This is a genomic window from Paenibacillus sp. FSL H7-689 (assembly GCF_000517905.1).
GTDB lineage: Bacteria > Bacillota > Bacilli > Paenibacillales > Paenibacillaceae > Paenibacillus > Paenibacillus amylolyticus.
Genome location: NZ_ASPU01000013.1, coordinates 1 through 230,686, shown reverse-complemented (window position 1 = coordinate 230,686; position 230,686 = coordinate 1). Strand labels below are relative to the sequence as shown.

The 230,686-nt window shown below is 44.6% G+C and carries 198 protein-coding genes, 1 pseudogene, 1 riboswitch and 1 other annotated feature (1 of these 201 cut by a window edge); of the genes and pseudogenes, 161 read left to right on the top strand and 38 right to left on the bottom strand.

The annotated features are described in order from the left end of the window. A protein-coding gene (locus tag C170_RS08645; RefSeq protein WP_036608455.1) for a cellulase family glycosylhydrolase crosses the window boundary here: on the bottom strand, positions 1-1,042 show its 5' portion. Its footprint begins 683 nt before the window's first position; the window shows 1,042 of its 1,725 coding nt (coding positions 1-1,042); it begins with the start codon at positions 1,040-1,042; its stop codon lies beyond the left edge, outside the window. 322 nt (positions 1,043-1,364) lie between these two features. On the opposite strand from C170_RS08645, the gene C170_RS08640 reads away from it, so the two are divergent. The 5 genes from C170_RS08640 (at position 1,365) to C170_RS08620 (ending at position 9,060) form a co-directional block, all read left to right on the top strand. Beyond that, the gene (locus C170_RS08640; protein ID WP_036608452.1) at positions 1,365-2,195 is read left to right on the top strand and encodes an amidohydrolase family protein; all 831 of its coding nucleotides are present in this window, start codon (positions 1,365-1,367) and stop codon (positions 2,193-2,195) included. 240 nt (positions 2,196-2,435) lie between these two features. Then, entirely contained in the window at positions 2,436-3,878 is a 1,443-nt protein-coding gene (locus C170_RS08635) for a 6-phospho-beta-glucosidase (protein ID WP_036608450.1), read from the top strand. Between the two features lie 292 nt (positions 3,879-4,170). Continuing rightward, on the top strand, positions 4,171-5,001 hold the full coding sequence (licT, locus tag C170_RS08630) for a BglG family transcription antiterminator LicT (RefSeq protein WP_036608447.1): 831 nt from the start codon (positions 4,171-4,173) through the stop codon (positions 4,999-5,001). Between the two features lie 211 nt (positions 5,002-5,212). Further along, positions 5,213-7,102: a beta-glucoside-specific PTS transporter subunit IIABC gene (locus tag C170_RS08625; protein WP_036608444.1), complete on the top strand. Its 1,890-nt coding sequence runs from the start codon at positions 5,213-5,215 to the stop codon at positions 7,100-7,102. Between the two features lie 488 nt (positions 7,103-7,590). Beyond that, entirely contained in the window at positions 7,591-9,060 is a 1,470-nt protein-coding gene (locus C170_RS08620; protein ID WP_036608441.1) for an Msr family ABC-F type ribosomal protection protein, read from the top strand. 144 nt (positions 9,061-9,204) lie between these two features. Here C170_RS08620 and C170_RS08615 read toward each other — a convergent pair whose 3' ends face one another. Next, positions 9,205-9,795, bottom strand: a complete 591-nt coding sequence (locus C170_RS08615; RefSeq protein WP_036608438.1) for a biotin transporter BioY — start codon at positions 9,793-9,795, stop codon at positions 9,205-9,207. Between the two features lie 112 nt (positions 9,796-9,907). Here C170_RS08615 and C170_RS08610 point away from each other — a divergent pair, with 112 nt between their 5' ends. From C170_RS08610 to C170_RS08590, 5 genes are all read left to right on the top strand, one after another. Further along, a complete protein-coding gene (locus tag C170_RS08610; RefSeq protein WP_036608435.1) occupies positions 9,908-10,762 on the top strand; it encodes an energy-coupling factor ABC transporter ATP-binding protein in 855 nt (284 codons plus the stop codon). Further along, positions 10,747-12,486 carry an ATP-binding cassette domain-containing protein gene (locus C170_RS30000; protein ID WP_051447076.1) on the top strand — a complete coding sequence of 580 codons (1,740 nt, stop codon included), beginning with the start codon at positions 10,747-10,749 and terminating at the stop codon, positions 12,484-12,486. The genes C170_RS08610 and C170_RS30000 overlap by 16 nt, the downstream gene beginning before the upstream one ends. Positions 12,487-12,616: 130 nt before the next feature. Continuing rightward, a complete protein-coding gene (locus C170_RS08600) occupies positions 12,617-12,916 on the top strand; it encodes a hypothetical protein (RefSeq protein WP_036608432.1) in 300 nt (99 codons plus the stop codon). 165 nt (positions 12,917-13,081) lie between these two features. Then, positions 13,082-13,657: a GNAT family N-acetyltransferase gene (locus tag C170_RS08595; RefSeq protein WP_036608429.1), complete on the top strand. Its 576-nt coding sequence runs from the start codon at positions 13,082-13,084 to the stop codon at positions 13,655-13,657. 44 nt (positions 13,658-13,701) lie between these two features. After that, positions 13,702-14,283: a GNAT family N-acetyltransferase gene (locus C170_RS08590; protein ID WP_036608427.1), complete on the top strand. Its 582-nt coding sequence runs from the start codon at positions 13,702-13,704 to the stop codon at positions 14,281-14,283. A 180-nt stretch (positions 14,284-14,463) separates the two neighbouring features. On the opposite strand, the gene C170_RS08585 is transcribed toward C170_RS08590, so the two are convergent. Continuing rightward, the gene (locus tag C170_RS08585) at positions 14,464-14,823 is read right to left on the bottom strand and encodes a MerR family transcriptional regulator (protein ID WP_036608425.1); all 360 of its coding nucleotides are present in this window, start codon (positions 14,821-14,823) and stop codon (positions 14,464-14,466) included. Between the two features lie 102 nt (positions 14,824-14,925). On the opposite strand from C170_RS08585, the gene C170_RS08580 reads away from it, so the two are divergent. Together C170_RS08580 and C170_RS08575 are read left to right on the top strand one after the other, a co-directional pair. Continuing rightward, the gene (locus tag C170_RS08580) at positions 14,926-15,636 is read left to right on the top strand and encodes an SDR family NAD(P)-dependent oxidoreductase (protein ID WP_036608422.1); all 711 of its coding nucleotides are present in this window, start codon (positions 14,926-14,928) and stop codon (positions 15,634-15,636) included. 261 nt (positions 15,637-15,897) lie between these two features. Then, a complete protein-coding gene (locus C170_RS08575; protein ID WP_036608420.1) occupies positions 15,898-16,368 on the top strand; it encodes a GNAT family N-acetyltransferase in 471 nt (156 codons plus the stop codon). 291 nt (positions 16,369-16,659) lie between these two features. Here the strand turns inward: C170_RS08575 and C170_RS08570 are convergent, their stop codons facing one another. Then, on the bottom strand, positions 16,660-18,177 hold the full coding sequence (locus C170_RS08570; protein WP_036608417.1) for a sensor histidine kinase: 1,518 nt from the start codon (positions 18,175-18,177) through the stop codon (positions 16,660-16,662). Next, the gene (locus C170_RS08565; protein WP_036608910.1) at positions 18,177-18,860 is read right to left on the bottom strand and encodes a response regulator transcription factor; all 684 of its coding nucleotides are present in this window, start codon (positions 18,858-18,860) and stop codon (positions 18,177-18,179) included. Before C170_RS08565 ends, C170_RS08570 begins: the two co-directional genes overlap by 1 nt. Positions 18,861-19,086: 226 nt before the next feature. Between C170_RS08565 and C170_RS08560 the strand changes: the two genes are divergently transcribed. From C170_RS08560 to asd, 6 genes are all read left to right on the top strand, one after another. Further along, entirely contained in the window at positions 19,087-21,210 is a 2,124-nt protein-coding gene (locus C170_RS08560) for a glycosyltransferase family 39 protein (protein ID WP_036608908.1), read from the top strand. 239 nt (positions 21,211-21,449) lie between these two features. Beyond that, positions 21,450-22,436: a glycosyltransferase family 2 protein gene (locus tag C170_RS08555; RefSeq protein ID WP_036608414.1), complete on the top strand. Its 987-nt coding sequence runs from the start codon at positions 21,450-21,452 to the stop codon at positions 22,434-22,436. After that, positions 22,429-22,821, top strand: a complete 393-nt coding sequence (locus tag C170_RS08550; RefSeq protein ID WP_036608412.1) for a GtrA family protein — start codon at positions 22,429-22,431, stop codon at positions 22,819-22,821. The genes C170_RS08555 and C170_RS08550 overlap by 8 nt, the downstream gene beginning before the upstream one ends. 57 nt (positions 22,822-22,878) lie before the next feature. Continuing rightward, positions 22,879-23,751 (top strand): UTP--glucose-1-phosphate uridylyltransferase GalU, encoded by an 873-nt coding sequence (gene galU, locus C170_RS08545; protein ID WP_036608409.1) that lies wholly within the window; start codon positions 22,879-22,881, stop codon positions 23,749-23,751. Positions 23,752-23,898: 147 nt separating this feature from the next. Continuing rightward, positions 23,899-24,753 carry a class I SAM-dependent methyltransferase gene (locus tag C170_RS08540; protein ID WP_036608407.1) on the top strand — a complete coding sequence of 285 codons (855 nt, stop codon included), beginning with the start codon at positions 23,899-23,901 and terminating at the stop codon, positions 24,751-24,753. Between the two features lie 183 nt (positions 24,754-24,936). Then, positions 24,937-25,213: a binding site (T-box leader), on the top strand. Between the two features lie 170 nt (positions 25,214-25,383). Continuing rightward, on the top strand, positions 25,384-26,469 hold the full coding sequence (gene asd / locus C170_RS08535; protein ID WP_081745889.1) for an aspartate-semialdehyde dehydrogenase: 1,086 nt from the start codon (positions 25,384-25,386) through the stop codon (positions 26,467-26,469). 259 nt (positions 26,470-26,728) lie between these two features. On the opposite strand, the gene C170_RS08530 is transcribed toward asd, so the two are convergent. Next, positions 26,729-27,247, bottom strand: coding sequence for a MerR family transcriptional regulator (locus tag C170_RS08530; protein WP_036608404.1), 519 nt, complete (start codon positions 27,245-27,247; stop codon positions 26,729-26,731). 170 nt (positions 27,248-27,417) lie between these two features. Between C170_RS08530 and C170_RS08525 the strand changes: the two genes are divergently transcribed. Further along, the gene (locus C170_RS08525; RefSeq protein ID WP_017688714.1) at positions 27,418-28,269 is read left to right on the top strand and encodes an aldo/keto reductase; all 852 of its coding nucleotides are present in this window, start codon (positions 27,418-27,420) and stop codon (positions 28,267-28,269) included. Between the two features lie 118 nt (positions 28,270-28,387). On the opposite strand, the gene C170_RS08520 is transcribed toward C170_RS08525, so the two are convergent. Beyond that, positions 28,388-29,356 (bottom strand): bile acid:sodium symporter family protein, encoded by a 969-nt coding sequence (locus tag C170_RS08520; RefSeq protein ID WP_036608400.1) that lies wholly within the window; start codon positions 29,354-29,356, stop codon positions 28,388-28,390. Between the two features lie 141 nt (positions 29,357-29,497). Here C170_RS08520 and C170_RS08515 point away from each other — a divergent pair, with 141 nt between their 5' ends. From C170_RS08515 to C170_RS08495, 5 genes are all read left to right on the top strand, one after another. Continuing rightward, on the top strand, positions 29,498-29,968 hold the full coding sequence (locus tag C170_RS08515) for a DUF6376 family protein (protein ID WP_162158960.1): 471 nt from the start codon (positions 29,498-29,500) through the stop codon (positions 29,966-29,968). A 325-nt stretch (positions 29,969-30,293) separates the two neighbouring features. Beyond that, the gene (locus C170_RS08510; RefSeq protein ID WP_036608394.1) at positions 30,294-31,049 is read left to right on the top strand and encodes an SDR family NAD(P)-dependent oxidoreductase; all 756 of its coding nucleotides are present in this window, start codon (positions 30,294-30,296) and stop codon (positions 31,047-31,049) included. Between the two features lie 504 nt (positions 31,050-31,553). Beyond that, the gene (locus C170_RS08505) at positions 31,554-32,351 is read left to right on the top strand and encodes a sulfite exporter TauE/SafE family protein (protein WP_036608392.1); all 798 of its coding nucleotides are present in this window, start codon (positions 31,554-31,556) and stop codon (positions 32,349-32,351) included. Between the two features lie 187 nt (positions 32,352-32,538). Continuing rightward, the gene (locus C170_RS08500) at positions 32,539-34,920 is read left to right on the top strand and encodes a polyprenyl synthetase family protein (RefSeq protein WP_036608390.1); all 2,382 of its coding nucleotides are present in this window, start codon (positions 32,539-32,541) and stop codon (positions 34,918-34,920) included. A 269-nt stretch (positions 34,921-35,189) separates the two neighbouring features. Continuing rightward, the gene (locus tag C170_RS08495) at positions 35,190-37,817 is read left to right on the top strand and encodes a PAS domain S-box protein (RefSeq protein WP_036608388.1); all 2,628 of its coding nucleotides are present in this window, start codon (positions 35,190-35,192) and stop codon (positions 37,815-37,817) included. A gap of 135 nt (positions 37,818-37,952) precedes the next feature. Here the strand turns inward: C170_RS08495 and C170_RS08490 are convergent, their stop codons facing one another. Further along, entirely contained in the window at positions 37,953-39,719 is a 1,767-nt protein-coding gene (locus C170_RS08490) for an ABC transporter substrate-binding protein (RefSeq protein ID WP_036608386.1), read from the bottom strand. A gap of 144 nt (positions 39,720-39,863) precedes the next feature. Between C170_RS08490 and C170_RS08485 the strand changes: the two genes are divergently transcribed. From C170_RS08485 to C170_RS08475, 3 genes are all read left to right on the top strand, one after another. Continuing rightward, a complete protein-coding gene (locus C170_RS08485) occupies positions 39,864-41,099 on the top strand; it encodes an MDR family MFS transporter (RefSeq protein WP_036608384.1) in 1,236 nt (411 codons plus the stop codon). A 617-nt stretch (positions 41,100-41,716) separates the two neighbouring features. Continuing rightward, positions 41,717-43,462, top strand: a complete 1,746-nt coding sequence (locus C170_RS08480) for an ABC transporter ATP-binding protein (protein ID WP_036608381.1) — start codon at positions 41,717-41,719, stop codon at positions 43,460-43,462. After that, complete coding sequence (locus C170_RS08475; RefSeq protein ID WP_036608380.1) at positions 43,459-45,228, top strand: ABC transporter ATP-binding protein; 1,770 nt, start codon at positions 43,459-43,461, stop codon at positions 45,226-45,228. The genes C170_RS08480 and C170_RS08475 overlap by 4 nt, the downstream gene beginning before the upstream one ends. 114 nt (positions 45,229-45,342) lie before the next feature. Here the strand turns inward: C170_RS08475 and cyoE are convergent, their stop codons facing one another. Further along, positions 45,343-46,272 (bottom strand): heme o synthase, encoded by a 930-nt coding sequence (cyoE, locus tag C170_RS08470; protein ID WP_036608378.1) that lies wholly within the window; start codon positions 46,270-46,272, stop codon positions 45,343-45,345. A gap of 461 nt (positions 46,273-46,733) precedes the next feature. Between cyoE and C170_RS08465 the strand changes: the two genes are divergently transcribed. The 5 genes from C170_RS08465 (at position 46,734) to C170_RS08445 (ending at position 54,562) form a co-directional block, all read left to right on the top strand. Further along, complete coding sequence (locus C170_RS08465; RefSeq protein ID WP_036608904.1) at positions 46,734-47,654, top strand: NAD(P)/FAD-dependent oxidoreductase; 921 nt, start codon at positions 46,734-46,736, stop codon at positions 47,652-47,654. Between the two features lie 298 nt (positions 47,655-47,952). Further along, a complete protein-coding gene (locus C170_RS08460; protein WP_036608376.1) occupies positions 47,953-51,207 on the top strand; it encodes a bifunctional cytochrome P450/NADPH--P450 reductase in 3,255 nt (1,084 codons plus the stop codon). Positions 51,208-51,469: 262 nt separating this feature from the next. Next, the gene (locus C170_RS08455; RefSeq protein ID WP_036608373.1) at positions 51,470-52,057 is read left to right on the top strand and encodes a TetR/AcrR family transcriptional regulator; all 588 of its coding nucleotides are present in this window, start codon (positions 51,470-51,472) and stop codon (positions 52,055-52,057) included. Between the two features lie 68 nt (positions 52,058-52,125). Then, complete coding sequence (locus C170_RS08450; protein ID WP_051447104.1) at positions 52,126-53,607, top strand: DHA2 family efflux MFS transporter permease subunit; 1,482 nt, start codon at positions 52,126-52,128, stop codon at positions 53,605-53,607. A 307-nt stretch (positions 53,608-53,914) separates the two neighbouring features. Continuing rightward, positions 53,915-54,562 carry a hypothetical protein gene (locus C170_RS08445; RefSeq protein WP_036608371.1) on the top strand — a complete coding sequence of 216 codons (648 nt, stop codon included), beginning with the start codon at positions 53,915-53,917 and terminating at the stop codon, positions 54,560-54,562. An 88-nt stretch (positions 54,563-54,650) separates the two neighbouring features. On the opposite strand, the gene C170_RS08440 is transcribed toward C170_RS08445, so the two are convergent. After that, positions 54,651-55,628, bottom strand: coding sequence for an alpha/beta fold hydrolase (locus C170_RS08440; RefSeq protein ID WP_036608369.1), 978 nt, complete (start codon positions 55,626-55,628; stop codon positions 54,651-54,653). 426 nt (positions 55,629-56,054) lie between these two features. On the opposite strand from C170_RS08440, the gene C170_RS08435 reads away from it, so the two are divergent. After that, positions 56,055-57,032 carry an MBL fold metallo-hydrolase gene (locus C170_RS08435; protein ID WP_036608366.1) on the top strand — a complete coding sequence of 326 codons (978 nt, stop codon included), beginning with the start codon at positions 56,055-56,057 and terminating at the stop codon, positions 57,030-57,032. Positions 57,033-57,086: 54 nt separating this feature from the next. On the opposite strand, the gene C170_RS08430 is transcribed toward C170_RS08435, so the two are convergent. Beyond that, positions 57,087-57,668, bottom strand: a complete 582-nt coding sequence (locus C170_RS08430) for a LysE family transporter (protein WP_036608363.1) — start codon at positions 57,666-57,668, stop codon at positions 57,087-57,089. Positions 57,669-57,800: 132 nt separating this feature from the next. Here C170_RS08430 and C170_RS08425 point away from each other — a divergent pair, with 132 nt between their 5' ends. After that, positions 57,801-58,355, top strand: a complete 555-nt coding sequence (locus C170_RS08425; RefSeq protein ID WP_036608360.1) for a helix-turn-helix domain-containing protein — start codon at positions 57,801-57,803, stop codon at positions 58,353-58,355. 203 nt (positions 58,356-58,558) lie between these two features. On the opposite strand, the gene C170_RS08420 is transcribed toward C170_RS08425, so the two are convergent. Further along, on the bottom strand, positions 58,559-60,976 hold the full coding sequence (locus tag C170_RS08420) for a family 43 glycosylhydrolase (RefSeq protein WP_036608358.1): 2,418 nt from the start codon (positions 60,974-60,976) through the stop codon (positions 58,559-58,561). 385 nt (positions 60,977-61,361) lie between these two features. On the opposite strand from C170_RS08420, the gene C170_RS08415 reads away from it, so the two are divergent. Further along, positions 61,362-65,102 carry an alpha-L-arabinofuranosidase C-terminal domain-containing protein gene (locus C170_RS08415; RefSeq protein WP_036608355.1) on the top strand — a complete coding sequence of 1,247 codons (3,741 nt, stop codon included), beginning with the start codon at positions 61,362-61,364 and terminating at the stop codon, positions 65,100-65,102. Positions 65,103-65,227: 125 nt separating this feature from the next. Here the strand turns inward: C170_RS08415 and C170_RS08410 are convergent, their stop codons facing one another. Beyond that, positions 65,228-65,488 (bottom strand): hypothetical protein, encoded by a 261-nt coding sequence (locus C170_RS08410; protein WP_036608353.1) that lies wholly within the window; start codon positions 65,486-65,488, stop codon positions 65,228-65,230. A 206-nt stretch (positions 65,489-65,694) separates the two neighbouring features. On the opposite strand from C170_RS08410, the gene C170_RS08405 reads away from it, so the two are divergent. From C170_RS08405 to C170_RS08385, 5 genes are all read left to right on the top strand, one after another. Beyond that, positions 65,695-67,731, top strand: coding sequence for a catalase (locus C170_RS08405; RefSeq protein WP_442789454.1), 2,037 nt, complete (start codon positions 65,695-65,697; stop codon positions 67,729-67,731). 87 nt (positions 67,732-67,818) lie between these two features. Next, positions 67,819-68,571, top strand: coding sequence for a TrmB family transcriptional regulator (locus tag C170_RS08400; RefSeq protein WP_036608350.1), 753 nt, complete (start codon positions 67,819-67,821; stop codon positions 68,569-68,571). Positions 68,572-68,698: 127 nt separating this feature from the next. After that, positions 68,699-69,862, top strand: coding sequence for an MFS transporter (locus tag C170_RS08395; RefSeq protein ID WP_036608348.1), 1,164 nt, complete (start codon positions 68,699-68,701; stop codon positions 69,860-69,862). 221 nt (positions 69,863-70,083) lie between these two features. Next, positions 70,084-70,650 (top strand): sugar O-acetyltransferase, encoded by a 567-nt coding sequence (locus tag C170_RS08390; RefSeq protein ID WP_036608345.1) that lies wholly within the window; start codon positions 70,084-70,086, stop codon positions 70,648-70,650. Positions 70,651-70,688: 38 nt separating this feature from the next. Continuing rightward, entirely contained in the window at positions 70,689-71,291 is a 603-nt protein-coding gene (locus C170_RS08385) for a sugar O-acetyltransferase (RefSeq protein WP_152683042.1), read from the top strand. Between the two features lie 195 nt (positions 71,292-71,486). Here the strand turns inward: C170_RS08385 and C170_RS08380 are convergent, their stop codons facing one another. Next, the gene (locus C170_RS08380; RefSeq protein ID WP_036608339.1) at positions 71,487-72,911 is read right to left on the bottom strand and encodes a glycoside hydrolase family 1 protein; all 1,425 of its coding nucleotides are present in this window, start codon (positions 72,909-72,911) and stop codon (positions 71,487-71,489) included. Between the two features lie 343 nt (positions 72,912-73,254). On the opposite strand from C170_RS08380, the gene C170_RS08375 reads away from it, so the two are divergent. After that, the gene (locus C170_RS08375) at positions 73,255-74,223 is read left to right on the top strand and encodes a LacI family DNA-binding transcriptional regulator (RefSeq protein ID WP_036608338.1); all 969 of its coding nucleotides are present in this window, start codon (positions 73,255-73,257) and stop codon (positions 74,221-74,223) included. Between the two features lie 206 nt (positions 74,224-74,429). Continuing rightward, entirely contained in the window at positions 74,430-74,723 is a 294-nt protein-coding gene (locus C170_RS08370; RefSeq protein ID WP_036608336.1) for a DUF3817 domain-containing protein, read from the top strand. A gap of 79 nt (positions 74,724-74,802) precedes the next feature. On the opposite strand, the gene C170_RS30695 is transcribed toward C170_RS08370, so the two are convergent. Then, positions 74,803-74,943 carry a hypothetical protein gene (locus C170_RS30695; RefSeq protein ID WP_155985035.1) on the bottom strand — a complete coding sequence of 47 codons (141 nt, stop codon included), beginning with the start codon at positions 74,941-74,943 and terminating at the stop codon, positions 74,803-74,805. 118 nt (positions 74,944-75,061) lie between these two features. Between C170_RS30695 and C170_RS08365 the strand changes: the two genes are divergently transcribed. The 6 genes from C170_RS08365 to C170_RS08340 all read left to right on the top strand — a co-directional run bounded on the left by C170_RS08365 (position 75,062) and on the right by C170_RS08340 (position 81,671). Continuing rightward, the gene (locus tag C170_RS08365) at positions 75,062-75,406 is read left to right on the top strand and encodes a thioredoxin family protein (RefSeq protein ID WP_036608332.1); all 345 of its coding nucleotides are present in this window, start codon (positions 75,062-75,064) and stop codon (positions 75,404-75,406) included. 180 nt (positions 75,407-75,586) lie between these two features. Next, on the top strand, positions 75,587-76,609 hold the full coding sequence (locus tag C170_RS08360) for a LacI family DNA-binding transcriptional regulator (RefSeq protein WP_036608330.1): 1,023 nt from the start codon (positions 75,587-75,589) through the stop codon (positions 76,607-76,609). 119 nt (positions 76,610-76,728) lie between these two features. Continuing rightward, a complete protein-coding gene (locus tag C170_RS08355) occupies positions 76,729-77,718 on the top strand; it encodes an ABC transporter permease (RefSeq protein WP_200868492.1) in 990 nt (329 codons plus the stop codon). 15 nt (positions 77,719-77,733) lie between these two features. Then, on the top strand, positions 77,734-78,621 hold the full coding sequence (locus C170_RS08350; protein WP_017688674.1) for a carbohydrate ABC transporter permease: 888 nt from the start codon (positions 77,734-77,736) through the stop codon (positions 78,619-78,621). A gap of 37 nt (positions 78,622-78,658) precedes the next feature. After that, positions 78,659-80,302: a sugar ABC transporter substrate-binding protein gene (locus C170_RS08345; RefSeq protein ID WP_036608327.1), complete on the top strand. Its 1,644-nt coding sequence runs from the start codon at positions 78,659-78,661 to the stop codon at positions 80,300-80,302. A gap of 22 nt (positions 80,303-80,324) precedes the next feature. Then, complete coding sequence (locus C170_RS08340; protein ID WP_036608324.1) at positions 80,325-81,671, top strand: glycoside hydrolase family 30 protein; 1,347 nt, start codon at positions 80,325-80,327, stop codon at positions 81,669-81,671. A gap of 118 nt (positions 81,672-81,789) precedes the next feature. On the opposite strand, the gene C170_RS08335 is transcribed toward C170_RS08340, so the two are convergent. After that, positions 81,790-82,197, bottom strand: coding sequence for a hypothetical protein (locus C170_RS08335; protein WP_235200735.1), 408 nt, complete (start codon positions 82,195-82,197; stop codon positions 81,790-81,792). 287 nt (positions 82,198-82,484) lie between these two features. Here C170_RS08335 and C170_RS08330 point away from each other — a divergent pair, with 287 nt between their 5' ends. Both C170_RS08330 and C170_RS08325 read left to right on the top strand, forming a co-directional pair. Beyond that, on the top strand, positions 82,485-83,477 hold the full coding sequence (locus tag C170_RS08330; RefSeq protein WP_155985034.1) for a hypothetical protein: 993 nt from the start codon (positions 82,485-82,487) through the stop codon (positions 83,475-83,477). Between the two features lie 61 nt (positions 83,478-83,538). After that, a complete protein-coding gene (locus tag C170_RS08325) occupies positions 83,539-84,624 on the top strand; it encodes a glycosyltransferase WbsX family protein (protein WP_051447075.1) in 1,086 nt (361 codons plus the stop codon). Between the two features lie 28 nt (positions 84,625-84,652). On the opposite strand, the gene C170_RS08320 is transcribed toward C170_RS08325, so the two are convergent. Further along, a complete protein-coding gene (locus C170_RS08320) occupies positions 84,653-85,498 on the bottom strand; it encodes an AraC family transcriptional regulator (protein ID WP_036608315.1) in 846 nt (281 codons plus the stop codon). Positions 85,499-85,620: 122 nt separating this feature from the next. On the opposite strand from C170_RS08320, the gene C170_RS08315 reads away from it, so the two are divergent. Further along, the gene (locus tag C170_RS08315; protein ID WP_036608312.1) at positions 85,621-87,081 is read left to right on the top strand and encodes an alpha-L-fucosidase; all 1,461 of its coding nucleotides are present in this window, start codon (positions 85,621-85,623) and stop codon (positions 87,079-87,081) included. Positions 87,082-87,362: 281 nt separating this feature from the next. Continuing rightward, positions 87,363-88,853, top strand: coding sequence for an exosporium glycoprotein BclB-related protein (locus C170_RS08310; RefSeq protein WP_036608310.1), 1,491 nt, complete (start codon positions 87,363-87,365; stop codon positions 88,851-88,853). Positions 88,854-88,982: 129 nt separating this feature from the next. Here C170_RS08310 and C170_RS08305 read toward each other — a convergent pair whose 3' ends face one another. Next, positions 88,983-89,417 carry a hypothetical protein gene (locus tag C170_RS08305; RefSeq protein ID WP_036608306.1) on the bottom strand — a complete coding sequence of 145 codons (435 nt, stop codon included), beginning with the start codon at positions 89,415-89,417 and terminating at the stop codon, positions 88,983-88,985. 995 nt (positions 89,418-90,412) lie between these two features. Between C170_RS08305 and C170_RS08300 the strand changes: the two genes are divergently transcribed. The 23 genes from C170_RS08300 to C170_RS08190 all read left to right on the top strand — a co-directional run bounded on the left by C170_RS08300 (position 90,413) and on the right by C170_RS08190 (position 120,012). Continuing rightward, positions 90,413-95,659: a S8 family peptidase gene (locus tag C170_RS08300; protein WP_036608303.1), complete on the top strand. Its 5,247-nt coding sequence runs from the start codon at positions 90,413-90,415 to the stop codon at positions 95,657-95,659. A 305-nt stretch (positions 95,660-95,964) separates the two neighbouring features. Then, positions 95,965-97,137 carry a GntR family transcriptional regulator gene (locus C170_RS08295; RefSeq protein WP_327196633.1) on the top strand — a complete coding sequence of 391 codons (1,173 nt, stop codon included), beginning with the start codon at positions 95,965-95,967 and terminating at the stop codon, positions 97,135-97,137. 223 nt (positions 97,138-97,360) lie between these two features. Then, on the top strand, positions 97,361-98,662 hold the full coding sequence (locus C170_RS08290) for a glycoside hydrolase family 125 protein (RefSeq protein WP_036608299.1): 1,302 nt from the start codon (positions 97,361-97,363) through the stop codon (positions 98,660-98,662). A gap of 78 nt (positions 98,663-98,740) precedes the next feature. Then, complete coding sequence (locus tag C170_RS08285) at positions 98,741-100,120, top strand: extracellular solute-binding protein (RefSeq protein WP_036608296.1); 1,380 nt, start codon at positions 98,741-98,743, stop codon at positions 100,118-100,120. 67 nt (positions 100,121-100,187) lie between these two features. Next, complete coding sequence (locus C170_RS08280; RefSeq protein WP_036608294.1) at positions 100,188-101,054, top strand: carbohydrate ABC transporter permease; 867 nt, start codon at positions 100,188-100,190, stop codon at positions 101,052-101,054. A 22-nt stretch (positions 101,055-101,076) separates the two neighbouring features. Then, complete coding sequence (locus C170_RS08275) at positions 101,077-101,901, top strand: carbohydrate ABC transporter permease (RefSeq protein ID WP_036608291.1); 825 nt, start codon at positions 101,077-101,079, stop codon at positions 101,899-101,901. Positions 101,902-101,919: 18 nt separating this feature from the next. Further along, on the top strand, positions 101,920-104,712 hold the full coding sequence (locus C170_RS08270) for an alpha-mannosidase (RefSeq protein WP_036608288.1): 2,793 nt from the start codon (positions 101,920-101,922) through the stop codon (positions 104,710-104,712). Positions 104,713-104,940: 228 nt separating this feature from the next. Then, entirely contained in the window at positions 104,941-105,174 is a 234-nt protein-coding gene (locus C170_RS08265; RefSeq protein WP_036608286.1) for a hypothetical protein, read from the top strand. Positions 105,175-105,181: 7 nt separating this feature from the next. Continuing rightward, positions 105,182-106,186 (top strand): Gfo/Idh/MocA family protein, encoded by a 1,005-nt coding sequence (locus C170_RS08260; RefSeq protein WP_036608283.1) that lies wholly within the window; start codon positions 105,182-105,184, stop codon positions 106,184-106,186. 24 nt (positions 106,187-106,210) lie between these two features. Then, entirely contained in the window at positions 106,211-107,134 is a 924-nt protein-coding gene (locus C170_RS08255; protein ID WP_235200733.1) for a helix-turn-helix domain-containing protein, read from the top strand. A 12-nt stretch (positions 107,135-107,146) separates the two neighbouring features. Continuing rightward, positions 107,147-108,244, top strand: a complete 1,098-nt coding sequence (locus tag C170_RS08250) for a Gfo/Idh/MocA family protein (RefSeq protein WP_036608277.1) — start codon at positions 107,147-107,149, stop codon at positions 108,242-108,244. Between the two features lie 311 nt (positions 108,245-108,555). Beyond that, positions 108,556-109,278: a glycosyltransferase gene (locus C170_RS08245; protein ID WP_235200732.1), complete on the top strand. Its 723-nt coding sequence runs from the start codon at positions 108,556-108,558 to the stop codon at positions 109,276-109,278. 177 nt (positions 109,279-109,455) lie between these two features. Continuing rightward, positions 109,456-110,208, top strand: a complete 753-nt coding sequence (locus C170_RS08240; protein WP_036608273.1) for a FadR/GntR family transcriptional regulator — start codon at positions 109,456-109,458, stop codon at positions 110,206-110,208. Then, on the top strand, positions 110,205-111,416 hold the full coding sequence (locus C170_RS08235; protein WP_036608270.1) for a M20 metallopeptidase family protein: 1,212 nt from the start codon (positions 110,205-110,207) through the stop codon (positions 111,414-111,416). The genes C170_RS08240 and C170_RS08235 overlap by 4 nt, the downstream gene beginning before the upstream one ends. Beyond that, on the top strand, positions 111,413-112,978 hold the full coding sequence (locus tag C170_RS08230; protein ID WP_036608267.1) for an ABC transporter substrate-binding protein: 1,566 nt from the start codon (positions 111,413-111,415) through the stop codon (positions 112,976-112,978). The genes C170_RS08235 and C170_RS08230 overlap by 4 nt, the downstream gene beginning before the upstream one ends. 102 nt (positions 112,979-113,080) lie before the next feature. Then, positions 113,081-113,998, top strand: a complete 918-nt coding sequence (locus C170_RS08225) for an ABC transporter permease (protein ID WP_017688654.1) — start codon at positions 113,081-113,083, stop codon at positions 113,996-113,998. A gap of 16 nt (positions 113,999-114,014) precedes the next feature. Further along, positions 114,015-114,944: an ABC transporter permease gene (locus C170_RS08220; RefSeq protein ID WP_036608264.1), complete on the top strand. Its 930-nt coding sequence runs from the start codon at positions 114,015-114,017 to the stop codon at positions 114,942-114,944. Positions 114,945-114,965: 21 nt separating this feature from the next. After that, complete coding sequence (locus C170_RS08215; protein ID WP_036608262.1) at positions 114,966-116,984, top strand: S9 family peptidase; 2,019 nt, start codon at positions 114,966-114,968, stop codon at positions 116,982-116,984. Further along, a complete protein-coding gene (locus tag C170_RS08210; RefSeq protein WP_036608258.1) occupies positions 116,981-117,457 on the top strand; it encodes a hypothetical protein in 477 nt (158 codons plus the stop codon). Before C170_RS08215 ends, C170_RS08210 begins: the two co-directional genes overlap by 4 nt. A 166-nt stretch (positions 117,458-117,623) precedes the next feature. Continuing rightward, complete coding sequence (locus tag C170_RS08205) at positions 117,624-117,986, top strand: Asp23/Gls24 family envelope stress response protein (RefSeq protein WP_036608255.1); 363 nt, start codon at positions 117,624-117,626, stop codon at positions 117,984-117,986. Between the two features lie 32 nt (positions 117,987-118,018). Next, on the top strand, positions 118,019-118,627 hold the full coding sequence (locus C170_RS08200; RefSeq protein ID WP_036608252.1) for a GNAT family N-acetyltransferase: 609 nt from the start codon (positions 118,019-118,021) through the stop codon (positions 118,625-118,627). Positions 118,628-118,879: 252 nt separating this feature from the next. Beyond that, a complete protein-coding gene (locus tag C170_RS08195) occupies positions 118,880-119,485 on the top strand; it encodes a pentapeptide repeat-containing protein (RefSeq protein ID WP_036608249.1) in 606 nt (201 codons plus the stop codon). 143 nt (positions 119,486-119,628) lie between these two features. Further along, the gene (locus tag C170_RS08190) at positions 119,629-120,012 is read left to right on the top strand and encodes a hypothetical protein (protein WP_036608246.1); all 384 of its coding nucleotides are present in this window, start codon (positions 119,629-119,631) and stop codon (positions 120,010-120,012) included. A gap of 157 nt (positions 120,013-120,169) precedes the next feature. Here C170_RS08190 and C170_RS08185 read toward each other — a convergent pair whose 3' ends face one another. Beyond that, on the bottom strand, positions 120,170-121,675 hold the full coding sequence (locus C170_RS08185; protein ID WP_036608244.1) for an MFS transporter: 1,506 nt from the start codon (positions 121,673-121,675) through the stop codon (positions 120,170-120,172). Between the two features lie 139 nt (positions 121,676-121,814). On the opposite strand from C170_RS08185, the gene C170_RS08180 reads away from it, so the two are divergent. The 9 genes from C170_RS08180 (at position 121,815) to C170_RS08140 (ending at position 132,036) form a co-directional block, all read left to right on the top strand. Further along, positions 121,815-122,654 (top strand): MerR family transcriptional regulator, encoded by an 840-nt coding sequence (locus tag C170_RS08180; protein WP_036608241.1) that lies wholly within the window; start codon positions 121,815-121,817, stop codon positions 122,652-122,654. 383 nt (positions 122,655-123,037) lie between these two features. Continuing rightward, a complete protein-coding gene (gene abc-f, locus C170_RS08175; protein WP_036608237.1) occupies positions 123,038-124,516 on the top strand; it encodes a ribosomal protection-like ABC-F family protein in 1,479 nt (492 codons plus the stop codon). A 158-nt stretch (positions 124,517-124,674) separates the two neighbouring features. Continuing rightward, the gene (locus C170_RS08170) at positions 124,675-125,241 is read left to right on the top strand and encodes a TetR/AcrR family transcriptional regulator (RefSeq protein WP_036608234.1); all 567 of its coding nucleotides are present in this window, start codon (positions 124,675-124,677) and stop codon (positions 125,239-125,241) included. A gap of 342 nt (positions 125,242-125,583) precedes the next feature. Then, positions 125,584-126,738, top strand: coding sequence for a glycosyltransferase family 2 protein (locus C170_RS08165; protein ID WP_036608231.1), 1,155 nt, complete (start codon positions 125,584-125,586; stop codon positions 126,736-126,738). A 37-nt stretch (positions 126,739-126,775) separates the two neighbouring features. Further along, positions 126,776-128,083, top strand: a complete 1,308-nt coding sequence (locus C170_RS08160; RefSeq protein WP_036608229.1) for an aminotransferase class III-fold pyridoxal phosphate-dependent enzyme — start codon at positions 126,776-126,778, stop codon at positions 128,081-128,083. Between the two features lie 42 nt (positions 128,084-128,125). Beyond that, entirely contained in the window at positions 128,126-129,157 is a 1,032-nt protein-coding gene (locus C170_RS08155; RefSeq protein ID WP_036608226.1) for a zinc-dependent alcohol dehydrogenase, read from the top strand. A gap of 92 nt (positions 129,158-129,249) precedes the next feature. Next, positions 129,250-130,494 (top strand): MFS transporter, encoded by a 1,245-nt coding sequence (locus C170_RS08150; RefSeq protein WP_051447074.1) that lies wholly within the window; start codon positions 129,250-129,252, stop codon positions 130,492-130,494. A 267-nt stretch (positions 130,495-130,761) separates the two neighbouring features. Beyond that, on the top strand, positions 130,762-131,355 hold the full coding sequence (locus C170_RS08145; RefSeq protein ID WP_051447073.1) for a DUF1349 domain-containing protein: 594 nt from the start codon (positions 130,762-130,764) through the stop codon (positions 131,353-131,355). A 39-nt stretch (positions 131,356-131,394) separates the two neighbouring features. Then, entirely contained in the window at positions 131,395-132,036 is a 642-nt protein-coding gene (locus tag C170_RS08140) for an HAD family hydrolase (protein WP_036608223.1), read from the top strand. Here C170_RS08140 and C170_RS29995 read toward each other — a convergent pair. Continuing rightward, complete coding sequence (locus C170_RS29995) at positions 132,033-132,848, bottom strand: AraC family transcriptional regulator (protein ID WP_051447072.1); 816 nt, start codon at positions 132,846-132,848, stop codon at positions 132,033-132,035. The genes C170_RS08140 and C170_RS29995 overlap by 4 nt on opposite strands. Positions 132,849-133,143: 295 nt before the next feature. Between C170_RS29995 and C170_RS08130 the strand changes: the two genes are divergently transcribed. The 3 genes from C170_RS08130 (at position 133,144) to C170_RS08120 (ending at position 136,020) form a co-directional block, all read left to right on the top strand. Continuing rightward, positions 133,144-134,286, top strand: a complete 1,143-nt coding sequence (locus tag C170_RS08130) for an NAD(P)/FAD-dependent oxidoreductase (protein WP_036608220.1) — start codon at positions 133,144-133,146, stop codon at positions 134,284-134,286. Then, positions 134,283-134,570, top strand: a complete 288-nt coding sequence (locus C170_RS08125; RefSeq protein ID WP_036608216.1) for a hypothetical protein — start codon at positions 134,283-134,285, stop codon at positions 134,568-134,570. The genes C170_RS08130 and C170_RS08125 overlap by 4 nt, the downstream gene beginning before the upstream one ends. A 214-nt stretch (positions 134,571-134,784) precedes the next feature. After that, positions 134,785-136,020: a cytochrome P450 gene (locus tag C170_RS08120; protein WP_036608214.1), complete on the top strand. Its 1,236-nt coding sequence runs from the start codon at positions 134,785-134,787 to the stop codon at positions 136,018-136,020. Between the two features lie 98 nt (positions 136,021-136,118). On the opposite strand, the gene C170_RS08115 is transcribed toward C170_RS08120, so the two are convergent. Next, positions 136,119-137,558, bottom strand: a complete 1,440-nt coding sequence (locus C170_RS08115) for a DHA2 family efflux MFS transporter permease subunit (RefSeq protein WP_051447103.1) — start codon at positions 137,556-137,558, stop codon at positions 136,119-136,121. Between the two features lie 282 nt (positions 137,559-137,840). On the opposite strand from C170_RS08115, the gene C170_RS08110 reads away from it, so the two are divergent. From C170_RS08110 to C170_RS08035, 16 genes are all read left to right on the top strand, one after another. Beyond that, entirely contained in the window at positions 137,841-138,446 is a 606-nt protein-coding gene (locus tag C170_RS08110; RefSeq protein WP_017688636.1) for a TetR/AcrR family transcriptional regulator, read from the top strand. 45 nt (positions 138,447-138,491) lie between these two features. Further along, positions 138,492-139,025, top strand: coding sequence for a GNAT family N-acetyltransferase (locus C170_RS08105; protein WP_036608210.1), 534 nt, complete (start codon positions 138,492-138,494; stop codon positions 139,023-139,025). Between the two features lie 73 nt (positions 139,026-139,098). Next, positions 139,099-139,773: a response regulator transcription factor gene (locus tag C170_RS08100; protein ID WP_017688634.1), complete on the top strand. Its 675-nt coding sequence runs from the start codon at positions 139,099-139,101 to the stop codon at positions 139,771-139,773. Continuing rightward, positions 139,770-141,140 carry a sensor histidine kinase gene (locus C170_RS08095; RefSeq protein WP_036608208.1) on the top strand — a complete coding sequence of 457 codons (1,371 nt, stop codon included), beginning with the start codon at positions 139,770-139,772 and terminating at the stop codon, positions 141,138-141,140. Before C170_RS08100 ends, C170_RS08095 begins: the two co-directional genes overlap by 4 nt. 216 nt (positions 141,141-141,356) lie before the next feature. Continuing rightward, positions 141,357-142,346 (top strand): alpha/beta hydrolase, encoded by a 990-nt coding sequence (locus tag C170_RS08090; protein WP_051447071.1) that lies wholly within the window; start codon positions 141,357-141,359, stop codon positions 142,344-142,346. A gap of 232 nt (positions 142,347-142,578) precedes the next feature. After that, on the top strand, positions 142,579-143,499 hold the full coding sequence (locus tag C170_RS08085) for an alpha/beta fold hydrolase (protein ID WP_051447070.1): 921 nt from the start codon (positions 142,579-142,581) through the stop codon (positions 143,497-143,499). A 39-nt stretch (positions 143,500-143,538) separates the two neighbouring features. Further along, entirely contained in the window at positions 143,539-144,996 is a 1,458-nt protein-coding gene (locus C170_RS08080; RefSeq protein WP_036608204.1) for an alpha/beta hydrolase family protein, read from the top strand. A gap of 32 nt (positions 144,997-145,028) precedes the next feature. Further along, positions 145,029-147,116, top strand: a complete 2,088-nt coding sequence (locus tag C170_RS08075) for a serine hydrolase domain-containing protein (protein ID WP_036608202.1) — start codon at positions 145,029-145,031, stop codon at positions 147,114-147,116. A gap of 162 nt (positions 147,117-147,278) precedes the next feature. Then, positions 147,279-147,953, top strand: coding sequence for a response regulator transcription factor (locus C170_RS08070; protein WP_036608200.1), 675 nt, complete (start codon positions 147,279-147,281; stop codon positions 147,951-147,953). Continuing rightward, positions 147,950-149,311, top strand: a complete 1,362-nt coding sequence (locus tag C170_RS08065; RefSeq protein WP_036608198.1) for a sensor histidine kinase — start codon at positions 147,950-147,952, stop codon at positions 149,309-149,311. Before C170_RS08070 ends, C170_RS08065 begins: the two co-directional genes overlap by 4 nt. A gap of 194 nt (positions 149,312-149,505) precedes the next feature. Continuing rightward, positions 149,506-151,632, top strand: coding sequence for a serine hydrolase domain-containing protein (locus C170_RS08060; RefSeq protein WP_036608886.1), 2,127 nt, complete (start codon positions 149,506-149,508; stop codon positions 151,630-151,632). Positions 151,633-151,689: 57 nt separating this feature from the next. Continuing rightward, positions 151,690-152,631 (top strand): alpha/beta hydrolase, encoded by a 942-nt coding sequence (locus tag C170_RS08055; RefSeq protein ID WP_036608196.1) that lies wholly within the window; start codon positions 151,690-151,692, stop codon positions 152,629-152,631. Between the two features lie 175 nt (positions 152,632-152,806). Further along, the gene (locus C170_RS08050; RefSeq protein ID WP_235200730.1) at positions 152,807-153,181 is read left to right on the top strand and encodes a hypothetical protein; all 375 of its coding nucleotides are present in this window, start codon (positions 152,807-152,809) and stop codon (positions 153,179-153,181) included. A gap of 2 nt (positions 153,182-153,183) precedes the next feature. Beyond that, positions 153,184-154,902 carry an ABC transporter ATP-binding protein gene (locus tag C170_RS08045; RefSeq protein WP_036608195.1) on the top strand — a complete coding sequence of 573 codons (1,719 nt, stop codon included), beginning with the start codon at positions 153,184-153,186 and terminating at the stop codon, positions 154,900-154,902. 467 nt (positions 154,903-155,369) lie between these two features. After that, positions 155,370-155,792, top strand: coding sequence for a MarR family winged helix-turn-helix transcriptional regulator (locus C170_RS08040; protein ID WP_036608194.1), 423 nt, complete (start codon positions 155,370-155,372; stop codon positions 155,790-155,792). Continuing rightward, positions 155,789-156,868, top strand: a complete 1,080-nt coding sequence (locus C170_RS08035; RefSeq protein ID WP_036608193.1) for a threonine aldolase family protein — start codon at positions 155,789-155,791, stop codon at positions 156,866-156,868. Before C170_RS08040 ends, C170_RS08035 begins: the two co-directional genes overlap by 4 nt. 178 nt (positions 156,869-157,046) lie before the next feature. Here the strand turns inward: C170_RS08035 and C170_RS08030 are convergent. Then, positions 157,047-157,742 (bottom strand): annotated as a pseudogene (locus C170_RS08030) (AraC family transcriptional regulator N-terminal domain-containing protein); the annotation flags it as partial. A 477-nt stretch (positions 157,743-158,219) separates the two neighbouring features. On the opposite strand from C170_RS08030, the gene C170_RS08025 reads away from it, so the two are divergent. The 12 genes from C170_RS08025 to C170_RS07970 all read left to right on the top strand — a co-directional run bounded on the left by C170_RS08025 (position 158,220) and on the right by C170_RS07970 (position 169,035). Next, positions 158,220-158,984: a class I SAM-dependent methyltransferase gene (locus tag C170_RS08025; protein ID WP_036608192.1), complete on the top strand. Its 765-nt coding sequence runs from the start codon at positions 158,220-158,222 to the stop codon at positions 158,982-158,984. An 11-nt stretch (positions 158,985-158,995) separates the two neighbouring features. After that, positions 158,996-159,625, top strand: coding sequence for a pentapeptide repeat-containing protein (locus C170_RS08020; RefSeq protein ID WP_036608191.1), 630 nt, complete (start codon positions 158,996-158,998; stop codon positions 159,623-159,625). 70 nt (positions 159,626-159,695) lie between these two features. Then, positions 159,696-159,796: riboswitch (guanidine-I (ykkC/yxkD leader) on the top strand. 101 nt (positions 159,797-159,897) lie between these two features. After that, positions 159,898-160,236, top strand: coding sequence for a DMT family transporter (locus tag C170_RS08015; RefSeq protein ID WP_036608190.1), 339 nt, complete (start codon positions 159,898-159,900; stop codon positions 160,234-160,236). Then, entirely contained in the window at positions 160,236-160,550 is a 315-nt protein-coding gene (locus C170_RS08010) for a DMT family transporter (RefSeq protein WP_036608188.1), read from the top strand. The genes C170_RS08015 and C170_RS08010 overlap by 1 nt, the downstream gene beginning before the upstream one ends. Before the next feature lie 117 nt (positions 160,551-160,667). Then, positions 160,668-162,074, top strand: a complete 1,407-nt coding sequence (locus tag C170_RS08005) for a DEAD/DEAH box helicase (RefSeq protein ID WP_036608186.1) — start codon at positions 160,668-160,670, stop codon at positions 162,072-162,074. Positions 162,075-162,216: 142 nt separating this feature from the next. Continuing rightward, on the top strand, positions 162,217-162,570 hold the full coding sequence (locus C170_RS08000) for an MmcQ/YjbR family DNA-binding protein (protein WP_036608184.1): 354 nt from the start codon (positions 162,217-162,219) through the stop codon (positions 162,568-162,570). Positions 162,571-162,675: 105 nt separating this feature from the next. After that, on the top strand, positions 162,676-163,368 hold the full coding sequence (locus C170_RS07995) for a hypothetical protein (RefSeq protein ID WP_036608182.1): 693 nt from the start codon (positions 162,676-162,678) through the stop codon (positions 163,366-163,368). Between the two features lie 164 nt (positions 163,369-163,532). After that, positions 163,533-164,417 carry an alpha/beta hydrolase gene (locus C170_RS07990; protein ID WP_036608180.1) on the top strand — a complete coding sequence of 295 codons (885 nt, stop codon included), beginning with the start codon at positions 163,533-163,535 and terminating at the stop codon, positions 164,415-164,417. Positions 164,418-164,646: 229 nt separating this feature from the next. Continuing rightward, the gene (locus tag C170_RS07985; protein WP_036608178.1) at positions 164,647-165,804 is read left to right on the top strand and encodes a type III polyketide synthase; all 1,158 of its coding nucleotides are present in this window, start codon (positions 164,647-164,649) and stop codon (positions 165,802-165,804) included. Continuing rightward, complete coding sequence (locus tag C170_RS07980; protein ID WP_017688605.1) at positions 165,791-166,510, top strand: methyltransferase domain-containing protein; 720 nt, start codon at positions 165,791-165,793, stop codon at positions 166,508-166,510. Before C170_RS07985 ends, C170_RS07980 begins: the two co-directional genes overlap by 14 nt. Before the next feature lie 6 nt (positions 166,511-166,516). Next, a complete protein-coding gene (locus C170_RS07975; protein ID WP_036608176.1) occupies positions 166,517-167,665 on the top strand; it encodes an NAD(P)/FAD-dependent oxidoreductase in 1,149 nt (382 codons plus the stop codon). A 179-nt stretch (positions 167,666-167,844) separates the two neighbouring features. Then, positions 167,845-169,035, top strand: coding sequence for an aminotransferase-like domain-containing protein (locus C170_RS07970; RefSeq protein WP_036608174.1), 1,191 nt, complete (start codon positions 167,845-167,847; stop codon positions 169,033-169,035). Positions 169,036-169,103: 68 nt separating this feature from the next. Here the strand turns inward: C170_RS07970 and C170_RS07965 are convergent, their stop codons facing one another. Then, positions 169,104-169,529, bottom strand: coding sequence for a MaoC family dehydratase (locus tag C170_RS07965; RefSeq protein WP_036608170.1), 426 nt, complete (start codon positions 169,527-169,529; stop codon positions 169,104-169,106). 161 nt (positions 169,530-169,690) lie between these two features. Between C170_RS07965 and C170_RS07960 the strand changes: the two genes are divergently transcribed. The 9 genes from C170_RS07960 to C170_RS07920 all read left to right on the top strand — a co-directional run bounded on the left by C170_RS07960 (position 169,691) and on the right by C170_RS07920 (position 179,047). Further along, entirely contained in the window at positions 169,691-170,689 is a 999-nt protein-coding gene (locus C170_RS07960) for a LacI family DNA-binding transcriptional regulator (RefSeq protein ID WP_321163448.1), read from the top strand. A 116-nt stretch (positions 170,690-170,805) separates the two neighbouring features. Continuing rightward, positions 170,806-171,690 (top strand): AraC family transcriptional regulator, encoded by an 885-nt coding sequence (locus C170_RS07955; RefSeq protein WP_017688600.1) that lies wholly within the window; start codon positions 170,806-170,808, stop codon positions 171,688-171,690. 85 nt (positions 171,691-171,775) lie between these two features. Beyond that, a complete protein-coding gene (locus tag C170_RS07950; protein ID WP_036608163.1) occupies positions 171,776-173,041 on the top strand; it encodes an ABC transporter substrate-binding protein in 1,266 nt (421 codons plus the stop codon). Between the two features lie 46 nt (positions 173,042-173,087). After that, a complete protein-coding gene (locus tag C170_RS07945; protein WP_036608160.1) occupies positions 173,088-173,978 on the top strand; it encodes a carbohydrate ABC transporter permease in 891 nt (296 codons plus the stop codon). A 14-nt stretch (positions 173,979-173,992) separates the two neighbouring features. Beyond that, positions 173,993-174,874, top strand: coding sequence for a carbohydrate ABC transporter permease (locus C170_RS07940; protein WP_081745887.1), 882 nt, complete (start codon positions 173,993-173,995; stop codon positions 174,872-174,874). 148 nt (positions 174,875-175,022) lie between these two features. Further along, positions 175,023-176,432 carry a spore germination protein gene (locus C170_RS07935; RefSeq protein WP_036608157.1) on the top strand — a complete coding sequence of 470 codons (1,410 nt, stop codon included), beginning with the start codon at positions 175,023-175,025 and terminating at the stop codon, positions 176,430-176,432. 40 nt (positions 176,433-176,472) lie between these two features. After that, a complete protein-coding gene (locus C170_RS07930; protein WP_036608155.1) occupies positions 176,473-177,591 on the top strand; it encodes a GerAB/ArcD/ProY family transporter in 1,119 nt (372 codons plus the stop codon). 19 nt (positions 177,592-177,610) lie between these two features. Beyond that, positions 177,611-178,786: a Ger(x)C family spore germination protein gene (locus C170_RS07925; RefSeq protein WP_036608152.1), complete on the top strand. Its 1,176-nt coding sequence runs from the start codon at positions 177,611-177,613 to the stop codon at positions 178,784-178,786. Positions 178,787-178,828: 42 nt separating this feature from the next. Continuing rightward, positions 178,829-179,047, top strand: coding sequence for a hypothetical protein (locus C170_RS07920; RefSeq protein ID WP_036608149.1), 219 nt, complete (start codon positions 178,829-178,831; stop codon positions 179,045-179,047). 83 nt (positions 179,048-179,130) lie between these two features. On the opposite strand, the gene C170_RS07915 is transcribed toward C170_RS07920, so the two are convergent. After that, positions 179,131-180,405, bottom strand: a complete 1,275-nt coding sequence (locus C170_RS07915; RefSeq protein ID WP_036608146.1) for a stalk domain-containing protein — start codon at positions 180,403-180,405, stop codon at positions 179,131-179,133. 266 nt (positions 180,406-180,671) lie between these two features. On the opposite strand from C170_RS07915, the gene C170_RS07910 reads away from it, so the two are divergent. After that, positions 180,672-181,094 (top strand): hypothetical protein, encoded by a 423-nt coding sequence (locus C170_RS07910; protein WP_036608143.1) that lies wholly within the window; start codon positions 180,672-180,674, stop codon positions 181,092-181,094. Positions 181,095-181,191: 97 nt separating this feature from the next. On the opposite strand, the gene C170_RS07905 is transcribed toward C170_RS07910, so the two are convergent. Beyond that, on the bottom strand, positions 181,192-181,617 hold the full coding sequence (locus C170_RS07905; RefSeq protein ID WP_036608140.1) for a hypothetical protein: 426 nt from the start codon (positions 181,615-181,617) through the stop codon (positions 181,192-181,194). Positions 181,618-181,663: 46 nt separating this feature from the next. Continuing rightward, on the bottom strand, positions 181,664-182,896 hold the full coding sequence (locus C170_RS07900) for a GAF domain-containing sensor histidine kinase (RefSeq protein WP_036608137.1): 1,233 nt from the start codon (positions 182,894-182,896) through the stop codon (positions 181,664-181,666). A 163-nt stretch (positions 182,897-183,059) separates the two neighbouring features. On the opposite strand from C170_RS07900, the gene C170_RS07895 reads away from it, so the two are divergent. From C170_RS07895 to C170_RS07875, 5 genes are all read left to right on the top strand, one after another. Then, positions 183,060-183,368: a hypothetical protein gene (locus tag C170_RS07895; RefSeq protein WP_036608134.1), complete on the top strand. Its 309-nt coding sequence runs from the start codon at positions 183,060-183,062 to the stop codon at positions 183,366-183,368. Between the two features lie 170 nt (positions 183,369-183,538). Continuing rightward, positions 183,539-184,126 carry an alpha/beta fold hydrolase gene (locus C170_RS07890; protein ID WP_051447101.1) on the top strand — a complete coding sequence of 196 codons (588 nt, stop codon included), beginning with the start codon at positions 183,539-183,541 and terminating at the stop codon, positions 184,124-184,126. 192 nt (positions 184,127-184,318) lie between these two features. Then, positions 184,319-185,317 (top strand): AraC family transcriptional regulator, encoded by a 999-nt coding sequence (locus C170_RS07885; protein WP_036608128.1) that lies wholly within the window; start codon positions 184,319-184,321, stop codon positions 185,315-185,317. Positions 185,318-185,448: 131 nt separating this feature from the next. Further along, a complete protein-coding gene (locus C170_RS07880; RefSeq protein ID WP_036608125.1) occupies positions 185,449-186,243 on the top strand; it encodes an SDR family NAD(P)-dependent oxidoreductase in 795 nt (264 codons plus the stop codon). Between the two features lie 188 nt (positions 186,244-186,431). Next, positions 186,432-189,251: a glycoside hydrolase family 2 TIM barrel-domain containing protein gene (locus tag C170_RS07875; RefSeq protein ID WP_036608123.1), complete on the top strand. Its 2,820-nt coding sequence runs from the start codon at positions 186,432-186,434 to the stop codon at positions 189,249-189,251. Positions 189,252-189,357: 106 nt separating this feature from the next. On the opposite strand, the gene C170_RS07870 is transcribed toward C170_RS07875, so the two are convergent. Then, positions 189,358-190,731: a sugar phosphate nucleotidyltransferase gene (locus C170_RS07870; protein ID WP_036608120.1), complete on the bottom strand. Its 1,374-nt coding sequence runs from the start codon at positions 190,729-190,731 to the stop codon at positions 189,358-189,360. Positions 190,732-190,748: 17 nt separating this feature from the next. Then, a complete protein-coding gene (locus C170_RS07865) occupies positions 190,749-191,558 on the bottom strand; it encodes a DUF6492 family protein (RefSeq protein WP_036608117.1) in 810 nt (269 codons plus the stop codon). A gap of 202 nt (positions 191,559-191,760) precedes the next feature. Here C170_RS07865 and C170_RS07860 point away from each other — a divergent pair, with 202 nt between their 5' ends. The 9 genes from C170_RS07860 to C170_RS07820 all read left to right on the top strand — a co-directional run bounded on the left by C170_RS07860 (position 191,761) and on the right by C170_RS07820 (position 202,612). Beyond that, positions 191,761-192,525, top strand: coding sequence for a YheC/YheD family protein (locus C170_RS07860; protein ID WP_036608114.1), 765 nt, complete (start codon positions 191,761-191,763; stop codon positions 192,523-192,525). A 197-nt stretch (positions 192,526-192,722) separates the two neighbouring features. Then, positions 192,723-193,463, top strand: a complete 741-nt coding sequence (locus C170_RS07855; RefSeq protein WP_036608111.1) for a LytR/AlgR family response regulator transcription factor — start codon at positions 192,723-192,725, stop codon at positions 193,461-193,463. Between the two features lies 1 nt (position 193,464). Then, positions 193,465-194,763, top strand: a complete 1,299-nt coding sequence (locus tag C170_RS07850) for a GHKL domain-containing protein (RefSeq protein ID WP_036608108.1) — start codon at positions 193,465-193,467, stop codon at positions 194,761-194,763. Positions 194,764-194,873: 110 nt separating this feature from the next. Beyond that, a complete protein-coding gene (locus C170_RS07845) occupies positions 194,874-196,925 on the top strand; it encodes a serine hydrolase domain-containing protein (protein WP_036608105.1) in 2,052 nt (683 codons plus the stop codon). A 195-nt stretch (positions 196,926-197,120) separates the two neighbouring features. Further along, positions 197,121-198,524: an outer membrane protein assembly factor BamB family protein gene (locus C170_RS07840; protein ID WP_036608102.1), complete on the top strand. Its 1,404-nt coding sequence runs from the start codon at positions 197,121-197,123 to the stop codon at positions 198,522-198,524. 341 nt (positions 198,525-198,865) lie between these two features. Then, on the top strand, positions 198,866-199,528 hold the full coding sequence (locus C170_RS07835; RefSeq protein WP_036608099.1) for a hypothetical protein: 663 nt from the start codon (positions 198,866-198,868) through the stop codon (positions 199,526-199,528). A gap of 169 nt (positions 199,529-199,697) precedes the next feature. Next, positions 199,698-200,678, top strand: coding sequence for an SDR family NAD(P)-dependent oxidoreductase (locus tag C170_RS07830; RefSeq protein ID WP_036608097.1), 981 nt, complete (start codon positions 199,698-199,700; stop codon positions 200,676-200,678). Between the two features lie 185 nt (positions 200,679-200,863). Further along, positions 200,864-201,772 carry a UDP-N-acetylmuramate dehydrogenase gene (gene murB, locus C170_RS07825; RefSeq protein ID WP_390925642.1) on the top strand — a complete coding sequence of 303 codons (909 nt, stop codon included), beginning with the start codon at positions 200,864-200,866 and terminating at the stop codon, positions 201,770-201,772. Between the two features lie 147 nt (positions 201,773-201,919). Next, complete coding sequence (locus C170_RS07820) at positions 201,920-202,612, top strand: hypothetical protein (protein ID WP_036608092.1); 693 nt, start codon at positions 201,920-201,922, stop codon at positions 202,610-202,612. A 93-nt stretch (positions 202,613-202,705) separates the two neighbouring features. Here C170_RS07820 and C170_RS07815 read toward each other — a convergent pair whose 3' ends face one another. Then, positions 202,706-203,491: a DUF817 domain-containing protein gene (locus tag C170_RS07815; protein WP_036608089.1), complete on the bottom strand. Its 786-nt coding sequence runs from the start codon at positions 203,489-203,491 to the stop codon at positions 202,706-202,708. Between the two features lie 267 nt (positions 203,492-203,758). Between C170_RS07815 and C170_RS07810 the strand changes: the two genes are divergently transcribed. The 7 genes from C170_RS07810 to C170_RS07780 all read left to right on the top strand — a co-directional run bounded on the left by C170_RS07810 (position 203,759) and on the right by C170_RS07780 (position 209,195). Further along, on the top strand, positions 203,759-204,103 hold the full coding sequence (locus tag C170_RS07810) for a YojF family protein (RefSeq protein WP_017688572.1): 345 nt from the start codon (positions 203,759-203,761) through the stop codon (positions 204,101-204,103). Positions 204,104-204,126: 23 nt separating this feature from the next. After that, a complete protein-coding gene (gene bshB2 / locus C170_RS07805; protein WP_036608086.1) occupies positions 204,127-204,801 on the top strand; it encodes a bacillithiol biosynthesis deacetylase BshB2 in 675 nt (224 codons plus the stop codon). A 317-nt stretch (positions 204,802-205,118) separates the two neighbouring features. Beyond that, positions 205,119-206,507, top strand: a complete 1,389-nt coding sequence (locus C170_RS07800) for a right-handed parallel beta-helix repeat-containing protein (protein ID WP_235200729.1) — start codon at positions 205,119-205,121, stop codon at positions 206,505-206,507. Continuing rightward, positions 206,504-207,085: a nitrous oxide reductase accessory protein NosL gene (locus C170_RS07795; RefSeq protein WP_051447067.1), complete on the top strand. Its 582-nt coding sequence runs from the start codon at positions 206,504-206,506 to the stop codon at positions 207,083-207,085. The genes C170_RS07800 and C170_RS07795 overlap by 4 nt, the downstream gene beginning before the upstream one ends. Before the next feature lie 28 nt (positions 207,086-207,113). Next, positions 207,114-207,935: an ABC transporter permease gene (locus C170_RS07790; protein ID WP_036608083.1), complete on the top strand. Its 822-nt coding sequence runs from the start codon at positions 207,114-207,116 to the stop codon at positions 207,933-207,935. After that, positions 207,928-208,641 carry an ABC transporter ATP-binding protein gene (locus C170_RS07785; protein ID WP_036608081.1) on the top strand — a complete coding sequence of 238 codons (714 nt, stop codon included), beginning with the start codon at positions 207,928-207,930 and terminating at the stop codon, positions 208,639-208,641. The genes C170_RS07790 and C170_RS07785 overlap by 8 nt, the downstream gene beginning before the upstream one ends. 11 nt (positions 208,642-208,652) lie before the next feature. Further along, positions 208,653-209,195: a TlpA family protein disulfide reductase gene (locus tag C170_RS07780; protein ID WP_036608078.1), complete on the top strand. Its 543-nt coding sequence runs from the start codon at positions 208,653-208,655 to the stop codon at positions 209,193-209,195. Positions 209,196-209,367: 172 nt separating this feature from the next. Here the strand turns inward: C170_RS07780 and metE are convergent, their stop codons facing one another. Continuing rightward, the gene (gene metE / locus C170_RS07775) at positions 209,368-211,662 is read right to left on the bottom strand and encodes a 5-methyltetrahydropteroyltriglutamate--homocysteine S-methyltransferase (RefSeq protein ID WP_036608075.1); all 2,295 of its coding nucleotides are present in this window, start codon (positions 211,660-211,662) and stop codon (positions 209,368-209,370) included. Positions 211,663-211,977: 315 nt separating this feature from the next. Here metE and C170_RS29990 point away from each other — a divergent pair, with 315 nt between their 5' ends. Beyond that, positions 211,978-212,325, top strand: coding sequence for a DUF3888 domain-containing protein (locus C170_RS29990; protein ID WP_162158959.1), 348 nt, complete (start codon positions 211,978-211,980; stop codon positions 212,323-212,325). A gap of 16 nt (positions 212,326-212,341) precedes the next feature. Next, positions 212,342-212,965, top strand: a complete 624-nt coding sequence (locus tag C170_RS07765) for a hypothetical protein (RefSeq protein ID WP_036608072.1) — start codon at positions 212,342-212,344, stop codon at positions 212,963-212,965. A 237-nt stretch (positions 212,966-213,202) separates the two neighbouring features. Here C170_RS07765 and C170_RS07760 read toward each other — a convergent pair whose 3' ends face one another. Then, positions 213,203-213,868: an MBL fold metallo-hydrolase gene (locus tag C170_RS07760; RefSeq protein ID WP_036608070.1), complete on the bottom strand. Its 666-nt coding sequence runs from the start codon at positions 213,866-213,868 to the stop codon at positions 213,203-213,205. A gap of 218 nt (positions 213,869-214,086) precedes the next feature. On the opposite strand from C170_RS07760, the gene C170_RS07755 reads away from it, so the two are divergent. Continuing rightward, entirely contained in the window at positions 214,087-214,557 is a 471-nt protein-coding gene (locus C170_RS07755; RefSeq protein WP_051447065.1) for a GNAT family N-acetyltransferase, read from the top strand. Between the two features lie 140 nt (positions 214,558-214,697). Here the strand turns inward: C170_RS07755 and C170_RS07750 are convergent, their stop codons facing one another. Beyond that, entirely contained in the window at positions 214,698-215,063 is a 366-nt protein-coding gene (locus C170_RS07750) for a winged helix-turn-helix transcriptional regulator (RefSeq protein ID WP_036608870.1), read from the bottom strand. A 105-nt stretch (positions 215,064-215,168) separates the two neighbouring features. On the opposite strand from C170_RS07750, the gene C170_RS07745 reads away from it, so the two are divergent. Next, positions 215,169-216,026, top strand: a complete 858-nt coding sequence (locus C170_RS07745; RefSeq protein ID WP_036608067.1) for an arginase family protein — start codon at positions 215,169-215,171, stop codon at positions 216,024-216,026. Between the two features lie 144 nt (positions 216,027-216,170). After that, positions 216,171-217,349: an MFS transporter gene (locus tag C170_RS07740; protein WP_036608064.1), complete on the top strand. Its 1,179-nt coding sequence runs from the start codon at positions 216,171-216,173 to the stop codon at positions 217,347-217,349. Positions 217,350-217,436: 87 nt separating this feature from the next. Here the strand turns inward: C170_RS07740 and C170_RS07735 are convergent, their stop codons facing one another. Continuing rightward, positions 217,437-218,249 carry an undecaprenyl-diphosphate phosphatase gene (locus tag C170_RS07735; RefSeq protein ID WP_036608062.1) on the bottom strand — a complete coding sequence of 271 codons (813 nt, stop codon included), beginning with the start codon at positions 218,247-218,249 and terminating at the stop codon, positions 217,437-217,439. Between the two features lie 210 nt (positions 218,250-218,459). Between C170_RS07735 and C170_RS07730 the strand changes: the two genes are divergently transcribed. From C170_RS07730 to C170_RS07710, 5 genes are all read left to right on the top strand, one after another. Continuing rightward, positions 218,460-219,488: an ABC transporter substrate-binding protein gene (locus C170_RS07730; RefSeq protein ID WP_036608060.1), complete on the top strand. Its 1,029-nt coding sequence runs from the start codon at positions 218,460-218,462 to the stop codon at positions 219,486-219,488. Positions 219,489-219,674: 186 nt separating this feature from the next. Further along, positions 219,675-220,100: a MarR family winged helix-turn-helix transcriptional regulator gene (locus C170_RS07725; protein WP_036608058.1), complete on the top strand. Its 426-nt coding sequence runs from the start codon at positions 219,675-219,677 to the stop codon at positions 220,098-220,100. Between the two features lie 137 nt (positions 220,101-220,237). After that, entirely contained in the window at positions 220,238-220,882 is a 645-nt protein-coding gene (locus tag C170_RS07720) for an SDR family oxidoreductase (RefSeq protein WP_036608056.1), read from the top strand. Positions 220,883-220,933: 51 nt separating this feature from the next. Next, positions 220,934-221,278, top strand: coding sequence for a rhodanese-like domain-containing protein (locus tag C170_RS07715; RefSeq protein WP_017688554.1), 345 nt, complete (start codon positions 220,934-220,936; stop codon positions 221,276-221,278). Positions 221,279-221,390: 112 nt separating this feature from the next. Then, complete coding sequence (locus tag C170_RS07710) at positions 221,391-222,413, top strand: NADH:flavin oxidoreductase/NADH oxidase (protein WP_036608053.1); 1,023 nt, start codon at positions 221,391-221,393, stop codon at positions 222,411-222,413. 133 nt (positions 222,414-222,546) lie between these two features. On the opposite strand, the gene C170_RS07705 is transcribed toward C170_RS07710, so the two are convergent. Next, positions 222,547-223,470 carry an AraC family transcriptional regulator gene (locus C170_RS07705; protein ID WP_036608050.1) on the bottom strand — a complete coding sequence of 308 codons (924 nt, stop codon included), beginning with the start codon at positions 223,468-223,470 and terminating at the stop codon, positions 222,547-222,549. Between the two features lie 289 nt (positions 223,471-223,759). On the opposite strand from C170_RS07705, the gene C170_RS07700 reads away from it, so the two are divergent. Continuing rightward, positions 223,760-224,338, top strand: coding sequence for a TetR/AcrR family transcriptional regulator (locus C170_RS07700; RefSeq protein ID WP_036608044.1), 579 nt, complete (start codon positions 223,760-223,762; stop codon positions 224,336-224,338). 99 nt (positions 224,339-224,437) lie between these two features. Here the strand turns inward: C170_RS07700 and C170_RS07695 are convergent, their stop codons facing one another. Continuing rightward, positions 224,438-224,851 (bottom strand): MerR family transcriptional regulator, encoded by a 414-nt coding sequence (locus tag C170_RS07695; protein ID WP_017688550.1) that lies wholly within the window; start codon positions 224,849-224,851, stop codon positions 224,438-224,440. A 190-nt stretch (positions 224,852-225,041) separates the two neighbouring features. Between C170_RS07695 and C170_RS07690 the strand changes: the two genes are divergently transcribed. The 3 genes from C170_RS07690 to C170_RS07680 all read left to right on the top strand — a co-directional run bounded on the left by C170_RS07690 (position 225,042) and on the right by C170_RS07680 (position 227,242). Then, the gene (locus tag C170_RS07690; protein ID WP_036608039.1) at positions 225,042-226,082 is read left to right on the top strand and encodes an NAD(P)-dependent alcohol dehydrogenase; all 1,041 of its coding nucleotides are present in this window, start codon (positions 225,042-225,044) and stop codon (positions 226,080-226,082) included. 186 nt (positions 226,083-226,268) lie between these two features. Beyond that, entirely contained in the window at positions 226,269-226,742 is a 474-nt protein-coding gene (locus C170_RS07685) for an HIT family protein (RefSeq protein WP_036608038.1), read from the top strand. Positions 226,743-226,870: 128 nt separating this feature from the next. Further along, positions 226,871-227,242 (top strand): iron chaperone, encoded by a 372-nt coding sequence (locus C170_RS07680; protein ID WP_036608035.1) that lies wholly within the window; start codon positions 226,871-226,873, stop codon positions 227,240-227,242. Positions 227,243-227,317: 75 nt separating this feature from the next. Here C170_RS07680 and C170_RS07675 read toward each other — a convergent pair whose 3' ends face one another. From C170_RS07675 to C170_RS07665, 3 genes are all read right to left on the bottom strand, one after another. Continuing rightward, a complete protein-coding gene (locus C170_RS07675) occupies positions 227,318-228,298 on the bottom strand; it encodes an aldo/keto reductase (RefSeq protein ID WP_036608033.1) in 981 nt (326 codons plus the stop codon). Between the two features lie 231 nt (positions 228,299-228,529). Next, the gene (locus tag C170_RS07670) at positions 228,530-229,408 is read right to left on the bottom strand and encodes an SDR family oxidoreductase (protein ID WP_036608031.1); all 879 of its coding nucleotides are present in this window, start codon (positions 229,406-229,408) and stop codon (positions 228,530-228,532) included. A 146-nt stretch (positions 229,409-229,554) separates the two neighbouring features. Continuing rightward, positions 229,555-229,872, bottom strand: coding sequence for a winged helix-turn-helix transcriptional regulator (locus tag C170_RS07665; protein ID WP_017688544.1), 318 nt, complete (start codon positions 229,870-229,872; stop codon positions 229,555-229,557). Positions 229,873-230,121: 249 nt separating this feature from the next. Here C170_RS07665 and C170_RS07660 point away from each other — a divergent pair. Further along, on the top strand, positions 230,122-230,686 hold a 565-nt coding region (locus C170_RS07660; RefSeq protein WP_036608028.1), incomplete at its 3' end, for an IS1182 family transposase.

The following is a 230,686-nucleotide window of genomic DNA, read 5'->3' as shown; positions in this document are numbered from 1 at the left end:
TATCCCACAACATCGTTGTCATCTGTTTTTGGCGCAGATATTGTCCAACAAATTCGAAGAATTTCAGTTTTTCGCCTTGCTCAATGACACCTGTGTGCTGGTCAAACCCAAGCAAGCCATACTCACCGACGATAACCGGAATGCCTTTCGCTGTGAAAGCATTGTATACCCGATCGAATGTGTCGGTAACGTCCTTCTGTACTTCCTCGTTATACATGGTGTAACCTGCGATGTTCACACTGAATGGCCAGAACCCGTAGTAGTGAACGGTTGCAATAATATTGCTGTCATTCAATTTTTGAATGGTCTTATTCAGTTCATCCAGATCAGGTTGAGCGGAAGAAGTATGCATCGTTGGAAGCACAAGTGGACGTGTCTCGTTGTTTCCACCCGAAGTTCTTACGATCTTGTGAAAAGAAGTATTCAACTCGTCCAGCATGCGGTATCCAATCGCTGCATCTGTTGTGCCGCCTTCGGAGAAACGTGGTTCGTTAACACTTTCGAACATGAGTTTATCGGATGCATCTTTGAATTTGTCCGCAATCTGAGTCCAAGCAGAGTTATAACGTGCAAGCACGTTGTCATGGTCTTTCTCCATGTAACTGATCCAACGCCAGGAATCATGGTGAAGATTGATCATGACGTAGAGATCCGCATCGAGGGCCCAGTTTACCACTTCTTGAACCCGATTCATGTAAGCGGAATCAATTATGTAGTCGGGTGCGTCACCGATGTGGGCTTCCCAGGTCACAGGAATACGGATACTGTTGTAGCCCTCAGCTGCGATCGACTGAATTAGTTCCTTCGTAATGCGCGGGTTGCCCCAGGCTGTCTCATCTTCACCAACGGCGTCCAGAGAGTTACCCAGATTCCAGCCAGGCTCCATGGCGTTTACGTAGGTCTGCATTTTGCTTGGAGCGGGTAATGCACTGGCCTGTTCGCTGTTGTCAGTTGCAGCTGAAGCCATAGCCGAGGAGAATAGAGATAGAATCATGGCAGTCACAAGCGTAAGAGAAAGGACTGATTTGCGGTTTTTTTTCATTAATATAGTCTCCTTCGAATAGAGAATGGTTGAACGTGAATAGCGGTTAAGCAGGGTGGAAATAGAGCTCAACGCAAACAAAAATTCACTTGTTTAATACTGGAATCACCACCGGTTTATGTACTGAAAGCGTTTTCGTAATTTACTATATCATGATTTAATATTGGACAATACCTGCACAATTGGAATAAAAATCATGTAAAAATCAGTGATTTTGCCACATTTATAGATTGTGTAGTTAGCGTTTATTTCATTGGAAATAAAAATCATATGGTTGCTTTTTAATGATAATTAGATTTAAATACCCTGGGAGGGATCTAATATGAAGCTGGATGCACATCAACATTTCTGGGAATACAATGTCGCCGAGTACGGATGGATTGGCGAAGAGATGAAAACCATTCGTCAATCTTTTCTTCCGGAAGATCTTGAACCTTTATTGGTCCAATCCGGACTGGATGGATGTATTGCGGTACAAGCCAGACAATCACTGACAGAAACCGAGTGGCTTCTGCAGCTGGCAGATCGGCATGAATGTATCAAAGGTGTTGTCGGATGGGTGGATCTTTGTTCGGATGAAGTTCGGAATCAGCTTGAACTGTTCGCGTCCAATCCATATCTGAAGGGCGTACGTCATGTCATACAGGATGAACCTGATCTGAAGTATGTATTAAGAGAAGACTTTCAGCGCGGAATTTCATTGCTTAAAAAGTATGATTTGGCCTATGATCTGTTAGTATCTAAGGAGCAACTGCCTTATGCCGTTGAATTGGTTAAGACGTTTCCTGAACAGCGATTTGTACTTGATCATCTAGCCAAACCCGACATAAAATCAGGTATAATCTCACCCTGGAAAGAAGCACTTGAGTCATTGGCCGCACAACCTAATGCGTACTGTAAACTTTCAGGGATGGTGACGGAAGCAGATTGGGCAAATTGGACTCCAAAGGACTTTACAGCCTATCTGAATATCGCCATAGAAGCCTTTGGTGCGGAACGGTTAATGTTCGGGTCCGACTGGCCCGTGAGCAACGTTTCAGCTACGTATTCTGAAGTATACGGTCTCATTATGAGTCATATTAATGCCCTACCTATATCAGATCAGCAGATGATTTTTGGCGGCACATGTGCTGCGTTCTATCAAATATCGTAGCGGGCAATCCGAAGCTAAACCGGTTTCAAGAAGTTGACAACTGTTCTGATTCTTGCTAAAGTTTTATCCAATCCGCATAATTGTGATCTGGGAATGTTACCGATATGGGCATAACCTGAGCTGGCTTGTTTACACGTAATCGTGTACCCAGGCTGGTTCGGGTTTTTTCTATTTTGTCTTTTTAATATTTCTAACGATTTGAGCGGATAGCTGAATTACATATTTGGAAGGAGAATGATGATGACGAATTTTAAATTTCCTAAAGACTTTCTGTGGGGTGGAGCCATTGCTGCCAATCAGGCGGAGGGCGCGTATCTGGAAGATGGCAAAGGGCTGAGTATTGTTGACTTGCTTCCGACAGGAGAGAACCGCAGAAGCATTATGAAAGGCAATGTTCCAGCTTTTACGCCGCTTGCTACCGAGTTCTATCCTTCACATGAAGCAATCGATTTTTATCACCGTTACCCTGAAGACATTGCTTTATTTGCAGAAATGGGATTCAAAGCACTGCGTGTCTCCATTGCTTGGGCACGGATTTTCCCGACAGGAGAAGATGCACAGCCAAATGAAGCCGGATTACAATTTTACGATAACCTATTTGATGAATTGTTGAAAAACGGCATTGAACCTGTGGTTACATTGGCTCACTTTGATGTGCCTGTGCATCTGATCGAGAAGTACGGCAGCTGGAGAAGTCGTGAACTGGTGACGCTATTCGAGACTTACGCTACAACGGTATTCACTCGGTACAAAGACAAGGTGAAATACTGGATGACATTTAATGAGATCAACATGTTGCTTCATCTTCCGTTCCTTGGGGCGGGGCTGGCGTTTAATGAAGGGGATAACATCAAGGAAATTCAATATCAGGCTGCTCACCATCAACTGGTTGCAAGTGCATTGGCAGTCAAGGCATGTCATGAGATTATTCCTGGTGCCCTGATTGGGTGTATGCTCGCCGCAGGAAGCTTCTATCCGTATACCTGTAATCCGGAAGATGTGTTCCAGGGCATGGAAAAAGATAGAGAGTCCTATTTCTTCATCGATGTGCAGTCACGTGGGGAATATCCGGGTTACGCCAAACGTTTCTTCAAAGATCACGGGTTGAACATTGTTATGCAGCCTGGTGATTCGGAAATCTTGAAAAATCATACGGTAGATTATATCGGGTTCAGCTATTATTCAAGTCGTACAACCAGTACCGATCCGGAAGTTATCAAAAATATGACCAGCGGTAATGTATTTGGCTCGGTAGCCAATCCATATCTGGCGAAGTCCGAATGGGGATGGACGATTGATCCCAAAGGATTCCGTATTACTGCCAATCAACTACATGATCGTTATCAGAAGCCGCTGTTTGTTGTTGAGAATGGATTTGGTGCCAATGACGTGGTTACACCGGAAGGTGAAGTGGATGATGGGTACCGGATTGACTACTTGAAACGACATGTAGCTGAAATGGGTGAGGCCATTCAGGATGGCGTGAACATCATTGGTTACACCAGCTGGGGACCTATTGATATTGTAAGTGCATCCTCAGGTGAGATGAGAAAACGTTATGGTTACATTTACGTGGATCGTAATAATGAAGGTCAAGGTGAGCTGACACGGCTGAAGAAGAAGAGTTTTGAGTGGTACAAAAATGTGATTGAATCCAACGGAACAAACCTGGGTGACGAGTAGTCATAAAGGTAAATCGGATTCGTTCTGACATCGAACAAACGGAAGAACCATGAATTCATGGAGCTTCCGATTGTCCTCACATTGAAAGCGTTGACATATAGTCAGGTTCGCGCTATACTTGACGCAATTATATCGTTTCTGGGATTGTTACTACTCGAAGTAGGCAAAACCTAAGCACCAAAAAAAGCAGACCACCATGTCTTGTTTATTTTGTGATGCTTCAGGTTTTTTTTGTATGCCCAAAAGACGATGTATAACTGCCAAGAGAGTGGAACGTGACGGGGGGATTGAAGTGAAAATAGCAAAGGTTATCAACAATAACGTCATTAGCATCTATCAGGCGGATGGAGCAGAGCTTGTGGTGATGGGACGTGGGATTGCCTTTAAGAAAAAGCCGGGGGATAAAGTAGACGAGACCCGCATCCAGAAAGTATTTGCATTGAAAAACAAACAAACATCCGATAATTTCAAAATGCTGCTGCGCGAAGTTCCGATGGAACTGATTGAAATTGTGGAAGAGATCATCACGTATGCAAGTGAGAATCTGGGCCGAAAGCTGAATGAGAACATCTATGTATCCCTTACAGATCATATTAACTTCGCCATCGAACGTTATCGGGAAGGCGTGGAGATCAAGAACGCATTAATGTGGGAGATCAAACAGTTGTACAAGCCCGAATTCGAACTTGGCCTGAAGACGCTGGAACAGATCAATACCCGCATGAATATTGAGCTTCCGCCCGATGAAGCCGCTTTTATTGCCCTTCATATTGTCAACGCAGAGATGAACGAAGAAGTTATCACAACGATGAATATTACGAAGTTTATCCAGCAGATTATTAATATAGCGAAATATCATTTCAAAATGGAATTTGATGAGGACTCCCTCAGTTATTTTCGCTTTATCACACATCTGAAGTTCTTCTCCCAGCGTGTGCTCAGCGGTACGCATTACGACAACAACTATGATCATTTCTATGACATGATTAAGGAGAAGCATCCTGATGCCGCAGCATGTACGGAGAAAATTGAGATGTTTGTCAAAAAAGAGTACAACCATGAGCTGACCAATGAAGAAAAATTGTATCTGACGGTTCATATCGAACGAGTGGTTAATCGATAATATTTAAATGTTGACAAAAATGGTTTTATTATAATAATATGTGATTAACAGGAATTTAATACGATTTAACTGGGATTGTTACTGGTTATGCAGGCAAAACCTAAGTCATGAGAAGGTCAGGACCATTGTGTCCCCTTGCTCAAGGCTTAGGTTTTTTGCGTGCAAAAAAATCGGTAAAGGGCCTGTTTGAGAAAAAGTGGGGGTGCAGATCATGAGTCAAGAGAAACTGGCCAAAGAGATTGTAGAACTGGTCGGCGGTGAGAAAAATGTGGAATCGCTGGTTCATTGTGCAACACGGTTACGGTTTGTATTGAAGGACGATGCCAAGGCAGACAAAGCCAAACTGGAGAAAACAGAAGGAATCATCGCAGTCAAAGAAAATGGAGGACAGTTCCAGGTTGTTGTTGGTAACAAGGTGCCTGAAGTCTATAGTGCCATTGGACAGATCAGTAACATTCTGGACGATTCGTCAGATAAAGAAAAACCTCGCAAAGCAGCCAAAGGGCTCGGGGGTATTATCGATATCATATCCAGCATCTTTGCACCACTTCTGGGTGTTATGGCGGGAGCCGGTATTCTAAAAGGGTTATTGTTGATTGCAAGTAATATTGGATGGCTGGAAACGACAGAAACAACATATACAATCCTGTATGCAGCAGCAGATAGTCTCTTCTATTTCCTGCCTCTGTTGTTAGCGGTTACAACAGCACGTAAATTCCAGGGAAATATGTTTGTCGCGATGACGATTGCAGGAGCACTGATCTATCCGTCCATCGTCACGTTGAAATCAGAAGGAACACCAACGGATTTCTTCGGTATCCCTGTCATTTTGATGAACTATTCATCTACAGTTATTCCAATTATTTTAGCTGTCATAGTCATGAGCAAGTTGGAGAAGTTCTTTAATAAGACACTTCACGATAGTGTGAAAAACTTTGTTACACCATTGTTTTTGCTAGTGATTATGGTACCACTGACACTGTTGGTATTTGGACCATTTGGTGTCTACGTTGGTAATGCAATTGCAGCCGGGCTCGTTGCAGCATTTGGATTCAGTCCATTGCTCGCAGGAGCCGTTATGGGAGCAAGCTGGCAGCTGCTCGTTATTTTCGGAATACACTGGGGTCTTATTCCGGTATTTATCAACAACGTTGCAGTGTATGGACAGGATGGGGTTAAACCAGCTGCGACAGCTTCAATCTTTGCTCAAACGGGTGCTGCTTTTGGAGTTATGCTGAAAACCAAGAACAAAAAACTGAAAACGCTGGCTGGATCATCCACGTTGACCGCATTATTCGGTATTACTGAACCGGCCATCTATGGGGTAACATTACCACTAAAACGTCCATTTATTGCAGGGGTAATCGGTGGTGCAGTTGGTGGGGCTATCATTGGTCAAGCGGGCACATTGGCATTTGCATCCGGCGCACCGGGATTACTGACCTTGCCAATCTTCTACGGACCAGGTGGACAAGGCTTCCCAGGATTGATTCTGGGTATCGTAGTATCCTTTGTTGTTTCGGCTGTACTCACGTACATCATGGGCTTCAAAGATCCGGTTGAAGAAGAAACAAAAACCGAACCTACTGCATCTGCCGAACAACCTGTTCGTGCAGCGAATGCTTCGGACGAAATTGTATTTAGCCCAATCGAAGGAACGATTGTTGAATTGTCGGAGGTTCCAGATCCAGCCTTTGCATCGGGAGCAATGGGGAAAGGGATTGCGATTGAGCCAGCTGTGGGCAGAGTCGTAGCGCCTTTTGATGGTACAGTTACCGTTGCATTCAAGAAAAAACATGCCTTGGCTGTAGTTTCAGACACCGGTGCTGAAATATTGGTTCACGTGGGAGTTGATACCGTTAAATTGGATGGGCAGCATTTTGTTTCCCATATCAAAGAAGGCGATCGGGTCCAAGCGGGAGATCTGTTGCTTGAGTTCGATATTGCACAGATTAAGGCTGCTGGTTATCATACGGTAACGCCAATAATAGTAACCAACTCAGCCAACTACGAAGAAGTGATTCCACAGGCTACAGGTCAGGTTAGTAGCCAAGAGCTTCTATTAAAATTAAGTAGCGGTAATGGCCAGGAACAAAAATAGATTGATGTACTAATCTGATGGTGTCGTGTTTTCATCGTTCCGTTGACATGGTGGAATTGGAAAATTATAATTAGAATTGTACATCTATTACATGATAATGAAAGGTGGATTATTGAACATGACACATTCGATGAGACTGCGCTTCCTTCCTTTGAATCGGTAATCGAATACGTTCAAAGGCTCTGACTATTGGTTCAGAGTAAACGGGATCAGTCTGTCATTTTCAATCATCCTGACTTTAAAATAAGTGTTATACTCGCTTTCCCGTTTACGTTGAATCACAGGCCGCGGCCTGTGATTCTTTGTTTTTTCTTCTGATTATCTTAATCAGGTAAATAATTAGGTAAGGCGCTCAACACAGACTACTGGAGGTAACCGCTATGATGACGTTACTGTTCTATTGATACGAGCTGGCACGATCAGCTCGTATCGATAGAAGCGTGCTTCGCTATCGATACGAAATAAATCTTATTTCGGAGGTAGCGAATATGGAAAAGATATGTTTTGAATTAGAACAGGTTGAGATGACCTATATGGATAAAGTAATCCTGAACATTGAGCGACTGGCTGTGCATCAACTGGATCGTATTGGTGTAGTGGGTGGTAATGGTCAGGGTAAAAGTACATTGTTGAAACTCATTGCGGGACAGATCCAGCCAACAGCCGGAAAGGTAAAACGTTTTGCAGAGTTTGGTTATTTGGAACAAGTGGAACCACCCCAGTCTAACGAAAGTATCGAAGTTGACGGGGCTTTGCTCAGTAAATTAGCCATACCTCAACACGACCAAGCATGGAGTGGCGGAGAACAGACCCGTCTAAAACTGGCTCAAATGTTCACTCATTATCATGAAGTACTGTTACTGGATGAACCAACAACACATCTGGATCAAGAGGGCATTACATTTTTGCTGGATGAATTGCGTTATTACTATGGGGCGCTTGTGATGATCAGTCATGATCGTGCGGTTCTGGATGAACTGGTGACCACGATCTGGGAAATCCATCAAAGTGAGGTTCGCGTATATTCCGGCAACTATAGTGATTATCAGGTGCAGAAGAGGCTGGAGCGTGAACAGCAAAATCAGGCCCATGAACAGTTCTCGAAGGAGAAAAGACGATTGGAGCTGGCCGCCCGGGAAAAGATGAAGAAAGCCGAGAAAATAACGCAGGCCGGCAGCATGTCAAAAAAAGAATCCAAGGCAAAAACAAACCGTATGGTTGAAACAAAATCCAAAGGCACCAGTCAAAAAGCGGTGCACCGCGCAGCTAAAGCGATTGAACAGCGAATGCAACAACTTCATGAGGTAAAAGCAGTGCAAGAGGATCGGCCTATGATCTTCCGTCAGCCAAAGACACTGGAGCTGCACAACCGATTTCCGATTATGGCAGATCGCCTTACACTTGAAGTGGATGGAAATATATTGTTGGACGATGTAAGTTTTCAAATTCCATTAAAACAAAAAATAGCGATAACCGGAGCCAATGGCAGCGGGAAAAGCACATTGCTTAACCATGTTTTCCATGCTGGGGATCACATCACAATGTCTCCAAAAGCGAAGCTCGGTTATTTTCAGCAAATGAGCTATCGTTTCACGACAAAAGAGACCGTATTACAATTCCTGAAGAATCGTTCGCAGTATGAGGAATCAGAGCTGAGAAGTGCATTGCACGCAATGCAGTTTACAGGGAATGACTTGCTCAAGAATGTTGGGACATTAAGTGGAGGGGAAGCGATTCGTCTTCAATTATGTCACTTGTTTCTTGGACAATATAACATTCTATTGTTGGATGAACCGACAAATTTTCTTGATATGCATGCATTGGAAGCGTTGGAGCGTTTTATCAAGGCCTATGAAGGAACAATTCTGTATGTATCTCATGATCAGAGGTTTATTGAAAATACAGCGGATCAACAATTTCAGATTACAGAGCGTCAATTAATTCAGGTGTATGTATAAATTGAAATAAAGAACACTTACACGGATCACTCCGATGACAGAACAACCTTAGAGGAAGAGAAGTAACAAAACAGCCAAAGTGATTTTGGCTGTTTTTGTTTTAGAATATGGAGGCTCCTGATCTAATAGGATATGTAGCCTCTATTAAGAATCCGCTTTTATAACCGTGGAATGCATGTTACCTGTGAGGCGTTGAGGTGGAAAAACCATGCGCACGGGCGCAATGATGATGGCAGCAAATACAGCTTTGACCAAATCCCCAATAATGTAAGGATAGAATCCTTGAATCATGGCCTCGGGTAAGGACATTTTGTATGCATAGGCAAGCCAAGGGACACCCGAGACATACAAGAGCAGTGAGCCAAATAGTTCAAATACAACAAAAGCGAGAATGAATCCTGTTACACCTTTGATGTTGATTCGTGCAAGCAGCAGTCCAATCAATAATGCGGAGATCGGCCACATCATCACATATCCTCCGGTAGGTCCAAGCAGTACTGCAAGTCCTCCGGTCCCGTGTAGCAAGGGGAATCCAAGAGCGGTGAGCAGAACAACGATCGTGACACTTAGAAAACCATAGAGTGGACCAAGTAATCCTCCGGCCAGCATGACAGCCAAAGTTTGTAATGTTATCGGTACAGGGGAGAAGCCAATGGGAATGCTTATGTAACCAAAAAGTACTAAAATTGCGGCCATAAGTGCGCTGAATACAATGCCTCGCAAAGATAATTTCATGTTTGAACAATCCTCTCCATTTTGGTAATATGATTGTTAACCAATTATATAAATGTGGTTAACGATTAGGATCGTACCACATAACACTAGAAAGGGAAAGGACTAATTTACGATGCAAGGCAACCTGCCTATAATTACATTAGAAGATGTTCGAGTGCATTATGCTTCCGAAGGTAGTCAGGTGAGGAAAGCGCTGGATGGGGTTTCGCTTACGCTGCACCAAGGCGAATGGATTAGTATAGTAGGAGCGAATGGCAGTGGAAAAAGCACACTTGCTGGACTACTGATCGGTTTCATTCCACTATCGGGAGGCGTACGGGATATCTCGGATGAACTTACCGTTCGGGGGGTATTACAGCAACCTGATGCACAGGTACTGGGTGATACCATTGAAGAGGAATTTCATTATGCATTGTCACCATTAATGAATACTGTAGAAAAACAATTGGAGCAGAGGCAGGACGCATTACATACCGTAGGACTTCAATATCCCCCGGATATGGCCATCTCACAGTTATCGGGTGGACAGAAACAACTGCTTAACATTGCGGTAGCACTCGCGGCCAAACCGGATATATTGATTCTGGATGAGCCAACAGCCATGCTTGATCCAGGAGCAAGAGACCGCATCGAGGCCATCGTTCAGAAGATTACCCAGCGGGGGACAACGGTGATCTGGATTACGCACCATCTGGAGGAAGCAACCCTGTGTGATCGAATCATTGCTATGGAGAGGGGACGTTGTGTGTACAACGGGGAGCCGGAGTCCTTTTACTATGAAACAGAGCTGAATGAGAAGGCTACTCGGGAAAATGTACAGCTATCTCCCTGTAAACGATTAGGGTTGGACCCTCCGTTTACTGTAAAGACTGCGTTATTGCTCAAGCACAAAGGCATGAGGCCAGAAGCCATGCCACTGAGGCCTGAGCAATTGGCCAAGGAGGTCGCAAGTTGGAGATCGAATTAACCAATATACGTATAGAAGGATCGGAATCGAGCAAACGTGCACTGCTTGAAGATATAAATATTCACTTGCACAGTGGGGAAATCACTTTGCTGCTGGGCTGTACGGGTTCAGGAAAAACGACTTTACTACAGACGCTGGCTGGCCTGAAACCTCCCGATGCAGGAAGTATTAGGATAGATGGCATGCCTTTCTGGAAAGAAGGAAAAGTGCCACAGTCGATTTTATTGCAAATGGGGCTGGTGTTTCAATTTCCGGAACAACAACTGTTTGCCCGAAGTATCCAGCGTGAATTCACATATTCTCTGCGTCCGTATCAACTTTCAGAGAGCCAGCAACAAGAGCAGATCACAAAAGCACTGAACCAATGGGACCCGCCAGTATCCCCGGAGTTGGAACGACGTTTTCATCTGGACAGGTCGCCATTTGCTCTAAGTGGGGGAGAGAAACGCAGACTAGGTCTAGCTCTCGGAATTGCGACCAACCCACACTGGCTTCTGCTGGATGAACCGAGCGCCGGTTTGGAAGCGCAAAGTGTCGGGCTTTTGCTGGATGTATTGGAGCAACATCGCCTGGCAGATGGTGGGGTCGTGGTAGCAACCCATGATCTGGATACATTCTTGCCTTGTGCGGATCGGGTATTGTTATTGCAGGAAGGCCGTCTAATCGCCGATCTCAGACCGCAAGAACTTCACGAAAGGCCCGAATTGCTGGAGCAGACAGGGATCGGATTGCCACCTTCGATGCGACTAGCACAGCAGATTAGAGATGCGGGTCTTGATCTGCCTATTACCGGGATGACGCCAGAGGATATGGCTGAAAGTATTATTCAGTCTACGTTCGTTGAGGTGGGAATTCAGAACGAATCGAAAGCGGCATCGGGAGTTGCAATTACGGTGGCACAGAGCGATACAATGGAGAATATAGAAGGGGACGATCCGAAGCTTCTTCCGAACACCTTGACTCATTCAGGCGGATTATATGGCGTCATGGACCCGCGTCTGAAATGGATTTTGTATATTTTGCTGGTCACCGCAGCTATGCTTCAACAGCGATGGCTGGGATTGACGTTAACACTGGTGCCGGTAGTAACAGCACTTGCCGTGCTCCCGCGTCAGACTTTGGCTGGATGTATGAAGTTAATGAAGCCATTATTATTCTTTTTCATCATATCATCGGCGTTATCTGGGACAACTCTTTCAACAGAGGGAGGAGGTCTGCACTTTGGCTTTTCCCTGATGCAGGCGGAGGGCACTTTGCTGAATGTGTATCGTTTGTTTATCGTCACATTGGCAAGCCTTTGGTTTTCGTTGACGACACCTTATGGGCGAATGGTAGAAGGGCTTAACTGGGTACTCGGTATCGGTAAAAAGATCAGGTTGCCCGTAGCTTCGTTTGCTCTTGCTGTATCGTTAATCTTTCGGTTTATCCCGATGATCTGGAGTGAGTGGCAGCGATTCTCACTGATCGTGCGGGCACGTGGAAAGGCAGCTTTAAGACCAAATACCGTTCGAATTCGTGACCTGGGTCCGATGGTGATTCCCTTGTTGATGGCACTGTTCCAACGTGCAGAGGATATGACCATTGCGATGGAAATGCGTAAAGTTAGAGAGCACTCTACGCTCGGAGGACGTTCATCGTTATTGGTATGGTCCAAACGCGATACCTGGATTAGCATGGCTGGCCTCATTGTTTTTGTACTTTTAATATGGATTCGCCAATTGTGATGGCGATGATGATTGTGACGGATCCGGTAATGGATCAAAACCTAAACGCAGTGTTTTCCAATAATCATGCATAAATGCGTTTGTCCTCGCTCACAATAAGTCATCTGAAGTGGATCAGGAGGGATAAACGATGAAAGATAAGTTTTTGCGTGAAGAACGGCAAGAATATACCGATGTGTCTACGGTGGAGTCGCAGCGAAATGATATCACACTCGAAGAATTCCCGGAGGGTCCTTACGGTTCGTCGCTGTTATCCGAGTCTCTTGGGAAAAGTTCACCGTGGCGCGTGGACCAGCGGTCTGCACATCGTTTTGATTATGAAAATCATGAGCTTCACGAGGGAGACGTACGGGATTATCCAGGTCAGGATGTTTTTGACGAAACGGTTCCGGATAACGTATCCAAGCCTCAATATACGGAAGAATCGTAATGAGATTTTGATATAAAATAGAGCGTAGCCTCCAACAGGTTTTTCCTGTTCGGGGGTTATTTTCGTTGTGTTTAATGAAAACAAATCTCCTCCAATTCCACATTATGGGTTATTATATTTGTAGCTCGGAGTAAAAATTTGGTTGAATATGCGGGGGGACTTGGAATGAGAGAGATCGATTATAGTCAGTATTTCTGGCAGGATGATAAGATCAGACTACGTGCTTTGCGTGAAGAAGATTGGGAGGATCATTATTATAACCGCTTTGATACACCTGCCCGTCGGTTATTGGAGTGTGCAGTAGAGTTGCCGCCAACCCATGTTGAAGCGAAGAGTTTCACGGAAAACTTCTCTGATTTTTCTTTAACCAAAGGAAGGATCATGTTTACAATTGTAAATATGGATGGTGAAAATGTCGGAGGTGTGAATCTGAACAGCATTGATGAGAGAAACGGTACCTTTAGCATTGGCATTCAAATTGACAGGAATCATCGAGGAAAAGGATACGGAACCAGAGCCGTACGAATTTTGCTGAAGTATGCCTTCTTCGAGCGCAGGCTCAACAAATTTAATGATTATGTACTCCAAGGAAATGAACCTTCCGCAGCAATGATGAGAAAACTTGGATGTGTTCAGGAAGGTGTGCGTCGCCAGGTGATCTATATGGATGGAAAATACCAAGATCTGATCCTCTTTGGATTGACCAAAGATGAGTTTATGGAAAAAGAGGGGCTTGTTTGAAGTAAAGCTAATAAGCTGAAATTAAGTGTGTAGTAGGAGGAACTATGAACCAACCCATACTAACCGATGAATTAATCATCAATTGCAAGGATATTTATTTGCGTGAGTATCGAATTGAAGATTTAGAGAAACTGCAAGAAATTACGTGGCAACCTGAGGTGTATGAATTCCTACCTGGATGGAACGCTACGATTGAAGAAAGGACCCTGTGGCTCACTGAATATGAAATCCCTGAGAATCAGCGTTTTAAACAAGCTGTAGTGGCGGGAGGGGATATCGGAGAGTTATATTTACGTATGGCTATCGTACTCAAAGAAAATGATGAGTTCATAGGATGGTGCTGCTCAGGGATCAAGGACGAACTGCCAGCACCCAATCGGGAGATTATGTACGGTATTTCCAAACACTTCAGGAACCGTGGCTATACAACGCAGGCAGTGAACGGAATGACGGAGTATTTATTTGAACATACAAATGTGGAAGTGTTAAATGCCATCGCTTTGACTACCAATCAAGCGTCCAATAAGGTGATACAGAAATGTAATTTTGAACGGTTAAATTTGATCGAAATCGAGAATGAACCCTATATCCATTATCAACTGTGTAAGGGCAAAGGTCATTTTTGATTGGATTTTTATCCTCATTGAAAATAGCTATAATATGAAAATTTCGGATCAGGTTAGACAGTTATTGCTGGCTGCCTGATTTTTTTGTATTTATTTTAAGAAGCTATTGAGGAAACCTTGTTAGGGTACGTGTTCTCTTACATAAAACGCAAAAAATTGGCCTATTGGACAAGGCTTATGTTAATAATTTTCTCCGCGATAATAGCGCTCCAGTTTGTTATCCAAATGAACAAGCTGCGCTTTTTTCTCCTCGATATCATTCAGCAACTTTTGCTTTTGATCCTCAATCAGCTTGGTTCTTTCCTTCAGCGTGGAGGTTCCTTTATTGACCTGATCATAATACTTTTTAATGTCTTTCACACTCATCCCGGTTTCGCGAAGGCATTTGATAAAAACGAGCCAGTTCAGATCATCCTCCAAATAAAGACGGTTATTCTGCTCATTTCGTGCAGCAGGTTTCAGCAGTCCCTTTCTTTCATAAAAGCGGATCGCTCCAATGGAGATCTCAACTTTTTTCGCTACTTCTCCAATCGTTAACATGATAATTCCCCCTTTTATAAAAATAATTTGACCTACACTAAGTGTAGTATAGTAACTTAAACATTGTTAAATATAAATCAAATTATGGAAAGAAGGATTCGCATGAAAAAAACTGTTTTTGTAACCGGAGCAAATAAAGGAATTGGATATGAAATCGTCAAGCAGTTGGGTGAAGCGGGTTGGAAAGTTATTCTTGGCGCACGTAGTGTCGAACGGGGGGAAGCAGCTGTTTCCGAGTTAACTTCCAGGGGATTAGACGTAGAATTTCTACAGCTTGACATGACTGACTTGAATAGCATCCAGCAGGCAGCCGATACGATTCAGAAGACTTATCCAGCAATAAACCTTTTGATCAATAACGCCGGTATGCCTGGTGCTTTCTCTCATTCCTTCACGGATACAAAAGAGGAGGATCTGCGGAATGCCTTCGAAGTGAACTTTTTCGGCACCTTCCGTTTGAATCAGCGATTGTTCCCGTTAATCAAAGATAATGAAGGCACAATCATTAATGTATCAACCGACATGGCTTCTCTGGACCATATGCAAAATGCGGAATTTACTTTAAACGCCTTCGACTATAATTCATCCAAAACGGCCAACAGTGCAATGACACTTTCGATGGCTTATGAAGTGAAAAACAGCAGGGCGCAAGTCTTTGCAGTAACGCCCGGATTTACATCAACAGATCTTAATGGCAATGCCGAAGGCGGTAAATCAAAAGAAGCCGGCGCTGCGATTATTGTGCGCTATGCGACGGATGGCAAACGACATAACGAAGAATTCCTAGATGAGAATGGCGTGTACCCTTGGTAATCCACCGTTCATACTGGATAATCTTGTCCGACGGATGATAGCGTAATGTTAGATGAAGTTTTTGCTTGGTTCCGTTACTTAGATATCAAGGAATATGAGAATACAACGTCGAATAAAAAAATAAGTTAGTTTTATCTTGTTTATATGCTGTAAATGAAACAAACACCAAACGTAGACGAACATCTTTCTTGTACTAAGTTAACGGAGCATGTACTATAAATCCTATTTCTAACAAGCGTATCAATCGGAGGTATATATTTAATGGAGGTTTCATTATACAAAGCAGATTTAAAAGATGCAGTGACTGTTCATGAAATGAAAATCAAAGCATTTATGCCTTTGTTGGAAAAATATCAGGATTTTGAAACAAGCCCCGCCAATGAAACCGTAGAAAGAATTATTACTCAAATAAATCAATCTTTTACAGATTATTTCATAATTCATCATCTTGAGGTTGCTGTTGGTGGAATTAGAGTCGTGAAAAAAGATAATCAGATCTATAGTATTAGCCCAATTTTTATACTGCCAGAACATCAAGGAAAAGGAATTGCTCAAAGGGTCTTTACAATGGTTGAGCAGATATATGAGGATGCAAAGTTATGGAAATTGGGTACCATCTTACAAGAAAAAGGAAACTGTTATTTGTATGAAAAGATAGGCTACAAAAAAACGGGTGTAACAAAAGCAATTAACGACGAAATGACAATGGTATTTTATGAAAACCATTTATAAGCATCATATCCTTGAATATGACGTCTCAGATTCGTAAGCCTGAAAGCCCGAAACCAACTGGGCCACTACTCTACCACTCTACCATCGGATACAAAAAGAATCCCCCTTTCATTCCTCAACCGAAATGAGAGGGGGATTCGTCATGCAATAAAAAGCCGGAATTAAAATGAAAGTAAAGCAGCTTTTGGAGAACTTGCCTAGAGCTTGCGTAATGATCAAGTAGATCTTACGTAGAGCTGCGTATAGCCAACGTAGAGCCAACTTATAGCCTACTTGGAGGCTATACTCAGCCTAGACATCAGCCTTATACAACGGCATTAATATCATAAATTCAGTTCCCAAGCCTACCTGACTTTGTACGGTAATTTTCCCACCATACGACTCCACAATCGAGCGGGTAATGGCTAGACCGAGACCCGCGCCACCTTGTTTGCGCGAACGAGAACTGCTTGTGCGGTAAAATCGTTCAAAGATATGGGGCAGATGTTGAGGTTCAATGCCTGTACCGTTATCCTTTACTGACAATTCAGCCTTATGGTGCGTGGCATACAACGTTATGGAGATGGCTCCATGCTCTGGATCGGTGTGCTGCACCGCGTTATGGAACAGATTCAGCACAACCTGTTTCAGCTTGTAAGGGTCAGCCAGTACATACACTTCAGCCGTCAGGTCAAGATGAATGGATCTTTGCTGAGCCATCATGGCGAGTTGTGATTGCATTTTGAGCAGCAGACTGTCTAGCTGAATGACCTCCCGCTCCTGCTTTGGAGCCTGATCCAGCTTGGTTAGTAACAGCAAATCTTCAACCAGCTTGTTAATTCGTACGGATTCGCCGTGCATGCTGTCCAGCGCTTTATACAATTGATCTTGATTGGTCGCTGCACCCCGCTGTAGAACTTCAATGAAGCCGTGTATGGAGGTAAGCGGGGTACGAAGTTCATGGGAAGCATCAGACAAGAAACGCTGCATCTGCTCTTTCGATTCCCGCTCCGCTTCAAACGAATTCTCCAACCTTTCAAGCATGCCATTAAATGAAACGGCGAGCTGATCCACTTCTTCTTGTCCCTGAACGACGGGAAGGCGTTCTGCGAGGCTGCCTGCGTCGATCTGCTGTACTTTATTCACCATATTGGACAGGGGAACCAGCGTCCGGCGTAATACCTTAGTGTATAGAACAAGACCAGCTACCATGGCCAACAGCGATAACATGAGGAATATCAGAAGCTGTTTAATAATCAAGTCTCTAAGTGGCTTCGTAGCCGTGCCCATCTGGACCATCGGTAAGCCTCGATTGCGTGGACCGGGTGAGGCGAATACAATCAATTGCTCATTGCCTTGGGTATCCGTAACGATCCGGTAGGGAATATGTTTTTGTTCTTTCAACTCATCTGTAATGTTCTGATATTCAGCGGTTGATAGTTGAGGGGCTTTCAGGCCATCTTCTCCAAAAACATCCTCGAACGTACCTTGGTTGTCAAACAGGGCCAGTGAACGGTCCGGAATAAACAGCACCCGATTGCCAGACCCGTTTCCTGCCTGTCCACCAAAAGGATTGTTGGAAGAGCCACTACGTGACTGGATTCCGAGCCAAACCGGGGGCATGGACATAAGCTGTTCTTCCATGGTTTTTGCCTGATTCCGGTAGAGAAAGCTTTCCATGATCCAGAATTGCAGAATACCGATTAACAATAGTAACCCAGCAAGCACGAACAGGGAACGTGAGAGCAATTGAGAACGCAGTGAATGAGGCCAGATCCATTGGTGAAGACGTCTTAAACGAAGTTTATTTTTCTTAGGCAGCGAGTTCATCAGAGATCCACCCTGTAACCGACACCCCGAAGCGTGCGAATGAGTTTATGCTCTTTATCCCCGAGTTTGTCGCGCAAGGAGCGAACGTATACCTCCACAATATTTTCTTCCCCACCAAAATCATACCCCCACACCCGGCTCAGAATGGTCGCTTTGCTAAGTACAATCCCATGATTAAGCACAATAAATTTTAACAGTTCGTATTCGGTAGGAGATAATTCCAGAACCTGATTCTGATAGGTGATTTCTTTGCGCTGATCATCAATTCGGAAGGGACCGTGGGTGACGGCTCCTATTAATAAAGGAAATTGATTCCGCAGTCTGGCCTGAATCCGGGCGAGCAGCTCGTCGAAGGCAAAAGGTTTGACCATGTAATCGTCAGCACCTAACCAAAGGCCCTTAACCCGATTCTCGACTTCGTCCTTCGCTGTCAGCATAATTACGCCAACCTCGGTACCGGTCTTACGCAGACGCTCGACCACTTCGAATCCATCCATCTCTGGCATCATGACATCCAGAATAGCCATATGGGGCTTGAATTCAAGCGCCAACTCAAGCGCAGCCGCTCCATCTGGTGCGGTGCGCACATCGAAGCCCTCATTGCTTAATCCAAGCTCCAGAAATTGCAAAATATGCGGTTCATCATCAGCCAATAGTATTTTAATTCCGCTGCTAAGCTTCATAATGCGGGGTTCCTCCTTGCTTGCTTCCATCTATAGCTCTCCCTTACTTGAGAGGGACTGTATGTTGTATTATCGCTTGCCAAACTGAAATTTAGCTGAAAGGATTGTGAATTATCCTCAGACAACATTCAGCGGGCACTCATCCCAGTTTTATTTTGGCATGTCACAATACTAGACATGAAGAACTTTGAAGGAGTGATCAACATTGAATAACACCAAAAGAAGGATGGATCTTGTCCTTCTGCCGATTGTATTACTGGCGGCATTTCTGAATGGGTACGGTATCTGGAATGATCAATATGCCAATTCCTATTATACGACTGCCGTTGGGAGTATGCTCAGCAACTTCCACAACTTTTTCTATGCTTCACTCGACTCGGCAGGCTCGGTCACTGTAGATAAACCACCCGTTGTCTTCTGGATTCAGACGGCCTTTGCCTATGTCTTTGGACTGCATGGATGGAGCGTTATTTTGCCGCAGGTATTAGCGGGAATCGGTTCGGTGCTCCTGATCTATTTCATGGTGAAACCTACATATGGTCTTGCAGCAGCACGAATCTCGGCACTTGCGATGGCAACTGTGCCTGTCGTGGCGGCAGTCAGCCGGACCAACAATATTGACAGCATGCTGGTGTTTACACTATTGCTGGGTTCATGGTTTTTGTTCAAAGGCAGCAAACAAGGCAGTACTTGGCGCATTCTGGTTGCCTTTGGGTTAATAGGCGTAGCCTTTAATATGAAAATGCTTCAAGCCTACATGGTACTCCCGGCTTTTTACTTGTTCTATCTGCTTGCATTTCAGGCGAAATGGAGAAGGAAGATCATCCTGCTGATCGGCAGCACAGCGGTTCTTGCGGTCGTTTCCTTATCCTGGGCGGTCACTGTGGATTCTATACCCGAAGCCGAGCGGCCTTATATCGGCAGCAGTGAAACTAACTCGGTCATGGAACTCGCTTTTGGATACAATGGTCTGGCTCGCCTAACGGGTCAGCAGAATACCGCAGGTAACGCAGGTATGCCAAATGGTATGGGACAGGGAAATAATCGTGGCAATCGAGGAGACTTGTCTTCAGGCCCTAATCAGACAGGCAGTGGTGTTCCTGGCGCTGGGCAAGATGTCAATGCACCGGATAACGATAATATGAATGGGTCGAATGGCAATTTCCCGAACGGGCAGATGCCGAATGATATGGAAATGCCAAACGGAAGAAATTTCGGCGGAGGCATGGGCGGAATGTTTGGTACGGGGGAGAAAGGTCCTCTGCGTCTGTTCCAGACGGAACTGTCAGGTCAAGCTAGCTGGCTGTTGCCAGTTGTGCTGCTTGGATGCATTGCTATATTTGCAAGATTAAGACGGAGAAATATAACCAACAAGCACAAGGAGGCCTTGTTCTGGCTGGCATGGCTGCTTCCTGTTGCTGCTTTTTTCAGTGTGGCAGGTTTCTTCCATCAATATTATCTGATTATGCTTGCACCTCCAATAGCGGCGCTGACTGGTGCAGGATTTGTAGCGATGTGGAAGTCATATCGTGATCGCGTTGGATGGCAGGCATGGTTGCTTCCGGTGTCCGTGCTGCTGACGACTCTGTTTGGCTGGTATATCATGCAGGTGTATAACGAGACGATTGGTGCAGGCTGGTCCATTAGTGAATTGATCGCAGGCATTCTGGTCACGGTCCTCCTGATCGTTATGCTTCATCGCAGACATCGATGGAAACAGGGCTTCATTATCGCAGGATTCATGGTGATGCTGATCGGTCCAATCTACTGGGCATTCACCCCTATTACTTATGGTGGTAACAGCATGATCCCGGCAGCAGGGCCCACCGGTTCCAATGGTATGTTTGGTGGAGCAGGAATGGGCATGCCGATGGGTAACGGTGCAGGAGATACAGAAATGCCTACAATGGGTGGCCGTGGCGGAATGGGTAACCGTAACGAAGAAGTGGATACAGCCACACTGAATTATCTGAAGGAGCACAATACGGGCGAAACGTATCTCTTTGCCACTACGGACTATAATCAGGCAGCACCTTATATCATTGATGAAAGAGCAGCGGTCATTACACTTGGAGGGTTCTCCGGCTCAGACCCGGTGTACACAACAGAGGAACTTGAGCAACTCGTCAAGAGCGGGCAAGTGAAATACTTCATGGTTGGTGGCATGGGTGGCCGCGGAGGAAACTCGGATATTAGCGATTGGATCAAAGAGCACGGATCCGAGATTCCAACGTCAGAATGGAAGACAGGCACGGACAGCGGAGATACGGATAACGGTGATACGGAGAGTGAAGCTGGACTTGGATTCGGATTCGGCGGACAGACGACTTTGTATGAAGTGAAATTGTAGCTATATAAATTGAACTTATCATTTACACGATAACGGAGAGGACAGAAAAAACCTGAAAAAGCGAAGCGTTCGCCTTTATCCCCGGATTTTCCCTTTATAAAGGGAATCAAAAAATCTGGGGATAACAGCGATTGGAGGGTTGTTCTGTCATCGAAGTGTGCAGTGTAAATATTCTTTATTTCAATTTGTAAAGAGTGAAAATCTCGGACGAAGTCCATTGGAAAAGGGAGGGGACAAACATGGCTCACGCGTACCGATACAGCATTATTATTCCCATGTATAACGAGGAAGCGGTGATCGAGGAGACTTATCGGCGTCTGAAGAAGGTCATGGGCAGCACGGGAGAGAGCTATGAACTGTTGTTTGTCAATGATGGAAGCGTGGATCGAAGTGCACAGATGATCCGTGATTACGCCCGTTGGGACGAGAGTGTGAAGCTGATCGATTTTGCCCGTAACTTCGGACATCAGATTGCGATAACAGCGGGTATGGATTATGCAGTGGGGGATGCGGTGGTTATTATTGATGCGGATCTGCAGGACCCTCCCGAACTGATACTGGATATGATCGCCAAATGGAAAGAGGGTTACGAAGTCGTATATGCCCGTCGCACCAGAAGAAGCGGGGAAACTCGCTTCAAAAAATGGTCGGCAAGTCTGTTCTATCGTGTACTTCGTGCCTCAACGGATACGGATATCCCGGTAGATACCGGAGATTTTCGCCTGATTGACCGCAAAGTATGTGATGAGATGAAACGTCTTCCGGAGAAAAATCGGTTTGTGCGCGGGTTGGTCAGTTGGGTCGGATTTCGTCAGACTGCGATTGAATATGAACGTGATGAACGTCTCGCAGGCGAAACAAAATATCCGCTGAAACGCATGCTGAAGCTAAGCCTGGATGGCATTACTTCATTTTCGCATAAACCGCTCAAGCTTGCAGGTTATGTAGGTGCGATCCTGTCGGTAGGTGGATTCATCTACATGTTAACCGTTATTGGTTCGGCCATCTTTACGGATTCAACGATTAAGGGATGGCCCTCCATTGTGAGTATCATGCTGATGTTTAACGGATTCATCTTGATTATGCTGGGCATTCTGGGCGAGTACGTTGGCCGAATCTATGATGAGACCAAGGCACGTCCGCTATACATTGTGAGAGACGTGGTTCAAGCCGAGGGCCAGCAAGCGCAATCCCGATTGACAGCCCGAGTTGCTCATCATGACTAAGCGTCTGGTGACACTTTTCAAGTTCGGTATTGTGGGTGTTGCAAATACGGCAGTGGATGCAGTGGTGTTTGCGTTTCTCGCAGCGGCGGGTGTGCCGGTTCTGATTGCTCAAGTAATCTCGTACAGCTGCGGGGTTGCGAACAGTTATTGGCTGAACGGCAGGTGGACTTTTCGGGATGCGGCACGAGGGAGCGGCAATAGAACAAAACTTATTCGTTTTCTAATCACCAATCTCATCGTTCTCGCGTTATCCGCCCTCATTCTGATGACTTTGCACGACATGCTGGGTTGGAGTCTCGTGATGAGCAAGATCGTGGCGACCTTGATGGGGATGGTTCTGAACTATATGGCCAGCAGATATTGGGTGTTTCGTATCGCTACTTAACTGCCCACAGCGTGCAATATTGGTTATAAGAAGCAAATGAAAGGAGTGTATGATGATATGCGAATTAAAAAAGCAGTTATTCCGGCAGCGGGTCTCGGAACCCGTTTCCTGCCAGCAACCAAAGCTCAGCCCAAAGAGATGTTACCGATTGTAGACAAACCGGCCATCCAATACATTGTTGAAGAAGCAGTACAATCAGGCATTGAGAATATCCTCATTGTGACCGGACGCAACAAAAAATCCATAGAAGACCATTTTGATAAATCGGTTGAACTTGAACACTCTTTGTATGCCAAGGGCAAACAGTCTTTACTGGAAGAGGTGCAGGCGATCAGCGAGATGGCAAATATTCATTTTATTCGTCAAAAAGAACCGCTGGGACTGGGGCATGCCATTGGGTGTGCACGGCAATTTGTAGGCGATGATGCCTTCGCTGTACTGCTCGGAGATGATATTATGGTGTCTGAACCGCCTGCACTTGCACAGATGGTCCATCTTTATGAAAAGACAGGCAATCAGATCATCGGTGTCCGTCAAGTAGACGCGGCAAATGTGAGCAAATATGGCATCATTGATTCGAATGGTGCAGAGGACCGGGTTCACCGAGTCACCAATCTGGTCGAAAAACCATCCCTTGCAGAAGCACCATCCCGGACAGCCGTAATGGGACGATACATTCTGAAACCTTCCATCTTTCCTATTCTGGATCAGATCGAGAGAGGGGCTGGAGGGGAATATCAGTTAACGGATGCCTTGAAAGAAGTGAGTCAGGTGGAGGAACTGTTGGCCCTTGAACTGCAGGGGCGCCGCTACGATATTGGTGATCAATTCGGATATATTCAGGCGATCTTGGAGATCGGACTGATGCGCAAGGAATTACAGCCCATGCTGACACCCTATCTTCAGAAGCTTGCAACCCAGTGGGCCTAGAAATTGATATGTAGCAGAGGTTTATATCTGCTGTAGGACGATGCCTCCTCCGTGCCATGGTTCTGTCTACACCCAGCATTGTACATTGCTTCCTGTAACGCTACAATGAGCAAGAAGTTTAAGTTGCTCTTTGAGGGGTGAGGAATCATGAATGAATCTATCATCAGGGACCTTATTAAGTATATGGACGTAGAGGACAACACCGCCATTCAGTATATTCAGACTGAGCATCGGATGAAACTGGGACTCTTTTGGGGGATACAGGAAGGCAGCCGCGTTCTGGAAATCGGGTGTGGTCAGGGAGATACAACGGCCGTGCTTGCACATCTGGTGGGGGAGCACGGGTACGTTCATGGTGTAGATATTGCACCAGAGGATTATGGTGCACCGCTGACCGTAGGCGAAGCGGGTGCCAAGCTGCGGAGATCTCCGCTGGGTGATCGAATTCGAATGGATTATGATTACGACATTTTAAGTGATCAAGCCCAATTCTCCGAGAATGAGTTTGATGTGATTGTGCTATCCCATTGTTCTTGGTACCTGAAATCGTTTGACGAACTCGCCCAGATTCTTAGCAAGGTTAGGACGTGGGGACATCAGTTATGTTTCGCAGAATGGGATGCGCGAGTTACAGATGTGAGCCAGCTCTCACATTGGTTATCCGTTCTGATTCAGTCTCAGGTTGAATGTTACAAGGAGAACAGCTTCTCCAATGTGCGCACGCTTTTTACACCGGAGGATATCCAAGAGCTTGTGTCTGCGGCAGGCTGGACGATTAAGGAAGAGGCTTCGATCCATTCTCCTGAGTTGCAGGACGGTCGCTGGGAAACCGAAATGACACTGGCAGAAGCGCCTGTGGAACTGCAAATGCTTCCGATCCCGGACAAAGTGAAAACACTTCTTCTTTCCGAACTGAAATTACTTAAGACACATCATGTCTCGGGGCCTGGGAGTCCACTAGGAACGTATGCCATGGTTGCCAAAAAAACAGTAAGGAAATAGCTATTTGCAGTATATTATAATAAAAACGTCTATGACGTACTTTTCACAGAAGACAGACCGCATTTAGCTGGAATTTTTCTTGCGATAATTGAATGGTTCAGCTCAGCTGGAAACATATAAATTCCATGATCTAAAAAAATGTGTTTACTTCATCACGGTAATTTTGATATTATAATCGCAATATCAAATGCGACGAAGAGACGAGTAGATAAAAATCATTCTTTCAAAGAGAGCTCCGGCAGCTGAAAAGGAGTAAAGAACTTTTTATTGAATAAAGACTCAGAGCAGCACATCGGAACTTAGCGTTAAGGGATGATGTGACAGGAGCTCCTGTTACAGAGCTAGAGTATGAACGGTCTACAGCTAGCAACATGGTTGTAAACCTTTACTTGAAGAGGCGGATATGGTGACATATTGGCGAATCTGGGTGGTACCACGAGAGTTCAATCTCGTCCCTGAGACTATTGTCTTGGGGATGGGATTTTTTGGTTTTTCCAGGGCTGTGACTACACGCTTTGGAATTGCCTGAATAGTGTTAATTAGGAAGTCAAATTTCATAATACGTTTTTAGTGAGTTATGAAATTGATCAAAGAGAAGAATCACTTAAACCGAAAGGAAATGATGATTGAATGTCAGCAAAATTGAAAGTTGGTATCGTCGGAGGAACGGGAATGGTGGGTCAGCGTTTTGTGGACCTGCTCGATCAACATCCATGGTTTGAAGTAACAGCTATTTCTGCAAGCGCCAATTCAGCAGGTAAAACATATGAAGAATCCGTACAAGGCAGATGGAAACTCGCAGTTCCTATTCCGGAAGCTGTGAAGAGAATCCTTGTTCAGGATGCTTCCCAGGTTGAGGCTTTTGCCAGCCAGGTTGATTTTATTTTCTGCGCGGTTGATATGAAAAAGAATGAGATTCAAGCGCTCGAAGAGGCTTATGCCAGAACAGGAACACCTGTAGTGTCCAACAACTCCGCTCACCGCTGGACAGCAGATGTACCCATGGTAATCCCTGAGATTAACCCGGGACATCTGGATGTGATTGAAGCTCAACGCAAACGTCTGGGCACAAAAACCGGATTTATTGCTGTAAAACCAAACTGCTCGATTCAGAGCTATGTGCCTGCACTGCACGCCTTGCGTGAATTCAACCCAACTCAGGTTGTCGCTTCCACATATCAAGCAATCTCGGGAGCAGGTAAAAACTTTACGGACTGGCCAGATATGCTCGATAATGTCATTCCATACATCGGTGGCGAAGAAGAGAAGAGTGAGCAGGAACCACTGCGGATCTGGGGTAGTATCGAAAATAATCAGATCGTCAAAGCATCGGCTCCATTAATTACAACCCAATGTATTCGTGTACCGGTAACGGATGGACATCTGGCGACCGTGTTTGTAAACTTCGAGAAAAAACCAAGCAAAGACGAAATTTTGGAGCGTTGGTTGCAGTTCAAAGGTCGTCCGCAGGAACTGGCTCTGCCAAGTGCACCAAAACAGTTCATTACGTATTTTGAAGAAGAGAACAGACCGCAGACAAAACTGGATCGTGACATCGAACGCGGAATGGGTGTCTCCACAGGCCGACTGCGCGAAGACTCACTCTATGATTACAAATTCGTGGGATTGTCCCACAACACGCTCCGCGGAGCGGCAGGTGGTGCGGTTCTGATCGCAGAACTACTCAAAGCTGAAGGATATATTCAGCCGAAATAAGCATAAAGGCATCATGAGCAGTAGATTTCTGAACAGGATATTTCATGAAAAACCATCACTTGTTGATGGTTTTTTTTGTATTGTGAACAGGGACCAGAAAATGGGCAGGAATAGATTAAAGAGATTCCAGCAGAGGGTTGTAGTGGCGAAAAACGCCGACAATGTTGTCGGCGTTTTTTACTCAGGCTCATTTAGATATACATTAATGTAAGAAATATCCTATATGTTTAGAACATACGTGAGCTATATCATGTGAAGTTTAGGATACTATGCTAGTTTGCTGCTTCATAGCAGCTGCTGGGCACTGAGCCGAAACCTCGGCTTCAGGAAGACTGCGACTTTTTAAACGGGATGCAGGACAACTCCCTTCTTCGTCACGCTTGGTTTCCCAATTGATCGGGTTGGTCATATCCGGGATGCGCTGCTCCAAAATGGCCTGATATTGACGTGCTTTCTCTTCCAAATGGGCTACGCGGCTCTTGGCCTCTTCAAGCTGAATCAGCGCCGCTTCCTTATACTCCATCATAAGTGCGAATCGCTGCGAAACGGTTGAATCACCTTCGAGGCAGAGATCGACGTATGTTTTAATATTTTCAATCGGTAAACCTGTCTGCTTAAGGCATTTGACGCCATGTAGCCAATTGATGGATTCTTCATCAAACACCCGAATATTATTTTTATTGCGTTGAATGCTCGGAACCAAGCCTTTATCCGTGTAAAAGCGAACAGCGTGCTCTGTGAGTCCCGTAAGCTGGGCAGCATCCTGGACAGTATACATATGTACTCCTCCTTCAAAAAAATATTGGAGACGCTTGACTTCGTGTAAGACGAAGGAGCTAGGGTTATTGTAACGCAAGTCGGCCGGAAGTGGAATCCTCGCTTCGTTGCTGAATTTCAGGAAAACGTGACCACTTGCGATTCACAATTGAACCATAGGAGGAATTGAATATGCAAACTGTAACCTTGAACAATGGAGTGAAAATGCCGATTATTGGCTTTGGTGTCTACCAGGTTCCCGATGCTGATGAATGTGAGAACACGGTATATGAGGCGCTGAAAGCCGGTTACCGCCTAATTGATACCGCTGCCGGTTACCTAAACGAAGAAGCGGTTGGACGTGCAATTAAACGCAGTGGCATAGCGCGGGAAGAACTTTTCATCACGACAAAGCTTTGGATTCAGGATGCAGGATACGAAAGTGCCAAGCGGGCGTTTGCCAAATCGTTAAGTAAGCTGCAGCTCGATTATCTGGATATGTACCTTATTCACATGCCGTTTGGTGATTATTACGGCGCATGGCGTGCGATGGAAGAACTATACCGTGAGGGCAAGATCAGGGCTATCGGTGTCAGTAACTTCCTACCTGACCGCCTGATGGACCTCATCGTCCACAACGAAGTTGTGCCTGTCATCAATCAGATCGAAACTCATCCGTTTCAACAGCAGGTCGACAGCGCTGTTTTCATGAAAGAACAGGGGATACAGCACCAGTCATGGTCCCCGTTCGCCGAAGGTCGCAACAATCTGTTCAGCAACGAAGTCTTGGTTTCCATTGCCGAGAAACATAACAAATCCGTCGCCCAGGTTGTACTGCGCTGGCTTGTGCAGCGGGATGTTGTTGTTATTCCAAAATCAGTACGCAAAGAGCGGCTTATCGAGAACTTCGATATTTTCGACTTTGTACTAAGCCCGGAAGAGATTGCAACCATTTCCACACTGGATACCAAGGAAAGTCTATTCATGAAGATTGATAATCCTGAAGTTGCCAAGATGCTGGGCAATATGAAAGTGGATTTGTAGCCAGGAACGGATTGCTAGGTTTACGAAACGTAGCAGTATCTTGGCAATAATAGTAACAATAGCAACTCAATGCAAAACGCCGACAATCATGTCGGCGTTTTTTTCATCCAATATTTTGCTAGGCCGCAGATGTCTTATCTGACTTTTGCAGAAGCTGAGAGCGACGACCGAGCAGATAACCTGTTAATGAAGCAAGCATCTGCTGGAATACCATGCCTAGCACGACCGGGACAGCAACAGGTGGCGGAAAATAAGAAACAGCCAGTACTGCGCCAGCGCTGATATTACGCATACCTCCATTGAACACCAGAGCGACCTGATCGGCCTCATTCCAGCCCAGCAATCGGGCGATGAAGTAACTTAGCGCATAACCGAATGATGCCAGGAAAATAATGATGACCGCAAGTCCAGCGAGCTTCCAGTTGAAGTCAGCCAAGTAGGGCGCAACGACAGATCCGTTAATTGCAACAACTGATGCCATAAACAATTTGGATAACGGATTCAACCTTGGTCCCCATACCGGGACAATGGCCCCTTTGGTCCACTCATTCAGAAGCATACCCACCAGCGATGGCACAACAATCATCCAGAACAGACTGCTCATCATGGCTGCCGTATCCAATGTGACACTGGTGCCGATTAACAGGGATAACACCCCGGGCACTACAAAAGGAGCAAGCATGGTATCAATCAGGATGATGGATAGCGTAAGTGCGATATTGCCCCGATAGATACTGACCCAGATGAAGCTGCTTATTCCTGTAGGGATAACTGCTGCCAGAACCAGGCCTGTTATGGTATACGCATCTGTAGGGAAAACCAGATGACCCATACCGAGAGCAATTAGAGGCATCGCCAAATGCAAAATAAACAGACATACAAACAGGGGGAACGGCTTCTTCAGCACGTTCACAAAATCCCGTATCCCAAGACTGATACTTCCAGCGAACGTCATGAACGCAAAAAGCCAAGGGGATAAAAAGGTATAAGAAGAAAGAAAACTCCCGCATAACACGCCAACAATAATGCTGATTGGGGTAATCAGTGGCATGATGCGGTTCAAGCGTTGGTTCAAGGCTTGAAGCATAATCATGACATCCCTTTACCGTGTGATTTTACTATTATACATGTTAATAACGTTGGCTGCAGACCCATTTGCAAAGAAGCAGTCTTAACAGGTATCATGGACTTGGAACAAGGATTCCGATTAGGAGAAGGGGAGATGATCATGTTCATAAGAAAAAGAAAGCACACGTTAATGATGACAGGCCTTATTGCATCAAGTATTCTGCTGATTTCAGCCTGTTCTGTCGTGGAACAAGCCAATCAAAGTCTAAATTATGTGAGTGGGGCTACTGATTATATAGAACAGGTATCAAACGCCGGGGCTGATCTGCAAGAGCTCGCATCGAGTGCGGTGAATAATCCGGAGATTACAACGCAGATTCAGGAGAAAATCGATCTGATCCAAGCAGAAGCAAGTGAATTTTCTCAGTTGACTGCTCCTGCAATAGGAGAGAGCATTCATGAGAATCTGGTTAGTTACAATACTCAATTAACGGAAGTCGTGGGCAATTTCGAGAATACAATTGCAGAGCAAGGTTTTACGGCAGAAAATTGGGAGAAGACAGGTATTCCTGAACTGATCACGAACATCAATAATTTGAAAGATCCGCTAAGCGGACTTCAGGGTGAATAAGTTGAATTGATCTTAGCACCTTAAGACAACACAGTTTGAAATTCTCATATTTTATAAGGGCGAGATATCGGAATGATTGAATTACCGCTATGCTCGCTTTTTTATTTTCCGAAAACTCATGCATATTTAATATCACAGGAGCTAGACTATATCATGTAAATAGGAGATGTATATGACATTTATCTCATATTTATGTGAAGATGATCTATGGTTTGACAAGGTTGGGACAGAGGCGTATGATAAGTATATAAGTTAATAAAATATAGTTACTTACTATAAGTTATGAAATGTACCTAAATATATTTTGCCAAAGGAGAGCTGAGTCATGACGGAGCACAATGGAAAAGTGATCATTATTACAGGTGGAGCAAGTGGTATTGGTAAAGAGACAGCACTTCAACTTTCGGATCAAGGTGCGACTATTGTTGTCGCTGACTATAATGAAGACGGAGCCAAGAAGCTTGCGGCAGAGATTGAAGCAGCAGGCGGAACAGCGGGCGCGTACAAAGTGGATGTATCCAAAGGGGACGAGATCAAAGCCCTGATCGACTGGACCGTAGAGCAATATGGTACGTTAAGCGGTATTTTCAATAACGCAGGTATTGGACTTGTGAAGCCATTTCTGGAGATGGACCCGGAATCCTATCACAGAGTCATTGATGTAGACCAGCACAGTGTATATTATGGCATGTATTATGGCGCGAAAAAAATGGTTGAATTGAATGTACAAGGTACCATTGTAAATACAGCTTCGATCTATGGAAGTGTTGCCGCAGTAGGCAGCTTCAACTACAATGCAGCCAAGGCTGCTGTTGTTATGATGTCCAAATCCGGTGCATTGGAACTTGCAGAACATGGAATTCGTGTAATTGGTGTGGCACCTGGCTTTATCGAAACACCGATTCTGGGTGATGACCAAGCCATGAAAGATGCACTTGCTACTCAACATATGCGTGGAGAGCTCATTCAACCCGAAAAAGTAGCCAGTGTGGTTACATTTCTGTTCAGTGATGCAGCAAGTGCAGTGAACGGGACAACCGTAGCTGTAGATGATGGATTCCTTAGCTTCAAAACCAAATAAAATAAAGTAAGTAACCCTTTTAATCTAAGGGAACTCATCTCAAAAAAAAGAAAAACAGAAAAAAACGGTGCAGAACGATTTATTCGTTTTGCACCGTTTTTGTATTTTCATTATAAAGTAATTGTGGCATATAAGACAGAAATAAGTTTGTCGAATCATCCCGAAATTTCAGAGATCGTGATACAATTAACAAGGTTATAGCTTTTTATCATTTTGTGGTGTCATAGACAATTCGAACGCCGAGAGAGCCATAACTCTCTTCTTTGTAATGACATTGAGAACAAGTTTTGGTCGAGCACAACGCATCGTTATGAACTTGTAATTTTTCGTTGCACTGTGGACATTTATTTTCAAAAAGAGTCTTCAACACGTTAAACATGCTTAATCACTCATTTCGGATTAATTTACTTGGTTTTCATTATAACGGATTATATTCACCTTGTATAGCACTTTTGAGTGGTATCGAGATGAGATTTATATTGCACGAAAGGAAGCGCATAACCGATGGATCTTCTGCTTTTTATCATCATGTTTATACTGGGTCTGGTCGGTTCATTCTTCTCCGGTTTGTTGGGTATTGGTGGGGCCATTATCAATTATCCGCTACTGTTATATGTTCCATCCTGGATGGGACTGGAGCCATTCTCAGCACATCAGGTATCTTCGATTAGTATGTTTCAAGTGTTTTTCGCTTCACTTGCCGGTGTGATTGCATTCCGCAGAAAAGTAAAAACGGGTAGAAGTGGTGGGGCGATCGTTCACCGCGGATTGGTGCTGTACATGGGCTCCAGCATTCTTGCTGGCAGTCTGATCGGTGGGTTCATATCCGGTCATCTGGACGGAAGAGTTATTAATCTGATCTATGGCATTCTGGCGATCATAGCAATTGTTCTCATGCTGATTCCCGGAAAGGGAAAGCTTGATACCTCAGCTCCTTTGGTGTTTAACCGATGGATTGCAGCAGGCACTGCTTTTGCAGTAGGCATTGTATCAGGAATTGTTGGTGCGGGTGGTGCCTTTATCCTTATTCCCATCATGCTGACAATTCTCAACATCCCCGTACGAACAACGATTGCTTCTTCACTGGCGATTGTATTTATCTCCGCCATTGGCGGCGTTATAGGGAAAATTACGGGTGGAGACATTCCGCTAGAACCCATTATATACACGGTGATCGGAAGTCTGCTAGGCGCATCCCTTGGTTCACGGGTTAGTTCGATGATCAATGTGAGGGAACTTCGATATGCATTAATCGTACTTATCGCCATCACAGCGGTTAAAGTCTGGTCATCCATTCTGTAAAATCACGTATATGGGAATGAACAATGACGATTTCGTAACCAAACGGTTGAATCGCCGTATATAGGTTATGAACATGAGCTGAAGCGTTGGATACACGATCAAATGAGTTCAGTTTTCGTCCATGGAGCACCTCATCTCCTTTCATGGATACATGTTTAACATTAATAGAAGTTGAGGTATCCACCCTATGAATAACGTACTTACAGAACAGGCTGATGCAGGATATCGGCTAGCTGAGCAGAAAGCATCTCAGTATTTTACTTCTCTTAGGCAGCAACTTATGGATAATACGTATACAACAGCACTTACCCAAGATATTCATGTATGGCAAAAGAAACATATTCATCGTTTTGCCTGGCTTTCTCTTTTATCACCTAGCAAAAGAAAACCGGATCCCCGGGATGTTCATAGATATATCCACTGGCTGAATACGACAGGAAAGCTGGATGATTACCTGGATCGGAGTATCTCCTATATTTATATGCGGGATCTGGGGCAAGCCCTTGATTCTTCGGGTACGCAGGCCCGAATTCAGAACGTTGTCCAGAATACCAAAAAATACTTTATGGGCTCAGCTACTGGGCGAAAAGGGCAACCTGATTATATCAGTCTGGCTGCGTTGTACCGGTGGGGACAGAAGGAGCACATTGAAACGGCTGTCATCTGGGTGATGAACAAATTAAAGAATGTAGCATCCAACATCCCGAAGGAGCTGGATGCAGAGCAGGCGCAACGGAAGCTCATCAAGATCATTCTTGGCGTGGTCCTTCATGTGGACGATGAGATGAATGAGCAGACACCACCTGAAGAGCGTACCCGGAGATTTGATGCGGCGATTCGACTGGGTTATTCGTACGGTTTGACGTATCCATTTGTGGATGATCTGCTGGATTCTCAAGCATTGACTGTTCAGGAAAAAGAACAATATTCCCTGATGATACGTGATGCACTTCTTACCGGGGTCGTCCCTGATCTGGGGGAGTGGAAAGGCAGCAATCTTGAAGTGATTGAATATGTACATTCCGAGCTTCGGGAAGCATTTGAGTACATCAAGAACTACCAGCATCCAGAGAAACAGCGCACGTTTTTAGAGCAATCCTATGTGTTCTTTCAGTCTCAGGAGATTGATCGCAACAAGAAATTAGCCAATGCGAATTATACCAATGAAGAATTGTACATTCCGATTATTATCAAATCTTCTTCTTCCCGATTAATCGTCCGGTCTGTTCTCAGTGCACCGGTGGATGAAGGATTTGATCTGCGGACGTTTTATTACGGGATATATAATCAGTTGGCTGATGATTTTGCCGATATGTTTGACGATATGGAAGAAGGGGCAGTGACTCCGTATACGTACTATTTGAAGTATCGAGATTTGCGTCCCGACTTGATTAATCCATATGAATTGTATTGGGCAGTCATCTCTTACCTAATCCATGATGTATACAACTCCGACGCCAAGACCCGTGAGGTCATACTGGATCGTGCTATAAACGGTCTGAAGCGTTGTAGAGAACGGTTGGGGCAGCAGAAATATGATGAAGTGATGACAATCTTTGCCTCAGGGCAGCCTGAATTCAATCAACTGGTTCAACAGATGGTGCGAAAAGCAGATGACGTTGATTTCCTCGATAAATTGTTACGGGATCAGGTCGTGCTTCAATTGAAAAATGACAAGCAGGAGAAAGAGGAGTTCAAGCAGACCATTCGAACGGTTCGCGAACAGATTAATGTGGAGTTGCAGATTGCTAAACCAAATGGACTTCCTAAGATGAAAGAAACGTTAATCGATGCAGCCAATTACAGCTTGCAGGGAGACGGAAAAAGGCTACGCCCGATATTGACTTGGGTTATGGGTGTGCGCGAGTATGGTCTACCTGAATCCTCTATCGTTCCGCTGCTAAGGTCGCTGGAGTACATGCATACCGCTTCCCTGATCTTTGATGATCTGCCTACGCAGGATAATGCTTCGACAAGGCGTGGACGTTCCACGTTGCATCAGGTACACAATAGCGCCACAGCAGAGCTTACCGGTCTGTTTCTCATTCAGAAGGCGATTGGAGAACAATCTTCATTGAATCGCTTTGATGCGGCAACCGTGCTCACGCTCATTCAGTATTCGGCTGAAAAAGCAGAGGATATGTGTATGGGGCAGGCCATGGATCTGAACTCCAAAGGCAAGGTATTAACACTTGAACAGTTGAACATGATCTGTTTTTACAAAACAGGCATTGCCTTCGAAGCTGCACTGGTCATGCCAGCCATACTTGCCCAAGTGAAGGAACCGGAGATGGCTATGCTGAAAAAGTTCGCTTATCATGCAGGTATCGCCTTCCAGATCAAAGACGACTTGCTGGATTTCGAGGGAAATTACCTCATTCTTGGGAAACCTGCAGGTCAGGATGAGCGGAACAACAATTCAACCTTTGTGTCTATTCTTGGTGATGAAGGCGCGAAGAAAGCGATGTGGGAGCATTATTGTCTTGCTACAGATGCATTGAACGAGATGCCGAAACCTATTCCATTTTTGAGACATTTATTGGATTATCTTATTGGTCGCGAGCGCTAACCCATTTTTCTAATGATTCCATGATGCATATGACTTATTATGATATATAACGACAAAGGTCAGGACTCCATATGAATGGATTCCAGGCCTTGTTTGGTTTTAAAGACACAAATCTCTTGAAAAGATTTGTTTCAACAGCTGAAATTCTGGGTATTAAGCAGGTACTGTTGTTTTAAAACTGACTAATTTTTATAGAACATCTTATATCAGTAAAAACTTTAGATTTCGACAAAGTATACATGGAGTCTATGCCAAAAGGAGAACTTACAATGCAGGTTCAAAAGGTCGATCATCATGAATTGTTCGAGCAGATCTATAATCAAGCGCCTATTGGGATTGCACTCGTTGCTCCAACAGGGCAATGGATGAAAGTGAACCCTGCTTTTTGCTGTATGCTAGGTTATACAAGTGATGAATTAATGGATCTCACGTATCAGGATATTACACATCCGGAGGATTCGTCACAAGATATGATCTGTAGTTATGAGCTATTTGAAGGTAAATCAAAAGAAAATCAATACGAAAAGCGTTACATTAATAAAAATGGTGACATCTTATGGTGTTCAATACATGTTTCCTTGGTTCGAAGCGAAATTACGAATGAACCTCTTTATTCCGTTTGCCATATTGTTGATATTTCCAATCGTAAACTGTCTGAACAAAAACTTCTTCATAGTGAAGAAGTGTTCAAACTTATTACGGATCATGCTCAGGAGATCATCTATATTGCCGATTTGGAGGGAGTTTGTCGGTTCTGCTCACCGTCAGTCCAACAAATATTGGGTTATTCCCCGGAAGAAGTCATTGGCCGAAACAATAATGCTTCCTTTCACCCACAAGATCTGGAACGGATCTCACAGATGGATTTGACTAAAGGTAATCTGTTGAATATTAGAGTCCGTCATAAAGATGGGCATTATCTTTGGTTTGAAACCACATACAAGGTCTTTGGTGATGCGGAGCATGAACAACAGATTCTTACGATTGGACGAGATATATCAGAGCGAAAAAAACAAGAGGATATCAGTGCTGAGGCTGAACGGATTGCCTTAATTGGTAGTTGGGAATGGGATATGGTCAAAGACCATATTACATTTTCAGATCAGATCTTTGAGATTTTTGAACTTGAACGCACCTGCAAACCATATCGTATAAGTGATGTTTTTGATGTTATGAATTCCGAAGATATAGCCTCTATACAAAAACATATTACAGGGGTAAAACAGGGTGAACCGCTTGATTTTGAATACAAACACATCAGTTCTGATGGAAATGAGAAGTATCTTCACTTGCGCGGATTGATTACACTCGATGAGAATCGTCAGCCAATCCAGCTAAACGGAACACTACAGGATATCACTGAACGAAAACGCATCGAATTTAAATTGCAGGAATCTGTGGAGCGATACACTTCGCTTAAGAAATACAATCATGACGCCATTATCTCGTTTAACATGGATGGTAATATTATGAATGCAAATCCAGTAGCGGTGAAAATGACGGGCTGTCCCGTGGCTGAAATGATCGACACAAGTATAAGCAGATTTATCGGAGCCAGTAATCTGGGTCTGATTCTGGGCAGTAATTATGAGATGGCTGAAAAGGAGATCAACGCTGTTCGGCACACGGATGGATCTGAGACAGAAGTCTTGGCTACGCTTGCTCCAATTATTGTTAACCAATCCAATGTCGGGTTTTACCTGATTGCGAAGGATATTACGGAGCAGAAAAAACTACTTGTAGCCAAAGAAACGGCGGAGAGAATGAATAAGGCCAAAAGTGAATTTTTGGCGATGATGAGTCATGAAATCCGCACACCCATGAACGGTGTAATTGGGATGACCGATTTGCTCCTGGATACCCCTGGACTTAGCGGGGAACAAAAGGAATATATCGAAATCATCCAGAAGAGTGGAGATTCCTTGCTTGCCATCATTAATGATATTCTTGATTTTTCCAAAATCGAATCAGGCAAAACTGATCTGGTTGAAGATCCTTTTGATCTCGTAGAGATCGTGACCGAGACAGTGCAAATTGTAAAACCACTGGCTCGTGAAAAAAAGCTGGATGTTCGTATGTGCATAGAAGATGCTATTCCAACTCCGGTGTATGGTGATGCTTATCGACTTAAACAGGTACTTACCAATATCATCGGCAACGCGGTCAAATTCACTTTAGAAGGCGGCGTGGAAGTTAAAGTGGGAGTTAAGGAGCAGTGCAGCAATAACGTGCAGCTTTATTTTCAGGTAAAGGATTCGGGCATTGGCATTCCGGCTCAGAGGAAACAACAATTATTTGAACCTTTCTACCAACTGGACAATTTTATGACCCGCAAACCCCAAGGGACCGGTCTTGGCCTTGCCATTAGCAAGAAACTGGTGGAGCTTATGCAGGGCGAGATCTGGATTGAGGAATCGGATGAACCGGGTACAATATTTATATTTACCGCCCGATTTAAATTAAATAACGGTGAAGAAAACAACAGGTTGGATCAACAGCAGAAGAAGAGCAGAACATCAGCCTTGCGAATTTTAATCGCAGAAGACAATGATGTGAATCAGCTCGTCCTTAGCAGAATCGTTGAGAAAAAAGGGCACTTTGTGGATCATGTGGCAGACGGTGTTGAGGCAGTCGAAGCGGTCAAACACAATTCGTATGATATTGTCTTCATGGATGTGCATATGCCAAGACTGAATGGCTTCGAAGCGACAAAAGTGATTAAAAATTCTTTGCACCCCGAGAGTTGTCCATACATTATTGCGGTAACTGCAAATGCGTTAAGAGGAGACATGGATAAATGTTTGAAGGCAGGCATGGATGCGTATGTCAGCAAACCGATTAAAATTGAGTCCATTATGCAAGTGTTGGAGACCTATTACATCAAAAATAATCTCTAAATATTAATCTCTGATTGCACTAAAAATGGATCGGCAATAGAGCCGCTAGCTTATCGTCAATAGGCTACCGGCTTTTTTGCTGTTCCATTACGTGGTCCACTCCTGTATGCCGCAGATGCGACTGTGCACAAATCCCTAAGGATTTTTGATCCATAATTTCGAGATGTCCATATATCCGAATTCCGCTGTCTGCATACCGAAGATGCTCTGATCCAGTTCAGCCTGCTTGTTCATGTGACAGCCATGCAAGATCCAGCAGTGATCACGTAGCAAGGCTTCAGCTTCATCCAGGAGCGCAGTACGTTCTGCCCGATGAAGCTTAGCGAAATGATCCAGTTTGTCATCCAGTAGAGACTGGAATGCAGGAGACATACACATATGAAAATGGTTGGACAGGTTTTTGAAAAAATGAATCATGCCGTACTGCCAATCTTCCTCCAGTATCTCTTCAGCGAGGATCAATTGTGCGTTCGTGGTTTCCTCTGAGTTGAAATAATCCACAACGGCTTGCATGCTGATGTTCAGACCGATGGACTCTGCCCGACACCGGAACCACTCGGCAACGTCAGCATCCTTATTATGCTTATACGATAAAGTTATGGTCTCCCCCTGGTACCCGCAGTTATGTAGCAATTTACGAGCCTGCTCAAGAGAGACAGCTGTCCAGTCCTGGGCTGCACTTCTCCAGGGCAGAAAGCTGCTGGCTGGTGTGATCCGATTCCCACCGAGATCTCGGACAAGCGCGACCGAATCATAGACGATACGCAGAGCATGTCGAAATAGGGGATGATGATGGATGCCTTCCTTGTGAAAATTGAACAGCATATACTGACAACCAAGCGCCGGGTAATTGATACTGTTCGTCTGATCACAGCCTGTTGTGACACTCAATCGATCTGTACCCGGTAGCTCATAATAGCGATCATTCGGACTCAGGTCAGGCACAAACCAGAAATGGACTTGATCCAGATGTGGCCTGATTCCGTAGTACGCATCAAAAGCGGTAAGCTCCAGCACATCTTCATTCAGCTCAGAGATCTGAAAAGGACCGGTACCAATTAAGGTATTGGCTACATTGTAATCGTAGGGCAGAATCGTCATCCGAATACAACTGAACAGATGCAAGAAGAACCGATTAGGACGATGTAGAACAAACTTGATGCAGTAATCACCAGCTACTTCCGCACGTTCAATATCCCGATACAACCAGATGGACGGACTATGCACATCAATCAATCGTTGTAACGTCGCTTGAACATCCCGGGACGTCATGACACGTCCGTTGTGGAAACGTACACCTTTTCGGAGATAGAAGGTCCATAGGCGATGATCCTCGCTGCACTCCCACATGTGAGCCAGTGCTGGCAGGAAAGATTCTGTCTTGGCATCATAAGTGATTAATGTATTACAGACCTGGCTCAGCAGATAGGTTTCAAATGCAGTATAAACAAAGGCTGGGTCCAGATCACCTAACTGGCGTGACCTCATGATGCGCAGGATATCCTGACCTGAGGAAGTTTCATCGTGGCTGTGAAATCCCATCTGTTGATGGAGGGAGAGCATGAGCTGTTCTCGCAGTGAATCATGCATCTGAACGTTTCCGATGAGTTCAATGGCGTCTTTCATTTTGCCTTTACCCAAAAGTTCGGTAAAACTCGCTTCCAGCGCCTCATTCATGCTGCGCAGCATCGTTAGCTTCGAATGATGTCCACGACCACGTCCCGGTTGCCAATGGATGAAGCCAAGTTCTTCCAATTTTCTGAGAATGAATTTCACATTACGAGGGGTGCAGCACAGGGCAGCGGACAAGCTATCAATGGTTACAGCTACAGGTTCATGGAGCTTGAATGAAAGTTGTTCGGCCCCGGCGAGCCTTATAAAGTGTGTATGTAGGGTATCCATGGTCATGACTCCTCTATTAAAGGTGAAAAGTGTGATCATATGTTTACACTTTTACTTCCCCCTTTTATCCTTACAATTATACATTAGAAGAGGTAGTTCAAAAAGTCCGCTTTTGAAGCATTAGAAAGAATAGGAGAAGTTCGCATGAAGCAATATTTAAGGCAAATTCACCCCTTGGCATGGACCATCATTATCGGAACCATGTTTGGACGTCTTGTAACGTCAATGAGTATCCCGTTTCTATCCATCTATCTGACACGTGTACTAGAAGCTACACCGACCCAGACCGGTATTACTGTGGCCGTTAGCTCGCTGGCAGGTGTAATGGTCAGCTTTTATGGAGGTTATATTTCGGACCGGATCGGGCGCAAAATCGTGATGTTAATCTCGGTATTTAGTTGGGCAGGTGTGTTTTTTATCTTTTCAGCAGCAGAGCATCTATGGGTGTTCTTTGTTGCCAATACGTTAAATGGATTATGCCGCGCAGTATTTGAGCCCACCTCCAGAGCACTGTTATCGGATATTACTTCTCCAGAGAACAAATTGCTGGTGTTCAACCTCAGATATGCTGCAATTAATCTCGGTGTGGTCTTTGGGCCAATTATCGGATTTCAGCTGGGATCATCTGAATCAACGTTCCCATTTGTGATTTCCGGCTTGGTATACATAGTCTATGGACTTGTGCTATTTCTACAATTCAAGCTACAGCATGCCAATCTGCCAGAGCCTCATCAGGCAACCGCACCACGTTTGCGTGAAGCACTTATGACCACCGGCCGCGACCGGGTGTTTTTGCCAGTATTAATCGGTACCACATTTTGTGTTCTGGGTTACGGGCACTTTAGTTCTACGTTGGCACAGTACTTGGCGAGGAGCCCGATCTTTGAAAATGGAAGCCAGATGTTCTCGTACATGCTGTCCCTGAATGCCGTGACGGTACTGATTATTCAGTATCCTCTTGTGCGAACCTTCCGAAACTTCCCACCGCTTGTTCCTCTCATTGTGGGTAACCTGCTGGTTGCAACCAGTCTGATGATGGTCGGAATCGCTGAAGGTGTACTCATGATGATGATGAGTGTCATACTATTTACAATTGGGGAAGTATTGTTGTTCACGATGATGGATATGCTCATCGACCGGATTGCAAAGCCGGAATGGAAAGGGACGTATTTCGGTACCATCGGCTTCAATAATATCGGTAGTGTCATTGCTCCTGTCATGGGAGGGTTGTTGCTAAGTCAATTTGGAGCGGAGAATGGGCTGGCCGTTTTTGTACCTATTGCGCTGACGACTGCACTGGGAGTACCTTTTCTTCTGATCGCACATAGACGTCTTGTTCTTAGAGAGAAGCAAGCCGAATCCACATCATTAAGTATGTAGCGGAAGTTGAAAAGATTAATGACATGAATTAAATAACAATTCAGTTAAAATTATCTTGACGAATGTTAGTCCAGCGAATACAATAAACAACAAATATGTGAAACGGGTGGGATGATGATTATGTTTATGCCTATACAGATTTCGAATCGATAACTGAATACGCATGAGCATAGTGACATTAATCCAATTATTTTGCAATGATCGCGTTGGGACAGTCATGTTTGTGCACCCCTGTCGTGGACGCTCATCATTATTGCGATGCAGAGGAGATACGGGAAATGCTTTGCATTTCATCCGGTCTCTTTTGGTTACAAGCTGTAGATGAACATTAGTTCATCTATGGCTTTTTTGCATGCATTCCACCAATCCGTTCACATGGAAAGGAGCGTTTGGAGCGTTATTTTATAAAAAACTAACTTGTTAAAAAGGAGAATGTACAATGGTCAAATTACGTTCTACATATCAATTATGGGCGGGAAATCCCGATTTTAATGTCATTATGTATGACTCATCCTAGTGGGGATAACAGCGACCAAAAGGTTATTCTGTCATCGTAGTTTCAGTGTAAAGTTCTTTAGTTCACTTTATATAAATAAACCAATAAAGAGGTGGGACCTGTGCCCAAAACAGAGAAAAGCTCCATGTCATGGCTGCTGCGCTATCTAAAACCAGTCAAAGGACGGCTGGCCTTACTTTTAATCATGTTGCTCACATCAACGGGGCTTCAGCTCTTGAATCCACAGATCATCAAACGATTTATCGATACAGCAGCAAGTGGGGGAGTCCTCACCAATCTTGTTCAACTCGCAGGAATATTTCTGGTTGTTGCCGTGTTTAATCAACTCATCACGGTAGCGGTAAGTTATTTGGGGAATGATGTGGCCTGGCGGGCCACGAATCAACTGCGCGGAGATCTGCTGAAGCACTGTCTGCGTCTCGATATGCGTTTTCATAATGAGAAAACACCTGGTGAGATGATTGAACGTGTGGATGGTGACGTAACGAGCATCTCCAATTTTTTCGCGATGTTCATTGTGCAGGTGATCGGGAGTTTTGTACTGCTGGCCGGAATTCTCGGGTTTATGTTCAGCGTTAATGTGCCTATTGCTGTGGTTATGACCGTGTTCACATTATTATCGATCCTGTTCATGGTCTTCATCCGAAATCTGGGCGTGGACTCTTCCAAAAATGAGCGGGCGGCAAGTGCTGCTCTGTTCGGATTAATTGAAGAACGTATTGCCGGGATTGAAGATGTGCAAGCGAATGGTCATGTGCCGTATGTGATGAACCGCTTTTACCGCACGATGCGCACGGTATTCCGTAAGGGAAGAAAAGCCTGGCTGCTTCGGGTTATTCCGTGGAATACCACAGTAGTTCTGTTCGCTCTGGCGGTCACTGCGGTGCTTTTGCTGGGTGTGCATTATTATATGGAAGGTCTAATCAGTATCGGAACATTATTTCTGATCTACCAATATACGCAGATGCTGAATGATCCGATTGAGATGCTTGGAGATCAGGTGCAGGAGTTCCAAAAAGCAAAATCAGGCATGCTGCGCTCCAGAGAGCTGTTGTCCATGCGCAGTGTGATTGAAGAGGGCAAAGAGGAGCAATTGCCGGAAGGACCGCTTGGGTTGGAATTCAGTCAGGTGCACTTCAGTTATAACCAGGATAAACCGGTATTGCAGGACATTACTTTTGCTATTAAGCCTGGTGAACGTCTGGGAATCATCGGTCGCACAGGTAGCGGCAAATCGAGTCTTAGTCGTGTTCTTCTCCGGCTTTACAATCTGGATCGGGGTACGATCCGTGTAGGTGGAACGGATATCACAAAGCTTTCATTACAAGCACTCTATCGCCGGGTGGGTATGGTGACACAGGATGTGCAGTTGTTTGATGGCACGCTGCGTGACAATCTGACCCTGTTCAATGGAGATGTATCGGATCAGATGATCAAGGAGACGACGGATCGCCTTGGACTTAGCCAATGGATTAATTCACAACCAGAAGGACTTGATACGTATCTGGCTGCAGGTGGAGCTTCATTGTCGGCAGGGGAAGCACAGTTATTTGCCTTAACCCGCGTATTCCTGACCGAACCAAGTCTGGTTATTCTGGATGAGCCTTCGTCACGTCTGGATGCCGCGACCGAAGGTATGCTGCAATCTGCAATTGATCAGTTAATGAAACAATCCACCGGAGTCATTATTGCTCACCGATTGGCTACGCTGGAGAAAGTTGACCGGATTATGGTGCTCGGTGATGGGAAGGTACTGGAGTTTGGAGCGAGAGAAGAACTTGCCAGTAACCCGGCATCTCACTATGCCAGACTGCTCATTACAGGCCGAGAGGAGGAATTGGCATGACTGTAGCAGGATTTATAGGCCGTTTGTTTCGATTCAGGCCTTTGTTATTTGTAATCAACGGATTGTTATGGTGTATATTTCATTCCTTGCCGCTAGCCATTGGTATTGGAATGCAATGGTTTTTTGATCGCACAACAGTGGGGTCAAATGACTACATGTGGCTTGCTGTGCCGCTCATCTTTATTGCTTTGGTCCGAATGGCACGGGTGGGCACATTTTTTGTAGCCTTCTATGCATGGGTTACGTATCTGTATCATGTTCAGGCGATTTTGCGAACCAACATGCTCGCAGCGATCATGCGCTGGCCGGGGCGTAATCTTCCGGCTTCACCAGGGGAGGCAATGAGTCGCTTTCGGGATGATGTTGATGAAGTCGTTGAGTATGTAGAATCATGGGTGGACTTCTGGGGACGGCTTGTATTTGCTGTTGTATCCATCGTCATTATGGCGAACATTAATTGGCAGATCACATTGGTTGCCGTGCTGCCATTGGTGGTCGTGACCTTACTTAACAACCTGTCCGGAAATCGGGCTCGGAAGTATGCACAGGTTAATCGTGAAGCGACTGGGCGAATTACCAGTTTTATTGCGGAAACGTTTGGAGCAGTGCAAGCCCTGAAACTGGGTCAGGCCGAAGAGAATGTCTCTTCACGTTTTAACCAGTTGAATGAAGATCGTCGCCAGGCTGCACTTCGAGACAATCTGTTCAAGCAGTGGATGAGATCGATGAATCAGCATGTTCTAAGTATCTGTACCGGATTGATTCTACTGATGTGTGCAGCTGAGATGAAAGCAGGGAACTTTACCGTAGGTGATTTTGCCTTATTCACCAGTTATCTGGCCAATATCGGATTTAGCATTTCACTGTTTGGTTATATGGTGTTTCAGCACAAAAGGCTCAAGGTATCGTATGATCGTATGCGTAAGCTATTCCGCCCGGGGGAAGAAGACCAGATCATGGATTCGAGAGAAATCTATCTGTATGAAGATCCGCCGGAGCTTGTAAGTAAACAGAGGGACCCTAAGGAGAAGTTGCAATCTCTTGAGGTGAATAAGCTGACTTATCAATATCCGAATTCTTCAAATGGCATAGAAGAGATCAGTTTCCGTCTGAAACGCGGACAATTTCTTGTTATTACAGGACGGATCGGGTCAGGTAAATCAACGCTTGTACGAACACTTCTTGGACTGCTACCCAAGCAAAAAGGGGACATTCACTGGAATGGAGCGGCTGTTGATCCAGCCACCTTCCTGATGCCGCCTAGAGCAGCGTATACCCCGCAAGTACCAAGACTGTTTAGTGATACGTTGAAAGAAAATATCGTCCAGGGCAAACAGGGTAACACCGAGCAAGCACTGGAAAAAGCCATTCGTCTGGCTGTGATGCAGAAAGATATCAAACATCTAGATCAGGGACTTGAGACCCCGGTTGGTCCAAGAGGCGTCATGCTCTCAGGCGGGCAGATTCAGCGCGCGGCCACAGGACGCATGTTAATGACGGAAGCGGACCTGTTTATCTTTGATGACCTGTCCAGTGCACTGGATGTGGAGACAGAACAACAAGTATGGGAAGGGCTGTTCCAAGAGCCGGATGTCACCTGCATTGCAGTTTCTCACCGCAGGGCAGCACTTTCCAAAGCAGATCATATTATTGTTATGAAAAATGGACGCATTGAAGCCGAGGGAAGCTTGGCCGAACTGCTTGCCACCAATGAAGAGATGCAGCTGCTGTGGCAAGGGGAGCAAACTCCCGCCAAAGTTGGATAGCTTTACAATTTTGAAAAGATAATAAAAAGCAAAAAAGCCTTACAGGCGACTCCTTGCAAGAGTACAGTCTGTAAGGCTTTTTATCGTTATAACGAGTGGAAAGATGGAATATTTTTATCTCATCATTTGAGCAATCAGGGAATACGCAATGATCACCAGGAAGATAATAGTGATATGGTTAATGGAGAAGATAAACATCCGTTTGGACCATTTCTCTGTTTCTTTCTTATCAAAGGTAGCCACACTAAGAATGAGCCAGGCCAAGCTAACCAGAAATGCCACAATAGCGACAAATGGACTCATCGGCCAGAACAAAAAGCTGGAGATCAGTAACAGTACCAGATACACATTGGTCTGAATGTATGTCCGTCTGATGCCTTTAACAACGGGTAGCATGGGAACACCAGCAGCTTTGTATTCGTCAAAACGACGAATCGCAATCCCGTAAAAGTGAGGCATTTGCCATAAGAGCATCGTAACGACCAATGCCCAGATCTCGAAATGACCCAGTTCCGGTGAAATGGCTGCCCAACCGATGAGTGGAGGCACAGCACCCGAAAGACTTCCCACTTCCGTGTTGTAGATCGTTGTACGTTTGGTCCACATCGTGTAAGGAAACACATACAGCAACAGACCCAAAATACCGAATACAGCAGCGGATGGGGAAGCGATGTACAACATGATGCCCCCGATGATGGTGATTGCAATACCGAGAATCAGACCCGACTTGGTATCTACGCGTCCCGTAACGGTAGGACGTTTCTTCGTACGTTCCATGATCGCATCGATATCACGATCATACAAGTTGTTAAACACCCCTGCAGCTCCAATAATGAGAGAAGACCCAATAAAGGAAAGGATGATTGGTACAATATTAGCTAAGATTGAAGCATCAAATACATATAAAGCCAAACTTAAACCCGCAAACATGGCGATCAGGTTGGACTTGATGATTCCGATTTTGATTGTATCGAAGAAAACTTTCGGAATCGAGCTATACTCCAGGCTGATATTGGTCTGTGAACCATTATTCAATGTTTTCAAGAACTCACTTCCTATATCTATACTTATATATTATGTCGCTATTATACCATTCAATACACTATGTGATTTAATTAACGTTTTAGTATTTAAAATAATGTCATTTGATTGTGAACAATTTAAAAACAAGGTTGTTTTTAATTGTTAAATAATTATTTCTGTGTTACAGGAGAGAATCGAAAAATCTGGAGATAACAGCGATGTGAAGTTTGTTCTGTCATTATAGTGTAAGTGTAAATGTTCTTTTGTTCAACTCACACAGGCTGGATTGAAAAAGATAGATAAAGATATATGTTGCAAAAAGCTTAGGATTTGTTTATTGTAGATATAAGATATCTTTAATGGTCTTTTTAGAAATATTTCTTGTAATCTCCGAATTATCTTCTTTAAGAGAAAGCGGAGGTTATTTTTAAAACATAATTAGAGATATTAAATGTCTGGAAAGGGTGAATAATATGAGTAATATGAATCAACTCTTGGATGTACTTATTATTGGTGGAGGACCAGCGGGGCTTAATGCGGCGCTTGTACTCGGCAGGGCACGTAAGAACGTCGTGGTCATTGATGATGAGACACCGCGTAACTGGGTTACAAGGGAGACTCATGGGTTTGTGACAAGAGATGGGGCAAGTCCACGTGAATTCCGGAAAGCTGCCAAAGAACAGATTGAAGCGTATCCCTCAGTCCAATTTGCATCCGATACGGCAACAGCGATAACAGGTAGCGATGGTGATTTTGTAGTCAAGACTACTCAGGGGGCAAGTTATCGCACGAAAAAGATTTTGTTTGCAGTAGGTAAGAAAGATCTGCCTCTGGATATTAACGGATTAACAGAGGTTTACGGCAAAAGTGCGTTTGTGTGTCCATATTGTGATGGATGGGAGTTAAGAGACCAGTCGCTGGTCATCATCGTTAGTGGAGATAAGGCATTACATATGGCAAAAGTCATATCCGGCTGGACAGAACGTTATACGATCTGTACGAATGGATCAGATTCCTTAACCGATGAGCAGCGTGAAGAGCTGAAGCGGCATAATGTTACTGTATTCAATGCACCGATTCAATCCATTAACTCGGAAGAAGGAATGGTAAAACAAGTTGTACTGAATGACGGTACAGCGATTGCATGCACAGGAGTTTTCTTCCAACCGAAACTGTTCACCGGATCAGAACTGCCGAGAGCCATCGGTTGTGAAATTACAGAGTCGGGAACGGTTATCGTTGATGCTTCCGGCAAAACATCCGTATCGGGTGTATACAGTGCTGGTGATGCAGCTTCCGAGATGTATCAGGCAATCACGGCTGCGTCTCTGGGGGCATTGTCTGCGGTAAGCATTAATAATGAATTGAATTTCGAGAAGTGGGATGAGCCAAGTCATCATTAGAATAAATGAATAAGTGTAATAGAACCATGGCGTCATAGGTTCATAAATTAGGGGATTGCTATGCAATCCTCTATTTGTAGTTGTTCAAGCTAGACGTTGAACGATTCCAATGAAAGGAATACAGCCGGAAGTAAATTTGATAATAAGCCAAAAATGATTTATTATATTATTAAATGATACAGATTACTATCAATTATATAATGATCAAAGGAGAGATCACTTATGAATGAAAGCAGAGTAGTCATCAAATGGCTAACGAATACCTTGCTTCAAGGCGTACAGTTAAGAGGTGATCATCATGAGTGATGCAACTTACATTCCACAGCCCAAAATGTATGGGCCACTTGGCAATCTGCCCTTAATTGATAAAGATAAACCCACGTTGTCGCTAGGTGTTCTGGCTGAACAGCATGGACCAATATATCGACTTACCGTTCCCGGTTATTCCGGTTTAATCGTATCTGGACCAGATCTTGTCGCTGAGTTATGTGATGTGTCCCGTTTTGACAAATATGTATACAATGAACTCGAAAATGTACGTGCCTTTGGTGGCGATGGTTTATTTACAAGTAGAACATCAGAGCCCAACTGGAAAAAGGCCCATAACATTCTGCTTCCCACCTTCAGCAAACAGGCCATGAAAGGTTATCATCCCATGATGGTTGATATTGCCGAACAGTTGATCAACAAGTGGGCACGCATCAATTCCAACGATACGATTGATGTTGCGGATGATATGACACGGCTTACGTTGGATACCATTGGACTATGTGGATTCAATTATCGGTTTAACAGCTTTTACAGACAGGACCACAGTCCTTTTATTGAAAGCATGGTTAGGGCGCTGAATGAAGCGATGCAGAAGAGTTCCCGTTTGAAAATTCAGAATCTGCTTATGGTGAAAACCAAGCGACAGTTCCAAGAGGATATTCAGACGATGTTCTCTCTGGTAGATCAGATTATAGAGGAACGTAAAGCGAGTTCAGCACCCGAAGAGGTCGACTTGCTCGCACGTATGTTGAATGGTAAAGATCCGGAGACTGGAGAAATGCTGGATGATGAGAACATCCGTTATCAGATTATTACGTTTCTCATTGCCGGACATGAAACCACGAGTGGTTTATTATCTTTTGCTCTTTACTTTCTACTGAAAAATCCGGATTCGCTTCAAAAGGCGTATGACGAGGTGGATCAGATATTGGTCAGTGACTCACCACAGTACGAGGAAATTCTTCAGCTTTCCTATATTCGCATGATTCTCAGTGAATCGTTACGTCTCTGGCCAACCGCTCCGGGATTTGACGTATATGCCAAAGAAGACACCGTTATAGGTGGCAAATATCCCTTGAAGAAAGGGGAAAGTTGCAGTATTCTTTTGCCCCAGCTCCACCGTGACAGAGAGGCCTGGGGAGAGGATGCGGAGCTTTTCCGTCCGGAGCGATTTGAAGATACGGCGAAAGTGCCTCACCATGCATATAAACCTTTTGGTAATGGGGAGAGAGCGTGTATCGGCATGCAGTTTGCTTTATATGAAGCAACACTTGTGCTTGGCATGGTCCTCAAACATTTTGAGCTGATCGATTACAGCAATTATGAATTGGATGTTAAACAGACGCTGACGTTGAAGCCGGGAGACTTCAGAATCCAGGTGAAAGCGCGTGAAGTGTCACAAAAGATGAATAAGTCTACCAGATCTATGGAAGAGAAACCTGCTCCTGATGTTCATAAAGACGTAGCAAGTTCCAGTCAAATGGGAGATACCCTGGCCGGTGAAGCAGATGGTAACCCTTCGCTCCTGGTGTTATATGGTTCCAATCTCGGAACGGCAGAAGGCATTGCCAGAGAGCTTGTAGTGAAAGGTCGTTCGTATGGAATCCCAAGTGAAGCAGCCACTCTGAATGAGTGGATGGGCCGCTTACCTCGTCAGGGTGTCGTTCTCATCGTCACTGCTTCGTATAATGGTAAACCTCCGCAAAATGCTACGGCATTTGTAGACTGGTTGAATGGTGCGGGGTCAGAGGAAGCAAGGGATGTAAACTATGCCGTTCTGGGCTGTGGAGATCGGAGTTGGTCCGGGACGTATCAGAGTATTCCTCGATTGATAGATGAGAAGCTTGAAGAATTGGGAGGTAAAAGACTGTTATCCCGAGGTGAAGCCGATGCCGGAGGTGATATGGAGAAACAAGTTGAGACGTGGCAGCATATGTTGTGGCCGCAGGTGTTGAATGCTCTGGGGATCAACGCGGAAGTAGTGAAGCCAACCCTACCAAGCACAAGCAGACTTCAAATGGAGTTTGTCCACGAGAAAGCAGAGATGCCACTTGCACAAACTTATGATGCCAGCTATGCCACGGTTGTAGTCAATAAAGAGCTTCAGGCGCTGGGAAGTGGAAGAAGCACGCGTCACATCGAAGTGTTACTGCCTGAAGGCATGAGTTATAGAGAAGGCGACCATCTTGGCGTGTTGCCTAGCAATCAGAAGCAGAATGTGGATCGGATACTCAGTCGGTTCGGACTACGTGGGGATACTCCGATCCAATTAACTTCGGACGTCAGCCATCTTACACACCTACCACTGAACAGACCCGTCAAAATTCATGAGTTGCTCGCTTATTGTGTGGAATTGCAGACACCAGTCTCCAGAACACAGTTGCAGGAGTTAGCTAATCATACGGTATGTCCACCTCATAAGCGTGAACTGGAAGGCATGTTGGATGAAAACAGCTACAAGGATTATATTCTTGCCAATCGAATCACCATGTTGGACCTGCTAGAAAAGTATGAGGCGTGTGAACTGCCATTCGAAAGGTTCCTTGAACTATTGCCTCCACTCAAGCCCAGATATTATTCAATATCCAGTTCGCCAAGCCTGAATTCAGAGCAAGCGAGCATAACCGTATCGGTAGTAAGAGAGCCTGCATGGAGTGGCAAAGGCGAATACCAGGGAGTTGCTTCATCGTACCTTGCCGGTTGTCCATCCGGAGAACGTATTCTGATGTTTGTGCGTACGCCGGAATCCGAATTTTATTTGCCGAAAGAGGCTGACGTACCGATGATCATGGTGGGACCGGGGACGGGGGTTGCACCGTTCAGAGGTTTCCTCCAGGCGAGAGCTGTCATGAAACAGAGAGGTTTGCCACTGAGTGAGGCGCATTTGTTCTTTGGGTGCAGGAATGTTTCAGATTTCATATATCGTCAGGAGCTTGAGCAATACGAAAGGGAAGGGATCGTTAAGCTACACACTGCTTTTTCTCGTGCAGAAGGCAAGCCCAAAACGTATGTACAGCATCTAATGAAAGAGAATTCCGAAAAGTTAATTCACATGCTGATGAACAAAGGAAAACTCTACGTATGCGGGGATGGAAGCCTGATGGCTCCTGAGGTAGAAGAGACTTTGCAACAAGCATATCAGGAGGTGCATGAAGCAACGATGCAGCAAGCGAAAAACTGGCTCATTCAGCTTCAGGCCGAAGGACGCTACGTGCAAGACGTGTGGGCAGGTAATAAACGAACAGGTGAAACGCCTAAAGCTGTGCATGAGGAGGTACATTAAGACGGAGATGACTCCAACATCTACTAATATACAGTCCTTAATATACTCAAGCTAACAAACAGCCGCTTAATCTGGAGCTTTGTCTCCAAATTAGCGGCTGTTATGATGATCTCACCATGAGCCGTCGCTCGGTTCATTTTCTCACTCCTGAACTGTTAGCGTTTACAATAAAATTTGAAATAAAAATGATTGACAGTCCTTATCTGAACGGGTTTAATTATATAGACCGATTGTTATAATTATTTGAAGGAAGTGGCTTTCGTTGAGTGAAAAGTCTAATGCTAGAGAGTCTATTGTCAGCACAGCAGCGAGACTGTTTTTTTCACAAGGATATCATGCGACCGGTCTGAATCAGATCATCAAAGAGAGTAGTACGCCGAAAGGGTCGTTGTATCATTATTTCCCGCATGGCAAGGAAGAGCTCGCGCACGAGTGTATTCAAAAAGCCAATGAACATATCCTGCAGACATTTGAGAAAACATTTGCAGCCCACGACAATACGGGGGATGCCATTCAGAGATTTATTCATGATTTGGCTCATGAAACAGAAGCAGCCGGGTTTACCGGATTTCTGCCATTCAGCTTCTGGGCAGCTGTGGAGACATCGTGTATTAGTCAGCAGTTGCGTATTGCATGTCAGGGTGTATTTGCAGATTGGCAGGATGTCATTAAGAAACATCTGATTCTGGATGGTGTTGGTGAAGAGAAGGCGCGGGAGACGGCACTTCTGATCATTTCTTTGATGGAGGGAGCACTGATTATCAGCCTGACGAATCAGGATAAACAGCCTCTGCTGACGGCTGCTGAGTATTTGTCGGTTGTGACGAAGAACGCCAAACAGATTCAATAATTTATACCAAGAGATAGAGAAAAAGAAAGTTCGATACGTTTGAGGAGGATGGGATCGTGGAGGTTTCCATGAAGGCTGATTCTGCACAGAATCAACAAGAAACAAAGCAATACAAGGTATTTCCGATTTTGTTCGCAATGCTGCTGAGCGGCTTTATTGGTCTGTTTGGAGAAACGGCATTAAACGTGGCATTGACGCCACTTATGGCTCTACTGGAAGTAGGTCCTACAACGATTCAATGGTTAACTACAGGTTACTTGCTTGTGTTGGGAATCCTGGTACCGGTATCCGGCATGCTGTTGCAGTGGTTTACCACAAGACAGCTGTTTACAACATCTTTGATTTTCTCGATTGCAGGAACATTTGTTGCTGCACTTGCACCTAGCTTCGAAATTCTGTTGGTGGCACGGGTACTACAGGCGATAGGTACAGCTCTGTTGTTGCCACTGATGTTTAACACCATATTGGTTATTTTCCCGATTGAAAAACGTGGCGCGGCCATGGGATTGATCGGTTTGGTTATCATGTTTGCACCAGCAAGCGGTCCGAGTATCTCCGGTCTGATTCTGGCTAATCTGAGCTGGCATTGGATCTTCTGGATCTCCTTGCCGTTCTTCCTGATCTCACTGGTATGCGGTTTGTTGTTCTTGCCTAATATTTCGAAATTGACCAAGCCCAAAATTGACGTACTGTCCATTATCCTTTCTACCCTTGGTTTTGGTGGTATCGTATACGGCTTCAGTAGCGCAGGGGGACACGGGGAAACTGGCGGAGGCTGGACAAGTCCGGTCGTTGTTGCCACTCTCGTTATTGGTGTGTTGTCCTTGCTGTTATTCAGTATCCGTCAGCTAAGAATGAAGCAGCCAATGATGGATCTGCGTGCATTCCGATATCCGATGTTCACGATTGGTCTGATCCTGATATTCATCTGTATGATGATGATGCTGTCATCCATGCTGATCCTGCCAATGTATCTGCAACAAGGTATGGCCGTTACCGCGTTAACTGCCGGACTGGTTCTATTGCCGGGCAGTTTGCTGAATGGTTTACTGTCTCCGGTTATGGGTCGATTGTTTGACAAGTTCGGTCCAAAGTGGCTTGTGATTATTGGTCTGACTATCGTAACGATTGTACTCTTCATGTACACTGGAATTACACCTACAACAACACTGGCGAAAATCATTACGCTGCATGTGTTCATGATGGTCGGAATCTCGATGATTATGATGCCTGCACAGACGAATGGTCTGAACCAATTGCCCCGTGAGTATTATCCTCACGGTACTGCCATCATGAATACGTTGCAACAGGTATCCGGAGCGATCGGTACGGCTGTTGCGGTAAGTATACTGAGCGCAGGACAATCCCGCTTTTTGAGCGGAGTGGCGAATCCGGAAAGTCCAGAAAATCAACTGGCAGGTTTCACGTCAGGTGTACAGAATGCTTTTGTATTCGCATTAGTTCTGTCGATTATCGGCCTGATTGCTTCACTCTTCGTGAAACGGGTCAAAGTAGGATCAACGCCAGGACAACAAGGTCCAATGCATTAATTCATTAAGCAACAATAATAATTAGATACTGTATAAGAGCGATGTCCCTTAACTCTAAGGGCGCATCGCTTTTTTTTGCGTATCTATCTTTTTTCGGTGTTGACGTGAAACGGGTTACAGCCATTAGAGTAAAAATGTAGCTGGAATACGGCGGTTTAAAGAATGAATTTCAGAGCAAATACTTCATGTTCCGGCAAAATTGTATATGTTCATACTAATATAAAAGGGTAATATAGAATGTATTAGTACAATTTTTAACCAATTCGAAAACGGTTTATATTTTATTTTCACTCAAGGAGACATCGTTATGATTATCATCAATCCCATTAGCAATAACATTGAAAAGATGCTGTTGCACTACGAAAAAAACGGCCATCTCACTCTACAGGCTTCGCTTATTAGTAATAGCTCCGTCGTATATAGATTGCAAAACTATTGTCTCAAGGTATATGCTTCACGTGCAAGATTGGATGGGGAGTTAGAAAGTGAGGCACTTAGGGCACTGCAGAGTAATTCTTATGCACCTAAATTGTATGCGTATTCACCAGGTGAGTACACCCTGACAGAGTGGATTGAAGCATTCAAACTGAAAGAGTACCGTGTGACATATGGACATATTCCTCCCAACTTGATATACGATATGTTTACGACGGAACTTCAGCAGATTCATGCTGGATATTGGGACTGGGATGTCATCCGATATGAGAATTTGCTATGGACGGAGACAGGTGATGTGAAAAGAACAGACTTTTGGTTGTGTGAACCTGTGAACTCCAGACGTGAGAGCTTATATAACCAGGTCATTCGAAGAATTGATAACATCTACAATGGCGATCGTACCGAAATGGAGGCGATGGAACAGTACTTTTATCGTCACCAGTTGACTGCATTAGAGATCGAACAAGCTTTCAGCGATTTCAGGTCCCAACGGCCAAGACTGGCGATAGCACAATAAATCTCATACTTAAAACCCCAAAGATATTAGAGATACCTTTGGGGTTTCTTTCATGATATAACATAGCCTTACTTTAGCAGAGTGTACGTTACTTCTTCACCAGGGCCAATATTTCATTCGCAACGAGGTCAGGGCGATATTGATGGATGTAATGATCGGTATCTTTAATGGTTACCTGTTTTGAATCATCTGACCAAGATTTGAATTCTGATTGTGATTTATCCCATTCGGGTTCACTTGCACCAAGGTAGTCAGCTGTCAGTATGGTGAGTGGAAACGGTAAGGTTTGCTTGTGATCTACAACCACTTTGGCATTGGTAGCTATTTCACGTAATTCATCCAACGTGTTCACATTACCATAGTTGTGCAACAGCGCAGTTGTATCCAATCTTTTCAGATCATCGGGTACAAGTTTCAGTTCATTACGATTGGCATTAGAAGTTTTGACAATCATGTCAGATTGCATGGAGAGGCGGAATAGTCCGGTTTGGATACGGAATTTATTCGCAAAACCACCAATTGTGTCTGCCAAAGAGTCATCGTCATTCGAATAATATTCGGGGCTTCCGCCATCAATCATGACGATACCCTTGACGAGATTCGGGTATTTTTGTGCGAAACGGATGGTTTCCAGCGAGCCGAGCGAATGTCCAACTAATACATAAGGTGGCTTCTGTCCAGATACCTGCAACAACTCGTGTAATTCTTCAGCTACGGTATCGACATCACGTTTTTTATCGGTCTGATCACTATACCCATAGCCAAATCGGTCATATATAGCGAATTTTGTGTTTGGAGCAAGCTTTTCATATAATGGATAATAATCTACATAGGGATTAGCGGTCCCCCAGCCAGAGGCGAGTACGACTGTTACATCGCCTTCTCCACCAGTATATAGATGCATATTGTCTCCATGGACTTCGTACAGCTTACCAGGGGGGACAAGTGTTTTGGCATCCTGCCTTAAACCCACTTGTTGGTAGATCACGCCAGTACCCAGAAGCAACAGAACTATCGCCAGGTCAAATATCAAAAACTTAACTAATCTTTTGCGCCATTTCTTCATGTTCTCTCACATACTCTCCATGTATTTTCTCTATCATATATGCCCAATCTTATAGGAGAGAAAACAGAGTCTTAATTCTATCTTAATTGAGTTTATTTCCGATCATGGGGAATGGGCGTGTTCTAGTGAAAATTGTATATCAACGGCCAATGAATTAATATATAGCTACGATATAAGTTGAACTAAAGAATATTTACACTGCTCACTCCGATGACAGAATAACCTTCCGATCGCTGTTATCCCCAGATTTTTTTGATTCACTTTTATAAAGGTGAAAATCTGGTGATAAAGGCGAACGCTCCGCTTCTTCAGGTTATTTCTGTCCTCTACGTTCTAGTGTTAATGTGTAGTTCAACTGATATAGTTGAATATATCTTAATCAAAAGTTGAACCTAGATTGATTATATAGAACAGAAGGTATGTATAATGACAAAATACGAAAATCAGCTCCCGACATCAGCAGGCATGAACTTCAAGTCCCTGATCAGTATATTGAGAGATTCCATGCGTGGCAATGTAGAGAGGAGGCCATCTGGCACGATGCCTATGGAGATATGTGAACCTGCTGAAACCTTCAGTGCATCCGATAAACCACAGGTTACATGGTTCGGACATTCGGCTTTTTTACTCGAAATAGAAGGGCACAGATTGCTCTTTGATCCGATGCTGGGCAATCGTCCATCACCCGTATCCTGGGTGGGTACCAAACGTTACAGCACCAATCTACCGATTCAACCGGAGGATTTCCCAACGCTGGATGCAATCATTATATCGCATGACCATTATGATCATCTGGATTATGACTCCATTCGTAGATTGAAGGATAAAACAAAGCGATTTATCGTACCGCTTGGGGTACGTCGTCGTCTGATTCAACTGGGTGTGCCTTCGGAACAGATTACCGAACATAACTGGTGGGATGAGTTATCGTTCAAAGGTTTAACATTCGCTTGCACGCCAGCAAGACATTTCTCTGGCAGAGGATTATTCGACCGTAATTCTACTTTATGGTGTTCGTGGGTTATCGCTGGACAACATACGAAGGTGTTCTTTAGTGGGGACAGCGGATACGGTCCTCATTTCAAGGAAATTGGCAGTAAATATGGTCCATTTGACCTGACCTTGATGGAGTGTGGGCAATATGACGAGCGTTGGTCCAACATTCACATGATGCCGGAAGAAACAGTGCAAGCACACTTGGATGTAGGGGGTAAGTTGCTTATTCCGATTCATTGGGCCGCATTTACGCTTGCCTATCATGCCTGGAATGAACCAGTCGAACGGATTACGAAGGCTGCACATGCTTTGAAAGTTAAGATTGCAACTCCCAAAATCGGTGAGAAGGTTGTGCTTCATACGGAGCATTACCCTACACATCCATGGTGGAGACCGGAATTAGGATGAAAAAAATAAAAGCGTTCAGCTCATTGAATGAGTGGACGCTTTTTCTATTACATTTTACATCAGGATTGATAGTGCACTGTAAATTAACAACATACCCATGACGATATTAACAGGACGCTCGTATCTTAATAAAAAGCTCTGGAATAACATGCCACCGAACGCCCAGGTCATATTGGCACTAATACCGATGAAGGTGAGCAGCAAGGAAAATACAATTAAATGAACATGGGACTGCCCAAGAGGCAGAACAAAAACGGATATGGCAGTAAGCCCATACAGAATGACTTTGGGATTGATGAATTGCAGGGTGAACCCAAATAGAAATGAATAATGATTAACCTTGTTTTCTTGCGAATCTGCAGGTTTACTTCGCATGATTTTGAGAGCCAGATAGAGCATATACACACACCCTAACACGTTCAATACGGGTGCGATCCTGGGAATATATTGATGAAGAATAAGGTTGAAATAACTGGACAGAAACATAATTAGCAGGCAGCCGGCTGCAACTCCACTAATAAAAGGAAGGGTCTTGCGGAACCCCTGATTTCTGGCATGCGTCATGGAAATGATGTTGTTGGGTCCGGGTGTAAATGAAGCGATGATTGCATAGGTCACTAAAGGTATAATGTTCATGGTTCCTCCACGTCTTCTTAGTTGTGTGATATAATGACCTGAAATGTACGTTATAACGTACGGTCTTTATTATTGTACAATATGTGCGTTATAAAGCACAATATATAAATATAAAATGAGGAGGATGGATTTTTGAAAAACATTAATAGTATTCTTGCTCAGAACCTGAAACAGCTTAGGGAACAAAGAAAACTTAGTCTGGACAAGGTCGCCGAAATGTCTGGTATTAGCAAGACCATGCTTGGTCAGATTGAACGTGGTGAATCCAATCCATCCATTGCAACCGTATGGAAGATTGCTAATGGCCTGAAAACTTCCTTTACTGCTTTGATTCACGAGCCGAAGTCAGATACAACCGTTGTAACGGGGGATGATATTCAAGTATTGATGGAGGATGAGGGAAGGGTTCGGATTTATCCGCATTTTCCTTTTGAAGAAGGACGCCGCTTTGAAATATATATGATGGAGATGGACCCCAAGTCTGAGTTGAAAGCTGAACCGCATATCGAAGGTACGGAAGAGTTTATTACGGTCTTTGAAGGTGAAGTTACGATTAGAGTAGGGGCGGAAGATTATACGGTGAGTTCAGGGGAGTCGATCCGTTTTGGAGCGGACAAGCCTCACGCCTACGTTAACTCCGGTGCTAAGACGAACAAATTCAACATGGTCATTCATTATTCGAAGTGAGATGCAAAGATCCATCTGTGAATGTAACGAACGATGAACGAATAAATGCATACATGAAAGGAATGACAATAAAGCAGCCTGATGTAATGAACTGCAACTCCCTCGTTAGTCGTGTCGTGTCTCACAAAGGGTTCAGTTCAAAACATTGGCTGCTTTATAGGTTTGTTCGCTATGGAGTCCAACGCCTATGATAGGACTCTAACTTATGGCTTTTCTTTAGCCTGACGCTGTATTTCCTTGGCTGTTAATGCTTTATCATACACTCTTACGTTATCCAGACTGCCTTTGTAGAACGGATCAGACGTATAACGACTCTTGCCTACATAAGCTTCCGTTACCTGCAGATCTTTCGGGTTAAAAGTAATCTCAGAGTTGCTTGCAACCGATGTACCATTCACATACAGAGTACCCACATCACCCTGAAGGGTTACAGCGACATGAACCCACTCTTTGGAAGGCAGCGGATTTGCTGCAATCAGGCTCTGATCCCGTCCCTCATTATGAATGGTGAATTGTAATGCCCCATTATGTTGGGAGGGAGTAAGGAACATATGCCTTGTCAAACCATTTCCAAAGTCGAAAATACGCTGCCAGGATCCGCCACCGTCCCAATTGACCCAGGCGCTAAACGTGAAATCCGTTGTATCTGTAATGAGTCCAGGTAACTGAATGTAACTGTCTGTCCCATTGAATGTAGCAGCCTGATTTTTGCCACTAGCAGCAGAACTGATCACGTTAAAGGCTTGTCCGTGATATCCGTTTTTACTGTAATCCTGTGCGACTTTGCCAATTTTCTTGTGTTCAAAAGTATACTCCCCGAGCAATGGGCTTACCGCTTGCTGTGGAATGATAACGTTAAACGTTTTGGAGCTTACCGCAGTTCCTTTACGAATCGTTGCGGTTAATTTCACTTTGGCATCTCCCTTACCGGCGCGAGGTCGCTGTACTACACCTGTAGTGGATAGAACCGAAGCATTGGAGCTTTTCCACGTAATCTCTGCATCACTTGTTCCCTTGGTAGGCAGAGATAGGTTGAAGAACACATGATCCGTACTGCTAATGCTCAGGTCCTTTTTCACCGCATCTACAATGTCCTGATCACTCCGTTCAACACTTTGACTTCCCCAGATGGCAATTCCGGAGGATGAGAGCGCGCTAAAGGTCAGAACCGTACTTTGAGATTCCGAATTCCATTCATGTGTGAAAACGCCTTTGTACTCAACGTTATTCGATGTGATCTGAACCTTGTTGTCTGCGCCAAGACTCCATGTTCCTGTCACGGTACCATGAATCTGCCCATCTGCCGTGAACTGAACGGTCTGGGATGGCTTGATGTCCGCCGTGATGTCCTTACCATGATTCACCCATTGGTACTGACCAGCGATCTCCTGAGTTGTCAGCTGCGTGGTAACTTCTCCCAAAGCCGCATAGCGATATGGAGAAACAACGGGCCAACCATCTGCATTCATATGCATCTCATGCACGCGAACTTCATGCTCTTCGCCACGCCCTGGAAAGCGGGTATGGAAGATGAGAAATTGTTTGCCAGTCTCCGGATCAACATAAGCAGAGTTATGCCCTGGCGATACATAACCGCTACCTAGGCCTGTGCCCGGATCACCGATCTGTCTCTCGAACAGGAAGTTCCCCATCAATTTGACTCCAAATGGCTCAATAGAACGATCGTCAAACAACGGTTTATCCTTGTCCGCTTTAACGTTGATCATATCGTTTCCTTCCGCATCGAGGAAAGGTCCATCCGGTGTTTGGGAGCGGGCTACGCGAATGTTGTATCCTCCATCAGCACCTAGCCCACCGTAAGACAGGTACAGATAATAATAATCAGTTTCGGGACTGTAGAGCATATAAGGGGCTTCAATACGACTATGATTGCCTCCGGTCAGCTTTTTGCCATAACCTTGATTTGGCAGTGGTTTACCTGTCGTTGCATCCATCTCCAGAATGAAAATCCCTCCTGAATACGAGCCATACACCATCCATAACTTGCCGTTTTTATCATAAAAGACATCCGGATCGACCACATTGGGATGAATCGTTGCATCGTAAATGGTACCATCCTCACTGATCTGATCCCACATGCCGGATTTCAACAGAATGCCTTGATCCTTATAAGGGCCTTCGATATTGTCTGCGACAGCAATGCCGAGCGCTGATCGCGGAGAGTCCCCTTTACAAGCATTGTAGTACATATAAAACTTGCCATCCGCCAATTGAATGACATCTGCTGCCCATAACGTATCCGTCTGCGCCCACTCCAACGCTTCAGCGAATTCCTTGGTTACATTGGGGACAACAGGGTTGTTATCTGTAACGCCGGAGGCGACCAGATCCCAGTTCAGAAAGTCTTTGGACTTAGCCACTTGCAGATGTGAACCAAAAATATAAAACGTATCATCCACCTTAATGACAGAAGGGTCATGAACGGAAACATTTTTAAATGTTGGAGCAGAATTAGCGATAGGTTTGGTGGAACTCTGCGAGTTACCCACGGTTGCCCCTGAACCATTTGCGAACACCGAGACCGGTGCCAAAGTTGTTGCAGTAAGTAAAGTGGTGCTTAGTACAGAAATGTTAAGTACGCGAACCCAATAACGTTTCATACGTTTCCCCTTTCCTATTCCCCGGAATGAAAAATCAACCGATACTTGGCAACACACGATAAAAGGTTCGGCAGACCTCCTTTGAGTATTTCATTATATCAAGCGCTTTCATTTGTTATATTATCAATTGATTTATATGTTTGTAAACCATAAATCTAATGTTTATAAGAGTAAAATGAAAAATAAATAAGAGACGGGAAGAGCCGATAAAGGTCATTACATTCAAATAAACCAGTTGTCTTTCTCAAATTTAGGATTGAAATGGGGATCGATGATGCGATATTATTACGTTTAAGAAATGTGTTTAACTATTTATCAATCATTTTATATTAATGCGAATCAAAAGCGTGAACCGACAATTCCCAACTACATAGGAGGTAAGAACATGAGCACATATCAAAATCAATTAATTGCACAATACACGTTTGAAGATACCGTTCAGATCGGGAAGGACAGCTCCGGTAAGGGCCATGATGGTATAACCAAAGGCGAGATCCCGCCTGTGATATCCGAGTTGAAAGGCAGAACGGCGGTGACTTTCAACGGGGGAGCGAATGGAACTTCTTATCTGCAATTACCCTCGAATCTGCTTCGTGATGTAAGCGATAACACGGGAATCACGATTGCCACTTGGGTGTTTCTGGGCAAGGGGTCTAATGTGTGGGAACGCATTTTTGACTTTGGTAAAGGGGAGAAGGGGCCGTATTTATTTTTGACACGTCAGCTTCTGGGTACGTTATACGCCGGAGATAATCTGGTTGTCCACCCAAGTGGAGGAGTTGCAAGTGGAGAATGGCTGCATATTGCGCTCTCCGTGGCAGGTAGCCAAGGGGGAACGTTGAGCAGTGCGGGTCCAATTGTGTATGTGAACGGGGAGAAGGCCGCAGACGGCTCGATCAGTCAGACGTCGAGCGGCAATTATGCCAAATTGCGCGAATGGTTTGATTCGTTCACCGATCCTGAGAATTATAGCCGGAATTATATTGGACGTTCCCAGTATGCACCGGATGTGGATTTTGCAGGTTCGTTATCCGACTTTCGGATCTATGGGGCAGCACTCACCATGGATGAAGTCATTGAAGTGATGTGTGAGTCACTGACAGATGAAGCGATTGTGAAGCTTGCGGCGGACAAGTACTTGTCCTTCCCCAACCGAATCATCACCAAGGATGTATCATTACCTGCAGACTTGCTGGGTGGTAAAGTGTCTGTTGAATGGAGCTCCAGTAAGCCGGAAGTCTTGTCCGAGAGCGGGGAAGTTCAGATGATCACATCAGCACAAGAGGTTACGCTCCGTGCGCTTCTGAACAGAGGTGATCGTAAGCTGAGCCAAAGCTTTGACGTGTCTGTTGTGCCAGCGCATCTCCCGCCTTACACGGTCACTATCCATGGAGATCAGAAGGTGGCGGATATCAGTGAAGTCATGTATGGACTTTTCTACGAGGATATTAACAACGCGGCAGATGGCGGAATCTATGCAGAGCTTGTTCAGAATCGATCATTTGAGTCTTTTGCATTTGATACGTACTCGCATGACTCTGGAGAATGTGGTTGTTCGACAGGTCGAAATCGTGAACCTTTGTTTGCCTGGTCAGGCGACACCGAGAAAATGCGCGTACAGCATACGGATGGACTAAACGTTCATTTTAACGTGGAAGACCCTGAAGTAAATGCTTATTATGTAACGGTTCAGGATGGGGCTACGATTCGGAATCGTGGATTCTCAGACTCCAACCAGCATTGTGCCATGTCCATCAAGCAGGGTGAATCATATGACTTTACCGTATGGGCAAAAGCAGAATTGGCAGGAACGATCACTGTTCAATTGCAGGATGGAAGTGACACTTCCATCAGTGATTCGGTAACGCTGCATGTTGAAGGCGGGAACACATGGAAGAAATACGGTTTGTCTCTGATCGGAACGGAGACTGTACTTGGTCAACTGGCACTTACGTTTGCAGGTGACATCTCCATCGATATGGTGTCCCTAGTCCCTCAGAATGTATGGGGAGCTGATCCGACAGAAGAGGGAATATCGGCTACGGCACATGCTAACTACACAGGTAACCCGAACTATCGATTGAGAAAAGATCTAATCCAGGCACTCGCAGATCTGCATCCGAAGTTCCTGCGTTTTCCGGGAGGATGTATCTCGGAGGGATCTTTTATCTGGGATAACGTATATGACTGGAAGGATTCTGTGGGTCCGGTTGAGCTCCGCAAAGAAAATTATAATGTCTGGGGTTACATGATGACGATGGGCCTCGGTTATATGGAGTACTTCCAACTGGCGGAAGATCTCAATGCCGCTCCGGTTCCAGTCATGGCTTGCGGTGTGTTGTGTCAGGCGCGCTCGGACTATGCTCACCCTGCGGGTGGCGCTTTAAGGGATTATTATATCCGCAACTTTACAGATCTGATTGACTTTGCGCTCAGTACAGACTTTGAACACAACGAATGGGCAGCGGTACGAAGCGAGATGGGACATCCTGAACCGTTTGATCTTCGTTATCTGGGCGTAGGCAATGAGAACTGGGGCACTGAATTTTTTGCCAACTTCGAAGTATTCAAACGTTCGATAGATGAGTACATGAAACAGAACTATCCTGATCATGAGCTGCACATTATCTCGACGGTTGGAGCTCAGGCGGATGATGATGCGTACCAAGAAGGATGGAAATTCCTCAGTGGGAACCTCACCGGGTCAGCTCAGGTTGCTTTTGCAGATGGTGCTGAGGTGATTGAGGAGACGGTAACCTGGTATGAGAATCAGGACAATTACATGGACACCATTGCAGATGAGCACTACTACCGATCCAATGAATATTTGCTGAATAACGTAGATCGCTACAACTACTATGACCGGGCTTATCTTGAAGATGGAAGTATCGATTGGAAAGAAACATCCAAAGTATTTGTTGGAGAATATGCTTCCACGGACAAAAACACGCTGGCAGGAGCGGTTGCAGAAGCTGCGATCATGACTGGATTTGAAAATAACGCGGACGTTGTGCGTTTGGCTGCCTATGCGCCATTGTTCAACAAAGTACTAACGGACGGTACTTACCGCTGGACGCCAGACTGCATCTGGTTTGATGATGAAACCGTGTGGTATACACCGAATTATTATGTACAGCAGCTTTTTGCAAAATATGTAGGGGATCAGGTGCTTGAAACTTCATTCTCCACCTATAGCAAAGGCAAACCGTTGAATCTCATTCCTCGTGGAGGTATCGAGATTGCAACGGGTCATGCAGACATCGTGGTGAAACGAGTTACAGTGACGTCCAATGTGGATGGCAGTTTGATGTTTGATGAAGATTTCAGGGAACGTACAGAGCCTAGTGAGGCATGGAGACAGATTCCCGGATCGGAAGGATATGCGTTAACCGCAGGAAAAGGACTCATTTTGAAGGCACAATCAAGTGGATTGAATGGATTGTATCTGCTGAATGACGAATGGACCAATTACAAAGTTCACGTTGAGGCTGAAAGAATTTCAGGTGAGGATGGTTTTTACATCGGTGTGGGACTGACGGATATCTCGCCTGAGAACAAGGATGTCATTGAGTACGCAATTAGTTACGGCGGGAACGCAACAGGCGTGAAGGTGTACAAACAAGGGATTGAGGGTTATACACTGGGAGACTATTCATCCAGCTCGGCAGCAGGTAACCTGAGAGCGGCCAACTATGAACCACTCGAGAATGGAACCGATTATACAATTACGGTTAACTATGGTGGAGATACAGGAAAGAATTTGGTTTGCTCCTATACAGACGGACGTAATACCAGCAAGGTTCTGGATTACAAGCTGGAAGCTTACAACCGGGAAGTATTCCACTCTGTTACGAAGGACGCACGGCATGTGTATGTGAAACTGGTGAATGCAGATGGTGTAGATAAATCAACCCGGATTTGCCTTCAGGATCTGAAGGTAGATGCTTCAGCCAGACTGATCACACTTACTGGAGAGGATCATTTGGTGCATATTCCGAATGTGAATCAGAAGAATGATGAGAAAGTGGTTCCCCAAGAACAGGAGATTACACTGTCGGATACATCGGTGGTCGTTAACTTAACAGCTCATTCAGTGAATGTATTGGTGATGGATATTCTGAATTAAATTCATATCGTGAACAAGAGACCGCGTTTATCGCGGTTTTTTGGCGTTCGAAATCTGTCCATTGATGATCAAAGAACGAAGAAATGGTGCTCTCCTAAAGGAAGGCACCATTTCTTTGGGTCTGATTATTTGCGTTTTAATAACAGAACGCCACTGATTGCCGACGTTTTATGGCGGTAGACCACTTTGAATCCAATATCATTGTCCAGCAAACAGTTCAGTGCATTGATTAGCCGTGCACCGGGAACCAGTGTGAATGTACATGGAGACGTATTACCAATCACGCGCACACTTTGGATTCTGCGCGCAGAACCAGGGACGAGGGGATTTCTTGACCAATAGATTAATACCAGATCCGGTTGCGGAACAGCATTGACACGAGCCATACTAATCATCTCTTTTCTATTAGATTCTTTATAGTAAATGACAATGTGATGTAGAAGGTGCTAGACAAAAGACGTCATGAGCAATAAATGGGGTTAACACCTTCCATTTATATCTAGTGCCTGTGGAATTCACAACAATTCATAGGTATAACAGATACTCATAAATGCATTTTCAATCCCATACATATATTCTGGAGGTGATTGGGATGAGCAAGGAACCTATGGATGAGAATAAAAAGATTGAGCAAAGAAACACCTTTCTTCGGGACAATAACGGGAAAGAGATGTCTTCCAACGAAGGGGTTAAAATATCAGATGACAGCAACTCGCTAAAAGCGGGGGATCGCGGACCCACGCTGCTTGAAGATTTTCTGATGCGTGAGAAATTGTCTCACTTTGACCGGGAACGCATTCCGGAGAGAGTTGTGCATGCTCGCGGATATGGAGCTTACGGTGAATTTGAGTTATATGAATCACTTGAAGAGTTAACGATGGCTCATTTTCTTCAGAATCCAGGAGTGAAAACACCGCTGTTTGTGCGTTTTTCCGAAGTTGCTGGTTCCAAAGGGGTTAACGAGACGAATCGGGATGTACGTGGGTTCGCCGTGAAGTTTTATACTGAGGAAGGCAATTTTGACTTGGTTGGCAACAATATACCTGTTTTTTTCATTCAGGACGGAGTTAAGTTCCCGGATTTGATTCATGCGGTAAAGCCGGAACCTAACAATGAAATTCCACAGGGCTCTACTGCACACGACACCTTCTGGGATTTCATTGCGAATAACCAGGAGTCGGCTGCTATGGTCATGTGGATTATGTCGGATCGCACGATACCACGGAGTTTTCGAATGATGCAGGGATTTGGAGTACATACCTTCCGACTGGTGAACAATGAAGGCAAATCCAGATTCGTGAAATTTCATTGGAGGCCCGTACTTGGCATGCATTCTTTTGTGTGGGATGAAGCTCAAAAGCTAGGAGGTGCTGATCCGGACTTTCATCGCAGGGATCTGTGGGAGAACATCAATGCGGGCAATTTTGCGGAGTTTGAACTCGGAATACAAGTTTTGGAGGAAGCGGATGAATTCAAGTTTGATTTTGATATTTTGGATGCAACGAAATTATGGCCTGAAGAAGACATTCCGGTGCGAATCATTGGCAAAATGACGATTAACCGCAATGTCGAAAATGTATTTGCGGAAACGGAACAGGTTGCTTTCCATCCAGGGAACATCGTACGTGGCATTGACTTTAGCAATGATCCTTTGCTTCAAGGGCGACTGTTTTCGTACACGGATACTCAATTGGCGAGGGTTGGCACAAATTATCAGGAACTGCCGATCAATCGTCCGATATGCCCTGTACATAACAACCAGAGAGATGGAGCCTCTCGCTATACCATTGATCAGGGGAGAGTCGCCTATCATGAAAATTCGCTTGCCAATAACTCGCCTCATACTGTACCAGGTACAAAAGGGGGATTTGTGACATATCCTTCCCCAGTGCAAGGTCTTAAAGAACGGAAAACGGCACCCAGCTTCCTGGATCATTTCTCGCAAGCACGTCTCTTTTGGAATAGCATGACAGGCTTGGAGAGAAGCCATATTATTCAAGCACTCACGTTTGAACTTGGGAAGGTAAAGGACGTTTCCATCCGTCAGCAGGTTGTCAATATGTTGGGTCATATCAGCACAGAGCTGGCGACCATTCTGGCCGTGGAACTCGGAGTCAATGTACCTAACGTTCCTGAATCTCCAGTGACGAAGTCGTCACCTGCGCTCAGCATGGAAAATACGGTGTTTTCTCCCAAGACATTGCGTGTCGGAGTGATTGTTGGGGAAGGATTCGATGGCCCGAGCACACAATACATTTTGGAAGAGCTTAAGGGAGCGGGACTTCAACCGGTCATTGTACATGAAAGACAGGGTGTGGTGCGTGGAACAGGGAATGTGGAGCTCAAGGTGGACGATAGCTTTTTGACCGGCTCGCCCTTGGTATATGATGGTCTGTTCATTGTTGGAGGACAGCAGGAAAACGATTATGTTCAGAAATACACCCGATCCTATGCGATCGAAACGTACAATCATTTCAAACCGATCGGTGTTACACCGACGGGTGCAGAGGTGATCCAGCCGGTCGGCATTATAGGCAAACCTGGCGTCATTGTGGAACAGCAGCCTGCGGCGTTTGCAGAGCAATTCATTCAAGCGATGACCCAGCAGCGCTTTTGGGATCGGACATAGCCACGTGGGATAAACTGGACATGGGAAGTTCATGCGTCTAAACTAGATAGATCAGACACACTAAGAAGGGATGCGCCGATTCAAACCATGTTGCAGAAATTCGGATTTACACAATATGAAAGTCAGGTATACGAGGCTATATTCGCGCAGGATGAACCGCTTGATGCCACATCGATTGTAAATTACTCCAACGTTCCCAAAGCCAAAATCTATGAAGTACTTAATCGCCTGATCGACAAGGGAACGGTACTGACAACGATGGATGGGAAGAAAAAACTTTATATGGCTGTGGATCTTCAGTCCATTATTCATAAGATTAAGGCTGATTTTGAGAAAGATATTGAGGAATTGAAAAGTTACAAAATCAAACGTACATTTACAGATGAGCATATCTGGACGTTAAAAGATGAGTCGTCCATCGCATCAAATATCGAACAGCTGATCGAGGAAGCAGATTCATCGATTCTTTTTCTGGCCTGGAATGAGCGAATGGAGAAATATCGTGAACTGCTGGAGCAGAAGGAAAAGCAGGGCGTGTACGTTGAAGTGCTTGCCGTTGGGGGAATGGAGACATCCTTAAACCGGATATACTCGTTGATTCCATTGCTTGATGCGCCAGAACCTTCACAGCTGCTTATTGTGGATGATGCGTATTTGCTGTTTGCCGGTGTGGAGCATGATTCATGGCGAGCGATCAAGACGATGTCCAAACCGATTGTCAAAGCGATGACTGATTATTTCTACCATGATGTTGCCCTTACTCAGATTACCAAAAAATACGGTGACCAACTGTTACAGGATGCCGAAATCGAGAAACTGCTCACCAGGTTGATCTATTAAAACTATTCTCTCGGAGGATAGTTTTTTTGTTATATCTTTGTTTGAAAACAATCATGAAAATAACTATTGAAACTTTCATTCTTATGGGTTACTATCGTAGTTGTAACTTTTTGAGGAGGATTCAAAAATGAATAAGAAAGTATATGTGCTCGCTATCGCAGCATTTGTGGTCGGAACCGTTGAACTGATCTTGGGCGGAATTCTGGACCTGATTGCTACGGATCTTCATCTTTCCCTGGCCAAAGCGGGGTATTTAATCTCTATTTTCTCACTTGTCTATGCGTTGTCTGCACCGATTTTATTAAATATGACGGCCAGATTCGAGCGTAAAAAGGTATATATGTGTACGCTGTTTGTTTTTCTGATCAGTAATCTGATCTCTGCATTTAGTTCCAGTTTTTATATGCTGATGGCGGGCAGAGCGCTCGGAGCCGCCACGGGCTCACTTATTTTTGTGCTCTCCCTGACCCTTGCAGCTCGCATTGTGGAACCACAGTATAAAGGACGCGCCGTCGGCATCATTACCATGGGAGGTAGTGCATCACTTATCCTGGGTGTACCTCTTGGAATCTTTGTAGGTAACTTGGCAGGCTGGCGTGAGGTGTTTATGTTGATCGCTATTCTCACAGCAGTGGTTATGGTGGCCATCTGGATTGCGATGGATCGTGTGCAGCCTATTCCTGCTGTATCCCTGAAGAAACAGCTTACGGCTCTGTGGAATCCAAAAATGTTGGCAATCCATGCTACAACTTTGCTTGTGCTTGCGGGTCATTTGACTTTATATGCGTATTTCACGCCATTCTTGCAAGAAACGCTGGGTGCCAGTGCAACGATGGTCACCTTTATCTATATGATGTTTGGAATCGCCGCTGTTGCAGGTGGAGGCATCGGTGGCATGTTATCCGATCGTCTGCATCCTGCTAAAGCCATTATCATTGTGCTGATTCCCTTTATCGTGAGTATGGCTGTCATTCCGTTCAGTGTGGGATTGCCTTTGATCGCCTTCTTACTGTTGTTAAGCATCTGGAGTGCACTGAGCTGGACCGTTACGCCTGTGCAGAATAGTCTCATTATCAAAACTTCGCCGGAAACAGCCGAAACGCTAATCAGCACCAACTCAGGTATTGCCCATGCAGGTATTGCACTGGGTACCTATATCGGCGGCATGGTGATCGATCACTCATCGATTCTAAATACTGGATGGGTTGGTTCTGTTCTGATACTGCTTGGTTTGGTGTCTGCCATCTATGCCATTAGCGTTAAGGAAAAAACCGTTCAGGCGGTTGCTTAGAATAAAGAAATTGGACAAAAGCTTGAACCTCTGCATTCCCATAGTCTAATGGGTGTAGAGGTTTTTTTATTGTTGATACGCTAGGGTATGCGTCAGTGAAATTAACCATTTTCATATCGAGCAAAACTTGCTTTATTCATACTAATCTATATAATTAAAAGAGTTTTTAAAAGTATTATTTAATGTTTAATTACATGATGTGTATTGAGGGAGCGGTGATCATGACTACGAAGACGGAAAAACAAAAAATGCTGGATGGCAAGCTGTACATGGCTTCGGATCTTCAATTGTCTGAGGACAGAGAGTATGCAAGGAAAATGACGCGGACGTTCAATCAAACGACGGAAACGGACGGTGAGCTTCGCACCAAGTTATTGAAAGAACTGTTGGGATCTACAGGTGAACACCTGGGCATGGAACCTAATATTCATGTGGATTATGGATATAACATTCATGTAGGCAATCATTTTTATAGCAATTTTAACTGTACGATATTAGATGTGTGTGAAGTGCGTATTGGAGACCATTGCTTAATGGGACCAGATGTACATATCTATACGGCTACTCATCCACTCCATCCGCATGAGCGCAATACGGGTGCAGAATATGGCAAGCCAGTCACGATTGGCAATAATGTATGGATTGGTGGCAGAGCCGTTATTAACCCGGGGGTTACCATTGGAGACAACGTGGTCATTGCTTCCGGGTCTGTGGTTACAAAGGATGTTCCGGATAATATGATTGTGGGCGGTAATCCTGCTAGAATTATTAGAGAGATTGAGCTTTAACTTATTTTAGATAGAAGATGGGAAGTGCTTACGAAATGATGACTGAAAAAGAAAAATCTCAATTAGGGCTCTTGTATAACGCCAATTATGATCAAGAGTTAATTGAAGAGCGTTTACATGCCAAAGGACTTTGTTACGATTATAACCAGCTTCATCCAGCCAAGATCAATGAAAGAGAAGCGTTAATCAAGAAACTGCTGGGGAAAACGACGGATCGTTTCCTGATTGAACAGCCATTTGTATGTGATTACGGCTATAATATTGAAATTGGTGAGAACTTCTATAGCAATCATAATATTGTCATGCTGGATGGAGGCAAAATCAGTTTTGGAGATAACGTTTTTGTTGCTCCCAATTGCGGATTTTATACAGCAGGCCACCCTTATGATGTTGAGCAGCGCAATGAAGGTCTGGAGATCGTTGGACCCATCACGGTGGGCAATAATGTGTGGATCGGTGGCGGTGTGACAGTTCTTGCCGGTGTGACGATTGGAGATAATACGATCATCGGCGCAGGCAGCGTAGTGACCAAGAATATACCGTCTGGTGTGATTGCTGCGGGTAATCCTTGCAGGGTCATTCGCAAGATAACGGAAGAAGACAAAACAAAGTACAGCAGGGATGTAGTGAAGAACATCTAGTGAAGAATAAATAGTGAACAACGTGATAGTCGCTAATGGAGAATGCCCGATGTGTATCATCGGGTGTTTCTTTTTGAAAATAAAAATAAAATCCCCCAGACAGAAAACATGCCAAGGTATCGTATAACCGACACTTTTTTATGTGATATGTCTGGGGGATAGAAGAATGTATCTGTTACATTTGCTTAAAGAACCTTAACGTTGCAAACTTTTCCCGTTACTGCTGATCACTTCTTTGTACCAATGGAAGGATTTCTTGCGATAACGTTCGAGTGTTCCTGATCCATCGTCATGACGATCCACATAGATATAGCCATAACGTTTTTTCAACTGGGCAGAAGACGCACTTACAACATCAATGCAACCCCATGATGTATAACCCATAATTTCAACGCCATCTTCAATAGCTTCACCAACCTGAACCAGATGATCATTCAGATACTGGATGCGGTAGTCATCTTCAACTGTTTTCTCGCCGTCCGCACCCGTGATCAATTCATCAACAGCACCAAGACCATTTTCTACAATAAACAGTGGTTTTTGATAACGGTCATAGAACATGTTAAGCACATAACGCAATCCTTGCGGGTCAATCTGCCATCCCCATTCACTTGCTGGCAGATAAGGGTTAGGTACACCCCCAAGCAGGTTACCTTCACCTGCGATTTGTTTCTCCGGGTCTGCTGTCTGACAGATACTCATGTAATAACTGAAAGAGATAAAGTCTACTGTATTCAGTAACATTTCTTCGTCGCCAGCTTCCATCTGAATCTCGATTCCATTTTCACGGAAGTAACGTTTCATATAACCAGGGTAGCGACCTCTTACGTGTACATCGCCGAAGAAATAGTTGCTATGTTCGAATTCCATGACTTTAATCATATCGTCTGGATTTGGTGTCAGCGGGTAGGTCGGCATACTGAGCATCATACAACCAATCTGTGCCGTAGGAATGATCTCATGACAGAGCTTCACAGCGGAAGCACTGGCTACAAACTCATGATGGATCGCTTGATACAGATCTTGCTTGCTAAGCTTCTCCTTAGGCGTGTAGATACCACCGCTCATGAAGGGTGCTTCAAGAATCGAATTGATTTCGTTAAAGGTAAGCCAGTATTTCACTTTATTCTTATAACGTTTAAATACGGCAGTTACATAACGCTCATAGAATCCAACCATTTTTCGGTTAACCCAGCCGTCGTATTCTTTGGACAAGTGAAGAGGTGTCTCATAGTGGGATAGCGTAACCAGTGGTTCGATCCCGTATTTGTGACACTCGTCAAACAGATCGTCGTAGAATTGCAGACCTTCTTCATTTGGTTCCAGCTCGTCCCCTTTTGGGAAAATACGGGACCAGGCGATGGAAGTACGGAATACCTTGAAGCCCATCTCGGCAAACAGTTTCACATCTTCCTTGTAGCGATGATACAGATCTATACCGATCAGTTTCATGTTATCTTCGGTTGGTTCTTCCGTGATTGGACCCATGATGCCTTTGGGAGCTACATCCTGAGTAGATAATCCTTTGCCGCCTTGATTGTATGCACCTTCAGCCTGGTTGGCTGCAATTGCGCCACCCCACAGGAAATTTTCCGGGAATTGATAAGTATGATTACTCATGTGTATCGCTCCATTCATCAAATTGATTTTAAGATGATTCATGTATGACATAAAAAAAGCTTAAACGTTGTAACGGGTTACACGTCAAGTTTTACTTTTGACCCAGATTTGATGCATACTATTATTCTAAATAAGTTCAACTAAAATTTACACGAAAACGGAGAGGACAGAAATAACCAGAAGAAGCGAAGCGGTCGCCTTTATCCCCGGATTTTCCCGTTTAGATATGGGAATCAAAAAATCTGGGGATAACAACGATCGGAAGGTTGTTCTGTCATCGAAGTGCCAGTGTAAATAATCTTAGTTGAACTTATATAGTTCGTTAGCAAGAAGGGAGTCTCCGATGTCCAAGTTTGATGAAATTATGAAGCGGTCCGGTTACTCAAAAGCGACAGTGTCACGAGTGATTAACCATTCTCCGCATGTTAGTGATGAAGCAAGACAGATCATAACGGATATTATGAAACAGTTGAATTATATTCCCAACCGGAATGCGGTATCGTTATCTACAGGGCAAACAAAGCAGATTGGAATTGTGACCTCTACCACAGGTGAGATCATTCTTACATTCATGAATCAATTCATTGATACAGCCATGGATTTTGGGTTTCAGACGATTATCTATACATCCCGTGGAGATCCGGAGATTGAATTGCAGGCTTTCGAAGATCTGCGCAGTAAACGAGTCGATGGGCTAGTTATTATTGCTTGTGTTAATGATCCTCGGAAATTAAAGGCGTATTTGGAATACGGTCCGATTGTCTCCTGGCAGCGAATGGGGAATGACGAGATTCCGTCTGTTGCTATGGATCAGGCAGAAGGGTATAAGTTAGCTCTGGAGCATCTGGTTTCGAGAGGATACACCCGAATTGCAAATGCATTTGGCAGGGCTGAAAGTTTGAATACCCAGAGCCGCCGTGAAGCCTATGAATCTTTCATGAAGAGCAGAGGGTTGCATGTGTGGACTGAAGCGTATCAATATTCAGTATTTAGCTCGTCCGATGGCGAAGAAGCGATGCGAAGAATGGCTGAGGGGCCAGAACTTCCACAGGCCGTATTATGTTCAAATGATTATGCAGCCATCGGCATTCTTAGTGAAGCACGCAGAAGGAAAATTCAGGTACCGGAACAACTCGCCATTGTGGGGTTTGATGATATCGAGCTTTCCCGTGTGCTTGGAATCACGACCATACACAATCCGATTGCGGAGCAAGCCACCCAGGCTTTCCATCAATTGTGGGCCGTATTGGGTAAAATGGAGTTGCAGACCGAACAGCTGACATACCAGCTGATTGAGCGTGAGACAACTTGAATCCATAAGACCTGATGTTGGAATCTGAATTTATGGATTCAATAATTATTCAAATTTGAAGCATCTTCGAATCGGAGTCATACGTTATACTGAATATGAGCTTCAGAACGACATATCTGTAAGGAGATGTGGCGTGAGCTTTTTTGTATCATGTTACAAGTTACATATTTCACAAACGATTAGCGGGAAAGGTGAGAATGGACTTTATGAAAACAGTGACAGGCCGATTCAGAATTGCGGGCATATGGGAGGGTGTATCCTTACTTCTATTGATTTTTATTGCTATGCCTCTGAAATATTTTGCAGATATCTCTTCCGCTGTAGCCGTAATGGGCATGATTCATGGTATTTTGTTTCCTTTGTATCTTATTGCACTAGTGCATTTGGCTCTGGTCAAAAAGTGGAAGATAACACGCTGGCTGATGGGTGGACTCGCCGGTCTACTGCCGTTTGGAACTTTTGTATTCGAATCTTATCTTCGGAAGAGAGATTGGAAATAAAAATCAATAAGAATAAATGAAAGCAGGCGACTAATTCAGATGTTATCCGAATTGTCGCCTATTACTTTCTGTACAAGTTCTACTTTACTGTACCTTGCTGACGATCGGACAATAAGCTGACTCCAATATCGTCGCCAGAGGCATTCGACACAGGTGCATATGCTGAGAAGGAAGTAACAACTACCAGAGCAGTGAACAGAAATAAGAATGATTTTTTCATACCATAACCTCTTTCATATGGGGATATATTCCATTTGATTCTAACGCATATAGGCTATACTTGAAAAGAAAAAGTTTAAATGAGCAAGCTATTGAATGACTGAAAGGGTTGAGCTTCTATGAAAGATATTCATGAGTTAACATCCATAGAAATGGTTGAAGAAGTTATTCAACAACATGAATTGGTTTTTTTGTATGTATCTCGTCCAGAGTGCAGTGTATGTCACGCTTTACTTCCTAAGATCAGGATGTTGCTTGAACCTTATCCATCGGTATACCTGGGTCACATTAATGCTAATGAAGTGGAAGAGGTTGCTTCCAAGTTTCTTATTTTTACCGTTCCAACAATGATCATGCTTGTGGAGCAGAAGGAATATATTCGAGCGGATCGTTTTGTTCGCTTGGAACGTCTGGAAGAGCAGTTGCAACAGATTCACTCCATGTATGTCCAAGATGAGGGATAGAAAGCTAAATCTTCATGAACGGCGGCTCATACATGAGCCGTTTTTTTGCGCCCGCAGTGGCATATAGCTATGAATAAAGTACATGATGTTTGAACTCGCAAATTAAAGTGTTGCCATGAAAACGGTTTTATGATAATTTAAATATTATAAAAACGTTTTTATAGTAAAGGAACAAAACTTATGGCAAAGATAACGATTAAAGATGTAGCAAGGGAAGCGGGCGTATCCATATCTACGGTCTCCAACGCCTTGAATGGTGTGGATGTCTTGAACCCGGAGACAAAATCACATGTTCTTAAGGTGGCAGAACGTTTAAATTATGTGCCCAATCTGAATGGCAAGCTGTTGAAGTCCGGTCAAACCAAAATGCTCGGTTTTTTCACTACAAGTGTATCGGGTCCGTATTTCTATAAGCTGGTTGAGTCAATGTCTCGCGAATGTGATCGTCTTGGGTATGGTTTGAATGTATTTGTGACCAAGGATAAACACGTTATTATGAGTAATATTTTGGGTCGGCGGGTGGATGGTGTCATTATCTACGAAGAGCTTCGGATCGATGAGCAAGATATTATCGCCATGGAGAAAGACAAGATCAAGGCGGTTTTTCTGGATCGGGTCTATCAGAGTGATACGATGGGAAGTGTCATTTTTGACTCGTATGTGGCTGCTTACGAAGCAACCAAGTATTTAATTGGGCTGGGGCACAAGAAAATTGCTTATATTTCGGGCGTGGACACGATGTTTGACAGTGTGCAGCGTAGAGACGGCTATCTGGCTGCCTTGCATGAATACCAGCTTCCAATCAATGAAGATTACATTATACAAGGGTACTTTGAGGAGGAGAGCACGTATAGTGCGATAAAATCTTTTCTTCATTTGCACCCCGGCAAGCGGCCTGATGCATTTCTTGCAGGGAATGACTTGAGTGCAATTGGCTGTATGCATGCGTTGAAGTCTGAGGGCTTTGAAGTGCCTCAAGATGTTAGTGTCGTGGGTTTTGACGATATTGATATCGCACAGTATTTTTCTCCACCGCTTACAACGGTAAGAAATCAAATTGCAAGACAGGGTATCCTGGCAATCAATCAACTGGTGGGTATGATCAAGGAGAAAGAACAAGGGGCTGCACAGAAATTGGCGGGTGAGCTGGTGGTTAGAGGTTCAAGCCATGTGAAGATCGACCGGAAAGACTACCGTACATAAGTTGACTCAGCTTCTTCTCCGGTCTTTTTTTACATAAATAAAAGCAAAGGGGATTTTTATGCCGAAAAATAAAAACGTTTTTATAAACATGTATGCATGATGGAGGGGAGTAAAAAAACGTGGATAAATTAGCCGTAGAGACATCAACCGGTAAAAATGCGATCAGTCCCAATGGGAAGAAACCCATCGGACAACGGATTAAAGAATTCATAGTCGATTATCGGAGACAATGGGAGATTCAATCGATGATTATCCCGGGCATTATATTTATGATTATTTTCTGTTATATTCCGATTTACGGTTTGACAATTGCCTTCAAAAATTACACGGTCATTGATACGTTGGCCACCGCTCCTTGGGTAGGGCTGGATAATTTCAGAATCATTTTATCAGATAAATACTTCTGGGATGCAGTCGTGAATACGTTAGGGATCAGTTTTTTGAAATTAGGTATCGGGTTTGTCATTCCGATCATTCTCGCAATCATGATCTACGAGTTAAACAGCGGACGCTTCAAGAAGTTTGTGCAAACGGTTTCATACTTACCTCACTTTTTGTCCTGGATCGTACTTGGGGGAATGCTGATCACCTGGTTTTCAACAACGGGCTTATTTAATCAGTTGTTACTTAGCCTGGGAGTGATCTCGCAACCGCAGAACATCTTGCTGGATGCAGGCAAGTACTGGTGGATTGCTACGTTATCGGATATTTGGAAAGAAGCAGGTTGGGGAACGATTCTGTATCTGGCGATCATGGCAAAGATTGATCCTACGTATTATGAAGCTGCCAAAATTGATGGTGCAAGCCGTCTTAGACAGATCTGGAATATCACATTGCCCAACATGAAATCAATCATAAGCCTAAATCTGATTCTAACTGTAAGCGGTTTATTAGGGTCGAATCTGGATCAGACCTTGGTTCTCATGAACTCCCAGAACCGCGACAAAGCGGAAGTTATCAATTCTTATGTGTATCGTATGGGGATGTCTCAGGGTGACTTTTCATATGCAACGGCCGTTGGCTTGGGTGTCTCCATCATCTCTGTCATTCTGCTCGTCACTGCAAACAAAATCACAAGCAAATTAAACGATAATCAATCTGTGTTGTAGAAGGAGGCATCCCGCGTGAATGGAAAGGTGGCAAAAGAAGATCTCGATAGTCGGATCTTTGATACCTTAAATATGATTTTGTTAATCATCTGTACGATCGTTATTCTGGTTCCGCTCTGGAATGTCATCATCTCTTCCTTTAGTTCAGGCAAAGCGTTGGCGGAAGGTGGATTCATCTTCTGGTCACCGGAATTCTCGCTGGAGAATTACAGAGCGGTATTCAATGATCAGGGCATCTGGCAGGCCTTCTTCATATCGGTGTCCAAAACAACGATCGGCGTTGTTACACATGTGTTCTTTTGTGCCATGGTTGGTTACGGTCTGAGCAAAAAGTACATAAGAGGCCGTAAATTATACGTTGCCATGGGTGTTATTACCATGTTCTTCTCGGGCGGTATGATCCCGACATACCTGTTAATCAAATCACTTGGCCTGCTTAACAGCTTCTGGGTGTACATTATCCCGGCGTTATTCAGCTTCTATGATGTCGTAATTCTGATGAATTTCTTCCGGAATGTCCCGGATTCGTTGGAAGAATCGGCCAAGATTGACGGTGCAGGGGATTGGCATATTTTCCTGAAAATCTTCATTCCACTCTCCATGCCTGCCATGGCTACAATTGCACTATTTAATGGGGTGGGGCAATGGAACGACTTTATGACAACCAAGTTATACATTACCGATCAGTCACTGTATCCACTTCAGATGATGTTGTATGAGATTATCGTGCAGTCACAGACACAATCCATGCAAAATGTCGGGGGTTCGGCTGTTATTGAAACAACGACCAAAGGCGTGCAGCTAGCCACCATTGTTATTACAACACTCCCTATCGTGCTGATCTATCCCATCGTTCAGAGATACTTTATCTCGGGAATGATGCTCGGAGCAGTCAAGGAATAGGAGCAACAAATACCCCATTTTGAGGAGGAACAAAAATATGTTGAAGTTGAATAAGGCATCAGGCAAAAAAGGGATTAAATTGCTCGCAACACTGCTCACAGCCGTACTTATGATTACAGGTTGCAGTGGTGGATCTGGGGGCTCAAGTGAAGGAAACTGGGTTTCCATTGAAGATCGTTATACGGTTGACCCGGAAAAGCCAGCTTGGCAGTTGGATAAAAAGGAAGAGGCTACCGACCTGACATGGTACGTCAATGCTGACTGGTGGAACACCGATTTTGGCAAGGACATTGTTACCAAGAAAATCAAAGAGGAGTTGAACATCAATATTAAATTCATCACGGGTGATGATACCAAGTTAAACACCTTTTTCGCAGGTGGAGATATGCCTGACTTGTTGACCGTATTTGACTCCAATTCTCCTGTGGTACAAAAAGCTGCAACCTGGGCGATGCCGCTGAACGATCTGGCGGAAAAATATGATCCTTACTTCAATAAAGTAGCGGCTGCCGATACATTGAACTGGTTCCAATTGGCGGATGGTAAAACCTATGGTTACCCGAACTATTCCAATACACAAGAGGATTATGATAGCGGTAATATTCCTGCCAAAACGGCATTTATCATTCGTAAAGATGTGTACGAAGCTTTGGGTAGTCCGGTCATTGGAACGCCAGAAGAATTCCAGAATGTGATGAAACGAATTAAGCAAGAGTTCCCTGCGCTGATTCCATTCGGCTTTAATGCCGTAGGAGAAGGAACGGGTTCACTCGGAGATACGTTGCAAGACTTCATTGGTGTTCCGCTTGAGAACGAGAATGGAGAATTCTATGATCGTAATCTGGATGAAGATTACCTCACGTGGTTGAGAACATTGAACACCGTGTATAGAGACGGCAATATCAGTGATGACAGTTTTGCGGATGATGGTACGGCTTTTGAAGAGAAAGTGAAATCGGGTAAATATGCAACGATGCTGCTCGACGGTACACCTCAACAAGGAGGAAACCTGCAAATCTACATGAGTGCCAATCCAGGCAAAGAATATGTTGCTATCGATGGACCGCAGAGTACCAAAGGTAATGCACCAACATTGAATCAATCCGGAATAACCGGGTGGATGATCAATTTCATTTCCAAGGACTGTAAAGATCCGGCCAAGGCCATTCAGATATTCACATACTTGCTGAGTGAAGAAGGACAGACGCTTATGAATTACGGGATCGAAGGGGAAAGCTACCAAACCAAAGCCGACGGTAGTGTAGAATTGCTGCCAGCAGTGAAAGACATGCAACTGAATAACGCAGATCAATTCAAAAAGGATTATCGGATGGGCGAGTTTATGTTCTTTGGTCATGACCGCCACAAAGCACTCAGTGCAGATGCTTTTCCGGAAGCGATTAAACAGATGCAGGAGTGGGGCAAAGGCAAGCTGAAACCACACTTTATTCTGGAGAATATTAGCCCGGATCAAGGTACACCTGAAGCTCGTGCGTTGTCAGCAATCAATACGAAGTGGAATACAACGCTGGTCAGTATGGTACGGTCCAAGGATGATGCCTCGTATGACAATGCACTGGCTTCTTACAAGTCATTTTTAGGTGAGAACCGTTGGGAAGAGATTGTGAAGGTACGCAGTGAAAAGATGAAATTGAACAAAGAGAAACTAGGAATTCAATAATAGAAATACAAAGGAGAATCCTATGACTACATTCAAAATGTACAAAACTACGGGTGAAGAAGATTTATTCGTATCTCTATCCCAAGAGCAATTGAAACCACTAGATGCTGATAAGGAGAAAACGACCATCCATCTGGATGATCAGTTAACGTATCAGGAGATGGACGGATTTGGTGCTTCTTTTACCGATTCATCTGCCTATTTGATCAACCAAATCTTGAGTGAGGAGCAGCGGGAAGAGGTTATGACCCGGCTGTTCCATCCAGAGAAAGGGATTGGGCTCTCGGTCATCCGAAATCCGATGGGAGCTTCGGACTATGCGAGAACGATATACAGTTATAACGATATGCCAGAACAGAAGGTAGACCCGAAATTAACCCAATTCAGCATTGCACATGATGAAGAGGACGTTATTCCTTTAACGCAAAAGGCGTTGGCATTGAACCCTGAACTGAAGCTATTTGCCTCACCATGGAGTGCACCCGGCTGGATGAAAACGAGCGGATCCATGATTACCGGACAATTAAAGACTGAATGGTATCCCGTTTATGCTGAATATTTCGTGAAATACATTCGAGCATATGGCAAGCATGGATTACCCATCCATGCCATTACACCACAGAATGAGGCGCTTTATGAACCCGGGCACTATCCGGGTATGTTGATGCCAGCCGAGGCCCAAGCAGATTTTATCAAAAATCATCTCAAACCAGCCTTTGTGCAAAACGATATTCAAACCAAAATTCTCTGTTACGATCACAACTGGGATCAACCGGACTATCCACTGACCGTGCTGGAACAAGCGGGAGAGGAAGTGGATGGTGTAGCCTGGCATTGGTACGGGGGCGATGCTTCTGCTCAAACGAAGGTTTATGAAGCTTTTGCAGGGAAAGAAGTGCATTTCACTGAAGGTTCGGGTGGAGAGTGGATTCCGCCATTTGAGCAAGCTTTCTCAAATGTGATGCGAACGGGAATTCAGATTCTTCGCAATTACAGCAAGTCCTTTGTACTTTGGAATATGGCACTTGATGAGAACAACGGGCCAACCGTTCCGGGATTTGGCCGCAGTACGTGCCGTGGGATCGTACAGGTGAATCAGCAAACAAAGGAACTTACGTATACACTTGATTATTATGCTCTGGCTCATTTCAGTGCTGTGATCCGCCCGAAGTCTGTTCGGATCGAATCAACATCCAGTGATGATGGAATTTGTTCTGTGGCTTTTAAAAATGCCGATGGTTCCGTAGCTTTAGTCCTCTTCAATGATGGAGAGGAGACGGGCAACATACAGGTTAAGCTGCGTGACGATGTATTGATGCAGTTTCAGCTGGAAAGCAAGAGTGTCTTGTCCGTATTGATCACAGATTAATAAATAAATAGATGGAGTTACAAGTAGGCTTCATCAGAAATGAAACCAAAAGAAGCGATATCCGGAGTGTACACGGATATCGCTTCTTTTGGTGAAACTCATCTGATTCAGGGTTATCTTATACGGGTTGAATGGCGAGATGGGGTGTCCCGCTACTTTCATCAACAAACAGTATATATTGATTGCCAGCAGTCCCTGTTAAGACCAGACCGGGTTGACCTGCAACACCAGGATTGTAATATCTGAGTTGTTGCAAAACGGGTAGGGAGAGTGGAAGAGTAGGTTGATTAAGTGCCATTAATTGTGTAGCGGCCTTAACGCTATCTCCAGCTTCAATCACTCCGCCTACACCCAAATGGTTGACAATCGAGGAGCTGGCGTTGATTTGAAGGCTGCCTGTTATGGTCTGACTGCCATTGACGTTTAGATCGACACCAACGGTTTGATTACCATTAACTTGCAGATCTTGGTTAATGGTCTGATTACCGGTGACAAGGATGCTATCAAAAGTTGGCAAAGATATCATCTCCTATATAGTATTCTTATATTCTATGAGGACAAGATCTGGAATGATCCGGGTGGCCACACATTATATACCTGGGATAAAGCCCCTTTTGCAAAAAAAGAGTTAGCGAAACACTATTTCGTGCATATTGTAGGCAGAGAATGTTTTCGCATGGAACAGGAGGGTTTGTTATCCAAAAGAAGTCAAGAACGCAGGTTAAGTCCGCAAAAAAGAAACGTTCAGTTCATGATGCGAACCGGTTATTCCTGAGACAGATGAATGTGGTTCTGAACAGGAAACTCAAATCCATGCGTAAACATATGGAAGTACAGCATTTGGAACTGAATCAGCAATGGCTGAAAATGATGCAGGTGGGAAGCATACCTGCCCGAGAAGTGCCAAAAGTGATCTATAAGGAGTTAAATGTGCTTCTTATTACCCCTTGTAATGACCGAGAAATGTCATCACATTGCGTCCTGATTGAACAGAGTTTGAAACATCTCGTGAGAAATGTGAATGAGATTAAATATATCGAATCCGTGTCAGCCTGTTTGTCTTCCTATGATGTTGACCTGATTATGGTTATCGGAAGCGGAGAAAACTTGCCGGATGAGAATATTACAGCATTAAGGACATCCACCGTGAAAAAGGCCATCTGGTTGTCTGCCGATCAACAAGTGAACCAAAGCGAAACTATTCTACCGATTTTTGATCACGTGTTTACACAACAATCAACCCAAATAAGCGATGATCAGCATCATATGGGAAGCACTGGTAGTCATGAACTGTTCATGCCGCCTGATCCACATATATTCTGTCCGCAAGCTGTTCCCCCGGAGTACGAATCGGATGTTTATATCATCGGGGATGCAGAACCGGATGACATCGTCACCGCTGTTGCCAAATCGGGTCTTTTGGATAACAAAAAGGTTCGGGTAGATGGAAAGGGTTGGGCACAGATCGGGGATTTCAAGCCTGTTCATACGAATGAAGCTCGTCAGATGTTATATAACGGAAGCAAACTGGTTATTCATCGTGGCGAATCAATCAAAAACGTGATGGAAATTGCCGCATGTGGGACGTTTCAGCTCATAGGACCATCTGTGAATCAGAGCAACGGGATTGACCTTAGTAACTTTCAACAATACAACTCTTGTGAAGAACTCACTCAGAAGTTTGAACATTACTGGCAGAGTGTTGATGCAAGGAGACTGGCCGCTAGCCATGCTCTGGCATACATGAAATATAATCAATCCCATCTACAAAAAACATTGCGACTGCTGGATATCATTTTCATATAAATCATCCCAAAAATCACAGGAGCGTAGGCTGCATCATGTTGCTGCATTGGAGGAGTTCTGATTGAAGGTAATTGCTCTGCATCTGCCCCAATTTCACCGGATTGAGGAGAACGACCGATGGTGGGGGGACGGTTTTACCGAATGGACCAATGTAAAAAAAGCCGCGCCTTTATATTCGGGTCATCATCAGCCTAAACAGCCATTTCAGGGGAAATATTATGACCTTTCCGATCCAGATGTACGAAAATGGCAAGCGGAAACGGCTAAACAGCATGGCATTTATGGATTTTGTTATTATCATTATTGGTTCAAAGGCAAGCGTTTGCTGGAAAAACCGGTGAATGAAATTTTGGATAGTGGGGAGCCTGATTTTCCTTTTTGCTTGTCCTGGGCCAATGAGACATGGACAAGAAAATGGGATGGGCAAGAATCCGATATTCTCATGGCCCAGAACTATGGGGATCGAGAGGATTGGGAAGAACATTTTAATTATCTGGTAAAAGTATTTAAGGACAAACGATATATTCGAGTGGAAGGTAAGCCATTATTTCTGATCTATCGACCAGCCAGTATTCCGCAATGTGAGGAAATGATTCAGTTTTGGCGTGAATTGGCTTTGAAGCATGGCCTGAAAGGGATTCATTTTGTGCAGACCATTGGTGGATTCCCTACATTTAATGGTCAGATCTTTGATGCGAGTATGGAATTTGAACCGCATTATACGTTTGCACATGGACATATGAATGGAATCTGGATCGAAATGAACATCAAGGGACAGCAGCATATTGCTGTGAATTACGACAAGGTATGGTCCTCCATTCTCGAACGAACACCACACCGTAACGGAGAAATTGTCTATCCAGGTGCTTTTGTCAATTGGGATAATACACCGCGGAGAGGTGTTGACGGACAGAGTACGCTCGGGGCCACCCCAGAGAAGTTTGGGCTGTATCTGTCCAGACAGATGGAACGAGCGAGGACGCTGTACAAAAGTGAATATCTTTTTGTTAATGCCTGGAACGAGTGGGCGGAAGGGGCATATCTTGAGCCGGATCAAAACTATGGTTATGCTTATTTGAGCGAACTCAAGAAAGTGACTCAGCATGAATCGAACAGAAACAAGTCTATAGGAGGGAGTTCCGAATGAGGGAACTCTCTCTTTGCTTTGAGTTTATTTATAGACCATGTTTCGTTGTAATTCCCGTTTTTTGTTTGCGGTACTCCGTTGGAGTTAACCCTGTATGCTTTTTGAACTGTCTGGAGAAATAATACAAATCACTGAAACCGAGATGCTCGGCGATGGTGGTTATTGTGTTCGGGGTGCACGCCAGCAACTCCTTGGCCTTATCGATTTTTTTGCCAGTAATATAGAGGATCGGAGGAACACCGATCTGCTGCTTGAAGAATCGAATGAAATAATTTGGATGCATGTAGGCGATCTGGGCCAGATCCTGAACCGAAATATTCTCTTCGATGTTGGAATCAATATAAGCCAGAATAGTGGACAGTTTCTCCATGACAGGCACGTTAATAAAAGAGATCTGATCCAGATCCAGATTCATTATATAGTGGGACAGTAGCTCGGTTAGTTTGCTCTTGGCCATCATATGGCCATAGACTTCATCGGATTTTGCATATGTAAGGATACTGCTGAAGATTGCTTGAATCAACTCAGGTTGATCTATCGTACAGATGTGTGGAAATTTCAGAATTTGGAACAAATTGATTCCCCCAACCTTTGCGCTAAAGTGACACCAATATTTGAGAAAAGGACTTTCATTAATGGCAGAGTATGACTGTTGGATCCCCTCTGGCATTAAAATAAGTTGATTAGGTTCAGGGTAATACTCCTCATCCCCAATTTTGAGCCAACCTTCACCTTCGCATATGAAATAAAACTTGCTGTAATCGGGCGTGTAATCCAGATCCCGCCAATCCGTATCGCACCGATTGTAATTGACCATAAATAATTCGACTTGGAGATTGGACAGGTAGTTCGTAAGCAAAGTTTGGTGATTCATACTTTTCATCTCCATACAAGGTTATTATTGTCCATCTAAAAGTTAGTGTTCTGCATGTCTATCCTTTGGTCGTAGCACTACAATACAACTACAGACAATAACAGAAGGGATGAGAACATCTCATGGACAAAAACGAATATTTGCAACATATTGAAGCAACGATTGAGAGCGGTAAATTCAAGGACAACTGGAGTTCGCTTAGCACCTTCCAAGTACCCGAGTGGTACCCAAAAGCGAAATTCGGCATATTCATTCACTGGGGGCTATATTCTGTACCGGCCTATGATAGCGAATGGTATTCGCGAAATATGTACATACAAGGCACCAAAGCTTATGAACATCACCTTGAGGTGTATGGACCTCATAAGGACTTTGGATATAAAGACTTCATTCCGATGTTTCGTGCAGAGAAGTTTGATGCAGACGAATGGGCAACGTTATTCAAACAGGCTGGAGCCAGATATGTTATGCCTGTGGCTGAGCACCATGACGGTTTTCAGATGTATAAAAGCTCTATCTCTCACTATAACACATATGAAATGGGCCCCAAACGGGATCTTCTGGGTGAGATGAAGGTTGCATACGAGAAGCAGGGGCTGACCTTATGCGTGTCGTCTCACCGCGCCGAGCACTGGTTCTTCATGTCTCACGGGAAGGAGTTTGATTCAGATATTAAGGAACCCCTGGAGCGTGGGGATTTCTATTGGCCTGCCATGCCTGAACCCAAGGATCACTTCGACTTGTATGACTCACCTCCAACCGAGGAGTATCTGGAGGACTGGTTGATTCGCTGCTGTGAACTGGTCGATCAATATCAGCCAAAGGTCTTTTATTTTGATTGGTGGATTCAAACGGTTGCGTTCAAACCCTATCTTAAAAAATTTGCTGCCTATTATTATAACAAAGGCGAAGAGTGGGGCGTGCCTGTAGCTATCAATTATAAACATGAGGCCTACATGTTTGGGAGTGCCGTTCCGGATGTGGAGCGGGGACAGTTCGCTGAGCTCAAGCCCTATTTTTGGCAAACGGATACAGCTGTCGCTAAAAACTCATGGTGTTATACGGAAAATAATAACTATAAAACGGCTGAAGAGATCATTCGGGATCTCGTCGATATTGTAAGCAAAAACGGAAATTTACTGCTGAACATTGGGCCCAAAGCAGACGGCAGCATACCGGAAGAAGATCGTGAGATTTTGCTGAGCATTGGCAAGTGGCTGGAAGTGAATGGGGAAGCGATCTATGACACGTCATTCTGGCGTACGTTTGGCGAGGGTCCGACAGAGGTGAAGGAAGGGCAATTCACGGATGGGGATACGAAGATATTTACGAGTGAAGATATACGGTTTACGTTAAAAGAAAGCAGTCTGTATGCCACGGTTCTTGCCTATCCAGATAACGGGGTGGTGCAGATTAAATCCCTGAAGGAAAATTCTCATCATTTTCAAGGGGTCATTCAAGATATTCAGGTACTTGGCTATGAAGAACAGCCAAAATGGGAGAGAACAGCGGACGCACTGACGATCACAACGACAACTGTGAAAAGTAATGCGCCTATTGTTTTCAAAATTAAATTGGACTAATCAACAAAGATAAATAAATACTGTAAATATAAAAAGGGCGCATCCAGGGGTATTGTACTCATCGGATAGCGCTCTTTTGGTTGGGCTATACATAGGGCTGACTTCCATGCAAAATCCTCTCCATGATAATGGAGGTTCCTCCAAGCTGAAAACTGTAATTCGGAAATTTACTTATATAATAATCACGAAATTCTTGCTTGCTAATATACTGATATCATCAAACCAGTGATGTTCGCCTGTAATGGATTGATTGAGACTCACTAAGGAGGATCTGCAAAAAGATGAAACCAAAGAAACGCATCAGATATGGTTGGAGCGGATTTAAGAAAAAAAAAGCTGAGGACTGTGACCATCCCCAAGAGCAGCACAAAGAACACCATCACGAGCACCATCATAACCACCACAATCATCATCACAATAACCACCATCATAAGTGTTTTGACAAAGAAGCCGAATTCCTTCTCAAATTAATTGGTGAGTTGAAGGGAGCAATTGTACAGGTTTTTGCCAATCCCACGCCTCACAATGTTTCACTTCTGATTGAGGTACTGCGTAAATTACTGGCTCTGGTTCATTGCTCGGATTTGAAAAAGGGAACCAAGGCAGATCTCGAAGCGATCTTGGAGCTTACCATTGTATCTGCAGAGGCCGTTCCATTTTCTCCGATCAGTGTGGGAACCAATTTGCAGCAATTGCTGGATGTGCTCCTATCTGTCATTTTACAGGGGAATATCGATTCGGCTGAGAAAGATCAACTGGTCATTTTGATCCGGGCGACCGAATTGGCAATCACAACAGGGCTTAGAAACATAGGCAGTCAAGGTCCGGCAGGACCTGCAGGACCAGCGGGTCCTCAGGGCGTACCTGGTCCACAAGGCCCGGCTGGCGTTGCTGGTGCTCAGGGTGGTGTAGGTCCAGCTGGTACACCGGGAGCTGCTGGTGCCCAGGGACCCGCAGGTGCGACAGGTGTTACTGGCGCAACGGGTGCGGCAGGCCCAGCAGGTGGCGCAACAGGAGCGACAGGTGTAACGGGGAGTACAGGAGCTGTTGGAGCAGCGGGCGTTACAGGAGCAACAGGTGATCCTGGCGTAGCAGGAGCCACCGGAGTCACCGGGGCTACCGGGGCAGCTGGACTTGCGGGAGTCACCGGGGCAACGGGTGCAGCCGGAATTGCTGGGGTAACCGGGGCTACTGGCGCAACTGGGATTGCGGGAGTAACTGGCAGCACTGGTGTTACAGGAGCTACGGGTTCGGGCGCCATCATACCATTTGCTTCTGGCGGACCTGCCATATTAACAACGATTCTTGGTGGACTGGTCGGAACGACAAGCCTTATCGGTTTCGGCAGCTCGGCAACAGGAGTCAGCATTCTGGGTGGCACGATTGATTTAACGGGAACGATTGTCGGACCACTCATTAACTTTGCGTTCTCTGTCCCACGGGATGGCGTTATAACTTCCATTGCTGCCTATTTCAGTACCACAGCAGCCTTGGCCTTGGTTGGTTCAACGGTGACCATCACTGCGCAATTATTCAGTTCACCGACTCCGAATAATGCATTTACTGCGGTTCCGGGGGCGGTCGTTACACTGGCACCTCCACTCACCGGTATTATTGCATTGGGTAGTATCTCCAATGGCATAACAACCGGATTGGCTATACCTGTGACTGCACAGACACGTCTGCTACTGGTGTTCTCGGCAACGGCAGCCGGACTTTCTCTTGTGAATACCGTTGTTGGTTATGCAAGTGGCGGCGTGAACATTACATGATGAGATATAAATTTTGATCTGAGGCGACTCAATCGTTTCTATAAAAATCATAAAGTAACCCCATGACTCATATGAGCCATGGGGTTAGAACTTTTTATAAATAATTGTGATATCTATTACTACCAATCATTAGTAGTAAATGTCATAGCTTCCACCATAACCATTGGGTGAGTAAGCTACAATTTTATGATAACCATACAAGTTCTCAAGAGTGATGCTTTTCGTTCCATAATCAGACACGATTACTCTTCCATCTCCCTTCAGGGTTCCACTCATATCTTCAACTTTAAACACATATTCCCCTGTTGTAAGAGGGTTAAACCTAAAGGTGACTTTTCCACTCAAGTAAATATCGGTACTATATCCACCATTGAAATATTCTCTTAAGGGATTTTGGGCAAAAATATTAATTTCTTGTGCTTGGGACTGTTGTTTTGTCTGAACTTCCTGGGAGGAAGGGTTAGTTAGCGTAAGAGCTTCATCAGCGAATACCGCTGGAACAGATGCTAAAAGCATCGCCATGGAAGAAAGAGCTGCAATTGCTGTTTTTTGATATTTTTTCACAATCAAACATCTCCTTTTGGTATATAAAATTTAAATTAGATTAGAGTTCGTACTGTTCACAAAAAGACAAAAGATCAATAGAGCAGTAGCTTTCCTCACAGTCATTTCCTAGGATGAGAGTGAGGTTGATCTGGCGCCAAATGTATGTTACAAGATAATCCTACATTTAATTCCAAATATATACAATAAAGTTTTCATGATTTTCTGTACTATTTTTGTTAAATATATACTTTATTCATATATAGTTCACAAATTAACATTTATAAGCTCAGACGATTACGGAGAGGGAATACACGATTCGAACACGCCATTAAACGAAAATTGACACAGCAGGATGAGCCTCTGTTTTGCCACTTTGTTTGAATAGTAACCTTGAACATCAAGTCGTAGTTTCATAGAACTACTACATTTGTTCATTAAGCGAAATGAAATACATAAATGCGAAATGGGAGTATGAATACGTAAGCGACATGAGACACATAAAAGCATTAAATAGACTTATTTTATATATTTTTCAATAAAGTGCTTGTATATATCGAATAATGATTTTATACTATACCAATAAAATCCAATTAAATTCCTAATCGACTATTATATGTAATTAAAATGTTTAACTACTCACTCGAATTACGATCGAAAGTCATATCCACCACTCCTTAGCAAGCGTTCTGCTAACGCTCCAGATTACCCTTCCACATGAATGCTTATAGACATTCACTCTCATTGCATTATTCAAACACCCAAACTATTCACTCACATGGTTTAATCCGATTCATTCAATCTCCTAAACTTTCAAGTAAAAAATCATAGACTGATCTGTTATCTCTTCTGACTCATATTGTTCCCTAACCAGACCTGTAAAGGAGGTGAGACTTTATGTGAAATCCAGGGTATCTATTTCGTACGCAATAAAGGTTATTTTACCGTTTCATTCTGCAGAGAAGGGCATATGTACCAGACTAAATTAAAAAACCGGGTAAAAGGAGTGGAAAAGTTTGATAAAGATTAATCGGTTACGCAAGCCCATCTCCATGGGGCTCTCGCTTCTCCTTGCATTTTCGATCATTCATCCGGTTTCAGCTGAAAACTCCACATCATCCAAATTGGATATGAAATCTGGACTTGCCAAAATTACGGAGTCCAAAGTAAATGCCAAGTTGACCAAAGAATTTGATGGTAGTGAATATGTTACCTATCTGGTGAAAATGAAGGAACAGGTGGATACAGCAGCAGTCTCCAAACAGGCCCTTGAAAAGGCGACCAACGCCAAACAAACGGCTTCAGCCACAAAGCTGTCCGTTCGTAATTCGGTCGTCAGCTCTCTGCGAGAAACGGCCTCGCGTACACAATATCCATTGGAAACTTATCTGGAAAAGGAAGTTGACCTGGGTAAGGTCAAAGAATATAAAAGCTATTTTATTGTCAATTCATTGGCAGTAACGAGTACCAAAGAAGTCATGGAACAGATTGCGCTGCTGCCTGAGGTGGAGAAGATTCTACCGAATGAGACACGATACTTACAGAAAGCCGAAGTGAGTAAAGAACCGGCGAATGCGGCATCAGGCAAAGATGTTGTCCAAACGCCAACTAAAGACTCTTCAGTCGGAGTCAAAGACAAAGAGCCTGCTGCAAAGGACAAGCTTGCAACAGAGAACGTGGAATGGAACTTGGATTACATCAATGCGCCAGCGGTGTGGGATCGGGGCATCGATGGAACAGGGATTGTTGTTGCCAATCTGGACAGTGGTGTGGATTATACCCACCCGGCGCTTCGCAGCAAATGGCGGGGACTGGATGCTTCAGGCAATATCGTTGATCCCGAACTAAGCTGGTATGACCCGCACAGTAATGCTTCCCTCCCTGCGGACGGAGACGGGCATGGTACGCACACTATGGGTACGATGGTTGGCTCGGAAGCAGATGGCACCAATCAGATCGGGGTTGCTCCCGGTGCGAAATGGATTGGTGTGCGGATATTCAATCCGGAAACAACGGATGCCATTATTCTCGATGGCGGACAATGGTTGATCGCTCCGGTCGATGCGGAAGGCAATCTGCATCCTGAACTTGCACCGGATGTCGTTAACAACTCGTGGGGCGGAGGCGCAGGATTGGATGAATGGTTCCGTCCTATGGTCCAAGCTTGGCGTGATGCTCAGATTTTCCCGGAATTCTCCGCAGGAAATGTGAGACTGGGTAACCCGGGCGGACCTGGTTCTGTTGCTAACCCAGCCAACTATCCTGAAAGTTTTGCTACAGGAGCAACCGATATCAACGGAAATCTGGCTTCGTTCTCCCTGCTGGGCCCATCCCCGTATGGTGAGATCAAACCGGAAGTATCTGCACCTGGTGTGAATATCCGTTCATCAGTTCCGGGCGGAGTATATGAGGGAGGCTGGAACGGAACATCCATGGCAGGCCCGCATACAACTGCACTTGCTGCACTGCTGCTTCAGGCCAATCATTCCCTTACAGTGGATCAGCTGGAGCAGATCATTACAGATACAGCCACGCCGAGAACGGATAGTCAGTATCCGACATCTCCTAATAACGGCTACGGTCACGGCATTATTAATGCCCTGGATGCTGTGGGTTCTGTACTCGAAGGGATCGGCACAGTATCCGGCAGAGTGGTTACGGCCGGAGATGATCTGGAAGAGCCGGTACTGGCACATACCCCTGTTAATTCTGCCTTTACAGGCATTGATATACCATTAACCGCTCATGTGACAGATAACGTCGCAGTAGTCTCCGTCGAGGCTTTTGCCAAAACGACAGGTACCAACCAGTACGTTTATCTACCGATGAACCGGATTGCTGGAGATAACAAAGATGGTACGTACACAGCGACCATTCCGGCATTTCTGATTGAGCCACAAGGTGTGGAGTATTATATCCGCGTGAACGACTACGGCAACAACGGATTCGAAAGTCAGGTATATAAAGTGGCTGTGTCCAATGGTGTTCAGCCAGGATATCTTCAGGATTTTGAAGAAGATCAGCTGGGCTTCACAACTGGCGGAACCGGAAGTACCTGGGTATGGGGAGCACCAACCAGTGGTCCTGGAAGTGCATACTCCGGTGACAAGGTGATTGCAACCAATCTGCAAGGAACTTATGTGGCGAATAGCAATGCATATCTGCTTGCGCCGCCTATTGATCTAACCGAGAGTGCAGAAGGTGCGTTATTATCCTTCAAGCACTGGTATGACCTGGAGAATAACATCGACTTCGGCAAGGTATACATCGCTTCCGAGGATAGCGATTATGTGTTCCAAGAACTGTTAACCTTCACGGGTACAGGTGGCAATTGGAAGACACAATATGTGGATCTTCGCGAATACGCGGGACAGCAGGTGTTCATCAAATTCAATCTGACGAGCGATAATTCATTGCAAAAGGCTGGCTGGTACATTGATGATTTCGCTGTAGAAGAACTGGATGAGATTGCTCCGGGCGCTCCTGCCGGATTGTCTGCGACGGCCGATATTCTTGGTAATGTAGCCTTGAGCTGGACGGGTCCGAGCGATGAGGATCTCGAATCCTATGTGGTATATCGCTCCACAACCGCAGGTGCAGGTTATGAATCCATTGGAACTGCAACAGGAACAACGTTTACAGATACGGCTACGGTGACAGATTCGACGTATTATTATACCGTTGCCGCACTTGATTATAGTGGCAATGAAAGCGACAAATCGAATGAGGTCTCCATTACAGTAGAGGTGCCTCAGGATATCTACATCGATCATTTCGATGGCAGTGATGATAATGGCTGGACTCATTCAGGAACCAAAGATGAGTGGGAACGCGGTATTCCGGTAACGGGACCTGCCAGCGCGGTTTCTCCACCGAATGTCTGGGCGACTGATCTCGACAATACGTACGAGAGTGGCTCCAACTATTCACTCGTATCTCCGGTCATTGATTTGACGGATGTGTCCGAAGGAACACTCACGTTTAATCATTGGTACGAGATTGAGAGTGGATACGACTACGGGTATGTGGAAGTCACCAAGGATGGTGGAACCACATGGTCAGAACTGGGCAAATTCTCACATAGTACAAACGGTAAACAATGGGCACCGGTATTCTATGACCTGGATGCACTTACCGGCAATGAAGTACAATTCCGGTTCCGTCTGACCTCAGACAACAGTGTTGTGAAGACAGGCTGGTTCATTGATGATTTCCGAGTACTGGGTGTTGCTGCGGAGACGGTCACGGAGGACAATGCGGTTGTGCTTAACAGTGACAAACCAAAACCGTCCTATGAAAACCCATGGTACAAAATTTCGCGGACCGACAAAGCGGAATTCAACAAAACGAAACAGCAACAACCGGAAGTCGAAAAACCAGAAACAGGTTCGGTTAATCCACAAAGCCTGCCTGCAAGTGCAACGGTTACCGTACTGGAAACCGGGCGTTCGGTGAAGACAGATCCAGCTACAGGCAAGTATAACTTCACACACGTAGCAGGTGATTACACGTTAAAAGCTGAGGCGTATGGCTATTATCCTCGAACTCAGCAGGTAACGATCACCGATGGCAGTGGAGCCAAAGCCAACTTTAATCTGGAGGCAATCCCGCATGGACAGATAGAAGGTGTAGTAACGGATGAGCGGACAGGACAACCACTGGCTGATGCTTCCGTTCTCGTGGTGGAAGATGCCAATGTAGGTGAAGTTCGCACAGGTTCAGATGGCAGCTTCGATATTCAGGTATTGGAAGGAAGTTATACCCTATCCATCCGGGCTGCAGATTATTACAGTAAAACCGTTACTGTGACAGTCCCTGGTAATGGTACGGCTGAGGCAAATGTTGCCTTAAAACCATTCATCGGTTTCCCTGGGGAAATTGCTTATGATGATGGAACAGCAGAGAACGCACGAGCTTTTAATGCTGCGGATAACGCTTGGGCAGTTCGAATGACACCAGAGCTGGAGACCGCTCAACTGACAGGTGCATCGTTCCGATTCTGGAACACCGAATGGCCTGTACCTGGAGGCACAGCGTTCCAATATGCCGTATATGATGCATCGGGTGCGGGCGGAGCTCCGGGACGACAACTGGCTGGACCATTTGACGGTACTGCACTTCGTAACGATCAATGGACAACTGTTGAATTCCCGGAACCGGTCATTGTAACGGGTGATTTCTATATCGTGTATGTACAGAGTTTAGCTGGAACTAGCGCTCCGGGACTCGCTACCGATGAGGATGGTCCAAATGCAGGTCGAAGCTGGCAGCGAGTAGGTGGAGCGTGGAGCACTTCACCTGCAGAAGAAGGTAACTACATGATTCGTGCAGTTGTGAGATATCCGGTCAATGCACCTGTGCTCACAGCCCCTGCGAACACGTATACGAATCAATCGACCTTCACTGTGTCGGGAACGTCTCCGGCATCTGGAGCTCAGATCAAGATCTACAACGGCAAGGATCTGGCTGCCACCACAACGGTGGCAAATGGGAAGTTCTCATACGGTGTGAAGCTCCGTTCTGGCATTAATGCGATTACTGCCGAGGCAGTGGTGGACGGGAAAACGACCGACCGCTCACTCCCCGTTGTCATTATTCTGGATCAGACCAAACCGCAGTTGACCATTGTTACGCCAACTCAAGGAGATCGCATCAATGCAGAAGTTGTTCACGTAACGGGTAATGTCGTGGAACAATTCCTCGATAAGGTAACCGTTAACGGACAAACCGTACAAGTGGGCAAAGACAGAAGTTTCAGTCATCGCGTATTGGTTAACGAAGGCGAGAACACAATTACCATTACAGCAACCGATCTCGCTGGCAACAAAACAACGGTAACCCGCACCGTATACGTGGAAACCGCGTTGCCAGAACTTACGAATATTACGCCAGCTGAAGATGTTCGAATCACATCAGGAGAAAGTGTCACCGTATCTTTTGACAGTAAACCTGGTCTGCAAGCATCTTTCCGGATTCAGTTACCTTTGAATCTGAATGCCCAGGGGGCAGGAGAGGTTCCATTGGTGGAGACTGAACCTGGTCGTTACACAGGTACGTACACAACACCTTCATCCCTTGTTCTTGAGGGTGGAGTCATTGTGATTCGTGCTCAGGATGCAGCAGGCAACAAAGTAGAGGCTGAAGCAGCTGGACGATTGTTCGTCAGCGTAGCACAAGAACAATCCGTTCCAGATCCAGATTCGAGCCCTGAAGAGAATGGAACGGAAGTGAGTCCACCGTCCGCTGAGGGTCTGCAACCTTAATTATGCAAAGTATGACTTGGATGATAACTGCGTTTTGACCATCTAAGCAAGAAGCCGATAAGCCAAGGTATCAGGGCTTGTCGGCTTTTTGTTGTCTTGATTCACATCTGACGCCTAAGATTACTCGGCTATGGTTATTTACACCAAATAAATTTAATAATAAACTTTTGGAAATGAAGCATCCATTGGAATGCTTTTTATTTTGCTCTCACATGTCAGCAGGTGAGTTGTCTCCTTTCTTCACATTAATGATATAACATGATATATTAGGATGTAGAACATGAGAAGTATGGGTATTTATGGAGGTGCTTGTATTGGGGAAAGACTCGGCATCCAAGCCGATGTATGAACAGATCTTTGAATCCTTGCGCGAACGGATACAGCTTCATCAATATCAAGTGGGTGAGCGTGTTCCTTCCGAGAAAGAATTATGTGATGAATTCGGAGTTAGCCGGATTACAACTAAAAAAGCACTTGAGATGCTGGCGAGTGAACAATTAATTGTTCGTCAGCCGGGACGGGGTTCTTTTGTAGCCGACACAGCAGATATGTTACAAGAAAGACCTAACAGACCTGCTCCGCGTGCTGCGATCAAAGATCCAGAAAAGAAGCTGCTCATTGGTCTGGTCATCACTAACTTCAGTGACATGTATGGTACAGAACTGTTATATGGCATGGAAGAAGCTTCGCGAGAGCATGATTGTTTTCTCGTACTTAGACGTTCCTTCGGGATTCCCGAGCAGGAGGAACAGAGTATTCAGGAACTGCTGGAACTGGGTGTGGATGGATTGATTATTTTCCCGGCACAGGGTGAATATTTCAGCGATGAGATTTTAAAACTGGTCGTTAATAAATTCCCGTTTGTCCTGATTGACCGGTACTTGAAAGGAATTCCGGCTTCATCTGTCAGTACGGATAATGTAGGCGCGGCGCGAGAAGGGATGAATTATTTGTTCGATCTCGGTCACCGACACATCGCTTTTCTGACGCAGCCTCCGGCGAACACTACACCCATTGAAGAACGAATTGAAGGCATTATTGAGGCTCACAATGATCAAGGAGTTCTGGTGAACAGGGAACTGTGGTTAGAATCTTTTCTTTCGACACTGCCAAGTGTGTTTGATCCTCAAGTCGAGGTCCGTGATGTGGAGACACTGGTGGAACATTTACAGAAATACCCCCAGATTACTGCACTCTTTGCTGCGGAGTATCATATTGCTTTACTTGCAGAACAGGCAGCGGATCGGCTTGGTCTGAGAATTCCAGAAGATATGTCCATCATTTGCTTTGACAGTCCAAATGCTGCCGAAGGAAGCCGTGTAACCCATATGAGACAAAGCCAGTTTGATATGGGAAAACAGGCATTCGAGATGGTGCTTCAAAGTATGCAGAACAACGAAATGACAGTGAACAGAGTTGTTTTACCTGCCCGATTGGTGAAGGGTAAGTCAACGAGTATGGTGAAACAAAAGGGTTAATTATAACAACTTAATATTCATTGTGTTCAATCAGGGGCTTCGTATAAACGAGGCCTCTTTTTGGTGCGGATAAAATGGGGAGAATTGCTTTAAATGGTATATTATTTGGTGTCGTTAAATTAAAATAACATGCTAATATACAAATAAATATATTGACATAACATTATATTCGTTTTAGGATGATGAAAGCGGTTAACAAACTGGATTACATAAGGAGGACAACATGCTGACACCCAGAGATGATCAAGAAATTTCCCCCTCGATATACGACATGATTGATCGGGTTAACAAACGTATGCCGGATTATCCGGAACTCAACCAAATGTTTAAAAATTGTTTTACCAATACGATGGCAACCACAATTCAGCGCAAAGAAGATGGAACAACTTTTGTGATTACGGGAGATATCCCTGCCATGTGGTTACGTGATTCTGCCGCTCAGGTCAGACCTTATCTGGTTCTCGCTTCAGAGGATGAAGATATCGCTGACATGATCGCTGGACTGGTTGAACGTCAACTGAAATATATTCTCCTGGACCCTTATGCAAACGCTTTTAATGAGACGGAGAGTGGAAAAGGACATCAGGAAGACCTGACGCAGATGAATGATTGGATCTGGGAACGGAAGTATGAGATCGACTCACTGGCTTATCCGATTCAGCTCAGTTATCTCTTGTGGAAGAACACGGGAAGAACAACTCAATTCAATGATACGTTCCGTAAAGCAGCCCAGATCATCATGCAGTTATGGCAAGTGGAGCAACATCATGAGACGAAATCACCCTACACGTTCCAACGTCTGGATGCTCCCGAAACCGATACGCTCAGCCGAGAAGGGCGAGGTACTGAAACAGCTTACACAGGCATGACCTGGTCGGGATTCCGTCCCAGTGACGATCGTTGTGAATATGGTTATCTGATTCCTTCCAATATGTTCGCTGTTGTGGCTCTTCGATATCTACAGGAAATTGCTGAAGCTGTGTTCGAGGATGAAACGCTGGCAGCGAATGCTCAGCAGTTGGAGGAACAGATCAACAAAGGTATTCAGGATTATGGCACCGTTGAACATCCGGAATATGGAACCATATATGCGTACGAAACGGATGGGAAAGGCAATCACAAACTGATGGATGATGCCAATGTGCCGAGCCTGCTGTCTTTACCTTATCTCGGATATGTGGAGGAGAACGACGAGGTGTATCAGAATACACGCCGTTTCATTTTATCCACGCACAACCCGTATTTTTATGAGGGAACAGCAGCAGCGGGAATCGGTAGTCCGCATACACCGGAAGGGTACATCTGGCATATCGCTTTATCGATGCAGGGGCTGACTACAGAGGATCGCAATGAAAAACTACGATTGCTTCAGCTTATCCATAAGACGGATGCGGATACCGGACTGACCCATGAAGGTTTTTCGGCCAACAATCCACATGAATATACACGTCCATGGTTTTCATGGTCCAACATGCTCTTTAGTGAACTGATTATGGATTATTGCGGATTCCGCGTACAGAAATAGATAGGGAAGCAAGAGATGACCTGCGAGTACATCATAACGTTCGGAGTTCGTTGAATTCCGACAAGAGGAGAGCGAATCATGAGAAAAATATCATTGAAAATGCCGGTAGCAGCAGTTATGACATCCTTGCTTATTCTTACTACAGCCTGTTCGGGCGGAAGCTCAAGCACAGGCACAACCAGTGACGGCAAGAAGGAAGTAACTGTATCGTTCCGTTCTTCAGGCTCTGAAGATACACTTACGAAGTTTTTCCAATCAGGTTTGGTGGATCAATTCGAGAAAGAAAATCCGGATATCAAAATCAACATTGCGCCTGTACTGGCAAGTGAGGGTGATTATACGTCCAAAATGGTTCTGCAAATGAAATCCCCGGATACGGCGCCAGATGTCATTGCTGAAGATACATCTATCATCAAATCCGATGCTGCTGCGGGATATCTGGAGCCGCTGGATACACAGGTTCAGGGATGGTCCGATTGGGAAGAACACATCATCGACAACCTGAAGGCGGGGGTTACAGGTGAAGACGGCAAGGTGTACGGCGTTCCGGCTACTTCGGATACACGCGGAATCTGGTACAACAAGGAACTGTTTCAACAGGCGGGACTTGAAGTTCCGTTCAAACCTGCAAGCTGGGCAGAAGTACTCGAAGCAGCACGTACCATCAAGCAAAAACTGCCGGGTGTGACACCACTTAATATGATCGTGGGCAAAGCAAACGGTGAAGGTGTCACCATGCAAACACTGGAAATGCTGCTCTATGGTACGGCGGACACGCTGTATAACGACACCAGCAAGAAATGGGTCGTGAACAGCCCGGGGCTGCTGGATTCCTTCAAATTCATAGATCAAGTGTTTAACACGGATAAAACAGGTCCAACCATGCAGGTTGCCCTGAATGGACAAGCTGGCAGTATTGCATTCCAGCAACAGTTCCCGCAAGACAAACTGGCGATGGCTGTAGATGGTAGCTGGGCAGGTTCGACATGGGCCGAGAACGGTGCTGCTCCAATCGCCAACGTTGAAGAAAAAATAGGTTTTGCACCATTCCCGACACAAAATGGGGAAGAACCTGGAGCAACTACGATGTCTGGCGGATGGGCTTGGTCTGTTCCTGCACAAGCGAAGAACAAGGAAGAAGCTTGGAAATTTATCGAGTTTCTGATGAATAAGGAAAATGCGACTGCTCGTGTAGTAGCGGAAGGCAGCCTCAGCCCACGTAATGATTCCACAGAAGTTGAAGGTTATACGGATCGTCCTTATACCAAAGAAGCACAGGAACTCTTGAATGTGGCCCACTTCCGTCCAGCGAACGATCAATATGCAGCGGTATCCGCACAATTGCAAAGCATTGTTGAGAGTATTGCCTCTGGCAAGCTGACGCCGGAAGAGGGAGTTACACAATTGAAGGACAACGTATCCCGTTCCCTTGGCGCTGACAGCATCGAAGAGAAATAAGGATATCGATATATTCGGAGGGGGAGGCATAATCTCCCCTTTTTCCGGTTCGAATGGAGAGTGACTTATGAAAAGGAAAGCACCAGGTTCATTTCTGTTTCTCATGCCTTCCGTACTGTTATTACTTGTGTTTTTCATTGTTCCCATCATTCTGACGATCTGTTTTGCCTTTACGAATATGGCTCTGACTGGGGCGGCAGCCAAGAGTTTGGAGTTTGTCGGATTCCAGAATTTCATTAATATGTTCCATGATCCGGACTTCCGGATTAGTGTCTGGCGTACGCTGGTCTTTCTCATCTTCTCCGCAGTGATTGGTCAGGTATTGCTTGGATTCATTCTGGCTCTTCTAATGAAGGAGAAAAATGTGACGTTCCGCCGGGTCATCGGCATCATCGTCATTGCCGGTTGGGTGACACCCGAGATTGTTGTGGCATTCTGTATGGTTGCCTTTTTCAGTGACAATGGTTCATTGAATCAGATCCTCGGCTGGTTTGGGGCGAATCCAGTCTCCTGGTTGTTCAGTTTCCCTATGGTGAGTGTAATTATCGCAAATATCTGGCACGGCACAGCCTTTTCGATGATGGTCTATCAGTCGGCACTGGATGATATCCCGAAGGAAGTTGAAGAAGCTGCGATTATTGACAGCGCCACCGGGTTCCAGATTGTCAGACACATTACGATTCCAATGGTAAAAGGGTCCATCGTAACCAATATGATGTTGGTCACCCTACAGACACTGGGTGTGTTCACGCTGATTTATACGATGACCGGTGGTGGCCCGGGTACTTCAACACAAACCTTACCGATCTTCATGTACAATCAGGCCTTTGTGAACTATCAGTTTGGATACGGCACAGCCATATCTCTGGTTCTGTTGTTCATCGGTATTATCGCCAGCCTGTTCTACATGCGATCCATGAAAGTGAAAGTGTAACCATGAAGGAGGTTCGATCCCTATGGTCAAACATGGGCTTCAACGCAAAATCCAGTACGGGATTCTAGTTTTTCTAGGGCTCTGTTTTTTATTGCCGCTGCTCTGGATCATTCTGGCTTCATTTGACCCGAACGCGCAACAGGGTATCAAAATGCCCAGTACCTGGACCATTCAAAATTTCAAGGATGTACTCGGGGATTCGAGCAATCTTCGTTCATTCGGTGTGGGCCTGATTCTGTCGGGAGGGCAAGCGATATTGGTTGTTCTGGTATCGGTCCTTGCTGCTTATCCATTATCCCGTTATGAAATGAGATTCAAAAAAAGCTTCTTGTTATCGATTCTGTTCATGACAGCTCTTCCGATTACTGCCGTGATGGTTCCGGTATTTCAAATGTTTCTGTTCTTCAAAATGCAGAACAGCATCATTGCCACGATGCTGTTCCTGACTGCATCTTCACTTCCTTACGGCATCTGGATGATGAAAAACTTTATGGATTCGGTGCCAATCGATTTGGAAGAATCGGCATGGATTGACGGAGCGTCCGTGTGGAGTAGTTTGAGACGAATCGTGGCGCCATTGATGTTGCCTGGTATTGCAACGATTGCGATATTTACTTTTTCGGGAAGTTGGGGCAACTTCTTCGTGCCATACATCCTGCTCCAGACACCGGAGAAACTTCCGGCATCGGTCACGATTTATCAATTTTTCGGTAGCCACGGTATGGTTGAATACGGCAGGTTGGCTGCATTTTCACTACTTTATACAATGCCTTCGGTTGTGCTATATATCTTCTCCCAGCGTTACATGTCCAAAGGATTCAGCATGGGCGGAGCAACCAAAGGTTAATGACAGGAGGTACGTAACATGACAACCAAAAAGATGGCACATCTCATCTCGCATACCCATTGGGACCGCGAATGGTATATGCCTTATGAACACCATCATGTACTGCTCATTGAGCTGATGGATAAACTGCTGGATACGCTTGATCAGGACCCCGAATATCGCTATTTCCATCTGGATGGTCAGACGATTATTCGTGAAGATTATTTGCAGGTTCGGCCCGAACAACAGGAGAGGCTCGACCGTTATATTCGTGAAGGACGCATCCATTTTGGCCCATGGTATGTGTTACAGGATGAGTTTCTGACCAGCAGTGAGGCCAACTTGCGCAATCTGCTCATCGGTCATCGTGATGCTCGACCTTTGGGTGTGATATCCAAAACGGGATATTTTCCAGACTCGTTCGGAAATATGGGACAAGCACCGCAGATTCTGCAACAGGCGGACATTCATAACGCGATCTTTGGGCGTGGGGTGAAGCCTACGGGATTCAATAATGCCGTGGTTGATGCCGACAGTTACGAATCTCCCTATTCCGAGATGATCTGGCGTTCGCCGGATGGTTCGGAAGTGCTCGGCATTTTGTTCGCGAACTGGTACTGTAATGGGATGGAAGTTCCGGTTGATCGGGAGAAAGCCCAAGTATATTGGGATAAAAATTTGAAGGATGCCGAGAAGTTTGCCTCGACTTCACATCTGCTGTTCATGAATGGTTGTGATCATCAGCCAATCCAGACGGATCTGCCTGAGGCTTTACGTACGGCGGCTGCGTTGTATCCTGATGTTGAATTTATTCACTCCAATTTTGACGATTACATTGAGGCGGTTACGAAAGATGTTCCTGAGCATCTGGCGACTATCGAAGGCGAGCTTCGCAGTCAGCACACGGATGGTTGGGGAACACTGGTGAATACGGCATCCGCACGGGTCTATCTGAAACAGATGAACCAGCAGGGGCAGACGTTGCTTGAAAAAGTAGCCGAACCACTCGCCGCGATGGCCCATATAGCCGGGGTAAAAGATTATCCGCACCATTTGTTGACACATGCATGGAAGATGCTGATGCAGAACCACCCACATGATAGCATCTGTGGGTGCAGTGTCGATGAGGTTCACCGTGAGATGGTGACCCGCTTTGCCAAGAGCAGACAACTTGCAGAGAAGTTGGTTTCCCAGAGTGCGCAGGCGATTGCTGAGTCCATTCATGTGCAACCTGCTGAGGCTTGGGGAGAGGAAGCGGTGCCGTTTACCGTGTTCAACACGAGTGGTTGGAATCGAAATGGAATCATTGAGATGGACCTGATTGTGGACAAAGCATTTTTACCGGAAGGTCCTAACCCTCAGGCACTTGCGCAGAAGGTGGAAAAAGATGCACTACCAGTGTATCAGCTGGTCGATTCGGATGGACAAGTGTATTCGGCAGAAATTAACGATCTGGGTGCACATTTTGGCTATGAACTTCCGAAGGATCGTTTCCGACAACCTTATATGGCTCGTAAATTAAGAGTGACTTTCCAGGCGGTGGATGTACCTTCGCTGGGATATAAGACTTATGCTCTCATTCCAGTGGAGAAACAAGCAGAGAGTGCTGAAGTGCCCGATATGAGCGAACTCATCCAGGTTCAGGGAATGATGATGGAGAACGGTCAATTGCGGGTGACGGTTGAAGAGAATGGTACGGCAACGATTGAAGATAAGGTCTCAGGTGCTGTATACCAGGGATTGAATTCATATGAGAATACAGGTGATATCGGCAATGAATATGTCTACCGTCAACCCGAGGGAGAGACAACGCTGACCACGGAGCATCTGAAGGCGGACCTGCGGATTGTGGAGCAGTCTCCGTATCGGGCAGTTATGCAAAGTGTATTACGCTGGGATATTCCTGCTGGAGCAGATGAACTGTTTGAGCTGGAGAAGCGCCAAATGGTTCCTTTTACAGAACGGAAGGCACAGCGAGTCGAGAACACTGTTCCCTTGGTGATTACGACAACGTATACGTTGGAAGCGGGCAGTAATATGGTCAAGGTAAAATCTGACTTTAACAATCAGGCCAAGGATCATCGACTGCGTGCATTATTTCCATCCGGACTGGTGACAGAGGAGCATTATGCAGATTCCATCTTTGAAATTGCCAAACGTTCCAATACACCGGCAAAGGAATGGGTGAATCCAAGTAATGCACAGCATCAGCAAGCGTTTGTACATGTGACCGATGGTGATCATGGCTTGATGATTGCAAACAAAGGGCTGAATGAATACGAGATTTTACAGCATGAAGAGGGCAGTACGATTGCAGTTACGCTGCTGCGTGCCTCTTCGGAACTGGGAGATTGGGGTGTGTTTGAAACACCGGAAGCCCAATGTCTGGGACCTCAGAGTGTGGAATATGCGATTATTCCATTTGCGGGCGATGCTGCACAGTCAGCTGCATGTGCATCCGCATACGTGTATCCGATTCCGTGGACGACTGTGCAGCTAGGGACACTTGCGTATACATTTGAGCAAGAGGGTCATGCCGGTGCTAATGGGCAGAAGGTGGAACTGCCTCTGTCGAAACAATGGCTGGCATGGAATGCACAAGGTTCGACACTAGCCTTCTCCACATTGAAGATCGCAGAGGAAACCGGAGATTTGATTGCTCGCTGGTATAATCTGAACTCCGAACCCGTTGAATTGAACGTACAACCTGGATTCGAATGTGCCTCTGTTTATGAGAGCGATGTGCTGGAACGGGTTAAGGACACGTTGCAGGGTCAAAGCCAAACGGTATCGGGGTACAAGATTGTTACACAAGGTTATACGTTACGGTGAGTTGATTTTTGAAAAGCATAGCTATAGAAACCTCCTGTTCACGTTATTGTGGACAGGGGGTTTTTGTTATGCGACCTCGTTATGTAAAATATATCAGGGATTTGGGCAAGTGTATAAATGTCTAATAACATTCATGTCGTGATTTTATACATTTATTGTCGCGAGTTTCTATTAAAAATAGATTAAGTCTGTGATAACTTATAGATAAATGTCAGAATATTATATAAGATGAATGTAACATTTACACGCAAACGAAGAGTGCAGAACCAATCTGTAGAAGCGAAGCGTTCACCTAAAAGCTTTCTGAAAGAAAGCTACATCGGAAGCATACGCTATCCCCGGATTTTCTCCATTAAGAAAGGATTCAAAAAATACGGGGATAACAGTGATCGTAAGATGGTACTGCAATCGGAGTGGCTGAGTGTGAATTTTACAGGTTCACCTTATATCCTATGGAGGTAAGACAACAGTGACCATTCGAATTGGAAAAATTAGTTTGTGGCATGTTCACGCATGGGATTACATCAAGCAAGAACAGGAACATGAGGATACAGTCATCGCCGCTGTATGGGATGAAGATGCCAAGCGTGGTCAGGAAGCGGCTGAACATTTAAACGTGCCATTCTATGCTTCACTCGAAGATATGTTGGCCAAGGATGACATCGATGCCGTTATTGTAGATGCGCCAACCCGCATTCATGAAGAAGTGATCACCGCTGCTGCAAAAGCAGGTAAACACATTTTCACGGAGAAAGTTATTGCTTCGACACAGGCGGAATCCAATAGAATCCTTAATGAGGTAAAGGCAAACAACGTCAAGATGACAGTCTCCTTACCTCGACTGAATGCAGGGTATACGTTAACGATTCAGGATGTCCTTAACCAGGGATTACTTGGTAAAGTGACTTATGTTAGAGTGCGTTTATCGCATGATGGAGCAATTTCCAACTGGTTGCCTGAACACTTCTATGATCTGAAGGATTGTCAGGGCGGTGCGCTGATTGATCTGGGCTGTCATCCAATGTATCTCGCCAAACTGTTTCTGGGTCAGGAAGTAACAGCGGTTAATGCGAACTTTGGATATATTACAGGTAAAGAAGTGGAAGATAATGCCGTTGCAACCTTGTTTACAGATTCTGGAGCAGTCGGCGTTGTTGAAGCCGGTTTTGTGAACAGCCATTCTCCATTTACGATTGAGGTTCACGGTACGGAAGGTACACTTCTGTATGGAACACCTGATGAAAAGTTATTGATTCGCACGAAAGCAGCAGAGGGACAGTATCAAGAGTGGACTGAACTTCCTTTGGCAGACCAAAGAGAAAGCGCATTCAATCAATGGGTTGCACATATACAGAATGATACGGACGCAACTGAAAACGTGCAGATCGCTATGGAGCTGACCCGTTTGATGGAAGCAGCGAATCTCTCTGCCAAAGAAGGGCGCAGAATCACTCTGAATGAGTTGAAGGGTTAGGATTTATTAAGGAGGTGTGCAATCTTGAGCCTGTATCCTTATGAGAAAATGCTTGAACGGCAGGATCTCCTGGAGAGACTGGATATTCTAATGGTTTGGGGACATTATGAGATTCGCGTGATGCGATTTCATCTGACTTCATTTCCAGCGGGCCGAGTTGTGGATTTCCATAATCATGCGGAGTTTGAGTTTCATTTTATCCCAAGAGGTAAAGGTAAAGTTATTCTGGATGATCAGACACATGCACTCTCGGAAGGTATGCTGTATTTGACTGGACCGGGTGTCGTTCATTATCAGGAGGCTGATGCCAAAGAGGACATGGATGAACTATGTCTTCATGTGGATATCGTTCACAAGCCAAGAGAACATGTCGATCCCTGGGAAGCAGCTGAATCCGAGGAAACGATGGAAAAGCTGAGAACGCTTCCGCTTACTCCGGTGAATGATTATCATAGGGCAATGCATTGTTTTTTGGAAGCCTACGAGGCATGTGATCAGAAATTGTTAGGTTATTATACATCGATCAAGCAATTGGTCATCAGCATATTACTCAAAACCGTGCGAGCATACGACACCGGGGGGAATCGACCGGAAGCCCCTGTGCGGGATATGTCGGTGTATCGCTATGAGTATGCAGTGCAGTATATGGAGGCGAATCACCCTTCAGTGGTCACACTGGAGCATGTAGCTGAGAAACTTCATATTAGCAGCAGACAATTGCAGCGAATCTTCTACCAAGTACAGCCGGAGATGCCGTTCAGCCGTGTACTGGAGGATATTCGTCTGCGCGCCGTGTGCCGCAATCTGGAAGAAAGTAACGTATCCATTGAACAGATCGCTCTTGCTTCAGGATTCAATAATGCCAACTATTTGCATGCTGTATTTCGCAAACGTCTGGGGATGACCCCGTCGGCTTTTCGCAAAATGAAACAACCAATACTTAAGTGAGGGTGAATATATATGAGTAAAGTATATCGTATCGGAATTATTGGCTGTGGTGGAATCGCGAATGGTAAACATCTGCCGAGTCTGAGTAAACTGGATAATGTTGAACTGGTGGCTTTCTGTGATATCGTTCAGGAACGTGCGGATGAAGCTAAACAGAAATATGGCACTACTGAAGCCGAAGTCTACACGGATTATCAGGAATTGCTTAAGGATGAGTCTTTGGACATTGTGCATGTACTTACCCCGAATATTTCTCATGCCGAGATTTCTATTGCTGCCCTGGAAGCGGGGAAACATGTCATGTGTGAAAAGCCAATGGCGAAGACATCTGCTGAAGCACAGCTCATGCTGGAAGCGGCAGAACGTACCGGCAAAAAACTGACTATCGGATACAACAACCGTTTCAGAGAAGACAGTCAGTATTTGAAGAAGGTGTGCGAAGCAGGTGACCTGGGTAATATTTATTTTGCCAAAGCACATGCGATTAGACGTAGAGCAGTACCAACATGGGGTGTTTTCCTGGATGAGGAGAAACAAGGTGGCGGCCCATTGATTGACATTGGTACGCACGCACTTGATCTGACGCTCTGGATGATGGATAACTATCAACCAAAAGTTGTGCTGGGTACGACCTATCATGAGCTTTCACAACGTGAAAATGCGGCCAATGCCTGGGGCCCGTGGGACCCAAAACAATTCTCCGTAGAAGACTCGGCCTTTGGTATGATTGTAATGGAGAATGGGGCAACGATCATGCTGGAATCCAGTTGGGCACTGAACTCACTGGATGTGGATGAGGCGAAATGTAGCTTGAGTGGTAGCGAAGCGGGTGCGGATATGAAGAACGGACTGCGCATCAATGGCGAGAAATTTAGCCGTCTATACACGAATGAGATTGAACTGAGTGCAGGCGGGGTAGCTTTCTACGATGGTAAGAGCGAGAGCGCACCGGATGTTGAGATGAGAAAGTGGATTGAAGCGATTGAGAACGATCAGGAGCCAGTAGTTACACCGAAACAAGCACTCGTTGTATCTCAAATCCTGGAAGCACTCTATGAATCAGCTCGCACAGGCAAGGCAGTGTACTTGAATAATGGTAGCGAAGCATAGAAAAGGCTTAAAACAATAGATTACAAAACCCTTTGTCCTGTTATTTGGGGCAGAGGGTTTTTGGTGTTTTGGATGCTAGGGCGTATCTGAAAACTCCGAAGGAAGCAGATTTTGCCGAATTTTCGTTCCAAGCCAGGAAGTTTTCCGCAGGCGTGCCGGGGCACGTCAAGGGAAAGTGACGCAGCAGGGGGCGAAAATGCGGTAAAAGATGCACTTCAGCGAGTTTTGAGACACGCCCTAACTATTGGTCCATACCAGACTCTATTTCGGCACATATGATGAGAGAAAATGAGCTGAAAAGAGGGTATGTCTTGACTAAACACAAAACGGGTCATGGTGTTTCCATTGTTGTATGTACCAATCGGCCGCAATTTTTTGATAACATCCTGCAAAATTACAATCGGCAGCTTTATAAAAGCAAAGAGCTGATCATTGTCCTGAATCATGACAGTATGAATCTGGCATTATACCAAAACCGGGTTCGGAATCTTGCCAATGTTCATGTATATCAAGTTCCGGAGAGCATTTCCCTAGGACAAAGCCTGAACGCTGGCATGACAAGGGCACGATTTTCGCTGATTGCCAAATTTGATGATGATGACTACTATTCGCCGTATTATTTAACAGAGCAGGTGGGAGAACTTAGACGGACCAAAAGTGATATTGTGGGTAAACATTCGTGCCTCGTCTATTTGGGCGCATCCAAGACATTGTTGGTCAGATCTCCGGTTGAAAAAAATAAACCGGTTGAATTTGTTCAAGGGGGTACTATTTTATTCAAAAGAGAGATCTTGAAAAAAGTCCGCTTCACGGACCGTTCAATAGGGGAAGATGTGACCTTCCTGAGACAATGCAGGAAAAGAGGGTTCAAAGCGTATGCGACCTCTCCTTACAATTATGTCTATCACCGCAGACAGAACAAAAAGAGTCATACCTGGAGAGCGGATGACAGCTTTTACCTAGAGGGAAGCAAAAAACTTGCGGTTACAGAGGATTTCAAACCCTATGCCAATAAGAAGTATAGAGGAGAATAACGAAAGCGAAGATGCATCTGCTGCGTGTAGATGCGTCTTTTTTGTGCCAAAATGCTTAAATTTGGAGGTGGTCAGAAAAAAATATGAATTTACTTGAAAAAAAGTATTGCATATAAGTTTAGTCGGAATTATATTAATGGTATAAGGTCTAGACCATATACAGATCGGAGTGTTTAGATGTCCAGTACGTTTTCATTTCGTTTTGAGAAAGTATCCACCAAAAAGGTTAGTGAATTCATTAGGGAACAACTGGAAGAAGCCATTATTCTGAAAGAATTAATGAGTGAAGAACAGCTTCCAGCCGAGCGAGATCTGGCAGAGATTTTTAACGTAAGCCGGATTACCGTTCGCGAGGCACTCTCTTCATTGGAAGAGAAAGGCTTGATAGAGAAAAGGGTGGGTGCCAAAGGCGGAACATTTGTACTGCCTCTGACAGCCAATTCGCATAAACGGACCAGAGAAGAAATTAAACGGGATTGGTCACAGATGCTGAAGGTGTTTGAATTTCGAACCATCATCGAGCCAGAGGGAGCTTTTCTCGCTGCTGAGCGGATCACCGCAGGCGAACTGGAGCTGCTTGAGGGTTACATGGAACAAAGTATAGAGCCAGACTGCACAAGAGAATGGTTCAGGGCGCTGGATGTGAAATTTCATCTGACCATCGCCAAGGCTTCGGGGAATCCATACTGCGAGAGAGCCGTCAGACAGATTCGGACGAAAATTAATCCGGCGCTTGACTTGATGCCTTATGATGACCGGATCCGTACCGTCAACCACGGTGTACATATGGAGATTCTTGAAGCATTGAAAGCCCATGATAGCATCAAGTCTAAGGAGACGATGAAAAGGCATATCGAATTCTCAGCGGATGCAATCTATGCCCGTTTGGTTTCTGAATCGGACAAAAATGAAGGGAATGACAGCGAATGAATCGTTCAGAACTAATACAGCTGGCTCAGCCACTACAAGCCCAGTTAAGCGCTTGGCGCAGAGATTTACATCAGCATCCGGAGATCGGTTATGAGGAGCATCGCACATCCGCTATCGTAGCTGAGCATTTGGAAAGCCTGGGGTTGGAAGTTACACGCAATGTCGGACAGACCGGGGTTACAGGCCTGCTTCGCGGAGAGACCGATGGACCAACCTTTGCCTTGCGAGCAGACATGGATGCTCTGCCAATCCAGGATCAAAAAGCGGTGGAATACCGCTCACAAGTGGATGGCAAAGCGCATCTGTGTGGACATGACGCTCACACCTCCATCCTGATGGGAGCCGCCCAACTGCTTACTGGTCTTGGAAGACCGAAATCAGGCAACATCAAATTTATTTTCCAGCCAGCAGAAGAGGGACTTGCAGGTGCAAGAGCCATGATCCAGGACGGCGTTCTGGAGAATCCAAAGGTTGATGCCATCGCAGGATTACACATGACACCTGGACAGGACACGGGAACCTTGGGCGTAAGTCAGGGCGTTGCTTTTGCATCAGCTGATCCCTTGATTATCAAGGTGTTTGGCAAGGGTGGCCACGCAGCTCGTCCGCATGAGGGTATTGATGCAATCGCGGTATCCGCTCAGGTCATCACCGCATTGCAAAATATCGTCAGTCGGATGGTTGATCCACTTGAACCGGCAGTAGTCACGATTGGCAAAATCACGGGAGGTTATATGGGAACAGCCATCGCTCCGGAAGTGGAGATGATCGGTACGGTTCGTACACTCTCACCTGCCATTCGTGAGCGGATGCCAGCTTTGATCGAGCAGGTTGTTAAAGGGGTCTGTGATTCATTCGGAGCTGGATGCGAAGTCGTTTACGGTGATGGATACCCTGTTGTCGTGAATGATCTCGGCATGGTTGACCTGCTAACAGAGACTTGTGATCAGGTTAATGCGGAGAAGGGATGGACTTATATCAAACCTTCTACAGGGGGCGAGGATTTCGCTTTTTATTGTGAACAGGTTCCGGGTGTGTTTTTCAGACTAGGATCTGGGAATGATGAGGAACGTACTCGCTATCCACTCCACCATCCCATGTTTGATCTTGATGAGACAGCGATGCCTTATGGTGTGGGCATGTTGTCAGCAGTAGCACTTGAATTTTTGGCACGGAATACATCTTCTGAGGGGGAGCAATCACAATGAAAAAAAGACAATGGACAGGCTTGTGGATCACGTTACTGGCAGTCGTAATGGTACTCAGCGCTTGCGGAGGAAAATCGACAAGCACGAATGATGGTTCCGCAACAGAAGGAACGGGCAGTGGAAGCGCAAGTACAACACTGACCGTTGCTGCGGCAACCGATATTGAGAGTTTCGATCCGCACAACAACAACAATACTTCCAGTGAGGCGGTTCTGGTCAACGTTTTTGATTATCTGATCAAAAATGACAGTGAACAGAAAAAAGTTGCTGGACTTGCGACATCATGGGATCAGGTTGATGATACAACATGGAGATTCAAGCTGCGTGAAGGTGTTACCTTCCACAATGGCGATCCATTCACTTCAGCAGATGTAAAATACACGCTGGAGCGCGTAGCCAAGGACGAGACACTGAAACAAAACAGTTATTTCAAAAATATCGTAGAAGTTAAAGTGGTGGATGACTATACCGTAGATATCATCACAGATGGTCCAGATCCGTTGCTCCTGAATCGTCTGTCCAAAATGGGAGCAGGCATTCTGCCAGCAAAATATATTGCAGATAAAGGATTCGATGCTTTCCTGAAACAACCAGTAGGCACAGGCCCTTATAAGTTCAGTAAATGGACCAAAGATGATCGTGTGGAACTGGTGAAAAACGAGAACTACTTTGACGGTGAACCAAAATGGAATGAAGTGGTATTCCGCGTTATTCCTGAAGCCTCCACACGTGTATCCGAATTGCTTGCTGGTGGTGTAGATGTGGCGTCTTCCATTCCCTCCACTGACATTGCCCGGATTGAAGGCGAAGCAGATAAAAAGATTGTCAAAGCGCCAATCCAACGTGTACTTCAGTTGATTTTCCGTCAGACAGAAGGCAGCATCACGGCTGATCCGAAAGTACGCGAAGCCATTGACCTGGCTATCGACAAACAAGGAATTGTGGACAGCATTGCCGGCGGAGCAGGTATCGTAACCCGCACATCCGTAACACCAGGCAACTTCGGTGCTGATCCTTCATTGTACAAAACGTCACTTTATGATCAAGAAAAAGCCAAACAGTTGCTGCAAGAAGCTGGCTATGCGGAAGGTGAAGCCGAGATGACCATCTCCGTTTCCGCACAGTACAAAGAACAGGCTGAAGTTGTTGCAGCGATGCTGGAACAAGCCGGATTCAAAATCAACCTGGATGTCCTGGAAGCAAGTGCATTCAGTGAACGTTACAGTTCAAAATCATTCAAAGAAATCTTCATGATTGGTATTGGTAACTCCTTGTTTGATGCTTCGAATAACTACAATCGTTATATGTTGGAAGAAGCAAAAGGTGAGTCGGATTACAACAATCCTGAAGTAGAAAAACTGCTTCAATCGGCATTGGTGAACATGGACCCTGCATCTCGTGAGAAAGAGTATCAGCAAGTACAACAGATCTTCTCTGAAGAACGCCCAGCCGTATATCTGTACCAAATGGAGGGTGTCTACGGAACAAATGCTAAAGTGAACTTCGCGCCGCGCAGTGACGAGATGTTCTATGCTGACGAGATTACACCTGTTGCACAGTAACATCGGGTATAACAACCGGTCATTGAAAAGATAGGCCGTGAACGGCAGGGACTGGATAACCATGTTCCTGCCGTTCTTTTTTAAAAGGGAGGTGAACAAGGAATGGGCAAATACGTACTTAAGTCACTACTGCAGATCATTCCGGTGCTGTTCATTGTTTCATTAATTGTGTTCATTTTGGTTCGAGTCACCGGTGATCCGGTTGCGTTAATGTTGCCTGAAACGGCTACCGCTGAAGATCGTGCTGTCTTGACGCAGGCACTTGGTTTGGACCAGCCTTTATATACGCAATACGTGAAGTTTCTGGGCAGTGCGATACAGGGAGACTTTGGTCAGTCTTTTCGCTACAATCAGCCTGCACTAGAGCTTGTGCTGGAGAGATTGCCTGCCAGCTTTGAACTGGCTGTAGCCGCCATGTTTTTTGCTGTACTTATGGCTGTGCCACTTGGAGTCATTTCAGCTGTCAAACGCAATACGTTTACCGATCTCATTATTTCAGGAATATCCGTCATTGGTAAGGCGATGCCAAACTTCTGGATGGGGATTATGCTTATCCTCTTGTTCTCCGTCATGCTGGGCGTATTGCCGGTATCCGGTCGCGGAGGATTGTCACATCTGATCTTGCCGGCATTTACACTTGGCGTTGGACTGGCTGCGCAGATGACCCGACTGATTCGTTCCAGCATGCTGGAGATTCTCAACCAGGACTATATTCGAACAGCTCGCAGCAAGGGGCTTGGCCGAATGGTTGTCATTGTGAAACATGCGTTTCGGAACGGATTAATTCCTGTCGTAACGATTATGAGTTTGCAGTTTACAAGTCTGATCGGGGGGACTTTGATTACGGAAACAGTATTCTCCTGGCCTGGACTGGGTCAGTTGCTGGTCGTTGCAGTCAACACACATGATATGGCGATTGTACAGGCAGCGGTGTTTGTCATTGCCTTTATCGTTGTGGTAATCAACATCTTGACGGATGTAGCTTACAGGCTGCTCGATCCGCGCATCAAATACGACTAGAAGGAGGTGCAATCATATGACAGGCAGCAATGAAATGCCAATTCCGGGTACAGAACAGGAAAAAGACAATGGGCGTGCACCAACGGGATTTCGTTATATCTGGCAACAACTGATTATCAGCAAGACCGGAATGTTTGGTGCTGTGCTTGTATTGTTGGTTGTGTTAATTGCCATAGGTGCACCTCTATTGACGAGTCATGATCCGGCAGCGGTGAATCCGCTGGGCCGACTTAAACCACCAGCATGGCTTGAGGGCGGAACGGCCGAATACTGGCTGGGTACCGATAATCTCGGCAGAGACATGTGGAGTCGAATTGTATATGGTGCCCGAGTTTCCTTAATCGTGGGGATGGGTGCCGTAATTGTGTCAGGAATTATTGGCGCGATTCTGGGGCTGGTATCCGGATTCTACGGGAAATGGCTGGATGCTGTCATCATGCGTGTAGGTGATGCATTCATGGCGATTCCAACCATTCTGTTCATGCTTGTTGTGATGGCGATTGTTGGCCCGGGTATTACAACGTTGATCTTTGTCATCGGGGTGACGAACTGGGTTCCATTCACCCGTGTGGTAAGAAGTGAGGTTCTTAGTATCAAAGAGCGTGATTTTGTTCATGCGGCCAGATCAATTGGCGCGAGGAATGGAAGATTGATTCTGAAACACATTCTACCGAATATCCTGTCATCCTTTATCGTCATCTGCGGTATGAATGTCGGCACGACAATTATTATGGAAGCTTCACTCAGCTTCCTGGGTCTGGGTATCAAACCACCCGATGTATCCTGGGGAGGGATGCTCAGTGATGGCAGACAATACGTTGCTACAAGCTGGTGGGTCGCTACATTCCCGGGACTAGCCATTACATTTACCGTACTCGGTGTTATTTTCCTTGGAGATTGGCTGCGTGATGTGCTTGATCCACGTACAGAGACAACCCATAAATAAACGGAGAAGGGAGCCATCAATATGAACCAAAGACCAATTATGCCGGAGGATCTGCGTCATTATCGTTGGATCAGTCAGCCAGTAATCAGTCTGAACGGACAAGTGGCTTATGTGGAACAGACCATAGATCAGGATAAAAACGAATATAACACGCAAATTCGAGGGATTTCCCTCGATGGTGATGAAGATATTGCACTTTCGGATGGAACAAAAGATTCCTCACCTGCTTGGTCGCCGGATGGCACACAGCTTACATTCATTCGCTCAGTGGATGGTGGCAAAGGACTATGGACGCTCCATTCAGATCAAAAAGAGCCTGTCATGCTGATATCTCCCGCACGTAAAATTTCAAGTTATATCTGGTCACCGAACGGGAAGTACATTGCGTTTACCAGCAAAGTACAACCGGAGGACCAACAGAAGAAAGCAGACGTCCAACAGGAGTCTGTACCTGCACTGCGAGGTAAAGTCTTCGAGCGTACAACGCCGAAGGCGGAAGGGGCTGGCTGGTGGGATGGTCAATACAGCCAGTTGTTTGTATATGAGATCAAAAGCGGGGAGATCACGCAGGTGACTTCCGGGCTATGGAATATCAGTGCTCCGGCGTGGTCGCCAGATAGCCAGCAGCTTTCTTTCATTTCGAAACAAGTAGAGGACGAGGAACTTGATGCGGATCTGCTTTACTTTACCGATGTATACAGCATTCGATTGGGAGAAAGTGATCTGTTCAAAGTGACGGATTCCAGTCTGGCGATAAGCCAATTCTCCTATTCGTCCGACGGGCATCAGCTGATTCTGATCGCCAGTGATCGTGAGTATGGAAGCGGGAGCCACAACAGCTTATACGCTGTTCCCGTTCATCGAGGTATACCCAGGCCAATCGCACCTCAATTAGATATGCAGATTGGTAACGCGGCGCTTGGAGATATGAAGTCGGCAGGTGCGTCACCTTCTCCTATCTCGGATGCCCATCATCCAGAACGTGGTGTATATGTACTCGGAACACATAACGGGAATGTGGACGTGTACCGTATTCAAGAAGATGGGGCGTGTCAATCCGTTACGGGCGCTGGTGAAAAGGATGTGTATCAGTATACCTTAACGCCAGATGGTACCTCGCTGATTATCGCTGCGTTAACGGATGAACGCCCTGGAGAGTTATATCGCGTGGATATCGACAGTGGTGAAATGTTCAGACTCACCCGGCGTAATGATGAATTCATGGCTGAATTGGCTGTAAATGTGCCAGTCCGTGTAGAGTTTACGTCCTCCGATGGATGGCCGCTTCAAGGTTGGTTAGCTACACCGGCAATACGCGACACCGATGGAAAACTGCCACTGATTTTGCAGATTCATGGTGGACCCCACGCGATGTATACGGGAACATATAGTCATGAGATGCAGACACTCGTTGCGCAAGGTTACGCTGTGCTGTGGATCAATCCTCGCGGAAGTATGGGATACGGTCAGGAGTTTGCCAGAGCTTGCCGTGGTGACTTTGCCGGAGGGGATTACCGGGATCTGATGGAAGCTGTTGATTATGCCCTGGCTACGTACGATTTCCTTGATGCATCACGTCTGGGTGTAGCGGGTGGCAGTTATGGCGGAGTGATGACCAACTGGATTGTAGCGCATACCCACCGTTTCAAGGCGGCTGTAACCCAGCGATGCATCTCCAACTGGTTGTCCATGTATGGAACGAGTGATATCGGAATTTCCTATGTCGAGGGAGTCATTGGTGGTAATCCGGCGGAAAACGCTGAATTCCTGTGGTCCCGTTCACCTCTTGCCCATGCACATCACATTGAGACGCCACTTCTGATCATGCACGGAGAGCAGGACTATCGGACACCGATTGCGCAAGCGGAGGAATTATATACTACGCTAAAACGATATGGCAAAAAGACCAAACTGATTCGTTATCCAGGTTCCAACCACAGTTTGCTGAAAAGCGGTAAACCTTCACTTCGGATCGATAGCTTCGAACAGGTGAATGCCTGGTTCAATCAGTACCTCGGGAATGAGGAGGGCGAGCAATGAGTCGGACTCAGCTGTCCATTCCTGTAGGGCTTCTTGTAGAAAATGTACTGACAAGTGGAGAATCAAAAGAAGTGATTATTGAATGTTTACAACGTCGAGACTATTCCCGTTTGTTGCCTCTGGTTAAGGAATCCGCGATGGATTTTGATGAAAGACTACAGACAGCAGATGATATCGGAGACGATTGGGAAAAGGCGATACGTCAAGGTTATGAGTTCAAGTTTTTGCATATTAACGGGTTGAAACGATTGCTCGATTTCCGGTTTGACCGTAAGGTGGATCGGGATTACGTTCAAGATGAGTTGTCTCTGAAGAATATTCGTTTGACCGCACAAGAGATTGAACTGCTACAATCGTTAATTGGCAGGCAGTGGATCGTGCAAGCAGAAGAAACAGAGGCAGCAGAAGAAGGTAGCAAAGAGAGTGGGATATCCTCCCGCATTCCTGTCCGTATTCAATTGAAGTTCCCTTAATATGGACCAAGAAGAAACCGCGATGATCGCGGTTTTTTTGCTATGTACAGGTAGAAATGAGGACGGCTGAATTCAAAAGTTGAAATTGGACTTTACATGATTTATATTTATATTAAATGATATTATAATCTATCAAAAAATGCAGGTATAAAAAGGAGGACATGGGATGTCCATTCAAAATGTTTTGGGAAAAATTCAAATATCGGATGATGTGATCTCCAAAATTGTCGGCAAGATCGCAAATACCACCAGTGAGATTTCCTCCATGTCGACAGGACTTGTAGAAGGCATCACCAAAAAGTGGAGCGGGAAAAGTCTGCAAAATGGCATAGCTATCCGCAAGGTAGAATCAAGACTGGAGATAAACGTAAAGGTTGTCGTTTGTTATGGAACAAAAGTGCATGAAGTCTGCAGGGAATTGCAAAACAATGTGAGATTACATGTGGAACAGCTGACCGGATTAACCATTGATACGGTGAATGTGATCGTTGAGGGGTTATCATTCAACCAACCTGCTACGAGGTTTTAGTCCAATTTCAGCTACCTAGAGGAGTGACAGCGATGAATAAGATTTCCATAACAAAAGCCAGTCCACAATCATTAGTCGGCGGGCAACTAAATCAGATGGCACTTGAATATATGGCCTATTCGCTTGCAGGTACCAAGGACAAAGGCATTATAGAAAAAACATTTAACAAGTTATGGCGTTCGAATCAGAACCGATTCAGTCACCAATATGCTTATGAAGCTAAAATGGGTAACCAAACGCTGGGCATGATCATGTGTTATCCGACCACTATAAGGAACAAACTTGCTTTGCCAACGTTCTCCAAACTGTTTGAACTTCGTAAATGGAGCCTGATTAAGTATAATCTCCAACACTGGAAAGAGTTCTACTCCATGGTGACATTAAAAGAAGCGGAGAACGACGAGTACCACATCGGAACATTGGCTACCTTGCCTGAAAGCAGAGGTCTTGGTGTAGGGACACAGCTCATTCATTTTGCTGAGGAGCAAGCTATAACACAAGGTCTGTCCAAATCTTCACTTACGGTTAAAAAGGAAAACCTACTAGCAATTAAACTCTACGAGCGTTTGGGATACCAGAGAGTAGGGGAAATCAATAAACCTTCGTTATCCCTGTACAGGATGTCCAAAAAACTGGTGTAATGTTTTCTGATAGGAATAGAACAAGTAGCTAACTGGAGAGTTTCACATATATAAGCCCACATTGGAACAGTTAAAAGTGTGAGCTGGAGGGGCGCTTTATGCGTTCCTTTTTTAGTTTTCAGATTTTTCTCATAAAAAAAGTAACTTGACTTTTGTGGGTGTTTAAGCAGGTGCTTGACAGGGGTGTGGTATAGTATAAAAAGTTCTTTTAATGAAGAAAGACGGAGAAATATACAATGTGGGGTGTAACCAGTGTATCAATATAAGGATCAGGAATATGAAGCAGTACACTTTGAGGGACGTGATCTGCGCTATGGAGAACTCATAAGTTGTGTTTTCAAGCAGTGTACATTTATGAACGCTTCTATGGAAGAAATTGAAACGAGTAACTGTCGTTTTATCGAGTGTGACTTCAAAGGGGCTTCCATGAATGGTTCGATTCATACGGAATCGGCTTTTGAAAATTGCACCTTCGGTGGTGCAAATCTCTTTGCTTCCAAATTCAGCTCCTGCAAGATGACAGGCTCAGACTTTTCAGGTGCGCAAATGGATGGCATTACCCTAAGTCACGGCGATTGGTCCTATACCAATCTGAGACATACACGTTTGGGGAAACAGGATCTGCGAGGAATTCGTTTCTTTGAGGCTGACTTTACGGACACGGATTTCACCAAAGCGGATTTGAGAGACTGTGATCTTACCCGAGTTGTATTAAGCAGAGCCAAGCTTCAAGGGGCCGATCTTAGAGGGGCTAATCTGGAAGGCATCGATCTGAAATCACTGGATATCAAAGGCGTACGTTTGGATCGCGAACAAGCTGTTCTGTTTGTACGCTCGTATGGTGCGAAAGTAGACTAAGTTGAGTTGAACATACACAGCATGAAGCCGCCCTTAAGGCGGCTTTTTTGACTTTGAGGTTTTCCGATTCAAAGAGAATAGGCAGGAAAAAGAGATCTAAACAAGAAGTAGTTAACATAAGTTTCAACTAAAAGGAGGTTATCATGACCGTCACATTAATTATTATTGTCGCTATTATTGTCTTTGGGCTTATAACAGGCACAATCACTACGATTATGGCATTTAAACTGCTACGTAACAATAAAGAGAAACATCACCTTCGCAAGAGCATTCTGATGGACGGAATTCCAACAGAAGCAATAATTCATGATATTGTGCAGACATCATCCAGTAGGGATGGAAGGCCTGGCGTGCGATTGGATCTGACTGTAACCCAAGTTGACGGCCGCACCTTCCCAACAATTGTAGAGACTTATATTCCAATCACACATATTCCCCATTTTCAGAAAGGAAATGTCATTAACGTAAGATACATTGCGATGGGGAATGAACGAAAAGTTGAGGTAGAGGATGCCTACCTTCCGTGAGGTGCCGCATGGTGGTAAGCTTCGGTTATCAGGCATATCAAAAACCATTACCTGAAACAAATCAGGTAGTGGTTTTTGATGTGAATTTAATTGAGTTAATCCTCTTCTTTTGACATATTTCGTATATACCTCGCTTTGTTTCATGAAATGAATTTCATTACGTTTTAACGCTGTGCTTTGGGGCTCGTTTCAACCGCACAGCAAGCCAACTCATAATCAGAGCAGCAATGAACAGAAATACGGTCACACCTGCAATGACAACAAAGAAGGATTGGTCAAATGCAGCAAAGGCGGCATTTTTGAGCGATTCAGCAGACGCAGCAGGCAAGCTTTCGGCAGCGATAAGCGCTTCATCCAAACTGTCTTTCGCATTGGCTGGCACACTAATTCCCACAGGAATCTTCATAGCGAGTGTGTAGAAAAGAGTCGACATGCTGCCGATGATCGCAATACCGGATGCTCCGCCCAGCTCATAACCCACTTCCTCAATGGAAGCGGCCATGCCCGCTTTGTGTGGTGGGGCATAACTCATAATGGAATGTGATGCAGCGGTCATCCCTGATCCAAGACCTGCACCAAGCAGTGCCAAGCCGATAATCTGCCCGGTGAACCCAGCATTGAAATACATCAGATACGTCCCCATGCCAAGGGCAGCGATGAAGAGAGTGAAGCTTTTGATATATACAACATCCACACGGTGCATAATGGCCCCCGTAACAGGTCCGGCAATGAGTGCTGCAACAGGTATGGATACGGTGAATAGTCCAGCCTGAAGCGGTGACATGCCTTCCACCAGCTGAAGCCGCTGAGTGACCATATATTGCACACCCATTTGTGCAAACAAGCCAACCAGTGCGGTAATAAAGCCGGTGCTGAATCTTGGGATTTTGAATAAGGACAGATCCAGCAGTGGATTGGGACTGTTATTCTGACGGCGAATAAAGATGATCAGGGACAGAACACCGATCACAGCAGCAATGATAGCGAGTGTGAGAGATCCTTCGCGTCTTGTGAATTCCTTAATAGAATAGATAATTCCGACCATGGCAATCATGATCTGAATGGAACTGGTGAAGTCCCACTTTTTCGAGGTATCCCCTTGATGTTTAGGGATCATTTTCAAGGCGAATACAAACGCGATAATGGCTATGGGCAGGTTAATCAGAAACACAGAGCCCCACCAGAAATGTTGAAGTAGCAGTCCACCAACAATCGGTCCCAATCCAGCACCACCTGATGCAATGGAACCCCAGATGCCGATTGCCAGTGCGAGTTCTCGCTCATTCGTAAACGTAACTCTGATAATCGACAATGTCGCTGGCATCATCATGGAGGCACCTACGGCTAGAAGAATTCTGCTCATGACCAGCATAGCCGGTACTGGAGAAAAGGCAGCAGCAAGAGAAGCAGCAGAAAAGACGAGCAAGCCCAGGGTGAATATTTTTTTATGACCAAGACGGTCCCCGAGTGTTCCCATTGCAGGAAGAAGACCCGCCATGACAAGGGAGTAACCGTTCAGAATCCATAATTTCTCCGAAGCAGATGCACCGAGATCATGGGTCAAGCTGGGTAGGGCTGTGTACAGGATGGTCATATCCATCACAATGAGTAATAGTGCACTTGAGACAATAACAAGAATCATCCAACGTTTGAATTTAGACATGTTTCCCTCCGACGATATGAATAACTTACAATTCAAGACTAAACTATCGGGTAACCCTATAGTCAAACTTTTCTTTACACACTATAATGCATTTATATTGATAAAACTTAGACTACATATGTACATGGAGGGCCCATAGATGGCTGGACATCACGCACAACATTTTACCACCAGTGAATTTGCCAAGATCTGCGGAGTGACCAAACATACCTTGTTTCATTATGACGAGATTGGGCTGTTAAAGCCTGAATATACCAATGCCAAGGGCTACCGCTATTATGGTATGCAACAAACGTATGTGCTGGATGTCATACATGTGCTGAAGAAGGCAGGAAGCTCACTCCAAGAGATTAAGTCGTTTATTCAAAATCAGAATACACCATTGTTAATTGAGCTGTTTGAACAGAAATTAAAGGCACTTGAGTTGGAGCAGCAACGAATCAAACGTATGCAAAAGCTGCTAAGTGGTGCAATAGAAATGACGAAACAAGCCACGGATGCTTCTCCTGAAGGGCTGCATATCGAACAATGTGAGCTGGAGTATTTTATTACTGTTCAACTGGAGCAAGGGGATGGGGATAAGGAATTCTTCCGTAAATTCATTGAATACAGGACCCATTGTGATGAACAGATGATCGACTATGAGTTTCCGGTATGGACGATCTTAACTCAGGAGCACTATGAGGCAGGAGAATACTATCCGGATTACTTTGGTAACAAAATAAAAGCTCCCATTTCAGGGGAAACGATATGGATTAAGCCAAAAGGGATGTATGCCGTCATGAATCATCGAGGTTCATACGAAAGCATGCCAGAGACGTATTCCCTCATGAAAGAGGAGATAGAAAAAGAGGGACTGCAAGTCTGTGGACATGTGTATGCACTGGACCTGCTCACTTATTTTGCAGAAAGTAATCCCGATGAGTACATCATCAAAATTTACGTAGAGGTGTGTAAGCCAGAAAACACAATGGTTTAACGGTACGGGGATGGAAGATGAGATCGAGGCTGTACTGCCTTGACCCATGTCGTATTCCATGTTAAGTTTTCTGTAATAAATTGTGAGTTTTCAAAGGGGGTATGGAGTCATGACGGAATTAGAGGTTGTGGATGTTTATGTGGACCTGTCAACGAACATGAGCAGTGGCATGGTTCACAATATAACTAATCAGAATCCGACACTTTGTCCTCCTATGCATAGATCTACTTGGCGCTGAGTGGTTTATCGCCAGGTTTCTTTATTGTATAAGCGAATCTAAATTCTGATTATGTTCAAATATTAAAGTGAGGGAATCCATGCCATGTTCTATGGTGAAATCCCGTCAGTTTACTTTTATATTTCACATAAAAAGGATGATATGCATGTCTTTAATCAACGTTACCAACCTGACCTTTGCTTATGAAGGCAGTTACGATAATATATTTGAAAATGTTAGTTTTCAGTTGGACTCCGATTGGAAATTGGGTTTTACCGGAAGGAACGGCAGAGGCAAAACGACTTTCCTCAATCTGTTGCTTGGCAAATATGAATACAGCGGACATATCTCTGCGAATGTTAGCTTTGAATACTTTCCTTTCCAGGTAGAAAATAAGGGAGCCATGACCGTTGATGTCATCGGCGAGATTCATCCTGAATATCTACACTGGCAAGTTGTGCGCGAGTTTAACCTGTTGAAAGTGTCAGAAGATGTGTTGTATCGGCCTTTTGATACGTTATCCAACGGAGAACAAACAAAGGTGATGCTGGCTGCTTTGTTCCTGAAGGATAATCGGTTTCTGCTCATAGATGAACCTACCAATCATCTTGATCTCCATGCAAGACAAATCGTCAGTAATTATCTTGGCAGCAAGCGTGGATTTATTTTGGTATCTCACGATCGGGCGTTTCTGGATCACAGCGTGGACCATATCCTTTCCATCAATAAGAGTAACATCGAGATTCAGAAAGGCAATTTCTCCGCTTGGTGGGAAAATAAAAGAAGGCAAGATCAGTTTGAACTTGCGAGTAATGAGAAATTAATAAAGGATATCAAGCGTTTATCCGATTCAGCCAAACGGACCGGTGGATGGTCGCATGAAGTTGAAAAAACCAAAAATGGTACGAGAAATTCCGGTTCCAAGGTGGATAAAGGATATATTGGGCACAAGGCTGCCAAAATGATGAAACGTTCCAAAAATATCGAACAAAGGCAGCAATCTGCGATTCAAGAGAAATCCAAACTTCTCAAAAACATCGAGAGTGCAGAACGTTTACAGATTCATCAGCTGGATTTTCACAAGCAGGAACTTGTTGAATTGGAACATGTGTCGATATCATACGGCTCCAATACGGTGTGTAAGAATGTCAGTATCACGGTTGAAAAAGGGGATCGTTTTGCCCTGTACGGTAAAAATGGATCTGGCAAATCAAGCATTCTTAAACTGATCTGTGGTGAAGATATCCCTTATACAGGTCTTTCCCGAAAGGATCATCAGCTTAAAATCTCGTATGTGTCGCAGGACACGTCCGATCTCGGAGGGCATTTATCTGAGTATGCGGCCACACAGGGGATTGATGAAAGCCTGTTTAAATCGATACTTCGAAAGTTGGATTTTTCCAGACTGCAATTGGAGAAAGATATCTCAACGTTTAGCGCAGGTCAAATAAAGAAAGTGCTCATTGCCAAAAGTCTTAGTGAGAAAGCTCATCTGCATATTTGGGATGAACCACTCAACTTTGTAGATGTCATTTCACGTATGCAGATCGAAGACTTACTCTTGGAATACTCGCCAACCCTGCTTTTTGTAGAGCATGATCGTGAATTTTGTACAAATATTGCAACGAGAATCATCGAACTGTAAGTAACGTATGAGATAGAAGATGACCTTGTTAAGAGCCGCCAAATGGCGGCTTTTAGTATTACTCGTGAGGAAGTATGCTATAATTTTATAATCTCATTCAATCATTTGATGGATGACTAGATCAATTGTAGACTAATTCGCCAAGAGGTGTAATACCAATGAAAAAGGAAATGACAACAATCAAACAAACCAGGCTTCATTCCATTTTGGACGAGGCCACCAAATTGCTGATTGAAAAACCGAATGCTTCCATGAATGAGATTGCAGAATCTGCAAAAATCGGGATCGCTACGTTACATCGATACGTGGAAAGCCGCGAACAGCTTATGGTATATCTCGGATTACGCGCAATCGAGGTGGTCAGTGAGACCATGAAAGAAATCCAACTGGATGAGGAGCATTGTGAAAAGTACATACCTGAGCTGATCGAGGCGCTGATTCCATTAGGCGACAAAATTTATTTTCTGGCTCATGACACCACCATTAACTATAATCCCGAGATTGAGGGAGCAGATCTGAAACTGAGAGAACCTGTACTACATGCGGTCGGTCTGTTACAACAGAAAGGTTATTTCCGCTCCGATCTTGATAAAACCTGGATTGTGGATGTGCTGTATTCCATCATGTTCCTGACGTGGCAGCAGGTTGTAAGTGGTCATATCGCGAGAAAAGCAGCCCCTGCACTTGTGGTGGATACGTTTTATCATGGATTTAAGCAGCGTTAGGTTAGGGCCTATCCAACGAAAAACAATAACGAAAACACCCTCAAAGAATCAACTGTATCGTTAGATACAAAGACTCTCTGAGGGTGTTTTTTTGCGTTCACAACAGCGTTTCTCAGTGCGCAAGCTGCAAAGACATGATTTTCTCACATATTCAAATATTAACAGAGTTCAGAATTTAAGATTTTCAGTTTACAAAAAATGATATAAATTTCTAGTAGATTCAAATCATTACCAAATAAAGACAAAATATTCAAGTGAGGGGGCCGGACAGAAACACCAGCAATTGTGCAGTTCGAATCAGCTTATGTACTCATTCCATCAACCCAAATCAGGAGGGATTCCATGCTTTACACCATTATTGTGCCAGTCAACCAGGACTATAACATTTTGAACCTGTTCACAGATTCGCTGCTCCGGACGGTAAGCCCATCCACTCAGATTATTTTCATCAACGATGGTTCCGGCTCAGCAGTCTTTCAACATCTGGATAAACTGAAGCAAGAAGTAAGAGAGGGTGTGGCCATCGAGATTCTTCAGCATGATTTTCCACTCGGTTGCGCCGTGTCGATTAATAGCGCACTGAGTCTAGCCAAGGGAGAGTACATTTTCTTCCTGGATTCTGACACCATTCTTCAACCGAACTGGCAACCGATGATGAAAGAGACACTGGATAGCGATATTACGATTGGCATGATTGGGGGCGTTCTGTTGTATCCGCAAACAGGAGGCGTGCAGCATTGCGGCATTGCTTTTGCGGACACCATCGGCCGACACCTGTTCCTGAACGCATCTCCTGATGATATCCCGAAAGAAACCTTCTCTGTTCAACTGGTGGTTTTCGCCATGTTTGGCATGAAGCGGGAGGTGTATGAGACCATCGGCAACCTCGATGAGAAGTTCTTTAACGGATACGAGGACTTTGATTATCAGATGCGGGCACGAGCTGCCGGATACGATACGGTCATCAACCCAAATATTCAAGCGTATCACTGGGAACGCAGCAGCGGTATTCACCGCAACTTCAATCGGAAGAACAATCTGGCACGCTTCTGGAAAAAGTGGGGCGGTCAAATCGAGGCTGATGTATGGCCATTCGTTTTCAGTCATCTGAAAGCACAGCTGGAAAGCCAAGAGGAATACCAGCATCTGCCGATTGTCGGGATTGACCTTGCCGAGGTTCGAAGTGATGCCGATACATTCTGGACCAAGCTGGAGGAAGCCGAATTTGCAAATGTAGCCGAAGTACGGGACTATTCAAACCGCTTTAATTCCAATGGGGCCATCTGGCTGCCACAGGTACTGGGCAAGGAACTGATTCATAGTGAGAACCGGTTACTGTTTTTGGTGGACAATTTCGCCCGTTTGCTGGAGAACCGCTACTGGATTGAGATGAGACATGCTCATCGAGCCAAGGATCTGATCATTGATCTGTATGGCAATGTGATCACGATGGATCGCATATACGATGGATGCTGGCCTGGAACCAAAGTTCGGTAATTCACTCACAACGAAAATAAACAGGGAGGTACTTAAGGTGAAAGAAAAAGAGAGCACGCTCGATCGTGCCGTACGATTTACCCGTAATCTGGAGTGGTTGGAACAAGTCGAAAAGGTAATTCCGAGCGGATGCAGCACTTTAGCCAAAGCACCTGAACGTTTATTTCCGGGCCATACACCCGTATGTTGTGCAGAGGCTTATAATTCCCGATTTACAGATATCGACGGGAATGAATGGCTGGATTGCGAAATGGCCATGGGTACGGCGCCATGGGGCCATGCCAGACATGAAGTCCAATTAACCGTCATTCACCAGTTGAAAAAAGGGACAAGCTTTTCTTTACCTGCCGACATCGAGCTTGAATGTGCCGAGTTGATTCTGGAGCGGTTCGAGGGTCGTTATCCATCGCTGCGCTTCACCAAGAGTGGTGCTGATGCGGTGAGTGGGGCCGTGCGTCTGGCCCGTGCCGCTAGTGGCAAAAGCAAGGTTATTGCAACAGCTTATCATGGGTGGCACGACTGGTCTGCCTACGGTTATTATGGTGGTCAGACGAAAGAACGTGGCATCCCGGTGGATATCGAGCGTTCAACGATCTGGATCAACAAACCTACTACGGAGCGAATTGAGGCTCAGATTACCTCATCTCCCGAGGATATCGCATGTATTGTTCTGTGCCCCAACGAGTGGAAAAAGGACGCGCTGGAGCAAGCCGTAAACCTATGTCGGTCTCTGGACATCATTATCATATTCGATGAGGTAACTTCCGGTATTCGAATGGGCAAGCAGGCTACAGCAGGAGAATATGACATCTGGCCTGATCTGCTCTGTATCTCTAAAGGTATGGCGAACGGTTTACCGCTCGCAGCGGTTATGGGGCCTGAGCACTTGATGTCTTTGTCGGGACAGGTCAGATTCAGTAATGCCCATTCCAGCGAAACGACAGCGCTCGCGGCAGCCATTGCCTGTGAACGATTAATGAAAAATGCGAAAGTATGGCCGACTTGGCGTGATCCGGCAACCCGGATCATGGATCGGCTGGAATCTGAACTTGTGTTACTCGGATTGACGGATCAATTGGAAGTGAAGGGGACGTATGCAAGCTTCTGCATTCAATCCTTGGCTGAAGATAACTTCCAGACAGACCCTTTCCGCGAGTTCATGGTGAAGAGAATGGCTCACTTCGGCATTTTCACCAAAGGTTACTTTATTTTCTCGGATGCCCATACACGGGAAGAATTGCTGTGGGTCGAGGAAGCGCTGTTACAGATCCTGTCAGACTGGAAAGAGATTCAGAAGCAGGAACATCTTCATGCGATGCAACTTTCGAAAACGTTTGAAGCTTAATCCATAGATCATAATCGACAATCGACTAGGAGGAATTATTCAATGAAAGCACTCGTATATCAGGATCTCAAACAGGTGACTTACCAGGAGATTGAGGAGCCAACCATTCAAAAGCCAAACCAGGTGAAAATTAAAATCTATGGTTCCGGCATCTGCGGTACAGATCTGAATATTGTCAAAGGCAAAGTGCCAGCAAATAAAGGAACGATCATTGGTCATGAAGGTGTAGGCACAGTGGTTGAGGTGGGCGACGACGTTCGTGGTTTCAAGATCGGTGATCGGGTATTGGTTGATCCCACGCAATCTTGCGGTACCTGCTCATACTGCCGTGAGGGTCTGTTCATCTACTGCGAGAATTTTGATGACTATCAAGTAGGCATGACGACACACGGAACCTTTGCTGAATATTTTGTTGGGGACGAAAAGTATATCTATGCCATTCCGGATTCCATGAGTTGGGAAACGGCCATGATGATCGAACCACTGGGATGTGTACTTCAGACGTTCATGAAAGCAGGGACTAAGCCAAGTGACTCTGTACTGGTCCTCGGTTCTGGAGCAATCGGTTCCCTGTGTCAGCTTGTTAGCAAACGATTGGCAAGGCTTACTGTAGGCACGGAAGTTGATCCATACCGTAAAGAGTTTGCTTCAGGGATCGCGGATCATGTGTTCTATCCTCAGGATCTGACTCTGGATAAAGTATACGAGATCAATAATAACAAAAAGTTTGATATTGTAGTGGACGCGGTTGGTAACCAGCTTCATGTAGGGTTTGAGCTGATTGCCAAAGGCGGAAAAATTATTCCTATGGGATATGACGACAGCTATGAGGTGACGTTCAAATCAACAGCCGTGATTAATGATGGCATTAGTATCATTGGCGCAGTGGCTAATCACTCGATGATCAGTACGGCACTGAAATTTGCCCAAAGCATCCCGGAACTGGAACAGATGGTGACAGCCAAGGAACTGCTGAGTGATTATGAACAGGCCTTTAATGGAACGATTGGTTATGACATGCATACTGGAGAGAAGTTGCCGATGAATTCGGTCAAAACAGCTCTTATCCTATAAGAGGTACGATAAGCATGTAGACATTAGCGGGTTTGCCGCTGCGAGAAGTTTGAATTCGCAGCGGTGAAAACCGCAGAAGGAAGGGATATCGATTGAAATTGCTTCAAGATTTGCCGAAGAATCCACGCTACTCCATTTTACTCGAACCGGTATGGGCCATTCCGGGCACGATCGTTCTCTTTTACGCTCCTTTATATATGAAGGAAGCCGGACTTTCGGACATAGAAATCGGTTTAATCAATTCGGTGAATCTTTATTTTGCCTTTATCTTTCAATTGTTTGCGGGTTCCATTACGAATAAGCTGGGCCGGAAACGAACAACACTGATCTTTGATCTGCTTGCCTGGAGTGTTCCCATGTTCATCTGGGCCTTCTCCCAGAACTTCTGGCTGTTCCTGATCGCCTACTTACTGAACGCAACATCCAAGTTTGTAACAGTCGCCTTTAACTGTCTGATCATAGAGGATGTGGAGGAACACAAACGATCCAAGGTATTCGCCATTCTCAACATGATTATTACAGGGGCAGGTGTACTCACGCCTATTGCCGGGGTGGTCATTGCTGATTATGGTATTGTGCCTACACTCGCCAGCATTTACTTTGTCGGAGGCATCCTCATGACCGCCATGTTTTTCATTCGTAACCGATACACGGATGAGACCGAGGTCGGCAAGGAACTTATGGGATTGCATAGTAAAACACGCGTGCTTCAGAGCTTGGGTTCCAGTCTGCGCCTGTTTGGCAAATCGTTCTACAAACGAAGACTTTTTCCGATTATTCTGATCACGGTGTTGTCCAATCTGATCTTGCAGCTGAATTTCTTCCAGGTCATTTTCTTCAAGGAACAGTTGAAGTTTGATGACCGTGTCATTTCTTTTATTCCGGTCGTGACCGCGGTGACCGTCATGCTGCTCTATCTGGTCATCATTCCGCGACTGAAGCGGCGTTCGGAAGAAAAGTATGTTGGTTTTTCCATCGTGCTAAGCACGGCCGGAGCCATTCTGTTTCTGTTGATCCCTGTGGGGAATATAGGGATGTTGTTTCTCACGCTAATCGTGCTTGCTGCGGGTAACTTCATTTTGCAGACGTACCGGGATTCCCTGCTGATGAACCGATTGGGTACGCATGAGAAAGCCGATATGTTCTCGGCCGTGCAGACCGTCATGACGCTTACAGCCATTCCATCCGGTTACCTGACGGGTCTGCTCTACCATCACAATCCAACACTATTGTTCAGTGTCATTCTTGGTCTATATGTCGTACTCATGGTCATTATGTTCTTCCTGCCAGATCCGCAAAAGCACTCCCAAGTGCTGGAATCTTACAAAAATATGTAGAAAAAGGGGTTTACTGTATCTGGAGCGAATATGTAGTACAGAAAAAAACTAGTAAATGCATGTTCAAAAAGAGCGGTTTTCAGTACCGAGAAGATGGGATGAAGCTAGAAATGGAGTAGCGGAGCGTAGATAGAGCTACGTGAGCAACGGACATTTCGGCTGAATGCCATATTCGATGCTGATGATGCCACTAGGCATCCTTCGTAATCAAAAGCGGACTTTTTGAACTACCTCTAGAACATATTTTAACTTGGGAGGCTGCTAAAAATGACTAACGTAATGACAACAGAAGCACGGAAGCAATGGAGTTGGATGAACGAGCCTGAAACCTGGTCCTATACCGATCAGGGAGGTGTGCTGGTGGAAGCGAAGGCGGACACCGACTTTTTCCAGGACCCTGCGGGGAAGCACATTCGTGCAACTGCTCCTTTCTTGTCCATGCCTGTGCCTGGCGATTTCGAAATCACAACCCAATTAACCGTAGATATGAAAAATCAATATGATTCCGGTTGCCTGATGGTGATGGCGGATGATCGTAACTGGTGCAAAATTTGTTTTGAGTATGATGGAAAAGCGCCTACCATCGTGTCGGTGGTGACACGGGATGGTTCATCCGATGATTGTAATTCGGTGGAAGTCTCCGTACCTAATCCCTATCTGCGTATACGCAAAGTAGAGGGCTGCATATCATTCTTTTATTCACCCGATGGGGATGAGTGGAAACTAATTCGTTATTTCGGCATGCCGATACAAGGGGAACTTCGAGCTGGATTAGTTGTTCAGTCGCCGACTGGAACGGGCTGTACGTGTCATTTTTTATCCGTGAACGTTACTCATCCGGACTTGACCGCACGTTTCTAATCCGCTCCCCCGACCGATCATTGGAGGGAGAACAGGTTCATGGTAAAAGCATTTATATTTGATTTTGATGGACTTATTGTCGATACAGAGACACCCTGGTATTATGCATTTCGCGATATTTATGAAGAGCACGGAGTGGAACTTGGTCTGGAGCTTTGGTCGAAAAATGTGGGGACATCCTTTGAGGAGTTTCATCCATATCTATATCTAGAGCAGGCACTCCAAAAAAAGATAGATCATGATCATATCAAACTGCTCTCTGAACAGAAATACGAAGTCTATTTGGGACAGGCTGCCATTCTTCCAGGGGTGTATGAATTGCTTCGGTCTGCGAGGGAAAAGGGGATTCAGCTTGCGGTTGCTTCCAGCTCCACACGGGACTGGGTGCATGGTTACTTGCAGAAATTAGGCATTTTCGATTATTTCACAGTCGTTCATACATCCGAGGATGTGAAGCGAGTGAAACCGGACCCTGAACTGTACCTTCTTGCTCTCCAGAGTCTTGGGATCGAGGCTTCCGAAGCGATTGTGTTCGAAGACTCACCTAATGGCTTGAAGGCGGCCAATGCAGCAGGTATTCGGTGTATCATCGTACCTAACGAGGTAACGCGTGGTCTGGAATTCGCCATGCATGAACTGCGGTTATCCTCGCTGGCCGAGATTGATGTGGAGGCGCTCTAATCCAGATACTGCTTGCGTAGCTCGATAGGGGAGATCCCTTCGTATTTTTTGAACACTGATCCAAAGTAACTGGCACTGTTGAAACCAACGGCTTTGGCTATTTCATGAGCGGTCGTAGCGTTATTTTCGATGAGCATTTCCTTGGCTTTCAACAACCGATATCGCATCAGATATTCCAATGGAGTCATTTGAAATTCTTTTTTGAATATCCGATTGAGGTGCTGCTCGGTAACGTCCATCTGCTCAGCCAACAAGGGGAGAGAAATATCCTGATGATAATTTTGTTTGATAAAAGTAATGAGTTCATCCAATCTTAATCGGGCATCAGAACGTTCGTAAGCACTATAGCGTTCACCTTCAATGGTTAATCTGACCAAAAGCATGTACAGTAATGCGGATACGTGCCAGATCTGATCCTTGTGCCGGGACTGCAGCGCCAACGTAATTTCACGCAACAGGATATGAAGCATTCCATCCGGCTTGAAGGCGCGCAGCTCCCCGATCTGCAAGGTATGCAAGAACCGTGGCAACAAATAGCCATTGAAAGACAGACAATCAAATCGTAATGAATCACTCAGATTGTGGTAACGATAGGTTACCTCCGGGAACAAAATGAGAGCGGTCCCTTTTTTGATCGAAAATTCATGATTCTTTGCTGCGATTCGCCCTGTTCCTCCGATGCACTGTACAATGCTGTAATCCCGTGAATGGTCGCTCCAATTCATCAATTCATCAACGGTCAACTGGTTTTGCCCTGTAATCATGAGCGGCATATCGGTATCCAGCGGATTCCCCATACTAGGTTTCGGCATCGTCGTGTTATTCCTCTTTTCGTTAAAGGATCATGTGCGTAAGTGGCGTGGTTACAGCGTTAAAAGAAACCTAGAAAGAATTATATTACATAAATGGAATAATTTTAATTGAATGACGGGCAATATATAAAACGTTTTCATATAAATGCTTCAACGATTATTAATTGGATGAATGAGTATGAACTGTAGTCTGATTAGCCTCTATTTATGGATCTAAAAGTACGCCCGCCTTGCCAACAGAATGCGAAACGGTATACGCTATAACGAATGAGTGATTAAGGAAAGGGATGCAAACATGAAGAAAGTCATCGTAGTCGGATCGGGTATTCTGGGGGCATCAACAGCCTATCAATTAGCCAAGCGGGGCGCAGAGGTCATCATCGTAGATCGAAAAGATATAGGACAGGCTACGGATGCAGCTGCGGGTATCATCTGTCCATGGCTGTCACAGCGACGTAATCAGGACTGGTATCAGCTCGCCAAGGCTGGTGCGCGCTTCTATCCGGGCATCATAGCGGAGCTTAAAGCCGAAGGAGAAACGGAAACGGGTTATGCTCAAGTGGGCGCGCTTAGTATTCATACGGATGTGGACAAAATCAATAAGATGGAAGAGCGGGCCCATCTTCGCAAAACAGATGCGCCGGAGATTGGCGACATTACACCTCTTGACGACAAAGAAACCCGTGAACGTTTTCCATTGCTGGATGAACGTTATCAATCGGTACATATCAGTGGTGCTGCACGTATAGATGGAAGAGCGCTGCGCGATGCATTGATCCGGTCTGCACAGCGAAATGGAGCGGAAGTGATCCATGGAGACGCCACGCTTCAATTCGAAGCGGATCGGGTCATTGGTGTGAGTGTTAATGATCAGAGTTTCCTGGCAGATGAAGTCGTTGTCTGTGCAGGTGCATGGGCCAACGAACTGCTGAAGCCACTCGGCATACACTTTAAAGTGCATTATCAAAAGGCACAAATTATGCATCTACATGTCACGGATGGGGAGGATACAGGCCGCTGGCCTGTGATCATGCCACCTTCTGATCAATATCTGCTGGCCTTTGATCAACAGAAGATCGTGATTGGTGCCACTCATGAAAATGATGTGGAGGGTTATGATAAAAGAGTCACTGCAGGGGGCATGCAGGAAGTTTTGAATAAAGGTCTGGAACTGGCGCCGGGGCTAGCCAATAGCACATTCCAGGAGGTAAGAGTTGGGTTCCGTCCGTTCACACCTGGCTTTCTGCCAGTAATGGGGGCTGTCCCAGGCTGGCAAGGTCTGATTACCGCGAATGGACTTGGAGCCTCTGGATTGACCATGGGTCCTTTTATCGGGAGTCAACTGGCGAAACTAGCTCTCGGCATGGAGCTGGATATCGATATTGAGCCCTACACTGTTGGCAAAGCAATGGATGAAATTGAAAGAGGTGAGTCATGACATATTCACAACGTGTATCCGATGGAGCGAACTCGTCCGATATCGTATATCTGGAGCATCAGATCGGTACGACAAAAGAAAAACTGCGCATAGCTTTGGAGAAACAAGAAACATACAAAAGCGAATTGTCGGAATTGAAGTCATCACCAATCAGGAATGCATCCGAAGACAATTCTGAAGAGCAAGTCTTAATGGAGAAGGCAAGCCAAACGAAGAACTTGATTGAAACCCTGTCTGAACAACTGGAGCAACTACAGGAAGCATTAGCGAAACTAGGCGATTGATCGGCTCTATGGCTTATCTCTTTGAGACATCAACAGAAATAATATACGATACGTATAAAACGAAAACCCCTTATATTAAGGGGTTTTTCTGATTTAGTTCAAATGGTTTATATCAATAAATGAACGTATGGTATAAAATGGAATCAGGTGCTGAACTGTCAATTCAGGTACCCATGTAACCAATCACGAAACTATGCTGAGAGGTGGATTCCAAATGTATAAAGAAGTGATACGTGTTGAGGACATCACGGGGTTTCAGTCGAGATCTGAAGAGTTTTTCCCACTTCACTGGTTTCGAAAAATGCTGTCCGAGCATCCTGTGTACTATCACGAAGATACAGACACCTGGAATGTGTTCAGATACGATGATGTGAAGCAGGTCCTCAGTAATCATGAGTATTTTTCAGCCGAAGGAACCCGGACAACGATTGCCGTTGGAGCAAAGAACAATGAAGGCACACCTCCAGACAAATTAAACATATCAAGTATCGATCCTCCCCGTCATCAAAAAAGTCGTTCGTTGTTATCGGCTGCTTTTACACCTCGTAGTCTGAAAAACTGGGAGCCACGAATTCGCAACATTGCAGAGCAGCTGGTAGCCGATATTGAGCCAAATACGACGATTGATATTGTTCAAGCGTTGGCCGCTCCACTACCTTCGATGGTTATGGCCGATCTGCTCGGCATCCCTCTTACAGACAGCCATCGCTTCAAGAACTGGGTAGATATTTTGTTTCAACCCATCAATCCAAAGACGACTGAAGAGAGTGAACTGAAAAAACAAACTGCCGCGCAAGAGTATTATCAATTCCTGTATCCTATTGTGGTTCATAAACGGACTCATCCTGGTGAGGATATCATTACGGATCTGTTAAATGTTGATGTTGAAGGTGAGAAGTTCACGGAGGATGAGGTTGTTCGCACGACCATGCTTCTGCTTGGAGCCGGTATAGAGACAACGAGTCATATGGTTTCAAATACGTTCTATTCCTTCCTCTACGATGACCCGAGCTTGTATGGCCAACTCAGGCAGAACCCCGAATGGGTTCCGCTCGCAGTGGAAGAAATGCTTCGTTATAGGTTCCATAATGCCAAGCGGCATCGGACAGTAAAGCAGGATAATCAACTGCTCGGAGTGGATTTGAAAAAAGGAGATGTTGTCATCTCCTGGATGAGTGCAGCCAATATGGATGAGCAGATGTTTGAAGACCCCTTTGAGCTGAATATTCATCGTCGTAATAACAAAAGACATCTTACCTTTGGTAATGGCCCACACTTTTGTCTAGGGGCCCCGCTGGCAAGAATGGAACTAAGCATTGCCTTGACAGCATTTGTGGAGAAGATTGCTCGGATTGAACCGGTGGAGTCCTTTGATCTGGAGAATAATCTGGCCACTTCAGCTCCGGGACAGTCGTTGACCCATCTGCCAGTGAAGATCGTTGCGGAGTGAGAAGGAATCATACGGGACACAACCTAAAAAGCGGCAGATCAGACGTAAACGTCTTGATCTGCCGCTTTGTTATGCAAGCAAGTATGAGGCTGGACACCTTAATTTGAATTCATAGAAACTTTTTGTCTTACCACCTGTTTGATTTCTTCCCCTTTGGCTTGTTTGGTGCGTTTGATAAAGAAGGAAAGGACCAATCCCACAACAGCGATACCGATGATAACAACATAAGCATCATTGATACCCTGGATCATGGATTCTGTAGCAAGCTGTTTTTGACTGAGACCATTGGCTGCACCAGTCGCCATCATATCCTGTACGTGCGCTGTTGTACGGGAGGTCATGACACTTACGAGTAATGAAGTACCTACAGCACCAGCCACTTGTCTGACGGTGTTGGAGATAGCTGTACCGTGTGCACCAAGTCTTGGTGGCAGTTGGTTAAGTCCCGCAGTCTGAATCGGCATCATGAGCAGAGCCATACCAATTCGGCGGCCGGTAGACATTAATACCAGGTAACCATAACTGGTTGAATCCGTTAAGTCGATGAAACCAATTGTTGTCACGATGGTGATCACCATCCCGATAACAGCGAGCCATTTCGCTCCAAATCGGTCAAACAATTTTCCGGCTACTGGCATCAGGAAGCCCATGATAAGAGCACCCGGAAGGAGTAATAATCCGGACTCCAGTGCAGTGTAACCACGTGCGTTCTGGAGATACAAGGGAAGCAACATCATGTCAGCATACATGATCATTGTAATCGCGATACTAATGACCGTGGTCAAGGAGAACATGTTGTATTTGAATGCCCGCAGATCAAGCAGCGGAGTTTCAGACACGAGCTGACGCCATGTAAACAGGGCAAGCGAAACGATTCCAGCCGCAATGCAGATAAGAACTTCTGCACTTGACCATCCCAGACTTCCTGCTCTGCTGAAACCATAGAGCAATGCGCCAAATCCGATCGTGGAGAGCACCACACTGATTGTGTCGAACTTTGTGTTGACCCGTTCGGATACATTCTTCAGGTATACAAACGCAAAAGCAATGACAATAAGAGTTAATGGAATCATGCCATAGAACATCGTTTGCCAAGAGTAGTTCTCGAGGATATAACCGGCAAGGGTAGGCCCGATTGCAGGGGCAAAAATGATGGCAAAACCAACCATACCCATTGCAGATCCTCGTTTTTCAGGAGCAAACAAGGTCAAAATAACGTGCATCAAGAGCGGCATGATAATGCCGGCACCCGCTGCTTGAATCATACGTCCTGTCAGCAATGTGCCAAAGTTATCTGCAAGAGCAGATACGATGGTACCAATCAGGAAAATAAACATGGAAGCTTGGAATAATTGCTTGGTTGAAAAGCGTTGCATGAAGTAGGCCGTGATCGGGATAAGCACCCCGTTCACCAGCATGTAACCTGTCGTTAACCATTGTGCTGTTGCGGCGGAGATGTTAAAATCACCCATCAGTTCCGGTGTAGCAACACTCATGATCGTTTGATTCAACGTTGCAAGGAAGGCTCCCAAAATCATGATAAACAGGATGGGGCCTTTCTTTACGGATAATTCTTCTGGTACTCTAGCCTGACTCAATCCTTTTCATCCTTTCAATCCACACGTGACTAAATTTACAACGTGTTGTATAGTTTACATTGTATTTATTGAATTATATACATATTCGGACAGATTACAATTTACGTTATGACGTGTTTTCGTCGTTTATTTTACAAATAAAATGAATTTGTTGTGTAAACCAAAAATAAACGACTGATTGTTTAAAATTGTAATGTTTAAAATTTGATAGGAGGGATACACGTGAAAGACGAGAAGAAATCAGCCGTGGACCCAAGAATATTGCGAACACGTCAGTTAATTCGAAGTGCATTTGTTGAGTTACTGCAGGAAATGGATATTGAAAAGTTGTCAGTGAACAAAATTGCCGAACGAGCGACGATCAATCGGGTAACCTTCTACCTGCACTATCGTGATATTACGGATATGATGGAGAAGATGGCGGATGAGATGATTGAGAATATTGAACGGATCGTGGATGAATATGCCCCTCATTTTGAGAAGCAAAGAACGGAAGAGGCTTGGCCTGTTCTAGTCAAGTTACTGGAGCATTTTGCAGAGAACGCCTCGTTCTATCAGGTGGTTCTTGCTACAAAGCGCACACCGATTTTTACCGAACGACTGCTCAAATTGTTAAGTACGCTGGTCAAAGCCAAAATTGATCGGGTAGAGATGGAAGATGAACTCGAAGAATCCGGCATTCACAAAGAAATCGCAATATGGTACGGTTCTTCGGCTCTGATTGGAACCATCGTTGCCTGGTTGCGTAATGATATGCCATATTCACCTCATTTCCTGGCGAAACAATTCTCGTTGATTCGCTCGTACTCTTATAATGACTTGATATAATCATGCTACAATTGCACCTAACGTTAATAGAGGAGGAATAATGTAATGAAATATAGTGCAGAACGTATCTATGTGAGATTTTGGAATGTGGATGATGCCGCATTGCTTCTGGATCTACAGGTTCGCAACCGTGGGGAAATAGAGAACATATCAGCAAGTGATCGGGACGAGTCTTTCTACAGCTTGGAAGGGCAAAGGTCACTCATTGAGAGCTGGAACAAGAAGAGAGAAGAAGGAAATCGCTATTCTTTTGGTATTTTTCTACATACAACGGATGAACTCGTCGGTGAAATTTCTTTGTTCGAGATCATACTGGATTCTACCCCAAAATGGATCGTTGGTTATGTGACCGATACTCTGTATCAAGGAAAAGGATATATGAGCGAAGCCCTACAATGTGTACTGGAATTTGCCAAACACGAAACTGAAATTACTCGAATCGAAGCTGGCGCTGTGCCCGATAATACAGGTTCCATCCGTGTCCTTCAAAAAGCAGGTTTCAAGGAGAATGGGTCACAGCCTGTGCCAATCCAGGGAACGTTGAAAGAACATACGATGTTTGCTGTGGATATACTATAAGCAAGATGTTTTAATATTTACTATACAAGTTGGACTATATATTTAAACGTAACGGAGAGGACAGAAAAAACATATGGCTACTATACTCGTTGCAGACGACGATGCGAACATTCGTGAACTCGTCTGTCTATTTCTCAAAAACGATGGATTCACAACAGTGGAAGCTGCGGACGGTAAGGAAGCTCTCACTATATATGGCGAAACCCCAGTGGATCTGGTTGTCCTTGATATTATGATGCCTGTCATGGACGGTTGGGCACTGTGCAAAGAACTTCGAAGAGCCAATCCCGACCTCCCGTTACTCATGCTGACGGCGAGAGGAGAGACTTGGGAGAAGGTGAAAGGATTCGAACTGGGTACGGATGATTATTTGACCAAACCATTTGATCCATTAGAGCTGACCGCTCGTGTCCGAGCATTACTGAAACGATACAAAATCGGCTCCACACATACAATCCAGTTTGGCAACGTCATTCTGGACCGTCAGACGTATAAGGTGATGAGAGGCACGGAGTCGCTTACGTTACCACTTAAGGAGTTCGAATTGCTGTATAAGCTTGCTGGAACACCAGGACAAGTCTATACACGTGAGCAATTAATCGATCAGATATGGGGTATTGATTACGCGGGAGATGATCGAACAATAGACGTACATATTAAACGCCTGCGCGAACGATTCGCGACAACACCTGATTTTCGGATTGAAACGGTGCGTGGGCTAGGGTACAGACTTGAGGTCTATGAATGATCAGATCTTTATATATTCGTGTTGTTCTGACCTTTCTGGTGTCAGTCATCACAGGCACGATTATTTCATTTTTTATGTCAACCTGGATGTTCGAAGATCAATTGAATGAAAATGCTCAAATTAACATACGCAATTTTGGCCAGGACGTTGTGCAGATTTATAAGACGCTGCCTGCTGATGAAGCAGAATCATTCGTTAGTAGAATGAAGCAACTTGATTCGTATCATATTCGAATTTATGATGCAACGGGCAAGTTCCAGTCTTATGGGAAGCTTAACGAACATAAATCATCCCCCGTATCGACGGATCAACTCAAGAAGGTGTTAAACGGAGGGGTTGTGCAGGACACACCTAAAGGTATCGCTACCGTTCTTTTGGGGCTACCGATCAAGACGGAAACGGGTACAAGAGCGATGTTTCTAGAAACACTCTCACCGCCCTCAGCCTCTTTTGTGGTCCAGTTTGGGTTGATTTTTGCAAGCTGTTCCTTGATTGTAGGAAGTTTGTTGATTGTGGTTGCTTCTGTATATCTGGTTAGACCGATCAAAAAACTGACCAAAGCGACCAAACGGATTGCAGCTGGAGACTTCAACGTCAAGCTGAACATTAAACAAACGACGGAGATTGGTACATTGGCCCGCAGCTTTGAAGAAATGATGCATGATCTTCAGCAGTTGGAGCAGATGCGCAGGGAATTCGTTACCAATGTTTCGCATGAGGTTCAGTCTCCGCTCACCTCGATATCCGGTTACGCTTCGGCACTGAAGCAAGTAAATCTCTCAGAACAAGAACGAAACCGTTACCTGGATATTATCATCTCAGAAGCAAAAAGAATGTCCAAAATGAGCGATAGCCTGCTGAAGCTGAGTTTGCTTGAATCGCAGTCACAGCAACTACGGCTCACCACCTTAAGCCTTGATGAACAGATCAGGCGGGTCATCGTGGCGCTTCAGCCGCAATGGTCTGGGCGCAACATTCATTTCGAGCTTGATTTGGAGAACGTGAAGGTAACGGCTGATCACGATCAGTTAAATCAGGTATGGACAAACATCATCGGAAATAGCATCAAGTTTTCCAAGGATGGCGGTATGATTAAAGTCAGTATCGAAGAGGACTTCAAAAATGTGACTGTTCGAATATCCGACACGGGCATTGGAATTCCCCTGGAAGATCAGAAGCGTATATTCGACCGTTTTTTCAAGGCAGATCGTTCCCACAGCCGCAAATATGACGGGAGTGGTATGGGACTTGCTATCGTTAAACAGATCGTCTCCCTTCATCAGGGTGACATCCAAGTGGAAAGCGAACCTGGTCAAGGCACGACCTTTATGATTACGTTGCCCATCCATCCACCAACGGATAGTTAGGCTCACAGGTTAGGCCAGTGAATAGAATATCCATCGGATTATCTAAACCGAATGTTCATGTCCTATGTAACATGCAAGCTTCCTTGTATGTTACATAGGACATTTTTTTTTGCTTGTTCATACTCCGTTCATATTCCGGTCATGGGGAGTACATCTTTCTTGATTAGGATTTCTTAAGAGCCTGCCAGGCCAATATACAGATGAGGATAGGAGCAGATGAATGTGAATCAACAAGCAGACAGAGAAGTCCAGAGTAAGAGCAAAACCAAGAAAGTGTTAAACATTTTGTTTAAAGTACTTTGCGCAATCATTATAGCAATCTTACTTTTTGTAGCTATCGTATATACCGTCAATAAAATCAGCAGTTATTCGGAGCAAAAAAGAATGGAGTCGTATGGTCAACATGTATCCGTAGACGGAAAAAATATGAATGTGTTCATTCAAGGCGAAGGCGAGGAAACGATTGTGCTTCTGCCTGGTTTTGGAACAGCGGCACCAGCGCTTGATTTTAAGCCTCTCATCTCCGAGTTATCTCCATATTATAAAGTTGTCGTTGTTGAGCCCTTTGGTTACGGATTGAGTGATCAGACCAAAAAGGAACGCAGCACAGCAAATATCGTCAGTGAAATTCATGAAGCGTTACAGCGTCTACATATTGATCGGTATATCTTAATGGGTCATTCCATTTCGGGGATCTATAGTCTGGATTATGTGAACAAATATGCAGATGAAGTAAGTACATATGTCGGGCTGGACACCAGTGTTCCAGCGATTAGTGAACAGAAGGTTGAAGCATCAGAAATCGTACCGATTACATGGTACCGTAACTTGGGTTTCCCACGTTTGCAATTGAAAATGAGTGATGATCCATATGCTGGGCTACCGTATGATGAACAAACCAAAGAACAATTGAACATTTTGATACAAAAGAACATGTTTAATTCAACTCAATTAAACGAGATTGTAAGCATGTATTCCAATTTTAAAGCAGCTGAACAGTTAACGTTCCCAGTCGATCTCCCGGTTCTTTTCTTTGTTCAAAAGAATCATCCGGCAGTGGACAATTGGGTTCCCGAACACGAGAAGTTAATAGAGAACTCTATACATGGTGAAATGGTGCTGCTGGAAGCAAATCATTATTTATACCGTTCCCATGCCAAAGAAATCGCTGAAAAATTCAGGGGGTTTATGGGAGGAATTCAATAACTCCACTATCCATTAGAATAAGCGCCTGTTTCGTCACGTCATAACATTTCTTTACTTGTTCATATTCAGTTCATATTGACGTCACGGGCAGTACATTTTCATTGGATAAGATTTCATTAGTAGTAAAAAAGACAATCGAACTATCAGTTCAAGACAGGAGAAGATAACACTGACGACGCAGCCTGCGGAAAAGAAAACAAAGAATAGATCAAAGGCCAAAAAAGTGAGAAACATGATACTGAAAATAGTAGGAGCAATCGTAATCGCCATTATTCTATTTCTAGGTATTGTTTATATCACCAATGTGATCAGTAGTAATTCAGAGGCCAAGAAAATAGATTCCTATGGTCAGCATGTATCTGTAGACGGGAAAAATATGAATGTGCTCATTCAAGGCGAAGGCAAGGAAACGATTGTGCTTCTGCCTGGTTTTGGAACAGCAGCACCAGCGCTTGATTTTAAGCTGCTCATTGACGAACTATCACCATATTACAAAGTTGTGGCGGTTGAGCCATTCGGTTATGGATTAAGTGATGCTACTGAAAAAGAACGAACCACAGAGAATATCGTAAGTGAAGTTCATGAAGCTCTGCAGCAACTCGATATTCATCAGTACATGCTCATGGGTCACTCCATTGCAGGCATTTATGGCATTGATTATGTGAACAAATATCCGGATGAGGTCACGGCATTTGTCGGAATTGATAGCAGTGTTTCAACACAACCGGGTATGGATGCCAAATTACCTACTAAAACGTTCGCATTTCTTAAAAAATCAGGTCTCCAAAGATTGGTGGTCAAATTTAGTAGTGACCCCTATGCTGGACTCGCATTTGATGAACATACCGTAGAGCAGATGAACATGCTGTCGAATAAAAACTCGAACAGTTCCACGACTTTGAATGAGATGGACCATATTGCTTCCAATTTTAAAGGAGCCCAAGGTTTAACCTTTCCTAAAGACCTGCCACTTCTTCTCTTTGTACAAGCGAATAATGAAGGTGTAGAAGGATGGATACCGCTGCATGAAGGGCAGATCAAAGATTCAGTACATGGGAAAGTAATCACCATGGATGGCGAACATTACTTGCACCATACGTTATTCAAAGAAATAGCTGAAGATGTTAGAGCATTCATGAACGAAGCGAAATAATAATTCTGTAAAAGTCCGTGATGAGAGAGAGGAATTCAATTGAGATTATTTGAGATACTGTTAGTTCTATCCTGTTTCGCGTTACTCATAGACCTACTATTTATTAAAAGAAGTGCAAAGAAAATAGGTTTGGGTTTGGGTATAGGAAGTAGCGTTATATTATTAGTGCAATTGTTTGTTGAGGGATACAGATGGCAGTTGCTTTTGGTATATATCATGACGGCTCTATTCATAATCATCGTTTTATTCAGACATTCCGATAAGATGGCGAATCTTAAAATAGGGAAGTTCTTGAAATATAGTTTATCTTCCTTAATCGTTATTTTGCTTGTTGGTTCTACCGTCTTGTCTGTATACTTACCTGTTTTTAATCTGCCGAAGCTTGATGGTCCAGAGAAGGTGGGTACTCAAACATTTCATTTAACAGACCAGAACAGAGACGAAATCTTCACTGAAGATCAAAACGATAAGAGAGAACTAATGGTTCAAGTTTGGTACCCAACTGAAAACAGCAATAATAACAAGCGTGACACGCTGTTTCCAAAAGATAAAGAAATGTTCAAAAAGTATATTCAGAGCTTCTCTAATTCTTTAAAACTGCCCGAATTTTTGCTCGACTACTTGAAGTATAGTCAAACCAACTCTTATGAAAATGTAGAAATATTACCTTCTACAAGTCCTTATCCCGTGGTACTACTATCTCATGGTATGGGAACCAGTAGAGTTCTACATGTATCACAGGCCGAGAATCTGGCCAGTCATGGGTATATCGTGGTCACCATCGATCATACGTATAGCACCTTTGCTACTCTTTTTCCAGATGGCCGTGTAACGGATTATAAAAAAAGCACGACTACACTAGATGAACGTACAAAAACAGGGAGTATATGGACGAAAGATGTGGAGTTTGTAATCGATCAAATCGAAAAGCTGAATTCAGGTGCAATCGAAAGTCAGTTTAAAGGGAAAATCGATCTAGATCACATCGGCGCGATGGGGCATTCTTTTGGGGGTGCAACCGCGTTTAATGCAACGTATTTAGATCAGAGAATCAAGGCCGGGGTTAATATGGATGGGTCACTATATGAAGTGGAAAATAGAGATGATATAAACAAGCCGTTTATGTTCATCCGATCGGGAAGTTTTGAAGACTGGTTCGCCAACTTTGAAATAGATAGAAATTCGGATGATGAAGTAACTAAATCTCTTTCAGATGAGCTGCACATTATGAAAAATGTTATGAATCATGGGGGAAAAGTGATCTATGTAGAAGGAACCCAGCACTTCAATTTCACGGACCTTCAGTTCTATTCAGAGCTGGTTAAACTGTCCGGTATCACAGGAGATATCAATGGTAAAAGAGGATCAAACATCGTAAATCAATATGTACTCGATTTCTTTAACAAGCAACTGAAAGGAACGGGTGGAGATCTCATTCAGGGACCAAACGACTTGTATCCGGAGGTGAAATTTGTAGACCCAGAAGAAATCAAATAACCAAAACACTTAAAATTCAGGAGATGATGTGAATGGGACGACAAAAGGGAAAACGCACTTCAATCGCCGTGTTAACGCTGGCATTAACCATGTTAGCTCCAATGTCTGCAATGGCTGCGCCTACTACAAGTAGCAGTGATCATACGTATGAACCAACCAAGAAAACGGTGATGGAGAAAGCCAAGTTACTCACTGAGAAACATGGAATCACAAGCCTGCAATATGCCCTTATCGATGGTGGCGAGATTGTGGTGTCCGGTCAGACGGGCAAAAACGATAAAAACAACAAGGTGCCTCTTACGCCGGATACGATCTATGGCATAGGATCAACGAGTAAAATGTTCCTCACAGCTTCTGTTATGAAGTTAGTTGACGAAGGCAAGGTGGATTTGGATCTGCCTGTTGTGAACTATATACCTGATTTTCAGATGAAAGATCATCGCTACAAACAAATCACACCACGCATGCTGTTGAATCATTCTTCCGGTCTGCTGGGAGGCACGGGCAGTAATGCCACATTGTACGGGGATAATGATACGTACTCACATGATACGTTTCTGGACCAATTGGCAAGTCAAAACCTGAAGGCAGATCCCGGCGAGTTCTCGGTGTATAGTAACGATGGGTTTACGTTATCCGAGATTATGGTTGAACGTGTTAGCGGCATGAGTTTTACAGCTTTTATACACCAATATTTTACGGAACCTTTGGACATGAAACATACCAAAACACCACAGGATGTGGTTGACACGGCAGCAATGGCGGGAATCTATTCTCCTATGTATGAGGGTCAGCTTCCACAAGAGAATTATAATGTTATCGCTACTGGAGGCATTTATTCCACCGCTGAAGATCTTGCGAAGTTTTCACAAATCTTCACGGGAGAGGTCCAAGGCATTCTTACCGATAAGTCTGTAGAAGCCATGGCGCAAGAAGAATACAAAAAAGGCATGTGGCCAGAGGGTGGCGATACGTCTATATCTTACGGATTAGGGTGGGATAGTGTAAATCTGTACCCATTCAGTGAATATGGTATCAAGGCAGTAACAAAAGGTGGAGATACCATATCGTATCACTCATCATTAGTCGTACTGCCGGAATATAATCTGGCTGCAGCCGTTACCTCATCAGGTGGGACAAGTGCCAAAGATCAGTTCATTGCGAGTGAATTATTACTCAGCGCACTTGAGGAAAAGGGCATTATTACAGAACGGAAGCCGGAAAAATCGTTTGGTGTTCCAGTGAAGGCAGATATACCTAAAGAAATAGCCACGAATGCAGGTATATATGGCGGCAATAATTCAGTTAAGAAGATCGTAATGAATACTGCTGGACAAATGACTGTATCCACACCCGCAGCTCCAAGTGATCCGGTTCAAAAATACACCTATACAGCAGATGGTACTTTTGTTAACGATGAAGGCACGGAAAAGTTGAAATTTGTTAAGGAGAAGAATGGAAGGACTTATCTGTGGTATCGATCTTATATATCCTTACCAGGACTTGGACAATTGGCTTTCTCCGAATATAAAATGGAGAAGCTGGAAGCCAATGAATTATCCCAGGATATTACGGCCTCATGGGAGCAGCGTGAAGGTAAAAAATATTACCTGCTGAATGAGAAATATACATCAACGGTTTATCTCAATTCGGCACCAATTCTCCCTATTCATTTGGACAAAGAGACCCCTGGGTATGTATCCAATACTAAGATTGTTGGAGCAAACGAAGCAGTCACGGAGCTGCAAATCCCTGGCCTGGCTGGACGTGATACAAAGGAGATTTATTTTGCTAAAAAGAACGGAGTAGAGTACATTACAGCCGTTGGTAGCATATACGCCAGTGAGGAAATGGTACAACCGCTCTATTCGGGTAAACAATCTCTAGCAACGATTCAAGCAGACGGATATGCCAGATGGTTTTCGTTACCATCAACGGTGAAAGGAAAAGTCATGACGGTTAAAATGCCTGCAAATGGCGCCTTTGCCGTATATGATCAGAAGGGTATTTGTATTAATCACACCGTAGTCAGCGGTGAGAACGAGGTTGTTTTACCAGAAAACGGCCGCATTGTATTTGCAGGTGACGTGGATTCCACATTTGAAATTTCATTAAAATAGATGTTGTACCGTAGTTAGTTTTATGAAAGAAACTAAGAAAGCAGCCGATCAAAGTAATCGGCTGCTTTTGTTCAATTTAACTATAATTAGTTTGTCACTTCAGTTAGAATTCTTCGCTCTTGCTCAACTGAAGAATTATTCTTTTTTAGGAGAGTGGAAACGGTGCCTACGATATTAGTTGCTGACGACGATGCGAACATTCGCAAACTCGTCTGTTTATTTTTGCGCAACGACGGATTTACAACCATCAACGCCGTAGACGGAAAGGAAGCCCTGGCTATCTATACCTCCACGCCAGTCGATTTGGTTATTCTTGATATTATGATGCCAGTCATGGACGGTTGGGCATTATGCGAGGAACTTCGAAGAGCCAATCCGGATCTTCCGTTACTAATGTTGACGGCAAGAAACGAGACCTGGGAGAAAGTACAAGCATTTCAGCTTGGGACAGATGACTATATGACGAAGCCATTCGATCCGCTTGAGTTGATGGCTCGCGTCAAGGCACTGTTGAAACGATACCGTATAGGATTAACGCAGACCATCCAATTAGGAAACGTTATTCTGAACCGGCAGACTTATAAGGTCCTGAGGGGTACAGAGTCGTTCACCTTGCCGCTTAAAGAGTTCGAATTATTGTATAAACTTGCTGGATTACCGGGACAAGTCTATACGCGGGAGCAATTAATCGATCAAGTTTGGGGAATTAATTATACTGGCGATGATCGAACGATAGACGTGCATATTAAACGTCTACGCGAACGTTTCGCAGCTATCTCCGATTTTCGTATCGAAACGGTGCGGGGACTTGGCTACCGGCTAGAGGTGCAGGAGTGACCGGCTCCCTCTATACACGTGTAGTCCTGACCTTTCTGGTCTCCGTGATTGGGGGCACAATCCTTTCTTTTCTTGCTACAACCTGGATATTTCAAGATAAATTAAACGAAAACTTACAAGGCTCCTTGCTTGACTTTGGCCAGGATATCGTCCGCATCTACGAGACATTGCCGTTACATGAAGCAGAAATGTTTATAAGTGAAATGAAACAACTCAATTCCTATCACATTCGAATCTATAAAGCAACGGATCAATTCCAATCCTACGGAGAACTTAAAGAACAACATCCTTTCCCGGTGACGACGGAACAAGTGAAGAAAGTGCTGGATGGGGAAAGGGTCCAATTCAATGGGATCGATACGTTCTTCTTGGGATTGCCGATAAAAACTGAAATGGGAAGCAAAGCAATGTTTGTAGAGCCCCTCACTTCCTCTTCCACCTCATTTCTCATCAAGTTTGTTTTAACTTTTATGATTTGTTCGTTAATAGCAGGAAGCCTATTGATACTAATTGCGGCTATGTTTCTGGTGAGACCGATCAAAAAGCTGACAGAAGCGACCCGGCTTATAGCTGCCGGAGATTTCAATGTCAAGCTTAATATTAAACAAAAGGGTGAGATAGGTACTCTGGCTCGTAGTTTCGAAGAAATGATGCACGATCTAAAGCAGCTTGAGCATATGCGTAGGGAATTCGTAGCAAACGTGTCCCATGAAGTTCAGTCTCCGCTCACTTCCATTTCCGGTTTTGCTATAGCGCTCAAGCAGGTAGACCTCCCGGATGACGAAAGAAGCGATTATCTCGATATTATCATCACTGAAACTGCAAGAATGTCCAAAATAAGTGATAGTCTGCTAAAGCTGAGTTTGCTTGAATCTCAATCATTGCAAATGCGGCTCGCCACGCTCAGTCTGGATGAACAGATCAGACAAGTAATCGTCGCTATTCAACCCCAATGGTCGGCCCGTAACATTCAGTTTGATCTTGATTTGCAGCCCACCAAAATCACGGCTGATCATGACCAGTTAAATCAGGTGTGGATCAATATCTTCGGCAATGCCATCAAATTTTCCGAAGATGGTGCCCGAATTAACGTCACGATCAAACAGAATATCAAGAACGTGACGATCCGCATATCGGATTCGGGTATTGGTATTCTCCCGGAAGACCAAAAGCGTATATTTGACCGCTTCTTTAAAGCTGATCGTTCCCACAGTCAGAAATATGAAGGAAGCGGTATGGGACTAGCTATTGTAAAGCAGATCGTCTCGCTTCATCAAGGGGACATCCGGGTGGAGAGCGAATATGGACGAGGAACGACCTTCATAGTCATCTTGCCAATCACAACACCCACAGAGTGATTGGATTTCATGCCTTCTCAAAGCTATGACGCCCTGTATAAACCTCCTTGCGTATGATGATGCAAACTTTTTTTGCCTGTTCATCCTCCGTTCATGCTGCAGTCATTAGGGGGACATCTTGGTTTGTTATATTGTCTTTAGCGCCCACGTTAAGGTGGCTTAACACAATGATGAAGACAGGAGTAGATGCAAGAATGAAACCAAGAGAGGTAACAAAACTGAAGATAAGTGTGAGGGCAGCAAAAAAGAGAAATACTATAGCTGCTGTGACTCTCATGCTGACGATACTTGCCCCAATGTCTGCAATGGCCGCACCGGCTCCCATGAACAACAGCAACCTTACGTATGAGACAACAAAGAAAGCCGTGATCGAACAAGCCAAATTGCTGACCGAGACATATGGTACGACGAGTCTGCAATATGCGCTCATCGATGGTGGAGAGATTGTGGTGTCCGGTCAAACGGGCAAGAACGATATAAACGACAAGGTACCTCTTACTTCGAACACCGTCTATGGCATTGGTTCAACCAGTAAAATGATGCTTACAGCCGCTGTAATGAAGCTGGTTGACGAAGGCAAGATTGATTTGGATGCACCTGTTGTGAACTATATGCCTGACTTTACAATGAAAGATAACCGATACAAACAGATCACACCCCGTATGTTGCTGAATCATTCCTCTGGTCTTCTGGGCACCTCAACCAGCAATGCCACATTGTACGGAGATAATGACACGTATTCACATGATACGTTTCTGGAGCAATTGGCGAATCAAAACCTGAAAGCAGATCCCGGCGAATACTCAGTCTACAGCAACGATGGCTTTACGTTAGCCGAGATTCTGGTCGAAAGAGTGAGCGGCATCGGTTATACCGCATTTATACACAAGTATTTCACGGAGCCTTTGGATATGAAACATACCAAATCACCACAGGATGTGGTTAATCCGTCAGACATGGCGGCAATCTATTCCCCTTTTTATGAGGGACCACTTCCAAAAGAGAATTATAATATCATCGGTACTGGAGGTCTGTATTCCACCGCTGAAGATCTGGTCAAATTTTCAAGAATCTTCACGGGAGAAGTTGATGGTATTCTTTCCAGTAAGTCTGTCAAAGCTATGGCGCAAGAAGAGTATAAAAGAGGCATGTGGCCAGAGGATAGCGATACGCTGATGTCTTACGGGTTGGGGTGGGATAGTGTGAGCTTGTTCCCATTCAACGAATACGGCATTAAGGCCGTTATGAAAGGTGGAGATACTTTATCTTATCAGTCCTCATTAGTGGTACTCCCGGAATATAACATGGCTGCAGCCGTTATCTCTTCAGGCGGGTCAAGCTTAACCAATAATTTCATTGCGAATGAATTATTACTCAGCGCACTTGAGGAAAAGGACATCATTACAGAACGGAAGCCAGAAAAAACATTTGGCGTACCTGTGAAGGCCAATATGCCTAAGGAAGTCTCCAAGTATGCAGGTATATATGGCGGCAATAATTCGGTTATGAAGATCAAAATAAATAAGGCTGGACAAATGACAGTATCTTCACTTACTGCTCCGAGTAATCCGGCTCAAGAATACACCTATACAGCGGATGGTACTTTTGTTAATAACGAAGGTACAGACAAGTTGAAATTCGTTGTGGAGAAAAATGGGAAAACCTACTTGTGGTCACGATCTTATATATCCGTTCCAGGACTCGGACAGCTGGCTTTCTCAGAATATAATGGGGAGAAGCTTGAAGCCAATAAATTATCCAAGGAGATTAACGCCGCATGGGCAAAGCGCGATGGTAAAAAATATTATCTGGTGAATGAGAAATACACATCCATGGTCTATCTCAATGCTTCATCGATCCTGCCTATCCATATGAATAAAGAGAATCCAGGGTATATGTCCAATCATAAGATTATGGGAGCAAACGAAGCAGCCAATCTTTTGCAGATTCCGGGTACTGCCGGACGTGATACGATGGACATTCAATTCTCTAAAAAGAACGGTGGAGAGTATCTTACAGCCTTAGGTTATGTATACGCCAGTGAGGAACTGGTAAAACCCATCTATTCGGGTAAACAATCCGCCACAACCATTCAAGCAGATGGATATGCCAAATGGTTTTCGGTACCAGCTACTGCGAAAGGGAAAGTCATGACAGTGAAGATGCCTGCAAAGGGAGCCTTTGCCGTCTATGATCAGACCGGAATTTGTATTAATCACACCGTGGTCAGCGGTAACAATGATGTTGTTTTACCAGAAAACGGTCGTATTGTATTTGCAGGTGAGGCTGGTTCTCAATTTGAAATTACATTAAAAAAGTAAAATGAATAGCGTTTCAAACGGCTGTACAACAAACGAACTCAACGGGAGAACACCATCATGATGAAAAAAATATTAATCATTTTGCTCAAAATATTCGGAGCCATCGTTATCGCTTTTGCATTATTTATTGCCACTGTTTTTATTGTTAATGTATTTAGTAACAAATCAGAGGAAGGGAAAATAAAACCCTATGGTCAGTTTGTAGCAGTTGACGGGAAAAACATGAATGTGTTGATTCAAGGAAAAGGCAAAGAAACGGTGGTATTGCTTCCTGGATACGGAACACCTGCCCCAGCCCTTGATTTCAAACCGCTCATCGATGAGTTATCTCCATTTTACAAAGTTGTTGTCATTGAGCCTTTCGGTTATGGATTAAGTGATATTACTGAAAAAGAGCGTACCACTGAAAACATGGTTAGTGAAATTCATGAAGCGTTACAGCAACTTGGTATTCATAATTACACGCTCATGGCTCACTCCATTTCAGGGATATACGGCCTGGATTATGTGAACAAATATCCAAACGAAGTAAGTTCATTTGTCGGAATTGAGAGCAGTGTCCCAACGCAGGGAGGTAATGATGATCCATTTCCAACCGAAACGTACAAACTGCTTAAAAAATCAGGATTCTACCGATTGTTAATGAAACTGGCCCCTGATCAACTGATTGCACCCGATGTTGATGATGTGACCAGAGAACAAATTAGAATACTTTCACTCAAAAATACGTTTAATCCGAACAACCTGAATGAAGGTGAAAACTTTGGTCCTAATTTCAAAGCAGCTGAGAACCTGTCCTTCCCCAAAGATCTTCCTGTGATTTTCTTCTTACAAGCGAATGATACGGAAACAGAAGGCTGGATACCCTTGCATGAAGAGCAAGTCAAAGATTCTGTGCATGGAAAAGTGATGACATTTGAGGGAGAACATTATTTGCATCACACCCGATTCAAAGAAATGGTTCAAGAATATAGAAAGTTTATGAGTGAGATAAAATAGTGTCGCCAACAAAAGAAGTCGCGAAATTGCGGCTTTTTTCTGTTAGGGAGATGGTGAATATACATACTTCGTTATCTATTGGAAAATTTAGGTTGACACTTCTTTTTGTCACGTATACAATCGTATACATGAATATGTTGTATACATATGTATACACGTAATGGGGGTGGCACAAATGAGAGATCGTCCTATCGAAGAGATGGATGGAAGTGTACGTCAAGGTGAGCGTCCGAGACGCGATATGAGTGACAATGAGCAACGTGGTGAACGTTCCAGACGTGGAAGAGGTCATGGTGAACATGAGGGAAAACGGGGCCGTGGTGCGCAGACATTCCGTCGCGGCCGAATTCTTGTATTTCTGGAACAAATGCAGAATCGGAGAACAACGCTTGTCCGACAACTTGGACAGGAGGAGTATGAACATATTCGCCCGGTGATCAGTGGGGAGTTAAAAGCTATTGATCAGGTCATCGACGAGTATATCCATCTGTTCGAGCTGCAAAATGAAGATGTAAACCCCAATAAGGATCTGGAGAGTGAGAGTGAATAAGTATGATTCGTCGTTTTTTTTCGTATTATCGTCCCTATAAAAAACTGTTTTTGATTGATTTTGGATGCGCTGTACTCGCAGGCCTTCTGGAGTTGGCTTTCCCCCTTGCCGTCAGCAAATTCATTAATGAATTGTTGCCAGGTCAGGATTGGCCTCTCATTATGCTTGCCTGCGTCGTGCTGTTATCCATCTATGCACTTAATACTGTACTGAACTATGTAGTTACATATTGGGGACATATGCTGGGCATTAACATCGAGACCAACATGCGTGAGAAGATGTTCGCTCACTTGCAGAAGCTGTCCTTCCGTTTCTTCGATAATCGTAAAACAGGCCACTTAATTGGTCATCTTACGAATGATCTGAATGACATTGGCGAGGTTGCTCACCATGGACCTGAAGATGTATTCATCGCAGTAATGACATTAATCGGATCGTTCTGGCTGATGGCTAACATTAATCTGGAGCTTGCGTTGCTTACCTTTATCATTATCCCAATTATGGCTTGGGTCATTATCGTATTTGGTGGCCGGATGACAAAGACGTATCGGCGACTTTTCGGAGACGTCGGCAATTTCAATGCACGCATTGAAGATAACGTCGGTGGCATGCGTGTTGTGCAATCGTTCGCCAACGAAGAACATGAGAAAGAACTTTTTGCGGTGGACAATCAGAATTTCCGTAAAACCAAACTGCTTGCCTACAAAACGATGGCGAAAAGTATCTCGGTCAGTTATATGATGATGCGACTGGTTACGGTGTTTGTCATGATCAGCGGGGCTTGGTTTTATATCGATGGCAGAATCAATATGGGTGACTTTATGGCCTTCCTGCTTCTGTCTAATATCTTCTTCCGCCCGATTGAGAAAATCAATGCCGTCATAGAAAGTTATCCAAAGGGTATCGCTGGTTTCAAGCGATATCTGGAGATCATTGACACGGAACCTGAAATTGCGGATAGCAAAAACGCCGTTGAATTCGAAAGTGTGAAGGGGGATATTCGCTTTGAGAACGTCTCTTTTGGATATGAATCCAGTCGGCGTATTCTGAGTGATATCAGTCTGTCTGTTAGACCAGGGGAAACTGTTGCTTTTGTTGGTCCTTCGGGTGCAGGCAAAACGACCATCTGCAGCCTGCTGCCACGATTTTATGAGGTAGAAGAGGGACGTATCACTGTGGATGAAATTGACATTCGTAACGTTAAGCTTCAATCCTTGCGCAAGCATATCGGAATCGTTCAACAAGATGTATTTTTGTTCTCGGGGACCATTAAGGAGAATATTGCTTATGGTGATTTGAGTGCAACGGATGAACAAATCTGGGATGCAGCCCGTCGTGCCTCGTTGGAGGAACTGATTCTCACGTTGCCTGATGGCATGGATACGGTCATTGGCGAACGTGGAGTCAAGCTATCCGGAGGACAGAAGCAGCGGTTATCCATTGCTCGTATGTTCTTGAAAAATCCACCTATTCTTATTCTGGATGAGGCAACCTCTGCGCTGGACACAGAAACGGAAGCACTGATCCAGCAATCACTTGCTGAATTGTCGGTGGGCAGAACAACACTTGTAATTGCACACAGACTGACAACTATCAAGAATGCAGATCGAATCATCGTAGTAAACACAGATGGTATCGCTGAGCAGGGCAACCACGAGGAATTGGTCGCCGCTGGAGGCATATATAGTCGTCTTCATCAGGTGCAATATAGCCACTCTTAATCCATATAAATTGAACAAAAAATATTTACACTAGATACTCCGATGACAGAACAACCTTCCGATCGCTGTTATCCCCAGATTTTTTGATTCCTCTTATCTAAAGAGGAAATCCGGGGATAGTGTATGCTTCCGATGTAGCTTTCTTGCAGAAAGCTTGTAGGCGAATGCTTCGCTTCTTCAGGTTATTTCTGTCCTCTCCGTTTTGTGTAAATGTTTAGTTCAATTTATATAGGAACTTAAGCAGCTGACTAAGTATCTGGATCGAGTATCTAAAACAAGTAAACCTTGCCGCGCATATGCGCGGCTTTTTTTATTGATTGGATATTAAAAATGAAGTTATAAAATGCTGTGCAAAAGATAATGTTGACAACGTCCACTAACGTGATTATTATAATGTTGACAATGTCCACTAAAAAGGAGGGTTTGACATCGACTCTCAGTACATAAATCCAGATATACTCGCTGACATGCGACGTTTTAACCGTTTTTATACCAACATACTTGGTGTACTCGATAAGCATATTCTCGGAACAGGGTATTCGTTTGCAGAAGTGCGGGTCATTATTGAGATTGGAATTCGGGGAGAGAGCATTGCGAACAATCTGGTAGATACACTGACCATTGATCGCAGTTATATGAGCCGAATTGTGAACAAGCTGTCCAAGGAAGGACTGTTGGTGAAAGTGGATTCTGCTGCCGACAGCCGGGTCAGTCTGATTCGTCTGACAGCCAAGGGTGAGGAACTGTATGCCCAATTGAATGATCGATCCGATCAACAGATCCTGAAATTAATACAAGACCTCAATGAAGAAGAGATTCAAGAGGTATACACCTCCATGATGAACATACAAGAGAAGTTGAACAAGAAGGCAGGAGAGACAACACGATGATACGATTTGAATGTGATTATAACGAAGGTGCGCATGAACGAATTTTACAAAGACTGATGGAAACCAATATGGAACAGACGAGCGGGTATGGCACGGATGAGCATTGCGAACGGGCGAGAATGCTTATTCGTCAGGCATGTGACAATGAGCAAGCTGATGTTCATTTCCTGGTTGGTGGTACACAGACAAATACAACGGTGATTGCCTCTATTTTGCGTCCATATCAAGGTGTGATTGCTGCGTCCTCGGGACACATTGCGGTTCATGAAACCGGAGCTATTGAAGCTACGGGACATAAGGTACTCACAGTTCCAAGCGAGGACGGAAAGATCACGCCTGAGCAGGTTAGAGCAGTCTACGATGCGCACATGAATGAGTCGTCGCCGGAACACTGTGTTCAACCAGGAATGGTCTACATATCCCAACCAACGGAGAATGGAACGATGTACAGCAAGGCAGAACTGCAAGCATTGCATACAGTGAGCAGAGCATGTGGTCTTCCGTTTTTCGTGGATGGAGCACGTCTTGGATATGCACTCGCTTCACGCGCTTGCGATATGACACTTGCTGATCTTGCACGCTTGTGTGATGTGTTTTACATCGGGGGAACCAAGATTGGCGCATTGATGGGAGAAGCGGTTGTTATCCTGAATGATGCACTGAAACCGGATTTTCGTTATATGATCAAACAAAAAGGTGGCCTGCTTGCCAAAGGCAGATTGCTAGGAATCCAATTCGAAACGTTGTTCGAAGACGGTCTGTACCTCGATATTTCTCGCCATGCCATAGATATGGCCTTGAGAATTCATGACTCACTTGAACAGCAGGGGGTACGCTTCCTGTACGATTCACCAACCAACCAGCAGTTTCCGATTCTGCCTGATCGTTTGCTTGAGAAATTACGCAGCGGTTATACGTTCACCTTCTGGGAAAAGGTTGACGATACACACAGTGCGGTGCGCTTCTGTACCAGCTGGGCAACGCAACAGGAGAATGTGGATGCACTGACTCGTGACATCACTCAATTATTGCACGAAGAGATCCACGTGCCAGAACGGGTCGAAGCATTGGTCTAATCTTGTCCAAAAATGAAGGAGAACAGTTCCGATTTCCTTCACATAAATACGAGTAATTTGAAAATTCCAAAAGATATTACGCAGAATTTTGATACTGAAAAAAGGACAACTCATTGTGGTTGTCCTTTTTTGGTTTGCCTTTTGTGTGATAGTTGTGAGATAGAGAGTACATACTCGGTTACTCACTCAAGGCCATGTCATATTTCTCTTTCAGCCGTCGGATATCGGCTCTTGGCGGCGCACCGAACATGCGTGCATATTCGCGGCTAAATTGAGAAGCACTCTCGTAACCAACCCGGAACGCTACATCTGCCGCGTCAGCAGATTCGGCCATCAGAAGTCGCCGGGCTTCCTGTAATCTTAATTGTTTCTGGAATTGTAATGGGCTCATAGCTGTGATCTCTTTGAAGTGACGATGGAATGAAGAGACGCTCATGCTCGCGGTCTCAGCCAGATCTTCAATGCGAAAAGGCTGTTCCCAATGATGAACGATGTACTCAATCGCTTCTCTGATCCGATAAGTGTTGCTACCTTCAACCGCAATCTGCGCCAGTTCTCCTCCGTAAGGCCCTTGAAGGAGACGGAACAGGATTTCTTTAACGTACAACGGAGCCAGAAACGGAATCTCTCCTGGCGTATCCAGCAATCGAACAAGTCGGAGTACAGCATCCTGAATGGACGATTCCATCTGACTTACAAACATGGCTCGTCTGGCGTTTTCGTTGAATGTTACCTTGATATTACATTCGTTAAGTACTTCGAGAATTTGGTTCGGTGTGAATTCGAGCTTAAGACTTAAGTAGGGTGCATCTGCGGATGCCTTGATAATCTGCCCGATGACCGGGAGATTCATGGAAGCAATCAGGTAATTGGAAGAGGGCCTGAGAGGATCAGGCAATCAATTAAGACGATTGATATACCGCTTGCAGCCCATGACTCGGCATACTAAGAGTATGTTAACAGAGCCAAGCGATTAAAGTTTATTTGAAAAGTTGGGTGAACAAGGTGATAAAGTGGTTATCAAACCATGTGAGGCAAATATTAATTGACAGGCTCGAATCACAAATTAAGTATGAAGAAAATTCCGTACATCGAGAGATATACTTCACATGCTGGTTAGAGCTAGTTACCGAAGAGGTCGAGACAACATCCATTCACAGAACAAATTCAAAGAGAGTGTGATATATGGAATATGTGGGCTAACAAAATCTCAGTTGATCCGAATTCTTAATGTAAAAGTCGCCATTCGGCGGCTTTTTTTATAGTGATCTAATGAGTGAATTGACAATTCCTTTATATTAAAGTTATTATAGATACATTAGATCCTTAATTGAGAAGGAGATTATATTCTATGAATAACGGACATTCATCCGGTCAAACGAACGAATCGTGGAGTGGTCATTCCGCTCCTTTTGCTACGTTACAGGGCACACCTATCTTATCATTGCTCCAGCCATCCCAAGGTGAACGTATTCTTGATGTGGGTTGTGGTAATGGGGATCTGACAGCGAAAATCGCAGCCGCAGGTGCGCTGACAAAAGGTATAGATTTTTCAGAAGAGACGATTAGGCAAGCTAAACAGAAATACCCTGATATGAATATTCAAGTAGCAAATGCTTGTCATTATCGGACAGAAGAACCGTTTGATGCGGTCTTCTCTCATGCCGTTCTGCATTGGATAAAGGATGCTCCAGCTGTAGTACAATCAATACAGTTAGCGCTCAAGAGGGGCGGGCGATTCGTGGCTGAGTTTGCTGCAAATGGCAACACGGCTATATTAATTACAGCGGTACAGGAAGAACTGGATGCCCGTGGATACAAATGGGAAGGACGGAATCCGTGGTATCACCCGACCATTGGCGAATATGCTAATCTTCTGGAGCAACACGGATTTCGAGTTAGTCTGGCTCAGCATGTGGATCAATTTACCCCGTTCAAGCCAGGTGCCAGAAAGTGGTTGACCAGCTTCGCGGAGTATTTATTCAGTGGTATCACAGCTGCGGAACAGGATGTTATTATGGAAGCAGTTGAGAAAAAAGTACAGCCACAACTGATGCGGGATGGACAGTGGTATCTGGACAGAAGCCGACTGCGAGTTGTAGCTATTAAGGAATAGGGGAATACGGGATGAAAATGGACAAACCCAAGATTCAGGAGCAGTTGCTCGAACCGGAAACGATTGCATTCCTGGAATCCAAAGTGGAGTACAAACACAAACTGATCGAGAACATTACATTGGATCAACAGGAAGCGAGTAAGGTTTCCTTTGAAAGTGTTGTATTTAGACATGTGACAATCTCGGAGTCTAACTTGGAACAATTTGAATTCACCGATGTCCGGTTTGAACACTGCGACTTCTCCAATGTCAATCTCTCAAGTGCCTTCATGCACCGGATCGAATGGCATAACTGCAAGTTTGTCGGAACGGATTTTTCCAATAGCCGATTGCAAAATGTCAGTTTCCTTCATGGTCTAGGCGACTACAGCAATTTCCGTTTTGCCCATCTGAAACAGGTCTCCTTCTCGGAATGTACCTTGATTGGTGCGGACTTTGCCTATCTGGCACTGCAAAAAATGGAGTTCAGTCAATGTAACATCGACCAAGCATCCCTAACGGGGACCAAAATGAAAGATTTGGATCTTAGCGATTGCGAATTTGACTCCTTGGTGCTGACCATGGAAGATCTCAACGGTTGTGTGATTTCACCACATCAAGCCGCCACATTTGTAGGATTAATGGGTTTGATTATCAAATAAAGGGCATGATCACATTTACGGGGTTGCCAAGATAGTGGAAGTGTGTATAATTGGAGTCACATTAGAATAAAAACAGGTTTTCTAGGGTTCCGCGATGTATGTGTCGGTCTGGTCCGAGAGAAAACCCGCAACCTGTTGGTTGTGCCACGGAGGGATAAAAGCCTGGGAGATGAACTGCTACATGCAGTTTGTTTCCCGGGCTTTTTTTGTTTTTTCGCTAATGTACCTTACGGGTTGTACAAAAAATGTAGTAGAGAAGGAGTGTTACAGGAATGAATAAAACGTGGATGTCGGTTGTGATTGCTGCGTTGTTTGAAGTAGGTTGGGTCATTGGATTGAAACATGCTAGTGGTCTGCTGGAATGGGGGTTTACGTTGGTTGCAATTATCATTAGTTTCTCCTTGATGATTGCAGCTTCGCGTACACTGCCTGTGGGAACCGTATATGCCGTATTTGTTGGCCTGGGTACCGCTGGCACGGTACTTGCAGAGATTGTTCTGTTTAATGCGACTGTTCAAACCGGAAAAATGGTACTCATTGGTGTACTTTTACTTGGCGTGATTGGTCTTAAAATGCTGAGCAAAGAGAAGAATAAGGAGGTGCAGCTATAATGAACTGGGTATTTCTTATCTTGGCAGGTATATTTGAGATGATCGGAGTGCTGATGATAAACAAGTTGCACAAAGACCGTAATCTCATTTCACTGGTTCTATTGGTAGGCGGGTTTGGTTTAAGCTTCCTGTTCCTGTCCATTGCAATGGAAACTCTTCCGATGGGGACAGCATATGCCGTATGGACGGGAATCGGGGCCTCCGGTGGTGCCATTCTGGGCATGGTGTTTTATCGAGAACCTCGAAATGCCCTTCGAATTCTGTTTATCGCTATGGTGCTCGGATCGGCAGTTGGTCTTAAATTGGTCAGTTAAACAAAGTGATTTTAAAAAGATAATGTACAAATTACGTTTTTAATGGTATCCTTATACGTTACGTGTGAAATAAAAGATGCGTCATATTGATAGATGTGCGTAAATGAAGGAGACAACATGACATTTAAGGACTTAAATATTATCCCCTCTATTATGGAAGGGTTAAGCAAAGCAAACTATACTAATCCTACCCCTATACAGGAACAGGCCATACCAGCTGTATTAGCTGGCAGAGATCTGCTGGGATGTGCACAGACAGGAACAGGCAAGACGGCAGCATTTTCAGTGCCGATCATTCAATTATTAAGCGAAAGATCCAAAGGGCAAGGATCGAAGTCCGCACGACATATTCGCTCATTAATTTTGACACCAACACGAGAACTGGCGATTCAGATCGCGGATAACATCAAGGTATATAGCCGGTATACGGACATTCGTTGTACGGCAATCGTTGGCGGCGTTTCGCAAAAAGTGCAAGAGCGTGCGTTGAATCAAGGTGCAGATATTATTATCGCGACACCTGGCAGATTGAACGATCTGATTAACCAGAAACGTATTGATCTGAAGATGGTTGAGATTCTCGTTTTGGATGAAGCAGACCGGATGTTGGACATGGGCTTCATTCATGACGTGAAAAGAATCATTGCCAAAATGCCGAACAAAAAGCAGACGCTGTTCTTCTCAGCTACGATGCCTCCTGAAATCACCAAAATGGTTAAAACCCTGCTGGTTGATCCAGTCAAAGTAGAAATCACACCGGTATCTTCAACGGTAGACCGCATTGAGCAGTCTATTTATTTGTTGGAGAACGGCAAGAAGCAACATATGTTGAACCAAATTTTGGAGGATAAATCCATCGTCACGGCATTGGTGTTCACACGCACGAAGCGCGGCGCTGACCGGGTTACACGTGATTTGGCCAAAGCGAATGTTACGGCACAGGCTATTCATGGCAACAAGTCTCAGAACGAGAGACAACGGGCACTGAACAACTTCAAGAGTGGTGCAACACGTGTATTAGTTGCGACGGATATCGCGGCAAGAGGAATTGACGTAGAGGAACTTTCACATGTCATTAACTTTAACCTGCCTAACATTCCGGAAACGTATGTTCACCGTATTGGACGTACAGGGCGAGCTGGCAAAAGCGGGATGGCCATATCGTTCTGCGAGAAGGATGAACTTCCATTCCTGAAGGATATCGAGAAAGTAATCAAAAAGACGATTCCTGAAGTGAAAGGTCATCCGTATCCAATGACAGGTGTACCTGTGTTTGATAAAACCAGCAAAGCATCAGGCAGTAAACCTTCGTTCAACAAATCGGCTGCAGGCAAACCGGCGAAGTCCAAAGCTAACCCGGCACGCAAGCCCAAATCCGAATGGTTTGCCAAGAGTGGTAAATCAAACAGTAGTCGTTCAAACGACGGTAGACCCAATAGCAGTAGATCAAACAGCAGTAGCAGTAAATCTAACCATGGCTCATTCAGCCGCAGCAGCAAAACTAGGAATGATAGAGCCAATTAAGATCTAAATAAATCCAGATAAAACCTTCTCCATTCATTTGGAGGAGGTTTTATTATGTGCTTTTATGTGTAACGAGCTTATTTACATACGAACTTACATTCGGTATCATTATATCGTCTACTGGTGAAAGGGAGGTACTGACTTGAAGGATACGATGATTGAATACAGTTTGAGCAAGAAAGGTGCGACCAAGGATTATCCATTTGGGCCTGATCCAGTCGCGATTAAGGTTGCGGGTAAGATGTTCGCGCTTATTTTTGAAAACAAAGAAAAGAACTGTCGTTTAAACTTAAAATGTGACCCCATTATTGCAGAGAACCTGAGAGAGCAGCATGAAGCAGTTCAACCGGGATATCATATGAACAAAAAACACTGGAATACCATTACGCTGGATGGTTCATTGTCCGATGAAGATGTCTATGTCATGATCGATCACTCGTATGATATGGTTGTCAAATCCCTTCCAAAAAGCGTTCGGGAGTCTTTGGCCGAATGAGGAGAACATATACCACTTTCTCTACACCTCATTCATCATGTTATTGACATTTAAGAGGTAGGTGAAAAGGCTAATGGTCTGCTTCTCTAACAGAATGAATATCCTATGAAAATGAAGACATATTTGAAGTCCATTTGGTTCCATTACCTTGGAAATAAACAAGATCGAACGGCCTTGTTTAATGTGGCTTCCCTTGTTATCAATGCGGTAACAGGGATAGGCAAGTTAATCCTGGGCATATATCTGCTTTCGGGATGGTTCATTACAAATGCTGTATATTATCTGATTCTGTGTGTGGCAAAAGGACAAGTGCTCCATAAATATACAGTTACCAAGAGAATGGACTCTCCCGAAGAAAGATATAGATTAGAACTTACGGTATATAAGCGCGGAGGTCTGTTCCTGTGTTTACTAGGCGTGTCCTATTCGATGGTCTGCCTGCGAATGTATCTAATCGGCGATGCCTTCATATATGAGGGTAACATCGTGTATATCGTATCTACAGTTGCTTTTACCAAGCTGGTTTTTGCCGTGTATGGTACCTGGGCGAACCGTCATCTCCATAACCCGATCATATCTACATTGAAAATGATTAACTTCACCGATGCGATGGTATCCATCGTGGTGACCCAAGCGACGTTACTTACCATGCAAGGCTCACCTCTTGCATTAAAAACCAGTAGCTTGTTTGGCATGGGGTGCAGCGTTTTATTTTGTTTGATGGGGGTCTGGATGATGTTCCACAAAAAAAAGGAAACAAGCACGGACCCAAACCAATCTCCTGGCACTGAATGTTAACATTGAAGCATTAAGAGCAGGGGAAGGTAATTTTGGTTGACGTTTCAGCATGTTGATCAATACATATCAAATGATTTGCACATGACGGAATAGACAAGTGTCATCTATACTTAAAGTGACAACGGAAGAAGGCGTATTGGCAATCCACTAAAGGAGTGATATCTATGGATCAACAACAACAACTGGCAATGGTACAACGTATGCGTCAAAATGTCGTCGGTACAGGTGCAGCTCTTCAACCCAGTTCCACGTATGCGGTCACAGTAAAAGAAGTCATGATTCCTACAACTAAAGGGGATACACGTGTACTTGTGTATACACCGGATAGGGACCATTCCGCGCCTCTGCCGGTCTTCTTTAATATGCATGGGGGTGGTTTCATCTTGGGACAAGCAGAGATGGATGATCCATGGTGTCGCTTGATCGCTGATCGATCTGATTGTGTGGTCGTTAATATCGATTACAGTCTTGCACCAGAGCACAAGTTCCCAACGGCGGTCCATGAATGTTACGACGTTGTACAGTGGGTCCACGCCAATCCGGAATCCTTCTCGGTTAACCCGTCTCTATTCGCTATTGGGGGGCATAGTGCTGGTGGTAATCTTGCAGCAGCAGTGTGTTTACTGAATCAGCAACGAGGTAGCAAGTTGCCGATTGTTCTGCAAATTATGGATTATGCCGTGTTGGATGTGGCTACAGATCCGGCCGAGAAACCGAGTTTTGCAGAAGCCATTCCAGCCGATATCGCCAGAACGTTCAATGCCATGTACCTTGATACGCCAGAAGATGCGCATGACCCGTTGGCTTCACCTTTGCTTGCAACATCAGTAGAGGGACTCCCAGAAGCATTGATCATTACCGCGGAGAAAGATTCACTGGCCCAAGAAGCAAGAACATATGCAGCAAGGCTGGAAGCAAGCGGTGTGAAGGTGACACTTAAGGAGTACGAGGGAGCCGCTCATGGATTTACGATTTCTGGGGATCTCCAGATGGCTGAGGATGCCTGGTACCGAATGAGTGACAAGATCAGAGAAGCATTTTCCAAATAACGTGTATCAGAATGACGCTTAGTAGGAATCTGGTTACCTTGAAGCCGCCTAATGGCGGCTTTTTTCGTTCATTGGTGTGATTGCTTCAATGGCTTGGCGAAACCAAGCTTCTGAGCTTGCGGATGTGTTAATAAACTAGATTAGGAGCCTTATTGAGATTATAACGATATCGTTAAGGGTAAGAGTTGTTAAATTAGAGGAAATAATGACCAATACCAGGAGGTTTATTATGAACCAATATAACAGTCCATCCGATATCGCGATTCTTGGCATGGGGACGGCTCTACCTGCTCACTCCGTAGCGCAGTCAGATATTGCAGAATTAATCGCTTCTTCTCTTCAGGATCGGCCAGATTTGGCCCGTTTTGCCAAGCGAATATTCAAGTCCTGTGGTGTTGAAACACGATATACCGTGGAACCGAGCTATCTGGGTTCACTGGAAGAATGCCGTTATCTGCCCTCTGGTGAGCGATCAGACATCCCGACAACCGAAGAACGAATGAATACATACAAGCGAGAGGCGCTTCCACTCGGGATTGAGGCGGCAGAGAAAGCCCTGGAAGATTCAGGCGTATCTCCAAAGAGCATCACACATATCATCACGGTCAGCTGCACCGGTCAGTATCTGCCGGGTCTTGATGTTATGCTCATCCGTCATTTGGGTTTGTCTGCCCGAGTTAATCGACTGCCGCTGATCTTTCAGGGGTGTGCCGCAGGGTTGAAAGCCATTCAGATGGCACGAGATGTCGTGCAGGGAGCTCCCGGATCACAGGTCCTTGTGGTCTGTGTAGAGTTGTGCACCATTCATTTTCAGCCTGTACAAGATCGGGAAGCGCTGTTTGCAGCTTCATTCTTCGGAGACGCTGCTTCTTCTTGTGTGGTGGGCACACCAGAACCTCAGCACAAGAATTATTTGAGTCTGGGAACGGGTTATTCTGTGCTTCTTCCGGCTTCGACTGAAGATATGACCTGGGAGGTGGGGAATCTGGGGTATGACCTGTATCTATCCCCACGTATTCCGAAGCTGTTAGGTGTTCATCTGGAAGAGGAACTGCGTCTTTTATTACAAAGTGAACCGCTGCCTGAACTGTGGGCCATTCATCCGGGAGGACGTGGGATCGTGGACTCTGTGCAGAATGTAATGAAGTTGCGAGACGAGCAAACGAAGTATAGCAGGGATGTCCTCAGAACGTATGGTAACTTATCTTCCAATACCATTCTGTTTGTACTGAACGCGATGCGTGAGGACATGAAGGTACAGGGTCAATCCTCCACAGATGGTGTAGCCATGGCATTTGGACCGGGACTCACCGCAGAGTTGATGAAATTCACTTATGTACCCTCATTATCTTCAGTGATGGAGGAGCACGATCATGTCCTTTTTTAGAACATTGTCCATTCGAGCCAAGGAAGATGAACTGATGGATGATTTCTCTCTGGGAGGGGAGGAGCTGCGTGAAGCGCTTAGACATCTGAGACGTCTTAACAAAATATTTGCAGCACCTGGCCCAACTCTGGCTGGTGTAGAGAAGTTGTGGAACTCTGTCGGCAGGCCGGATAAGCTGACTCTACTGGATGTGGGGGCAGGTTCAGGAGATGTGAACCAGAAACTACTGCAATGGGCAGATCGTCAGGGCATTCAGTTGGAAATTACGCTGGTTGATCTGACGGAAGAAGCGTGTGAGGAAGCGAGACAACTATTCCGTGACGAACCCCGAGTCCGGGTACAACGTGCCGATCTTACACAACTGCCGGATGCTTCAGCAGATATTGTGACAGGTTCCCAGTTCGTGCATCATTTTGACGGAGATCAGCTGGTTGATATGGTTTCTCATATGCTGCGAGCATCCAGATACGGTGTCGTCATTAATGATATTCACCGCCACCCCGTATCCTATAAGGCGGTCTGGATTACTACACGGATGATCTCGCGCAATCGGTACATTCGTCATGATGGGCCTCTTTCCGTAGCCAAAGGTTTTACAGGGAGGGATTGGAAGGAACTTAAACAACGGCTCAATCATGATACGATGACTTATGAATGGAAGCCTTTGTTCCGTTACTCTGTTGTTATTCCCACGAAAGGCAGGTGAACTTACGTGTCGAAATCGATAGATGTGATTGTCATCGGAGCCGGAATTGCCGGCAGTACATGTGCCATGCAACTGGCAGGGAAAGGACATCGGACCCTTTTGCTGGATCGCCAGGAGTTCCCGCGGCACAAAACCTGCGGTGAGTTCATGTCACCCGAAACCAAGGAGATGTTAGAGGTTCTGGACATTCACCTTCTGGACCATTCGAAGAAACCCAGCACCATGGATCATGCCAAAATCGTTATGCCACAAGGCGGAGTGATCGAAGCACCGCTGCCAGGATTCGCATATGGCATAAGTCGATATGAGCTGGACCAGATTTTGCATCAGAAGGCTCAGGAGGCCGGAGCTCAGATTGTGACCAAAGCGACGATAACGAGCATTGAGCAGCTTGAGGATGCCAGTTATGAGGTTCAGGTGAAACAAGGAAATGAGCAGATCAGCTACAGAGTCAAAGCCGTCATCGGAGCACATGGGACCAAAAAGCCGCGCGGGATGGCTTCCGCACCTGATCTGCGGGATCAAACCGTATATGTTGGTATTAAATCTCACTTCAGCGGGATAGAGATTCCCGCAAGGGTAGAGTTATATTTTTGCGAGGGTGGTTACGTGGGCATTTCCCCAATTGAGGATGGCATTGTGAATGTCGCCGCATTGTTGACACTTGATACCGTCCAGGGAAGTGGCAAGTCTGTCAACGATATTTTACAGGCGGCTTCCCTGACAAACGTGAGTTTGGCAGCCCGTTTAGCCGAAGGAGAGCCTGTAGATGGAACGCAAGTGTCGATTGCGCCGCTGCATCTATCCAATGTTCCTGAACCATGGTCCCAATATCCGCATATTGGGGATGCCATGCTGATGATACCGCCCTTATGTGGAGACGGGATGTCCATTGCCCTTCGCTCCTCACTCCTGTGTGCAAGGTGGACTGACAAGTACCTGCAAGGCGACATTGAACATGCCGATTGGCAGAGTAATTACACGCTGGAAGCAAGCCGGGAATTCACCCAATTGCTCAGACGTGCAAGGAGAATTCAAAAGCTGGCTTTTGCCAAAACCAATAAATTCTATCCTGGTCTGGCTCGGATGATTCCCGGTCTAGCCGCTTATGTTGTGAAGGCCACACGGTTATCCGAGATGAACGCAGCGCGCTAATAGACTGAAACTTTGCTCAATACTTATGCAAAAGAGGTTGCTGACGGCGGCCTCTTTTTTGGTGTATAAACATTAATTTTGTCGAGACAGTTTGGAAATTTGGGAAATGCTCGTATAATAGAATCTAATGTAATGATAGAGAACTAAGTCAGATGAAATGTCGGGAGGCACTATTTAAGATGAATTATTCATTTTCCAATCGTATCGCAGCACTGCAACCATCCATTATTCGAGAGATTCTGAAGGCTTCTTCGGGTCAAAATGTAATTCCATTCGCTGCGGGTAATCCCGCTCCGGAAACCTTTCCTATTGAGGCGATTCGCACGTTCACCCAAACCATTCTGGAGCATGACCCGGTCACAGCTCTGCAATATGGGATTACGGAAGGATATGTTCCCCTCAGGGAAGCATTGACTCAACATTTGAAGACAGGTTTTGATACCGGTAAACCATCCGATCAATTGTTCATTGTATCTGGAGCGCAGCAGGGGATTGAACTGGCCTGTAAAGTATTCTGTAATGAAGGGGACACGATTATCTGTGAGAGTCCGAGCTTTATCGGTTCCCTGAACTCCTTCCGGGCATCCGGTGCAAAGCTTGCCGGTGTTCCGATGGAGATGGACGGTATGGATATCGAGAAGCTGGAACAGGCGCTGCAAACGGAGCCTAATGTGAAAATGATCTACGTGATCCCAAGTTTCCAGAATCCTACCGGTGTAACAACGAGTCTTGCAAAACGTAAGGCCATATACGAGCTGGCTAAGAAGTATGGCGTTATGATTTTGGAAGATAACCCGTACGGAGAACTTCGATTCAATGGAGACGATGTGCCAACCATCAAGTCTATGGATGATGAGGGTCTGGTCATATATGTTGGATCATTCTCCAAAATTTTGTCGGCAGGACTGCGCGTTGGTTTTGTACAAGCGCCCCATGAAGTCGTGGAGAAGATGGTTGTTGCCAAACAGGGAGAAGACGTACATACGGCCATGCTTCCACAGATTCTGGCGTACAAGTTCATGACAGAGTATGATTACGCGGGGCACATTAACAGCATTCGTGAGGTCTATCGGAGAAAAGCAACATTGATGATGGACAAGCTGCAAGAGCATATGGGTGAGTCCATTACCTATACCCAACCGGATGGTGGACTGTTCCTCTGGTGTGATCTGCCAGCACATGTGCCAATGCTTGATTATGCCAAGACAGCGGCAGCTCAAGGGGTTGCGGTTGTACCGGGAAATGCATTCCTGGTGAACGAGCAAGACCCTTGTAATGCCATCAGACTTAATTTCTCAACCCCGTCAGACGAACAGATTGTCAAGGGTGTAGAGATTTTGGGGCAGGTATTGAAAGGGTATAACGCTTAAAAATGATTCAATGTGATATATCTACGAAAAGCCGCCAATTGGCGGCTTTTTTGGGCTTTTTCTCAGCCTTAATTATCGATTAAAGCACTTAATTCTGCCTGAAATACCTTTTGATTCTTCTGATTGAAAGTACTCAGCAGTACCGTAACAATCCCATTTCCTTTTCGTCTGGGAGTCAGTCCAATAACTTCTGCAATGACATGAAGTTCATCATCCGGAAAGACAGGTTTCAGGAATTGAATGTTATTCATTCCGGTGCCCGCCACGACATGCTCTCCATAGACCCCGACCTCAATCCATAATTTAAAGGAGATATTCATCGTTTGCATGCCAGAAGCAATTAAACTGCCAAATCGGCCTTGCTTGGCCTTTTCCTCATCCAAATGCATGTACTGTGGGTCATAGATTGTGGCAAACTCAATAATATCACACTTGGATAATGCCAAAGATGTGGTTTCGTAACGCTGACCTATTACATATTCACTAAATCTCATGAAGGCACCTCGGTTTCTTAAATATGTTTTTTCGTAGTTGATGTTTTGCTAAGAGACATGACTGGACTGACGTGTTAAAATGCTAGTGAACTATCCCGTGTGTATTGCTGTGTTACTGCCATAATGAACTAAACAGATGAAACTGTTTTTGAGGAGTATATATGATGACAACGATTAAAGATGTAGCCAAGATGGCTGGTGTAGCCAGTTCGACCGTATCTTGCGTACTTAACGATAAAGGGAATGTAAGTGAGCCGACAAGACTTCGAGTGCTTGAGGCAGCGAGTCAACTCAATTATGTTAGGCATGGTCCTGCATCGGAATTAAAACGAAATAGTACACAAACCATTGGTATTATTGTCCATGACATGTCCAGCCCGTATTTCTCGGATTTGGTGAACGGAATAGAAACTGTCGTTATGAGTCATGGATACGATATGATCGTATGTAGTTCGTTGGGTGGAGAGAAGTCGACAGCCCATCGTTACATTCGTGAACGAAGAATTGACGGAGCTATTGTTATTGCTCAGAATATTCAAGATCAGTTGCTGATTGAAGCATCTGAAGCAGGGTTTCCGATTGTTGTCATGGATCGGGATCTGGATGCTCAACATATTGTAAAGGTTTTGATGAGTGATACGCAAGGTGGTTACTTGGCTACACGTTATCTGATCGATAAAGGGCATCGGACAATAGCTTATATTAGTGGCCCGTCACAATCGGAATGTAATCTCCATCGTTATCAAGGTTATTTGAAAGCCTTGAAGGAGGCAGGCATTGAAGAGAACCCCGAATGGAAAATTGGCGGACAATACATGAAGCAAGATGGGTACGATGCAGCCAAGAAACTGCTTGAAGGAGAGTTGCCATCCGCTGTATTTTTTGCAAATGATGAAATGGCCATCGGCGGCTTGGAAGCCTTCAGGGAGCATGATATCTCAATACCTGAGCAGTTATCCGTAATTGGCTTTGACAATATACCTGCATCTCAGTACATGAATCCACCTCTAACCACATTTCGTCAGCCGAAGAGGGATGCAGGCCAGCTTGCAGGTCATGTTCTCTTCCAACTGCTGAACGGAGAGATCGTAGAGACGTTATATACACTGGACATCCAATGCGTGGAACGTGATTCTGTTCGGCTCCTCAACCTGAGTTGAGGAGTTTTTTGCATTCGATAGAATTTTAAATACTTAAAAAGAAAGGAGAGTAGCCATTAATGCATAATATAAAGATGAGGAGTATTTTTCATTGGAAATAAATGGAGGTTGATACGATGGGCGTACCCACTTTTTTGGAGACAGGCCATATGCAAGAAGGTTTTCCCATTCGGGTAATTCATACAGGAAATCAGTTCAATTATGCTGCGCACTGGCATGATGAGGTTGAACTGGTTCTCGTCAATGGTAAGAGCGCCAGAATTGGCGTGAACGACCACGTGTGTGAGTTGGAAAAAGGGGATGTGCTGCTGATCAAACCAGGGGATGTGCACTGCTTTTTGCCGGGGACCGAACATTTGACCATTATCTTGTTCCGACTCGAATTGTTAACCGGGAGTTTCACGACCGAAGCCGAAATTCAGGATCTCGGACAACTTTTCAACAAAACAACAGTTATTCCCTCGAATACGGGAAGTCAGAGCAATCTGACTCAATATATAGATGACATCATTACCGAGAAGAAAAATCAGAAGCCGGGATACCGATGGTTAATGGTGTCCAGATTGTATGATCTCATCATACTTTTATTACGTACCAAAGTACCGGTTACCACAGATGAATCTTCATCTTCAGGATGGGCATGTACTTCCTCCAAAAAATTTGAATTCCTTGAATCGGTCTGTGAATACCTGGAGGAGCACTACGCTGAGCCCATTAAGCTGGAACAGGTGGCAGAACATATTAAATTCAGCAAGTTCCATGTCTGCAAGCTGTTCAAAGAGATCAAGGGAGTAACACTGATGGAATACTTGAATCATTTTCGAATTATCAAATCCGAGTGGGCCTTATTGTTCCGTCAGGATACGATTCTGGAGATTGCGATCGGACATGGATTTAACAATGTTAACTCCTATAATCGTCTTTTTAAAAAATATAATGACTGTACACCCTCCGAATTTCGTAAGAAACATCGTACGAATATCACAAAATATGGAGGGTAATGCACAATATTTGTGGAGAAAGCCCTCTCCAAAATCAATATACTCTAATAAATTGTAAGCGTTTCCTTTTTGAAGGAGGGGGCCTATGAAGAAGTGGTTTAAGCCAACTATTGTATTTGTATGTGCAGCGATGTTGTTAGCTGGTTGTCAGTTCAGTCCATCGAGTCAAACCAAGCAACAGGAGATTACCGTGTGGAGTTTTACAGATGAAGCAGGGTACGCCATCGAGAAATTCGAACAGAAATATCCTGACATCAAAGTGAACTTTGTCAACATCCCCGGTAATTTCTATATCACCAAGCTGAAATCTGCGCTACAGACAACCTCGAAGGCTCCAGATGTATTTATGATTGAAAATGCGAATATTCGAGAGCTGATTGACGTTCCATATCTGGAGAATTTATCAGCTTCGCCGTATAACGCCAATGAACTTATCCAGGAACAATATGCTTTTGTTCAGGCCAATGAACAGGACAGTGAGGGAAATGTCAGAGCGATAGGTTATCAGGGAACACCAGGGGGCATCTACTATCGTCGGGATTTGGCGAAGAAATATCTGGGCACCGATGATCCTGAGAAGGTGGGTTCACAGATCGATACATGGGAGAAGATCTTCGAGATTGGAGAGAAGGTACAGCAACTTAGCGGGAATAAAGTACATGCATTGGCGAATTGGAATGCTATATCGAATTCATATGATGGTATACCTTGGGTGAAGGACGGCAAACTTGTCATCGATCCAACGTACTTGGAAGTGCTTGATCTTGTACGTGAAGCACGTGAGCGGAATGTACTTGCCGAGTATGAAGATGGAAGTGCCGGTTACGCTGCATCCATGCAAAAAGGAGAGGTCATGTTTTATCCCGGGGCAACCTGGGGTTTGCAATATACGTTCAAGGCAAACGCTCCGGATACCGAAGGCATGTGGGGCTTGGCACAGGGACCGTCAGCCTTTAGTTCAGGTGGAACCTATATCGCGATGTACAGTAAAAGTGAGAAAAAGGATTTGGCCTGGAAGTTTATTGAGTTCTATAATTTTGACCACGATTTTCTATCCGAGTTAGCGAAAGAACAGGATTATTTCACCAGCAACATGGTTGTGAATGATGAACTTGCCCCGTCTCTCTCATCATCTTATTTGGGAGGACAAAAGCATTTCGAGTTTTTCTCGGAGGCTGCAAAACGGGTACCTGTATACGAACGCACCAAATATGATGCCACGATTAATAATGATATCTACAAGATTGTACTCCAGTTATATCTCAACAAGGACATTCAGACCAAGGAAGAAGTCGTAAAGCGAATCAAACGTGATGTTACCTTGAGATTTCCGGAGCTGGAAGTGGATTAGTAAGCGATTGAACATACACATCCGATGATAACTGGGGGGATAGAACATGTTTGCCAAAACGATTCGCAAGGACCATTACGGCTACTACTTCATTGCTCCGTTTTTTATTATTTTCACCACTTTTGGGCTGTATCCCATTTTATATTCGCTCTACATCAGTTTCACCAACTTTGATGGGATCACGACACCTGATTTTGTAGGGATCGGTAACTACGTCGCCGTATTACAAGACCCGTTGTTCTACAAAACCTTGTTTAATACGTTATTCATCTGGGGCGTATCTGTAGTTCCACAGCTCACAATCTCACTTGTGTTGGCTTTTATCTTGAATGATAAGCTGCTCAAAGGACGGGACTTTTTCAGAGCCGTATACTTTTTTCCCAACATCGTTACGGCGGCATCACTTGGACTACTTGTCAGCTTGATTTTTGACTGGCAGTCTGGCGGACTGAACCATTTTTTGGTGCAGACCGGCATAATACAAGATCCAATTAACTGGAAAAATGACCCCTGGTTTATGCGTCTGATTGTATCATCCATTTTGTTTTTTCAATACTTTGGCTATTCGATGGTCATCTACCTAGCCGGTCTTCAGGGCATTGACCCTTCTCTGCTGGAGGCTGCCCAGATGGATGGTGCGAAAAAGAAACATATTTTCATCCATATTATCGTGCCGATGCTCCGTCCAATTATTCTGTTTCAGATGATTACATCCATTATTGGTGGCATCCAGATTTTCGATCAGCCATTTACACTAACCAACGGCAATGGCGGTCCTGACCGAGCAGCCATGACGAGCATTATGTATCTCTATAATGTAGCATTTCAGAGCACACGATTTGGTTACGGCGCTGCCATCGCATTTTGCCTGTTCATCATTATCATATTGTTGTCTGTTGCATCCTTCATCATGACCAAGCGGAAGAGCCGTTCATAGGGAGGGGAGTTCTTATGCAAACTGCAAAATCAGTTGAACAACCAAATGCGGCGATTCAGCAATATGCCAATACAAGGGGCCTGACGGCAGGTAAAATCATCATCTATCTGTTGCTGACAGGTCTTGCCGTGCTCTGCATTATTCCATTTTATCTGATGCTTATCTATTCCACACATAACAATGCAACGATTGCTTCGACGTTTACATTTCTCCCTGGGTCATTTTTGATTGATAACTATCTGAACATGGTATCCAAAATCAACATATGGCGTGGGTTTGCCAACAGCATATTTATTGCCGGAACATCGACCGTATTATCTCTGTATATTGGGGCCTTAACTGCGTATGGATTTGCCAAATTTAAATTCAAAGGTCGAAACGGGTTGTTCCTGTTTCTGTTAGCAACCATGATGGTACCGGGTCAACTGGCTTTGATTGGCGTATATCGACTATTCAGCATGATGGGACTTCTGGATAGTTATGCCGCAATTATTTTGCCTGCTGCGGCTAACGCGTTTAATGTATTTTTTATCAAACAGTTCATGGAGAGCAGCATCCCGGATGAGATTATTGAATCTGCACGGGTGGACAGTGCCGGTGAGTTCCGGACGTTCAATCAGATTGTACTGCCTATTCTGGGGCCGGCAATCGCCGCCCTTGGCATATTCACGTTTATCGGATCATGGAATAATTTCCTGACACCGCTCGTGCTATTTTTCTCCCTGGATAAATATCCGCTTCCGGTATTGGTTGCGCTAGTGCAGGGGTACTATGGGATGGATTATGGGCTCTTGTATTTGGGTGTAGCGATCTCAATCCTGCCTATTATCATTGTATTCTCTATATTTTCCAAACAGATTATTGGGAGTGTTGCTTTGGGTGCTGTGAAAGGATAGGAATGAATAGCGTTTTATATCATCAGAGTCGCTCATGAGGGCGGCTTTTTTGGCATTCTATATTTTGCGTATATATCCCATGTGATAAGTAAAGGATACCTTTAACTGAGAATATCTGGACGGAGCGTTTACGGAAAGGGGAGGCGTCATGGACACATCAGCGATAACACAACAGGACCTGCCATTAACCGGAAATCTTGCTATTGATCAAGAAATGTTACGCTCCGTTTTTGCGGGTTGCTCGGACGTTGTATTTCATACATTCCAAACGGCGTGTCTTACTTCAGCATTATGCGTATATTGTGTTGGTGTATGCGATACGGAACGGCTGGAACGACAGGTACTAACGCCCCTTCAGGAAATGGGGATCGAAGCTGCGCAAGTTCCCCTAGCTTCTGTTAAGCAAGTTGAAACGACTACTCAAGCAGTACAGGCCATATTTGAAGGAGAAGCTCTGTTACTGCTGGACGGTTCAATAGGAGGAACTACATACCCTCTATACCTAGCTGCAAATCGTTCAACGGAAGAACCGTTAGCTGAATCGACCGTGCGTGGTGCACGGGATGGGTTCACAGAGTCGTTGACCATGAATATGTCTTTATTGCGCAAACGTCTCAAGACACCTGCATTGAAGATTCATACACGTAACATGGGAGATCGTACAAACACCAGTATTTCACTTGTATACATGGAGGGGATTATTGATCCCAAACTTGTTAAGGAAGTGGAGACACGACTTGGCGATTTAAAGCTCCGAGACGTACTGGAGAGTCAGTACATTGAAGAAGGCATTGTCGACCAGCGATATTCACCATTTCCACAGATGATTGCGACAGAGCGCCCGGATGTCGTCGTATCCAACTTGCTGGAAGGTCGTTTTGCTATTCTCGTTGACGGAACGCCGTTTACCCTTATCGCACCAGTAACCATTTTTTCCATGTTACAATCCCCCGAAGATTATTATCAAAATGTGTTCATGAGTGTTTTTGTACGCTGGCTGCGATACATTTTTTTTGTTTTATCCATGCTGCTTCCATCGGCTTATGTAGCGATTACGACGTTTCATCAGGAGATGATTCCTACCGTATTACTTCTCAGTATTGCTCGGGCGAGAGAAGAGATCCCTTTTCCTGCCCTGGTGGAAGCACTCATTATGGAAATTGCCTTTGAAGCATTGCGTGAGGCTGGCGTCCGATTGCCCAAGCAGGTCGGATCAGCGGTCAGTATTGTGGGGGCCTTAATTATTGGGCAAGCGGCGACGAGTGCCGGAATTGTCTCAGCCCCCATGATTATCATTGTAGCGATTACCGGTATCGCTTCTTTCATGATCCCTCGCTATGCTGCCAGCATCGCGACCCGTCTACTACGTTTTCCCATGATGTTTCTTGCAGGAACGTTGGGACTCACGGGTGTCATGCTGGGAGTCATCTTGGTTGTCATTCATCTAAGCAGTCTTCGTTCATTTGGAACACCTTATCTCTCACCGGTAGCACCTACGATGGCTAAGGAACTTAAGGATGTATGGTGGCGTCCATCCCCAAGGAACAAACCACACTAGAACAATCTACATTCAAGCAAACAAGGGAGCGGGATTACATATGTTGACGGACAAAGGGAAAATATCGGTGACTCAATTGGCATTTATGGTCTTTCCCGCCATTCTCGCGACGGCTATCCTGTCTGTGCCTGGAATTACAATGCACTATGCAGGACATGACATGTGGATGACCCCAATTATAGGTTCGATCGTTGGGTTGGCTGCCATTGGTATTTCCGTTGGACTTGATCGTCTGTACCCTGGAAAAACGCTCATTCAATCCAGTGTATTGATTATTGGTCGGATTCCTGGCAAGTTATTCGGCCTGATATATATCGCTTTTTTGCCCCACCTGACGGGCTTGATTATTCGGGAATACGGTGAATTCATTGTCAATAATGCACTTCCGCGTACACCTTTGTTTGTTGTGATGGGGACGATGGTTGTTGTATGTGCGATTAATGTCAGACTCGGGATTGAAGTTGTCGGACGAACCGCTCAGGTGTTTGTTACCCTGCTGATCGTTCTGCTGGCTTTGATCTTTATATTGTTGATTGGTGAACTGAATCCTGCCGAGCTGTTTCCTTTTATGGAGAAGGGTCCAATTCCCATTATTACGGGGGCTGCTGCACCTGCTGCATGGTTTAGTGAATATATCGTGTTGGCTTTTCTGCTACCTTATGTGAATGAAAAAAAACGAATAACCCGGGTCATACTGGGTTCCCTTGTGTTTACAACAACTGCGATGACAGTTACCAATCTGTTTTGCCTGTTTTTAATTGGTGATTTGACGGATACATTTGTATTTCCAGTCATGATCGCAGCAAGATACATAACCATTGCGGACTTTCTGCAACATATCGAATCCCTTATTATTGCCATCTGGATTTTCGGTATTTTCGTTAAAATTTCCGTTTTTCTATATATCTTTGCTACATCAACCGCGGAATGGTTTGGTTTGCGGGACTACAAACCTGTGGTTGGTCCACTTTCGTTTCTGTGCATGGTATTTGCTTACTGGGTTGTGTCCGGTGGATCTGGTGTTTCCAGTTTGGTTAGTGCTTCAGCCAACTTGTATACGATCAGCATTTTATTAATCCTTCCGGCTATGATCTACGGTGTTGCATGGCTGAAGAAAGGGTGGGCACATTTTCGGAAGAAGAATCGAGCGAACACCTGATTGATGGGGGGAGGAGCACTTGCGAATATTTAGAGTACTACTAATGCCAATATTGTGTTGTGTGCTTTTAAGTGGATGTTGGGATCGTATCGAGATTAACGATTTGGCTATCGTGCTGGCTACAGGGATAGATTATGAGGATGGTGAAGTACAATTGACTTCACAGATTTTCATTCCGCGAAAGGCGAGTGCAGGAGATAGCAGTGGGAGTGGAGGCAGTCCAAGCGGGGTAACAATGATTCGAACAGCGGAAGGACGTACAATTGCCGAGGCATTGAATCGGTTACAACGTAAAGTTCCCCGGAATATGTTCTGGGGCCACTGCGAAGTCATAATCATTAGTGAGCAAGCCGGCAAACGCGGTATCCGCGAGTATATCGATTTCTTCCTGCGTTACCCTCAGTTCAGGGAGCATGCATATGTCTTTTCCAGCGATAAGGCTGCGAAAGATATTCTTGCGTTACTTGATCCACTGGAGCGAAGTTCTGCTGAATCGTTGCGTGAGATGGCCAATTTGAAGTTAGGTACACGTGTTACTGCGCTTGAATTGGCTAAATCTATTGAAGGTCCGAGCAGTTCAGCCATTTTGTCTCGCATGTTAATCTTACCCCCGGAGCCCGATCAGGATAAACTGACGACAACGCCATATGTGAAAGGTCTGAGTATGTATAAGAAGGATCGTTATGTCAAGACGGTCAAAGAACCACTAAGCGTAGGTGTATTACTACTTGCAAAAGAACTGAACAGCATTATCATGCCCGTTGAGTTTGAGCCGTTAAAGGGTTCTTTTTCGATAAGACTCATTGAAAATAAAACCTCCTTGAAGCCGCGAATTGTAAACAAACAGTGGAGTATGAAGGTCGACATCCAAACCAGGGGAGAAGTGGTGTTAAATACGACGGATGCCAATCTGACGGATCCCGCTGTATTAACTAAACTGGAAAAGGAATGGTCGGCTAAACTCACATCTTTGGCTCATGATGCTTTAGACATGTCCCAGAAAGAGCTGCGCTCCGATTTCTTCAAATTCGCAGTTGAATTCCGCAGATATTACCCGCATCAATGGAAGGCGCAGGAGAAGAACTGGGAAACCATCTATCCTGATATGGACGTGCAAGTCAACGTAGATGCACATGTAGTACGCACCGGAAAATCAACAGGACCACAGGGGATACCTAATGAGGACGAAAGTTGAACAGAATCGGCTCCTGTACAAGCCTGGAAGAGAGGTGATTGCATGAAACTAGGCTCAATCCTTGGAATATTGATGCTGGCGACTGCGATAGTGTATGGAGAGTGGAAGAGCAGCAAAGAGAAGCGAGCCAGAATAGTGAGCGCGGGATTTACTGCTGTGGCGGCAGTAATTGGGATCATTCTTCTCTTTCAGCCCCGTTTGCCTGGTCCTACCCAGTTTGTGAAGCTTATATTTGGAAGTGTGGATAAATTTATAAAATAAGATGATGGGAAAAAGAAGGACCAAGTCTCTGCGTACCAGAGGCTTGGTCCTTCTTTTATTTAAGTTGTAGCCAGTTAGAAAGTTTACTCTTTGATCACAGAAGCATTTACGGCATCTTCCATTTTCGTATTGTAAGAACGGAACAGACCCAGACGCCAGAACGCGGCTCCTTTGAGGTCATAACGTTTGGCGAGACCCAGCTTATCATCAACAGAGGAGGGCGTTTCACTGCTTAGACTGATACCAAGCAGAAGCTTGCTCTTTGGTACACCAGCCTGTATGGCTAATTGAATCGCTTGATCCACAAGACTATTTGGCTCAGGTACCTGAGATTTGGTGCCAACCGGATTATACTGATAGGCCATAATAATAAGATCATCTGCAATAGAGGCAAGTGTTTTGTAATCATAACCTTTATAAGCACTATTTAGCGGTGGTACCGCCAGAGATAAAGCTGTGTCCTGGGGCAAGGAACTCTTTAGTTGTTTCACGTAAGCATTGAGCAGCTTCTGTTGTTCTACTACATCCAGTTTAAAGCCCAGTCCTTCAAAATCCAGAACAACTCCGTCAAAACCATGCTCTGTGACAGCAGCAGTTATACCTTCAATCGATTTCTGCCGCAGGATCTTGTCGCTCAGAACTTTGGTCAGTTCTCCGTTTCCATCCAAGGCATACACCATGAGCTGTGGTTGGATCTGTTGATCTGCTGCATCAGCAACGATGGACTGCGGTGTAATATCACCCGCAGCAGCAGGGAGGCGGTACTCTTCTCCTTGGAGCGTAAACTGACCTTCACGATCAATGCGGCTCCAGCCAAAGGCTACGGAATTCATGGAAGAAATAAGGTCCTTTTCTTGAAAGGATTGCAATGCATAGAAGGCTCTCAGGTGCATCTCGCGTTGTGGGGAGACAAGGGAGACCGTCTTGGTTGCTTGATTCCAGCTTACTTGTACACCGAATTGGTTACTGAACGAACTTAGTGGAATAAGTACGCGGCCCTCCCGCTGAACGGGTGCAGCTGCGAGTGTAACTTTTTTTCCATTTACGGTCGCTGTGGTGCTGCCAACTTGTAATAGTACCTCGGTAGTTTGTCCTTTCACAGTGTTTGTCGCTTTTACAGTCTGTGATTTGCTGTTCCAGGTAATATCGATACCTAGGGCTTCACCGACTGTCCGAAACGGAACATAAGTGACACCTTTATCAATACGTGGAGCTGCATCAAATTTCAGGGGAACATCATCCAAGTGCACTGAAATGGCCGGGGCAGCATAGGCTCCACCGATATTGGGGGTACTTCCAAGAATAGAGAGAGCAATTACAGTAACCGCGGCGATTTTCCCTACACGTTTAATAAGCATCGTTTGTGTCCTCCAACTCCGTACATAATAGTAGAATCGTATTTTGAACAGAATCTAGTAATCTAACATATGTAGCATAACAAAATTTTCATATCGTTCCAATATAAGAGTCCGGAATTTAGTCGTATATATCATATCGCTGTTTAATAGATTCTTCCGACCATAGTGAAATTAAATGATAGCTTTGGTGAGTTGTTGGCTAGAAGTCCAAACACAATAGTACGCTACGAATATACTATCCTATCCCAACATTAGGAGGTAGATTGATGAGCACATTTCTGGATGCAAGAACATCACAAAATGCCAGTTTGGCCAACTCAATAGCTATTCCAATATTATTACTGAACACCCCACAGCTCTTTGGTCAAATCGGTCTGCAAACTGCCGGAGCAGGAGCGAATCCCAGAGTTCAATTTAAAGGAACGGTTTCTGTACAATTACCTTTAGCTCTTGTGGGCATAACGATTACCGTTGTAAGAGGTACCTTGTCAACGGACCCGGTTATTTACTCCGCAACGTCCACATTTGGTTTAAGTGTATTGGCACCACAAGTAATAACATTCTCTGGAAATGATTTTAATCCACCGATTTTACCACAATTAACTTACACTGCTTTTATAAGCTCCAACTTGCTGGGAACAGTCCGTGTTGGTCCCGAGAATTTTGATGGATTTGTGGTCTCTGATTAATAGCTCGCTCTAAAAATAGTTATGTTAATCGTAAAAACAACCCCATACCTCTAATCTACGGGAAACCGATTAGAGGTATGGGGTTGTACGTGTTTGTTCAATCTGAAACGACATATCCGTCGAAACTCTCGGGTCCCACCCGAGTAGTACCGAGCAGGTTTGTGCTGATAAATGCGGTATAGGTTAATTGAGGCATAAGTGGTGGGTTATAGTCAGTGGAAGAGAAGACAATTACTTCAGGGTTAAGCAGACCATTCAGACCATATGTGTGGTTTCCCGAGTATACAATTGGATCGGTTGCGATGGTTCCTCTTACCACAGTAATCCTCACTATAAAAAGTGCACGTGGCAATTGCACCGTGATGGTTCCTTTTAATGAAACTCTTAGATTGGTTCCGGCTCCAGCGGTGATGAGACCAATCTGGCCGAATAATTGTGGCGTAAAAATCACTGGAATCGGTATGGAAATGGAATTAAACAACGCAGCATTTTGCGATGATCTTGCATCCAGAAATTGAGTCAACGTATATACCTCCTATCTGTTTCAGATAGAATAATATATTCATCATTCAGATATTTGTATGGACGTTGGGTGAAGCGCTGGAAATATTAAAGACAAACCGACTGCCCATAGGACTGGACTCTTTAAGCCATACAATGCCACCCATTAATTCGGCGAGTTGTTTACAGATGGACAGGCCAAGCCCTGCTCCGCCATACTTTCCTGAATTACCATGAATCTGGGAGTAGGATTTGAACAACAGATCCTGACGATCCTGTGGGATGCCGATGCCTGTATCCTTTATTTCGTAGGATGCATGGAGAGTACCTTTGGTATCAGCAGATACCTCAGTAGAGATGCATACTTCACCTTTCTCCGTAAATTTAAGTGCATTCCCAACGAGATTGATTAAAATCTGACGAACTTTGTGCTGATCGCCCATAAGCATCAGATGATCATTAATATTATATTCTGCGTACAACCTAATTCCTTTTTTCTGTGCTTCAGAAGAGAATAATTGTAATACATGTTCAACTGTGTCAGAGACACTATAGGGCTTGATCTCCAGAGAGATCGCACCCGCTTCTGCTTTGGAGTAGTCCAGAATTTGATCCATCATCGACAGAAGGCTGGCGCCACTTGACTCAATGACATTAACATATAACGATTGATCCTCACTTAGCCTGGTCGATTGTAACAGATTGGCCATTGCAAGAACACCATTCATTGGCGTCCGGATTTCATGGCTGAGAACGGCCAGCAAATTTTTCTTTTCTTCAAGCACTTTTGCAGCGGTCTCTTCCGCCTGTTTTAACTGTTGCAGAGTTGTTTCCATCTCAAGAAGACTCGTGAAAAAGGAAGACAAGGAGAGAAGCAGATCCACGTCCTTTTGTTGATAGGAATAGAAATCCTGATCAAATGAGCAAAGGGAGCCGTAAATTTCTCCGTTCTCATTATGTATAGGCACACCAACAAATGAACACCCACCTACGAATTCGGTTGCGTCCATATGTCTGGTTAATGGATGTGTTAGATTATTATTGATTACTAACGGGCCTTGGGAATGTTCAGTCACAAGTGCACAGTATGACTCGGCGTTGTCAACGACCAGCCCCTCACCCAGAATTAGTTTGTCACGATTATATACGTTCAGAACCTTGGTGGATAGATGATCCAACTGGGCAATACAAAACGTGTTTGCAGGAATTAACCTGCTTGCCGTGTCCATGACATTAGCAGCCGAATCATATAATTTATGTGAGACAAGGGATAGTACATCAATGAATTCTGTTTTTAACATATTGATTTGACTCCTCCTGATTGTAGAAATTCGTTGTGCACTGTATTCAGTATATATGAATTTGAAGAATCGATCATGTATGGTTTTGACAGTGGAAGACGGAAATGAGAAAATATAATGCTGTGCAACATGTATATATTAATAAAGTTTTGGAGGCAAATCAATGAATCAGCGTTTTCGAATTACCCGATCCATGCAAGATAGTAATGCCGAACAATCCATCTCGCTGGAAGAGTGCAAACTCTACTTCGAATCCCAACCCGATTTTACCTATTCACCGGTTCTTAACATTGTAGGAGCAGAGAGCACCATGACCATTGAGGGGGACTTTTTTATGTGGGACCTTGAGGGTGCACAGATTGCTTTTCGTTTGTACATGGGGGATCTGTATGTAGCTATTTCTAACGAAGCTATTGTACCCAAAATGATTGAGATTGCAACAGATCTACGTGCAGATATCGTTGAAGGATAAGAAGTAGAGAACTAGAGTTTAATAAAATGTAATGATGTTAGTTGTAGTATACTTTAGACATCCCTGTAAAAATGAGACTAAAGATTCATTTATATTCCATATGTTAGATTGTAATATATGGAATATAAAACATTTTACAGGAGGGTAATGAAGTGAAAAAGACCAAATTAATGCTTGTTGTATTCCTGAGCATGATCCTTGCCTTATCAATAACTGGAATAGGATCGGGTTCAAAGGCTTCTGCAGCTACGGCACGTACACCCATTGTATTGGTACATGGATTGACCGGTTCAGATAGCAATTTTACAGCAATTGAGAGTTATTTGCGTAGTCAAGGGTGGACAAGAGACGAATTATTCGCGATTGACCTTCCTAGCAAACAAGGAAACCAGCTGTTGAACTCCGCAGCAATTAGTCGATTCGTAGATGATGTTCTGCGCCAAACGGGTCATACAAAAGTCAATATTATAGCTCATAGCATGGGTGGAGCTAATAGTCTCTATTACATACTTAACCGTGGAGGCGCTTCCAAAGTGGATAAGTTGATTACCCTTGGCGGGGCTAATCGATTGACCACAACGACAGCTCCGAGTGGAATAAAGGTGACTTCGATCTATTCCACCAGTGACACGATTGTGTCCCCGGTACTTTCCCGGTTGAACGGGGCGAACAACGTTTCGGTTTCCCTCGTATCCCATATCGGTCTGCTGTTTAACTCGCGGGTGAATGCCCTGATCAAAACTGCGTTGAATGAGTAGCTGAACATACAAAATGTGCATTCTTTCATAATATTCTGAATGATTGACTTGAACACGACTGACCATTCATGGTTAGTCGTGTTTTCGTATTACCCGGAAATGGCTCGCTGAGGTAAGTTTCAAAAATAGGTACATCCATTCTATAATTAGAAATCAGAATAAAAATGGAACAAGTTAAAGGAGTCTGTATACATGCAACCTCAACCGAATGATCGGATTAAAGTTCATCCAGGCTTTTGGGCTGGATTACATCAATTAGGGATTGGTGCTGATGACATCGCTCGTACAGCACAACTATCTCTTGAGACAATAAATAAACCTGTAGTGACCCAATCTCAATACTTCGCAATCTGGCAGGCCTACTCTGATCTCAATGGGGACACCGCCGAGGGCATCATCAAACTTGCAACCGGATATGAAATATCGAAGTATCCTCCACCTGTTCTGGCGATGTACCATGCTCGTGATTATCGTGATGCGTTGAATCGCATGGTGCGTTACAAGCAAATGTGTCCTCCCGAGAGTTTGCAGATTACCGAAGCAGGGGAGGAATGTATCATTGAACTAGGATGGTTACATAAGGAGCAACCAGGTCCGCCATTACTGGTCGGTATTACGCTGGCATTTCTGATCGAACTTGGACGGAGGGGCACAGGACAGCCTTTGATTGCAAAACGGGCTGAGTTCTCCCAACCGATGGGTGACGTAGCCACCCTTGAGGATTACTTCGGCTGCCGAGTCGATACGAATTCCAACTATAATCGGCTGACGCTGGAACGGAAAGATCTGAGTCTTCCATTTCTATCGTATAACGAGGAGTTACTGGAGATTCTGACCCCGGCACTGGATCGGTCGCTGGACGAACAAGAGAGCAATCGTTCCATTACTGAAGTGGTCAAATGGATTATGAAACGCAGCCTCACAGGAAAGCGCCCTGACATCCAGACGGTCGCCAAAGAGCTTCGCATGAGTGATCGTACTTTGCAGCGGCGACTGACGGAGGAGAACACAAACTTCAAGCAATTATTAACCGAGGCCAGACGTGAGCAGGCTCGAGCGTACCTTGCAGATCCTTCACTTGATATCAAAGAAGTGGCATTTCTGGTTGGGTATGAAGATCAGAATTCGTTCTATCGTGCTTTCAAGACCTGGGAAGGGGATACACCTTCAAATTGGCGTGTCAGGCAATAACTCTGGCGCAAAGTGCTAGTTACTAGATCCTTCAGACTGCGTAATATTGTATCTATCCGGTGTATGAAGCTTGTTGGCAATGTTCAAGAAGAAGCAGCCGGATAGTTGTAATCATGAAGGAGAAATGCAGGATGGATATGGGACTAAAAGAGAAAACAGCCTTAGTTACAGGATCGACAAAAGGGATCGGCAAAGCGATTGCTATAGAACTCGCTCGAGAAGGTGTTCATGTTCTGATTAATGGACGTAATGATGAAGAGGTGGAACAAACCGTTCGTGAAATCAAGTCCACTTTTCCGGAGACCTCTCCGCAAAAGGCTACCGCTGATCTTGTGGATCTGGCGCAACGGCAAGCTTTATTCGAGAAATTTCCTGAAGTTGATATATTAATCAATAACATGGGGATATATGAAATCATGAGTTATGAAGACATAAATGATGAAGTGTGGGAGAAATATTTCCGGACTAATGTACTTGCTGCCAATGGCTTGTCCCAATTTTATTTACCTAAAATGGTGAAGAACAATGACGGGCGTATTATTTTCATCGCAAGTGAAGAAGCCCTTATGCCTTCAGGCCAGATGCCGCAATATTGCATGACCAAGTCAATGCTGCTGTCATTATCTAAAAGTTTGTCCAAACTGACAGCAGGAACCGAGGTTACGATCAATACGATCCTGCCAGGTCCAACACTGTCCGAAAACGTACAAGAAATCATTGAGGGCATATACCCTGATGAGGCACTGACTTTTGAGGAAAAAGAGAAAGACTTTATGAAGAGTAATCTGCCACAGTCCGAATTACAGCGATTCATCAAGCCAAGTGAAATAGGCAGACTCGCTGCATTTGTATGCAGCCCATATGCTTCAGCCTTCAGAGGCTCTCCCATCCGGATGGACGGGGGCATGGTTCCCACCATATTTTAAAATTGTTCAGGATACAGGATATGTATCCATAAGATGTCGCCAGCATTGGCGACTTTTTTATTTGTAAATGATCTATGCGAGGGGCGTCAATCGAGTTTATAATACAGGTATGATTTCTCGAAAACGGTTTCTATTACTTGGAAGCGATTACTTGTATCGATTATATGAATCTAAAAGGGGACAATATCATGATAGAAGCAATAAATCTGGAAGGCATATGGAAACTCCAACTTGATGAACATAAGGTGGAACGTGGTCTGAATTTCTCAGACGTTATTACATTGCCAAATACTACATCTCATGCGGCCAAGGGCAAGAAAAACGAGAATGTGTTAATCGGTGCGCTGACGGATGAGTACTTATTTGAGGGTTATGCCTGGTTTTCACGAGAGATTGAAATTCCCGAACACTTGGCTGGCAAACGTTGCTTCTTGCATCTGGAACGAACACGAGTAACCACAGTTTGGATCGATGGGGTGGAATGCGGAACACAAAACAGTCTGAACACACCTCATCGTTACGAGATTGAGGCAGGGCTAACCGCTGGGACTCATACAATTACCATTCGAGTGGACAATACCAATTATCCAACCAAAGGTGGTCACCTTACATCCGAAGACACGCAGACGAATTGGAACGGCATCACCGGGAAATTGGAACTTCAATTTTTCGAGCGTGTTTTCCTGGATAATGTTCAGGTCTATCCCGATCTTGCGACTCGATCTTTCGAGATCAAGGCAGCACTTGTTGGTGACCTGCAAGAAGTACGAATCGTGGTTTCAGCTGTTGCAGTCAGTGCAGATCCGGTGTATACGACCGAGGAACAGATTTTCGCCCCGGATTCGCAGGAAATCCAGCTGACGTACAAGATTGGTGAAGATGCGATGTTATGGAGTGATGATGAACCTAACCTGTACCAACTTCATATTCATCTGCAAGATCAGGACGGGGAAGTGCTGGATTCCACCGAAGTATGGACGGGATTACGGGAATTCCGGGCTACCGGAGACAAATTCACCATTAATGGTCGCAAAACGTTTCTTCGAGGCAAACATGACGGGCTGATCTTTCCGCTCACGGGATACGCTCCAACAGATGTGGATGAATGGGTTCGTATTCTCGCTATCTCCAAGTCCTACGGTATCAATCACTACCGTTTCCATACCTGTTGTCCTCCGGAGGCTGCTTTTATTGCAGCGGATCTGCTCGGCATCTACATGGAGCCTGAGCTTCCGTTCTGGGGAACGATTACGGATGAATCTTCGGATGGGCATAATCAAGCCGAGCAGGATTACTTGATTAGCGAAGGATTTGCGATGCTGCGTGCTTTTGGTAATCATCCTTCGTTTGTCATGATGTCCATGGGGAATGAACTATGGGGAAGCAAGGACAGATTGAATTCGATCCTGAAGGCATACAAAGCATATGATCATCGTCATCTATACACCGAAGGTTCGAATAACTTTCAGTTTGTGCCGGACATTCTGGAGGAAAGTGAATTCTTCTGCGGGGTTCGTTTCTCCAAAGAGCGCCTGTTCAGAGGTTCATATGCGATGTGTGATGCTCCGCTCGGTCACGTGCAGACCGACCTGCCAAATACATTGAAAGATTACGATTCAAACATTGTACCTGAGCAAGGCAGCGATGCTGACCCTTCTGGTCAGACTGGGGACAAAGAGATTCAGATTCAGTATGGGACAGGTTCCAAAACAGTGCAGGCCGAAGCTGGAAGTGACCAACTTGTCTCACACGTACCAATCATCTCGCATGAAATTGGACAGTACGCCACGTTTCCTAATTTCGAGGAGATCAACAAGTATACGGGTTCACTCAAAGCCAAGAATTTCGAAGTGTTTCGAGAGCGTCTGAATGCCAAAGGGCTGGGACATCTGGCGGAAGCATACTTCAGAGCCTCTGGTAAACTCGCGGTCGCATGTTACAAGGAAGAACTGGAAGCTGCTTTTCGTTCGCAGCAACTAGCCGGGTTCCAGCTGCTGGATCTTCAGGATTTCAGTGGTCAGGGAACGGCGCTGGTGGGTGTACTGGACGCATTCATGGATTCCAAAGGCATGATTACACCTGAGGAGTGGAGAACGTTTTGTTCCGACGCTGTGTTGTTGGCGAGATTCCCCAAATATAATTATCAAGCGGGTGAATTGTTCGAAGCACGCATTGAACTAAGTTACTTCCGCAGACAGGCATTGGACGGACGTCATCTGAAGTGGGAAATTCAAAGCGAGCAGATCGAAGGAAGCGTCCTATTGGAAGGGAAAGCAGACCTGCCAGCGACCCATGGAGAACATTATGTGAATATCGCGGATCTCAGCATTCGCATTCCTGAAGTCTCCAATATGACCAAAGTGGAGCTTAGACTGTCCATTCCGGGCACGGATATCCGTAAGTCTTACGACCTGTGGATCTACCCGAGTCAGGAGGAAGTGGACCTGAGCGGTTTGAATCTATTTACCGAACTCTCGGAACAGGCGTTGGCGCTGCTTGAGCAGGGCGAGGATATTTTACTTTTCCCGAATCCCAATCAGCTTCAACACGCGATCCAAGGTTTCTATAGTACCGATTTCTGGTCTTACCCTATGTTCCGATCCATCTCGGAGAATATGAAAAGAGAAGTTCCTGTGGGCACAATGGGCTTGTTAATTCAACAGGATCATCCGGCCTTCGAACATTTTGTCACAGAGGAGCACTCAACTTATCCGTGGTGGAGCATCGTGTCCGAGTCGTCATCGATCATCTTGGATGAGTTGGATAAAGACTTGAATCCGATCGTGCAGACCATTGACAATTTTGAGCGAAACCACAAGCTCGGCCTGTTGATGGAGTGTCGGGTCCGGAAGGGGAGAGTGCTGATGGGAGCGCTGAATCTGGAGCGTCTGATGACTACATTGGAGGGCAGACAGCTGTTATACAGCTTCCGGCGTTATGTACAAAGTTCCGCTTACCAGCCAGTTGCACGTCTGGAAGTAGAGGAACTTCGCAAGTTGTTTAACTAAGATATAGGGAGAAGAAGTGTCAGGTTTCCCTTAATTATGCCAATGAGCCCCTTCCGCGAATGGAAGGGGCTATAAGACACGCAGATTGAATCGGTTCATTCTCCCATTAAGCGTTAGATGAACCTGCACTTTTTAGGATTACATTCCAATCTTCTTCTTCAAAAAGTATGTTGTCTTTATCCTCTGTTACTCCGATTCGGACCTCAAGGATCACCATTCTGGTTTCAGCCAGAATAGAAAAGAGACTCTCCTTGGTAATCGCAAACTGATTGCCCATACTCACTTGCATGACCTTTCCGTTGACAAGTATTTGCCCACTGCCTGCAAGCACGGTCCATGCTCTACACCCAGTTCTATGCCAGTTCAACCCGATATGGTTGCCCGGTAGAACCGTTATGTTTAATGTGGTTACAGTTGTATTCTCATTGTCTAACGAACTCTCAATGACACGATAACTGCCCCAGGTTGCTTCACCATACATCGGTTTTAATGGCAAGTTACCCAATTGAGCTTTAATTTCATTTGAATTATTTTTGTTGGCAATGAGAATGCCATCCGGACTTGCGGCAGCGATAATACCTGGCACGCCAATGACTTGGATGGGGTAGGGAAGCTCGTTAATAATATAGGAATCGGAGGAAGAACCCGAGATTCCACCGTGTCCGATTACATGGGTATCTAACTGTGCGCACAGCGTATCCCAGCTTCCGATATCCTGCCATACTCCCTTATAAGGCAGGACTACGGCCCGCTGTGCCTTTTCTGCAACATGCTTGTCAAAACTGCGTTCAGGCAACGCTTCATACAAGGACGACAATTGATCATAATGAACCGGAAGCCCCATTTTTTTAATATGGGATATCATAAACGCGACGGTGAACGCGTACACACCGCAGTTCCATAGTGCCCCACGTTGTAGCAGCGTTTCAGCAATGGAGGCTTCGGGTTTTTCTATAAATTGTGTTATGGGCGCATAAGCATTACGTTCTTCCCCACCTGGCAGGATGTATCCATACTGTTCTGAAGCATGTGTAGGCCTTGTCCCAATTAAAGCGATATCGGCTTGAGAGTGTTTCAGTATATCCGGCAGTAATTGGAAGTTGCTGAAAAAATCTTCACCTGCGAACACATCAGCTGGTGCGATACAGATCACATCGTCATCTTTGGCCATTCGGAAGGATTGCAGATATAACGTCGCTAAGGCCGCCGCAGTAAAAGTGCCTCGTTTATAAGGTTCCCCAATGACTGGTATTTTGCCTTGAGTATGTCGTGCCGTAATATTAGCCTGATCTTGATGTGAAATAATGAGTGTTGAATCCGTTAGGGATGAACTATCAAGCTGGCGGCATACTCTGCTGATCATGGATTCCCTACCTCCAGCGGGTGATGGAAGTATATCTATGAACAGCTTGGAGCGAAGCTCATTGGATAACGGCCAGAGCCTTTTGCCAGAGCCGCCGCACAGCATTACGATATGCATGGGCTTCCTCCTTAAGCTCAGGGAGCTTTACTATAGATTTTCCGTTTATGAAAGGAAAGAGAACGATATTTAAGAGCCAGATTGCGGATTTGTTGCTCTTTTAACGAAGAAGCGTTCACATTCAGACTTTTATTCTTGGAACTTCTAAGGACCATGCTGCCTGGGTTTTTCGTATACATAAAATTGGCATATGTTTCATACTCGGAGAAACCAAACTGCTTTTTCTTATTGATATTGGAGATGATGGCTTTGTACCATGGCAGTTTATGAACCGCTTCAATTTTCTGTTTTAAGGCAACGAGTTTTGATTTGTCGAACAGCATATAATGGGTGACAAAAGAGCGGGGACGCGGAGCTTTCATGCCTAACAACTTGCGGTAGGTATTGAAATATTCCGGCTGGCTCCAGTCACGGCAGTAAAAGACTGTTTTGCCTTCTACAAGAAATGAATGAGGTTTAATCAGTACGGTATCTGCATCCATGACTAGAAAGTACTTTGCCTTCACAATGGAATCTCCGTTCATTTTGAGCAGCTGCTGATATAACCAGCCTGATCGATTCCATCGGGAGGACTGGTAGTGTATGTCGTTTTTGGTTATAGGCAGGACGGATCGCTCATTAACAAAAATGCAGTTTTTAAGGGAACAGAGTTTTCTGATCTTGGTGCTGACCGGAGAAACAATATATATGCTTCCAATGGGATGTTTTACATAACGGCGAATGTTATCGATGACGAGGGGTAGGGTAGCCAAATCTTTCTCGATCGCTGGTATAAGAACATCAATCTTAGGCGCATTGTTCAACCGGATTCCAGGCTGGACAGACATCTTCTCAACTCCTTGCACAAATCGTGATGACTCATTATATGGTATGTGTGCAAAAGTGTTTTGGTCAGGGCATGTGCAAATATACATTTTTACGAATAGGGGCTTTTGTTGAGGGTTCCTTTATCGGTATTACATATAATGCTTGCAGGATCTTGATCAAACAGCAGGTTTTGATGCGGTTGCTGAAGGGAGAGTTTACGACATGGGAGTTGATAAGTTGCAGCCGTTAAGAAGCAAGTGGTTAAAAACAAAATTGATCATTAATAATGAATTAATTAAACCGTTCATCCCCGACACACAGAAATATAACAAGACGAATCTGAAATCCATGATCAGCAAATATGGAATGGTCTATGTCAAACCCGAGAGAGGTACTTTCGGGATGGGTGTTATTAAGGCAGAGAGGGAAAGTCAGCAACATTTTGTCTATCAGATCGAGCAAAAACGCCTGACGTTTGACAGTTTTGAATCGTTTTATAACAGTCTGACTCGTCTGGTGAATAAAAGAAGTTATCTGATTCAGAGAGGAATCCATCTGCTTAAGCACAATAACAGACGTTTTGACATCCGTGTCATGATACAGCTAAGCCCGACCAAACATTGGGAAGCTACCGGAATCATCGGGCGACTGGGTCATCCAAAGAAAATCGTAACCAATTATCATAGTGGTGGTACACCGATGGATATTCACAAGCTGCTAAAATCACATGCATCCACCAAACGCAGAAATGAACTGATTCAAGAGATGAATGAGCTTAGCCTGCGCATAGCTCGTCATATGAAAAAAAAGTACCCGCATCTTAAGCAAATTGGTGTGGATATCGGCCTTGACCACAGTCTGAAACCCTGGATTATTGAAGTAAATGTCAAACCTGACCCATATATATTCAATCAATTAAAGGACAAGACGATGTATCGCAAGGTAATACGATATTACCGCCATGCTTTCCCCAAAAAAACAAAATAACAGACTGGACTTTTCATAGGAATGCTGGAGAAGGTTACAAGCTCAAGAGTCGCCAATGTGGCGACTTTTTTTGTTGATCTGCGTTTTAGGGTCGGAATAATGCATTTCATCCCAATTCGACTCCGAAACCTATGCTAAAATAGTATATTCGAGAGTGAAATTCAGAGTCGATGTCGATGAAAGGCGGATGTTCCCCCATGTTCAATATTGCAATCTGTGATGATGAGGAGCAGCAACGAGAACGTGTGAAATCCATGCTGGTCTCCTTATCTCTAAAAACCAATTTTGATTTTCAAATTAGCCTATTCACATCTGGTGAACAACTGCTCTCACACTACAGAGAGGTTGGGGATACATTCAATATTCTCATCTTGGATGTGGAGATGGGCGGAATGAACGGGATTCAGACCGCTAAAGAGATCAGGAACATGAAGTTTCTGGATGTACAGATTATGTTTCTAACCAGTTACCCGGAATATATGGTGGAGAGCTTTGATGTCATCACCTTTCAATATCTGATCAAGCCAATCCAGCCGCAAGTTTTCGAGGAAAAGATGATTAAGCTGTGTCAATATTTTCAAGGATTGGACAAAAAGTATGTACTAATCAAATCAGACTATGATGAATTGCTGCTGAAATATGATGATATTCTCTGGATTGAGGTCGTCAAAAGTTTAACAATCAAGAACAAGTTGAATTTTGTGACACAGGAAAATGTACATGAGACCAAAGGCATTTTATCCAGTTATGCTACCGGTTTGAAAGACCATGGTTTCTTGCAGATTCATCGCTCGATTATCATCAACCTGATGCATGTTCAGAAGTTTTCCGGTACCCAGGTCGTTATGTTGAATGGAACGGAACTGCCCATAGGTCGATCCAAGGTCAAAGAAATCAAGGATGCTTACACCAAATATATGATCATGAGGATTCAATGATATGGGTACCTATATGATCTTTTCCATCATTTTTGTGACCTTACTTATGGCATTTCAGGCGAATTTTTATTTTGATTCTGTGTTGGGCAAGTCCAGACGAAAGCCGCGCAGAGCGATCTATTTCATGGTATTTCTCATGTTGGGTTATTTTTATTTGGTCTCTTCCTTCTCTGATATCGTTTCTACTGCTGTTGCTCTGCTGTTAATCTTCAGTCTGGCACAGTCCTATGAAGTGGAGTTCAAAATCAAGCTTGTTTTTACTATCCTGTATGCGGTTCTGATTACAATGGCAAATACGATAGCTGTATATATTCTCGGAGTTTTGGAATCCACAGAATTCATCTCATGGGAACAGTTCAACGGAGAAAACCACTGGATTCTCTCCAAGGTGATGCTGGTTGGTTGCAGTATCATGTTCATTGTTATTCAAATTGTGCGTCTAGTGGCTAAACGCAGAAGTTTTGCCGTGCATTATCGTTATTATTTGCTGTTTCTCATCGTACCCATTATTACGATCTATCAGATCAATGTGGCCTCCATATATAGTGAAAAAAACATATTCTACGTCTTTTCCGTACTAGGCTCTCTATTTCTCAACGTGTTCATTGTATATGTATTCGACAACATGGTGGAAAAGGTACAGCTTGCGCATGAAAATACCCAGTTACAGCGTCAGATGGACTACCAGGATGCCAACTATGAGAAGACCGTTCACAGTTTCAAAAACATTAAATCCATCATCCATGATATCAATCAGCAATTTCTGTATATTGATGAATGTATCCAGCGTAACGAACTGGCAGCGGCAGGTGACCATATCAAGTCAACATTAAATACCATTGAAGGTGCGTATCAGCGGGTGAACTCCGGCAATCTGGTCATTGATGCACTCGTTACAAATACCTTGGCTATGGGGCAGGCAAACGGGATCAAAATCGACACCAAAATCCAGCTCCACTCACAACATATTCAGATCGATCGGTACGATCTGTGTGTGGTGCTGGGTAACATGCTTGATAACGCAATTGAGGCCTCCAAGAAGGTTAGACAGGCTGAGGATCGATATATCCTGATTGCCATCCACTCCACATCATCTACACTGGTCATCCAGATTATGAATCATGTGGAGCAACCGATCGTTGACTTGAAAAGTGACAAGCCCAATCCGGAGTACCATGGGATCGGTCTAACCAATATATCGCGAATGTGCGAGAAATATGGTGGACATATGAGTATTGAGCATCAGCATCGGAAATTTAACAACATGGTTGTGCTTCCGTTCCACACCGACAATCCCTGAACCTGCCGTTCAGGGGTTGTTTTTTTCCATTCAGGGTCCGTTTGCGTTTGATCAGTCTCTTCCCGGATATGATGAATTCATTCATAAGAACATTTGAGGGAGGACATAGGATGAAGAAACTAATTAGTCTTTTATGTACAGCGGTGCTTGTAATTACACCGCTGGCAGATGTCAGAGCAGAGGCGAATAACAGCGGTACGATTGAGGCACGGGCGGAGCAGATCGCCAAGGAGATGGTGCAAAACTACGGTGTCACCAGTGTGCAATATGCGATCATGGATGAAGGGGAATATATTTTATCAGATAGTGTCGGACTGCACGATAATGCATCACAGAAGCCAATAGACAAGGATAGCATGTATGGCATAGGCTCGGTTAGCAAAATGGTTGTTACGGCAGCCACCATGAAGCTGGTTGATTCCGGTAAAATAGATCTGGATGAGCCGCTTACTTCGTATATCAAGGACTTTAAAATGGCAGATGCGCGCTATACTCAAATCACACCGCGCATGTTGATGAATCATTCATCCGGTCTTTACGGTACACATTATGGAAACAGCATGTTGTTTGAAGATAATGACACCCGCAATCATGATGAGTTATTGCTCAAACTTCAGTCCGAAAAACTGAAATCCAAACCTGGCGCATACTCCGTCTACGCCAATGACGGTTTTCAATTGCTTGAAATCCTGGTTGAACGGGTGAGTGGATTAAGCTACAGCGAATATATCGCCAAGTTCATCAGCGAGCCGTTGAAGTTGGAATCAACGAAGACACCACTAGATTCCTTTGACAGAGCGCAATTATCCGAAACCTATTGGCCTACACTTGAGATGAAGATGCCTACCGAAAATGCAAACATTATCGGCACAGGCGGAGTGTACTCTACCGCAGAAGAATTGAGTCAATTCGGAGAGGTTTTAATGGCGAACAGACCGGATATTCTGTCCGAATCTGCTGTGAAGGCCATGCAATCTCATGAATATCGTAAGGGCATATGGGTATCTGATGAGCAAAATACGATCAATTATGGCTTGGGATGGGATTCGGTTGACCTTGCACCTTTCAGCGATTATGGGGTTACCGCGCTTGCCAAAGGCGGGGATACCATGTTGTACCACGCCGTGTTAATCACTATACCCGAACATGATATTTCAATGGCGGTTCTATCATCTGGCGGATCTTCCATCTACAATCAGATGTTTGCCAGCAAAGTGCTGCTGGAAGTTCTGGCGGATCAAGGCATCATCGACAAGGTTAAACCCGATCAGACCTTCTCGTCACCCGACAAAGTGAAGATGCCAACAGAATTAAGCGCGTACTCCGGTCTCTATGGTACGGTAGGAGAGACATTGGATATAACGATTAAGGATGGTGAGATGCAACTGCCAGCCTTGTTGGGTGGAATGATTCCAGAGCAGAAATATGTGTACACAGGCGACGAACATTTTACAAGTGCGGATGGCAGTGTAAAAGCTAGCTTTGTGAAGGAACGTAATGACAAGGTATATGTTAAAATTCAGGGTATGATTACGTTACCCGGCATAGGCCAAACGGTAATGAACACGTATGATTATCAAAAACTGGATCATAATGCGCTTGACGCAGCAACAAAAGAGAAATGGACAGCTCGTGACGGCTCAAAATATTACGCGTTGGATGAAAAAATAACATCGATCTTTTATCTGCTTCCATCCATGCTGATCAAGAACCTGTCTGTTGATGCCAAAAATGGCTATGCTAATGGCACGCAAATCATGGATGCAAACAACGCAGAGAATATCGCCGAGATTCCTGTAATGAACGGAAGAGACGCGTTTGATCTGCAATTTTACACAAAGAATGGCGCCGAGATTCTTCTCCAGGATGGGCAGGAATACATTGCCGAGGATGCGATTACTCCAATCTTTGGTGGAAAAAAAGGAATTACGACTATTCCGGCAAACGGTCAAGCCCGGTGGTATGCGATCGATGCCCGATCGGGTAACAAATCCATCACGGTGGATTCTCCCAAGACCGGAGGTTATGCAGTGTATAATGATAAAGGGGAAATGGTTGACTTCTCTGTAGCAACCAATCAGGAATCGACGAAACTCCCGAAAAGTGGTTTTATCGTTTTTGGTGGGGACGCCGGTGATGTATTCCAGATCCAACTAAAGTAGAGCAGAAACTTCATTAATGAGTCAGGTTCGCAACTAATCACCGAAAAAATACAGTTATCAAGAAGTCGCCTGGTGGCGGCTTTTTTGATATTTTCTTTGAATAATTTAACAATCCGGTAACTATTTGGACCCATCACACGTTATGTTTATGTAGTTATATCTCAGGATTTTAATAACAGGAGGAATTCATTTACCATGATCAATATACATAAACGTCAAATGAATAAGGAATGGAAAAGAAGAGCAGGAAGACCCATCATTGCAGGCATTACTGCCGGAATGCTGATGGTTCACGGCGTTATCGGCGTGTTGCCATCGCAGGCACATGCTGAAGCATCGGATGTATCCATCCGTAACTGGTATTCGTATCAACGAATCACTGTACCTGAACTGAAACCTTCTTGGACAGCGAAAGTAGATAACTATCTGAATATGAACGAGACGTATGTTGGAGTTAATGCCATCGCAGAAGAAGGCAAAGTATTCACGTTTGCTGGATCGAAGTTGATTGCACTTGATGCGACAACAGGTAAACGGCTGTGGACTTACGGCAAAGACCTGACTCCTTATATTACCTATCAAAGCGGGATTCTCTACGGACTGACCATTGATCACAAGCCATATGCCTTGAATGCGAAGACAGGCAAAGCAAAATGGCAGTCAGGTACATCCACCTGGATTGATACGTATAACCGTACGGAAGCTCTGATTCCAACGGTGGATACCCTCTACGTGATTAAGGGGAGTACAACGTTTGCACTGGATATCCAGTCAGGCAAACTGCGCTGGGAAGCAGATGAACCATTAGGTGAAGGTAATGGTACTGAGTATCTGAGTGAATCTAATGGTGTGGTGCTGAGAACCTTTTTTGTCCAAGGGGCACTTACGTCCACTCAGCTTAATGCATATGACAAGAAAACGGGCAAGAAGCTATGGGGTCATTTTGGTCAGGGGGAAGCTATTCAGATCAAAGACGGTCTTGTATACTCAGCGGACTACTATTCTTCGATGTTGGAAAATGACGAGTCTTCACCAGAACGCAAATGGAAAGTGAATGCGTACAACTTGAAGACCGGTGTGTTAAAAGGAAGTCAGGAGTATAAGTGGACCATGCCGGGGGATCCACCGTATGTGAATGGGTATAAAGGGATATTTTCCAATAAAGACAAACTATACATTTTACAAGGGGATAAGATAGCGGAGTATTCGTTGACCTCAACCAATCCGGGAACCGCGCCACTTCGAACTTTTCACCGTCCTTACGGCGAAAATATGGTATGGCTTGGCGTTACACAGGAAAGGTTGATCTTCAAAAACGGAAACACGGGAGAACTTACAGGCATCAAGCTGGCTAATGGTCAAGAGGTCCAGTGGCATGGTGATGCCCCCGTTTCTCAGATTGATGTTTACGGCAAAGGAATGTATCGAGCACAACGTAACGGCACACTGCTTGTCCTCAACATGATGTCAGGTCAGTCGGTCTTCCGCGTCTCCACCGGTGGAGATCTGCACAACACGACATTGAAGACAAACGGAATGATCATCATCCAAGCCGAAGGCAAACTTCTCGGCGTTAAGCTACCAGCGTCGCTGAAATAAGTGATTTAGAATGAAATCATGTGAGAAGACCGGATCATGGCATAGCTGCCCATAATCCGGTCTTTTTTTATTTAAAACACTGCAAAGTCCAAGTATTTGTACATGCAATCTGCCACGCGAAACCCCGCTTCCTCCAACCACACCAATTGATCCTCCAGCGTGGCATTGATATCCACCTTGCGTCTTTCGATTGAAGCCGAGATGTCCGTATCAAGGGTTGTTCCCTGACCCTAGGGAAATACTGATTATGGATAAACCCATAGGTTGGACCTATGGATTCCGAGTCTCAGCCATGGGTAATAACATGTAAGCACAGAATATAGACAGGGGGAATGAACCTGATGTTTCAACCACGTTCTATTATGATGAGTATCTCCTTAATCGTTATAGTTCTAACACTTGCAGCTTGCTCTGGTAGTAATGAACCTTTGCCTAGCCCTCAACCATCAATGCCAGTAGGTGAATCTGCTCCAGCACCTTCAACAGAAAATGAACAACCATCTGAAACAGATGGAACAGTAGAAGCAAATGAAACGGAGCGTCCACAGACCGCAAGTTTTGAAATGTTGACCGCAGATGGAAATCAATCACTAGAGGCGACCTTGCAACAAGGAGAAGGATTTTCCTTGTACGTATTCGAGAAATTCACATTTGATGCTGCTCAAGGCCGTCTGTCACTGACTAGTAACCCTGACTATTATGTGGATATTGAACCACTGCCTTCGGATTATAATCTGGCAGAATTGGAGAAAGCGGGTAAAGAAGAATTAGAAAAAGCCGGTAAGGTATCCGATTATAGTGGAGAACTGGTAGAACACCCGCTTAGTTATGCCGAGCTCTATCTTCAGGCCTCAGGTGAAGAAGGCATTAGCGATTATATGGTCTGGAAATCAGAAGAAGGGGACGCATTTTTATTCCGTCTTCATAATCCAAAAGGAGAAGAGGCCTCTGATTTCGCCAGCCCGGTCCTTGTTTCGTTATCCACCGTTCAGGGTGATTCGTAACTTATATGACCATAATCTTTTCAACGAAAGTCGCCAACTGGCGGCTTTTTTACTTTTGCAGATTGCACGGAGAAGTTGCGAGGTGATGTATTCACTTCCATTTGACTTAGAGTACGCTCTAGGGTGTAGACTTTGAAGAAGTAGAAATATTACCAAGGAGATGAACAGAATGACACAGGAAAATAATACTAGAACTTTACAACATAAAATGGGCTCTGGCTTCAACCATAACAGTACCGCGGAGGATGTATTGAGAGATCTGGACTTGTCCGGACAGCTTGCTATTGTAACGGGTGGATATTCCGGCCTGGGGTTGGAGACGACACGTGCGCTTGTTAATTCGGGAGCCCGTGTAGTGGTGACTGCACGTCGTCCAGCGGTTGCGAAGGAAGCACTTTCGGGTCTGGAAGGTGTTGAAATAGATGAATTGGACCTCGCTGATTTATCCAGCGTTCGTGCTTTTGCAGAGCGGTTTCTGGCGAGTGATCGGAACATTGATATGCTGATTCTTAATGCGGGCATCATGGCTTGCCCGGAGACGCGGGTTGGTCCTGGCTGGGAAGCTCAATTTGCAACCAATCATCTGGGCCACTTTGCCCTGACTAATCTGTTATGGCCAGCACTTGCAAGTCAGGGGGGAGCACGTGTTGTTTCCTTGGCATCAGCGGGACATCATTTCTCACCGATTCGTTGGGATGACATCCAATTTGAACATGGCTATGAGAAATTCCCTGCCTATGGACAGTCCAAAACAGCAACGATTTTATTCAGCGTTGAGCTGGATCGTCGAGGTGCAGAGCACGGCGTACGGGCTTTCTCAGTTCATCCAGGCGGGATTATGACACCACTACAGCGTCATATGCCAAAAGAGGAAATGATTGCTCTGGGCTGGATTGATGAATCTGGACAAGTGGCCAACCCTGCGTTCAAAACACTTGAGCAGGGGGCAGCGACGCAAGTCTGGGCAGCAACTTCTCCTCAACTTGAGGGAAAAGGCGGTGTCTACTGTGAGGATTGTGACATCAGTGAAATGGCTCCAGAGGATGGAGGTTTCTATGGGGTCAAGAAGTATGCCATCGACCCTGAGCAAGCTATTCGTTTATGGGAGCTATCAGCCAAGCTGACTCAAACAGACATAGAACTCTCATAATCATGTAGTTGTGGCAACAGAGCAACAGCTCGCTTCCATGCAGGAACTCACGGAATAGTTCAAAATCTAAAGAGAATGTGATTAATTATAATGAAAACAACATAATTTCAAACAAAATCTCCTATTTAGCATATAATAAAGAAGGAGCATCTCATTTTCGCGATGGTGCAATCATTTCTTTATGAATTCAGGGAGAGAAAATCATGAATATTTTTGAGCATCAGATACCTTTGGAAAAAGTGAAATTCAATGAACCACTAAAAAATCACACGTTTATTAAAATAGGTGGCAACGCAGATATTCTCATCCATCCAACAACGATAGACGAAATCACTAAAATCGTGGAAATTGCCAACTTACATCAGTTACCTCTGACGGTCATTGGAAAAGGCTCAAACGTCATTATTAAAGACGGGGGTATCCGGGGAGTAACGATTTCTCTTAGCCACTTTGATCAAATTAAAGTGAATGAGGAGAGCATGATTGCGCAAAGCGGCGTTGATATCATTGAGGTATCCAGACTTGCTTTGGGGCATAGCTTGACCGGTTTGGAGTTTGCTTGTGGCATTCCTGGCAGCACGGGGGGCGCACTTTACATGAATGCGGGTGCTTATGGCGGTCAGATCGCCGATGTTGTGGAACGTGCGACTGTGATCACCAAAGACGGCGCAGTGTTGGAGATTCCGCGAGAAGAGATGAAGTTTGGTTATCGAAATAGTCTCTTCAAGATGGATCACTATATCATACTGGAGGCCGAATTCGGGCTCAAAAAAGGAAACAAGGAAGATATTGCAAGCAAAATGAAGGAATTAACGTTCCTAAGAGAATCCAAGCAGCCGCTTGAATTCCCCTCTTGTGGAAGTGTATTTAAACGACCCGAAGGACATTTTGCCGGTAAACTGATTCAGGATTGTAACTTGCAGGGCACTCGCATCGGAGGCGCTGAAATCTCCATGAAGCATGCAGGTTTCATCGTAAATGTGGATCACGCTACTGCCCAGGATTATATGGATCTGATTCAATTTATTCAGAAGAAAGTATATGATACGTTCCAAGTTGAATTGGAAACCGAAGTAATCTTTCTGGGAGAATAGCTTCGATGAATGACTTGAAAGGTCGCCAATGGCGGCCTTTTTTGATTGTCCGAATTATATTTAAACAAGAACTAATATGCTAATTATGGTAATATCAGAGTGATTGTATTTAATATTTCATCGTTATCATAAGGAGTGTACATGGAGATGTTCAAGCGTAACAGGAGAATTTTGCTAATCACTGCAATGGTAATTTTACTATCGCCCCTGTCAATCTTGGCATATATGTATATGAATGAACGAGCTGGCGGGCTAGCCGATCAACGGATATCCAAAGTTTGGGGATTGAATGAACCTATACATATTCCTATAGCGAACAGTCCTCAAGGGGCCGTTCAAGAATTTAGAGGTGAATCTTATACCTCCCAATTCATTCATCAGGAGGCTGTGGACGGGGGCATGATTTTGTTTACACAAAAAAAGGGTCGGGAAAATAACAGTAATCTTCAGATGGAGTATACCCGCAAGAACATTTTCGGATGGAAATGGGTATGGGGTGGAGGATATTCCATTAATGAATCAGTTGAATCCAAGTTTGCGTTGAATTATATGAGCATACCGAAATTAGAAAAAGTCTCGGCCCCGTTACCGATGTTATTTGGTGACATCATAGACTCCACTATCAGACGTGTAACTGTTGAAATCAAGCAAAATGGAAAGCCCGAAACTTTCGATGCGAAGCTGGTTGAGGCAGGTGAGAACCAACAAATCTGGTATGCATTCCTGCCTTCATCAGCTACTCCTCCTTATACAATCAAAGCATATGATGAAAAGGAGAGCCTCTTAATCAACAAAGACATTGAAGAGGCAGATGGCTTTGGCTCATTTTTTATTGAATAATCTCAAATAGAACTCCAGTAAAAAACAGCGGCATTCGAAGACTTTAGGTACGAGTCTAAGATTGTTGCTGTTTTACGGTTAGAGAATAAATAGTTACCTGGACTTTGGATCATCTGCGGTTCGATTGGCCTTCACATATTTGAGCTGCGCAACGATGATGACACTGATGATGACCAGCAGGAACCACGAACTAATTTTGCTAAAGCTAACCAGTTGCCAGGCATCATGCTGATCAGGGTATTTCCAGGCATTGAAAAATGTAGCGATGTTCTCAGCAGTCCAAATGAAGAAACCAACGATGATAAAAGCAAGCGATAAGGGCATTCGATAGGTCGTTGCTCGTACCCGGTAAATAATCCAGGTTTTCCAGAAGACAATAAATACAAGCGCCGTCAGCCACCAGCGAAAATCGGGCATAAAATGATGAGTGAAAAAGTTAATATAGATGGCTGCTCCGAGCAGCATCGAAGGTGCAAAACCAGGCCATCCGGTCATGTCCATTCGCAGTCTTCGCCACACCTGACACATAAAACTGGCTACACTTGCATACATGAATCCGCTATAAAGAGGGACACCCAGGATTTTGCTGTATGCTTGCTCAGGGTATGACCATGATCCCATCCATACTTTATAGATTTCTAGCACCAGGCCAATAATGTGAAATACACAGATGACCTTGATTTCATCCTTAGTTTCCAAGCCGCTTCGATACATCAGGTACTGCACAGCAAGTAATACGAGCAGAATGGCATCATATCGATGAAGGAAAGGAATAGGAATTACGCTGGACAGTGCCAGTGTTCCAAAGATCGCTACGGGAAATATGCAGCTCATGGCCTGATGATAGCCAAAATGAAGTAGTTGTATTAGAGATTTCAAGTCGAGTTAAACTCCTTTCCAAACATGTTGGAGCAAGATTCATTTCAGATTTAAGGTTCTTCATCACGGGCGTTTTTGCCTACACTTCATAATATAGATATGATCCATGAATAAAAAGAGAAAAAACCACGCAAATCTGTTCTTGTTTTCAAACTGGAATCATCATGAGAGGGCTCTATGTGAGGTCGACAGGGTCACTCCATGTATATTCTCTTGTGGTTATGTTAAAATGAAGTTCGTACAATTACATTAGATAAGGAGGCCGCTATGCAACCAATTAAACCTCAAGATATTCAGCTCCGGATCAATAATCTTGCTGATCAGGACTTATACGTACATCTAGAACTTACGTCAGGTGCTTACGCACAACACATGGACAGTACAAAACATCCAGCATCGGCATTCATTACTAATGCGGCCATACGATATACGCAGGGGTCCATTTCAGGTACAGGTCCATACCGTGTTGGTCTGAAAACAACGCAGGGATGGCTTTACGCCGAAGGACTTACACATATTGATGAGCAGGAACAAGAAAGACTGATTCTCGCCGGTCACGACAGCCAAGGTAAACTAGTTGTGGCGTTACAATTAAGCCGAGAGATGTTCTGATGAAAGCGGAGGATTGAATAACCATGAATACTACACACAACGAGCATGAGCGCATCTTGGTGGTATATCCACATCCAGATGATGAAGCTTTCTCTGTATCGGGAACGTTAGCCAAATACATAGATGGCGGTGCCCATGTAACCTATGCTTGTCTAACACTTGGCGAGATGGGGCGCAATATGGGGATTCCTCCATTTGCCAACCGAGTGACGTTGCCTGCCATTCGTAAACAGGAACTCATCGAAGCTTCTGAAGCGATTGGTATTCAGGACCTGAGAATGCTGGGTTTCCACGATAAAATGCTGGAGTTCGAAGACCCACAGTTACTGGAAGATACCATCATGTCGCTACTTAAAGAGTTGAATCCCACGCTAGTCATTACGTTCTATCCGGGGTACAGTGTTCATCCCGATCATGATGCAACGGGAGCCGCTGTTATACGTACAATTGCTAAACTTCCTGTGGATGAACGTCCGATTGTTCACTGCGTTGCGTTCGCTAATAATCAGGAACAGTACATTGGCAAACCGGATGTATTTGTTGACGTATCCGAATTTTTGGATCGAAAAATGGCGTCCATTCGTGCCCATCGTTCACAATTCCAGGCAGCAGAGCTTGTAGGAAATCGTGAGCTGAATAATGAAGAAATCAAGAAACGTTTTGGCAGAGAAACATTTTGGACCTATCCATTTGAATAATATATTACTTAGAAGTCGCCTATATGGCGGCTTTTTTTGATTCACATCACAATATCGACACAAAAATGCAGCGTCTATAGCCTAATTGAGCTATATGGAATAAATATCATTTTAAGTACACTATGATCAGGATTGTGATAACGCTTCATTTATTACGTTGCTTCAATGGGTGAGGAACATGGAGAGTTGATTTTAAGTGGAATGGAGGGATGGTGTGTACAACCAACGTATATTTTGGATTAACGTCAGACCCGTTGAATACATTGCCACAGCAATAAGCAACTGTAACAAGAAGCCGGAATTGCGCGGTTTGAATCATGAGTAATCCTTGGGCAGGCTTGAGTGCATTCAACAGTTGTAAGAAGAGTCGGGTTACAGGTTTAATTTTTCTAATCGGAATGATGATGCTCCTGCTATCCCTTCCGCACGGTGCAGTCATGGCCTCTTCCGGACATCGTGATCTCATTCCCCTTCAGCCTATGATTGACCGCACTGCACCTGGAGAAGTCATTGAACTTGCATCAGGTCGTTATTCTGGACCCGTGACGATTGACAAAAACATCACCATTCAGGGTGATCCTACGGTCATAGTTGTTAATGCGGAAGCCACCTCTACGATAATGATTCGCTCGGATGGGGTGAAACTGAGCGGTTTTACAATTGAACATGATACGAATGAACAGACTGCAGCGATTCAGGTTGAAGGGAAAAACAGTGAAATCACAGATCTGCACATTCAGACCCAAGGGTATGGGATGATCATCCGGAATTCGAGTCAGGCAACGATTCAGCGGAACAACATTACGTGGGCCGGGTCTGATTCTGCTTCCAGTGGCCAGAAGGGCAATGGCATTGATCTGTACAACTCCCATGATAGCTACATTGATGCCAATGAGATCACCGGAATGAGGGATGGAATCTATCTGGAGAACAGTCGCAAGTCTACTGTGCAAAATAACAGGCTGTTACATACAAGGTACGGCATCCACTGTATGTACATTGACGGCTCTTCTGTCATGGACAATACCGGAGAGGAGAACATGACAGGTGCCATGATTATGGGCGTCAAGAATACGGTCATATCGGGCAATTCTTTTCGCAAACAGAGTACCAATGTTCACTCCCAAGGGATTTTGTTGTATGACGTGCATCAATCCTCAATTCACAACAATGTGGTGGAGGGTAATCGTGTCGGCATGAATATTGCAGAGTCATCGGGCAATGAGATCCATGACAATGCGGTGCTTCGGAATTTTGTTGGCATACAGCTTGTTCTGGCAGAAGCTAATGAGTTTACACGTAACCAATTGGTGTCTAATGTCATTGAAGCTTCGGCGCTGGATAGCCCGAATAATGTCCTGATGGAGAACTACTGGGACTCCTTTCAGGGGCTCGATCTGAATCGGGATGGGATCAGTGAAATATCCTATGCTATCAATCCTTTTTATGAGCAACTGGTCAGTCGAAATTCAGCGTATCAGCTCTTTTTCCAATCACCGGGTATGGTCTTTCTGAGTGAGTTGTTTACAGAAGGCAGAGAACAATGGACTACCGACAAATCGCCACGAATGAGCATGGATACGGAATCTGATCTGCACATGTCAGTAGAAAGTGCTACAGATTCCAATGTGGTGTGGTTGTTCGGGTTAATTCTGTTGGGTATGGCAACTTTTATAATCATCTATATGGGGGTATTACGAAAATGAACAAAAGCTTGAACAGAAGATGGACATTCCTCATGGTACTTATGTTTGGCATGGTGCTGTTAACCGCTTGCGGAACAAAATACGCGGCATTGCCGATCAATGAAGACGTGGATATCTGTGCGATCTGTAAAATGCAGGTGAAGGACGATGCATATGCAACACAGCTCACTACGAAAGACGGCCAAAATTACAAGTTCGATGATATCGGCTGCATGAACCAGTGGAAAACAGAAAATGGCACAGATAACATCGGCATGGACTATGTACGTGACTATAATGACAAGGAATGGATTGAATACAGCAAAGCCACGTATGTATACGACGCTTCATTGCGTACGCCTATGGCCTATGGAATTCTTAATTTTAAGGACAAGCCCTCGGCTGAAGCTTTCATTGCAGAGCAAGGTGTAGGAACCATTATGACCGCTGAGGATCTTGCCTCTCATGACTGGAAACAGAACACAGAGAATATGGACATGATGGGTGAACATGGGCATGATGAGCACGGACATGGTGAAGAAGGAGACGGTAATGAGATGCATCAGGAAGGTGAGATGAAAGAAGAGTCAGGCCACTAAGTATGACAATAGAAAATGGTGATCAATGATGTCAGATATGATACAGATTGCAAGACGAGAAGTGAAAATGGGATTTCGCAATCCTTGGGCGTATTCGTTTCTGATCCTTTTTTGCACATTTAGCTTAAGCTTGTTACTTCTGAATTCGCAGAATCTGGTTGAAGGATACTCGGGCACAACAGGTTCGATGTTGAATCTCATTCTTTACCTCTTACCATTAATGACGCTGTTCCTCGGTTCCTTCTCACTAACATCCGAAAAGGAAGACGGTAGCTGGCAACTGCTGTCCACGTATCCCATTGGCACGATGTCTTTTATTGTGGGCAAGTATCTTGGGCTGTCGATTGTTTTAATTACCATTGTTGCGTTTGGATACGGCCTGATGGGGGTTATTAGCGGAGTAATCGGGAATCCACTGGATGCCGTGACATATCTTCTCTTTCTGGCATTTTCTTGTGGACTGGTGTTGTTATTCCTGACGTTGGCGCTATTTATCGGTTCGTTGTCGCGCAATCGGTGGCAGGCGTTAACCATATCCGTGACCGTATGGTTTTTTGCAGTCATTGGATGGCCGACCTTATTGCTCTCTGTGCTGGGACTGATGCCTTATCTATGGGTGAAACCGCTGCTGATTATACTAACGCTCATCAATCCGGCCGAGCTGGTGCGATTGTTTGTAGTCATCAAACTGGGAGGCGGCTCCATTCTTGGACCAGAATATTATCGATGGGTGGAGTGGGTGCAACAACCAAGTGGCAGTTGGATCTTCATCGGGATATGCCTATTCTGGATTGCCTTCTCTGTCCTGGCGGTATATGCGATCTGGGAGAGGGGGCGTTCTCATGGATAAGATGGGACTCGAAGTGATGGGATTGTGCAAATCCATTAAAAAGCAACCGATTGTTGAGGATATCTCCTTTCGCATTACTTCAGGCCAAGTGCTTGCCCTCTGTGGAGGGAATGGTGCAGGAAAGAGCACGGTGCTGCGTATGATCGCAGGAATTCTACGGCCTACCTCCGGTGAGGTTGCAGTGAACAATGTACGATGGTTGAAGGAGCGCAAGCGTTATTCAGAGCAGATTGGATATATGCCGGACGATTATCAATTTAATCAAGGACTGAGTGCGGAGGAAATGCTTCTGTTCTGGGCTTCTCTGAGGAAAGTTCCCAAGGAGAGAGTACAGGAAGTACTGACCATGGTAGGTTTGGAGGATCAAAAGAAAAACCGGGTTACGACCTTCTCCAAAGGCATGCGCCAACGTGTGTTATTCGCCCAGGCTGTGCTGTCGAAACCTCCACTGCTCATCATGGATGAGCCAACGAATGGATTGGACCCATTCTGGATGCAGGAATTAACTCAGCTGCTCAAGGGCATCAAACAGGAAGGCCACATGGTCGTGTTCTCGACCCATCAGCTGGAGATCGCAGACGATATTGCGGATCAGGTGATATTCATGAACCATGGACGTAATGTTGGAGAGGGCTCTACTCACGACTTTTGTGATCAATTCGGTTCGCTCCATGCAGCATTCCATCAAAGTCTTGGTTTAAAGTGAAGGTGAGTTTATTGCAGAAAAAAAGTATTAAAAGCAGACGTACACTTACAATTTTGATTGGTGTGATCGCATTGTTAGTTGGTACATGGGCTATTTTCGAAAATGTATCGACACCTGAATCTCAGCGAGGTAACGCCATTGAAGCTGGTGCCGTGGCCCCTGAGTTCACAGCGGTTAATTCAGCAGGCGAACAGGTCAGCCTGTCCGATTATCGGGGCAAAGCTGTGATGATTAACTTTTGGGCTTCATGGTGCACACCTTGTGTAAGGGAGATGCCGCTCGTTCACCAGATTGCTCAGGACTATCAGAACGACGTGGAAACCCTGTTTGTTAACGTGGGGGAATCGAAGGGCACGATTCGTGAGTTTATGGATAACCAGGCGTTTGATTTCCCGGTGATCATTGATGTGACGGGCAACATATCAGGTATGTATCGGATTACAGGTTTGCCCGCAACAATGGTCATTGATAGGGATGGGGAGTTCCGTCACATACTGCTCGGTGAATTGACCGAAGATACACCGTTGCAGCAATGGCTGAAAGATAGTATCTAGTTGTAAGCATTGGATGGTGAGAAAAGGGGCAAGAACGCCAGAGATTGCCATGTTACAAGTGAAATGAATTTACGTTAAAAGTAACTAAAAAATAACCAGATAAAAAGCCGGACACCCATTTAACGAAGGGGTGTCCGGCTTTACTTTTGAAGTTATGCTGCTTCGCAGCCGATTACAATACAGCAGCTGAAGCGTGATTGTTACGAGCGATTCTGGTTGCGTCAACCATGTTACGCAGAGAAGCTACCGTTTCTTCCTGTCCACGGGTTTTTAATCCGCAGTCCGGGTTAATCCAGAACAACTTCGGATCAAGAACACGCAGGGCACGTTCAATCATGCTGCTCATTTCATCCACACTTGGAACACGTGGACTATGGATATCATATACGCCAAGACCGATACCGAGCTCATACGTATTTTCTTCAAAGCTATGAATCAGTTCACCGTGACTACGGGATGTCTCAATGGAGATAACATCTGCATCCATAGCTTCAATGGAATCAATCATGTCATGGAATTCGCAATAGCACATATGCGTATGGATTTGAGTCGTTTCATGCACCGTGCACGTGGAGATACGGAACGCTTTGACTGCCCAAGCCAGGTAATCGGCTTGTTCATTTTCTTTCAGCGGAAGCCCTTCACGAACAGCCGGCTCGTCAACCTGGATCATACCAATGCCTGCCTGTTCAAGTGCTTCGACTTCCTGTCTCAGAGCATACGCCAATTGATAGGCAATCTGCTCACGAGCAATGTCTTCGCGTACGAATGACCAGTTCATGATGGTAATCGGGCCAGTCAGCATGCCTTTGACAGGACGCTCTGTCTGCGATTGGGCATATTTCGTTTCTTCCACTGTCATTTCACCCGTAAATGCAACATCACCGAAGATAATAGGTGGCTTCACGCAACGTGAACCATATGATTGTACCCATCCAAACTGTGTAAAGGCAAAGCCGGCCAGTTTCTCGCCAAAGAATTCAACCATGTCGGTACGCTCAAACTCACCATGTACCAGTACGTCAATTCCGATCTCTTCTTGAATCTTGATCCAGATATCAATCTGATCCCGGATGAAGGCAGCATACTGTTCGTTGTTCAACTCACCCTTACGCCACAACTGACGTGCTTTTCTGACTTCAGCAGATTGTGGGAAACTACCAATCGTTGTTGTCGGGAAGAGTGGCAATTGCCATTTGACCTGTTGGGCTTCATGACGTTCTGCAAAAGGACGGGAGCGCTCTGGCTGTTGAACACTGATAGAAGCAACGGCTTTCTGTACAGCGGTACGGTTTCGATCTTCGGATTGCTGAAGCGCTTGAAGAGGAAGCTCTGCTTCGTCTATTTTGGCAGTAATCTCTGCACTTGGTGAAGATAAGGCTGTAGTCAAAAGAACAATCTCTTCCAGCTTTTCATCTGCAAATGCAAGTGCATTCTTCAGTTCAGATGTCAGTTTTGCCTCACGGACTGTCGTTACTGGCACATGCAGCAGGCTGCAAGATGATTGCACGATGATACGTTCAGGCGTCACGAACTCAGTTAATTCATTCAGCAAATTCAGTTTTGTTTGAAGGGAAGCTTTCCAGATCCCACGTCCATCAATAATACCTGCTCCGAGCACTTTGTCTGCCGGGAAACCGGATGTCCGAATAGATTGTGTGTTACCAGAGAGTCCGTGTACAAAATCAAGTCCTACACCTTGAACTGGCAGTGCAACAATGTCGTTGTAGTTTTCGACAGATTCAAAGTACGTTTGCAGCATGATATTCAGGCCTGGAACGGCTGCTGCAAATGTTTCATATATTTTATTCAGACGCTGTACGTCTTCATCGCTTAATTTGGTTACCAGAATAGGTTCGTCGACCTGCACCCACTGAACGCCTTCGCTCGCAAGTTCTTGAAGCAATTGAGTGTAAAGTGGAAGCAAGCGGTCCAACCAAGCGTCTGTCTCGGATTTATCATAGCCTTTGGAGAGCTTCAGGAAGGTTAACGGCCCAACGATAACCGGCTTGCCTTCAATGCCGAGTTTTTCTTTTGCTTCACGATAAGCGAGAAGTGGTTTGTTCTCCGTCAGAGTTGGGGAAGCCCCGTCCAGTTCAGGTACAATGTAGTGATAGTTCGTGTTGAACCATTTTGTCATTTCACTTGCTGCGGCATCTTTCGTTCCTCGTGCAATGCCATAATATACGGACAATGGAACCGAGCCACCATCATAAGCAAATCGTTTAGGGATAATGCCAAACATCACAGCCGTATCTAGGATATGATCATAATAGCTAAAGTCATTCACCGGAATGATGTCGATGCCTTTTGCTTGTTGCTTGCGCAAATGATCGATGCGGATCTCTTGCAAACGTGCGTGAAATTCTGTTTCCTCCAGCTTACCTGCCCAGAACGCTTCCAACGCTTTCTTCCATTCCCGATCAGCACCAATACGCGGATATCCCAATACACTACTTTTTGTCATCGTTTAAAACCCCTCTGCTTTTATGTTACACAAAATTTATCACAGATCCGGAGTTATAATGTAATTCCATTAAATTATACCTAGTTATAGCCTAGGGCTATATCAAAAGGTGCACGCTATATAAATTGAACTAACAAGTATTTACACTTGCCACTCCGATGACAGAATAACCTTCCACTCAGCTATGGATAAATAATAGATCGTAATCATATTTTGTATGCTTTTGCATTCACTCGGGATAATAGAAATTAAAAAAGGTTGATGAGTATGGGATTTCAGAAACGTCTTTTTCACTTTATACTTGGAGCAACATTAATGATAAATAGTGTTTCTCTATACACAGATGTTACATATGCAGATCCTGAGAGCATACAGGAGCATGACTATAAGGCAATAGCACTTACGATGCTCAACCCATACATTGCCCGTGAGATTACCAGCTATTATCAGGAAAATCATAAGCAGGTCCCTAACTATGGGCTATATGAAATTCACGTATTGGAACTTAAAAGGCACACACAAGGTGGTTATAGCTTTCGAACCGTTCTGGAAGTCAGAACTTTCTACGGTCCACATAACCCGCCATATGGGAAAGAGATCATTACATTTGAAATAGACCCCACTAATGTTACAATGGTGAGCTATGTTCATACGAATGATTGAAAGGAAGGCGGTACGCATGAATCTGTATCATATCCAGTCCACCGTGCACGGAATCAACAGAGTAACATCCTTTTTGGAAGACAATTATATTGGTATTGCTTGGTCAGGTACAGGGGATCTGGAGCATACGCCCCCGGAACTATGGAAGGAACTGTTGGTTCAACACTATCCCTTGGATGAAGCAGAATTGGCGAGCACACTCGCGACATTACATATGTTTGGTAACCTCATGCAGGATGGAGATTATGTATTAATTAGCGATGATGAATGGACGTATGTTGGGGATATCGGGGATTATTATTACGACGATTCCGCTGGCACAGAAAACGACTTGATCTGTCACCGTCGGGGAGTTACATGGTTGGGTCGTATTCCTCTCGCTAAGCTGAATGGCAAAGTGCAGGCACTGCAAAATGATTCAGCCATTCTTGCGAAATTTGAGTATCCCATATCACAAGCACAGCTGGATCGAGGTCTTGCAGTCAGTATAACAGCCGAAGCAACCAACTCTCTCTCAACAGGAGTAGATGAAGCCACGATTCAGACAGCTCTCCAGGTGCTGAGAGAAGCGTTACACAGTGAAGAAGAAGAGTTGCGAATTCGTGCGGCTACAGCCATTTTGCAGTATGCCAAACCATAGGAAGACTATGCATAATTATAGAGAATTATAGTGGCATATACAGGATTTATTCGCTAAACAACCAATTGAAATATTATTAAGAAGCAGAGCGTTCGCCTACAAGCTTTCTGCAAGAAAGCTACATCGGAAGCATGCGCTATCCTCGGATTTCCCCTTTTAAAGACGGAATAAAAAAATCTGGGGATAACAGCGATCGGAAGGTTGTTCTGTCATCGGAGTGTCCAGTGTAAATATTCGTTAGTTCATTTTATATAGCTCTGAGATCTGTTCATTTATATTCCTATGACTTAGTCCACCGTGATAACAAACCACAGATGAAATGTCGAGTTCGATATACTTTTTCAAAGAGATTCGAGCAGTCTCTGTATCCAGCGTAGTAGGTTCATGAATGCCTCCAAGCATGCCGTCTACACTGTACATTGAATCTCCGGCGATGAGCGTCTTGCTGTCCATCAAATATAGACTGATATGACCTGGCGTATGACCAGGTGTATGAATAACGCGAATTCCACCGCAAAACGGCAGTTCCTGACCATCAGTAACCGTTTCATCTACTTTGCCCTTTGGAGGATGTTCAAGGTGACCATCTTTGAGAAGAGGGAGCTGCCCCTCAATATATGGTTTATCCAGCTCATGCGCATATATCTTGACTTGTGAGCCACACTCCTGCAAAATCTCGGGAAGACACCCGATATGGTCCACATCCTGATGCGTCAAAATCACTGCTTTAAGTTGGCTGATCGGCACACCAATCTTTTCGAGTGCGATACACAAATCGTCATATTGTCCATGGAATCCGGTATCAATTAACACAACCATTTCTTCATCCCATAGCAACACAGGGTGAATTATATTCCCCTCAAAATCAAGCTGAAGCATCGTTATTCCCTTTGAAATTTCCATAATATCAGACCTCCGAGAGTTGAATTTCATATACATCGTTGCTCGTTATATTTCTTATGTAAACGAATAAAGACTGCAAAAAGATACGTTGGGGTGTTTATAGGGTGTACTTATAGAAATATTCAATGAATGGGGGAATTGACGCTTGCTGTTGGGAATGATAATTTAGATATATCATTTAAACCAATAAGTCCAATAAGATAAAGGGGGTATGTGGAATGACACATATCGTGCATGCAGCAGCTGAAGATATTCGGAGCGAGGAATCGCTACTATTGATCAAGGAACTGAGTGAAGAACTCGGTTTGTTATATGGCGGTGATGGAACGGCGGGATTTCAACTGTCAGACGTTGAGGTGCCCCGTGCGGCTTTTATCGTTGCCAGGATCGCCGGGTATCCGGTTGGTTGCGGAGCACTTAGACCCCTTGATGAAACATCTGTAGAAGTTAAACGCATGTATACACGCAGTGGTTACCGCCGTAAGGGAATTGCCCAAGCTATATTGGCCGAGGCAGAGCGTCTTGCGAACGAACTTGGTTATACCAATCTGAAACTGCAAACAGGTCCCTTGCAACCAGAAGCTGCAGCGCTGTATGAGCGTGTAGGGTATTATCGAATTCCTGTTTTCAGTGGCAATTGGGACAGAGTGTTGGCCTACCAGAAAGATCTGGTACACGAAAAAGTATAATTCTACGAATCACAGCTTTTATTTGCTGAACGGACAGAGGAACACAAGAGAAAAAGTAAAAAGTCGCCGATTGGCGACTTTTTGCATTTTACATACTGCATTTACTCCAATTATCTCATCTGAAATATAGACAAAAGCGTTCAATCCGTTGCGCTATTATTGATCGAAGGTTCTTGATGTTGGACACCCCATTCGCATAGTCCTTCCAAAACGGGCAATAACGTTTCAGCTTTGGCTGTCAGACGGTACTCGACTTTAGGAGGGACTTGGGGATACTCTTTCCGTTCGACCATACCATCTGCTTCTAATTCTTTGAGTTGTGAACTCAGCGTTTTATACGTGATAGCGCCGATCTGTCTTTTTAGTTCATTGAAACGGACAGGTGGGTTTTCTGCCAGAAGATATAAAATCACCATTTTCCATTTACCACCAATAACAGACAACGTATATCCAAAAGGGGTATCTTGAATGTTTTTAACTTTACCGTGGTATTCAGCCATACTCATCATTTACACTATCCTTCCGGGTAGTACCTATCATAAAAGACCGTACTATTTATTTGTTTGGGCTCAGTTTATACTAACCTTACTTTGAAGTAAAGGGGATTTACGATGACTCAAAAAACAATACGTCTGCTTATGCCACAATGGCAAGGTGGAGATAATCCAAACTACTCTTTTGGAGCGGAGCTGCTGGCATGGCTTGCACCTGACAATGATCAACCTCTCATTCATGTTCCTGTTGACGCTTATGATGGAACATCTCTGGTAAGCGAGAACGGGATAAAAGGCAGAGCACAGCTACTTCAGCAATTGGAGGCTGCCCAGCATATTATTCAAGCTCACCAGCCCGATCGCATTGTCATGTTTGGCGGTGACTGTTTGGTTGAACAAGCCCCGTTTGCTTATTTAAATGAACGATATGGCGGAGAACTTGGTTTGATATGGATTGATGCACATGGTGATCTGGTTAGATACGAGGGCTATGACAACGGTCATACTTTACCGCTTGGGAACCTTCTTGGGGAAGGCGATCCGGAGTTTGCTAAACATGTGAGTGTCCCCTTGAAGCCCGAACATGTCTTCATGGCCGGGTTGACAACCCCCACGGAACAGGAAACCGAAGTAATTCAAAGATTGGGTATCCGAACGGCTGGAACTGAAGAATTAACCCATGGCATGGATTCGATTAAGAAGTGGATTAAAGAGACTGGGTTCAAACACCTGGCAATTCATCTTGATCTGGATGTGCTTGATCCCAACATGTTCCGTTCATTGTTATTCGCCAAGCCAGGAGAACCTTATGAGTTTTCACCAGCGGGAACCATGCAATTACCTCACTTGCTTCATCTGATCAAAGAACTGTCTGAAGAAACAGATGTAGTTGGATTAGGGATAACTGAGCATATGCCGTGGGATGCCATTAACTTGAAGAATTTGCTTGGAGAAATACCTATCCTGAACCAGTGATATAGGTAATAAGTCGCCAGAATATATCAGAATACTGATATAAGGAGTCAAAATATAGGAAGATTACAGATAGAAATATCAATATTATTATATGGGTGGTTCGACGAGAATCAGAAATTAAACAAACTGAGGAGAGACACCCAGATGGTCACGTTATTGTTAATCATTATTTATCTCGCATTTATAGGGCTGGGATTACCGGATGCTTTACTTGGCAGTGCCTGGTCCGTTATGAAAAACGATATACATGCGACAACAGAAATGGCTGGTTACATATCGCTAATCATTTCATTTAGTACAGTAGTGTCCAGTCTAACGGCCAGCCGATTGTTACACCGGTTCGGAACGGGTAAAGTCACAGTATTCAGTATCCTCTCAACAACGATCGCGCTGTTGGGATTCTCATTTTCTGAGAATTTTGTGTTTTTACTGATTCTGGCGATCCCTCTCGGCTTAGGTGCAGGTTCGGTGGATGCGGCACTAAGTAATTATGTAGCATTGCATTTCAAGGCCAAGCATATGAACTGGTTGCATTGTTTCTGGGGAATTGGCGCAGTGACAGGCCCACTCGTTATGGCATATTGGCTGAATCAAGCAAACAACTGGCGTGCAGGATACGTTACTGTGGCGTTGATTTTGCTTGGGATCGTGGTGGTCTTATTATCAACTTTGTCTCTATGGAAGATTTTTGAGAAGGGAAGAGTAGAGGGTTCAGGTGATGAGAAGAAACGCGTAAGCAACCGTGAGGCCATACGTATCCCCGGCGTGAAAATGTCGATGATTGCGATGCTCTGTTACAACGGTTCCGAAACTGCTGCCGGTCTGTGGATGGCTTCATTCTTCATCGGAAGCAAAGGAGTTTCCCCAGGCACTGCCGCAGCACTATCCTCTCTATTTTTCATTGGCATTATCTTGGGCCGTGTAATCTCAGGCTTTCTTTCGACTCATGTATCCAGCAAAAATCTCATCAGATATGGTGGAATCGTCGGATGCTTCGGATTAGTTATCCTGGTTATGCCGATTCCTTACTGGATTGCCGCAGGGGCTTTATTTATCGTGGGATTGGGCGGAGCACCGATCTATCCGAGTATTGTTCATGCGACACCGGAACGCTTCGGTGAGAAGGCATCCCCAAGTGTAATTGGACTTGAAATGGCCAGTGCCTATACAGGTTCAACACTCATCCCGTTAGGTATGGGACTCCTAGCCAGCCAATGGGGAATGTCAATGGTACCCCTGATCCTGCTGATTCTGTTCAGTGTTATGTTCGCGGCTACAGAGCTGGTTAACAGAAGCAACAAGGCTACGCGCCTGACCGTCTAGCTCTTGCTATAGGTCATTAAGGTTCTGCCACTATACAACAAAGGAACAACCATCGCTGGTTGTTCCTTTTGGTGTGTGGACTATTTTTTACAAGAAGATCAGTAACAATGTTCCTGCGGCAAAACAGTAATACGAAAAGTATTTCAGATTGCCTTTGGCCATAATGCCCATAAACCATCTCATGGAGAAATACGTGACAAAGAGTGTCGTGATGAATGCGATCAGATAAGGGATAGCCAGTTGTGATCGATTCGGATCATTGGCAATGTCGGATACCCCCATGATAAGCCCGCCAATACTGATGGGAATGTACAGCATAAAGGAGAACTTCAAAGCTGTTTCCTGTTTCATGCCAACAGCGATGGACGCAATTACAGTTGCCCCTGAGCGGCTAATCCCCGGAATAAGAGCGACCGCCTGAGCAAGACCTACCAACAATGCATCTTTCGTAGACAGATCACCGTCTTGCTTGCGACCACGAAGATTACGAATAAGCCACAAGGCAACCCCGGTGATTAATAGCGCGATGGAAACGGTATATACGGATGAGAAGATTTCTTCAATCCGGTCCTTGAACAGGACTGCAACGACAGCAGCAGGGATCGTACCAATAATTATGTATAAGCAAAACATGAAGTCTGCTCGATATTCTTCTTTACGAGTACGCAGGTAACCTAATGCACCAATAATCAACTTTTTGATATCTTCCCGGAAAATAAAAATAATAGCGATAAGTGATGCTGTGTTTGTTAAAATCTCAAATGACAATCCATTCTGCTTGATGCCCATAAGTTTCTGGGCGATGATCAGATGACCGCTTGAGGAGACGGGGATTGGCTCCGTCGCACCTTGAACAATACCTAAAAACAAATACTTTAACCACAATATAATCTCTTCCATGTTGTCCTCCTTGATTACGTTTCATTGGCTTTTCAAAACTCTCTTTTTAAAAAAAAGTGAATGGTTTACTCTATTGATGATAGCTGTTTAACTTGGTGACTTGCAAGTTAGAGTTCATAGAGGGGGTGCAGTAAACATAGCTTGTCAAATCCTGCATAGCATGATATCGTTGATAACGATTATCAATATCAACGAAAAGGTGGGTTTATTTTGCGTAAACAGATAAAATCAATATGGATCATGATGGCACTTATCTTGCTGATTGTACTTAGTGCATGTGGTCAGTCTGCTACGACCAATAGTACAAACGGGGACAGCACGAATGCGGCTACGGAGACAGAAACCAAGACGGACTCGGATTCAGCTTCTTCCGCTGAATCAACGGCAACTGCCGAAGAGGAACTGGTTACATATCAATCGGATGCAGGCGAAGTTCAGGTACCGAAGAATCCTAAGCGCATTATTGATTTGACATCATTTTCGACAGGCTACTTTGTTGCTCTGGATGCACCGGTAGTCGGCGCTTTATCAGGAGCGATGAACAACAAATATATCAAGGATCAACTTGCAGCGGCGGGCACCAGTGATCTGGGTCAAGAGCCTACACCAGAGAAACTAATCAGTTTAAAACCTGACTTATTTATCGTGTACACTGGAACAGAGGGTATCGACAAGCTGGAGCAGATTGCGCCTGTTGTACAAATTGCATATGGTAAGCGAAATTTCAAGGATCTAATGCTTGAAATGGGTAAGCTCACCAATAGAGAAGACGCAGCGAAAGCTTGGAATGCTGAATGGGAAGCGAAGATCAACGAACTGAAGCCCAAGGTTCAGGAAGCTGTAGGCGATCGTACCGTTTCCATACTGAATCCATACGCCAAAGGATTATTTGTATTCGGTCATAACTATGGTCGAGGTGGTGAAATTATTTACGGGGAGTTTGATCTCAAGGCACCAGCCAAGGCCCAAGCTGAAGCGATTGACAGCGGAACTGGATGGGCTTCAATCTCCATGGAACTATTACCGGAGTATGCGGGGGATATCATCTTCACCAGCCCGTGGTCGGGAGATACAACCGATCCAAAGATCGTATATGATAATACATTATGGAAGAACTTGCCTGCGGTGAAGGCAAATCATGTGTTCCAGCTTGATCCGACTTCAGACTCGTACAACGATCCGTTAACGTTGGAAGGTCAGCTGCAATTTATTTCCGATAGCCTGCTTACCGCGAAGTAAGATTAGACTGCATAAATGGTAATACTGGAGCATTTCCAAACGTCGGTACAAGACGGGGAAATGCTCTTCTTATGAGCTTAGGATGTTATATAAGTCGAACTTGGATGGGTTTTGACCAATGTAATTAAGCTTGATACAATAGGATAACAGCTGATGAACATTAAATATCAAGTGGGGTGATCTAGATTGCAGCAAAAGAGTGAACGTTTGAATGTTTGGTTGGCTTTCTCTAACATTCATACCCATCTGAACGAGAAGCTGGAACAAGCTCTGCTTCAACAATATGACTTATCTTTGAAGGAATTTTATGTGTTAAACTTCATATATAATGCGGAGGGTAAGGAATTACGCCTACAGCAACTTCAAGAACTAGTAGGCTTGAGCCAAAGTGCTACTTCCAGGCTCGTCGTTAGGATGGAAGCCAAAGACTGTGGGGCTCTGGAAAGACATGCATGTGAAGATGACCGGCGTGGCATTTACACTCGAATTACGGAGCTTGGAGAGAATAAATACAAGAGAGCACTTCAAACGTTTAATCAGGTCTTGCAAACTGAATTGGAACAGGATGGATTTGAGACTCGATTAGAGAACCTCACTAAAGAATTGTTCTAAGGCTAGGGGAAATATAGGGTAATGTAGTCATTTACCCTATAAGAAGACTTGACACTCATTAATATATCCGTTAAATTAAATGCATGCGCATGAATTTAATATGGGTGCGGTGATTTTGTATAAAGGAGGTATTGAACATGAAGGTCTTCGTTGTAGGATCAAATGGACAGATTGGTCAACAGCTTATTCATCTTTTGAAGAATAGTGAAGAACACACCGTTCTTGCCATGGTACGAAAACAAGAACAGGCAGACAAATTGGCAACACAGGGTGTGGAAACGGTGCTTGCCGACTTGGAAGGTACGGTTGACTCGATTGCGGATGCTGCAATGGGTAGTGATGCCATTGTATTTGCAGCTGGTTCTGGCGGTACAACGGGATATGATAAAACACTCCTGATTGATCTGGATGGTGCCGGGAAAACCATTGAAGCGGCTCAAAAAGCGGGTATTGATCGATTTATCATGGTGAGTGCGATCCAAGCCAATAATCGTGAGAACTGGCATGATAACATCCTTCCATATTATGCAGCGAAACACTATGCTGATAAATTGTTAGAGATCAGTGGATTAACATATACCATTATACGTCCAGGGATTCTAATGAATGAACCGGGAACAGGTAAAGTTACTGTTGCTGAGAATATAACAACCGGTAACATTGCTCGTGAAGATGTAGCTCATGTGATTTTGGCCAGTTTGAGTGAGAAGAATACCTACAAGCGTTCATTTGATCTAATCGCTGGTGAGGATACAATATCTGAGGCATTGAGTGGGCTCTGATCCAAAACAAAATTTTCAACGATATCTGATGAGTTAAGAGAGGGCTATACAATGATTATGTTGATGCTTTTGACCTTCATATTAGGTATCTTCATCGTTGTACGTCAATTTTGGCCAGTACGCAATCTTGAATATATAGATTATCAAGTATTTCTCAGACAAGAGCGTGATTTTCGGCAGTATAAAGTGATTGATATTCGAGATGCGACGGATTATATGGCTAATCCTACTCCGGATACGATTAACATCTCATTGGGACGCCTTGCTTTCACATGGGAAAAATACCTTCTTCGAGAAGATAACGTAATTATAATGTCACCTGGTATGCTTCAATCCAAAAAGGCTGTTCGTATTTTGCGAAAGCATGGGTTTGAATGTCTTTATGTGATGAAGTAAAAGATATATGTGAGTTCTAAATCATACGGAGTTATTAATTGTAGGCATTTATTTGATGCTTGCGCATGCATTTTTATTAGACATGATTCATGAAAAGGGGAGTTTTATTTTGATGACAGATTTGTTTAGTCCATATTCTTTTAAAAGCCTAGAGCTTAAAAACCGAGTTGTAATGGCTCCAATGTGCCAATATTCAGTTGAGCAAAAAGATGGTATTGCAACAGATTGGCATTATATGCACTACGTAAGTCGTGCCGTGGGAGGAACAGGTCTCATTATCATTGAAATGACAGATGTGGAGCCGGATGGCCGAATCTCAGATTATGATCTTGGGTTATGGTCAGATGAACAGATCCCGGCTCTGAAGCGGATCGTAGATGCGTGTCACAGTTATGGTGCCAAGGTTGGTATTCAGATTGCTCATGCGGGCCGCAAAGCAGAAGATGCTGAGGTTCCAGTTGCTCCGTCCGCGATCGCCTTTGATGAGAATTCCAAGCAACCTCGAGCGCTTACAACGGATGAAGTAAAAGGAATGGTTGAAAAATTCCGGAGTGCTGTAGCTCGTGCTGTGAAAGCTGGTTTTGATTCGATTGAGCTTCATGGCGCACATGGATATCTGATTCATCAGTTCCATTCTCCACTAACAAACAAGCGAGAAGACGAATATGGTCAAGATTTAACGTTATTTGGCCGGGAGATCATTCAGGCTGCAAAGGCAGAGATGCCCGAGGATATGCCCTTGATGATGCGTATTTCAGCCAAAGAATACGTCGAAGGTGGCTATGGCATTAACGAAAGTTCCGAGTTTGCCAAGGCTTATAAAGAGGCAGGTGTTGACGTATTTGACATCTCATCTGGTGGCGAGGGACCTATTGGTGCATCGGGCAGACCAGGAACTCACGCAGCTTATCAAGTACCTCTCGCTAAAGCAATCAAAGAAGCTCTTGATGTACCCGTGATTGCTGTTGGAAGACTGGACGACCCGAAATTGGCGAATGCAGTTATCGGCAATGAAGAAGGTGATCTCGTTGCAGTCGGAAGAGGGTTGTTAAGAAATCCTTACTGGGCCTTGGAAGCTGCGTCTGCTTTGCGCAAGACAACGGACGTTCCAAAACAATATACGAATGGTTTTTAATGTATTAATAATTTAACGATTAAATGATCTTCATTAATACAGAAATAAGAAAGGACTCCTCTAATAAAACAGAAGGAGTCCTTTTTGAGGTTAAACTATACAAGGTAAAGGAACGATATTAGCCAGTAACCAGTCAAGAGATGGTAGTTGGCTCATCGCTTCCGCTTCTCAAGCGTTTAATATCTTCTCTGGGCGGAAATCCGAACATGCGAGAATATTCACGGCTGAATTGGGAAGGGCTCTCGTAACCTACCTGAAATGCTACATCTGCTGCATCGGTGGACTTGGATAATAACAAGCGGCGCGCTTCTTGCAGCCTAAGTTGTTTTTGAAACTGAATCGGACTCATGGCAGTCACTTCTTTAAAGTGTCTGTGCAGCGAGGCAGTACTCATATTGGCCAAATCCGCCAATTCCTCAACCCGAAAATTTTGCTCAGAGTGATTCATAATATATTCAATAACGTCTCTGATTCGATAGGTATGGCTGCCCTCCATGGTAGCTTGTTCCAGAGCAGTCCCATGTGGGCCTTTCAGAACTTTATAGAGAATTTCTTTTTTGAACAAAGGAGCGAGTAGTGGGATATCTTCCGAATGATCTTCCAACAAACGGGCTAACCTGACGACTGCATCCAGCAGAGAAGGCTCAGCTTGGCTGACAAACATCGCACGTCTCGTTGTTTTCCGCGGTCTTGCTGGGAAATCGGAATGGTTCAATACCTCCAGAATCTCACTGGATGTGAATTCAAGTTTCAGGGCCAGATAGGGAGCCTCAGACGAGGCTTGAATCACTTGTCCACTAACCGGCAAGTCCACGGTTGCCACGATATAACTTCCTGGACCATACCGGAAACGATCCTGTCCTAGCAGGACCTCTTTCTCACCCTGAACGATAATGCAGAAGGATGGTTCATTCACTCTAAATATAGGTTCAGTAACGACCGATTCACGGATTAGAGATAATGAAGGGATTGCCGTCGGGTGCACCCCATCCTTGTTGGAATAACCGTCAATGAGTGTGGCTAATTCGTTTTGTTGTTCGTGTATTTGATCAGACATGCAAAGTTCTCCTTTTTTCCTCACAACATAATAATCACATTCTATCGTATATTGACCAAAGGCGGTAGAAAACGGATAGGAATAGGCAAACATTTGATGTGAATGGATAAGACATTCTGATTGCTGGTTACATAATCACAAGTACACAGGTCATGATATACAACAAGTACAGAAGATATACACTTACGGTTCAGCTAATATATGATTAGATGAGAATGAAAAGGGTATCTGTATCTTTTATTTACTGATCGTTCCCGATGTGTTAGATTGATTTTGGGAGGGAAGTCGAATGGCTAGAAGTAAAGAGTTTGAAGTGAACGAAGTGTTGGATAAAGCAATGAAGATCTTCTGGGAACAAGGTTACGAGAAAACGTCGATGAGTGACCTGGTTGAGCATATGGGAATTCATCGCAGAAGTATATATGATACATTTGACGACAAACATTCGCTGTTTTTGCAGGCAATGGATCGTTACAGAGGTAAGGTCAGCACCACATTACTTGCAGAAATCAAGGCATCCAAGACGGCAGTGGAAGCACTGCATAAAATCTTCGAAGTTATGATCAGTGAAGTAGAGGATACGCCATCGGGATGCTTGATCGTGAACTCCGCCGTAGAGCTAGGCACACGCGATCCGGACGTGGATACGCGATCTCTTGATTCATTTAATGAAGCAGAGCAGATGTTTGAGCAACTCATTCAATGGGGGCAGCGGGAGGGAGAATTCTCCTCTGATCATGATGCAAAGGAAATGGCAGAGTACCTGCACAATATTTCTGTCGGCATTAGAGCCATGGCAAGAACCTCGACGGATAAGGAAAAATTAAACCGGATTATCCATGTAACGATGAAACTTTTGGAAAAATGATGAGTAGAGACATACCCAAAAAAGTAGCTTGAAATCCGTTAGAGGACTTCAAGCTACTTTTTTTTTGCGCTAATTTTAGAAAATAGAAAGCATGAACCATCAATTGGTGATGGCATTTTCCATCGGTTTAATTTTGTGAATCTCTTCGGTCCCAGCCTCCAAAGCTGTTTCGTAGTAGGAGCGTTTGTGCTCGATGACTTCCATGGTTCTTCTTAGTTCCTCCATTTGTGCTTCCACAATAGCTTTTCGCTCCGTAAACATGTCATATCTTTGCTTCAGCGAGGAGTCCCCTTCAGAGCACCATTCAATGAAGTCCTTAATGTCTTTAATAGGCATCCCGGTCAGCTTCAGACATTGGATGATCTTTAGAAAGTCAATGTCGGAGTCTTTGAACAAACGTGTTCCACTCGTGGTACGTTCCACAAAAGGCATGAGTCCTTCCTTGTCGTAGTAACGCAATGTATATACCGTAAGGTCTAATTTTTTGGCAACTTCACCGATTGAATAGGTCATTTTCATAAAATTCCTTTCTACTGGGGGTAGACTTCGAGTTAACTCTAGGATGATCCGAGTGAATTCTACCATGCTGCATACAACATGTCAAAGTACGTTGGAGATAAAAAAGTAAGATAAACATTTGACCTAGAGTTAACTAGAGGGAGTAAGATTATTTTGAACTTTAAATTACGAGGAGGTTATCCCATTGATTATAGCTAAAGCCAGAGCCGTTGACGGACCAGACCAACAATTCAGAAGTGCTGAAATTAAACGACGTGATCTGGATACTAATGATGTATTAATCGAGATTAAATATGCCGGTATCTGCCATTCTGACATCCATACTGCCCACGGTGAATGGGGCCCTGTGAATTATCCACTCGTTCCTGGACACGAGATTGCCGGGATTGTAACCGATGTAGGAACCGGAGTCTCCAAATACAAGGTCGGTGACCGAGTAGGGGTCGGATGTATGGTGGACTCTTGTGGTGAATGTGTTAACTGTCGCAAAGGTGAAGAGCAATACTGTCTCAAAGGAAATATTCAAACTTACGCTGGAGTAGACAAATACGGTGAGCCTACGCAAGGTGGATATTCAACTCATATTGTTGTCGTAGAGGATTTCGTCGTTCGCATCCCTGATAACATTGCACTTGATGCTGCTGCACCTTTGCTGTGTGCCGGTATTACGACGTATTCACCACTTCATCACTGGGGAGCTGGCCCAGGTAAGAAGGTTGCCGTTGTAGGTATGGGTGGTCTAGGTCATATGGCTGTCAAAATTGCACATGCGATGGGTGCGGAAGTAACGGTTCTCTCCCAATCCTTGAGCAAAAAAGAAGATGGACTACAATTTGGTGCAGATCACTACTTTGCCACCAGCGAGCCGGAAACATTCGAGAAACTTGCAGGCAAATTTGATCTGATGATTAACACGGTAAGTGCGAATATTGACATTAACGCTTATTTCTCACTGCTCACACTCGATGGTACACTCGTGAACGTGGGTGCTCCTGCAGAGCCTTTAGCTGTTAACGTATTTTCTCTTATCGGTCATCGCCGTTCATTCGCGGGTTCCATGATTGGTGGCATTCGTGAGACACAGGAAATGCTTGATTTCTGTGCAGAACATAATATTGCACCTAACATTGAGGTCATCTCCGCTGACCAGATTGACGAAGCATACAAACGTGTACTGGCTTCCGACGTGAAATATCGCTTTGTTATTGATATCAGCACCATGTAATTGTGAAGTGTGCAATAATGATAGTTAAAGATAGAAAAAAAGCAGCTGCCGCCAAGGTCAGCTGCTTTTTGCTTTTCAGTTTGTTAATTCCTGATCATTCTACAACCCGTGCTCTTTTCGCAACGAACAGAAGATACCTGCGTCTAATAACTAGTGAGTAAACATGAAAGAAGTGGAATGAGAAAGATGACAGTATCATTTTCACATCAGCCTGAAGGTTACGAATGTCCATTTTGTCGTATTTGGGGTATCGAGCGACCTGATCAGGGAACAAAACAAAGGGATATCATCTATCAGAATGAAATGGTAACGGCATTTATAGCGGGCAAATGGTGGCCAAACAATAAAGGACATGTTCTTATTGTTCCGAATCAACATTTCGAGAACATCTTTGAACTCCCTGCGGATTACGCTGTTGAAATTCACCGCGCGGCTCAGCTTACAGCATTTGCAATGAAAAGTACATATGGATGTGATGGGATTTCGACACGGCAACATAATGAACCTGCTGGCAATCAAGACGTGTGGCATTATCATCTGCATGTTTACCCTAGATACGTGAATGATCAACTGTATCTGACAAAAGGTTCTCCGTCCGATCCAGATGAACGCGCTTTCTATGCTGATCAGTTGCGATCTTGGATAAAAGAAAACATTTAAAGTCTAGCAGGCTGCTCATTTTTTGTTGAGTTATCGGCAGATAAGGGTTTTTGAATTTGATATTCATGATAGAATAAGATTGAATTGGACAATATAAGTAGTAGATTTCTTGTTATAGGGGGAAACTAATGGAGACCTTTGCAGAATTTACAGCACGCATCGATAACCCGGAACACCAGGCACGAACGGAAGAAGTTTTGAACTGGGTCACTGAAAAATTCCCGAATTTAAAACAAAAAATAGCCTGGAATCAACCGATGTTTACCGACCATGAGACCTTTATTATTGGCTTTAGTGTATCCAAGCAACACTTGGCTGTTGCTCCCGAGAAGGCAGGAATTAATCGTTTTTCGGAAGAGATCACACAGGCGGGTTATGATCACACCAAAGAGTTGGTGCGGATGAAGTGGAAACAGGAGATTGATTTTTCGTTACTTGAGAGAATGATTGAGTTCAATATAGCGGATAAGGCAGAATGTTCAACATTTTGGCGCAAATAAATCGCGATATAAAAAGAAGACCCCCAACTTCCGGATATGGAAAGAGGAGGTCTTCTATATTTTAAGCAAAAGCGATTATTGAGCACCTACTACAGGGTGAGGTACATAGGGTTCTTCAAGGAATGAGACGTCTTCTGAGGTCAACTTAACAGAAAGAGCACCTACCGCATCTTCCAGATGCGATATTTTGGTGGCACCGATAATTGGTGCCGCTACAGTGTCTTTTTGCAGCAACCAGGCAAGTGCAATGTGTGTGCGAGGGACACCGTATTTTTCTGCAATGGATGCAACTCGTTCAACAACAAGCCGATCCGCATCACTTGTCGCATTGTACTTGGATTTCTGAATTTTGTCTGTCTCGGATCGAAGTGTTGATACGGACCAGTCACGGGTTAACCTGCCTGAAGCAAGAGGACTGTAGGGAGTCACACCAATCTTTTCTTCCTTGCATAAAGGCAACATTTCTCGTTCCTCTTCACGGTAGATGAGATTCAGGTGGTTTTGCATGGAGACAAACTTGGTCCAACCATTTTTCTCTGCTACATGTAATGCTTTTTGGAACTGCCATGCAAACATGGCCGAAGCGCCAATATATCTCACTTTACCGGACTTCACCACATCATGTAAGGCTTCCATGGTTTCTTCAATAGGCGTATTGTAGTCCCAACGATGAATGATATAGAGATCCACATAATCGGTTTCCAATCGTTTCAGGCTTTTATCAATCTCACTCAGGATGGCTTTTCTGGAAAGACCAGAACCGTTGGGTCCTTGATGCATTTGTCCGTGTACTTTGGTTGCAATGACAACCTCATCCCGATTGGCATAATCTTTTAACGCCCGACCAAGATACTCCTCGCTTGTACCCAGAGAGTATACATTCGCTGTATCGAAGAAATTAATGCCTAGATCCAGCGCTTTCTTTATCACCGGGCGAGAATTTTCTTCATTCAGTACCCATTCATGAACCCATTTACTGGCATCCCCAAATCCCATACATCCCAGGCAAAATCGAGATACGTCCAAGCCTGTATTACCAAGTTTAGTATATTCCATGTCATGTTCAAATCCTTTCTAATGTTTATTATTTCCACCTGTAGGGTGATCTATATACACATTATTATGTCATAATGAAGGGAACAACCTGTACCACATTTCTATCAAAGTTTTGCCTAATCCTATCAGAATCTCTGAATTTGAATCAGTTGAGCCCATTAAAGTTCTCATATAAAAAGAACAAGCCACTCGTTTCTCCGTTGGAGATTCAAATGGCTTGTTCATAAAATATTATTTAATCATTGTTTGATGAATCCAATCGCTTATTTTGGTTAATTTAAGATTGGCTTTGATATTATCATCTAACTCTTCATACCGTGGAAGAAGATCTGTATGCCCATCAATCCATTGGTACAATCCTTTAAGACCTGCTGCTGTCTCACTTCCCAACAAAGGCTGAATCGCTGCTTCAAAATGATCAAAAGGAAGAGACATGAAGCTGATCTTTTCACCTAATACAGCACTGAATTGTTCCGCTAATTGTGTACCTGTCAGGGCTTCTAATCCGGGTGCTGGGATAATGCTTCCTGCCAATTCCGAATGAGTCAAGGCATAATAGTGGAATTGAGCTGCATCGTTTAAGCTAATCCAGGAGATCGGCTTGTCTGCTGGTACCGGGTAGGCCAAAACGCCATTGTTCAGTATTCCGGGAATCAGGAAGTTTTCCAAGTATACAACGGGTTCCACAATGATATATGGAAGACCACTTTGCTGCAATTCGTGGATAACTTCACGTTTCAATTCAATTCCTTTGGAATGGGTGATAGGGTCAGGAACATAGGTACCTGTGTTAACTACAATCAATTTAACGTTTGCCTGTATAGCAGCATCAATTGCATTTTTGGTATATTGTCTGATCTTATCCGGATTGAACTCCACCGGCAGGTTCAGGAAGACTTTACTTACACCTTCATGCGCCGTATGGAGCTGTTCCACATCTGATAGATCCCCGATGAAAGCTTCAATGTTTTGTTCCTTTAGTGTTTTGGCTGTTGCCTCATTTCGAGTAATCGTGCGAACCTCACAACCGTGTTGAACGAGTAATTGAGCGACAGCGCCGCCTTGGGAGCCCGATGCCCCATATACTAAAAATTGATCATTCTGTGTCATAGTGGTCAATAACTTCCTTTCAATATGTGATTGGAATGAATGAGTTAACACTCAGCATTGACCTCAGCATAACGGATTTAGAATAGGAGCGTAAGTACGCACATTAATGATATAAAGTATCCCTTGGGATACTATGGGAAGGCGTTTTACATATGTTTCGATCCCCAATCACCTAACTGAAACAAGATCGAAGTTAGGCTTTGTCCTTTTTCTGTAAGGGAATATTCGACTTTAGGCGGAACTACAGGGTGGGTAACACGGTTTATCAAACCAGCTTCTTCAAGTTCTCGTAATTGCCTGGTTAACGTGCGATGCGTAATGGGGTCAAGCATTTTCTGTAATTCATTGAATCGAATTGTTGAATGGCGGATGAGACGATTTATAATTAATAACTTCCATTTCCCACCAATCATATTGACTGCAAACTCAACAGGACACCGGTCCTCCACAGGTTCTATATTCATATTTATGTATCCCTCCCAAAAGCATCAACTAATGTTTTGTTCATTTTATCGAATTTATAAAGTGGTGTATAGCTTACAGCGCATTCAGGGTATGAACCATGCCAGGACACAAAAAAAAGATGCCCCTAGTGTAGCTGGAGGCCACTGAAAAAGTCCAACATCTATAAACAGATATCCCTCCTCATTTTTTTGAGGAGGGATATTTGTTTTCCTGTATAATTAAATGATTAATTTCAGGTGGTGTCTCGGATGATTTCAAACCAACAATCTCTTAACCTTAGTGCATTTATGGACATATACGATATCGTCGTACCTAAAGATAATATGCTTCGTCAAATCAATGATCTCGTAGATTTTTCATTTGTTCAGGTAGAATTGCAGCATAGATACTGCCTCGACAATGGTCGCAATGCAGTGCCTCCCATTCGAATGTTCAAATACCTATTGTTGAAATCCATTTTCGATGTATCCGATGCGGATGTTGTGGAACGTTCTAAATATGACATGTCCTTTAAGTACTTTTTAGATATGGCGCCTGAAGATGAAGTCATTAATTCTAGTTCACTAACGAAGTTTCGCAAGCTTCGCTTGAAAGATGTGAACCTCCTCGACATACTAATTCAAAAGACCATGAAGATCGCGTTGGAGAAAGAAATTATCAAAAGCAGCGCAATTATTGTGGATGCCACCCATACGAAAGCGCGATTTAATCAGCTATCACCCAAAGAAATATTAATGCAAAAGTCTAAGTTGTTGAGAAAATCCGTTTACAAGATCGATGAAAAAATGAAGGATAAATTCCCACCGAAAACAA

What these genes read in the sequence shown, in the direction of transcription:
- C170_RS08635 (WP_036608450.1), top strand. Translation starts at nt 2,436, where the DNA reads ATGACGAATTTTAAATTTCCTAAAGACTTTCTGTGGGGTGGAGCCATT.
- C170_RS08170 (WP_036608234.1), top strand. Translation starts at nt 124,675, where the DNA reads ATGAAAAAGGAAATGACAACAATCAAACAAACCAGGCTTCATTCCATT.
- C170_RS07965 (WP_036608170.1), bottom strand. Translation starts at nt 169,529, where the DNA reads ATGAGATTTAGTGAATATGTAATAGGTCAGCGTTACGAAACCACATCT.
- C170_RS08075 (WP_036608202.1), top strand. Translation starts at nt 145,029, where the DNA reads ATGGGACGACAAAAGGGAAAACGCACTTCAATCGCCGTGTTAACGCTG.
- C170_RS08365 (WP_036608332.1), top strand. Translation starts at nt 75,062, where the DNA reads ATGAAAGATATTCATGAGTTAACATCCATAGAAATGGTTGAAGAAGTT.
- C170_RS07685 (WP_036608038.1), top strand. Translation starts at nt 226,269, where the DNA reads ATGACAGTATCATTTTCACATCAGCCTGAAGGTTACGAATGTCCATTT.
- C170_RS08165 (WP_036608231.1), top strand. Translation starts at nt 125,584, where the DNA reads ATGCTTTACACCATTATTGTGCCAGTCAACCAGGACTATAACATTTTG.
- C170_RS07675 (WP_036608033.1), bottom strand. Translation starts at nt 228,298, where the DNA reads ATGGAATATACTAAACTTGGTAATACAGGCTTGGACGTATCTCGATTT.
- C170_RS08640 (WP_036608452.1), top strand. Translation starts at nt 1,365, where the DNA reads ATGAAGCTGGATGCACATCAACATTTCTGGGAATACAATGTCGCCGAG.
- C170_RS08505 (WP_036608392.1), top strand. Translation starts at nt 31,554, where the DNA reads ATGGATCTTCTGCTTTTTATCATCATGTTTATACTGGGTCTGGTCGGT.
- C170_RS07880 (WP_036608125.1), top strand. Translation starts at nt 185,449, where the DNA reads ATGGATATGGGACTAAAAGAGAAAACAGCCTTAGTTACAGGATCGACA.
- C170_RS08040 (WP_036608194.1), top strand. Translation starts at nt 155,370, where the DNA reads ATGCGACGTTTTAACCGTTTTTATACCAACATACTTGGTGTACTCGAT.
- C170_RS08390 (WP_036608345.1), top strand. Translation starts at nt 70,084, where the DNA reads ATGACTACGAAGACGGAAAAACAAAAAATGCTGGATGGCAAGCTGTAC.
- C170_RS07955 (WP_017688600.1), top strand. Translation starts at nt 170,806, where the DNA reads ATGGGCGTACCCACTTTTTTGGAGACAGGCCATATGCAAGAAGGTTTT.
- C170_RS07735 (WP_036608062.1), bottom strand. Translation starts at nt 218,249, where the DNA reads ATGGAAGAGATTATATTGTGGTTAAAGTATTTGTTTTTAGGTATTGTT.
- C170_RS07960 (WP_321163448.1), top strand. Translation starts at nt 169,691, where the DNA reads ATGATGACAACGATTAAAGATGTAGCCAAGATGGCTGGTGTAGCCAGT.
- C170_RS07765 (WP_036608072.1), top strand. Translation starts at nt 212,342, where the DNA reads ATGAATCTGTATCATATCCAGTCCACCGTGCACGGAATCAACAGAGTA.
- C170_RS07950 (WP_036608163.1), top strand. Translation starts at nt 171,776, where the DNA reads ATGAAGAAGTGGTTTAAGCCAACTATTGTATTTGTATGTGCAGCGATG.
- C170_RS08460 (WP_036608376.1), top strand. Translation starts at nt 47,953, where the DNA reads ATGAGTGATGCAACTTACATTCCACAGCCCAAAATGTATGGGCCACTT.
- C170_RS08200 (WP_036608252.1), top strand. Translation starts at nt 118,019, where the DNA reads ATGAATAAGATTTCCATAACAAAAGCCAGTCCACAATCATTAGTCGGC.
- C170_RS08340 (WP_036608324.1), top strand. Translation starts at nt 80,325, where the DNA reads ATGACTACATTCAAAATGTACAAAACTACGGGTGAAGAAGATTTATTC.
- C170_RS08205 (WP_036608255.1), top strand. Translation starts at nt 117,624, where the DNA reads ATGTCCATTCAAAATGTTTTGGGAAAAATTCAAATATCGGATGATGTG.
- C170_RS08045 (WP_036608195.1), top strand. Translation starts at nt 153,184, where the DNA reads ATGATTCGTCGTTTTTTTTCGTATTATCGTCCCTATAAAAAACTGTTT.
- C170_RS07670 (WP_036608031.1), bottom strand. Translation starts at nt 229,408, where the DNA reads ATGACACAGAATGATCAATTTTTAGTATATGGGGCATCGGGCTCCCAA.
- C170_RS07845 (WP_036608105.1), top strand. Translation starts at nt 194,874, where the DNA reads ATGAAGAAACTAATTAGTCTTTTATGTACAGCGGTGCTTGTAATTACA.
- C170_RS08495 (WP_036608388.1), top strand. Translation starts at nt 35,190, where the DNA reads ATGCAGGTTCAAAAGGTCGATCATCATGAATTGTTCGAGCAGATCTAT.
- C170_RS08515 (WP_162158960.1), top strand. Translation starts at nt 29,498, where the DNA reads ATGTTCATAAGAAAAAGAAAGCACACGTTAATGATGACAGGCCTTATT.
- C170_RS08395 (WP_036608348.1), top strand. Translation starts at nt 68,699, where the DNA reads ATGAATAAGAAAGTATATGTGCTCGCTATCGCAGCATTTGTGGTCGGA.
- C170_RS08085 (WP_051447070.1), top strand. Translation starts at nt 142,579, where the DNA reads ATGATACTGAAAATAGTAGGAGCAATCGTAATCGCCATTATTCTATTT.
- C170_RS07895 (WP_036608134.1), top strand. Translation starts at nt 183,060, where the DNA reads ATGAATCAGCGTTTTCGAATTACCCGATCCATGCAAGATAGTAATGCC.
- C170_RS07990 (WP_036608180.1), top strand. Translation starts at nt 163,533, where the DNA reads ATGGATCAACAACAACAACTGGCAATGGTACAACGTATGCGTCAAAAT.
- C170_RS08490 (WP_036608386.1), bottom strand. Translation starts at nt 39,719, where the DNA reads ATGGATACCCTACATACACACTTTATAAGGCTCGCCGGGGCCGAACAA.
- C170_RS08090 (WP_051447071.1), top strand. Translation starts at nt 141,357, where the DNA reads ATGAATGTGAATCAACAAGCAGACAGAGAAGTCCAGAGTAAGAGCAAA.
- C170_RS07785 (WP_036608081.1), top strand. Translation starts at nt 207,928, where the DNA reads ATGGATAAGATGGGACTCGAAGTGATGGGATTGTGCAAATCCATTAAA.
- C170_RS08405 (WP_442789454.1), top strand. Translation starts at nt 65,695, where the DNA reads ATGAGCAAGGAACCTATGGATGAGAATAAAAAGATTGAGCAAAGAAAC.
- C170_RS07910 (WP_036608143.1), top strand. Translation starts at nt 180,672, where the DNA reads ATGAGCACATTTCTGGATGCAAGAACATCACAAAATGCCAGTTTGGCC.
- C170_RS08005 (WP_036608186.1), top strand. Translation starts at nt 160,668, where the DNA reads ATGACATTTAAGGACTTAAATATTATCCCCTCTATTATGGAAGGGTTA.
- C170_RS07715 (WP_017688554.1), top strand. Translation starts at nt 220,934, where the DNA reads ATGATTATGTTGATGCTTTTGACCTTCATATTAGGTATCTTCATCGTT.
- C170_RS08155 (WP_036608226.1), top strand. Translation starts at nt 128,126, where the DNA reads ATGAAAGCACTCGTATATCAGGATCTCAAACAGGTGACTTACCAGGAG.
- C170_RS08510 (WP_036608394.1), top strand. Translation starts at nt 30,294, where the DNA reads ATGACGGAGCACAATGGAAAAGTGATCATTATTACAGGTGGAGCAAGT.
- C170_RS08615 (WP_036608438.1), bottom strand. Translation starts at nt 9,795, where the DNA reads ATGAAATTATCTTTGCGAGGCATTGTATTCAGCGCACTTATGGCCGCA.
- C170_RS08290 (WP_036608299.1), top strand. Translation starts at nt 97,361, where the DNA reads ATGCTGACACCCAGAGATGATCAAGAAATTTCCCCCTCGATATACGAC.
- C170_RS08180 (WP_036608241.1), top strand. Translation starts at nt 121,815, where the DNA reads ATGGCTGGACATCACGCACAACATTTTACCACCAGTGAATTTGCCAAG.
- C170_RS08100 (WP_017688634.1), top strand. Translation starts at nt 139,099, where the DNA reads ATGGCTACTATACTCGTTGCAGACGACGATGCGAACATTCGTGAACTC.
- C170_RS08475 (WP_036608380.1), top strand. Translation starts at nt 43,459, where the DNA reads ATGACTGTAGCAGGATTTATAGGCCGTTTGTTTCGATTCAGGCCTTTG.
- C170_RS08190 (WP_036608246.1), top strand. Translation starts at nt 119,629, where the DNA reads ATGACCGTCACATTAATTATTATTGTCGCTATTATTGTCTTTGGGCTT.
- asd (WP_081745889.1), top strand. Translation starts at nt 25,384, where the DNA reads ATGTCAGCAAAATTGAAAGTTGGTATCGTCGGAGGAACGGGAATGGTG.
- C170_RS08525 (WP_017688714.1), top strand. Translation starts at nt 27,418, where the DNA reads ATGCAAACTGTAACCTTGAACAATGGAGTGAAAATGCCGATTATTGGC.
- C170_RS08500 (WP_036608390.1), top strand. Translation starts at nt 32,539, where the DNA reads ATGAATAACGTACTTACAGAACAGGCTGATGCAGGATATCGGCTAGCT.
- C170_RS07875 (WP_036608123.1), top strand. Translation starts at nt 186,432, where the DNA reads ATGATAGAAGCAATAAATCTGGAAGGCATATGGAAACTCCAACTTGAT.
- C170_RS08310 (WP_036608310.1), top strand. Translation starts at nt 87,363, where the DNA reads ATGAAACCAAAGAAACGCATCAGATATGGTTGGAGCGGATTTAAGAAA.
- C170_RS07860 (WP_036608114.1), top strand. Translation starts at nt 191,761, where the DNA reads ATGGGAGTTGATAAGTTGCAGCCGTTAAGAAGCAAGTGGTTAAAAACA.
- C170_RS08590 (WP_036608427.1), top strand. Translation starts at nt 13,702, where the DNA reads ATGAACCAACCCATACTAACCGATGAATTAATCATCAATTGCAAGGAT.
- C170_RS07720 (WP_036608056.1), top strand. Translation starts at nt 220,238, where the DNA reads ATGAAGGTCTTCGTTGTAGGATCAAATGGACAGATTGGTCAACAGCTT.
- C170_RS08430 (WP_036608363.1), bottom strand. Translation starts at nt 57,668, where the DNA reads ATGAACATTATACCTTTAGTGACCTATGCAATCATCGCTTCATTTACA.
- C170_RS29990 (WP_162158959.1), top strand. Translation starts at nt 211,978, where the DNA reads ATGATAAATAGTGTTTCTCTATACACAGATGTTACATATGCAGATCCT.
- C170_RS08575 (WP_036608420.1), top strand. Translation starts at nt 15,898, where the DNA reads ATGGAGGTTTCATTATACAAAGCAGATTTAAAAGATGCAGTGACTGTT.
- galU (WP_036608409.1), top strand. Translation starts at nt 22,879, where the DNA reads ATGCGAATTAAAAAAGCAGTTATTCCGGCAGCGGGTCTCGGAACCCGT.
- C170_RS07945 (WP_036608160.1), top strand. Translation starts at nt 173,088, where the DNA reads ATGTTTGCCAAAACGATTCGCAAGGACCATTACGGCTACTACTTCATT.
- C170_RS08235 (WP_036608270.1), top strand. Translation starts at nt 110,205, where the DNA reads ATGAATCGTTCAGAACTAATACAGCTGGCTCAGCCACTACAAGCCCAG.
- C170_RS07940 (WP_081745887.1), top strand. Translation starts at nt 173,993, where the DNA reads ATGCAAACTGCAAAATCAGTTGAACAACCAAATGCGGCGATTCAGCAA.
- C170_RS08375 (WP_036608338.1), top strand. Translation starts at nt 73,255, where the DNA reads ATGTCCAAGTTTGATGAAATTATGAAGCGGTCCGGTTACTCAAAAGCG.
- C170_RS08335 (WP_235200735.1), bottom strand. Translation starts at nt 82,197, where the DNA reads ATGATATCTTTGCCAACTTTTGATAGCATCCTTGTCACCGGTAATCAG.
- C170_RS08540 (WP_036608407.1), top strand. Translation starts at nt 23,899, where the DNA reads ATGAATGAATCTATCATCAGGGACCTTATTAAGTATATGGACGTAGAG.
- C170_RS07795 (WP_051447067.1), top strand. Translation starts at nt 206,504, where the DNA reads ATGAACAAAAGCTTGAACAGAAGATGGACATTCCTCATGGTACTTATG.
- C170_RS30695 (WP_155985035.1), bottom strand. Translation starts at nt 74,943, where the DNA reads ATGAAAAAATCATTCTTATTTCTGTTCACTGCTCTGGTAGTTGTTACT.
- metE (WP_036608075.1), bottom strand. Translation starts at nt 211,662, where the DNA reads ATGACAAAAAGTAGTGTATTGGGATATCCGCGTATTGGTGCTGATCGG.
- C170_RS08225 (WP_017688654.1), top strand. Translation starts at nt 113,081, where the DNA reads ATGGGCAAATACGTACTTAAGTCACTACTGCAGATCATTCCGGTGCTG.
- C170_RS08580 (WP_036608422.1), top strand. Translation starts at nt 14,926, where the DNA reads ATGAAAAAAACTGTTTTTGTAACCGGAGCAAATAAAGGAATTGGATAT.
- C170_RS08125 (WP_036608216.1), top strand. Translation starts at nt 134,283, where the DNA reads ATGACATATTCACAACGTGTATCCGATGGAGCGAACTCGTCCGATATC.
- C170_RS08560 (WP_036608908.1), top strand. Translation starts at nt 19,087, where the DNA reads ATGGATCTTGTCCTTCTGCCGATTGTATTACTGGCGGCATTTCTGAAT.
- C170_RS08410 (WP_036608353.1), bottom strand. Translation starts at nt 65,488, where the DNA reads ATGGCTCGTGTCAATGCTGTTCCGCAACCGGATCTGGTATTAATCTAT.
- C170_RS08380 (WP_036608339.1), bottom strand. Translation starts at nt 72,911, where the DNA reads ATGAGTAATCATACTTATCAATTCCCGGAAAATTTCCTGTGGGGTGGC.
- C170_RS08385 (WP_152683042.1), top strand. Translation starts at nt 70,689, where the DNA reads ATGACTGAAAAAGAAAAATCTCAATTAGGGCTCTTGTATAACGCCAAT.
- C170_RS07710 (WP_036608053.1), top strand. Translation starts at nt 221,391, where the DNA reads ATGACAGATTTGTTTAGTCCATATTCTTTTAAAAGCCTAGAGCTTAAA.
- C170_RS08285 (WP_036608296.1), top strand. Translation starts at nt 98,741, where the DNA reads ATGAGAAAAATATCATTGAAAATGCCGGTAGCAGCAGTTATGACATCC.
- C170_RS08035 (WP_036608193.1), top strand. Translation starts at nt 155,789, where the DNA reads ATGATACGATTTGAATGTGATTATAACGAAGGTGCGCATGAACGAATT.
- C170_RS07840 (WP_036608102.1), top strand. Translation starts at nt 197,121, where the DNA reads ATGATCAATATACATAAACGTCAAATGAATAAGGAATGGAAAAGAAGA.
- C170_RS07830 (WP_036608097.1), top strand. Translation starts at nt 199,698, where the DNA reads ATGACACAGGAAAATAATACTAGAACTTTACAACATAAAATGGGCTCT.
- C170_RS08060 (WP_036608886.1), top strand. Translation starts at nt 149,506, where the DNA reads ATGAAACCAAGAGAGGTAACAAAACTGAAGATAAGTGTGAGGGCAGCA.
- abc-f (WP_036608237.1), top strand. Translation starts at nt 123,038, where the DNA reads ATGTCTTTAATCAACGTTACCAACCTGACCTTTGCTTATGAAGGCAGT.
- C170_RS07820 (WP_036608092.1), top strand. Translation starts at nt 201,920, where the DNA reads ATGTTCAAGCGTAACAGGAGAATTTTGCTAATCACTGCAATGGTAATT.
- C170_RS07810 (WP_017688572.1), top strand. Translation starts at nt 203,759, where the DNA reads ATGCAACCAATTAAACCTCAAGATATTCAGCTCCGGATCAATAATCTT.
- C170_RS08550 (WP_036608412.1), top strand. Translation starts at nt 22,429, where the DNA reads ATGACTAAGCGTCTGGTGACACTTTTCAAGTTCGGTATTGTGGGTGTT.
- C170_RS07680 (WP_036608035.1), top strand. Translation starts at nt 226,871, where the DNA reads ATGGAGACCTTTGCAGAATTTACAGCACGCATCGATAACCCGGAACAC.
- C170_RS08115 (WP_051447103.1), bottom strand. Translation starts at nt 137,558, where the DNA reads ATGATTTTGGGAGCCTTCCTTGCAACGTTGAATCAAACGATCATGAGT.
- C170_RS08620 (WP_036608441.1), top strand. Translation starts at nt 7,591, where the DNA reads ATGGAAAAGATATGTTTTGAATTAGAACAGGTTGAGATGACCTATATG.
- bshB2 (WP_036608086.1), top strand. Translation starts at nt 204,127, where the DNA reads ATGAATACTACACACAACGAGCATGAGCGCATCTTGGTGGTATATCCA.
- C170_RS08485 (WP_036608384.1), top strand. Translation starts at nt 39,864, where the DNA reads ATGAAGCAATATTTAAGGCAAATTCACCCCTTGGCATGGACCATCATT.
- C170_RS08215 (WP_036608262.1), top strand. Translation starts at nt 114,966, where the DNA reads ATGAACCAAAGACCAATTATGCCGGAGGATCTGCGTCATTATCGTTGG.
- C170_RS07920 (WP_036608149.1), top strand. Translation starts at nt 178,829, where the DNA reads ATGAAACTAGGCTCAATCCTTGGAATATTGATGCTGGCGACTGCGATA.
- C170_RS07890 (WP_051447101.1), top strand. Translation starts at nt 183,539, where the DNA reads ATGCTTGTTGTATTCCTGAGCATGATCCTTGCCTTATCAATAACTGGA.
- C170_RS08145 (WP_051447073.1), top strand. Translation starts at nt 130,762, where the DNA reads ATGACTAACGTAATGACAACAGAAGCACGGAAGCAATGGAGTTGGATG.
- C170_RS07865 (WP_036608117.1), bottom strand. Translation starts at nt 191,558, where the DNA reads ATGTCTGTCCAGCCTGGAATCCGGTTGAACAATGCGCCTAAGATTGAT.
- C170_RS07760 (WP_036608070.1), bottom strand. Translation starts at nt 213,868, where the DNA reads ATGGAAATTTCAAAGGGAATAACGATGCTTCAGCTTGATTTTGAGGGG.
- C170_RS07930 (WP_036608155.1), top strand. Translation starts at nt 176,473, where the DNA reads ATGTTGACGGACAAAGGGAAAATATCGGTGACTCAATTGGCATTTATG.
- C170_RS08345 (WP_036608327.1), top strand. Translation starts at nt 78,659, where the DNA reads ATGTTGAAGTTGAATAAGGCATCAGGCAAAAAAGGGATTAAATTGCTC.
- C170_RS08610 (WP_036608435.1), top strand. Translation starts at nt 9,908, where the DNA reads ATGCAAGGCAACCTGCCTATAATTACATTAGAAGATGTTCGAGTGCAT.
- C170_RS07900 (WP_036608137.1), bottom strand. Translation starts at nt 182,896, where the DNA reads ATGTTAAAAACAGAATTCATTGATGTACTATCCCTTGTCTCACATAAA.
- C170_RS08050 (WP_235200730.1), top strand. Translation starts at nt 152,807, where the DNA reads ATGAGAGATCGTCCTATCGAAGAGATGGATGGAAGTGTACGTCAAGGT.
- C170_RS08275 (WP_036608291.1), top strand. Translation starts at nt 101,077, where the DNA reads ATGGTCAAACATGGGCTTCAACGCAAAATCCAGTACGGGATTCTAGTT.
- C170_RS08415 (WP_036608355.1), top strand. Translation starts at nt 61,362, where the DNA reads ATGAGCACATATCAAAATCAATTAATTGCACAATACACGTTTGAAGAT.
- C170_RS08105 (WP_036608210.1), top strand. Translation starts at nt 138,492, where the DNA reads ATGAAATATAGTGCAGAACGTATCTATGTGAGATTTTGGAATGTGGAT.
- C170_RS08555 (WP_036608414.1), top strand. Translation starts at nt 21,450, where the DNA reads ATGGCTCACGCGTACCGATACAGCATTATTATTCCCATGTATAACGAG.
- C170_RS08010 (WP_036608188.1), top strand. Translation starts at nt 160,236, where the DNA reads ATGAACTGGGTATTTCTTATCTTGGCAGGTATATTTGAGATGATCGGA.
- C170_RS08420 (WP_036608358.1), bottom strand. Translation starts at nt 60,976, where the DNA reads ATGAAACGTTATTGGGTTCGCGTACTTAACATTTCTGTACTAAGCACC.
- C170_RS07740 (WP_036608064.1), top strand. Translation starts at nt 216,171, where the DNA reads ATGGTCACGTTATTGTTAATCATTATTTATCTCGCATTTATAGGGCTG.
- C170_RS07915 (WP_036608146.1), bottom strand. Translation starts at nt 180,405, where the DNA reads ATGCTTATTAAACGTGTAGGGAAAATCGCCGCGGTTACTGTAATTGCT.
- C170_RS08565 (WP_036608910.1), bottom strand. Translation starts at nt 18,860, where the DNA reads ATGAAGCTTAGCAGCGGAATTAAAATACTATTGGCTGATGATGAACCG.
- C170_RS08360 (WP_036608330.1), top strand. Translation starts at nt 75,587, where the DNA reads ATGGCAAAGATAACGATTAAAGATGTAGCAAGGGAAGCGGGCGTATCC.
- C170_RS08130 (WP_036608220.1), top strand. Translation starts at nt 133,144, where the DNA reads ATGAAGAAAGTCATCGTAGTCGGATCGGGTATTCTGGGGGCATCAACA.
- C170_RS07790 (WP_036608083.1), top strand. Translation starts at nt 207,114, where the DNA reads ATGTCAGATATGATACAGATTGCAAGACGAGAAGTGAAAATGGGATTT.
- C170_RS07745 (WP_036608067.1), top strand. Translation starts at nt 215,169, where the DNA reads ATGACTCAAAAAACAATACGTCTGCTTATGCCACAATGGCAAGGTGGA.
- C170_RS07800 (WP_235200729.1), top strand. Translation starts at nt 205,119, where the DNA reads ATGAGTAATCCTTGGGCAGGCTTGAGTGCATTCAACAGTTGTAAGAAG.
- C170_RS07755 (WP_051447065.1), top strand. Translation starts at nt 214,087, where the DNA reads ATGACACATATCGTGCATGCAGCAGCTGAAGATATTCGGAGCGAGGAA.
- C170_RS08270 (WP_036608288.1), top strand. Translation starts at nt 101,920, where the DNA reads ATGACAACCAAAAAGATGGCACATCTCATCTCGCATACCCATTGGGAC.
- C170_RS08370 (WP_036608336.1), top strand. Translation starts at nt 74,430, where the DNA reads ATGAAAACAGTGACAGGCCGATTCAGAATTGCGGGCATATGGGAGGGT.
- C170_RS07970 (WP_036608174.1), top strand. Translation starts at nt 167,845, where the DNA reads ATGAATTATTCATTTTCCAATCGTATCGCAGCACTGCAACCATCCATT.
- C170_RS08220 (WP_036608264.1), top strand. Translation starts at nt 114,015, where the DNA reads ATGACAGGCAGCAATGAAATGCCAATTCCGGGTACAGAACAGGAAAAA.
- C170_RS08265 (WP_036608286.1), top strand. Translation starts at nt 104,941, where the DNA reads ATGAATGTAACATTTACACGCAAACGAAGAGTGCAGAACCAATCTGTA.
- C170_RS08095 (WP_036608208.1), top strand. Translation starts at nt 139,770, where the DNA reads ATGATCAGATCTTTATATATTCGTGTTGTTCTGACCTTTCTGGTGTCA.
- C170_RS07995 (WP_036608182.1), top strand. Translation starts at nt 162,676, where the DNA reads ATGAAAATGAAGACATATTTGAAGTCCATTTGGTTCCATTACCTTGGA.
- C170_RS08120 (WP_036608214.1), top strand. Translation starts at nt 134,785, where the DNA reads ATGTATAAAGAAGTGATACGTGTTGAGGACATCACGGGGTTTCAGTCG.
- C170_RS08530 (WP_036608404.1), bottom strand. Translation starts at nt 27,247, where the DNA reads ATGTATACTGTCCAGGATGCTGCCCAGCTTACGGGACTCACAGAGCAC.
- C170_RS07665 (WP_017688544.1), bottom strand. Translation starts at nt 229,872, where the DNA reads ATGAATATAGAACCTGTGGAGGACCGGTGTCCTGTTGAGTTTGCAGTC.
- C170_RS08465 (WP_036608904.1), top strand. Translation starts at nt 46,734, where the DNA reads ATGAATCAACTCTTGGATGTACTTATTATTGGTGGAGGACCAGCGGGG.
- C170_RS08055 (WP_036608196.1), top strand. Translation starts at nt 151,690, where the DNA reads ATGATGAAAAAAATATTAATCATTTTGCTCAAAATATTCGGAGCCATC.
- C170_RS07700 (WP_036608044.1), top strand. Translation starts at nt 223,760, where the DNA reads ATGGCTAGAAGTAAAGAGTTTGAAGTGAACGAAGTGTTGGATAAAGCA.
- C170_RS08210 (WP_036608258.1), top strand. Translation starts at nt 116,981, where the DNA reads ATGAGTCGGACTCAGCTGTCCATTCCTGTAGGGCTTCTTGTAGAAAAT.
- C170_RS29995 (WP_051447072.1), bottom strand. Translation starts at nt 132,848, where the DNA reads ATGCCGAAACCTAGTATGGGGAATCCGCTGGATACCGATATGCCGCTC.
- C170_RS08330 (WP_155985034.1), top strand. Translation starts at nt 82,485, where the DNA reads ATGCGTAAACATATGGAAGTACAGCATTTGGAACTGAATCAGCAATGG.
- C170_RS08140 (WP_036608223.1), top strand. Translation starts at nt 131,395, where the DNA reads ATGGTAAAAGCATTTATATTTGATTTTGATGGACTTATTGTCGATACA.
- C170_RS08440 (WP_036608369.1), bottom strand. Translation starts at nt 55,628, where the DNA reads ATGAAGAAATGGCGCAAAAGATTAGTTAAGTTTTTGATATTTGACCTG.
- C170_RS07695 (WP_017688550.1), bottom strand. Translation starts at nt 224,851, where the DNA reads ATGACCTATTCAATCGGTGAAGTTGCCAAAAAATTAGACCTTACGGTA.
- C170_RS07885 (WP_036608128.1), top strand. Translation starts at nt 184,319, where the DNA reads ATGCAACCTCAACCGAATGATCGGATTAAAGTTCATCCAGGCTTTTGG.
- C170_RS07935 (WP_036608157.1), top strand. Translation starts at nt 175,023, where the DNA reads ATGGACACATCAGCGATAACACAACAGGACCTGCCATTAACCGGAAAT.
- C170_RS08435 (WP_036608366.1), top strand. Translation starts at nt 56,055, where the DNA reads ATGACAAAATACGAAAATCAGCTCCCGACATCAGCAGGCATGAACTTC.
- C170_RS08520 (WP_036608400.1), bottom strand. Translation starts at nt 29,356, where the DNA reads ATGCTTCAAGCCTTGAACCAACGCTTGAACCGCATCATGCCACTGATT.
- C170_RS08320 (WP_036608315.1), bottom strand. Translation starts at nt 85,498, where the DNA reads ATGAATCACCAAACTTTGCTTACGAACTACCTGTCCAATCTCCAAGTC.
- C170_RS08570 (WP_036608417.1), bottom strand. Translation starts at nt 18,177, where the DNA reads ATGAACTCGCTGCCTAAGAAAAATAAACTTCGTTTAAGACGTCTTCAC.
- C170_RS08240 (WP_036608273.1), top strand. Translation starts at nt 109,456, where the DNA reads ATGTCCAGTACGTTTTCATTTCGTTTTGAGAAAGTATCCACCAAAAAG.
- C170_RS08585 (WP_036608425.1), bottom strand. Translation starts at nt 14,823, where the DNA reads ATGTTAACGATTGGAGAAGTAGCGAAAAAAGTTGAGATCTCCATTGGA.
- C170_RS07850 (WP_036608108.1), top strand. Translation starts at nt 193,465, where the DNA reads ATGGGTACCTATATGATCTTTTCCATCATTTTTGTGACCTTACTTATG.
- C170_RS07705 (WP_036608050.1), bottom strand. Translation starts at nt 223,470, where the DNA reads ATGTCTGATCAAATACACGAACAACAAAACGAATTAGCCACACTCATT.
- C170_RS08595 (WP_036608429.1), top strand. Translation starts at nt 13,082, where the DNA reads ATGAGAGAGATCGATTATAGTCAGTATTTCTGGCAGGATGATAAGATC.
- C170_RS08445 (WP_036608371.1), top strand. Translation starts at nt 53,915, where the DNA reads ATGATTATCATCAATCCCATTAGCAATAACATTGAAAAGATGCTGTTG.
- C170_RS08450 (WP_051447104.1), top strand. Translation starts at nt 52,126, where the DNA reads ATGAAGGCTGATTCTGCACAGAATCAACAAGAAACAAAGCAATACAAG.
- C170_RS08315 (WP_036608312.1), top strand. Translation starts at nt 85,621, where the DNA reads ATGGACAAAAACGAATATTTGCAACATATTGAAGCAACGATTGAGAGC.
- C170_RS07750 (WP_036608870.1), bottom strand. Translation starts at nt 215,063, where the DNA reads ATGAGTATGGCTGAATACCACGGTAAAGTTAAAAACATTCAAGATACC.
- C170_RS08020 (WP_036608191.1), top strand. Translation starts at nt 158,996, where the DNA reads ATGAAAATGGACAAACCCAAGATTCAGGAGCAGTTGCTCGAACCGGAA.
- C170_RS07985 (WP_036608178.1), top strand. Translation starts at nt 164,647, where the DNA reads ATGAACCAATATAACAGTCCATCCGATATCGCGATTCTTGGCATGGGG.
- C170_RS08280 (WP_036608294.1), top strand. Translation starts at nt 100,188, where the DNA reads ATGAAAAGGAAAGCACCAGGTTCATTTCTGTTTCTCATGCCTTCCGTA.
- C170_RS08185 (WP_036608244.1), bottom strand. Translation starts at nt 121,675, where the DNA reads ATGTCTAAATTCAAACGTTGGATGATTCTTGTTATTGTCTCAAGTGCA.
- C170_RS08400 (WP_036608350.1), top strand. Translation starts at nt 67,819, where the DNA reads ATGTTGCAGAAATTCGGATTTACACAATATGAAAGTCAGGTATACGAG.
- C170_RS08230 (WP_036608267.1), top strand. Translation starts at nt 111,413, where the DNA reads ATGAAAAAAAGACAATGGACAGGCTTGTGGATCACGTTACTGGCAGTC.
- C170_RS07835 (WP_036608099.1), top strand. Translation starts at nt 198,866, where the DNA reads ATGTTTCAACCACGTTCTATTATGATGAGTATCTCCTTAATCGTTATA.
- C170_RS07855 (WP_036608111.1), top strand. Translation starts at nt 192,723, where the DNA reads ATGTTCAATATTGCAATCTGTGATGATGAGGAGCAGCAACGAGAACGT.
- C170_RS07870 (WP_036608120.1), bottom strand. Translation starts at nt 190,731, where the DNA reads ATGCATATCGTAATGCTGTGCGGCGGCTCTGGCAAAAGGCTCTGGCCG.
- C170_RS08025 (WP_036608192.1), top strand. Translation starts at nt 158,220, where the DNA reads ATGAATAACGGACATTCATCCGGTCAAACGAACGAATCGTGGAGTGGT.
- C170_RS08015 (WP_036608190.1), top strand. Translation starts at nt 159,898, where the DNA reads ATGAATAAAACGTGGATGTCGGTTGTGATTGCTGCGTTGTTTGAAGTA.
- C170_RS08250 (WP_036608277.1), top strand. Translation starts at nt 107,147, where the DNA reads ATGAGTAAAGTATATCGTATCGGAATTATTGGCTGTGGTGGAATCGCG.
- C170_RS08600 (WP_036608432.1), top strand. Translation starts at nt 12,617, where the DNA reads ATGAAAGATAAGTTTTTGCGTGAAGAACGGCAAGAATATACCGATGTG.
- C170_RS07980 (WP_017688605.1), top strand. Translation starts at nt 165,791, where the DNA reads ATGTCCTTTTTTAGAACATTGTCCATTCGAGCCAAGGAAGATGAACTG.
- C170_RS08625 (WP_036608444.1), top strand. Translation starts at nt 5,213, where the DNA reads ATGAGTCAAGAGAAACTGGCCAAAGAGATTGTAGAACTGGTCGGCGGT.